The following is a 225,138-nucleotide window of genomic DNA, read 5'->3' as shown; positions in this document are numbered from 1 at the left end:
GGAAGCGGATTTTCTCATCCTCGCGGTGCAGCGCCAGGTGGGTGTGGTCAATCCCGGTCTGCTTGCTCAGGGCGGCCCAGGCCTTGACGGCCACATGGCCATTGGTCTCCGGCGCCAGCATCAACACGGTCTCGCAAGCGTCGATGTCGGTGTCGATCTTCGGCATGCCGCAGGTGGCACCTTCCGCCGTGACCAGGCCGCTGAGTTCGCCGAGCTGCCTGACCTCCGTCTGGGTGTTCCAGCCGATACCCTTGCCGCCGTTGCCGACCTTGCCCATCAGGGGACCCAACGCCGTGAAGCGCTTGTAGACGTTGGGGTAGTCGCGCTCGACCACCTGAAGGTTCGGGGCCGTCTTGCCCGGAATCAAATCGCATTCGCCGCGCTTCCAGTCCTTCACCTCGAAGGGTTGGGCCAGCTCGGACGGGCTGTCGTGCATCAAGGGTGTGAGTACCAGCTCGCGTTCCACCCCCAGGTGTCCCACACAGATCTCGCTGAACTTCCTGGCGAAGCCCTTGTAGATTTCCCAGTCGCTCCTCGACTGCCAGGCCGGATCCACGGCGGTGGACAGCGGATGGATGAAGGGGTGCATGTCGCTGGTGTTGAGATCGTTTTTCTCGTACCAGGTGGCGGTGGGCAACACAATGTCGCTGTACAGGCAGGTGGTGCTCATGCGAAAGTCCAGCGTGACGAGCAGGTCGAGTTTGCCTTCCGGGGCCTTGTCGTGCCACACCACTTCGGTGGGCTTGGCCTGGTCCGCACCCAGATCTTTTCCCTGCACGCCGTGGGTCGTGCCGAGCAGATGCTTGAGGAAGTACTCGTGTCCCTTGCCGGACGAACCCAGGATGTTGGAGCGCCACACGAACATGTTGCGCGGCCAGTTGTCGGGGTGATCGGGGTCGGTGCAACTCATCTTCAAGGAGCCGTCCTTCAGACCCTTGACCGCGTAGTCCCTGGGATCGACGCCTGCGGCCTGTGCATCGCGCACGACCTGCAGCGGGTTGGTTTGCAGCTGCGGTGCCGATGGCAGCCACCCCATGCGCTCGGCGCGCACGTTGTAGTCGATCATGCTGCCGCCAAATGTTTTCTTGTCGGCCAGTGGCGACAGTACTTCTTCCAGGCCGAGTTTTTCGTAGCGCCACTGGTCGGTATGCGCGTAGAAAAAACTGGTGGAATTCATCTGGCGCGGCGGGCGGATCCAGTCGAGCGCAAAGGCGAGGGCTGTCCAGCCGGTCTGTGGCCGCAGCTTCTCCTGGCCCACATAGTGGGCCCAGCCACCACCGCTCTTGCCGATGCAACCGCACATCATCAGCATGTTGATGATGCCGCGGTAGTTCATGTCGCAGTTGTACCAGTGGTTCATGCCCGCGCCGATGATGATCATCGACTTGCCCTGGGTTTTTTCCGCGTTATCGGCAAACTGCCGTGCCACCGTGATGACCTGCTCGCGCGGCACCCCCGTGATTTGCTCCTGCCAGGCTGGTGTGTAGGGCGCGTTATCGTCATAGCTTCGCGCGGCGTGCTCGCCAGGCAGTCCCCGCGCGATACCATAATTGGCCGCCAGCAGGTCGAACACGGTGGTCACGAGGACCTCGCGCTTGTCGCCCTCCTTGCCGAGCGAAATCAGATGGGCCGGCACGGTGCGCACGGTAATGTCATCGCCCGGGTTGTTGGTGTAATGCGGATTTTCGACGTTGCCGAAATACGGAAAACCAACCTGGGCCGTGGTGGTGCCCAGTTTGTCGCCCTCCAGCAGCGACAGTTTGAGTTTCACCTCGTTGCCGTGGCGCGCTTCCTTGGCTTCCAGATTCCACTGGCCTTCATCGGCCCGGCCTTCGGGACCCCAGCGAAAGCCAATCGCTCCATTCGGCAGCACGACCTTGCCCACTTCATCGAAGGCAACGGTCTTCCATTCAGGGTTGTTGGCCTGGCCCAGCTTGCCGTTGAAGTCCGAGGCGCGTACATAGCGATCCGGCACCATGATCTTGTCGCCGGCGGCAGTCGTGTGCTCTTTGAGCATCACCAGCATCGGCAGATCGGTATAGCGCCGTGCGTAATTGTCGAAGTACGCACTGCGCTTGTCGAAGTAGAACTCCTTCAGGATCACGTGGCCCATGGCCATGGCGACGGCTGCGTCGGTGCCCTGCTTGGGATGCAGCCACAGGTCTGCCAGCTTCGCGACCTCGGAGTAGTCGGGCGTGATCGAAATAATTTTGGCGCCCTTGTAACGCACCTCCGTGAAGAAGTGCGCGTCGGGCGTGCGCGTCTGCGGCACATTGGAGCCCCAGGCCATGATGAAGGTGGAGTTGTACCAGTCGGCCGACTCGGGCACGTCGGTCTGTTCCCCCCACACCTGCGGGCTGCTGGGCGGCAGATCGCAGTACCAGTCGTAAAAGCTCAGGTTCACGCCGCCGATCAGCGACAAATAGCGGCTGCCCGAGGCGTAGCTGATCATCGACATCGCGGGAATCGGCGAGAACCCGACAATGCGGTCAGGCCCGTGCTTCTTGATGGTGTAGACGTTGGAGGCCGCGACGATCTCGTTGACCTCGTCCCAAGTGGAGCGCACAAAGCCGCCGAGCCCGCGCACGCTCTGGTAGTCGCGCCGTTTGGCGTCGGACTGGACAATGCTGGCCCACGCGTCAACCGGGTCGTGCGCGATGCGTGCTTCGCGCCAGGACTTGAGTAGCCGGCCGCGCACCATGGGGTACTTGACGCGGTTCGCGCTATACAGATACCAGCTGTAGCTGGCGCCGCGCGAGCAGCCGCGCGGCTCGTGATTGGGCATGTCCCAGCGCGTGCGCGGATAGTCGGTTTGCTGCGTTTCCCAGGTGACGATGCCGCCCTTGACGTAAATCTTCCAGGAGCACGAACCTGTGCAATTGACGCCGTGCGTGGAACGCACGATCTTGTCGTGCGCCCAGCGGTTGCGGTAAGCATCTTCCCAGGTCCGGTCTTCTCCGGTGGTCACCCCATGATCCCCGGAAAATGTTTCTTTGGGGTTGGAGAAATAGTTCAGTCGATCGAGAAAGTGGCTCATCTTGTTTCCTCAAAGTAAGGGGGTTGCGAGTGCGGTTCAGCACGGCCGCTCTGCACCGCGGCGGGCGTAGAACCACCAGGTGACCGCGATGCAGGTGATATAGAAAACGATGAACCACCACAGCGCTGCATGAGGGCTGCCTGTCATGGCGATGGAGGTTCCATAGCTTTTGGGGATAAAGAAGCCACCATAGGCGCCCATGGCAGCGGTGAATCCGAGGACGGCTGCGCCCTGCTTGGTGCCTTCCCTGGCTGCTTGAGCCTGCGCCTCGGGGCCTTGGCCGCGCACGGCTTCGAGGCATTCATCCATGAAAATCACCGGGATCATGCGAAACGTGGAGCCATTGCCGACACCCGAGGCGAGGAACAGCGCCATGAAGCACAGGAAAAATCCGGTCAGATTCCCGCCGGCGCCGCCGTGCGGCAAATACTGCATCACGCCATAGACGCCCGCGGCCATCGCGACAAAGGTCCACAGACTTACGCGGGCGCCCCCCATCTTGTCGGCCAGCCAGCCGCCCACAGGTCGGATCAAGGCGCCTAGAAATGGCCCCATCCAGGCGAATTCCAGCGGATTTACGCCGGGGAACTGGCTCTTGATCAGCAGCGGAAACCCGGCTGAAAAGCCAATGAAGGAGCCGAAGGTTCCCAGGTACAGCCAGCACATCACCCAGTTGTGCTTGCGCTTGAAAATCACGGCCTGCTCGGAGAAAGAGGCCTTGGCGTCGGCGATGTCGTTCATCATCAGATAGGCCAGCAGCGACGTAATCAAGATTGGAATGACCCAGACGAAGGCTGCGTTTTGCAGCCAGATCTGCTTCATGACGCCGCCGGGCATCTGCACGGTTCGAGCGTCGCCGCCGAACCAGCCGAAAATCCCGACAGAAATCACCAGCGGCACCATGAACTGGACGGCAGAAACCCCCAGGTTTCCCAGTCCGGCGTTGAGGCCGAGGGCCGAGCCCTTGCGCTCCTTGGGAAAGAAGAAGCTGATGTTGGACATGCTGGAGCTGAAGTTGCCGCCACCGAAGCCGCACAATGCGGCCAGAGTGAGCATCACCCAGTACGGCGTTTGCAGGTCTTGCACGGCAAACCCGATGCCGATGGCGGGAATCAGGAGCGACAGCGTGGAGAGCACGGTCCAGCGCCGCCCGCCGACGATGGGCACCATGAACGAATAAAAGATGCGCAGCGTGGCACCTGCCAGCGAGGGCAGGGCGGCCAGCCAGAACAGCTCGTCCGTGCTGTATTTGAAACCGACGGCGGGCAACTGCACGACCACGGCGCTCCACACCATCCAGACGGCGAAAGCGAGGAACAGGGCGGGAATGGAAATCCACAGATTGCGGTTCGCGATGGCCTTGCCTTCTTCTGCCCAGAAGGCCTTGTCCTCCGGGGTCCACAGGGCCAGCAGCTTTCCGGTACCGGTGGTTCCTGATGCCGATGTTGTCATGGTGAATTCCGTTTCTTGGTGGAAATGTTTGCCTTCAACCTTGCAGGCCAAGGTCTTTCGTCTGGTCGCCGACCACGGCGGCGCGCCTGACCTCGGTGAAATACATCCAGATGAGCGAGACCCAGACCACGCCGTACAGCAGCATGAAGGCGCTCGAACGGATGCCCGTCAGGTCCATCAGAACGCCGAACAGGATCGGCAGCACAAAACCACCGAGCCCGCCGGCCAGGCCGACCACGCCCGAGATGACACCGATGTTGGCGGGGTAGTCGTCCGCGATGTACTTGAATACGGAGGCCTTGCCGAACGCCCAGGCTATGCCGAGCACAAACATGAGTGCGGTGAAGGCCCAGACATTGAGGCCGATATGGAATGTCTTCTCGCCATTCGCGGTCAGAATGGTGAAGCTGGTTTGCGGGTAGCTGAGCAGAAACAGGCAGATCCAGCTGACCCACAGGACCCACCAGGTGACCGAGTGAGCGCCGTACTTGTCCGACAGCCAGCCGCCGGCCGCACGCAGCACGCCACCGGGCAGCGAGAAACAGGCGGCGAGCAGCGCGGCGGCGCGGATGTCGAAGCCATATTCGCCCACGTAGTACTGCACCATCCACAGGCTCATGGCCACATAGCCGCCGAACACGATGGAATAGAACTGGCAGAGTTTCCAGACCTTGGGATCCTTCAGGGCGGCGAGCTGCTCGCGCCAAGTAATTTTCGAGTCGACCCGATGGGCCGGATCCTGGTAGCTGAAAAACCAGAACAGCAACGCGGCTGCGAGCATCACGACCGCATACACCTGGGGCACGACGGCCCAGCCAAAGGCCACCACCAGCGCCGGCGCCACGAACTTGTTGACGGCGGCGCCGGAGTTGCCGGCACCGTAGACGCCCATGGCAAAGCCCTGGCGGTTTTTGGGAAACCAGCGTGCGACGTAGGGCGTGCCGACCGAAAACGAACCGCCGGCCAGACCGACGAAAAGACCCAGCACGAGGTAGTGCCAGTACAGCGTGGCGTGGGAAATCAGGTAGATGGGCACGACGCACAGCAGCATCAGCGCAAACATCACGATGCGCCCGCCGAACTTGTCGGTCCACATGCCAAGCGGCACGCGCACCAGGGACCCGGTCAGCACGGGCATCGCGGCCAGCAGGCCGAACTCTGTGGCATTCAGGTGGAGTGCTTTTTTGATCGGGATGCCGATCACGCCAAACATCATCCACACCATGAAACACACGGTGAAAGCCAGTGTGCTGACGATCAGCACCGACAGGGCCTGACTCTTCCTGCTCATGACCCAAACTCTTGTTTTTGCATGAGCCCACTCTAGGGGTCATTCGCTGGCTTCAACATCCTCCTGTGGAGCCACATGGGCACCTCAAAAGGATGAGGGATGAGGCGACGACATGGTTCCAAAGAACCACCCCGCGGGCAATAAGCCCCCTTACTTGCGCTGGATCAAGTCAGGCCGCCTTCGGTTGCGATAACCGCGGCGTGGACGCGTGAGCTCACATTGAGTTTGCGCAGCACCTGCTGCACATGGTTCTTGACCGTTGTTTCCGCAATTCCGAGGTTGCGGCCAATTTCCTTGTTGCTCGCGCCGTGTGCAATGCCGCGCAGGATCTCGAGCTCACGCGGCGACAGCGCATCAAACGGCGTTGCCGCCGCCGTCTCCTGCGCGGGCGTGTCACGCACGGGCGCGCTGGCGGCGTCACGGTAGGCCGCGACAAGCTTGCCGGTCATCTCGTCGGCCACGATGCTCTCTCCGCGCATCGCGCGCTCGATGGCAGCCGCCAGGCGGTCGCCCTCGATGGTTTTGAGCAGGTAGCCACAGGCCCCGCCGCGCAGGGCGGCCGCCAGATCGCGCTCGTCCTCGCTCACCGTGAGCATCAAGATGCGTGCTTGCGGTGCCGCCTCGCGCAGGGCCGGCAGGGCGTCCACGCCGTTCACGCCGGGCAGGTGGTTGTCCAGCAGGATCACGTCGGGCTGGAGTTCCTGGGCGCGCCGCTGGGCCTGGCCCGCGTCGGCGGCGTCGCCGATCACCTCGAATTGGGGCTCGCGCGAGAGCAGCGCGGTCAATCCCCGGCGGAACAGGGAATGGTCGTCCACGACAAGGATGCGGATCGGGGCAGAAGGGCTTGACAACATCGGGTTCAGCTCAAGGCAGTGGCACCGGACCTGGTAGCCGGTGCAAGGGCCGACAGAGTGCTGGGCAGCGGTGGCAATGTCAGCACCATGGAGGTTCCGCGGCCGCGGGTGGAAAGCACTTCGAGCCGTGCGCCGATGCGCTCGGCACGTTCGGCCATGATGCGCAAACCCACATGGGTGTCGTCGAAGGGGCTGCCGTCGACTTCGAAGCCGATGCCATCATCACGCACTTCGAAGCGCCATTCGGGCTGCTGCTGCACGTCCAGCCAGACTTGCGATGCGCGTGCATGCTTGCGAACATTCGACAGCGCTTCCTGCACGATGTGCAGCACCTGGATCTGCAGGTCGGGGGGCAGCGGCACGCCATAGCCAGTCGTCTGCAGGCTTGTTTTCAAGCCGCTCTGGTGCTCGAACTTCTGCAATGTAGTGGCCAGCGCCGGTTCAATGTCTTCCGTGTTGGTGCGGGTGCGGAAGTGCAGCAGCAGTTCGCGCACGTCACCGTAGCTTTCACGCACACCGGCGTCAATTTCATCCAGAACCTGTTCCATCTGGCGCCGATCGAGCGAGCGCACGGCGTCCCGCATCAGCTGCACCTGTATTTTCAGGAAGGCCAGCGACTGTGCAATGGAGTCATGCAGCTCGCGGGCCAGCAGGTGGCGTTCCTGCGAGACGGCCGCCTCCTTCTCCAGGGAGTCCAGGCGTAAATTTTCCATTGCACTGGCCAGATGACTGGTGAGCGCCTCCAGCAGGGATCGCTCGCCGCTGGACAGCGCGATGCGGGCGTGAAAGAACAGGTCCACCTCACCCATGACCCGCTCATGCAGGCGGATGGGAATGTTGATGACTGTCTCGAAGCCCGCCTTCGCGCAGTGCAGCGGCGTGGTCCGTGGCTCACCCTGGATGGGAATGATCCGCAAGCCCGGCAGGTGCGTCGGTGTGCCGCAATGACAGTCGCCGTTGTGGATGCATTGCTCTGCCTCCAGCATGTAGGCGGGCAGCCCTTGCGCCGCCAGCATGAGATAGCGCTCGTTGGCATGGCTGGACCAGCGCAGTGCCACGCCGTCCGCCCGCGCAATGCGCTGGATGCTCTGCGCGAAACCTTTGGCGAGTTCGTCGAGCGAATCCGCCTGGGTGACCAGCATATTGACCTCATACAAGCTCTCCAGCCGCGCGCTCTTTTCTTCCAGCTGCGCCGTTTTCTCGGCGACCTTGCTCTCCAGTGTGCGGTACATCGTTTGCAAGTGTTGCGCCATGCCGTTGAAGCCTTCGGCCAGCGTGCCGAACTCGTCGCTGGTGACCTTCTCGACCCGTGCATGAAAGTCGCCTCCCTGAATCCGCTCAATGGCCTTTTTCAACTGCTCGACCGGTTCGAGCACGTACAAATAACCGCAGTAAAGCAGAAGGGTCGTGCTCACGACGGCCAACGCCATCATGGCCAACTGGAGGAGATGCAGCAGGGTCGTCCAGCGGGACATATGTGCCTCGATGCCGGCCACGAGGGCGTCGATATGGCTGGCGAACTCCATCGTGTCGGCCCCCAAATCCGTCATGGTGTCCGGTCGGGTCAGCACCCAGTGTTTGCGAAAAGCCGCCCATTCCCGCTCCACCACGGCAAAGCGGCTTTGCACGGTTTCGTCCCAAGGCACCAGCAGCGGGCGCTCCGGGTCTCCGCGGCGCAGCAATTTCAGCCTGTCGTCAAATTCCGCCGCCTGCCGGGACAGGGCCTGCGCGTTCGCGGTGCTGACCGACAGCGCCATGGCGTACGCCTGCATGCGCATGCGGCCAGTTTCGTTCACTGCAGCGGCGCCTCCATTGAGCTGCCACGACACCCAAAGGGTGGAGGAAATCAGCAGCAGCGCCATCAGCAGAAAAGGTGTGCCCAGCAGAACCAGCTTGGTGCCCAAGCCCCATTGCTTTTTTAAACTCATGCCGGGAGTGTGCTCTAGATTCCCCGAATGGGCCACGCTGCATTCATGGTGATTTGACTTGTATCAAGGCTCGGTGCGGCGTTCGGGGGCAGCATGCGCAACCATGGCCGCGCTGCGATGGTTGAGCCGACGTAGCCATGCTCCTCCAAGAGAGTGCTTCCAGATCACGACATGCCGGAAATCCAGGAGTGAATGCCGGCACTTGCTCTCAGCAGAATTGCTATTGAATTAATAGCTTAATACACAGATGGAGTATGGGCTTGAGCCTGATTTTATGCTCAATGTCCGGTCATCATGAAGAAGCGATGGCCGGCACCCATGAGCGACCCAGCCCTGTCGGTGCGGCCTCCTCGCCCTCAGCCGAGCGGCAAGTCCGACCTTTTCAGGGTGCGCAGCACGAAGCTGGACTTGCTGTGGCGGATGCCCTTGATCTTGTACAGGCGCTCGCGCAGCAGCCGCTCGTAATCGCGGGTGTCGCGTACGGCGATGCGCAGCAGGTAGTCGTAGTCGCCCGACACCAGATACGCCTCCATCACTTCCGGAATGCTGGCCAGGGTTTCGCCGAATTTCTCCAGCGTGTTGTCCGAGTGGCTGTCGAGCGTGACCTGCACCAGCACCGTGTCGTGCAGCCCCAGCGCCTGCGGGTTCAGGCGCACGGTGTAACCCTCGATCACGCCCGCCTCCTCCATCTTGCGAATGCGCCCCCAGCAGGGCGATGGGCTCAGGCCCACCGCCTGCCCGACCTCTTGCAGGCTGGCGCGGGCGTTGCCCTGCAGGACTTTCAGAATTTTCCGGTCGACCGTATCCATGAAGACGAATTATCTTTAGAAATTAATAAAACCAAATGATTTTTCTTGAATAATTCCAAATCGTCAAAAAATAAGCAAATCTTTCCTCCCCGATGCCGCGATACTTTCAAACCAAGGCACCCATTACCGGTGGGTGTTGGCGGCAAAGCAGCCAGCGGGTTACCGCTTGTCTGGCAGGCTTGGGCCGGGTCGTACCTCATGAGGGCGGGCTTGTTTGTGGCCACGCTCGCCGGCGCCGATGCAAGGGGCGACGCGCGAGCCGGGTGCCGTCAGCCGCCCGATTCATCCTTCTTCAGTGCCAGTGCGGCGTCATACAGGACATTGCGCGAGGCGCCGGTGATGTCTGCGGCCAGCCGTACGGCGGTCTTCAGGGGCAACTCCGACAGCAGCAATCGAAGAATTCGCTGCTCGCTGCCCGACTCGGCGGCCACCACGGCCGAATGCAGTACCAGCACGAATTCACCACGCGTGCGCTGGGGTCCGTTCATGAACCATTGCGGCAAATCCGCGGCATCGACGGTGGCGATTTCCTCGAACTGTTTGGTCAGCTCGCGCGCCACTGTCACCGGGCGCTTGCCCAGGACCGCCAGCGCGCGCGCCAGCGCCTCGATGCGGTGCGGTGCTTCCAGCAGCACCACGGCGCGCGGCTCGCCGGCCAGCCCTTGCACCGCCGCCTCGCGCTCGGCCGCCTTGGCGGGCAGAAAACCGGCAAACACAAAGCCGCTGTCCTGCGCGCCGGGTGTCACGATGCCCGCCACGCTGAGCGCCGCGGTGATGCTGCTGGCACCCGGCAGCGGCACGACGGCCAGGCCGGCGGCGCGCACTGCGGCCACCAGCCGGGCGCCGGGGTCGCTGATGGCGGGTGTGCCGGCGTCGCTCGCGTAGGCGATGCGCTGCCCTTGCTGCAATCGCTCGACGACGAGGTGCGCGGCCTGCGCTTCATTGTGCTGATGCACGGCCAGCAACTGGGCCGGCGCCTTGTCGATGCCGTAGGCCCGCAACAGCGCCTGCGTGTGACGCGTATCTTCGCAGGCGATGGCGTCGGCCAGCGCCAGCACATGCAGCGCACGCAGGCTGATGTCGGCCAGGTTGCCGATGGGCGTGGCCACCACAAACAGCGTGCCTTGCGGATAATGCTGGGCAGATGCTGCCTCGTGCGCAGCACTCAAGGCGAAGGCATAGGTCGCAGTCAATGGAATTCCTCAAAAAGAACATGCAAACGGGCAGCGCACACAAGCCGCCCACTACAAAACAGGCTGGCGACGCCGCGGAAGAGCAGGCGCTCGAGCATTTGCAGGCGGCGGGCCTGCGCCTGCTGCAGCGCAATTATCGGACGCCCGGGCGCGGCGGCGGCGAAATCGACCTGATCATGCGCGACGCCGCCGGCACCCTGGTGTTTGTCGAAGTGCGCCAGCGCGCGAGCGCCTCGCACGGCGGCGCGGCCGCCAGCGTGGGCAGCGCCAAACAGCGGCGCATCGTATTCGCGGCCCGCTACTACCTGATGCGCCTGCGCGAGCCGCCGCCGTGCCGCTTCGACGTGGTCACCATCGAGGCCGGCCGCCTGGCGTGGCTGCAGGCCGCTTTTGACGCGTTCTGACGCTGTCGTCCTACATTCTGTTTCAGACCGCGCGGTTATCATCCACGCTCATGCTAGAGCTCCGAATCCAACAGCATTTCATTGACAGCGCCGATCTGAAATACCAGTCCGCCCAGTCCCTGAGCAAACCCATCGCAGCGGCCGTGCAGGCCGTGCTTGCCTGCGTCACGAGCGGTGGCAAGGTGCTGGCCTGCGGCAACGGCGGCTCGGCCGCCGATGCGCTGCATTTTGCGGCCGGGTTCGTGGGCCGCTTCGAGCGCGAGCGGCCCGAGCTGGGCGCCATCGCGCTGGGCGGCAACAGCGCGGTCCTGACGGCGCTGGCCGATGACTACGGCTTCGACGCAGTATTTGCCAAGCAGGTGCGCGCGCTGGGGCAGGCCGGTGATGTGCTGCTGGCCATTTCCACCAGCGGCGACTCGGCCAACGTACTGGCCGCCATCGAAGCGGCGCACGAGCGCGACATGACCGTGGTGGCACTGACCGGCCGTGGCGGCGGCAAAACGGGCGCGGCACTGCGCGAGACCGACGTGCACGTGTGCGTGCCGCACGAGCGCGCGGCACGCATCCAGGAGGTGCATGGCCTGGTGCTGCATTGCATTTGCGACTGCGTCGATACCCAATTACTAGGTGAACAGGAGACTTCGACATGACAAGGTTCAATTCGAGACGCACGGTGATGACCCTGCTGGCGGCAATGGCGGCGGCGTCCTTAAGCGGCTGCTTCCCACTGGTGGCGGCGGGCGCCGCGGGCGGCGCCCTGGTGGCCACCGACCGGCGCACCTCGGGCACCCAGCTGGAGGACCAGGGCATCGAGATGCGCGCCGGCAAGGTGCTGCGCAACAGCCCGGTGGAGCCGGCGCATATCGATGTGACCAGCTACAACCGGCGCGTACTGCTGACCGGTGAAGTGCCGACGGCGCAGGACAAGCAGTTGGCCGAACAACTGGTATCGCGCGTCGAGAATGTCGGCGCGATCGTGAACGAGCTGCAAGTGGGGGAAAACGCCTCGCTGACGCAGCGCTCCTCCGATACGCTGATCACGGGCAGGGTCAAGGCCTCGTTCGTGGACGCCAGGGATTTGTACGCGAATGCCTTCAAGGTCGTCACCGAAAACGGCACGGTGTATCTGATGGGGCGGGTGACGCAGCGCGAGGCCGAGCGCGCCACCGACATTGCGCGCAGCGTGAGCGGCGTGCAGCGCGTGGTGCGGATCTTCGATATCGTGGGCGAAGCAGAACTGCTCCAGCAGGAAGTGCCGCAACAACCCGCGAAATAAGCCCGGATGGCATGGCCCCCAAGGGAACTTGGCCGCCTCGGGGCGGCCCTGCAGAGGCTTAGTGCAAGCGCTTGATCAGGCTTGACGTGTCCCAGCGCTGGCCGCCCAGCTGCTGGACATCGGCGTAAAACTGGTCAACCAGCGCCGTGACCGGCAACTGGGCGCCGTTGCGCCGGGCCTCGTCCAGCACCAGCCCCAGGTCCTTGCGCATCCAGTCGACCGCGAAGCCGAAGTCGAACTGACCCGCGATCATCGTCTTGCCGCGGTTGTCCATTTGCCAGCTTTGCGCCGCGCCCTTGCCGATGACCTCCAGCACCTGGGCCATGTTCAGCCCGGCTTTGGCGCCAAAGGCGATGGCTTCGGCCAGGCCCTGTACCATGCCGGCGATGCAGATCTGGTTCACCATTTTGGTGAGCTGGCCCGCGCCGCTCGCGCCCAGCAGCGTGAAGGCGCGCGCGAACGCCATGGCCACGGGGCGCACGGCCTCGAAGGCCGTCGGCTCTCCGCCGCACATCACGGTTAGCTGTCCGTTCTGGGCGCCCGCCTGGCCGCCCGACACGGGCGCGTCGATGAACTGCAGACCGAGATGTTTGGCAGCCGCAAACAGCTCGCGCGCGACGTCGGCGGAGGCCGTGGTGTGATCGACAAAAATCGCGCCCGGGGCCATGCCGGCGAGCGCGCCCTCGGCGCCCAGTGTCACGGCGCGCAGGTCGTCGTCATTGCCGACGCAGCAGAACACGATGTCGGCGCCCTGCGCTGCCCCGCGCGGTGTTGCCGCATGTTTCGGGGCCGCAGCTCCTGCAAACTCTGCGCACCATGCTATTGATTTGGAAGCGGTTCGGTTGTACACCGTGACCTGGTGGCCGGCGCGTGCCAGGTGGCCCGCCATGGGGTAGCCCATGACACCGAGGCCGAGAAAGGCGACTTTGCGCGAGGGCGCTGCTTCGTAGGTTTTGGGGTTGATGCCGGACATGGTTTAAACGATTGAGAGGTGTTCGGTGCCTGCGGACAGGTCCTGCGATTTGGCGCGCTGCGAGTTGAGCTTGATCTGCAGCCGCAAATCATTGAGGGAGTCCGCGTTGCGCAAGGCGTCTTCATAGGAAATCACGCTGCTCTCATACGCGTCGTAGAGTGCCTGGTCGAAGGTCTGCATGCCCAGGTTGCGGCTCTTTTTCATGATTTCCTTGATCTCGCTGACCTCGCCCTTGAAGATCAGGTCGGAAATCAGCGGCGAATTCAGCATGATCTCAACGGCGGCCGAGCGGCCCTTGCCGCTTTGCTTGGGCACCAGCCGCTGCGACACCAGCGCGCGCAGGTTGAGCGACAGATCCATCAGCAGCTGCGAGCGCCGCTCTTCCGGAAAGAAGTTGATGATGCGCTCCAGCGCCTGGTTGGCGCTGTTGGCGTGCAGCGTGGCCATGCACAGGTGACCGGTCTCGGCAAACGCCATCGCGTGTTCCATGGTCTCCCTGTCGCGGATTTCGCCCATCAGGATCACGTCGGGCGCCTGGCGCAGCGTGTTCTTCAGGGCTGCTTCCCAGCTGTCGGTGTCGATGCCGACCTCGCGCTGGGTGATGACGCAGTTCTTGTGCGCGTGCACAAATTCAATCGGATCTTCCACGGTGATGATGTGGCCGTAGGAGTTCTCGTTGCGCCAGTCGATCATGGCCGCCAGCGTGGTGGTCTTGCCCGAGCCGGTGGCGCCGACCAGAATGCACAGCCCGCGCTTGGACATCACCACGTCCTTGAGAACCTGCGGCATGCCCAGGCCGTCGAGAGTGGGGACGGCGTTCGGGATGACGCGCAGCACCATGCCGACCATGCCCTGCTGCATGAAGGCGTTCACGCGGAAGCGGCCGATGCCGGCCGGCGCGATGGCGAAGTTGCACTCCTTGGTGCGCTCGAAATCCGCCACCTGCTTGTCGTTCATGATGGAGCGCGTCAGCGCCAGCGTGTGCGCCGCGTTGAGCGGCTGCGGCGAGACCTTGGTGACCTTGCCGTCGACCTTGATGGCGGGCGGAAACTCCCCCGTGATGAACAGGTCGCTGCCGTTGCGGCTGACCATCAGTTTGAGCAGATCGTTGATGAACTTGCTGGCTTGATCGCGCTCCATGAGAGCACCTCCTGTTGTTCTAGCCGGGGAAATTGTCCGGAATTTTGGCCTTGCCGCGCGCCTCGGCCGGGCTGATCATGTTGCGCTTGACCAGGTCGGTGAGGTTCTGGTCCAGCGTCTGCATGCCCACGCTGTTGCCGGTCTGGATGGTCGAGTACATCTGCGCCACCTTGGCCTCGCGGATCAGGTTGCGGATGGCGCTGGTGCCCAGCATGATTTCGTGCGCGGCAACACGGCCGCTCCCGTCCTTGGTCTTGCACAGCGTCTGCGAAATTACCGCCTGCAGCGACTCCGATAGCATGGAGCGCACCATTTCCTTCTCTTCGGCCGGAAACACGTCGATGATGCGGTCGATGGTCTTGGCCGCGCTGCTGGTGTGCAGCGTGCCGAACACCAGGTGGCCGGTCTCGGCCGCCGTCATGGCCAGACGGATGGTTTCCAGGTCGCGCATTTCGCCCACCAGGATCGCGTCCGGGTCCTCGCGCAGGGCCGACTTGAGCGCGGCGCTGAAGCTGAGCGTGTGCGGGCCGACCTCGCGCTGGTTGATCAGGCATTTCTTGGATTCGTGCACGAACTCGATCGGGTCTTCCACCGTCAGGATGTGGCCGTACTCGGTCTCGTTCAGGAAGTTGACCATGGCCGCCAGCGTGGTCGATTTGCCCGAACCGGTCGGGCCAGTCACCAGCACCAGGCCGCGGGGTTTTAGCGCCAGTTCGCCAAAAATCTTTGGCGCACCGAGCTGCTCGAGCGTCAGGATCTTGGACGGGATGGTGCGGAACACCGCGCCGGCGCCGCGGTTCTGGTTGAAGGCGTTGACCCGAAAGCGCGCCAGGCCGTCGATCTCGAACGAGAAGTCGATCTCCATGAACTCTTCGTAGTTCTTGCGCTGGGTGTCGTTCATGATGTCGTACACCATGCCGTGCACCTGCTTGTGGTCGAACGCATCGACGTTGATGCGCCGTACGTCGCCGTTCACGCGGATCATCGGCGGCAGGCCGGCGGACAGATGCAGATCGGAAGCTTTGTTTTTAACGCTGAAAGCAAGCAGTTGGGTGATATCCACAGCTCTCCCGGTGGTTTGATATTCTTGAAGGATTATGACCATGATTGGTGACAACCTCCAGAGGGTTCGCGCGCGCATTGCGGCGGCCTGTCGGGCTGCCGGGCGCGACGCGCAGACGGTGACGCTGCTGGCCGTGTCCAAAACCTGGGGCGTTGATGCGGTGCGCGAGGCCTTTGCGGCGGGGCAGATCGCCTTTGGCGAAAACTACCTGCAGGAGGCCGTGGACAAGATGGCCGCACTGCGCGATCTGCCCTTGCAATGGCACTGCATTGGCCCGATCCAGAGCAACAAGACCCGGCTCGTCGCCGGGCACTTCGACTGGGCTCACACCATCGACCGGCTCAAGATCGCGCAGCGTTTGAGTGAGCAGCGGCCACCGGAACTGGAGCCGCTGCAGGTATGCATTCAGGTGAACATCGACGGGGGGCCGACGAAGTCGGGCGTGGCGCCGCAAGCTGCGCTGGCACTGGTGCGCGAAGTGGCGGAATTGCCGCATCTGCAGGTGCGCGGGCTGATGACCATCCCCGAACCCGCCCCCGATTTTGCGGCGCAAGTGGCGGTGCACGCCAGGGCCAGGACCTTGTTCGAGCAAATTGCGGCGGTGGTCGGGCCGGAGCTCGATCATTTCGATACGCTGTCGATGGGCATGACGGCGGACCTGGAGGCTGCCATCCAGGCCGGCAGCACGATGGTGCGCGTCGGCACCGCGATTTTTGGGATTCGCCCCAGGCCGTAGGCGAGCACCGGGACTCAGCGCTGCCAGCCTGGCAGCCAGCCCAGCATGTGGCCGAAGATGCGTTGCGCCGACAGCCCCGTGGAGACGGCGCGTGTGGCCTGACTGATCGCCAGGCCCGCGAGCGCGCGCGTCAGCGTGGGCTCCGGCAGTTTGCATTTGCTGCGCAACTGCGCCACCGTGAGCGGAGTTTGGTCCAGTTCGCCCAGAATCATCTGGCTTTGCTCGTCGAGGTCGGCCATGGGGACCGGCAACGGGCTGGCGCGCATCAGCCGCGACTTGAGGAGCGCGGGCGGCAACAGCCGCGGCAGGGCCTCTTCGTTGCAGCGCCGGGCCAGCTCCCACAGCACGGAGGCCATGGGCAGTATCTCGAAGTCGGGTGAATGCGCCACGGGGCGTGCCGGCAGGACTTGCAGGGCGACGCGTTCGAGCTGCATCGCGGTGGCCGAGCGGCGCAGGTGCACCTGTCCGCTGGCCGGGTCGATCATCGCCATGACCTGGCCATGGCTGAGCAGGTGCAGCCGGCTGGTGGCCCAGGTGTCGCGGTTCAGCCACGCTGCGCGCGCCAGTGCATAGCGAATGCGCTGGCGCGAGAGCTGGGCCGCCGCAAAGCGCAGCCCGGCATTGAGCTCGCCAATGGACTCCGCATCTTTCGAGTTCCAGGCCAGATGGTTGTTTTCGCAGCCGCCGACCAGGCACACCGGACGCCCCTGGTAGCGCCCGCGCTCGTCCACCACGACGCGAGGCGGATAACGGTCGATGCTCCAGGGCGGGATGGAATCGGTGCCGTCTTCGGGCAAATCGACCGAGCGCAGATGCGCCACATACACATCCGGCGCGCTGTCGGGCGGCGGCCGCTGCCATTGCACGGTGCTGTTGTTGCGGCCGGCCAACGCCAGGATGGCATTCGCCTCGACCGGCGACAGTCCCACGGGCTCAAGATAAGCCAGTGGAGTGGTAGCCACGTCGGTACGAGGAGATGCCATGAGCCGTTTGTTGATTAAGCACCTGCACTTTACGCAAGTTACCGTCATTTTGTCGGAAAAAAAGAGAAAAGAGGCGGATTTGCGGCAATAGTACACAGCCTTTGTGAGGGCAGGCGTGACACGAGTGCGACGCACAAAGGCTTCAATGCGCCGGCAGTGGCAGCCGCGTGGTGTTCTTCACCTCTTCCATCACCGCGTAGGTGCGGGTCTCGCGCACGCCGGGCAGCTGCCACAGCACGGTGCCGGCAAAGTCGCGGTAGGCCGCCATGTCGGCCATGCGGGTCTTGAGCAGGTAGTCGAAGCCGCCGGCCACCATATGGCATTCCATGATGGCTTCGTGCACCTGCACCGCAGCCTTGAAGGCCTCGAACACGTTGGGCGTGGTGCGGTCCAGCAGCACCTCGATGAACACCATCATGCCGCGCCCGAGCTTGAGGGGATTGAGCCGCGCCTCGTAGCCCAGCAGGTAGCCGTCGCGCGTGAGCCGTTGCACGCGCGCCAGCACCGCGGTGGGGGACAGCGCCACGGCCTCGGCCAGCTTGAGGTTGGAGGTGCGGCCGTCGTCCTGCAGCACCTTGAGGATCTTCAGGTCGATGCGGTCGAGGTCGGACGTGGCTTGGGGCATGGTTGGTGAATTATCCGGTTAATTGGATAAATCCAGTCGAAAATTCAGCGTAGCTTGATTCAACATGGCGATATTCACCAAAGTACCGGAGACCACCATGCGCCTGCCGTTTCCCTATCGACCCGAAGACCAGATCGTGACCCAGCGCCTGCAGTCACTGCAAGGCGCGCTCGACTGGGGCGCCGCTGCCCAGGCCGCCCGGCCCTGGGTGCAGGCCGTGCGGCGCCATCCGCCACCGTTCTGGGCCATGGAAAGCCTGCTCAAGGAGTACCCGATCTCCAGCGCCGAGGGGCTGGCGCTGATGCGCCTGGCCGAAGCCCTGCTGCGCGTGCCCGACGCCGAGACCGCGATTGAACTCACCGCCGACCAGCTGGGCCGCGCCGACTTTGACCACGCGGGCGACAAGGCGCTGGCGCGGCTGTCGTCCGCGGCGATCGCGCTGTCCAAGAAGTTTCTGCCGACCGCGACGAATTCAGGACAGGCGGATGAGCAGCAGCCGGGCCTGTTCGCCAGGCTGGGCGCGCGTTCGGTCGTGGCCGCCACGCTGCGCGCCGTGCAGCTGCTGGGCCGCCAGTTCGTGCTCGGCCAGACCATCGGCGAGGCGATGCAGGAGGCGGCCGCGGCCCGGCACAGGAGCGTCGGCTTGTGCTTCAGCTACGACATGCTGGGGGAGGGCGCGCGCACCGACGCGGATGCGCAGCATTATCTGGACAGCTACACGAGTGCTATTAAAAAAATAGCAACATATGCAGACCTTGCATCGGCTTGCGAGCGAAATGATGGTATCTCCATCAAGCTCAGCGCGCTGCACCCGCGCTACGAGGACGCACAAAAGGCGCGCGTCATGGCCGAACTGGTGCCGCGCGTGTGGGGCCTGTGCGAGCTGGCCGCCACGGCCAACCTGAACCTCACGATCGACGCCGAGGAGGTGGACCGGCTGGAGCTGTCGCTCGATGTGTTCGAGGCGCTGGCGGCCCGCGTGGCCCAGCACTTCCCGCAGTGGCAGGGCTTTGGCCTGGCCATGCAGGCCTACCAGACGCGCGCGCTCGAACTCATCGAGCACGTCACGGCACTGGCGCGCAAATACCGGCTGCGCCTGATGTGCCGCCTGGTCAAGGGTGCCTACTGGGATGCCGAGATCAAGCGCGCGCAGGAGCTGGGCCTGCCGCACTACCCGGTGTTCACGCACAAGCACCACACCGACGTGAGCTACCTGGCGTGCGCGCGGGCGCTGCTGGCCGCACCCGACGCGATTTACCCGCAGTTCGCCACGCACAACGCGGGGACCATCGCGGCGATTTTGCAGATGGCTGAAAGTGCCCCCGCGCTTGCAGCGCTGCCTTCCGGGGGGGCGGTTTCTCCTGGGGGCGGCCCGTCGCAGAAACGCGCACCGGCACCATTCGAGTTGCAGCGGCTGCACGGCATGGGCGAGGGCGTGTACCGCGAGGTGATGAAGACTCCCCCAGCGGGGGAAGGAGCGATACCGGTACGTGTGTATGCCCCGGTCGGCCGGCACAAGGACCTGCTCGCCTACCTGGTGCGCCGGCTGCTGGAGAACGGGGCCAATTCCTCGTTCGTGCACCAGCTCGCCGACGAGTCGGTGGGCATGGACGAACTGCTGATCTCGCCGCTGCGGCTGGAGCCCGAGGCTTCCCTGCCCTTGCCGCTGGATCTGTATGGCGCCGGGCGCCGCAATAGTGCCGGGCTGGACCTCACCGTGGAGCCCATGCGTGCGCCGCTGCTCGCTGCGTACGCCGCCACCGCGCTGCCGGCCGTGCCCGAGTTTGATGTCAAAACAACCTCTAGCGCTTATCAGACAAGCGCTATGAGCTATCAAAAATGGAGCAAAACACCGGTTCACGAGCGCAGCGCCATCCTGCGTCGGGCCGCCGACGCGCTGGAAGCGGAGCTGCCGCGCTTTTGCGCGCTGATGGTAAAGGAGGCCTTCAAGACCTGGGGCGACAGCGTGGCCGAGGTGCGCGAGGCGGCGGACTTTCTGCGCTACTACGCCAATGAAGCCGAGCGCATCATGGTGCCGGTGGCCCTGCCGGGGCCGACGGGGGAAAGCAACGAGTTGCGCTTGACGGCGCGCGGCGTCTGGGTCTGCATCAGCCCATGGAACTTCCCCCTCGCCATCTTCATGGGCCAGGTCGCCGCGGCGCTGGCCACCGGCAACACCGTGCTGGCGAAGCCGGCCGAGCAGACGCCTGCTGTGGCCTTCGAGGCGGTGCGACTCTTGCACCGCGCCGGCGTGCCCGAGGGCGCGCTGCAACTGGCGCACGGTCCCGGCGACACGGTGGGTGCGGCGCTGGTGGCGCAGCCCGGCATCGCCGGTGTGGTGTTCACCGGCTCGACCGAGGTGGCCAGGATCATCAACCGCGCGCTGGCCGCGAAGGACGGCCCCATCGTCCCGTTGATTGCCGAGACCGGCGGCATCAACGCCATGCTGGTGGACAGCACCGCGCTGCCCGAGCAGGTGGCCGACGCGGTGCTGCAGTCGTCGTTTCGCAGCGCGGGCCAGCGCTGTTCGGCGCTGCGCCTGCTCTGTGTGCACGAGGGCATCGCCGATGGCGTGATCGAGATGATCCGCGGCGCCGCCAAAGAACTGGTGGCGGGCGATCCGGCCGATCTGGCCACCGATGTCGGCCCGGTGATCGACCGGCAGGCGTGGGGCGCTATCCGGCGCCATCTCGAACGTCTGGTTTCAACATCAAAACCGGTCACAGTCATTGAAGACTCTACGCAGTCAGCTACAAACCCAATAGCAAACCTGATTCCGCCGAGTGCCTTCGAGGTGGCGGCGGTGGCCGACGTGCAGCAGGAAATCTTCGGCCCCGTGCTGCACATCGTGCGCTGGCGCGGCGACCCGGCCGCGGTGATCGACCAGATCAATGCGCTCGGCTACGGCCTCACGCTGGGCATCCAGACGCGAATCGACTCGCGTGCGCAGGCGCTGGCCGCGCGCGCCCGCGTCGGCAACGTCTACATCAACCGCAACATGATCGGCGCCGTGGTCGGGGTGCAGCCGTTCGGCGGCGAGGGACTCTCGGGCACCGGCCCGAAGGCCGGCGGGCCGCACTACCTGGCCCGCTTTTGCGCGGAGCAGACCGTCACCGTCAACACCACGGCCGCGGGCGGCAACGTGCAGTTGCTGGCCTCGCCCGCCTGAGCGTGTGCGCAGGGCGCGCCGGTTCACTGCGCGATGCTGCGCATGAAGACTTCGAGCTGGTCGATGGGCAGCGCCCGGCAAAACAGATGACCCTGGTAGCAGTCGCAGCCAAATTGGGACAGGAGTTGGCGCTGGGCTTCGGTCTCGACCCCTTCGGCCAGCACCGACAGACCCAGGCTTTGCGCCAGGCCAATGATGGTGCGGGCAATGGCGGCGTCGTTCGGATCGGTCAGCATGTCCTTCACGAATGACCGGTCGATTTTCAGCTGGTCCAGTGGCAGGCGCTTGAGGTAGGACAGCGCGGAATAGCCCATGCCGAAGTCGTCGATCGACAGTGTCACGCCGGCCTTCTTGAGGATTCCCATCTTGGCAATGGTGACCTCGATGCCGGTGGCCAGCAGGCTCTCGGTGAGTTCCAGTTTGAGCCGCTGCGCACGCACGCCGGTTCGCCGGATCACGTTCATCACCTGATCGACAAACTCCGGGTTGCGGAACTGGCGCACGCTCACGTTCACGGAAATGCTGAGCTGTTCGGTGTCGGGGTGGGCGGCCCACAGGGCCAGTTGCACGCAGGCGCTCTCCAGCGCCCACTGGCCCATCGGCAGGATGAGTCCGCTGTCTTCGGCCTGAGGAATGAAGGCGTCGGGCAGCACCAGGCCGCGTTGCGGGTGCTGCCAGCGCATCAGTGCCTCGACGCCCAGCATGCGTCCGTCGCTGCCGACCTGCGGCTGGTAATGCAGCACGAACTCGTGGTGGCGCAGGCCGTGCCGGAGCTCCGAGGTCAGCGCCGCATTGGCCGTGGCCACCGCCTGCATCTCGGGGTCGAAAAAGCAGACCGCGTTGCGTCCCGAGGCCTTGGCCTGGTACATCGCCAGATCGGCCTGTTTGAGCAGGTCTTCGATGCTCACCTCGTCCTCGTTGAACGAGGTGATGCCGATGCTGCAGGTGCCGTGGTACGAGTACCGGGCCAGATCGTAGGGCTCGCCGAGTATGGCCAGAATTTTCTCCCCGACCGCCAGCGCGCGGGCGTTGGCCGCCGGCAGGTTGTCTCCCAAGTCTTGCAGCATGACCACAAACTCATCGCCGCCCAGTCGCGCCACGGTGTCGTCAGGGCTGATGCAGGAGGCCAGGCGCGACGCCGCCTTTCGCAGCAGCATGTCGCCGCGCGAATGCCCCATGGTGTCGTTGAGCAGTTTGAAGTGGTCGAGGTCGACGAACATCAGTGCGCCGATTTTCCGGTCGGCCTGGGCCAGCACATGCCGCAGCCGGCTCATCAGCAGCTGGCGGTTGGGCAATTGCGTCAGTGCGTCGTAGAACGCCAGATGTTCGATCTCGTCCTCGGACGCCTTGCGTGTGGTGATATCGCGCGCCACGGCGATCCAGTGGGTGAGCCCGCGGTCGAAATAATCGACCGGGACGACCTCGAGTTCCATCCAGAATTGCTCTCCATCTTTTTTGTAGATGATCAACTCTGCGCGCACCGGCTGCGACTGTGCCAGGGCCTCGCGGATGCGTTCGAGTTCGGCGCGCTGGGTCAAAGGGCCTTGCAACATGCGCGGCGTCTGGCCCAGCACCTCGTCGCGGCTGTAGCCGGTGCGCCGCTGGAACGCGTCGTTGACAAAGACGATGCGTGGATGCGGCGCGTCCGGCGAGCCGGCGTCGGCGATCACCACGATGTCGTTCAGGCGGTTGATGCTGGTCTGCAGCAGCAGCAACTGCTCCTTGGACTGCTGCCAGGCGCTGACGTCGCGCAGGTACAGGGCAATGCCTTCCTCGAACGGATAGGCGCGCAGCTCCAGCCATATTCCCAGCACGGGAAAAAATTCTTCAAACTCGACGCTGAGCCGGCTGTTCTGGACGGCACGCAACTCGCTGCGCAGCCGGCTGCTCCCGTCGTCGTCCAGTACACGCCAGATGGTGTGGCCCAGCAGCTGGACGCTGCTGCGTTGCAGCAGGCGCTCGCTCTCGCGATTCACGTAGGTGAAGCGCCCTTCATGATCGAGCGTCACGCTGGCCAGCGTCGAACTCAGCCGCACGGTGGCGTTGAGGGACTCCTGCTCGGCGCGTTTTTTTTCCGTCAGGTCCTGCAGCAGGCCCTGCACGCACACAACAATCCCCGAGGGATCGCACAGCGCCTTGCCGACCGTGCGCACCCACAGGCGATCGCCCTGTGCCGTGATGATCTCTGCCTCCCTGTCGAACGGCACCGCCCTCTCCAGGCAGGCCTCGAACGCCGAAGTCATCAGCGCCCGCGACTCGGGCGCGTAAAGGTCCAGCGCCCGCGCCAGCGGCAGTGAGGGCGCCGAGTCGTGCGGCAGCTTGAGCAGCGCGGCGAGCCGGCGCGTCCACGTCACGCGGCGCTCCGGCAGCTCCAGCATCCACGCGCCCGCAGCGGTGCTCCACTCCACCAGGTCGAGCAGCTGTCCGGCGGCCGCCGCCGCGCCGGTGCGGGGAGGGTGTTGTTGCAGCGCGGGAGAGTTAACTGGCGGCATCGTGTGAGTGGTCTAGAGCGAATCCCAAAGTGAAGCTGGCAGCCGGCCCTGAAACAGGGGGCTCCTGGCCCCCGTACGCCGGCACGCGACCAAACGTGCGCATGACCGGCCATACGTGTTCGCGCCGGTTGCGCTACGACCCCGGGGCAGGAGGCCGGCGCTGCGGCCGTCGGGCGTCGATGAGTGTAGTTCCTTTCCCCCGCGTTTGGCTATCGGGGGGCGGCCAGCCCTGCGGTGGAGCCTGCCAGCGAATGGACGACTTGGGTACTGTCCCGGACAGGGAACTCAGGACGAGGGGCATGCAAACACGTCGACAAGCGGCGCCGCCGACGGTGGGCCAACCAGTTCTGCCAGGGGATGGCACTGGCCGCCCCAGCAGAGTTGGTAATCGGCGACATAGTCCGAGCGCGTCAGATGCAGCCGCTCGAGCGGCGCCAGCGGCGGGCGGTAATGCCACACGCCGTTCTTCAGCACGGCATCGGGCGGCGGCTCCATGCCGGCGCCGGAGCCGCGGATGCGCGCTTCGGTGAGTTGCAGGCGGGTGCCGCTGGCCGTTTGGACGACCTGGTAATCCTCTTCCCAAAGGATTTTTTCGATCGAATGGGTCCAGTTCAGCGTGAACGCCTGCAATGGCAGGCTGATGGCCAGGCCAGCCGCGGCCAGGCATACCGCGATCATGCAACCGCCAGCCGGCGCCGTTGCCAGACGTGCCAACAGACGAAAATGGCCGCCATCACGAATCCGATCTGGTCGCTCAGCGTGCCCGCCGTGACCAGCATCAGCGCGGCGACGCCGGTAAACACCCGCTCGTGGATTCTCAAGGGCGCCAGCAGATAGCCGACGGCCGTTGCGCCCCACAAGGCGATGGCCAGCAGCGCCTTGCCCACGATATACAGCACCGCCACCACCGTCCAGTGCCCCTGCAGCATCAGCGCGGGCGTATATACCGCCATGTACGGAATAACAAAGCCGGCAATGGCGATCTGGGTTGCCTTGAAGCCGATACGCATGGGTGACGCCTTGGCGATCGATGCCGCGGCAAATGCCGCGAGCGCCACCGGCGGCGTCAGGTCCGCCATGATGCCGAAATAGAACACGAACATGTGCGAGACGATCAGCGGCACGCCCAGGCTGAGCAGCGCGGGCGCCGCAATCGAGCTGGTGATGATGTAGTTCGGGATGGTCGGAATCCCCATGCCCAGAATCAGGCACACGATCATGGTCAAAAACAGCGACAGGAACAGGCTTTTTTCACCGACGGTCAGGATGAATCCGGCAAAGCTGGAGGCGGCCCCCGTGAGGGTCAGCACACCAATGATGACGCCCACCACGGCGCAGGCGACGCCGACCGGCAACGCCTGCCTGGCGCCGTCGATCAGGCTCAGGCGCACCGCACGCAAGGTGTCACGACCGCCCTTGACCCTGAAACAAAGCAGCACCAGCAGTGCGATCACGGCGAGGATCGCATAAATGCCAAACTCGACAAAACTTGCCGCCGCCAGGCCCAGGGCCAGCCAGAACACGTAGCGAAACGCCGTGCCCGACAGGCGCGCTGCCACGGCTGCGCCGAGAATCAGGATCACGGTGAGCGCCAGGCCGGTGAGTCCGGCGAACATCGGCGTGAAACCATGAAACAGCATGCCAACCAGACCTGCCAGCGGCAGCACCAGATACCAGCTTTCCTTGAGCGCCTTCACCGGGCTCGGGCACTGGTCTTTCGGCAGACCCACCAGCCCCATGCGGCCGGCTTCCAGATGCACTATCCAGAACGCCGTCACGTAATACAGGATCGCCGGAATCACGGCCGCCTTGACGATGTCCACATACGGCACGTTCAGCGTCTCGGCCATGATGAACGCCACCGCCCCCATGACCGGTGGCATGATCTGGCCGCCCATGGAAGACGTGGCCTCGACCGCGCCGGCAAAGATCGAGCTGTAGCCAAAGCGTTTCATCAACGGGATCGTGAACTGGCCGACGGTCAGCACGTTCGCTACGCCGGAGCCCGAGATGGTTCCCATGAAGCCCGACGAGATCACCGCCACCTTGGCCGGCCCGCCCTTGGCCCTGCCGACCAGTCCCAGCGCCACGGAGTTGAACAGCTTGATCATGCCGGCGTGCTCGAGAAATGCACCGAACAGGATGAACAGGAAGATATAGGTCGCAGACACCATGACGGGGATGCCCAGAATGCCCTCGGTGCCCAGCCACAGCTGATTCACGATCTGGTCAAACCCGTAGGCCCGATGTGAGAGCGGGCCCGGCAGGTACTGGCCGAAAAGGCCATACAGCAGGAATGTGCCGCACACCAGGGGCAGGGCCAGTCCGAGGATCCGGCGCGTGGCCTCGAACACCAGCACGACCATGATGGTGCCGACCACCAGATCGGCGGTGGTTGGATCGCCCGAGCGCTGAATCAGGTCGGCCTCGAAAATCCAGTGATAGAACGACAGCGCGAACCCGGCGGCGGCCAGCAGCCAGTCGTACCACACGATGGAGGTCAGCTTGCCGCTCTTCAATGCAGGGTACATCAGGAAGGTCAGCAGCAGCAGGAAGCCGACATGCAATGAGCGCATGGTCAGCGATGACAGCGGCGAGAAGCCGGCGACGATCAATTGATAGGTCGAGAACGTCAGGGCCGCGCCGATCACGATCTTCAGCGCGGTGCCGCTGAGCGTGCGTTGCGCGCCGTGCTCCTGAAATTCGTCGGCAGGCGTATGGAGAGAGGTCATATCCGAATGGTTCCTGGCGTGTAGTGGCCGGCGGACGGGCGCGGCGGCCCGCCCGCAAAGGCGACAGGTTGGCTTACTTGATCAAACCGATTTCGCGGTAGTACTTCTCGGCGCCCGGATGCAGCGGCAGCGGCATGCCTACCAGCGCTGTTTCCTTGTGGATCGCCTTGGCGGCGGCGTGCGCGGCGACCAGGTGGTCGAGGTTCTCAAACATGGCCTTGGTCATCTTGTAGACGGTGTCCGTGGGGACGCCTTCATGCGTGACCAGGAAGTTCTGCACGAATGCGGTTGGTACGCTCGCGGCCTGTCCTTCGTAGGTGTTGGCCGGGACGGCGCCGGCCTGATAGGCCGGATCACCGACTTTCGCGATCACATCCGCCGTGATCGGCACGATCACGATCTTCACCGACGTTGCCAGGTCCCGCAGCGAGGACACGCCCAGTCCGGCTGACTGCAGTGTGGCATCGAGCTGGCGGTTTTTCATGAGCTCCACCGACTCGCCAAACGGCAGGTATTCCACCTTGGCGAAGTCGGCGTAGGTCAGGCCGGCGGCCTTGAAGATGGCGCGCGCATTGAGTTCGGTGCCGGATTTGGGCGCGCCCACGGAGATGCGTTTGCCCTTCAGGTCGGCCAGCGTCTTCACGCCTGAATCGGCCGACGCCACGATCTGGATGTAGTTCGGATACATGCCCGCGATGCCGCGCAATTTTTTCAGGGGCGTCTTGAAGCCGGCGTCAGCATTGCCCCGCCAGGCGTCGGACAACGAGTCCCCGAGCGTGAAGGCCACTTCTCCGCGTCCGGCTTGCAGCAGGTTGAGGTTTTCCGCCGAAGCCTTGGTCGCCTGCACCGTGCATTTCGCATCCGGCATCGCCTTGGCGTAGATCTGCGACAGTGCGACACCCATCGGGTAATACACGCCGCTGGTGCCGCCGGTCAGCACGGTGATGAATTGCTGTTGTGCCTGTGCCGGAGCCGCTGCCAGCAGGGTCGCGCCGGCCAGGGCCAGCAGTGCGCGCAAAAATCCAGACTTCATTGTTGTCTCCTTGAATAGGTGAGAAAGGCGATAGGCCCTGTGCATTCTATGGGCCAATAGTTGCACTATGTCTGCCCGTCCGGTACCCGTTGTACGGAAAGTCGGGCAGGTTGCAGGCCGCCAGCGCGGTGATGCGGGTCTCGGTAAAGTCGAACACACCAACCCTGAAGGAAACCCTGTGTTCAAAAAGATTCTGATTGCGAATCGCGGCGAGATCGCTCTGCGGCTGGTGCGCGCCGTGCAAGACCTGGGCAGCCGCAGTGTCGCCATTTATGCGACGGATGATGCGCAGGCGCTGCATGTGCGCCAGGCGGATGAAGCGCTGGCGCTGGACGCCACAGGGCCCGCTGCCTATCTGGACATCGCGCACCTCATCGCGCTGGCGCGGCAAACCGGCTGCGATGCGGTGCACCCGGGCTATGGTTTTTTGAGCGAGCGCGCCGACTTTGCGCAAGCCTGCCTGGACGCCGGCCTCACCTTCATCGGCCCCACGGTGGAGCAGCTCGCGCTGTTCGGCGACAAGGCGCGTGCCCGCGCGCTGGCCGGGCAATGCGGCGTGCCGCTGATGCCCGGCAGTGCGGGCGCGGTCACGCTGGCCCAGGCTCAGGCCTTCTTTGCGGCCCAGCGTGGCGGCGCGCTGGGTGCCGGCGTGATGATCAAGGCAATTGGCGGCGGCGGCGGCCGCGGCATGCGCGCCGTGCTGGAGGCTGCGGAGTTGCCCGAAGCCTATGCGCGCTGCGTGTCCGAGGCGCGCGCGGCTTTCGATGTGGAGGGTGTCTACGTCGAGCGCCTGATGACGCGCGCGCGCCATATCGAAATCCAGATCATCGGCGACGGCACGCAGGTGATGTCGCTGGGCGAGCGCGAATGCTCGCTGCAGCGGCGCTTCCAGAAGCTGGTCGAAATGGCGCCGAGCCCCTCGCTGCCCGAGACGCTGCGCCAGGGCATCACGCAGGCGGCGTTGAAGCTGGCGCAGGCCGCGCACTACCGCAGCCTGGGCACCTTCGAGTTTCTGGTCGATGAAGATGCGCGCGATCTGCCCTTTGTCTTCATCGAAGCCAATCCGCGCCTGCAGGTGGAGCACACGGTCACCGAGGAAGTGACCGGGCTCGATCTGGTGCAGCTGCAAATCCAGGTGGCGGCGGGCCGGAGCCTGACGGCACTGGGGTTGGATGCCAAGGCGCCGCCGCGCGCGCAGGGCTTTGCCGTGCAGTGGCGCATCAATGCCGAGACGCTGGATGCGCAGGGCCACGCCAGACCGTCGGGTGGTTCGCTGGTGCGCTTCGATATGCCCTCCGGCCCCGGCATCCGGATCGACACGCAGGGTTACGCCGGCGCCGCGCCGTCGCCGCATTACGACACGCTGCTGGCCAAGCTGATCGTGCGCTCGCGCAGCGCTGACTTCGCCGACGCGGCGCGCCGCTCCCGCCGCGCGCTGGCGGAATGCCGCATCGAGGGCATGGCCACCAACCTGTCGCTGCTGCGCGCGCTGGCAAAGCGTCCCGAGTTTGATGCGCAGCAGGTGCACACGCGCTTCGTCGAGGCGCATCTGCCGGCGTTGCTGGCCGCAGCGCAAGCCATCGATCATGAGGGTGCTACAAAAGATAGAGCTACCGGTTCAGACAGGGTAAGGGCTACAGCCTCATTTGGTGTTGAATCCGGGCAAGACGACGACGGACTCAGCGCGGTGCGCGCGCCCATGCCGGCCAAGCTGGTGCAGCTCGACGTGGCCGTCGGCGACGTGGTGCCGGCCGGCGGCCAGATCGCCGTGCTGGAAGCCATGAAGATGGAGCACCTGCTGCTGGCCCATGCCCCCGGCCGCGTGGTGGAGATCCGTGCCGCGCCGGGCGACTATCTCGTGGAAGGCCAGCCCCTCGTGCTGCTGGAGCCGATGGAGGTCGCCGCGGGCATCGCCCAGGCCGCCCGCGGCATGGATTTTGAACAGATCCGGCCCGACCTGCAGCAGGTCATGGCCCGCCATGCGTTCACGCTCGATGCGAATCGCCCTGCCGCCGTGGCCAGGCGCCACGCGCAGGGCGGGCGCACCGCGCGCGAGAACATTGCCGATCTGTGCGACCTGCAGGACGACCCTGACAACTTCATCGAGTACGGCGCGCTGGCGATTGCCGCGCAAACCCGGCGCCGTTCGCTGGAAGACCTGGTGGCCAACACGCCGGCCGATGGCATGGTGACGGGCCTGGGCAGCGTCAATGCCAAATTGTTCGGCGCGGAGCAATCGCGCTGCGCGGTGCTGGCCTACGACTACACCGTGCTGGCCGGCACGCAGGGCATGCGCAACCACCACAAGACCGACCGCCTGCTCGGCCTGGCGCACCAGCTCCGGCTGCCGGTGGTGCTGTTTGCCGAGGGCGGGGGCGGGCGCCCCGGTGATACCGATATGCCGATCGTCGCCGGCCTCAACAACCACACCTTCAGCCGCTTTGCCGCGCTGTCGGGCAAGGTGCCGGTGGTCGGCATCGTGCACGGACGCTGCTTCGCCGGCAATGCGGCGCTGCTGGGCTGCGCCGATGTCATCATCGCCACCGAGGCCAGCAACATCGGCATGAGCGGGCCGGCCATGATCGAGGGCGGTGGCCTGGGCAGTTTCAAACCCGAGCAGATCGGCCCGAGCAGCGTGCAGTCCGGCAACGGCGTGATCGACATCCTGGTGAAGGGCGAGGCCGAGGCGGTGCGCGCCGCCAAGCGCTACCTGTCGTATTTCCAGGGGCCGATCGATGCCGCCGTGCAGCCGTGGACCTGCGCCGACCAGCGCGCACTGCGCCATGCGGTGCCCGAGAACCGCCTGCGCGTGTACGACGTGCGCAGTGTCATGCAAGGGCTGGTGGACAGCGACTCGCTGCTGGAGCTGCGCGCGGGCTTTGGCGCTGGCATCCTCACGGCACTCGCGCGCATCGAAGGCCGCCCCGTCGGCATCCTCGCCAACAACCCGCGGCATCTGGGCGGCGCGATCGATGTGGACGCCGCCGACAAGGCCGCGCGCTTCATGCAGCTGTGCAACGCACACGGTCTGCCCATGGTGTCGCTGGTCGACACGCCTGGCTTCATGGTCGGCCCCGACATCGAGGCCCGGGCGCAGGTGCGCCATGTTTGCCGCATGTTCGTGGTGGCCGCGCACCTCTCTGTGCCGTTCTTTGCCGTGGTGCTGCGCAAGGGCTACGGGCTGGGCGCGCAGGCCATGACGGCGGGCGGCTTCGACGCGCCGGTGTTCACCGTCTCCTGGCCGACCGGCGAGTTCGGCGCCATGGGGCTGGAAGGCGCCGTGCGCCTGGGTTTTCGCAAGGAGCTGGAGGCCGCGGCGCCCGGGCCTGAGCGCGATGCGCTGTACAAGAAGCTGGTGGACCAGCAGTACGCCAACGGCCAGGCCACGAATATGGCGCAGACGCTGGAGATCGACGCCGTGATCGACCCGGCGCAGACGCGCGCGTGGCTGGTCCGCGGCCTGGCGTCGGCGGGCACCTCGCCGGTCGTGCCGGCAGCGCCCGGGACGCGCTTCGTCGACTGCTGGTGAGGGCGGCCTGGCGAGGTGCGTGCTAAGCTGGGCCCGATGGCTGGGCTTGTGCGGCCCGCGTCCATCTCACTGACAAAGGAGATACCCATGCCCGGCTTGTTGCCCCACGTCGATCCTGACGGCCTGCTCGAATTTTCCGTGGTCTACACCGACCGCTCGCTCAACCACATGTCCAAACGTTTCGCGGGCGTGATGCGGGACATCATCGCAACGCTGAAAGACGTGTACCACGCGCACAGCGCCGTGATCGTGCCCGGCAGCGGCACCTTTGGCATGGAGGCCGTCGCGCGCCAGTTCGCCAACGACCGCAAGGTGCTGATCGTGCGCAACGGCTGGTTCAGCTACCGCTGGAGCCAGATTTTCGAGGCGGGCCGCATGGGCGCCAGCGCCGTGGTGTGCAAGGCGCGCCGCGTGGGCACGGGCGCGCAGGCGCCGTGGCAGCCCGCGCCGGCCGCCGAGGTCGCCGCCGCCATCCGCTCGGAGAAGCCCGCCGTGGTGTTCGCACCGCACGTGGAAACGTCCAGCGGCATCATCCTGCCCGACGACTACCTGCGCAGCGTGGCCGAGGCGGCGCACGCGGTGGGGGCGCTGTTTGTGCTCGACTGCGTCGCCTCGGGCGCCATGTGGGTGGACATGCAGGCCAACGGCGTGGACGTGCTGATTTCCGCGCCGCAAAAGGGCTGGAGCAGCTCGCCCTGCTGCGCCATGGTCATGCTCGGCGCGCGCGCGCGCCAGGCCATCGAGGGCACCACCAGTTCCAGCTTTTCGTGCGACCTCAAGAAGTGGCTGCAGATCGCCGAAGGCTACGAAAAGGGCCAGCACGCCTACCACACGACCCTGCCCACCGACGCGCTGGTGGCGCTGCGCGATGTGATGCTGGAGACCCGCGACTATGGCTTCGACAAGGTCAAGGCGGAGCAGAGCGAGCTGGGCGCCAAGGTGCGCGCGCTGCTCGAATCGCGCGGCTTCCCGAGTGTGGCGGCGGAGGGCTACAAGGCGCCAGGCGTGGTCGTGAGCTACACCACCGACCCCGGCATCCAGAACGGCAAGAAGTTCATCGAGGCCGGCCTGCAGACCGCTGCCGGCGTGCCGCTGCAGTGCGACGAGGGACCCGATTTCAGCACCTTTCGCATCGGCCTGTTCGGCCTGGAGAAATGGCACAACGTGGATCGCACGGTGGGGCAGCTGGCTGCGGCGCTGGACCGCGTGGCGCCGCGGTAAGGCCGCCGCATCCCTGCGGCAGGCCCGGGCCTCACGGCGCCGTGCCGGGCTGCCGCACCTTTGACCGACAAGGAGTTGCCCCGCATGGACAAGCAGGCTGAACTGGCGCGTTCCAAGCGCCAGGCCCTGGGCCTGCTGCTGCTTGTGACGGCCGTGTTCATGACGACCAGCTGGCTGCCGCGCAGCCTGGGCGTGGACATCCTCAAGGCCATGGCCGAGGCGGCCATGGTGGGCGCGATGGCCGACTGGTTCGCGGTGGTGGCGCTGTTCCGGCGCATTCCCATCCCCTTCATCGCGCGCCACACGGCCATCATTCCGCGCAACAAGGACCGCATCGGCGAGAACCTCGCCGTGTTCGTGCGCGACAAGTTCCTCGACCCGCCTTCGCTGGTCACGCTGATGCGCCGGCACGACCCGGTGGCGCTGGTGGCGCAGTGGCTCACGGCGCCGGGCCATGCCGGCCTGCTGGGGCGGCAGGCGGTGCGCCTGCTGTCGGCGGCGCTGGACATGGTGGAGGACGCGCAGGTCGAGCGCTTCATCAAGCGCGCCGCGCGCGCGCTGATCGGGCAGCTGGACCTGGCCGGCTCCATGGCCACCGTGCTCGCGGCGCTCACGCAGAACGGGCGCCACCAGGCGCTGCTGGATGGTGCGCTGGCGCACCTGACGCAGCTGCTCCAGGAGCCGTCATCGCGCAGCCTCATCGCGCAGGCCATCGTGCAATGGGTCAAACGCGAGCACCCGCACACGGAAAAAGTGCTGCCCACCGCCTGGCTGGGTGAGCAGGGCGCGGGCATGGCTGCCCACGCGCTGGAGAGCCTGCTGGCCGACGTGGCGCACAACCCCCGCCATGAGCTGCGCGAGAAGTTCGACGCGGCGGTGCAGCAGTTGATCGACAGGCTGCGCACGGACCCCGAATTCGCACGCAAGGGCGAAGAAATCCGCCGCTACCTGCAGCATGACGCCACGCTCGGCACTTATGTGCAGGCGCAATGGCAGGGCATGCGCGCTGCACTCAAGCGCGACCTGGCCAACGAGAAATCACTGGTCGCGCGCAACGCAGGCGCCATGGGCCGCTGGCTGGGCCAGTCGCTGGCGCAGGATGCGGACTTGCGCGCGTCGCTGAACCAGCGCCTCGAAGACTGGGTGCATACGCTCGCGCCCGAGGTGTCGCAGTTCGTGGCGCAGCACATCCAGGACACCGTGCAGCGCTGGGATGCGCAGGAGATGTCGCACCTGATCGAGCTGAACATCGGCAAGGATTTGCAGCACATCCGCATCAACGGCACGCTGGTGGGCGGTGTGATCGGGCTGGTGCTGTTTGCACTGTCGCACCTGCCCGAGCTGGTTCGCGCGCTGCAGGGATGACGCCCGGCGTGCGCTGGGTAGAATACGCCCCCATTCGCCACTACCGCTAGCTGCCTTGCCTGATCGCCTTTCCGTGCTGCCGCAGTACCTGTTGCCCAAGCGCGCGCTCACGGCTTTTGCCGGCATCGTGGCATCCAGCCGTGGCGGGCGCTGGACCAGCGGCCTGATCCGCTGGTTTGTCGGCAAATACGGCGTCGACATGAGCGAGGCGGCCGATCCCGACATCGCCAGCTACCCCAGCTTCAACGATTTTTTCACGCGGGCCCTGAAGCCCGGTGCCCGGCCTTTGGCGAGCGCCGACCTGATCTGCCCGGTGGATGGCGCGATCAGCCAGTTCGGCGCGATCGCGCGCGACCGGATTTTCCAGGCCAAGGGCCACCACTATTCCACCACGGCGCTGGTCGGTGGCGATGCGGCGCTGGCCGCGCGGTTCGAGGACGGCCATTTCGCCACGCTCTACCTGAGCCCGAAGGACTACCACCGCATCCACATGCCCTGCGACGGGCGCCTGACGCGCATGATTTATGTGCCGGGTGCGCTGTTCTCGGTGAACCCGGCCACCGCGCGCGGCGTGCCCGGCCTGTTCGCGCGCAATGAGCGCGTCGTCTGCGTGTTCGACTCTGCGCACGGCCCGTTCGTGCTGGTGCTGGTGGGTGCCACTGTGGTCGGCAGCATGGCGACGGTCTGGCATGGCGTCGTGAGCCCGCCGCGCGGCGGGCCGGTGCGCGAGTGGCAGTACGGCGACCAAGATGTGCGTCTGGCGCAAGGCGATGAAATGGGCCGCTTCCTGCTCGGCTCCACCGTGGTGCTGCTGTTTCCCAAAGGGCCGCTGCAATTCAACGCAGCGTGGCAGCCAGGGGGTGCCGTTCGCCTCGGCGAAAAAATGGCCAACCTGCCACAATGATTCGATGAAGTACGAACATTTGCTGGTCACGTCCGACGGCCCGATCACCACCGTCACGCTGAATCGCCCGGACAAGCGCAATGCGCTGGCACTGGACGTCATGCGGGAGCTGACGCAGGCCCTGCGCGCGATTTCCCGCACCGAGGCGCTGGGCGTGATCCTCGCGGCCAACGGCCCGGTCTTCAGCGCGGGCCACAATTTTGCGGACATGGCCGGTGCCACGCTAGAGCAGGCACGCGAGTTGTTCGCCGTCTGCACCGAGATGATGAACACGCTGCAGGCCCTGCCGCAGCCGGTGGTGGCGCGCGTGCATGCGCTGGCCACGGCGGGGGGCTGCCAGCTGGTCGCGAGTTGCGACCTGGCGGTGGCGGCCGATAACGCCTCGTTCGCGATTCCGGGCGGCAAGGCGGGACTGTTTTGCCACACGCCGCTGGTTGCGGTTGCGCGCAACGTGGGGCGCAAGCGCGCGCTGGAGATGGCGCTCACGGGCGACGCAATCGATGCCGCCACCGCGGCCGACTGGGGCCTGATCAACAAGGCAGTGGCGCCCGACCAGCTCGAGGCCGCGACGCTGGATTTGATCCGCCGGGCCACGCGCGGCAGTGCGCTCTCCAAAGCCTCGGGCAAGCAGGGCTTCTACCGCCAGATCGATCTGCCGCAGGATCAGGCCTATGCCTTTGCGGTCGAACGCATGGCTGCAGGGACCGTGACGCCCGACGGTCAAGAGGGCATCCGTGCCTTTCTGGAAAAGCGCCCCGCGAAGTACATGCAGCGCCCGTAGCCACCCAGCGACAAGCGCGGGTGCCAGTTAAACGAAGCTACTTGAAAACCACGGTCTTGTGGCCGTTCAGCAGCACGCGGCGTTCGCTGTGCCATTTCACGGCGCGCGCCAGCACCTGGCTCTCGGTATCGCGGCCCATGGCGGTCAGGTCTTCCACGGTCTTGCTGTGGTCGGCGCGGGCCACGTCCTGCTCGATGATCGGGCCCTCGTCGAGATGGGCCGTCACGTAGTGGGCGGTCGCGCCGATCAGCTTGACGCCGCGGTCGTGCGCCTGGTAGTAGGGCTTGGCGCCCTTGAAGCTGGGCAGAAACGAGTGATGGATGTTGATGGCGCGGCCCGCCAGTTTGGTGCACAGCTCGTCCGACAGGATCTGCATGTAGCGCGCCAGTACCACCAGCTCGGCGCCCTCGGATTCGATGATCTCGTAAGCGCGGGCCTCGGCCTGTGCCTTGGTGGCCAGCGTGACCGGGATGTGGTGGAACGGCACGTTGTAGCTGGCCGCGAGCTGGTAGAAGTCGCGGTGGTTCGAGATGATGGCGCGGATGTCCAGCGGCAGCAGGCCCGATTTCCAGCGGAACAGCAGGTCGTTGAGACAGTGTCCCTCCTTGCTGACCAGCATCACCGTGCGTACCGGTTGCGCGGTGGCGTGCAGGTGCCACTGCATCTTGAACGGCTCGGCAAAAGACTGCAGCTGCTGGCACAGCTCCGCGTGCGTGAGCCGGTCGCAGGCGAACTGCACCCGCATGAAAAACAGGCCGGTGCCATGGTCGTTGTACTGGGCGGCTTCTTCGATATTGCCGCCGCGCTCGAGCAAAAAACCCGAGACGGCGTGCACCAGTCCCAGCCGGTCAGGACAGGACAGGGTCAGGATATAGACGTGATTCATAGAGTCCGAATTGTCGCAGCATGAGGGGGCCATGCTGCGCAGCCAGGCCTGGTCGCGCCATGGCACTCGCGCTCACGGCCTTGCGGCTTATGGAGGCTGAGGCGGCGTGGCCTGCAGGGTGCGCTGCAGCTCGGTGCACGGGTCCTTGAGCGGCAGCGCAGCGGTTTCCCACACGGCATCTGCTCCTGAATCAATAGCTGGTTGCCCTTGGCCCGCCTGGGCTACGACCACTTTTAATGCTAAACCGGCAGGCAAATAGACCGGCACGCCGAGCCCGCGCCGCACGTGCCCGGCCCCGGCAATCAACAGCACGGTCCGGCCGCTCGCGCGCGCGCCGGCAACGGTCTGCGCCATCGCCCTGTCGCGCGCCACCTGGATGCGGGTTATGGGAGAGATCTGGTTTTCCGGCAGCAGGCCGCAGTGGCCGATGCGGATCTCCTGCTGCTGGGCCTTGAGCGCGGGGCCGGGCAGCTGTCTGTCGAGGCTTTGATCGGCCATGGCGCCCGCCATCTGGCTGCGCGGCAGATTCGCGCCCAGCACGGGCACACCGGCGCGCACGGCCGCCATCACCACCGGAGCGTAGGCGGCCCAGGGCCAGCCGGCGCTGCGCCAGTGCAGCGCGGCCTGCACCTGCGCCTCGCTCGCGCCTGGTGCCAGCCCTGTGGTGGCGTTGCCCTGTTCGGCCATCTCGATGGCCACGGCCGCCAGCACGCCGCGTGCGGCCAGGGACTGGACCACGTCGCGCTCGATGCGCTGGTGCCCGGGCGCGTCGTGCTGCTCGCCCAGCAAAATCACGTCGGCCGGGAGCAGCGCATCGATGCGTTGCGCGGTGTTCGGGCTCGTGCCGGCGCAGGACGCCAGCAACACGGCCCCCAGTGCCAGTGCGAGCCGCATGGGCGCCGTGTTCAGTGCAGGATGACGGGGTTCTGGGCCAGCTCGGCGTAACGGTCGAGCATGTCTTCCACCTCTTCCTGGGTCGGGGTGTTGGCCTGCCAGGCCGAGATTTGTTGCTGGAACAGTTCGGCCCATGAGCCGTCGAGGTAAACCTCCTTGCCCGAGCGCTTGTCCACGATCTCGAAACCGTGGCGTGTCAGTGACGGCACGCCGGGCGCTGGCGCGGTTGGGGCCTCGTCCCCGGCCACGCTTTGCAGTTCGGCATCGGGAAGCACATGGACCACCACGAAGGATTCTGAGTCGTAGAGCATTTGCATGATTTTGGTGTCCTGGAACGTCATTACTACAGTTAACAACGTTTGAGCCGGTTTCAAGGGGGACAGCGGCCGCGAAATCCCGCGTTTTCGTGAAATTCGGGAGGCTTTGGCCATTAAGGGCTGTCGCTTGCGCGCAAACGCTGGTCGAACCGGTCGCCGTTGGCCTGCGTCAAGCGGATGCGCACCGGCAGGTAGCCCATGGAAGGCGCCAGCCACATCTCCACTTTGGAGTCGAATTCATGCCGCGGGTTCCGCGTCAGCTTGACGGCGCCGAGCTCCCCAATGGGCAGGCGCAGTTGTTCCGTATCGCCCACGGTGAACAGCCAGGTATCGGCGTCGCGCGGACCCACAATCTGCAGGCTGATGGTGGTGCCGCTCGGGTACTGGTCGGGCGCGCCGGCCAGCATGGCCCCCAACTGCAAAAACACGCTGAGCCGGTCCTGCGCGCCCGCCAGCAGCGGCGCCTCGGGCGTGTTCGCACTGAAGATGATCTTGCCGCTCACGCCACCGGGCGCGCGCTCGAAATGCGCGGCCAGCTCGCTGCGCACCTTGTCGGAAAAGCGCGTGGGCGCCAGCCCCTCGGGCGTGATGCGCCCCACACTGGTCTGGCTGCGCGTGCCGAGCAGGGGCAGGGTCAGGTCCAGCCGGGCCTCGTACGCGCCGTCGTCGTGGCGCCAGAGCAGCTCGCCCTGCGCGTCGAGCGCCAGGCCGCGCGCCTCGGCGCGCACGTCGTAGTGCAGCCGCGCCGATGCCGGAACCTTGAACGCCGCGGCATGCGCGCTGTGCGCCGGCGTGGCCGGGGGCGCGGTTATGGTTGTCGTTGCTGCGGGCGTGGCATCAAGCGGTGCGCCGACAGGCGACGTGAGTGCCGGCGGCTCGGTAGACGCTACTGAATAGATAGCTGTATGTGAAGACTCCGTATGGGGTTTCGCCGTATTTCTCTTGAATTTCGAGAAATCACCCGAGCCCTGGACCGGTCGCTCGGATGAGGCGCGGCCTGGCGTGACGCCGCGCGCCCCGCGACGAGATGGCGGCGCGGCCGCGGCCATTGCCGGCGCTGCGGCCGTCGATGCCGTCTCGGGTGCCGGTGCAGGCTCCGCTGCAGGCGTCAGCGCGGCTGGCGGTGTCTCGATCGCGCGCGTGCTGAAGGGGCGCGCCAATGCCGGCTCCTGCGGGCTCATCGTGCGGGGTGCCGCCTGCAACAGCGCGAAATGCGCGAGCAGCACCGCCGCGGTCAGCGCCAGCAGCGGCAGGATCCGGGTGGAACGGGCCGGGCGCACGCCGTCTCGCTCCGCTACCCGCCGCCGTACCCGAGATCGCTGGAGAGTTGCGCGGCGGCCGCGCGCAGCGGCGTGGCCACGGCGCCGTCCCAGGCCGGATCGAACGTGGCGGCCGAGCCCAGCGCCACCATGCCCAGCACCATGTGGCCGTCGGAATCGAACACCGGCGCGCAAAAGCCCACGATGCCCGGCAACAGGGTGTCCATCACGCGGGCCATGCCGTGCTCGCGCACCTCGCCGAGCAGCCGCTGCACCGCGGGCATCGTGGTCGGCAGATCGCTGCGTCCCGAGAGATTCGGCAGTTTCGCGGCGAGCGCGAGTTCTTCCTGCAGCAGGGGCGCAATCTTGTCGAGACGGGCCTGCGTCGACAGGTAGGCCGCAAAGCAGCGCCCGGTGGCCGAGGTCAGCAGCGGCATCACGTCGCCCAGGCGCAGGTTCACGGTGACCGCCTGCGCCGACTCCTCCCAGTGCACGATGGTCGGCCCGCGGTTGCCCCACACGGCCAGCGCCAGCGTATGGCCGATCTGCTCCACCAGTGCGCTTACGCGCTCGCGCGCCAGCTTCACCGAGTCCAGCCGTGACAGCGACGCCAGGCCCAGCCTGAGCGCGGCCGGCCCGAGGTCGTAGCGGGTGTTGCCGGCGTCCTGCGTGACCAGCTCCAGCCGCTGGAAGCTCACCAGGTAGCGGTGCGCCTTGGCCGCGCTCATGCCGGCGGCCGCGGCCAGATCCCGCAGCATCAGCGGCCGCGCGGCCTGCGCCAGCACGTCGAGCAGGGCAAAGCCGACCTCGACCGATTGAATCCCTGCGCGCTCTTTGGTCATTTGAACTAGAATCCCGGCGTTGATTAAAATTTCGATTAGTTAAATCGATTTAACAATGCGTAATTTACACGCAATCGGCGCGCCGTAGCGCACTCACCTCGACGGGAACTCCATTTTCATGAAACTTGCCACCTACAAAGACGGCTCACGCGACGGCCAGCTGGTCGTCGTCTCGCGCGACCTCGCAGCGGCGCATTATGCGACCGGCATCGCCGCCCATCTGCAGCAGGTGCTGGACGACTGGGGCTTTCTGAGCCCGCAGCTGCAGGACCTGTACGACGCGCTGAACGCCGGCCGTGCGCGCCATGCGTTCCCGTTCGACCCGGCGCAGTGCATGGCGCCGCTGCCGCGCGCCTACCAGTGGGCCGACGGCTCGGCCTACCTGAATCACGTGGAGCTGGTGCGCGCCGCGCGCCATGCCGAGGTGCCCGCCACCTTCTACACCGACCCGCTGATGTACCAGGGCGGCAGCGATGACTTCATCGGCCCTTGCGACGACGTGGTGGTGCCCAGCGAGGCCTTCGGCATCGACTTCGAGGCCGAGGTCGCCGTGGTCACGGGCGATGTGCCCATGGGCGCCAGTCCCGAGCAGGCGCTGGACGGCATCCGCCTGCTGATGCTGGTGAACGACGTGTCGCTGCGCAACCTGATTCCGGCCGAGCTCGCCAAGGGCTTCGGCTTCTTCCAGAGCAAACCCGCGACCGCGTTCGGCCCGGTGGCGGTGACGCTGGACGAAGTGGGCGAGGCCTGGGACAAGGGCCGCCTGCACCTGACGATGCAGTCCACCTGGAACGGCCGCAAGGTCGGCCTGTGCGACGCCGGCCCCGAGATGACCTTCCATTTCGGCCAGCTCGTTGCGCATATTTGCAAGACGCGCAACGTGCGCGCCGGCACCATCGTCGGCTCGGGTACGGTGAGCAACAAGGGCGTGCAGGTCAATGGCAAGACCGAATGGCCCAAGGGCTACAGCTGCATTGCGGAGAAGCGCTGCATCGAAACCATCCAGGACGGCAAGCCGACGACCGAATTCATGAAGTTCGGCGACACCATCCGCATCGAGATGAAGGGCCGCGACGGCCAAAGCGTGTTCGGCGCCATCGACCAGAAGATCGTGGCGCCCGCATAACGCGATAAGGCCCCTTGGGACCCGATTTTTTTAAGCCTTCTTGGCCCAGGCGCTGCACCAGCCCGTGGTGTGCACCAGCTTGCCGGCAAACAATGGACAGTGGCCTGTCGCGGCTGCGCCCATGGGCTGGAACAACTGGCAGTTCGCGCAGTGTTGATCGGCCGTGTGCTTGGGGTATTTTTTCGCGTCGACCTGGGTCGTGTTTTGCTTGTAGCCGAGCGCGACGGCTTGCGGATCGGTGTCGAGCAATTCCGGGTCGGCCGCCAGTGCCAAGTTTGGCGTCGCCGCCAGGGCCGAGGTGCCGGCCGCCACCGTCATTAGAAATACGCGTCGATTGGTGCTGCTCATGGAGGCTCCTGTATGAGGTGATCGAGATCAAAAAGATGAAATCCTATTCTTAATGCTCGCACCAATCAAGCCGCATCGCAGCCTCGCGCCTCAATGCCTGCGTGCGTCGGGCAGTTATTTGAGGAGGATCAAGATGGAGTGCAAATCACTCGCGTTCAGGATGCTGCTGATGCAACCTGCCGTACAAAAAGCGTGAGCCCGCGCAGCAGCATCTCGACCGCGATGGCGACCAGGATCAGCCCCATCAGACGCTCGAAGGCCATCACCACGCGCTCACCCACGAGGCGCTGAATCCGCTCTGCCAACAGCAGCACCACGGCGCACACCGCCATCGTCACGCTCAGCGCGGCCACCCATTCCAGGCGCCGCTCGGGCGCCTGCGACACCAGCAGCATCACGGTGGCCAGTGCCGAGGGTCCGGCCAGCGCGGGAATGGCCAGCGGGACGATCAGCGGCTCGCCCTCGGGCATGGCCAGGTCGGCCGGTGGTCTCGGAAAAATCATGCGCAGCGCAATCAGGAACAGCACCACCGCCCCGGCGATTTGCAGCGAGAGCTGGCTCAGGTTCATGACGCGCAAAAATCCGTCGCCGACGAACATGAAGCCCAGCAACAGCACGAAGGCGATCAGTACTTCGCGCACCGTCACCCAGGTCCGGCGTTCGGGCGCCACCCCGCGCAGCGCACTCGCAAAAATCGGAATGTTGCCGAGCGGATCGGTGATCAGCAGCAGCAAAATGGTGGCCGAGGCGAAGGTATAGCTCATGCGGTGCATTATCGACAGGCCGCCCGGGGCTCGCGGCGATGCCCAGGTCCCGCGCACGATTGCCTGCACAATGTTGGCTCGAAAACCCGCGGAGACACGACGATGAGCCCCATACCCGACTACCAGCGCTACCAGACCCTTGCGATTACGCGCCGCGGCCCCGTCGTGGCAGGCCAGGGCTGCGTACTCGATATCCAGATGAAGGCGCTCAACGGCAAGCTGCCCACCGCGGGGCGCGACGGCCACTGGGAGCTGTCCGAGATCTGGCGCGATGTCGGCGCCGACGAGTCGGTGCGCTGCGCTGTGCTGCGCGGCGAGGGGCTGGGTTTTTCGGGCGGCGGCGACCTCGCACTGGTGCAGGACATGGCCAGCGACTTCGCCATACGCAGCCGCGTCTGGAAGGAGGCGCGCGACCTGGTCTACAACGTGATCAACTGCGACAAGCCGATCGTCTCGGCCATGCATGGTCCCGCCGTGGGCGCCGGTCTTGTGGCGGGCCTGCTGGCCGATATTTCGATTGCCAGCAAGAGCGCCAAGATCGTCGATGGCCACACGCGCCTGGGTGTGGCGGCCGGCGACCATGCGGCCATCGTCTGGCCGCTGTTGTGCGGCCTGGCCAAGGCCAAGTACTACCTGATGCTGTGCGAGCCGATCAGCGGCGAGGAGGCCGAGCGCATCGGTCTGGTCTCGCTCGCGGTGAACGATGACGAACTGCTGCCCAAGGCCTACGAGATTGCCGACCGGCTCGCCAACGGCTCGCAGAGTGCGATCCGCTGGACGAAGTATTCGCTGAACAACTGGCTGCGCCAGGCCGGTCCCACCTTCGACACCTCGCTCGCGCTCGAATTCATGGGCTTCGGCGGGCCGGATGTGCACGAGGGCATCACGAGTCTGCGCGAGCGCCGCGCGCCCAAATTCTGACGTCCTTCCTGGTCCGGGGATAATCGGGCGATGCATGCGCTTCGCCACGCCCACTTCCTTGCCCGCTGGGTGCTGGTGTGCGTTGTGCTGGCCATCGGGGCGGCCGTCGCGTCGCCGCTGATCAAGCCGCAAACCATGGAGCTGGTGTGCTCGGGCGCGGGCACGGTCAAGCTGCTCATCAAGACCGATGACGGCGGCAGCGTCGGCGACCACACGCTGCACTGCCCGCTGTGCGCCTCGCTGGGCGCACCGCCGCCGCGCCTCCGCGTGGCGGCCGAGCCGTTCCAGCCCTTGTCTTATGTGCTGCAGCCCATTGCGGCTGCACATATTGCGGCGCTAACCGCCGCGCCGCTGCCTGCGCGCGGGCCTCCTGTTTTCTCCTGAACTATCAAACCCATAGCGCCGAGTCCATATTTCATATGGGCTGGAAGCCGATTTCATTGATAACAGGAGATTTTTCCCATGCAGGGAAACCGTCTTGCCATGGCGCTTGCACTGGCCTTTCCCTTGGCGGCGCCGACTGCCCTTTGGTTGACGGGTGCGGCCCACGCGCGGACGCCGCCGCTATCGGCCGGCATCGTGTCGCCGGACGCGCCCGCCAGGTCGCTCGGCATCGTGACCGTCAACAGCGGCCAGCCGACCTCGCTGCCCACGCAGATTCCCACCACCATGGAGGGCATCACGCGCGAGCAGATCGAGCAGACCATCAACGCCAGCGACAGCGAGGACGTGCTCAAGTACTTTCCCAGCCTGCTGGTGCGCAAGCGCTACATCGGCGACTACAACCACGCGATCCTGTCGAGCCGGGCCTCGGGCACGGGCAACAGCGCGCGCTCCGCCGTGTACGCCGACGGCATCCTGCTGTCCAACTACCTGGGCAACGGCGTCGGGGCCTTAAGTTTCCCGCCGCGCTGGAACATGGTCACGCCCGCGGAGATCGAGCGTGTGGACGTGATGTATGGCTCGTTCTCGGCCGCCTATCCGGGCAACTCGGTCGGTGCCGTGGTGGACTACGTCACGCGCATGCCCACGCGCTTCGAGGTCCATGCGCGCGCCGGCTACACTAGCCAGCCGTTCGACCTGTACAGCACGAATGCCACCTACCGCGCCTGGGAGAGCAGCGCCTCGGTCGGCAACAGGAGTGGCGAGCTGGCCTGGCTGCTCGCCTTCAGCCACACCGACAGCGACGGCCAGCCGCTCACCTTTGCCACGCGCCTGCGCAGCAGCGGCACGCCAGGTGCCGCGGGCACGCCCGTGACGGGCGCCGTGCCCGGCCTCAACAATGCCGCCAGCCCGTGGTACCTGCTAGGCACGGGAACGCAATACCACAGCGTGCAGGACCAGTTCAAGCTCAAGCTGGCCTACGATTTCACGCCCGTGGTGCGCGCGACCTACACGCTGGGTTTGTGGCAGAACACCTCGCAAGGCACGCCGGTCTCGTACCTGCGCAATGCCGCCGGTCAGCCCGTTTACAGCGGCCCCATCAACATCAACGGGCTGGCCTTCACGGGCACACAGGCGCTGGGCGGGGGCGATTTCGCACTCACCAGCCAGAGCAGCACGCACACCATGCACGGCCTGTCGCTCAAGAGCCATACCCAGGGCACCTGGGACTGGGAAGTGCTGGCCAGCCTGTACGACTACGCGCAGGACACGCTGCGCCAGAACGCCGCCGGCAACCCCCTGCCAGGCGCAGCCACGGGCGGCGCCGGCACCGTGGCCGACGGAAGCGGCAGCGGCTGGAACAATCTGGCGCTCAAGGGAACCTGGCGCCCGGATGGCCTCCGGGGCGCGCACATCGTGGACTTCGGGGCGCAGCAGGACAACTACAAGCTGCAGTACCTCACTTCCAGCATCGCCGGCAACTGGCTGGCCGACCCGGCGGGCCCGCTGGCCAGCAAGGTGCAGGGCCGCACGCAACTGCAAAGCCTGTACGCGCAGGACGCCTGGGCCTTCGCCCCGCGCTGGAAGACGGTGCTGGGCCTGCGCGCCGAGCAGTGGCGCGCCTTCGATGGACTCTCCGCGTTCTCGGCCAGCAGCGCGCTCAGCTACCCTTCGCGCCGCGAGAACCACCTCTCGCCGAAGGCGGCGCTGTCCTACCAATGGGCGCCAGACCTGGTGCTCAAGGCCTCCAGCGGCCGCGCGGTGCGCATGCCCACGGTGAGCGAGCTGTACGGCGCCACCTCCACCACCAACTCGCAGTTCATCAACGACCCGAACCTGCGCCCCGAGCGCTCCTGGACCACGGAATTGACGGCCGAGAAGGACCTGGGCAATGCGCTGGCGCGCCTGAGCTTCTTCATCGAGGACACGCACGACGCGCTGTATTCGCAGACCACCTACGACCCCGTGGCCAACCGGAACATCAGCCGCGTGCAGAACGTCGGGCGCATCCAGACGAGCGGGCTCGAAGTCGCCTACAGCGGCAGCGATGTCTGGAAAAAAGGACTCGACCTGAACGCCAGCGTGACCTATGCGGACTCCATCATCCGGAGCAACGCAGGTTTTGTGAGCGTGCCCGGCGACACGATCGGCAAGCAGCAGCCCAACATCCCGAAGTGGCGCGCCACGGCGCTGGCCAGCTACCGCGTCAACGACAAGTGGACCGTGGCCTACGGCGTGCGCTACAGCGGCACGCAGTACCGCACGCTGAACAACAGCGACGTCAACGGCTACGCCTACATGGGCGTGAGCAAATACTTCACGACCGACCTGCGCGTGCGCTACCAGCTCACGCGCCAGTGGGCGGCCGCGTTCGGCATCGACAACCTGAACAACTACCGCTACTGGAACTTCCACCCCTATCCGCAGCGCAGCTACACGGCCGAGCTGAAGTTCGATCTGTGACCCCATGTTTGAGAATCGCCGGACTCGCCCATCCCCTGCGAGCGTGTCGGACATCGGCATTGAACGCTTTTCTTGCTATCTTTCATCTTCAACAGGAGCCATCCCCATGAAATCCGGAATCCTTTCCCGCGCCCTTGCCGCCAGCCTCGCGCTGGCGTGCGGCGCCCTGTACGCGCAGACCATAGCCATCAAGGACGCCTGGGTCCGCACCTCGGTGCAGGGCCAGAAGGCGACCGGGGCCTTTATGAAAATCACCGCCAAGGAAAATGAGCGTCTGGTGGCGGTGTCCACGCCCGTGGCGGGCGTGGCCGAGGTGCACCAGATGACGATGGAAGGTGACGTGATGAAGATGCGCGCGGTCGAAGGCGGACTCGAGCTGCCGGCCGGCAAGACCGTGGCGCTCACGCCCGGCGGCTACCACGTGATGCTGATGGACCTGAAGGCGCCTTTGATGAAAGACAGCACGGTGCCGATGACGCTGGTGTTCAAAAACGACAAGGGCGTGCAGAGCCAGGTGGAACTGAAAGTGCCGGTGAGCACGGTCGCACCCGGCGTGGCCAATGGCATGGGCGCGGATACCGGCGGCATGATGATGGGCGGGCAGAAACACTGATAAATCCCATCGCCATCCATGGCGCGTTGGGGTAAGCTGGCACTGCCTTCAGCCTTCCACCAACAACCCCAAGAGGAGCGGACATGAGCAGCCTGTTGCAGAACCCCAGTTTCGGCAAGTTGATCCCCGGTTTCGACTTTTTGCAGACCCTGGCCAAGGGCGCCACGCAAAGCATTCCGCAGTTGCCGAACCTGAGCAACTGGGTGGCGCCCACGCTGAATGTCGAAGAGCTCGAAAAACGCATCGACGAGCTCAAGGCGGTGCAGTTCTGGCTGGACCAGAACGCCATGGCGCTGAAGGCCACCATCCAGGCGCTCGAAGTGCAAAAAATGACGCTGGCCACGCTCAAGGGCATGAACTTCAACATGGGCGACGTGGCCAACGCCTTCAAGCTCAAGGCCGCCGACACGGTGATGTCGGGTGTGCAGAAGGCGGCGGAGAAGGTCGCCGAGAAGGCGGCGGAGAGCGCCAGGACCGTGGACACGGCGGCCGAAAAGACGACCGGAAAGGTGGCCGGCAAGGCGGACGCGAAGGCGGCGCCCGGCGTGGTGGACCCGGTGGCGTGGTGGGGCTCGCTGACGCAGCAGTTCCAGCAGATTGCGGCCAATGCCATGAAAGAGGCGGCCAAGCAGACGGCCGTGAACACCACCAGGAACATGGCCACGGGACTGGCCAAGGGCGCGCTCAAAACCGCATCCGACATGACCACCAATGCCACCCAGGCTGCTACTAAATCGGTAGCGCCTGGTGCAGCCAAACCAAGGGCTCCCGCCAAAAAGGCAGCTAAAAAAGCGGCTCCCCGGAGTCGCTGAACCGATCGGAGGGCGCGCGCGTGAAATTGTTTCCTTACGGCCATGCCACGCATCCGCAGTGGCGCATGGCGGCGGCGCTGGTGCTGGCGCAGCTGCGCGCCCACATGGCGCTGCCCGGCTATGCGCACATGCCAGCGCTGGGCCTGCTCTACATCACGGATCACTATGCGAGCGCCGCGCAGGATATTCTGGAATTCCTCGGCGCCGAGCTGCCGCAGGTGACCGACTGGTCCGGCACCGTGGGGGTCGGCGTCGCGTCCAACAACGTGGAGTATTTCGATGAGCCGGCGCTGGCCGTGATGCTGTGCGACCTGCCCAGCGACCAGTACCGCGTGTTCTCCGGCGTGGCGCCGCTGGGCCTGGGCTTCGAGGCGCACACGGCGCTGGTCCACGCCGACGCCAGCACGCCCGATGTGGCCGAGCTGATTGCCGAGATGGCGGGGCGCACGGCCACCGGTTACCTGTTTGGCGGCCTGGCGTCGAGCCGCACGCAAAGCGTGCAGTTCGCCGTCGGCGGCAACGGCAACATCAAGGGGCATGGCGCCGCCAGCGGGGTGTTCAGTGGCGGCTTGTCCGGCGTGGCCTTTGGCGAGGGCGTGCACCTGGTGTCGCGCGTGACACAGGGGTGCCAGCCGGTGGCGCCGGTGCACGAGATCACGGGGGTGGACGGCAATGTGCTGACCGCGCTCGATGGCCGGCCCGCGCTCGATGTGCTGCTGGGGGATTTGGGCGTCTCGCTCGACCAGCCGCGCCAGGCCCTGGCCAGGGTCCGCGCCACGCTGGCGGGCCTGAGCGATGCGGGCAGCGACTCGGTGAATCGCACCGGCAACTTCGGCAGCGACGTGATCGTGCGCCACATCGTCGGGCTGGACCCGGCGCGCAAAGGCGTCGCCATTGCCGAGACGGCCGAGGTTGGCATGCGGCTGGCGTTTTGCCAGCGCAACGTCACGGCGGCGCGGGCCGACCTGATCCGCATCTGCGCCGAAATCCGCGAAGAACTGGAGCCCGAGGAAATGCCCCTGAGCACCGCCACCGTACTGGCCGCGGCCGAGGCCGATTCGGCGCCGAACGCGGCCCGGCGCATCGCTGGCGCCATCTACGTGAGCTGCTCGGGGCGCGGCGGCCCGCACTTCGGTGCGCCCAGTGCCGAGCTGCAGATCGTGCGGCGCGCGCTGGGCGACGTGCCGCTGGTGGGTTTCTTTGCGGGCGGCGAGATCGCCCGCCACCACCTGTACGGCTACACCGGCGTGCTGACGGTGTTCAGCATCTGAGCCTGCTGGATCAGGCGGTCGAAGAGCTGGCTCAACTGCGCCTGCTCCGCGGCCGGCAGGCAGCCAAAAATGGCCTCGTTTCGTTGCCCGATGACGCGCATCGCACGTCGCCAGGCCTGGCGACCCGCAGGCGTGAGGGTCAACACCACGCCGCGGCCATCGCTTGCATTGTCGGCCTTGCGCACCAGCCCCTGCTCCACCAGCGATTGCGCGGCCCGGCTGGCCTGACCCTTGTTGAGGTTGGCCTTGTGGGCCAGATCATTCACCGACAAGGGCGCAAACGCGCCGATCGCCGCCAGGCAGCGTCCGTCGCTCAGGGACAGCCCGGCATCGGCCGCATAGGCGCGCTGACTGCCCAGGTCGGTCAGCTTGTGCAGCAGGTGCAGCCGGTACGTCAGCGTCCGCTCCAGCGGCGGCGCGGCGTCCGGATTCAGGTGGGCGGACGGCAGGCGGTGCACGCTGGGGTCAATCCAGTTTGATGCCGCTGGCGCGGATCACGGCGCCCCATTTGTCGCGTTCGCTCCTGGTGTAGGCCGCCATCTGCACCGGGGTGCTGGGAATGGCTTCGAGGCCCAGGGTCTGGAAGCGCGCCTTCACGTCGGTCGAGTCCAGCGCCTGCACCAGTGCCTTGTTCAGCCTGGCCACGATGTCCGCCGGGGTGGCGGCCGGTACCACCAGCCCCTGCCAGGCATAGGCTTCAAAACCCTTCAGACCCTGCTCGGCGAGTGTGGGAATGGTGTCGAAATTCTTCACCCGCCGCGCGCTGGCAATGCCGATCGGGCGCAGTTTGCCGGCGGCGATGAAGGAGGAGCCGCTGGCCGTGTCGACGAACATGAAGGGCACCTGGCCGCCGACCACGTCCTGGATGGCGGGGGCGGCGCCGCGGTAGGGGATATGCGTCAACTTCAAGCCGGCCTGCTGGCCAAACAATTCCGTAGCCAGATGGTGCGGGCTGCCCGAGCCCGGTGTGGCGAAGTTGGCTCCGTCACTCTGGCTTTTGGCCCAGGCGATGAACTCCTTGAGATTCTTTACCGGAACCTTGGTGTTCACCACCAGAATCATCGGGAAGCGCGCCATTAGCCCGACCGGGGCAAAGTCCTTCTCCGCGCTGTAGTTGAGCTTGCGGTACAGCGCCGGGTTGGCTGCCAGCGTTCCCGTGTCGGCGGACAGCAGGGTGTAGCCATCGGCCCTGGCATGGGCCACATAGTCCGCGCCGATGTTGGTGGCGGCGCCCGGCTTGTTGGTGATGATGAGGGTCTGGCCCAGCGTCTTGCCCATGGCGTCTGCCAGCATGCGCGCCACCACGTCGGTGCCACCGCCTGCGGGATATGGCACCACCCATTCAATTGGTTTGGTCGGGTAGGTTTGAGCGGATGCCGAGGCGGCGACCGCCAGCAGGCCAACGCACAGGAATTGCCGGATCAGGGTGGTGACAGCTTGCATGGGGTCCCTTCAAAAATGAATCAGGTGTTGGCGAGCCGCTCGGCCTGCAAAATGTGCGCGAGTGCGGTCTTGACATCCGCCTGTTGGCTCAGCAGATCCAGCGCCAGCGTTGCCAGCAGCAGGGAGGTTTTATTTTCGCCAACACGGCCGATGCATTCTGCCAGTGCGGTGTAGGTCAACTCAAGCTGGGCTTCACTCATGGGGGGTCTCCGTCAGGACACGTGCAAGCGCCGCAGTAATGGGGGCGGGCGACGCTGCGGCGTCGCGCCAGCGCCCCATGACGTAGCCATCGGGCCGGATCAGATAGAGCGTGCCTTCGGCCGCGTCGTAGCGCTGCCAGGCCTGCCCGAGCGCATCGACGACCGTGTCGGCGTTCGCAGCGCCCCGGGCCGCCACGCGCACCAGGCGCAGCGCGGCAGCGCCCGCGCGCCCGGTGCCGGCAAACTGCTGCAAGGTCGCGGGCACATCGGGCTCGCTGGAGAAGTACAGTGCCACAAAACACGTGCCGAACAGTGTCGTCAGGTGCCCCGGGCCCTGCAGGGTTTGCAGCGAGGCCTCGGGCGCCGGCAGGCCGGCATGGGCGCTGCCCGCAAAGGCGCCAGCGCGCTCCGGCTGGTTCAGGGGCGAGCCCGCATACTCGATCGGCGCCGACTGGCGCGGGTTGATCAGCGGGCGCACGCTGGGTGCCACCGTTGCCAGCCGCAACGCGGCCTCTCGCATCAGCGCAAAGCCGTGGTGCGGCGGGGCCATGAATTCGGTGCTCTTGGCGCCGTAGGCGATGTTCTCGCGCGTTGCCAGAACGCGCTCCACGGAGTAGCTGTCCAGCAGCGCCTGGCTGGCGTGACCCTGCTGCACCAGGGCCAGCTTCCAGGCCAGGTTGCCGGCATCGTCCAGCCCCGAGTTGAGGCCGCGCACGCCAAAAATCGGCACCAGGTGCGCCGTATCGCCCGCGAACAGCACGCGGCCGTGCCGGTAGTTCGGCAGCGTCAGGCATTTGGCGTTGTAGATAGAAATCCACAGAGGCTTCCAGGGCGCCGTCTCGCCGATCATGTCCAGGTGCGCCTGCACGCGCGGCAGCACGTTCTCGGGTTTGACCGCCTCCACCGGATCCTCGTGATCGGCAACCTGGTAGTCGATGCGCCAGACGTTGTCGGGCTGGCGGTGCATCAGGATGGTGGAGCCCGGATTGGACGGCGGGTCGAACCAGGCCAGGCGCTCCACGGCGCGCTGCGTGTCCTGCTCGATGTCCACGATCACGTAGCGCCCCTCGTACTGCATGCCCTCGAGCTGCAGGCCCAGTTGCTCGCGCACCGTGCTGCGCCCGCCGTCGCAGGCGACCAGCCAGTCGGTGTGCACGCTGTGCGTGGCGCCATCCGCCGTTTCAAAATCAACGTCCACGCCTGCGGCCTGAGGTCGCACCTGCGTCACGCGGGCCGACCAGCGCACATCGACCCCGCCGATGCGCGCCGCCGCCGCGTGCGCGTACTGCTCGATGTAGTACTGCTGGATGTTGACCATCGGCGCGAAGCGCTCGGTGGGCTCGCTCGGCATTTTGAAATGCAGCACTTCGGTGCCCTGGAAGTAGCTGCGCCCGCCGACCCACGACAGGCCCTTGTCGACCAGGGGACGGTCGGCGCCGACCCAGCCGAGGATTTCCTGCGAGCGGCGCGAGATGCAGATGGCCCGGCTCCCCTCGCAGTACGACGCATCGGCCTCCAGCACGAGGCAGGCGACGCCGTGGCGTGCCAGCAGCGCCGCCAGCGACAGGCCGACCGGGCCGCCACCGGCAATGACCACCGGGACTTTGTCGGGGAAGGAAGAGGCGGTCGTCATGGGCATCCGGATGGCGGTGGAGGAGTGGGCGCGATTATAGATTGATATAGTTGCGTGCGCAACCATTTGCGCCGAAGCCGAGGGTTTCACCTGCTGCCGTGCGGCCGCGGCGAGCGCCGCCTCGCGTACGCGTGTTCCATCCATAATCACGCCGTGACCGCAAGCAACGCCCCACCCTCCGCGAACCCGCTCGACCTGCTGCGCCGACGCGCCAGCGCATGGCGCTGGCTGGCCGTGGTGGTGGCGCTCGCCTTTGCACTGCTCGTGTCCACCGCGGCGACCCATCATCACCCGGCGGGCGAAGAATACGACTGCGCCATTTGCGCCGCGGTCGTGCATGCGGTCTCCGACACGGTGGTTCCCGTCGCCGTCCCCGTTCCCTCGTACGTCCCGCTCTACGCGCTCGAGCGGACGCCCACGGCATCCCTGCACCACGCAGAGGCGGTGCCGTTCCCGTGCATCTGCGGACCTCCCACGCGAACCTTGTGACAGCGCCGGAAACGGCCATTCCCTGAGGTTTCCTGTCAGACGCCGGCGCATCGCCGGCGTCCCGTTCGCCATGGTTCTGGAGGTTTGTCCATGCATTCGTTTCAATTGCGTCCGCTTGTTTTTTGTCTGTCGGGCATGTTGACCAGCCTGGGGGCGTGGGCCGCACCGCCCGCCGATGTGCCACCCGCGGCCGATGACGCCGGCACACTCTCCACGGTGGATATCACCGTGCAGCAGTCGAAAAAAACCGGCATCGACCTGACCCCGAAGGTGGGCACCACGGTGTACCGCATCGACCGCTCGCTCATCGACTCGCTGGGGCAGGGCGACGCCACACCGTTCGACGAGGTCCTGCTGCGCGTGCCCGGCGTTTCCAAGGACTCGACCGCCTCCGGCTCCATCCACGTGCGCGACGACCATGGCAACGTGCAGTACCGCATCAATGGCGTGGAATTGCCGGAAAGCATTTCCGGTTTCGGCCAGTCGATCGATACGCGCTACGTGCAGTCGGTGGACTTTCTGACCGGTGCGCTGCCCGCGCAGTACGGCCTGCGCACGGCGGGCATTGTCGATATCCAGACCAAGGAAGGCCTGGCCAAGCCCGGCGGCTCGCTGGGGCTGGTGCTCGGCAGCCACAACACCCAGGAAGAGAATGCGTCGTTCTACGGCGCGAAAGGCAACCTGAGCTACTACCTGTCGGGCAGTCTGGTGTCGAACGACAACGGCATCGAGAATCCGCAGCCCACCCTGAACCCGCAAAACGACCACACGCGCCAGGGCAAGACGTTTGGCAATTTCTCGTACTTCGTGGACGACAGCACCCGCATCGGCTTCATGTTCGGCACGTACAACGGGAAGTTCCAGATCCCCACCAATCCCGGCCAGATGCCGAGCTACTCGCTGACGGGGTTCAGCGACACCGCGACAGGCTTCAACGCCCTGCCGTCAAGCGACGTGCGGGAGCAGCAAACCGAAGTCAACCGGTTTGCCGTGCTGTCGTTCCAGAAGTCCCTGGACAAGCTCGACTACCAGATATCGGCGTTCCACCAGTACTCGGACCTGCACTATCTGCCCGATCCCGTGGGCGATCTGATCTACAACGGCGTCGCCTCCAACACGCTGCGCTCGAACACGGCCAACGGCCTGCAATTCGATGCGTCGTACAAGGCCAGTTCGGACCATATGCTGCGCTTCGGCTCCGCCTATACGCGCCAGGCCACGCGAAGCGACAACTCGGTGGCGGTTTTCCCGGTCGGCGCCGACGGCAGCCAGTCCGGCAGCGATCCGCTGACGATCACCGACAACTCGGGCAAGATCGGGCAGCTGTTCAGCCTGTACGCGCAGGACGAGTGGCGGCTCAACCCCAAGCTGACGCTGAATTACGGGCTGCGCTTCGATGCCGTGAACGCTTTCACGACGGAGCACCAGCTCAGCCCGCGCGTCAACCTGGCCTACAAGCTGACGGAGGCCACCGCCCTGCATGCAGGTTACGCGCGCTACTTCACGCCGCCGCCGCAGGAGCTGGCCTCCCAGGCCAGCATCAATCTTTATACGGGTACCACCAACCAGCCCGAGGTCAGCAGCTCCGATCCGGTGAAGGCGGAGCGCACCGACTATTTCGATGTCGGCGCGTCGCACAAGGTGAACGACAGGCTCACGCTGTCGGCAGATGCCTACTACAAGAACATCAGGAACCTGCTGGACGAAGGCCAGTTCGGGCAGGCGCTGATTTTGTCCCCCTTCAACTACGCCAAAGGCTACGCGCGCGGACTCGAGCTGTCGGCCCGGTACGACGCTGCGCACTGGGCCAGCTATGTGAATTTCGCGGTTCAAAGAGCGCAGGGCAGCAACATCATTTCCAGCCAGTCCCTATTCGGTGCGGCCGAGCTGGCCTACATTGCCAGTCACTACATCTACCTCGATCACAACCAGACCTACACGCTGTCGGCGGGCACCAGCTACCGGTTCGGCGACAACCAGGTCAGCGGCGACCTGCTGTTCGGCAGCGGGCTGCGCAATACGCCCGAGGGGGGAGCGCCGAACAGCGGCACCTTGCCGGGCTACACCGTGGTCAACGCGGCCTTCATGCACACCTGGAAGCAGGCCGAGGGCGACCTGCAGGGGCGGGTCTCGCTGCTGAATGTGTTCGACAGAACCTACCTGCTGCGCGATGGCACGGGCGTCGGCGTCGGTGCACCGCAGTACGGCCTGCGGCGCAGCCTCTACGTGAGCCTGAGCAAGCACTTTTGAGCGGGCGCGGACCGCAGCGGCCTACCGGCTGCTCTGGCCGCGGATGACCGCCTCGGAAATATTCGGCGGCGTCTCCGCGTAGTGCCTGAACTCCATGGTGTAGGTGGCGCGGCCCTGCGTGAGCGAGCGCAGCGTGGTCGAGTAGCCGAACATTTCGGCCAGCGGCACCTCGGCGCGCACCAGCTTGCCGCCGCCGCCCGCGATGTCCTCCATGCCCTGGATCATGCCGCGGCGCGTCGACAGGTCGCCGATCACGTTGCCCATGAAGTCCTCCGGCACCTCGACCTCGACCGCCATCATCGGTTCCAGCAGGATGGGCCGCGCGCGGCGCATGGCGTCCTTGAAGGCAATCGAGCCGGCCATGCGAAACGCGTTCTCGTTCGAGTCGACATCGTGGGACGAGCCGAACACCAGCGTGGCCTTGACGTCGACCACCGGGTAGCCTGCGAGCACGCCGGCCTTCAGGCTCTCCTGGATGCCCTTGTCCACCGCCGGAATGAATTCGCGCGGGATCACGCCGCCCTTGATCGCATCGACGAATTCATAGCCCTTGCCCGGGGCTTGCGGTTCCAGGTTCAGCACCGCGTGGCCGTACTGGCCGCGCCCGCCCGACTGCTTGATGAACTTGCCTTCGACGTCTTTAACCGCCTGCTTGATGGTCTCGCGGTACGCAACCTGCGGCTTGCCGACCGTGGCCTCGACGCCGAACTCGCGCCGCATTCGGTCCACCAGAATCTCCAGGTGCAGCTCGCCCATGCCCGAGATGATGGTCTGGCCCGATTCCTCGTCGGTCTGCACTCGAAACGACGGGTCTTCCTGCGCGAGACGATGCAGCGCGATCCCCATCTTTTCCTGGTCGACCTGGGTCTTGGGCTCGACGGCCTGCGAGATCACCGGCTCGGGAAAGATCATGCGCTCGAGGATGATGACCTTGTCCGGGTCGCACAGCGTGTCGCCGGTCGTCACGTCCTTCAGACCGACCGCGGCCGCGATGTCGCCCGCTTGCACTTCCTTGATTTCCTGGCGCACGTTGGCATGCATCTGCAGGATCCGTCCGAGTCGCTCTTTGCGCGTCTTGCCGGGGATGTACACCGTGTCGCCGGTCTTGACCACGCCCGAATAGACGCGAAAGAAGATCAGCTGCCCGACGAACGGATCCGTCATGATCTTGAACGCCAGCGCGGAGAACGGTTCGTTGTCGGCCGGGTGCCGCTCGATCTCCTTGTCGTCCTCGCTGTGGCCCCGGATCGCGGGCACATCGACGGGCGAGGGCAGGTAGTCGAGGATGGCGTCGAGCAGCGCCTGCACGCCCTTGTTCTTGAACGCGCTGCCGCACAGCATGGGAACGATCTGGTTGCTCACCGTGCGCTGGCGCAGGCCCTGTTTGATTTCGTCCTCGCTCAAAGCCGTGCCGGCCAGGTATTTCTCCAGCAAGGCCTCGCTGCCTTCGGCGGCCGCTTCGATCATCTTGTCGCGCCACTGGGTGGCCGTGGCGAGCAGATCGGCGGGGATGTCGGCGTATTCGAAATGCACGCCCTGGCTGGTGTCGTCCCACAGGATCGCCTTCATCTTCACAAGGTCGACCACACCCTGGAAGTGCTCTTCGGCGCCGATCGGAATCTGCACCGGCACGGCCACGCCCTTCAGGCGCTCGCCGATCTGGCGCTGCACGCGCAGGAAGTCGGCACCCACGCGGTCCATCTTGTTGACGAAGGCGATGCGCGGCACCTGGTACTTGTTGGCCTGGCGCCAGACGGTTTCCGACTGCGGCTGCACGCCACCGACCGCGTCGTACACCATCACGGCACCGTCGAGCACGCGCATGGAGCGCTCGACCTCGATCGTGAAATCCACGTGACCGGGCGTGTCGATGATGTTGATGCGGTGCTCGGGATAGTTGCCGGCCATGCCCTTCCAGAACGCCGTGGTCGCGGCTGAGGTGATGGTGATGCCGCGCTCCTGCTCCTGCTCCATCCAGTCCATGGTGGCGGTGCCCTCATGCACCTCGCCCAGCTTGTAGTTCACGCCGGTGTAGAACAGGATGCGCTCGGTGGTCGTGGTCTTGCCGGCGTCGATATGGGCCGAAATGCCGATGTTGCGATAGCGTTCGATGGGTGTTTTGCGGGTCATGAGAATCTCCTTGCACGCCGCGCCATGCGCGCCGTGCCCGTGGATTCTGCAACGGGCGGGCCGGCGCGTACAGGGCGCATGTGTTTACCAGACAATACTCGCGTTCCTTATGCGGGGTAAAAATATGGCTTCTACGGGATGTGAATCGCTCAAGGTGCTGGCGTTCGATGTGTTCGGCACGGTGGTCGACTGGCATGGCGGCATCGCGCGCGAAGTCGCCGCGCTGGAGCTGGCCGTGGACCCCGACGCATTTGCGCTGGCCTGGCGCGCCGGCTACCAGCCGGCCATGCGCCGCGTCATGTCGGGCGAACTGGGCTGGACGCTGATCGACGACCTGCACCGCCTGATCCTGGACGACGTTCTCGACCAGTTCCACATCACGCACCTGACGGAAGCGCAAAAGCGCCACCTCAACAAGGCGTGGCACCGGCTCGACGCCTGGCCCGATGCGGTCGAAGGCTTGCGTCGGCTGAAGTCGAAATACATCATTTGCACGCTGTCCAACGGCAATATCGGCCTGCTGACCGACATGGCGAAACGGGCCGGCCTGCCGTGGGATTGCATCCTGTCCGCCGAGGTCTTCAGAAAGTACAAGCCCGACCCGGCCGTTTACCTCGGGGCCGCCAAGGTCTTCGACGTTGCGCCTGACGAGGTCATGCTGGTGGCGGCGCACCACGACGATCTGGCGGCGGCGCGCGCCTGCGGCCTGAAGACGGCTTACGTCGAACGCCCTGCGGAATTGGGGCTCGCCGCGATTAAGGATGTTTCGCCCGACCTGCGCAATACGCTGCATGCGCGCGACTTCCTGGCGCTCTCGGACCGGCTGGGATGTTGAACGGCCGCCCGAACCCGGTTAAACCCCGCGCGCCCGGTCCGCCTTGAACTGCCGCACGAATTCACCAAACCGCCCCCCATCGAGCGCCTCGCGCACCTCGCGCATCAGGTTCAGGTAGTAGTGCAGGTTGTGGATGCTGGCCAGCATGGGGCCGAGCATTTCGCCACAGCGGTCCAGGTGGTGCTGGTAGGCGCGGGAAAAGCCGTCGCGACCACCGTCGGCCCAAGCGACGCCAGACGCGCCCGCGCAGGCGTGGCAGGTGCAACTCGGGTCCAGCGGCTGGTGGTCGGTCTTGTGGCGCGCGTTGCGGATCTTCAGGTCGCCGAAGCGCGTGAACAGCGTGCCGTTGCGCGCGTTGCGCGTGGGCATCACGCAGTCGAACATGTCCACGCCCTGCGCCACGCCTTCGACCAAGTCCTCGGGCGTGCCCACGCCCATCAGGTAGCGCGGCTTGTGCGCCGGCAGCTTGTGCGGCGTGTGCGCCATGATGCGCAGCATCTCGTCCTTGGGCTCGCCCACGCTGACGCCGCCGATTGCGTAGCCGGGGAAGTCCATCGCGACGAGTTGCTCCAGTGATTCTTCGCGCAGGTTCTCGAACATGCCGCCCTGCACGATACCGAACAGCGCATTCGGGTTCTGCAGCCGCTGGAACTCGTCCCGGCTGCGCGTGGCCCAGCGCAGGCTCATTTCCATCGACTGGCGCGCCTCGCGCTCAGTGGTGATGTGGCCCTTGGTCTCGTACGGCGTGCATTCGTCCAGCTGCATCGCGATGTCGCTGTTCAGGAGCGTCTGGATCTGCATGCTCACCTCGGGCGACATGAACAGCTTGTCGCCATTCACGGGGCTCGCAAAGTGCACGCCTTCTTCGGTGATTCTCCGCATCTCGCCCAGCGACCAGACCTGGAAGCCGCCCGAGTCGGTCAGGATCGGCCGGCTCCATTTCTCAAACTGGTGCAGCCCGCCAAAACTCGCCATCACGTCCTGCCCCGGGCGCATCCACAAGTGGAAGGTGTTACCGAGGATGATCTGCGCGCCCATCTCTTCGAGGCTGCGCGGCAGCACGCCCTTGACGGTGCCGTAGGTGCCCACCGGCATGAAGATGGGCGTCTCGACCACGCCGTGGTTTAGCGTGAGGCGGCCGCGGCGCGCGTGCGAGCCGGCGTAGTCGCCCTGTGCGTCATCGGTCTTGAGCAGTTCAAATTGCAGCATGGTCGGGGGCTTGTCGGGTGAGCAGCATGGCGTCGCCATAGCTGAAAAATCGGTAGCGCGATTCAATCGCGTGGTGGTACAGCGCCATGATGTGCTCGTAGCCGGCGAAGGCGCTGACCAGCATCATCAGGGTGGACTTGGGCAGGTGGAAGTTGGTAATCAGGCCGTCAATCAACTTGAAGTCAAACCCCGGCGTGATGAAGATGCGCGTGTCGCCGCGAGTCTGGCCGCTGGCGGCCATGGCTTCCAGCGTGCGCACCGTGGTCGTGCCGATGGCGATGAGGCGCCCGCCGCGCGCGCGGCACTCCTGGATAGCCTGCTGCGTGGCCTCGGGCACGTCGTACCACTCGCTGTGCATCTGGTGCTGCGCCAGGTCCTCGGTCTTCACCGGCTGGAAGGTGCCCGCGCCCACGTGCAGCGTCACGCTGGCGCGCTGCACGCCGCGCGCGTCGAGCGCGGCCAGCAGCGCTTCGTCGAAGTGCAGGGCGGCCGTCGGTGCCGCCACCGCGCCCGGGTTTTTGGCGAACACCGTCTGGTAGCGCCGTTCGTCCTCTTCCGAATCGGTGTGGGTGATGTAGGGGGGCAGCGGCACGTGGCCGTGGCGCTCCATCAAGGCGTAAGGGTCGTCGCCCGCATCGTTGGACAGCACAAACCGGAACATGGCGCCTTGCTCGTCCGGCCAGCGCCCGAGCAGCGTGGCGCGAAAACCGCCGCCACCCGCCAGCGCCAGCGTGGTGCCAGGCTCCGGCTTTTTGCTCACCCGCATGTGCGCCGCCACCTGGTTGCCGGACAGCACGCGCTCGACCAGCAGCTCCACCTTGCCGCCGGTCGGTTTTTCGCCGAACAGGCGCGCCTTGATGACCTGGGTGTCATTGAACACCATCAAGTCACCGGGGTTGAGCAGCGCGGGCAGGTCGCGGAAGATGCGGTCCACCGGCGCCGCGCCGCGGCCGTCGAGCAGGCGCGAGGCGCTGCGCTCGGCGGTGGGGTGCTGGGCAATCAGTTCGGGGGGCAGTGCGAAATCGAAATCGCTGAGGGTGAAGGTGCGCGGCGCGCCTGGGAGTGAGTGATGCATGGTGCTTGAGGGCTGGACGAACCCGTGCCAAGTTAAAAAGCGGGACGGAAGTGCAGGCAGAATTGTCCCATGCTAGATGCGCCGCCCGCCAAACCGACCACGAGCCCGGCTCAAAAAGCCTTGCTCAAGCTAGGGTTGAGGCGCGACATCGACCTGGCGCTGCACCTGCCGCTGCGCTACGAGGACGAAACCCGCATCGTACGGCTGGCCGATGTGCGCGAGGGCGACACGGTGCAGATCGAGGCGACCGTCACGGCCTGTGAGGTCAGCTTTCGCCCGCGCCGCCAGCTGTTGGTGACGGTAGATGACGGCTCCGACACCTGCCTGCTGCGTTTCTTCAGCTTCTACCCGTCGCAGCAAAAGGCGCTGGCGGTGGGTGCGCGCATTCGCGCGCGCGGCGAGGTCCGGGGCGGCTTTGGGGGCCTCACGATGATGCACCCCTCGTTCCGCGCGGCCGGCGGCGAACTGCCCACGGCGCTGACGCCGGTCTATCCCACGGTGGCCGGCTTGCCGCAGGCGTACTTGCGCAAGGCCGTGCTGGGCGCTCTGGCGCATGCCGACCTGTCGGACACGCTGCCCGCGCCGGAGTTGCCGGGTTCAAGCGGAAATTCAAGCAAAATCAGCCTGCAGCCCTTATGGAGTCTGCGCGAGTCGCTATCATTTTTGCACCATCCCGCCCCCGACGTGGCGCTGGCCACGCTGGAAGATCACAGCCACCCGGCCTGGCAGCGGCTCAAGGCCGAGGAGTTGCTGGCGCAGCAGTTGTCGCAGTTGCAGGCGAAGCGCGCGCGCGAGCATTTGCGCGCGCCGGCGCTGCGCCCGCGGCGCGGCGGCTTGCACGAAAAGCTGCTGGCCGTGCTGCCGTTTGCGCTGACCGGTGCCCAGTGCCGCGTGAGCGAGGAGATCGCACGCGACCTGGCCCAGCCCGCTCCCATGCACCGCCTGCTGCAGGGCGATGTCGGCTCCGGCAAAACCGTGGTGGCCGCGCTGGCCGCCGCCATCTGCATCGACGCGGGATGGCAGTGCGCGCTGATGGCGCCGACCGAAATCCTGGCCGAGCAGCACTTTCGCAAACTGATCGGCTGGCTCGAGCCCCTGCTCGCCCCGCTGGGCCTGCGCACCGCCTGGCTGACCGGCAGCCAGAAAGCCAAAGAGCGGCGCGAGATGCTGGCGCTGATCGAAAGCGGCGAGGCGGCGCTGGTGATCGGCACCCATGCGGTGATCCAGGACAAGGTCGTGTTCAAGCGCCTCGCGCTGGCCATCATCGACGAGCAGCACCGCTTTGGCGTGGCGCAGCGGCTGGCCTTGCGCAGCAAGATGACGGCTGACGCGCAGGAACCGCATCTGCTCATGATGACGGCCACCCCGATCCCGCGCACGCTGGCCATGAGCTACTACGCCGACCTGGAGGTCTCGACCCTGGACGAGCTGCCGCCGGGGCGCACGCCCGTCGTCACCAAGCTCGTGCACGAATCGCGCCGCGACGAGGTGATAGAGCGCATCCGCGCCCAGCTGGCGCAGGGCCGGCAGGTGTACTGGGTCTGCCCGCTGATCGAAGAGAGCGAAGCGCTGGACCTGGTCAACGCGACGCAGACCCACGCGGCGCTGAGCGAAGCGCTCGCCGGCGCGCGCATGAACGGCGGCAAAGCCACCATGGTCGGCCTGCTGCATTCGCGCATGCCGGCGGCCGAGAAAAGGGCGGTGATGGCGCTGTTCACCGGCGGCCAGATGGGCGTGCTGGTTTCCACCACCGTGATCGAGGTCGGCGTGGACGTGCCCAACGCCTCGCTGATGGTGATCGAGCATGCCGAGCGTTTTGGCCTGTCCCAGCTGCATCAGCTGCGCGGACGAGTCGGGCGCGGCGCAGCGGCCTCGGCCTGCGTGCTGCTGTACTCCACCGGCGAGGCGCCGCGCCTGGGCGAAACCGCCAGGGCCCGCCTCAAGGCCATGGTCGAGACCGGCGACGGCTTTGAGATTGCGCGGCGCGACCTGGAGATTCGCGGCCCCGGCGAGTTCCTCGGGGCCCGCCAGTCCGGTGCGCCGCTGCTGCGCTTTGCCGATCTGGCGCTCGATGCCGACCTGCTGGACTGGGCGCGCCAGCTGGCGCCGCAGATGCTGGACCAGCACCCCGAACTGGCGGAGAAGCATGTGCAGCGGTGGTTAGGGGGCAGGGCGGAATATCTCAAGGCCTGAGGCGCTGGCGCTACGGTGACATCAACCTGCAACAAAAGGGAGAACCCATGGCAAATCAAAGCCCGTTTATCTGGCACGAATTGGTCACTTTCGACCAAGCGCGCAGTGGGACGTTCTTTAGTCAGCTGTTCGGATGGACGCTCAAGAAAGTCGATGCAGGACCATTTGGCATTTACACCCTGTTTCAGAGAAATGGCCAAGATGTTGCTGGAATGATGAACCCAACACCCGATACACCGGGCAAGGGGCCGTTTTGGCATTTCTATATCGCAGTCAATGATGTGGAGGAATGCGCCAAGCAGGCCTCACTGCTCGGAGGAAGCGTAGTGGTTCCCCCGCATGACGTGCCGGATGTCGGCCGCATTTGTATTGTTGCAGACCCCACCGGAGCGATCGCACACCTGATGCAACCCGTGAAGACATGACGCATGACAGGTCATTTCAGCGGATCTCCACAAGCGATGAGTCTTGCAGCTCGCCGAATTCAACCTTTGAAGGTCCGCTTGTCGAAATCACCACTGACGGCAATGGACCCATGGCGGTAGTCAGTTCTCAAATAACGATCGAGCGGTTTCTCAGAAAGCGGTTTCGCTTCCGGGCCCGCACGCGTGGACGCACAATAGCGCTATGACCCTGACCGAACTCAAATACATCGTGGCCGTTGCCCGTGAAAAGCACTTCGGCAGGGCCGCCGAGGCCTGCTATGTCTCGCAGCCGACGCTGTCGGTCGCCATCAAGAAACTCGAGGACGAGCTCGAGGTCAAGCTGTTCGAGCGCAGTGCCAACGAGGTTACGGTCACGCCGCTGGGCGAGGACATCGTGCGCCAGGCGCAAAGCGTGCTGGAGCAGGCCGCCAACATCAAGGAGATCGCCAAGCGCGGCAAGGACCCGCTGGCGGGGGCGCTGGCCCTGGGCATCATCTACACCATCGGCCCGTACCTGTTGCCGGATCTGGTGCGCCAGGCGATCGCCCACACACCGCAGATGCCGCTGATGCTGCAGGAGAACTTCACGATCAAGCTGCTGGAGATGCTGCGCACTGGCGAGATCGACTGCGCCATCATGGCCGAGCCGTTTCCCGACACCGGGCTGGCGATCGCGCCGCTGTACGACGAGCCGTTTCTGGCCGCCGTGCCGTACAACCACCCGCTGGCCGCGCAAAGCACCATCACGTCGGAAGCGCTCAAGAAGGAGACCATGCTGCTGCTGGGCACGGGCCACTGCTTTCGCGACCACGTGCTCGAGGTCTGCCCCGAGTTCGCGCGCTTTTCCAGCGATGCCGAGGGCATCCGCAAGAGCTTCGAGGGCTCGTCGCTGGAGACCATCAAGCACATGGTGGCGTCCGGCATGGGCGTGACGCTGGTGCCGCGCCTGTCGGTCCCGAAGGAGGCGTTGCATCCCGGGTCGAAACGCAGGCACCTCGACCAGGCCTACGTCAAATACCTGCCGTTCGATGGCGACCCGCCCACGCGCCGCGTGGTGCTGGCGTGGCGCCGCAGCTTCACGCGCTACGAGGCCATCGCCGCGCTGCGCAATGCCATCTACGCCTGCGAGCTGCCGGGCGTGAAACGTTTGTCCTGAGGAGAGAGTTCCACCATGACGCCTGCACAAGCCGGCATTCCGCTGCGCCGCAAGGCCGGCCTGTACCTGGACCTGATCCGATGGAGCCGGCCCGCGGGCTGGCTGCTGCTGCTGTGGCCGACCCTGAGCGGCTTGTGGATCGCGGCGGGCGGCTTTCCGGGCTGGCATTTGCTGGTGGTGTTCACGCTGGGCACCATCCTGATGCGTAGCGCCGGCTGCTGCATCAACGACGTGGCCGACCGCGAGTTCGACCGCCACGTCAAGCGCACGGCGCAGCGGCCCGTGACGACCGGCGCGATATCGGCGAAAGAGGCGCTGGGCTTTGGCGCGCTGCTGGCGCTGCTGGCCTTCGCGCTGGTGCTGACCACGAACACGATCACGGTCGCGTGGTCATTTGCCGCGCTCGCCATCACGCTGGTGTATCCCTATGCCAAGCGCTTTGTCTCCATGCCGCAGGCGGTGCTGGGCGTGGCCTTCAGCTTCGGCATTCCGATGGCCTTTGCCGCCGTGCAGTCGCGGGTGCCGCCGCTGGCCTGGGTGCTGCTCGTGGGCAACCTGTTCTGGGTGCTGGCCTACGACACCGAATACGCCATGGTGGACCGCGACGACGACCTCAAGATCGGCATGAAGACCTCGGCCATCACGCTCGGGCACCTCGATGTGCCGGTGGTCACGGCAAGCTACCTGGTTTTCATGCTGATTTGGTCTATAGCCCTTACCAGTCATGCGTTAGGTGCTATTTTTTATATAGCTATCGCCATTGCACTGGCGCAGGTCGTCTGGCACTACACGCTGATCCGCACGCGCTCGCGCGAGGGCTGCTTCAAGGCCTTCCGGCTGAACCACTGGCTCGGTTTCACCATGTTCGCGGGCATCGCGCTGGCGTATGTGGCCCGGTAATCAGCTCGCGCCGAACTCGTCGCCCAGTTCGTGCGCGCGCTGCTGGGCTGCGTGGATGGCGCGCATGAACAGCGCCTTCACGTCGTCCTGCTCCATCGAACTGATCGCGGCATAGGTGGTGCCGCCCTTGGAGGTCACGCGCTGGCGCAGCACTTCGGGCGGCTCGCCCCCGGCGCGCGCCAGCTCGGACGCGCCGACAAAGGTGCCTACCGCCAGCTGCTGCGCCTGCGCGTGCGGCAAGCCCATGTCAACCCCGGCCTGCGTCATGGCCTCGATGAAATAAAACACATAGGCCGGCCCCGAACCCGACAGCGCGGTCACGGCGTCCAGCTGCACCTCCTGCGCGACCCACAGGCAGTCACCCGTCGGGGCCATGACGCGCTCGACCTGCTGCCGGTCTGCGCTTGTTGCGGCGGCGCGCGCGAACAGCGCCGTCATGCCCTTGCCGATCAGTGCTGGCGTGTTGGGCATGGCACGCACCACGCGCTCGGTGCCAAGCCAGCGCGCGATGCTGTCTGAGCGGATGCCGGCCGCCACGCTCAGGTGCAGCGCGCTTTGGGTATGAGCACGGGTCTGCAGCGCGGCCTCCTTGAAGGTCTGCGGCTTGACGGCCCAGACCACCAGCGCGGCCTGTCCGAGCGCGGCCGTGGGCGCGGCCTGTGCCGTCAGGCCGAACTGGCTCTGCAGCTTGTCGCGCGCCTCGGCAAACGGCTCGACCACGTCGATCTGGCCGGGCGCGAGGCCCTGCTTGATCAGGCCACCGATGATGGCGCTGGCCATGTTGCCGCCGCCGATGAAGGCGATGCGTTCACTGCGTAAAGGGGAGGTGCTGGTGGTCATGAGTGTGTCGTCCGATCGTTGGTGGGGGTCGTTGCTGGCAAACACCAGTGCGCGCCGGCCCGGCCTTGCGCTACCCTCGTCTCCTTATGGACTATATCCTCGCACTCGACCAGGGAACGACCAGTTCGCGGGCCATTTTGTTCGACCGGGCGGGCCGGGTGGCGGCGCTGGCGCAACAGGAATTCAGGCAGCATTTTCCGCAGCCCGGCTGGGTCGAGCATGACGCGCAGGAGATCTGGGTGTCGCAACTGGCGGTGGCCCGCGAATGTATAAGAAAAATGGCTGTAACCCAGGCAGGACATACGCAAGCGGCTCTCAATATAGTAGCAATCGGCATCACCAACCAGCGCGAAACCACGGTGCTGTGGGACCGCCAGACAGGCCGACCCATGGCGCCGGCCATCGTCTGGCAGGACCGGCGCACGGCTGCACGCTGCGACCAGCTGCGCGCGCGCGGCCACGCAAAGCGGATCCAGCAAAAAACCGGGCTCGTGCTGGACGCCTACTTCTCGGGCACCAAGCTCGAATGGCTGCTGGACCACGTGCCCGGCGCCCGCGCCCGGGCCGAGCGCGGCGAGCTGGCGTTTGGCACCATCGACAGCTGGCTGATCTGGAACCTGACCGGCGGGCGGGTGCACGCCACCGATGCCAGCAACGCCTCGCGCACGCTGCTGTTCAACCTGCGCACGCTGCAATGGGACGACGAGCTGCTGGCGCTGCTCCATGTTCCGCGCAGCGTGCTGCCGCAGGTGCTGCCGTCGAGCGGCGTGCTGGGCGAGACCGAGGCCGCGCTGTTCGGTGCGCCGATCCGCATTGCCGGCGTGGCGGGCGACCAGCAGGCTGCCACCTTCGGCCAGGCCTGCTTCGCGCCCGGCATGGCCAAAAATACCTATGGCACGGGCTGCTTCATGCTGATGAACACCGGCACGGCCGCCGTGCCGAGCCGCAACCAGCTGCTGACCACCGTCGGTTGGCAGGGCCCCGCCGGGGCCGCGGGCGACCAGGCGCGCCACCACCGCCAGGCCACCGCCTATTCCACCGCCTATTGCCTGGAAGGCTCGGTCTTCATGGCGGGCGCCACGATCCAGTGGCTGCGTGATGGTCTGCAAATGATTGCCTCGGCCGACGAGGTGGAGGCGCTGGCCGCCAGCGTACCCGACACCGGTGACGTGTATCTGGTGCCGGCCTTCGCCGGTCTGGGCGCGCCCGACTGGGACGGCCACGCGCGCGGCACCCTCATTGGCATGACGCGCGGCACCACCCGCGCCCACATCGCGCGGGCCGCGCTTGAATCAATCGCGCTGCAGGTGGCCGACATGTTCGGCGCCATGGCCCGGGACGCGGGCTTTGCGCTGAAGGAGCTGCGGGTGGACGGCGGGGCCTGCCGCAACAACCTGCTGATGCAGATGCAGGCCGATTTTCTGGGCGTGCCCGTGGTGCGCCCGCAGGTGACCGAAACCACGGCGCTGGGCGCGGCGTACCTGGCCGGGCTGGCCACGGGGTTCTGGTCGGGCGCCGATGAAATCACCGCGCAGTGGGCGGTCGAGCGTCGCTTCGAACCTGCCGTGGCGGATGCACTCCGCAGCGCCAAGCTGGCGCGCTGGCGCCAGGCGGTGGCCCGCTCCAGGGCGTGGGCCCCATGAGCCGCCCCGGACTGCAGGGACAATCGCGCCCATGACCGTTGCACCCACACCCCTGGCCACCCGGCGCGAAGACCTGATGGCCCGCCTGGCCGAGCCGCATCAGTACGATGTGGCCGTCATCGGCGGCGGTGCCACCGGACTGGGCGTGGCGCTGGATGCCGCGGCGCGCGGCTTCAAGGTGGTGCTGGTCGAGTCATACGATTTCGCCAAGGGCAGCTCGTCGCGCGCCACCAAGCTGGTGCATGGCGGCGTGCGTTACCTGGCGCAGGGCAATATTTCTCTGGTGCGCGAGGCGCTGCACGAACGCACCCGGCTGCTGCACAACGCCCCGCACCTGGCCACGCCGCTGCCGTTCGTGATGCCGTCCTACAAATTGTGGGAAACCCCGTTTTATGGCGCCGGCCTGGTGATCTATGACGCGCTTGCCGGCCAGGCCGGTCTGGGCAAGACGGAGTTCCTGGGCCGCGCGAAGACCCTGCGCTACCTGCCCACGGTGCAGCCGCGGGGCCTCAAGGGCGGCGTGATGTACTGGGACGGCCAGTTTGACGACGCGCGGCTGGCGCTGGCGCTGGCGCGCACGGCGGCACAGCGCGGCGCCCTGCTGGTCAATTACTGCGCGGCGACCGATCTCATCCACGAGGACGGCAAGGTGGTGGGGCTGACCTGCGAGGACCACGAGACCGGGCGCTGCTACACACTGCGGGCGCGCTGCGTGATCAATGCCGCGGGCGTCTGGGTCGACGAACTGCGCCAGAAAGACGGCGAGGCGATCGGGCGCATCGCCAAACCCATGGTGGCGCCCAGCCAGGGCGTGCACATCGTGGTGGACCGCGCGTTTTTGCCGGGCGACCATGCGCTGCTGGTGCCGCGGACCGCCGACGGGCGCGTGCTTTTCGCCGTGCCGTGGCTGGGCCAGGTCATTCTGGGCACCACCGACACGCCGCGCCATGACCTGGCCCGCGAGCCCGAACCGTTCAGGGAAGAGGTCGAGTTCATCCTGCGCGAGGCAGCCCGGTATCTGAACCGGGCGCCGACCCGCGCCGACGTGAAAAGCATCTGGGTCGGCCTGCGCCCGCTGGTCAAGCCACCCGATGATGACGGCGACCACACCAAGGGGCTGAGCCGCGAACATACCGTGCTGGTCAGCCGCGGCGGCCTGGTGACCGTGACGGGTGGCAAATGGACCACCTACCGCGCCATGGCCGAAGATGTGCTGGAGAAATGCTTCGATGCCTCCCTGCTGGCACGGAAAAAATCGGGGGTAACTGCTGACTTGCTGCTGGTGGGCGGCGAAGGCGTGGCCCGGACGAAGCGCCCCAGGATCAGCGATCCACCAGGGCTGCACGCCTATGGCAGCGAGCAGGGTGCGGTGCAGTCATTGCCCGGTGCGGATGTGCCGCTGGGCGGCGGCCTGAGCGAAGCCATGGTGCGCTTTGCCGCCCGTTATGAGTACGCTAGAGTCGTGGAAGACGTGCTGGCACGGCGCTCGCGCCTGCTGTTTCTCGATGCCCGGCTGGCGGGCTGCATGGCCCAAACCGCCGGCGCCATCCTGGCGCAGGAGACGGGAGTCGACCCCCAGATCGGGGCGTTTACGGAGCTGGCGCAACATTATTTGCACCTGCCCGACTAGGCGTGTTTGACGACGCCTGAAAAGGCGTGCATAATAGTGGGCTTCGCTTGAAAAGGCGAAGCTTCTGCCCAGCATAAGCGCCGTGAGTGGTTCATGGTGCGAACGACGGGCCCAAGACTGATCGGGGTGTTTTTGGCTGTCAAAGACCCCTGGTGCAAGTTGGGAATAATGAAATGATCCAGACTGAATCACGGTTAGAAGTTGCCGACAATACCGGCGCGAAATCCGTCCTGTGCATCAAGGTGCTGGGCGGGTCCAAGCGTCGCTATGCCAGCGTTGGCGACATCATCAAGGTGAGCATTAAAGAAGCTGCTCCGCGCGGCCGCGTCAAAAAAGGCGAGGTGTACAGCGCGGTGGTGGTGCGTACGGCCAAGGGTATTCGTCGCAGCGACGGCTCCCTGGTCAAATTCGATGGCAACGCGGCTGTGTTGCTGAACAACAAGCTGGAGCCCATTGGCACCCGCATCTTCGGTCCGGTGACGCGTGAATTGCGCACCGAGAAGTTCATGAAGATCGTGTCCCTGGCTCCTGAAGTTCTGTAAGGACCCGCCATGAACAAGATTCGCAAAGGCGACCAGGTCATCGTGCTCACGGGGCGCGATAAAGGCAAGCGTGGCACGGTATCGCTGCGCAAGGATGATTCCCATCTGCTGGTCGAGGGCATCAACCTGGTGAAAAAACACACCAAGCCTAATCCCCTCAAGGGAACGACGGGCGGCATTGTTGAAAAGGTAATGCCGATTCACCAGTCCAATGTGGCCATTTTCAATGCCGGCACGGGCAAGGCGGATCGTGTGGGCATCAAGCTGCAGGCCGACGGCAAACGCGTGCGCGTTTACAAGTCCAGCGGCGAAGAAATCAAGGTGGCATGACCATGGCACGACTCCAACAACATTACCGCGAAAAAGTGGCCCCCGAGCTGATGGCCAAATTTGGCTACACCTCGCCCATGCAGGTGCCGCGTCTGACCAAGATTACGCTCAACATGGGCGTGAGCGAGGCGGTCTCCGACAAAAAGGTCATGGACAGCGCCGTCAGCGACCTGTCCAAGATTGCGGGTCAAAAGCCCGTGGTGACCGTGGCCAAGAAGGCAATCGCGGGTTTCAAGATCCGCGAAGGCCAGGCCATCGGCTGCATGGTCACGCTGCGCGGCGTGCAGATGTATGAGTTCCTGGACCGTTTCGTCACCGTGGCCCTGCCGCGCGTGCGCGACTTCCGCGGCATTTCCGGGCGCGCGTTCGACGGCCGTGGCAACTACAACATCGGCGTTAAAGAGCAGATTATTTTCCCTGAGATCGAGTACGACAAGGTCGATGCCTTGCGCGGTCTCAATATCAGCATCACCACGACGGCCAAGAACGACGAAGAGTGCAAGGCACTGCTCGCGGGCTTCCGTTTCCCGTTCAAGAACTGAGGTGACGTGTGGCTAAAATGGCTTTGATCGAGCGCGAGCTCAAGCGAGACAAACTGGTCGCCAAGTACGCGAAGAAACACGCGGAACTGAAGGCTATCTCCAACGACGCCAAGCGCAGCGACGAAGAGCGCGCGGCGGCCCGTCTGGGTCTGCAAAAACTCCCGCGTAACGCGAACCCGACACGTCAGCGCAACCGCTGCGCGATCACGGGGCGTCCGCGTGGAACATTCCGCCAATTCGGTCTGGCTCGCGCCAAGATCCGTGAAATGGCTTTCGCTGGCGATATCCCCGGTATCGTCAAGGCGAGCTGGTAAGCAAGGCAGGAGATTAAACATGAGCATGAGTGATCCCATTGCCGATCTGCTGACCCGCATCCGCAATGCACAAATGGTGGCCAAAGTCACCGTGTCGGTGCCCTCTTCCAAGGTGAAGGTGGCCATTGCGCAGGTCTTGAAAGACGAAGGCTACATCGACGGCTTCCAGGTGAAAACCGAAGCCGGCAAGAGCGAACTTGAAATCGCCCTGAAGTATTACGCCGGTCGCCCCGTGATCGAGCGTATCGAGCGCGTCAGCCGCCCCGGCTTGCGTGTCTACAAGGGCCACGACGCCATTCCACAGGTCATGAACGGCCTGGGCGTGGCGATAGTCACCACGCCGCAAGGTGTGATGACCGACCGCAAGGCGCGCGCGACCGGTATCGGTGGCGAAGTGCTGTGCTACGTAGCTTAATCGCGGCATTGAGGAGAAACTGAAATGTCTCGTGTAGGAAAAATGCCGGTGATCGTCCCCGCAGGTGTGGATGTATCGATCAAGGAAGACCAGATCAGTGTCAAGGGCACGGGCGGCACTTTGCTGCTGGCCCAGAACGCGCTGGTCAGGATCGCAAGCGACGCGGGCAAACTGACTTTTGCCCCGGCGAACGACTCGCGTGAAGCGAATGCCATGAGCGGCACCATGCGCCAGCTCGTGAACAACATGGTGGTTGGCGTGACCAAGGGTTTCGAGAAGAAACTCAGTCTTGTGGGCGTTGGCTTCAAGGCCCAGGCGCAAGGCGCCAAGCTGAACCTGTCGGTGGGTTTTTCCCATCCGGTGAACAAGGACATGCCGGCCGGCACCACGGTGGCGACGCCGACTCCCACGGAAATCGTGATCAAGGGTGCCGACCGTCAGCGCGTCGGGCAGGTGGCTGCCGAGATTCGTGCGATTCGTCCGCCCGAGCCCTACAAGGGCAAGGGCATCCGTTATGCGGATGAGAAGATCACGATCAAAGAAACCAAGAAGAAATAAGGAGCTGCAACATGTTGACCAAAAAAGAGCAGCGTCTTCGCCGGTCCCGCCAGACCCGGATTCGTATTGCAGCCCAGGGCGTGGCACGTTTGACGGTGAACCGCACCAACCTGCACATCTATGCCAGCGTCATTTCCGGCGACGGCACCAAGGTTCTGGCGACCGCATCGACGGCGCAGGCCGAAGTTCGCAAATCCCTCGGCGGCGCCGGCAAAGGTGGCAATGCGGCTGCGGCCCAGACCATCGGCAAGCTGATTGCAGAGAAGGCCAAGGCGGCCGGTGTTGAAAAAGTAGCCTTTGACCGCGCCGGGTTTGCATACCACGGCCGGGTCAAGGCGTTGGCTGACGCGGCGCGTGAAGCCGGCTTGCAGTTCTAAGCGGATCGGAATTAAAAATGGCTAAAGTTCAAGCAAGAATGCAGGGTAAGGGTCAAAATGACGGCCCCGAAGACGGCCTGCGTGAAAAGATGATCGCGATCAATCGCGTGACCAAGGTGGTCAAGGGCGGTCGTATTCTCGGTTTTGCTGCGTTGACGGTGGTGGGCGATGGCGATGGCCGCGTTGGCATGGGCAAGGGCAAGTCAAAAGAAGTGCCGGCTGCCGTGCAAAAGGCCATGGAAGAAGCGCGCCGCAACCTGACCAAGGTGTCGCTGCGCAATGGCACGATTCACCACAAGGTGAACGGCCACCATGGCGCCGCAAACGTGATGATGGCGCCGGCCCCCAAGGGTACCGGCATCATCGCGGGCGGCCCGATGCGCGCCGTGTTCGAGGTCATGGGTGTCACCGACATCGTGGCCAAAAGCCATGGCTCGTCCAATCCCTACAACATGGTTCGCGCCACGCTGGATGCGCTCGCCCACTCCACCACTGCGTCGGACGTGGCGGCCAAGCGCGGCAAGACCGTCGAAGAACTCTTCGCTTAACCGGGAGTTTCACTATGACAACGCTACAAACAGTCAAGGTCCAGCTGGTGCGCAGCCCGATCGGTTGCAAGGAGTCGCACCGCGCCACAGTGCGCGGCCTGGGTCTGCGCAAGGTCAACAGCACGAGCGAGTTGCAGGACACGCCCGAAGTTCGCGGCATGATTAACAAGATCAGTTATCTGGTCAAAGTGCTCTGAAGGGCAAGACGATGGAACTCAATGGCATCAAGCCCGCAGAGGGCGCAAAGCACGCCAAGCGGCGTGTGGGACGGGGGATTGGATCGGGTCTGGGCAAGACCGCGGGTCGTGGCCACAAGGGTCAGAAGTCGCGTGCCGGTGGTTATCACAAGGTGGGTTTTGAAGGCGGCCAGATGCCGCTGCAACGCCGCTTGCCGAAACGCGGCTTCAAATCCCAGCTTTTGCAATTCAATGCCCAGATCACTCTCAGTGCGCTCGAGCGCCTGGGCGCCGCCGAAGTGGACCTGCTGTCCCTGAAGCAGGCGGGCCTCGTGGGTGAGTTGATCAAGGTGGTCAAGGTGATCAAGTCGGGCTCGATCGGCAAGGCTGTCAAGCTCAACGGGATCGGTGCCACTGCGGGCGCCAAGGCTGCGATCGAAGCGGCCGGCGGCAGCGTCGCCTGAGCTCACGCTTGAAAGAGAACATCAGTGGCAACTAGCAGCGCAAAAATTGCAAAAACCGGGAAATTCGGCGACCTGCGTCGCCGTCTGGTCTTTTTGCTGCTCGCGCTCGTGGTGTATCGCGTGGGCTCCTACATTCCGGTGCCCGGCATCGACCCGGCTCAGCTTCAGCAGTTGTTCAAGGGTCAGGAAAACGGCATTCTGAACCTGTTCAACATGTTCTCGGGTGGCGCTCTTTCCCGTTTCAGCGTATTTGCGCTGGGGATCATGCCGTACATCTCGGCGTCGATCATCATGCAGTTGATGACCTACGTGGTGCCGACCTTCGAGCAGATGAAAAAGGAAGGCGAATCGGGCCAACGCAAGATCACCCAGTACACGCGCTACGGGACGCTGGGCCTGGGCCTGTTCCAGTCGCTTGGCATTTCCGTGGCGCTGGAGAGCTCTCCGGGTCTGGTGATGGCGCCTGGCATGGGTTTCCGCCTGACCGCCGTTGTCAGCCTGACCGCTGGCACCATGTTCCTGATGTGGCTGGGTGAGCAGATCACCGAGCGCGGTCTCGGGAACGGCATCTCGCTGCTGATTTTCGCCGGGATTGCGGCCGGGTTGCCGGGCGCCATCGGTGGCTTGCTGGAACTGGTTCGTACCGGCGCGATGAGCATTTTGGTTGCCCTGTTCATCGTGGCCCTGGTTGGGTTGGTGACCTACTTTGTGGTGTTCGTCGAGCGGGGCCAGCGCAAGATTCTGGTGAACTACGCGCGCCGGCAGGTAGGAAACAAGGTTTATGGGGGGCAGTCGTCGCATCTGCCGCTGAAGCTGAACATGTCGGGTGTCATTCCGCCGATCTTCGCGTCCTCCATCATCCTGCTGCCCGCGACTGTGGTGAGCTGGTTCAGCACCGGTGATTCGATGCGCTGGCTGAAGGACATCGCCGGAGCCCTTACTCCCGGGCAACCAATCTATGTCATGCTGTATGCGGGCGCCATCATATTTTTCTGCTTCTTCTACACGGCACTCGTGTTCAATAGCCGCGAAACGGCCGACAACCTGAAGAAGAGCGGGGCATTTATTCCGGGTATCCGGCCGGGCGAGCAATCGGCGCGCTATATCGACAAAATCCTGGTACGCCTGACGCTGGTGGGGGCGATCTATATCACCATCGTGTGTCTGCTGCCCGAGTTTCTGGTATTGAAATACAACGTGCCGTTTTACTTTGGCGGCACCTCCTTGCTGATTATTGTGGTGGTCACCATGGACTTCATGGCCCAGGTGCAGAACTACATGATGTCCCAGCAGTATGAGTCGCTGTTGAAGAAGGCGAACTTCAAGACTTCACTGGGCGGTTAAACGGAATGTCAAAAGACGATGTCATCCAGATGCAGGGGGAAGTGGTTGAAAACCTGCCCAATGCAACGTTTCGTGTGAAGCTGGAAAACGGCCATATCGTGTTGGGCCACATCTCGGGAAAAATGCGGATGCACTACATCCGGATTTTGCCGGGGGATAAAGTCACGGTTGAGTTGACGCCCTACGATTTATCGCGGGCTCGCATTGTGTTCCGGGCTAAATAGGCCGGGGCTGGACGGAAAAGTTTTAGGAGAATGAAATGAAAGTTTCGGCTTCGGTCAAAAAAATTTGCCGCAACTGCAAAATCATCCGCCGTAAAGGCGTGGTTCGCGTGATCTGCACCGATCCGCGGCACAAGCAGCGCCAAGGTTGATTAAAGAGTTTTAGAGGACGAACATGGCACGTATCGCTGGTATTAATATTCCGCCGCATCAGCACGCTGAAATCGGCTTGACCGCCATTTTTGGCATTGGTCGCACCCGCGCTCGCAAGATTTGCGAAGCTTGTGAGATCGCCTATTCCAAAAAGGTCAAGGATCTGACGGATGGCGACCTTGAGAAAATCCGCGATCAGGTCGCGCAACTCACCATCGAGGGCGATCTGCGCCGCGAAACCACCATGAACATCAAGCGATTGATGGACATTGGCTGCTATCGCGGTTTCCGCCACCGTCGTGGGTTGCCGATGCGTGGTCAGCGTACGCGCACGAATGCACGTACTCGCAAGGGCCCGCGCAAAGCAGCAGCGGCATTGAAGAAATAATTGGGATTGAGAGATCACTATGGCCAAGGCTCCCGCCAATAACGCCGCACAACGTGTGCGCAAAAAAGTCCGCAAGAATGTGTCGGACGGCGTTGCACACGTTCACGCGTCGTTCAACAACACCATCATCACGATCACTGACCGTCAAGGCAACGCCCTTTCATGGGCGTCGTCGGGTGGCCAGGGATTCAAGGGCTCGCGCAAATCCACGCCTTTCGCTGCACAGGTGGCGTCGGAAGTGGCCGGACGCGCTGCGCTCGAGCAGGGGATCAAGAACCTTGATGTAGAGATCAAGGGTCCGGGCCCAGGCCGTGAATCCTCGGTTCGTGCGCTCGCAGCGCTGGGTATCCGCATTACGTCGATTGCCGACGTGACGCCGGTGCCGCATAACGGCTGCCGCCCGCAAAAACGCCGTCGTATCTAATTTTTTTCAAGCCCACCGCCATCGGCGACAGCTTGATGGCTCCCGCAATCCATTGCGGCAGATGACATAAAGGACGTTCAAGTGGCACGCTATCTCGGCCCCAAGGCCAAACTCTCCCGCCGTGAAGGCACGGACCTTTTCCTCAAGAGCGCGCGCCGCGCCATCGGGGACAAGGCGAAATTCGACTCCAAGCCCGGTCAGCACGGGCGCACCTCGGGTGCCCGCACGTCCGACTACGGCCTGCAATTGCGCGAAAAACAAAAAGTCAAGCGCATGTATGGCGTGCTGGAGCGCCAGTTCCGCCGCTACTTCGAAGAGGCGGATCGCCGCAAGGGCAATACCGGCGCCAATCTGCTGTTCCTGCTGGAGTGCCGTCTGGATAACGTCGTGTATCGCATGGGTTTCGGCTCCACGCGCGCCGAAGCACGCCAGTTGGTGTCGCACAAGGCCATCACGGTCAATGGCCAGTCGGTGAACATTCCGTCGTACATGGTCAAGACTGGCGATGTTGTTGCAGTGCGCGACAAGTCCAAGAAGCAGAACCGTGTCGTCGAAGCCCTTCAATTGGCGCAACAGGTGGGTATTCCCGCGTGGGTCGATGTCAACGCCGACAAGGGCGAAGGCACCTTCAAGAAGGTACCTGATCGCGATGAGTTTGCCGCCGATGTCAACGAGTCGTTGATTGTCGAGTTGTACTCACGCTGATCGCATTAGTTTTCAATCGTTTTCGTTCCTGACTCGCCGGGTGCTGCGAATCAGGCGCTTCACCAGCCTTACCGGTGTAACGAGCCGGGGGTATTGAGAGGAAGTCTGCATGCAAACCAATCTGCTAAAACCAAAAACAATCAACGTGGAGCAACTCGGGCTCAACCGGGCCAAAGTCACACTGGAGCCTTTCGAGCGCGGCTATGGCCACACCCTGGGCAACGCCCTGCGCCGCGTGTTGTTGTCGTCCATGGTGGGTCACGCTGCGACCGAAGTCACCATTGCCGGCGTGCTTCACGAGTATTCGTCCATCGATGGCGTCCAGGAAGACGTCGTCAATATCCTGCTGAATCTCAAGGGCGTGGTGTTCAAACTGCACAATCGCGATGAAGTCACGCTGAGCCTGCGCAAAGATGGCGAAGGCCTCGTGACGGCGGCGGACATCCAGACCCCGCACGATGTCGAAATCATCAATCCGAATCATGTCATTGCCACGCTGTCGCAAGGCGGCAAGCTGGACATGCAGATCAAGATTGAAAAAGGCCGTGGCTACGTTCCGGGCAACATGCGCCGGTATGGCGACGAGCCCGCAAAGTCCATCGGCCGGATTGTTCTGGACGCGTCATTTTCTCCGGTCAAGCGCGTCAGCTACATTGTGGAGAGTGCCCGTGTCGAGCAGCGCACGGACCTCGACAAGCTCGTGCTGGAAATTGAAACCAATGGTGCCATCTCGGCTGAAGATGCGGTTCGCGCCTCGGCCAAGATCCTGGTGGAACAACTGGCCGTGTTCGCGCAGCTTGAAGGCGGTGAGCTGGCCATGTTCGACACGCCGACGCCGCGCAGTTCACAGCAGTTCGACCCAATCCTGCTGCGTCCGGTCGACGAGCTGGAGTTGACGGTGCGTTCCGCCAACTGCCTGAAGGCCGAAAACATTTACTATATCGGCGATTTGATCCAGCGCACCGAAAACGAGCTGCTCAAGACGCCGAATCTGGGCCGTAAATCGCTCAACGAGATCAAGGAAGTTCTGGCCTCGCGCGGTTTGACACTTGGCATGAAGCTGGAAAGCTGGCCGCCGGCGGGTCTGGATAAACGCTGATTTTTTTAGGGGCCCCAAATGGCGGGGCCAGTGCACCGGGCAGTACCTGATACGGCTGCCCGTTTTATAAGGAAAGGAAAGCACCATGCGCCACGGACACGGACTCCGTAAACTGAACCGCACCAGCGAGCACCGTCTCGCCATGCTGCGCAACATGATGAACTCGCTCATCGAGCACGAGGTCATCAAGACCACGCTGCCCAAGGCCAAGGAATTGCGCCGTGTGGTCGAGCCCATGATCACCCTGAGCAAAGAGCCCACGCTGGCCAACAAGCGCCTGGCGTTCGACCGCCTGCGCGATCGCGATAGCGTCGTCAAGCTGTTTGCCGAGCTCGGCCCGCGCTTCAAGGCGCGCCCTGGCGGCTACACCCGCATTCTGAAAATGGGCTTTCGCGTGGGCGACAACGCCCCCATGGCCCTGGTCGAACTGGTTGACCGCCCGGCCGAGGTGGATTCTTCCGACGCCGCGAAGGCTTAATAGGGTATAATAATTATCTTACCGCGCGATGGAGCAGCCTGGTAGCTCGTTGGGCTCATAACCCAAAGGTCGCAAGTTCAAATCTTGCTCGCGCAACCAAAAAACAGCGATCTTCGCTGACAGTAAAACGCCCACTTTTAGTGGGCGTTTTACTTTTAAAAGCCGGCCTTCGCGTCGTCGGCGACCCTACAATCCCCGCATGCTCAAACGCGTGACGCAACCGCTGACCAGATGGTTCGTCGTTGCGTCCATCGCATGGCTGACACTGGCGCCAGCGGCATTGCGCACTCTCAGTGGGCTGCTGCCGTCCTCGTCACCCTGGCAGCAGATCTGCACATCGCACGGTGAAAAGTCGATTCATTTGAAGGGCGCGCCGGGAACGCCGCAACAAGACGAATCTACCGGCAGTGACTGCCCGCTCTGCATTCTGTGCCACGTCGGCTGGGCCCCTGCGCCTTCAGCGACTCCGGTTGTTGACGTCCCATTGGGCACGCTAGCGCAGCTTGTCGCTGACACGCATCGACCTCCTCGTCCGGCACCGGGCTGGATGCTGCGCAACCCGCGCGCACCGCCCGACTTTTTCTGACGCCTGCAACAGATCTGCTTCCCGCTGCGCTTGTGGTCCGCACGGGAGATTCAGCCCGGCCGCTTCAGTGGCCCCCAACATCTTGATTTTTCGCGTAGGGGCAACGCTCCGCGCTTGCGAGATACCGATGAAAAAACCTTATTCAATTCTTGTCGCGCTGCTGACCACTGTGCCTGTCAGCGCCGTTTTTGCCTGCGCCACCTGCGGCTGTTCCCTGTCCCCCGATGCCGCCATGGGTTATTCGGCCTCTACCGGCTGGATGATCAGCCTGCAATACGATTATCTCAACCAGAACCAGCTTCGCCTCGGCGCGAACAGCATTTCTCCCGCGCAGGTGGCTGCGATCAACAACGCCGGCGGCGACCAGGAGGTGGAGAGCGGCACCGTCAACCGCTACGTCACTCTGGGCCTCGGCTACGCGCCTAGCGCGGACTGGAATTTCAAGCTCATGGTGCCGTACATCGACCGCAGCCACACGACTTTCGGCTCCGCGAGCAACCCGCTCAGTTTGGGCGAGCTCAGCGGTGCCACCGTCTCCAGCCTGGGCGACATCAAATTCATCACCAGCTACCAGGGTCTGCTGCCGACGCACAACCTCGGGTTTCAGCTCGGTGTGAAACTGCCCACGGGCAACTATGGCGGACCCACCGCCGCCGGCACGGGCACCGTCGGGCGCAACCCTGTCGCCTTTGCTTCGGGTCCCGGCACCGGCAGCCTGCTCGACACCAGCCTGCAGGCCGGCACCGGCAGCACCGACATGATTGTGGGCGCCTATTATTACCAGCCGGTGAGCCAGAATTTCGACGCCTTCGTGAACGGCCAGTTCCAGGCCGCGGTGACGCAGCGTCTCGACCAGGCCGGCGCCGACTACCGGCCCGGGAACCTGGCCAGCGTGAGCTTCGGCCTGCGCTACGAGGCCAACCCGGATATCGTGCCGCAACTGCAGGTCAACCTCACGCACAAGAGCCATGACCAGGGCGCGCTGGCCGATACCGCGGACACGGCGGGCACCGTGGCCTATCTGAGCCCGGGCGTCACCGTGGCCGTCGCAAGGAACACACAGCTCTATGGCTTTGTGCAGTTGCCGGTATTCAGCCGGCTCGAGGGCTACCAGCTGTTTCCGCGCTGGGCGGCCACGGTCGGGCTTAGCCATTCCTTCTGAACATGAACTTCGGTACACGCCAGGCGGGCGGCAGCGGTCCCGGCGACAATCACGATCTGCTCCCTTCCATCACTGAAATGGCTCGCGAATTCCGCTCCCCACGTGCCGCCGCGCACCGGTCCGATCCGTCACCCGATGCGCAGCGCCGGGCCCTGCTGCGCGGTGCCGCCGCGATCGGTATCGCAGGTGCTGGCGCCCTGTGCGCGCCGCCGGCACGCGCGAACGACCTGAAGACCGGCCAGCCGGCACCGCCCCTGGTGCTGCACACGCTGGACGGGCGCAGCATTGCCACGCGCGACCTGCTCGGGCAGGTGGTGATCGCCACCTTCTGGGCCACCTGGTGCGTGCCCTGCCGCGAGGAGCTGCCCCTACTCTCGGCCTACGCCGCACGTCATGCGCCGCAAGGCCTGCAGGTGCTGGGTTTCAGCCTGGACGAGGCCCAGAATCTGCCCAAGGTGCGCACGGTCGCGGCCAGCCTGAGCTTTCCGGTGGGGCTGCTGGAGAGTCCCTGGGTCCCGGCCTATGGCCGTATCTGGCGCCTGCCTGTGAGCTTCGTCATCGACCGTGCCGGCCGGCTGGCCGACAACGGCTGGGACGCCGATCCACCCGAGTGGACGGCGCAGCGGCTGCAGCGCGTGGTGGGTCCGCTGCTGGCGCGCAGCAGCTGATCCGGTTTCAATCCGGCAGCACGGCCGTCACCTCGATCTCGACCTTGGCGCGCGCTTCCATCAGTGCGGCCACCTGCACGCAGGTCATGGCCGGGAAGTTGCGGCCCAGCACCTCGCGGTAAACCACGCCTAGTTCGGGTAGGCGGCTGTTGTATTCCACCCGGTCCAGGATGTACCAGGTCATGCGCACCATGTGCTGGGGTCCGGCACCGGCTTCTTTCAGCACGGCCACGATATTGCGCAGGGTCTGTGCGGTCTGGGCGATAAAGTCATCCGACTCGAACTGCTGCTGTGCGTTCCAGCCGATCTGGCCGCCCACGAAAACCTGGGTGCCGCGCGCGGCGATGCCGTTTGCGTACCCTTTGGGGGCGGTCCATCCGGGTGGCTGCAAAAGTGTTCTCATTGGATTTCCTAATTCGTCCATGGTCGCTGGCGCAGGCCGGCGCTCAGGCCTGGCGCAGCTTGAAGCGCTGCAGCTTGCCGGTCTCGGTGCGCGGCAGGCTGGCCACGAACTCGATCTCGCGCGGGTATTTATACGGCGCAATCTCGGCCTTGACATGGTCCTGCAGCGCCTTGACCAGCGCGGCGTCACCCGTCTGGCCGGGCTTTAGCACACAAAAAGCCTTGACCACCATGCCGCGCTCGAGGTCGGGCTTGCCGATCACCGCGCATTCGGCCACCGCGGGGTGTTTCAGCAGCGCATCTTCCACCTCGGGGCCACCGACGTTGTAGCCCGCGGTGATGATCATGTCGTCGTCACGCGACTGGTAGAAGAAGTAGCCATCGGCATCCTGAATAAAGGCGTCGCCCGGGTAGTTCCAGCCGTCCCTGACGTAGTTGCTCTGGCGCGCGTCGCCCATGTACCTGCAACCCGTCGGGCCCATCACCGCGAGCTTGCCGATGGTGCCGCGCGGCACTTCCCGGCCGTTGTCATCCACCACTTTGGCGCGATAGCCCGGCACCACCTTGCCGATGGCGCCGCGGCGCACCTCGGCCCCGGCGCTGGAGATGAAGATGTGAAACATCTCGGTGGCGCCGATGCCGTCCAGTATCTCGATGCCGGTCGCCTCCTTCCAGAGTTGGCGCGTGGCGTCCGGCAGGGCTTCGCCGGCGCTCGTGCAGGTATGCAGCCTGGGCAGGCCGTGCTGCCTGGCGTAGGGCGCCATCTGCCGGTAGAACGTCGGCGCGGTGTAGCAGATGGTGGCGCCCACCTCGTTGATGAGCTTGACCATGCCTTCGGGCGTGTAGGCGATATTGGGGAAATACACGGAAGCGCCGGCCCACATCGGGAACACCAGCAGCCCGCCGAGCCCGAACGTGAAGGCCAGCGGCGGCGAGCCCACCACAATGTCGGTGGGACCGGCCTTGAGCACATGGCGCGGCCACGCCTCACAGGCCGCCAGGATGTCGCGGTGCGTGTGCACCGCCGCCTTGGGTTTGCCCGTGGTGCCCGAGGTGAAGGCCAGGACGGCAATGTCGTCGGCGGCCGTGGGGCAGGGCGGGAAATGGCCGGGCTTGGCGGCGCACAGAGCGCCCAGGTCCTGCGGATCATCGGGCGCATTGAACTTCACGATGCTGCGCAGCACCGGATGCTGCTGCTGTGCCATTTGCAATTCGTCCAGCAGTTTGGCGTCGCACAACGCCACGCTGGGCTGGGCCTTGTCGATGACGGCGCCCAGCTCCTTCGCGCGCAGCAGCGGCATGGTGGCCACTGCGATCAGCCCGGCCTTGACCACGGCCAGCCACGCCAGCGCCATGCCGATGGAGTTGCCGCCGCGCAGCAAGACGCGGTTGCCCGGAACCAGGCCCAGGTCCTCGGTCAGCACCCGGGCAATGCGGTCCACGCGCCCCCGTACCTCGGCGTAGCTGAACGTGGTGGGGGGCGAGCGCAGCAGGGGCCGGTGCGCCCAGCTTTTGCCGGCTGCCTTGTCGAGCAGCTCTTCCACCAGGTTGAGCTGGTCGGGCAGCTGCAGCTCGGGCAGGTCGTAGCGCAGCTCGGGCCACTGCGCCGGTGGCGGCAGCTGGTCGTGCACGAAGCGGTCGGATTGGGCGCTGACACTTTGCGTCAGGTGAACAGACATGATTTACCCCTGTAGAACAGATTTGCCGATGATCAGCTGCTGCACCTCGGTGGCGCCTTCGTAGATGCGCAGCGAGCGGATGTCGCGGTACAGACTCTCCACCTTCATGCCAACCTTTACGCCCAGGCCGCCGTGCAGCTGCAGCGCCATGTCGATCACGCGCTGGGCATTCTCGGTCGCCGTCATCTTGGCCATGGCGGCTTCCGTCGTGACGCGCACGCCGCCATGCTTTTCGCCCTCGTCGCGCAGCCAGGCGGCGCGGTAGGTCAACAGCGCTGCCGCATCGACCAGCGCCGCCATCTCGCCAAGCCTGGCCTGCGTGAGCTGGAAGTCGGCCAGCGTCTGGCCGAACATCCGGCGTTGCTTGGCGTGCGACACGGCCTCAGCCAGCGCGCGCCGCGCCATGCCCAGCGCGGCGCCCGCCACGGACGCGCGGAAGATGTCCAGCGTTTGCATGGCGAGCTTGAAGCCGCCATTCAGGGCGCCGAGCTGCGCGCTCGCGGGAATGGTGCACTGATCGAACTTGAGCGTGGCCAGCGGATGCGGCGCCATGACGGCGATGTGCTCCGACGTGTCCAGCCCCCCGGTGGCGGCATCGACGATGAAGGCGGTGATGCCGCGCGTGCCGGCCGCCACATCGGTCTTGGCGAAGACGCAGTAGAAGTCGGCGATGCCGCCATTGCTGATCCAGGTCTTGGTGCCGTTCAGGGTATAGGCATCAAATGTGCCTGTAGCCCTTGCCGGGTCTGCGCGAGTAGCTTCTGTTTTCATAGCGCCCGCGTCCGAGCCGGCATCGGGCTCGCTCAGCGCAAAAGCGGCAATCTTGGCGCCCCGGGCCACCGCGGGCAGATAGGCCGCCTGCTGCGCGGGCGTGCCCGCCAGCGTGATGGCGCCGCTGCCCAGGCCCTGCATGGCAAAGGCAAAGTCGGCCAGCGGTGAGTGGAAGGCCAGCGTCTCGCGCAAGATCACCAGCGCGCGCGAGTCGAGCCGCTCCAGCGCGCCGCCGTGCTCGGCCGGTACGCAGTAGCGCAGCCAGCCGTGCGTGCCGAGCAGGGCGACCCATTCCTTGCAGGCGCGCCGGTCGTCCGACTCGTCAACGCTCTGCTGTGGCGCCCAGTCGGCCAGGCGCTCGCCCAGCGCGCGGTGCGCTTCGTCGAAAAACGGCAGCGCCAGGTGTTGTGTGGGGGAGCGCATTCTTCAGTCTCCGCCGAACACGGGTTTTTGCTTCGCCGCAAACGCCTCGTAGGCGCGCCGGAAGTCGTGTGTCTGCATGCAGATCGCTTGGGCCTGGGCCTCGGCCTCGATCGCCTGCTCGATCGTCATGGCCCATTCCTGCTGCAGCATGGTCTTGGTCATGCCGTGGGCAAAGGTCGGCCCCTGTGCCAGCTCCAAAGCCATGGCCTGCGCCTGGGCCAGCAGATCGCTTGGGGCGTGCAGCGCGTTGAAGAAGCCCCAGGCCAATCCTTCGGCGGCCGTCATGGCGCGGCCCGTGAACAGCAGTTCGCTGGCGCGGCCCTGGCCGATCACGCGCGGCAGCAGGGCGCAGGCGCCCATGTCGGCACCGGCCAGGCCGACGCGCGTGAACAGGAAGGCGGTTTTGGCCTGCGCCGTGCCGTAGCGCAGGTCGCAGGCCAGCGCCATCATGGCGCCCGCGCCGGCGCAGATGCCGTCGATCGCGCCGATCACCGGCTGCGGGCAGTTGCGCATGGCCTTGACCAGATCGCCCGTCATGCGCGTGAACTCCAGCAGCTCGGGCATGCTCATCTTGGTGAGCGGGCCGATGATCTCGTGCACGTCGCCGCCCGAGCAGAAGTTGCCGCCCGCGCCGGTGACGACGACCGCCTTCAGGTCGGTCGCGTGCTTGAGCGCCAGAAACAGGTCGCGCAGCTCGGCGTAGGAGTCAAACGTCAGCGGATTCTTGCGCTCGGGCCGGTTCAAGGTGAGCGTGCCGACGCCGGCGTCGAACTGCCAGGCAAAGTGCCGGGCCGCGTAGTGGGCCAGCGGGTTGAACTGGGCGCGCATGGGGTTGCCCGCGCCGATGTAGTGTTTCATGTGATCTCCAGAAAATCGGTACTGACGTGGTCCTTGACCTTGCCCAGCAGCTTGTGCAGCGTGGCGATTTCTTTGGCGCCCAGGCTCGCGAAAGCGTCCACGATCCAGCCCTCGTGCCGCTGCGCCATCTCGTGGAACTGTTTGCGGCCCTTGGGCGTCATGCGCACCAGGAAGGCGCGGCGGTCGCCGGCCACCTCGAGCCGCTCCACCAGGCCCTCGGCCACCAGCTGGTCAGTGATGCCGGTGACGTTGCCGCCCGTAACCATCATGCGGCGCGACAGCTCGTTCATCTTCATGCCGCCCTCCGTGCGCTCGAGCTGCGCCATCAGGTCGAAGCGGGGCAGGGTGGTGTCGAACTGCTCGCGCAGGCCGCTGCGCACCTGCTTTTCGATCAGCTGCGTGCAGGTCAACAGGCGCAGCCACAGGCGCAGCGCTTCAGGGTGTTCACTGTGGGCGCGTGCTTCGAGGTCCATGATTCAGTCTTTCAGTTCAATTGCTATTAATTCAATAGCTATAAGTCAATGCACTTCAAGGGCTGCAGCCTGTTTTTGCTTGAGAGCTTCGCGGTACAACTGGTCGCGCCCGCTCAGGTACTGCTTGGGCCAGTCGACCGCGCGGCTTTGCAGCCTGGCGGCCTCATGCAGCGTCCAGGCCGGGTCTGCCAGGTGCGGGCGTGCAATCGCGCACAGGTCGGCGCGGCCGGCCGCGATGATGCTGTTGGCGTGGTCGGCCTCGGTGATGGCGCCGACCGCAATGGTCTGGATGCCCACTTCGTTGCGGATCCGATCGGCAAACGGGGTCTGGTACATGCGCCCGTACACCGGTTTGGCCGCGCGCGTGGTCTGGCCCGAGGACACGTCGATGAAGTCGCAGCCCGTCGCATTGAACAGGCGCGCGATTTGCACCGCGTCGTCGCCCGTGATGCCGCCCGGCACCCAGTCGTGCGCCGAGATGCGCACACTCATGGGCAGGTGCGCAGGCCACGCCTCGCGCATGGCACGGAATACTTCAAGTGGGTAGCGGCAACGGTTTTCCAGGCTGCCGCCGTACTCGTCGCTGCGCCGGTTCGTCAGCGGCGTGATGAAGCACGAGAGCAAATAGCCGTGCGCGCAGTGCAGCTCCAGCCAGTCGAAGCCGGCCGCAACCGCGCGCCGCGTGCTGTCGACAAACTGCCGGGTGAGCAGCTCCATGTCGGCGCGCGTCATGGCGTGCGGCGTCTGGTTCTGCGCGCCATAGGGCACGGCGCTGGCGCCCAGCAGCGGCCAGTTCGGCGCCGCATCGGGGCGCCCTCCAGGCGCGGGCAGCGGCTCGTCGGTGGTCTGCCAGCCCAGCTGTGTGGAGCCCTTGGGACCGCTGTGGCCGAGCTGCATGCCGATTTTGGCACTGCTCTGGCCGTGCACGAAATCGACGATGCGCTTGAACGCGGCCTCTTGCATGTCGTTCCACAGACCGGTGCAGCCGGGCGTGATGCGGCCCTCGGGCGTCGGGCTGGTCATCTCGACAAACACCAGGCCGGCCCCGCCCAGCGCGCGCGCGCCCAGGTGCACGAGGTGGAAGTCCTGCGGCACGCCGTCCACCGCGCTGTACATGGCCATGGGCGAGCACACGATGCGGTTTTTCAGTTCCAGTTCGCGCACCTTGAGCGGCAGCAGCATCGGTGGTACCGGCTTGTTGCCCGACAGCCAGGCCTCGTAGCCTTCGAGCCATTTCGCATCGCGCAGGCGCAGGTTCTCGTGGCTGATGCGCTGCGAGCGCGTGAGCAGCGAGTAGGCGAACTGCTCGATTTCCATGCCCGTGTAGCGGTCCACGTTCTCGAACCACTCGGTCGAGTTGCGCGCGGCGTTCTGGATCTTGAGCACCTCGACGCTGCGCCGTGCCTCGTAGCCTTGCAGGACCACTGCCAGATCCTGGTGGGTGGCGAACGCGCCGGCGTGCGTGCTGAACTCGTGCGCCAGGTCGATCGCGTCCTCCAGCGCCAGCTTGGTGCCGCTGCCGATCGAGAAATGCGCGGTGTGCGCGGCGTCGCCCATCAGTACCACCGGCACCGGTGTGCCGCCGTCCGGCTGTTGTACCCAATGCACCCAGTGCTCGCACACCACGCGCGGAAAACGGATCCAGATGGCCGAGCCGCGCAGGTGCGTGGCGTTGCTCACCAGCGCGTGGCCGTCCAGGTACTTGGCGAACAGCCGCTGGCAGAACGCAATCGCCTCTTCTTGCGGCATCGTGTCCAGCCCGTGCGCCTTCCAGACCGCTTCGGGGGTTTCCACGATGAAGGTGGAGGTGCTGTCGTCGAACTTGTAGGCGTGGGCCTGGAACCAGCCGTGCTCGGTCTGCTCGAAGGCGAATGTGAAGGCATCAAAAGTTTTTTTCGTGCCGAGCCACACAAAGCGGCACTGGCGCGTGTCGATGTCGGGCTGGTAGGTGTCGGCGTAGCGCGTGCGCACGCGGCTGTTCAGTCCGTCGCTGGCAATCACCAGGTCGGCCTGGTACTGCCGTGCCAGCGCCTGGTCGTCGGTGACATCGGTTTCGAACACCAGCTCCACGCCCAGCGCCAGGCAGCGCTCCTGCAGGATGTTGAGCAGCCGCTTGCGCCCGATGCCGCAAAAGCCGTGGCCGCCCGAGCGCACGCTGCGGCCCTTGAAAAACACCTCGATGTCGTCCCAGTGGTTGAAGGCGTCGCCGATCAGCTGGGCCGAGACCGCGTCGGCCGCGTGCAGGTTGCCCAGCGTCTGGTCGGACAGCACCACGCCCCAGCCGAAGGTGTCGAACGGTCGGTTGCGTTCCACCACGGTGATGCGGTGCTGCGGGTCTTGCTGCTTCATCAGCAGTGCGAAGTAGAGGCCGGACGGACCGCCGCCGATGCATAGGATGTTCATGGAAGAATAGTTTAGGCTTAAATTAAAAAATGTCAAACTGCCGATCTGGAAAATGTGACGGGATGTGAATGACCGTCGCGGGTTGACGAGAATGGTTTTCGAGCCAAAATCAACGTATGCATAGCTTGTTTGAAAAAATCGAGTCCCGCCTGGCGGATTTGCCTGTGCCGGTTGCGCTGCGTTTGCCGGGGGGCAGTTGCTGGGCTCCGCACAGTCACTGGTGACGCTGGCATTCAACCGGTGGTCGGCCGTATCCACGTTTGCCAGCGGAAAAATCGGCGCGCTGGCGGAGGGGTATGTCGAGAATCGGGTTCAGATTGAAGGCAACATGCGCGACCTGATGGCCGTCGCGGCGGGCCTGCTGCCGGGCAACCCCGTGGCGTCCGACACGCGATGGTGGGACGCCCTGCTGCGACGCGCCCGTTCGCGCGCGTCGCACACGCAGGAGCGCGACGCGCAGCAGATCCAGTTCCACTACGACGTCAGCGATGACTTCTACTCGCTCTGGCTGGACCCGTTGCGGGTGTACTCCTGTGCCTATTTCCGCGACCCCGCGATGACGGTGGCGCAGGCGCAGGAGGCCAAGCTCGATCACATTTGCCGCAAGCTGATGCTCAAGCCGGGCGACCGCTTCCTGGACATCGGCGCAGGTTGGGGCGGGCTGCTGATGTGGGCGGCCGAGCATTACGGGGTCGATGCGACGGGCATCACGCTGTCGAAAAACCAGCAGGCCTACGTGCAGCGCCTGATCGGGGAAAAGGGCTTGCAGGGCCGGGTGCGCATGGAGCTGCGCGACTACCGCGAGCTCGACGAAGCGCAGCCCTTCGACCGCATTGCCTCGGTGGGCATGGTCGAGCACGTCGGCTACGCCAATTTGCCAGCCTATTTCGGCAAGATGCAACGCCTGCTCGCGCCCGGCGGCCTGGCCCTGAACCATGGCATCACGGCCGGCGGCCTGGAGAACGACCGGGTCGGTGCCGGCATGGGGGATTTCATCGAAAAATACATCTTCCCCGGTGGCGAACTGGTGCATATCAGCCACATGCTCAGGGTCGCCGCCACGGCGGGCCTGGAGATGGTCGATACCGAGAATCTGCGGCCCCACTATGCGCGCACGCTGTGGGCCTGGTCGGACGCGCTGGAGCAGCATCTGGACGAGGCGCGCAAGGTGCTGCGGGCGACCAGTGACGACGCACGGGCCGAGCGCATCCTGCGGGCCTACCGGCTGTACCTCGCCGGCAGCGCCATGGGCTTCGAGCAGGGCTGGGTATCGCTGCACCAGATGCTGCTGGCGCATCCCGCGAACGATCTTCCGTCTGAGGCGATGAAAGGAGCACAATCCGTCTTCCCGTTTAACCGTGACTACATTTATCGCAGCCATGATTTACAAATTCAAGTCGAGAGCGACCGGTGACCTCATCATGCTGGAGCCTGACGGGCGGCGCGTGCTCGAGATCATCGGCAAGACCCCGGGCCCGCAAGGCATCATCGTGGTGGAGCAGATGCTGCCCGCCGTGGCGGCGCTGAACGCGGCCATCGCCAAGGCCGAAGCCGACTTCAAGGCGGCGGCCGAGGCGGCCGGTGGGGTCGACAATGTGCCCACGCCTCGTGACGCGGTCACGCTGCGCCAGCGCGCCGTGCCGTTCATCGAGATGCTCAAGGAGTGCGCGAAGGCGGAGCGGGAGATCGTCTGGGGCGTGTAGGCCGCCCCGGGCGAAGCTGCTGCTCTACAGCTACCGATAACTGCGCGCGTCCTCGATCACCTTGCCATCGTTCGGCAGGCTGCCGGGGCTGAGCAGTTGCACATCGCCGCGCAGCTTGGTGACATCGCGGATCGCCTCGCCGATCCTCGCGGCCAGTTCCGGCGGGTTTGACGCGGTTTCCACCTGCAGCGTCATGCGGTCGTGGGCCATCTCGCCGGCCACCACCAGCCGCGCCTTGAGCACCTCGGGAAAGCGCCGGGCGATGTCCGCCACCTGCGCTGGGTGCACAAACATGCCGCGGACCTTGGTGGTCTGGTCGGCCCGGCCCATCCAGCCCTTGATGCGCGTGTTGGTGCGCCCGCTCGGGCAGGCACCGGGCAGGATGGCCGACAGGTCGCCCGTGCCGAAGCGGATCAGCGGGTAGTCCGGGTTCAGCGTCGTGACGATCAGCTCGCCGACCTCGCCCTCGGGGACCGGCTCGCCCGTGCCGGGGCGCACGATCTCCACGAGCACGCCCTCATCCAGCACCAGTCCCTCGCGCGCCTCGGTCTCGTACGCGATCAGGCCCAGGTCGGCGCTCGCGTAGCACTGGTAGCCGGCAATGCCGCGCTCGGCCAGCCAGTCGCGCAGGCTCGGTGGAAAAGCCTCGGCCGAGACCAGCGCCTTGCTGACCGTGGGCAGCGCAATGCCCATTTCAGCCGCCTTGTCCACAATAATCTTCAAAAAACTCGGCGTGCCGATGTAGCCCGCGGGCTTGAGTTCGGCCATGGCCTGCACCTGTTGCTCGGTCTGGCCGGTGCCGCCCGGAAACACGCTGCAACCCAGCGCATGCGCGCCGCTCTCCATCATCGAGCCTGCCGGCACGAAGTGGTAGCTGAAACAGTTGTGAATCAGCTCGCCCGGCCGAAAACCGGCCGCGAACAGCGCGCGCGCCAGCCGCCAGTAGTCCCGGCGCGTGCCCTCAGGTTCGTAGATGGGCCCGGGGCTGGCGAACACGCGCGGCATGGCGGCACCGAGCGCCAGAGTGCAAAAACCGCCGAAGACGTCGCCACCCGCCGCGCGCGCGGCCTGCTGCCGCTCCAGCAACGCGTGCTTGCGGGTCACCGGCAGCCGCGCCAGTGCGGCGCGCGAGGTGACCGCCGCGGCCTGCACGCCTTGCAGGATGCCGGCAAACGCGGCAGACCGGGCTTGCGCGTTCGCGACCTGCCCGGGCAGTGCTGCCAGCAGCGCGGCTTCGCGTTCGACGGGGGGGCGGGTTTCCAGCGTGTCGTAGAAAGAAGTCATGACAATGGTCGATAGGGTTGGGTGCTTATGAAGGGCCTGTGCCGGGGAGTGATCCGGGCGTCGCCGGGCCGCCCCAAGGCGGTCGGGGCCCCCTCGGGGGGCGGCGACCCCACGCAGTGCGAGAGCGTGGGGGTCATGCCAGCCAGCGTTTGCGGCGCCTGTAGCTCTTCACGTCCTTGAAGCTCCTGCGCTCGCCACCGCCGACGCCGAGGTAGAACTCCTTCACGTCCTCGTTGTTGGCGAGGTCGCTGGCCGCGCCGTCCATCACCACCCGGCCCGACTCCATGATGTAGCCGTAGTCGGCGTACTTGAGCGCCATGTTGGTGTTCTGTTCGGCCAGCAGGAAGGTGACCTTCTCGCGCTCGTTGAGGTCTTTCACGATGTTGAACACCTCCTCGACAATCTGCGGCGCCAGCCCCATGGAGGGCTCGTCGAGCAGCACCATGCTGGGGTTGGCCATCAGGGCCCGGCCGATGGCGCACATCTGCTGCTCGCCGCCCGAGGTGTAGGCTGCCTGCGAGGTGCGGCGCGTCTTCAGGCGCGGGAAGTAGTTGTAGACCTTCTCCAGGTTCGCCGCGATCTCGGCCTTGTCGCGGCGGGTGTAGGTGCCCGTGAGCAGGTTCTCCTCGATGGTCAGGTGGGCAAAGCAGTGCCGTCCCTCCATCACCTGCACCACGCCGCGCTGCACCAGGTCGGCCGGCGAGAGGTTCTCGATGCGCTCGCCGCGCAGCTCGATCGAGCCCTTGGTGACCTCGCCGCGCTCGCCGCGCAGCAGGTTCGAGATGGCGCGCAGCGTGGTGGTCTTGCCCGCGCCGTTGCCGCCCAGGATGGCCACGATGCGCCCCTGCGGCACCTGCAGCGAGACACCCTTGAGTACCAGGATCACATGGTTGTAGATGACCTCGATGCCGTTGACGTTGAGAACGATGTTGGGTGTGTCCATAGAATCTTTTTTGTGCCAATCGACAGACCTGCAGACAAGCCTGTCGATTGGCGGCTCGTCAGAGCCGCCACCCCGCTCCACGCCGCTTTCGCAGCGCTCCCGTGCCTGGACGGGAGGAGTGGGAGCCGGCTGTCAGCCCTCAGACTGACAGTCGGCCGGCGTGCGGGGCGTCATCTTCTTGTCGGCCAGGTACTTGGCGGCTCCGGCTTTCACCATGGGCTTGATGATCTGCTCGTCCGCCTCGATGTAGTCCGACGTGATGTTCCATTTCTTGCCATCCCAGGTCTCGATGCGCGCCGCGGTCGAACCCATGTGGTCGGCACACGAGGTGCTGATCGGGCGCATCACGCCGTTAAAGCCCAGCGCGTCGAGTTTGGCCTGCGTGAGGTTCAGGTTTTCCAGGCCCCAGCGCACCTGCTCACCGCTCATGACCTTGCCCTTGCCAAAGCGCGCCTGTGCAGTGCGCACGGCCTCGTTCGAGAGCATCTGGATGATCACGCCGCGGGTGTACAGCACCGAACCCACGTCGTCCTTCGGCCCCGTGCCCTGGCCCTTGGCATACACGTACTTCAGGATGTCCTGCATCACCTTGGGCTGCTGGCCCGAGGTGTTGAGCGCCAGCGCGTGGTAGCCCTTGGCGCCTTCGCCCACGTCCTTCACATCCGGCTCGGCGCCGGCCCACCACACGCCATACATCTTGTCGCGCGGGTAGCCGGTGGCTTGCGCCTCCTTGAGGGCCGTGGAGTTCATGACGCCCCAGCCCCAGAGCATCACGTAGTCCGGGCGGCTCTGGCGCACCTGCAGCCAGGTGGCTTTTTGCTCCACGCCGGGTGCCGTCACCGGCAGCAGTTGCAGCTCGAAGCCGTTCATGCGGGCGCGCTCCTGCAGCAGCGGGATCGGCTCCTTGCCAAACGGCGAGTCGTGGTACACGAGCGCGATCTTCTTGCCCTTGAGCTTGTCGAAGCCACCCTCGCGCTTGGCGATGGCCTGGATGATGATGTCGGCGCCGGTCCAGTAGCTGCCCTGCAGCGGGAAGTTCCACTTGAACGCCATGCCGTCCTGCGATATCGACAGGCCATAGCCGAGCGTGATCAGCGGGATCTTGTCGACAGGGGCCTTCTCGGTCAGCGCGAAGGTGATACCCGTGGACTGCGGGTCGAACAGGGCCACGCCGGGGTGGCTCTTGAGGCGTTCGTAGCATTCCACGCCGCGGTCGGTGGCGTAGCCGGTTTCGCACTCTTCGTAGGTGAGCTTGACACCGTTGATGCCGCCGTCGCGCGCGTTGATCATCTTGAGGTAGTCCTGCTTGCCGTTGGCCCAGGGCGTGCCGTTGGGCGCGTAGGGGCCGGTGCGGTACGAGAGCAGCGGGAAGAACTGCTCCTTGGCCTGGGCCATCGCCGACGGCGCGGACACGGCGGCGGCGGCGAGCGCCAGCGCCCCGGCGATGAGTTGAATTCGAAGTTTCATGGCATGGTCTCCTGGGTTGAAATGAACGGACACGGGAACAAACTCAATGCGGGAACGGCCACAGGCGAAGCTTCTGCTTGCCAATGGACCAGAGCCTGGCCAGGCCATGCGGCTCGACGATCAGGAACCAGACGATCAGGCCACCAAACACCATCAGCTCGGCGTGCGAGATGCCCGCCGTCGAGATGCTGACGCCGAGCAGCCGGGCCAACACGGGCAGGGACAGGCTCAGGGCAATCGGCAGGATCACGATGAAGCCGGCGCCGAAAAAGCTGCCCATGATGGAGCCCATGCCGCCGATGATCACCATGAACAGCAGGCGGAACGACTGGTCCACCGAGAACGCGGCGGGCTCCCAGGTCCCAAGGTAGACAAAGGCCCAGAGCGCCCCGGCCACGCCGATGATGAACGAGCTCACGGCAAAGGCGCTGAGCTTGGCGTAGACCGGGCGAATGCCGATCACGGCGGCGGCCACGTCCATGTCGCGAATCGCCATCCACTCGCGGCCGATGGCGCCGCGCACCAGGTTTTTGGCGAGCAGCGCAATCACGACCAGCAGCGACAGGCAAAAAAAGTATTTGCCCAGCGAGCTGTCCAGCGGCAGCCCGAACACCTGCAGGTTCGAGACCGAGACCGAACCTGAGGCCGAGTCGTTGGTCAGCCAGCTGATGCGCAGGAACATCCAGTCGCTGAAAAACTGTGCGGCCAGCGTGGTCACGGCCAGGTACAGCCCTTTCACGCGCAGGCTGGGCAGGCCGAACAGGATGCCGAACAGCGTGGCGCACAGCCCCCCCAGAATCAGCGCGACCAGCAGCGGCATGCCCGGCACCCGCACCATGAAGTTGTAGGCGCCATAGGCGCCCACCGCCATGAAGGCGCCCGAGCCCAGCGAAATCTGGCCGCAGTAGCCCACCAGAATGTTCACACCGACCGCGGCGAGTGAAAAGATCAGGAACGGAATCAGGATGGCGTTGAAAAAGTAATCGGTCGCGAGCCAGGGCACGGCGGCGAACGCCACCAGCAGCAGCGCGCCGATGAACAGGCGGTCCTGGGTGATCGGGAAGATCTGCTGATCGGCCCGGTAGGTGGTTTTGAATTGACCGTTTTCGCGGTAAAGCATGAGGGTGTTCCGGTTCTTCTTGTGAGGTCAGACGCGGTCGATGATCTTCTCGCCGAACAGGCCTTGCGGACGGAACAGCAGGAACACCAGCGCCAGCACGTAGGCAAACCAGATCTCGATGCCGCCGCCAACGAACGGGCCCAGATAGACCTCGGACAGCTTCTCGCCCACGCCGATGATCAATCCGCCGACGATGGCGCCGGGCACGGACGTCAACCCTCCCAGAATCACCACCGGCAGGGCGCGCAGCGCGACCGTGGACAGCGAGAACTGCACGCCCAGCTTGCTGCCCCAGATCATGCCGGCCACCAGCGCCACGACACCCGCCACGCACCAGACGATGACCCAGATGCGGTTCAGCGGAATACCGATGGACTGCGCCGCCTGGTGGTCATCGGCGACCGCGCGCAGCGCGCGCCCCGTCGCGGTTTCCTGGAAGAACAGGCTGAGCAGCGCGACCAGCGTCGCCGCGATAGCCGCGGCGATCAGGTCTTCCTTGTTCACCAGCAGGCCGCCCGGAAACACCTTGTCGAGGATGAATACCGGATCCTTGGGCATGCCGATATCGATCTTGTAGATGCTGTCGCCAAAGATACTCTGGCCCAGGCCCTCCATGAAGTACGCAATGCCCAGCGTGGCCATCAGCAGCGTCGTGGCCTCCTGATTGACCAGATGGCGCAGTGCGAGCCGCTCGATCAGCCAGGCGACGACAAACATGATCAAGGCGGCCACGATGAAGGCCAGCAGGTCGGTCAGCGGTTTGTAGGGCAGTCCGGTCCAGGCCGGAATCCACTCCGAGAACCGCGCCATGGCCAGGGCCGCGAACAGCACCATGGCGCCCTGGGCGAAGTTGAACACGCCCGAGGCCTTGAAGATCAGCACGAAGCCGAGCGCGACCAGCGAATACAGCATGCCGGCCATCAGGCCGCCCAGCAATGTTTCAAGGAAAAATGCCATCTTGTGAGTTCCTTGCGATCAGTGGCTGGTGCCCAGATAGGCACTGATCACGTCTTCGTTGTGGCGCACTTCGTCCGGCGTGCCGTCGCCGATCTTTTTGCCGTAATCGAGCACCACGACGCGATCGGAGATGTCCATCACCACGCTCATGTCGTGTTCGATCAGCACCACCGTGGTGCCGAACTCGTCGTTCACGTCGAGCACGAAGCGGCACATGTCCTGCTTTTCCTCGACGTTCATGCCGGCCATGGGCTCGTCGAGCAAGAGCACCTGCGGCTCCATGGCCAGCGCGCGTCCCAGGTCCACGCGCTTTTGCAGGCCATAGGGCAGCTGGCCCACGGGGGTTTTGCGGTAGGCCTGGATTTCGAGGAAGTCGATGATGCGTTCGACCGCTTCGCGGTGCCGGATCTCTTCGCGTTCGGCCGGCCCCAGGCGCAGCGCCTGCCACAGCAGGTTGCTTTTGATCTTGAGGTTGCGCCCGGTCATGATGTTGTCGAGCACGCTCATGCCCTTGAACAGCGCCAGGTTCTGGAAGGTGCGCGCCACGCCCATTTCGGCCACTTCGCGCGAGTTCATGTGCGCGAAGGTCTTGCCCCGAAAGCTGATGGTGCCCTGCTGCGGCGTGTAGACGCCGTTGATGCAGTTCAGCATCGAGCTCTTGCCGGCGCCGTTGGGGCCGATGATGGCGCGGATCTCGTGCTCGTGCACGTTGAACGAGATGTCGGTCAGCGCCTTCACGCCGCCGAAGCGCAGGCTGATGTTGCGCACGTCGAGAATGACGTCGCCTATTTTTTTGTTCATGCGGCTGCCTTCACGGGCGCGAAGGTTTTGGCGTCGCTGATCTTCAGGGTCGCGCTGACACTGCCGCTGCGCCCGTCCTCGAACTTCACCACGGTTTCAATGAACTGTTCGCTCTTGCCGCCGTACAGCGCGTCCACCAGCGGCTGGTATTTTTCCGCGATGAAGCCGCGGCGGACCTTGTTGGTGCGCGTCAGCTCGCCGTCATCGGCATCGAGCTCCTTGTGCAACACCAGGAAGCGGCTGATCTGCGAGCCCGCCAGCAGGGTGTCGGCGCTGAGGTCGGCATTGACCTTTTCCACGCACTCCTTGATGAGCTGATACACCTCGGGCTTTTGCGCCAGGTCGGTGTAGCCGGCATAGGGCAGGTTGCGCCGCTCGGCCCAGTTGCCCACGGCGTCGAAGTCGATGTTGATCATCACGCAGACCTTGTCGCGGCCGTCGCCATAGGCCACCACTTCCTTGATGTGCGGGAAGAACTTGAGCTTGTTCTCCACATACTTGGGCGCGAACATCGCGCCGTCGAAGGCGCCACCCTTGAGGCGGCCCACGTCTTTCACGCGGTCGATGATCTTGAGGTGCCCGCTGGCGTCCAGAAAGCCGGCGTCGCTGGTGTGGTACCAGCCGTCGGCGCTCAAGACCTCGGCCGTGGCGCTGGGGTTTTTGTAGTATTCCTTGAGCAGGCCGGCCGACTTGACCAGCAGCTCGCCGTTGTCCGCCACCCTGATCTGCACGCCCTGGATGGGCACGCCCACCGTATCGGCGCGCGCCTGGTTGTCGGGCTGCAGGCAGACGAACACGGCGGTCTCGGTCGAGCCGTACAGCTGCTTGAGGTTGATGCCGATCGAGCGGTAAAAGGTGAACAGGTCCGGACCTATGGCTTCGCCGGCCGTATAGGCCACACGCACGCGGCTGAAGCCCAGGTTGTTGCGCAGCGGGCCGTACACCAGGGCGTTGCCCAGCTTGTAGAGCAGCGCGTCCACGAAACCCACCGGTTTGCCATCCATCAGGGCGGGGCCAACGCGCCGGGCCACGTCCATGAAGCTGTGGAACATCGCCCGCTTGAGGCGGCTGGCGTCTTCCATGCGAATCATCACGCCGGTCAGCAGGCCCTCGAAGATGCGCGGCGGCGCAAAGTAGTAGGTGGGGCCGACTTCCTTGAGGTCGATCGTGACGGTGCTGGCGCTTTCGGGGCAGTTGACCACATAGCCGCAGCACAGCCACTGGGCGTAGCTGAAGATGTTCTGCCCGATCCAGGCCGGCGGCAGGTAGGCCAGCACTTCCTCTTTGTTGGTGAGGTGGTCGAATTCGGCGCCGGCCCGCGCGCGATCGAGCAGCGAGTAGTGCGTGTGCACCACGCCCTTGGGGTTGCCCGTGGTGCCGGAGGTGTAGAACATGCCCGCCACATCGTGCGGGCTGACCTGCTCTACGGCGGATTTGAAAAACCCCGGGTTGGCGGCGGCGAAAGCCTTGCCGGATTCGATCAAGGCGTCCAGCGCCATCAGGCCCGGCTCTGCGTAATGGCGCAGGCCGCGTGGGTCCTCGTAAAAGACATTCGAGAGTTGCGGGCACCTGTCGCGAATTTCCAGCAGCTTGTCGACCTGCTCCTGATCCTCGGCAAACGCGAAGCGCACCTCGGCATTGGTGATGGGAAATACGCACTCGGCAGCCACCGCGTCCTGGTACAGCGGCACCGGAATGGCCCCGAGCGACTGGATCGCCAGCAGGGTGGCGTACAGCTGCGGGCGGTTCGAGCCGATCACGACCATGTGCTCGCCGCGCTGCAGCCCCATCTCGTGCAGGCCGCACGCCACCTGCTCGACCAGCGCGGCCATGTCGGCCCAGTTGCGGGTCTGCCAGATGCCGTATTCCTTCTCACGCATAGCCGGCGCAGCGGGCCGCTCGGTGGCATGTTTTAGCAGCAGTCGGGGAAACGTGGTCGGCATGGTGGTGTCTTGTCTCCAGGGCATGACGCAAGATCGTTGCTATGGCCGGATACTAGGATCGAGTTTGACGTTTTGTTGTCGTTTAAACGACAATTTAAGGGTGAACACTCCCGGGACTTTCCCTCATTCTGGTTGGGGCTCGCCATGTCGACCGACCTGACCCTGCACCAGCGCCGGCGCATGCCCGACGCTTCCGAGCTGGGCGGCATTCCCTGGCTGCATGCGCTGGCGCCGGCCGAGCGTGAGCGGGCGCTGGCCGAACTCCAGGTCGGCGACGCCCGTGTCGGCGACTACGTGTGCCGCGTCGGGCGGCCGGTGACTTACTGGTTTGGCGTGGTCGGGGGCCTGCTCAAGATGAGCAGCGACAACGCGCAGGGCCACACCATGACCTTCACCGGCATCCCGCCCGGCGGCTGGTTTGGCGAGGGCACGGCGCTCAAGCGCGAGCCCTACCGCTACAACATCCAGGCGCTGCGCAAGAGCGTGGTGGCCGGCCTGCCGGTGGATACCTTCCACTGGCTGCTGGACCACTCGATCGGCTTCAACCGCTTTGTCATGAACCAGCTCAACGAGCGGCTCGGCCAGTTCATCGCGGCGCGCGAGATCGACCGCATGACCAACGCCGACCTGCGCGTGGCGCGCAACCTGGCCGCGCTGTTCAATCCGACGCTGTTTCCCGGCGTGGGCGAGGTGCTGCGCATCACGCAGCAGGAACTGGCGTACCTGGTGGGCCTGTCGCGCCAGCGCGTCAACGAGGCGCTGACCGCGCTGCAGGCGCAGGGCATGATCCAGGTCGAATACGGCGGGCTGCGCGTGCTCGATCTGCAGGCACTGCGCTCCAGTATGGTTTGAATGAAATCAGGCTCTGGACCTTTATTTATGTGTGCTTGTAGCTATTAAAACAATAGTAATGCCGATCTCTACGTGATCGATTGAAGGTGGCCGGCAGGGCCGTGCACCACGGGCTGTTTACGCTTTTTTGACAAAGCCCCTCGAAGTTTCATCCCTGTTTTTACGCGCCAAAACTTAGGCTTGTCCCATCGTTTTGATCGGGAGAAGTCGCATGGACATTGTCTTTGTGGTTGCCATCGCCGTATTTTGGGGCGCGCTGGCGGGGCTGGTATGGGGCTTTCGCAAGCTCGAACCCGCCGCGGGAGGCCGGCCATGATCGGCCTGGGCGCGCTCTACGCCCTCGGCGGCCTGTGCGCCGTCGCGCTGCTGGCGTATCTGGTCTATGCGCTGATCCGTGCGGAGGAATTTTGATGAGCATCTTGGCCTGGGGCCAGCTGGCTCTTTATCTGGCGGTGCTTTTGGTGCTGGCCTGGCCCGTCGGCCACTGGCTGGCGGCGCTGTGCGCGGGCCGGCTGCCCGGCTGGATGCTGCGTGTGGAGGCGCCGCTGTACCGTCTCGCCGGCACCTCGGCGGGCCAAGCCATGAACTGGGTGCAGTACGCGCTGGCCCTGCTGGCCTTCAACGCCCTGGGCGCGCTGGTTGTCTATGCGCTGCAGCGCCTGCAGCAGTGGCTGCCCCTCAACCCGCAGCACATGGCGGCCGTGACGCCCGACTCGGCCTTCAACACGGCGGTGAGCTTTGTCACCAACACCAACTGGCAAGGCTATACCGGCGAGGCCACGATGAGCTACCTGACGCAAATGCTGGCGCTCGCGGTGCAGAACTTCTTCTCGGCCGCCACCGGCATCGCGGTGGCGTTCGCGCTGATCCGCGGTTTTGCCGCGCGCTCCAGCGGCGTGGTGGGAAACTTCTGGGTCGATGTGACGCGCGTCACGGCCTGGCTGCTGCTGCCGCTGTCCCTGGTGTTTGCCGTGTTCCTGGTATCGCAGGGCGCGATCCAGAACTTCGACACGTACAAGGACGTGACCTTGCTGGAGACCACCCGCTACCAGCAGCCCAGGAACGGCCCCGACGGCCAGCCTTTGACGGACGCCAAGGGCAATCCGGTGACGGAAGACGCCAAGACCCGCACACAGACGCTGGCCATGGGCCCCGTGGCGTCGCAGGAGGCCATCAAGATGCTGGGGACCAACGGCGGCGGCTTCTTCAACGCCAACTCGGCGCATCCATACGAGAACCCGACCGCGCTCGCCAACTTCTTCCAGATGCTGTCCATCTTTCTGATCCCCGCCGCGCTGTGCTTTGCCTTCGGCCTCGAGGTCGGCGACCTGCGCCAGGGCTGGGCGGTGCTCGCGGCCATGACCATCATGTTTGTCATCGCCGTGGTGGCCATCACGCCGGCCGAGCAGGCCGGCAACCCGCTGCTCACACCGCTGGGGGTGGACCAGGGGATGAGCGCGCTGCAATCCGGCGGCAACATGGAGGGCAAGGAAGTTCGCTTCGGCATCAACGCCTCCAGCCTGTTCGCGGTCATCACCACCTCAGCCTCGTGTGGTGCCGTGAACGCCATGCACGACTCGTTCACACCGCTGGGCGGCATGGTGCCGATGGTGATGATGCAGCTCGGCGAAGTGGTGTTTGGCGGTGTCGGCACCGGTCTGTACAGCATGCTGGTGTTCGCCATCCTCGCGGTCTTCATCGCCGGGCTGATGATCGGGCGCACCCCGGAATACCTGGGCAAGAAGATCGAGTCGTACGAGATGAAGATGACCTCGATCGCGATCCTGGTGACGCCGATCCTGGTGCTCGCGGGCACCGCGGTTGCGGTGCTGGCCGACGCCGGCAGGGCCGGCATCGCCAATCCGGGCGCGCACGGCTTCTCGGAGATCCTGTACGCCTTCACCTCGGTCGCCAACAACAACGGCAGCGCCTTTGCCGGCCTGTCGGCCAACGCGCCGTTTTACAACATCATGCTTGCTATCGGGATGTGGCTCGGCCGCTTTGGCGTGGTCGTGCCGGTGCTGGCGATCGCCGGGGCCCTGGCGCGCAAGAAACGGCTGGCGGTGACGGCCGGCACCATGCCGACGCACGGGCCGCTGTTCGTCACGCTGCTGATCGGCACGGTGCTGCTGGTGGGACTGCTGAACTACGTGCCGGCGCTGGCGCTCGGGCCCGTGGTCGAACACTTCATGCTGTGGGGGGCTCACTGAGAATTATCATGACCCAACAAAAATCCTTTTCACTGTTTGACCCGGTGCTGCTCAGGCCCGCGATTGCCCAGTCGTTTGCCAAGCTGAACCCGCGCGTGCAGTGGTGCAACCCGGTGATGTTTGTCGTGTATATCGGCAGCATCCTGACCACGCTGCTGGGCATCCAGGCGCTGCAGGGCCGCGGCGAGGCACCGGCTGGTTTCATCTTCGCCGTGGCCGTGTGGCTGTGGTTCACCGTGCTGTTCGCCAACTTCGCGGAAGCCATGGCCGAAGGCCGCGCCCAGGCGCAGGCGTCCTCGCTGCGCGGCATCAAGAAGGCGGCCTGGGCCAAGAAGCTTCAGAAGCCTCACCATGGCACCGCTTTCGCCGCCGGGCCGCCCCAAGGCGAAGAAGCCCCCTCGGGGGGCAGCGCAGCACACGCAGTGGCAAGCGTGGGGGCGCATGCGTGGATCCCCGAGCAGGCCGAGAACCTGCGCCGTGGCGACGCCGTGCTGGTGGAAGCGCACGACATGATCCCGCTCGACGGCGAGGTCATCGAAGGCGTGGCCTCGGTGGACGAATCGGCCATCACCGGCGAATCGGCGCCCGTGATCCGGGAGTCGGGCGGCGACTTTTCGGCGGTGACCGGCGGCACCCGCGTGCTGTCGGACTGGCTGGTGGTGCGTATCACGGTGAACCCCGGCGAGAGCTTCATCGACCGCATGATCAGCATGGTGGAGTCTGCCCGCCGCCAGAAGACCCCCAACGAGATCGCGCTGACCATCCTGCTGGTGGCGCTGACCATCGTGTTCCTGGTGGTCACCGTGACGCTGCTGCCGTACTCGGTGTTCAGCGTGGCGGTCACCCAGGCCGGCACGGCCGTGACGATCACCGCGCTCATCGCGCTGCTGGTGTGCCTGATCCCCACCACCATCGGCGGCCTGCTGTCGGCCATCGGCGTGGCCGGCATGAGCCGCATGATGCAGGCCAATGTGATCGCCACTTCGGGGCGCGCCGTGGAGGCCGCTGGCGACGTGGACGTGCTGCTGCTCGACAAGACCGGCACCATCACGCACGGCAACCGGCAGGCGTCGGCGTTCCTGCCGGCCCCCGGCGCCACGGAACTCGCGCTGGCCAGAGCCGCCATGCAGGCCTCGCTGGCGGATGAAACCCCCGAGGGCCGCAGCATCGTGGCGCTGGCCCAGCGCTTGAGCGGCGCCTCGGCACTGTCCACCAGCGTGGGCGCCATGAGCGCCGTGCAGTCGCAGGCAGAGGCCGGCGAAGCGACAGGTGAGGGGGCCATCGGCCGCGGCGCCGGGCCGTCCCAAGCAAGGCCAACCCCCTCGGGGGGCAGCGTAGTACACGCAGTGACAAGCGTGGGGGCGATTCCCGTGCCCTTCACGGCGCAGACCCGCATGAGCGGCGTCGACGTGCAGCGGCCCGACGGCGGCGTGCGCATGCTGCGCAAGGGCGCCGTGGATGCGATTCGCCGGCACGTCGAGGCGCATGGCGGGGGCCTGCCGGCCGAGGTGCTGCGCGCCGCCGACGACGTGGCGCGCCGCGGCAGCACGCCGCTGGCGGTGTCCGACGGCAACACCGTGCTGGGCGTGGTGGAGCTCAAGGACATCGTCAAGGCCGGCATCAAGGAGCGCTTCGGCGAGCTGCGCCGCATGGGCATCAAGACCGTGATGATCACCGGTGACAACAAGCTCACCGCCGCGGCAATCGCGGCCGAGGCCGGTGTGGACGATTTCCTGGCCGAGGCTACGCCCGAGGCCAAGCTCCGGCTGATCCGCGACTACCAGGCCGAGGGCCGTCTGGTGGCCATGACCGGCGACGGCACCAACGATGCCCCGGCGCTGGCCCAGGCCGACGTGGCGGTCGCCATGAACAGCGGCACCCAGGCCGCCAAGGAGGCCGGCAACATGGTGGATCTGGACTCGAATCCGACCAAGCTGCTGGAGGTGGTGGAAACCGGCAAGGCGCTCCTGATGACGCGCGGCTCGCTCACCACGTTCTCGATCGCCAACGACGTGGCCAAGTACTTCGCCATCATTCCGGCGATCTTCGTCACCACCTATCCGCAGCTCGCGGTGCTGAATGTGATGCGCCTCGGCAGCCCGTCGTCAGCCATCCTGTCGGCGGTGATCTTCAACGCGCTCATCATCGTTTTCCTGATTCCGCTGGCGCTCAAGGGCGTAAAGTACCGCGCCGTCGGCGCCGCCGCGCTGTTGCGCCGCAATCTGCTGATTTACGGCGTCGGCGGCCTGATCGTGCCCTTTGTCGGCATCAAGTTCATCGACCTGTTGCTGACCGCGTTCCATCTTGTCTAAAGGGGGCATCGTGAAAAACGTTTTCATTTCCATGCGCCCGCTGCTGGTCCTGTTCGGGGCCTTGAGCCTGCTCACCGGCCTGGCGTACCCGCTGGTGGTCACCGGCCTGGCCCGCTCGCTGTTTCCCTGGCAGGCCGGCGGCAGTCTGATCCTGCAGGGCGGCAAACCCGTGGGCTCGGCACTGATCGGGCAGAACTTCGCCGACCCCGGGCATTTCTGGGGCCGCCTCTCGGCCACCACGCCGATGCCCTACAACGCCACGTCCTCCGGCGGCTCGAACCTGGGGCCGCTGAACCCGGCGCTGCTTGATGCGGTCAAGGCCAGGGTCGAGGCGCTGCGCGCGGCCGACCCCGGCAACACTGCGCCGGTGCCGGTGGACCTGGTCACGGCCTCGGGCAGCGGGCTCGACCCGGACATCAGCCCGGCCGCCGCCCGCTACCAGGTGGCGCGGGTGGCGCGGGCGCGCGGGCTCGACGTAGCCCGCGTGCAGGCACTGGTGGCCGCGCACACCGAGGGTGCCCTGTGGGGCATCCTTGGCGAGCCGCGCGTCAATGTGCTGCGCCTGAACCTGGCGCTGGATGCCCAAAAGCAGATGAGCAAACCATGAGCGTGTGGTGGCGATGAAGTAACCTCGACGCCATGGCGGAACCACCGAACCAGCGTCCCGACCCGGACGAACTGCTGCAGCGCCTGCAGCAGCAGGAGGCGCAGAGCCTGCACGGCAAGCTGCGCATCTACTTCGGCGCCAGCGCGGGGGTGGGCAAGACCTACGCCATGCTGAACGCCGCCCAGCGCGAGCGCCAGGCGGGGCGCGACGTGCTGGTCGGCGTGATCGAAACCCATGGCCGCAGCGAAACCGCGGAGCTGCTGGCGGGGCTGGAGCAGCTGCCCCTGCGCGAGGTGGCGTACCGCGGCCGGACCCTGCGCGAGTTCGACCTGGAGGCGGCCCTGCGCGCCGGCGCGTCGCGCAAGCCGCTACTGCTGCTGGTGGACGAGCTGGCGCACACCAACGTGGAGGGTTCGCGCCACCCCAAGCGCTGGCAGGACGTGCAGGAGCTGCTGGAATCCGGCATCGACATCTGGAGCACGCTCAATGTGCAGCACCTGGAGAGCCTGAACGGCACGGTGGGCGCCATCACCGGCATCCGCGTGCACGAAACCGTGCCCGACACCGTGCTTGACGGCGCCGACGAAATCATCCTGGTCGACGTCACGCCCGACGAGCTGTTGACCCGCCTGAAGGCCGGCAAGGTGTACCTGCCGCAGCAGGCGCAGCAGGCGGCGCAGAATTTCTTCCGCAAGGGCAACCTGATCGCGCTGCGCGAGATCGCGCTGCGGCGCACGGCCGAGCATGTCGAAGACGACGTGCGCAGCTACCGGGTGGCGCAATCCATTGCCCCCGTCTGGAACACGGAGGGCTCGATCCTGGTGTGCATCGGCCCGCACCCCGGCGCCGAACAGACGGTGCGCAGCGCCGCGCGGCTGGCCGGCCAACTTGGCGTGCGCTGGCATGCGGCCTATGTGGAGACGCCGGCGCTGCAGCGGCAAGGCGCGGTCGAGCGCGACCGCATTCTGGCGGTGCTCAAACTGGCGCAGGAACTGGGCGCCGAAACGGCGGTGCTGACCGGCAGCGACGCGGTGGCCGAACTCGTGCGCCAGGCCCAGACCCTGAACTGCGCCACGCTGGTGGTGGGGCGGCCCCGCGTGCCCGCCTGGCAGGCGAGGTGGCGCCTCGGCCCGCCGACCGTGACGCGCCGCCTGGCGATGCTGGCGCCCACGCTGGACATCGTCGAAGTCGCCCAGGCCGACAGCGCGCGCAGGATGGCCCGGGCCGTGCACCGCGCGCATGACGAGGAAGAGGCCGCCCCCTGGCGCGAGGCCTGGCCGCGCTATGCCTGGGCCGTCGCCACCTGCCTGCTGACCACCGCGCTGGCGCTGCCGCTGCTGCGCTTCTTTGACCTCGCCAACATCGTCATGCTGTTCCTGCTGGGCGTGGTGCTGGTGGCGGTGCGCTGGGGCCGCGGTCCGGCCGCGCTGTCGGCGGTCTTGAATGTGGCTGCGTTCGATTTCTTTTTCGTCCCGCCGCGCCTGTCCATGGCCATCAGCGACGCGCAGTACCTGGTGACCTTTGCTGTCATGCTGGCGGTGGGGCTGCTGACCGGGCAGCTCACCGCGAACCTGCGCTTTTCCGCGCGCATCGCCGCGGGTCGCGAGCGGCGCGCCCAGGCGCTGTTCGAGCTGACGCGCGACCTGTCGGGCGCCTTGCTGACCCGCCAGGTGGCGGAGATGGGCGAGGCCGCGGTGCGGCGCACCTTTGGCGGCCAGGCCCGGGTGCTGGTCACCGACGCCGCCGACCGGCTGATGGTGGACGCAGCGGCGCCGGACGGACTCGATGCCAGCATCGCCGACTGGGCCTTTCACAACGAGCAGCCGGCCGGACTGGCGACCTCCACGCTGCCGGCCCACGACTGGCACTACGTGCCGCTGAAGGCGCCGATGCGGGTGCGCGGCGTGCTCGCGCTCAAACCGGCGCAGCCGCGCTGGCTCCTGATTCCCGAGCAGGTGCAGCAGCTGGAGACGCTGGCGCGCCAGATCGCGATCGCGCTCGAGCGCGTGCACTACGTGGACGTGGCGCAGGAGGCGCTGGTGCAGATGGAGTCCGAGCGGCTGCGCAATGCCTTGCTGTCCGCCATCTCGCACGACGTGCGCACGCCGCTCACGGCGCTGATCGGACTGGCCGAGTCGCTGCAGCACTCGCTGTCGGCGTCCGCATCGCCGCTCGGCCAGCAGCAGGCCGAGACCGCGCAGGCGATCACCGGGCAGGCGCGTCAACTCAACGCGCTGGTGAACAACCTGCTCGACATGGCGCGCCTGCAAAGCGGTGCGGTGAACCTGCGCAGCGAGTGGCAGTCGGTCGAGGAAGTGGTCGGTTCGGCCATCCGCGCGGCAGCGCACGCGCTGGGCCGCCAGGCCGTGCAGACCGAGATCCCGGCGGATCTGCCGCTGGTGGAGTTCGATGCGGCGCTGATCGAGCGCGTGCTGGTCAACCTGCTGGAAAATGCCGCCAAATATGGGCAGCCACCGATCGTGATCAAGGCCGGCGTGACGCCGCAGGCGCTGGTCTTGAGCGTGCGTGACCACGGGCCGGGGCTGCCCGCCGTCCTCAAGGGGCGCGAGCACGAGCTGTTCGAGAAATTCACGCGCGGCGCTACGGAGTCGGCCCAGCCGGGGGTCGGCCTGGGGCTGGCGATCTGCAAGGCGGTGGTGGATGCGCACCGCGGGCAGATCGTGGCCGCCAATGCCTTGGGCGGTGGCGCAGAATTCACCCTCACACTGCCACGCCGCCCACCGCCCGAACCTGTTGATGTTGAGTAACCCGCCCCATCATGCCGAGTCCGATCGCCGTCGTCATTGAAGACGAGCCGCAAATTCGCCGCTTTGTGCGGGCCGCGCTCGAGGCCGAAGGCTGGCAGGTGCATGAGGCCGAGACGGCCCGGCGTGGCCTGAGCGAAGCCGGCACGCGCAAGCCCGATCTGCTGGTGCTCGACCTGGGCCTGCCCGACGGCGATGGGCTGGACGTGATCCGCGATGTGCGCGGCTGGTCGGGCGTGCCCATCATCGTGCTGTCGGCGCGGCAGGATGAGGCCGACAAGGTGGCCGCGCTCGATGCCGGTGCCGACGACTACCTGACCAAGCCATTCGGCGTCGGCGAACTGCTGGCGCGGGTGCGCGCCAACCTGCGCCGCCCGCGCGCGGCCGGCGCCGTGGAGAGCGATCCGGTGTTCCGCTTTGGCGACGTGGCGGTGGACCGGCAGGCCCGCCGGGTGACCCGCGGCGGGGCGGAGGTGCATCTCACGCCGATCGAATACCGCCTGCTGCTGGTGCTGGTGGCCAACGTGGGCCGTGTGCTGACGCACCGCCAGCTCCTGCGTGAAGTCTGGGGCCCGTCGCATGCCGAGCAGAGCCACTACCTGCGCATCTACATGGGGCATTTGCGGCAAAAGCTGGAGCTTGACCCGGCGCAGCCGCGGCACCTGCTGACGGAAACGGCGGTGGGCTACCGGCTGGTCGCGGGGGATGCCTGAGAATTTGAGAGAAAATGACGTATAGCCTTTGCCACCATTGCGCAAGTAGCTACGAAATATATAGCACATGACCGATTCCAAACCCCCTCCCGCGTTCCGCCGTGCGCCGCCCCCCGGCAACAAGCCGCCGCCGCTGAACGCCACCGGCCCGGGCGTGCGCGTGGCGGCGTCTGGCGCCACCACGACCCGGTTGAACAAGCGCATGGCCGAGCTCGGCCTGTGTTCGCGCCGCGAGGCCGACGACTGGATCGACAAGGGCTGGGTCAAGGTCAACGGCGAGATCGCGCCCATGGGCCTGCAGGTCAAACACAGCGACCGCATCGAGATCGACAAAAAGGCCCAGGGCCACCAGGCCACGCAGGTCACCATCCTGCTCAACAAGCCCATGGGCTATGTCAGTGGCCAGGCCGAAGACGGGCATCAGCCGGCGGTGACCCTGGTGACCGCGCAGAACCGCTGGCCGGACGACAACGCGCGCTTCTTCTTCCATCCCTCGCAGTTGCGCGGCCTGGCACCGGCGGGGCGGCTCGACATCGACTCGATCGGCCTGCTGGTGCTGACGCAGGACGGCCGCGTGGCGCGCCAGCTGATCGGCGAGGACTCGGTGATGGACAAGGAATACCTGGTGCGCGTCAGCCTGGGCGAGACCGTCACCAATGTGCAGGCCGCGTTCCCCGCCGAACAGCTGGCGCGCCTGCGCTACGGCCTGAGTCTGGACGGCCAGCTCCTCAAGCCGGCGCAGGTCGAGTGGCAGAACCCCGAGCAGCTGCGTTTTGTGCTGACGGAGGGCAAAAAACGCCAGATCCGGCGCATGTGCGAGCAGGTCGGCCTCAAGGTGGTAGGCCTCAAGCGCGTCCGCATCGGGCGCGTGGTGCTCGGCCATCTGCCGGTCGGACAGTGGCGTTACCTGGCGCCGCACGAGCGGTTCTGAACCAGCGGCGGCCACGGCCGGACCTTGAAGTCCGGGGCCGGCGCCCCTATTTGTGGACAGCTTCCTTTTTCAAACTTTGACGACACCATGACCAAACAGACACTTTCCTTCCAGGCCGAAGTCGCCCAGTTGCTGCACCTCGTCACGCATTCGCTGTATTCCAACAAGGAAATTTTCCTGCGCGAGCTGATCTCCAACGCCTCCGATGCCTGCGACAAACTGCGCTACGAGGCGCTGAACAGCCCGGCGCTGCTGGAGGACGCGCCGAATCTCGAGGTGCGCGTGAGTGTCGACAAGACCGCCCGCACGCTGACCATCACCGACAACGGCATCGGCCTGTCGCAGCAGGAGGCCATCGACAACCTGGGCACTATCGCCAAGAGCGGCACGCGCGACTTTGTCAGCAGGCTCAGCGGCGACCAGAAGGCCCAGGCGGACGAGCAGGGCCAGCTCATCGGCCAGTTCGGCGTGGGTTTTTACTCGGGCTTCATCGTGGCCGACAAGATCACGGTGGAGTCGCGCCGCGCCGGCCTGCCGGCGGATCAGGCCGTGCGCTGGGTCAGCGACGGCGGCGCCAGCGGCGGCGGTGCCTTCGAGGTGGAGAACATCACGCGCGCGGCGCGCGGCACCAGCGTGACCCTGCACCTGCGCGAGGACGCGCAGGACTACTTGAGCGCGTGGAAGCTCAAGGGCATCATCAACAAGTACTCCGACCACATCAGCCTGCCCATCCTCATGCAGAAAGAGGAATGGAAAGAGGGTGAAGAGGGCAAGGGCGGCGAGATGGTCACCACCGACGAGTGGGAAACCGTGAACCAGGCCAGCGCGCTGTGGACGCGGCCGAAGAAGGACATCACGCCTGAGCACTACGCAGAGTTCTACAAACAGATCAGCCATGACCACGAGGCGCCGCTCGCCTACACGCACAACCGCGTCGAGGGCAGCACCGAATACACGCAGCTGCTGTACATCCCGTCCAAGGCGCCGCTGGACCTGTTCAACCGCGACAAGGCCGCCGGCATCAAGCTCTATGTCAAGCGCGTGTTCATCATGGACGACGCCGAGGCGCTGATGCCGGTGTACCTGCGCTTCGTCAAGGGCGTGGTCGATTCCAGCGATCTGCCGCTCAACGTGAGCCGTGAACTGCTGCAGGAAAGCCGCGACGTGCGGGCCATCCGCGAGGGCTGCACCAAGCGCGTCCTGTCCATGCTGGAAGACCTGGCCAAAAACAATCGCCCAGCGGACGATGCCAGCGAGGAAGACAAGGCCGGCGCCGGCAAGTACGACAAGTTCTACGCCGAGTTCGGCGCCGTGCTCAAGGAAGGCCTGGGCGAGGACTTTGCCAACCGCGAGCGCCTGGCCAAGCTGCTGCGCTACGCCTCCACCAGCTCCGACACGGCCAGCGTGAGCCTGGCCGACTACAAGGCCCGCATGAAGGAGGGCCAGGAGGCGATCTACTACATCACCGCCGACACCCTGGCCGGCGCCAAGAACAGCCCGCAGCTCGAAGTGTTCAAGAAAAAGGGCATCGAGGTGCTCTTGATGACGGATCGCGTGGACGAGTGGGCGCTGAGCCACCTGCACGAGTTCGACGGCACGCCACTGCAGTCCGTGGCGCGGGGGGCGGTCGACCTGGGCAAGCTGCAGGACGACGCCGAGAAGAAGGCGTTTGAGGAAGCGTCCGAGGTCTTCAAGCCGGTGCTGGCCAAACTCAAGGATGCCCTGAAAGACAAGGCCGAGGACGTGCGCGTGACCAGCCGCCTGGTCGACAGCCCGGCCTGTCTGGTGGTGCAGGAGCACGGCATGAGCACCCAGCTCGCGCGCATGCTCAGGCAGGCCGGCCAGACGATGCCCGACGTCAAGCCCGTGCTCGAAGTCAACCCCGAGCACCCGCTGGTCAAGAAGCTGGCAGCCGGCGACGGCGCCTCGGTGCACTTCCACGACCTGGCGAACATCCTGTTCGACCAGGCCCTGCTGGCCGAAGGCGGCCTGCCCGACGATCCGGCGGCCTATGTGAAGCGGGTCAACGCGCTGCTGGTCTGACCGTTTTCCCCTTGACTTGCAAAGGCGTGCGGCACGTCAAAATGCTGCTGGTTTAAGTCCCTTGGCATATGCGACACAGCAAGCTTTTGCGCTGCGCGATCACCAGCGTTGGCATCTTCGCCGCCGCGAGTCAGGCGTTTGCCGGTGCAGCCGACGCGGCCGACCCTGTCAGAGACTGGCTGACGCCCGCGCTGACCTACGACGGCGCTCTGGTCAGTGATCTTCAAGGCGGCCTGCGCAGAGGGAGCACCTATGTCGGCAACCTGCATCTCAAGTTGACGGCAAAGGGAGCATCGACGCCATGGCTGGGCACAACGGGCTTCGTCGACCTGTTGGCGATCCATGGCGGACGTCCCAGCCAGTTGGTGGGCGACGCGCAGGGTGTCAGCAATATCGAGGGTCCAGCCGGTAGTCAAATCGAGGAGCTATGGCTGCAGCACAATTTCCAGGGAAGCAGCGTGTCGGTGCTTGGGGGCATCTATGACCTGAATAGCGAGTTCTATCGCCTCCAGGCTGCCGGACTCTTTCTGAACAGTTCCTTCGGCATGGGTCCGGAATTTGCACAAAGCGGAGTCGAGGGCCCGTCGATATTCCCTCGGACGTCGGCTGGAATTCGCTTCGCACTGAAGCCAGGGCCGGGAACCGTTTTGCGGGCGGCCCTCCTGGATGGCGTGCCGGTCGCCCGGCCGGACGGCTCGCATGCCGTGTTTCAAAAGGGCGACGGGTTGCTTGGAGTGGCCGAGGTCGCTTTCCTGTCGCGTGCAAGCGCAGCGGACACCGTGCCTCGCGATGCGCGCGACCGCATCGGCCGGTTCTCGGCGCTGCGCCCGTACGACGACAAACTCGCACTGGGTCTGTGGCACTACTCGGGCCGCTACGCGGACCTCAGCGATGTCGATTCGGCCGCAAATCCGGTCGCGCGTCGGGGCACCTCGGGCGCCTACGCCATCGGCGAGCGCGAGCTTGTGGGTCGTGACGGCTCGTCGCGCAGGCACGTGGCCGCGTTCGGCCAAATCGGCGTGGCCGATGCGAGAACGAACCGGTTCGCTTCCTATGTGGGGGCGGGGCTGGTCGGCTCGGGTTGGGGCGTGGGCAGAGAGGCTGATCAAATCGGAATTTCCATTGCTCGCGCGAACAATGGCTCTCACTACGCTCGCTCGATGCAAGCGCAAGACTTGACTCCCACACGGGCTGAAACCACGATCGAGGTGACGTACCTGGCGCAGGTCTCGAAGCATCTCGCGATTCAGCCGGACATTCAGTACGTCGTGCATCCGAATACTGACCCATCCGTTTCCAACGCATGGGTGCTGCAGCTTCGCTTCGAGTGCTCGTTCTGAGATCAACGAAGCCCGACCCCGGCGCCGCGCTCATCCTCTTCGAGGCCGTGGTGTACCGCGCGCTCGCTGTACCCGCGGCTGGGTTACGGCTTACGCTGCACTGCACGGTTGCCGATCGCGAGGCGCATGAAAAAATGGGGTTTAATGAAACCCGGGGACGGTGCACAGACCCGCTTTGCCGCCGCCCTGGCCGTGCGGCTCTCACGCATGCGCTTCAACAGCCACGAGGAATAGCCATGCTCCATGACCACAATTCACGCTCCATCGGGCCAGCGCAAGGCGCCCTTGCCGTTCAAGGGTACAGCCCGGCGGCGAAATTGCTGCACTGGCTGGTCGTGCTTTTGGTATTGACGCAATTCCTGACCGCGATCCTGATGCCCGAAATCGGGCCCGACACCGTGCCGGCGACGCTGATCGGCCTGCACTTTTCGTTCGGAGTTCTGATCCTCGTTGTGATGGCGATCCGCTTTATTTACCGATTGCTCTATCCGGCGCCGCTGGACATGCCCGGTTCGCCTGCGTGGGAGCGCTGGGCTGCCCATGCAACCCACCTGGCTTTTTATTTCATTTTGCTGGTCGGGCCGTTCCTGGGCTGGGCCTCGGCATCCGCTCACAAGCTTGCCGTGAATGTGTTCGGCATCATTTCTCTGCCCGCCATCGCGGCCCCCAAGGCCCGCTGGGCACTGACCGCAGGCGATATCCATGCCTACATGATGTGGGTGTTGCTGGCGCTGATCGCGTTGCACGCGGCGGCGGCGTTTTATCACCACCTGTTCGTGCGCGATGGTGTGCTGCAGCGCATGCTGCCGGCGCGCCGGGACTGAAATCCGAAGAGTCCGCGCGCGGGCGGCCTGATTCGGCCAACCCAGCTGCATCATGGCCATTTCTCGCAGGTAATCGTCGCGTTCTCGCGAGACAGGCGTGCGACGGGCGCGTACGATTCATGGGCGACTTTCCCTCCCATCCGCAGAACCCAGAGCACCGCCCATGAGCAACAGTATCGCGACCAGCGCCGCACCGCCGGGCACGAACGACCCCACCCGCTTTCGGGTGCTGGGTGCGATCAGCTTTTCGCACTTCCTCAACGACATGATCCAGTCGCTGATCCTGGCGATCTATCCCCTGCTCAAGGGCGAGTTCAGCCTGAGCTTCACGCAGATCGGCCTGATCACGCTGACCTACCAGATCACCGCCTCGCTGCTGCAGCCGGTGGTGGGCCTGTATACCGACAAGCACCCCAAGCCCTATTCCCTGGCGTTTGGCATGGGCGCCACGCTGATCGGGCTGCTGGTGCTGTCCATCGCGCCCAATTTTGGCGTTGTGCTGCTGGCGGCCGCGCTGGTGGGGACGGGCTCCTCCATCTTTCACCCCGAATCCTCGCGCATCGCACGCATGGCATCCGGCGGCCAGCATGGCCTGGCGCAATCGATCTTCCAGGTCGGCGGCAACATGGGCAGCGCCGTCGGCCCGCTGCTCGCGGCGGCGATCATCATTCCGCGCGGCCAGTACGCCGTGGCGTGGTTCGGGCTGGCCGCGCTGGTGGCCATCACCGTGCTGTGGAAAATCGGCGGCTGGTACAAGCAGCAACAATTGGCCGGAGTGGGCAGGAAGAAGAAAGCCGCCGCGGCCGTGTACGGCCCGCTGCCGCGGCGCACCGTCGCATGGGCCTTCCTGGTCCTGATGGTGCTGATCTTCTCCAAGTATTTTTACCTGACCAGCATCACCAGCTACTACATCTTCTACCTCATCGCCAAGTTCCACCTGTCCGTGCAGTCGGCGCAGGTGCACCTGTTCGTGTTCTTGTTTGCGGTGGCGGCCGGCACCATGCTCGGCGGCCCCATCGGCGACCGCATCGGGCGCAAGCTGGTGATCTGGGTGTCCATTCTCGGCGTGGCGCCGTTCACGCTGATGCTGCCCTACGCGAACCTGATGTGGACGGGCGTGCTGACCTTCGTGATCGGCCTGATCCTCGCGTCCGCCTTCTCGGCGATCCTGGTGTTCGCGCAGGAACTGGTGCCCGGCAAGGTCGGCGCCGTCTCGGGCATGTTCTTCGGCTTCGCGTTCGGCATGGGCGGCATCGGCGCCGCGGTGCTCGGCAGCCTGGCCGACACGCACGGCATCGAATATGTCTATCGCCTGTGCGCTTATCTGCCGCTGCTGGGCATGCTGACGGTATTCCTGCCCAACGTCGAGCGCCATCGCATCAAGTAGTCATCTGCCGCGCCGCTGCCAGAGGTAATACGCCAGCAGGCCGACGACGAAGACGTTGCCGGCCAGCACGCCCGCGCTGATGATCGACGGCTGGTGCAGCAGATGGCGCAGTTCGAGCGGGATATACAGGCCGCCCGATAGCGCGCCCAGCCATTCGGCCCAGACCCGGTCATTCCACAGCCCATAGGCTTCGGCGAAGCGCAGCGCGACGTAGGCGACGGCCAGCATGGCGAGCAGGTGCAGGTTGGCACCGGGCAACAGCCCCGCGTAGTGCAAAAGAATCGATGGATAGTGCTCGTCCGGCTGCAACCCGAAGCGGCCGATCAAGTCAATCACCAGATGCTTCACATCGCGATGCTCCAGGTCGATCACACCGATCATCGCAATCAGCGCGGCGGAGCCCTTGAGGGCCTCGAACAGGGCGACCGCGCGCAGCGCGCGACGTTGCGCGATGGAATGTTGTGGAGCGGTGCGGGCGACGGGCAACGGTTGGCTCATGAGGATTTTTTTGCCGGCGCTACGGCAGGATCCCCAGCACGATATCCGACGGGCGGCACAGCCGCGTGCCGCGCGGCGTGACCACGATCGGCCGGTTCATCAGGATCGGGTGTGCCACCATGACATCGATCAGCGCGTCGTCCGACAGTGCGGGGTTGTCGAGCCCGAGCTCAACGCACAAAGCCTCCTTGCTGCGCAGCACCTCGCGCACCGGCAGCTTCAGCTGCGCGATGAGTTCGACCAGCTTCTCGCGGCCGGGCGGGTGCTTCAGGTAGTCGATGACCTCGGGCTCGATGCCGTGCTCGCGAATCAGGCCCAGCACGGTGCGCGAGGTGCCGCATTTCGGGTTGTGGTAGATCGTGACGGGGTTCATGGGCGTCGTTCTCCGGAAAAGATGAAAGAGGGAGCGGGATGATTTTTTCAGACCAGCAGCGGTGGTTCCTGCATGGCCTCGATCTGCTCGTGCAGCATGTCGACCTGGCCCTTCCAGTAGTCGCTGGAGCCGAACCACGGGAAGTTGATCGGAAAGATCGGATCGGCCCAGCGCCGCGCCAGCCAGGCGCTGTAGTGGATCAGGCGCAGCGTGCGCAGCGGCTCGATCAGGGCCAGCTCGCGCCGGTCGAACGCGCGGAACTGCTCGTAGCCGTCGAGCAGCCCACTGAGCTGCGCGGTGCGCTGGCGCCGGTCGCCTGAAACCAGCATCCACAGGTCCTGCACCGCCGGGCCGCTGCGCGCGTCGTCCAGGTCGACAAAATGCGGGCCGCCGCCGGGCCGCTCGGTCGGCGTCCACAGGATATTGCCGGGGTGACAGTCGCCGTGCAGCCGGATGGATTGCAGCGGTTCGGTGTCAAATGAGCCTGTAGCCTTTGTCTCCATTGCGCTGGCAGCTATCAAATCAAGAGCGTCGGTGCAAGCCGCCTGCCACGCGCCTTGTACGTCGAGCGGGATCTTGTCATGCGCCAGCAGCCAGTCGCGCGAGGCAGTGCCAAAGCTTTGCAGGTCCAGCGCCGGGCGGTGTGCAAACAGCCGCGCCGCGCCCACGGTGTGGATGCGCGCCAGGAAGCGGCCGATCCACTCCAGCACCTCGAAGTCGTCGAGTTCGGGCGCTCGCCCGCCCCGGCTCGGGCTCACGCTGAAGGCGAAGCCGGCGAACGCGTGCAGCGTACGATCGGCCAGCACCAGTGGCCCAACGACCGGGATTTCTGCCGCCATCAACTCGGCCGCGAAGGCGTGTTCTTCGAGGATTTGCGCCTCGCTCCAGCGCCCGGGCCGGTAGAACTTGGCGACCACGGCGCCGCCGTCTTCGAGGTGGATCTGGTAGACACGGTTCTCGTACGAACTCAGCGCCATCAGCCGGCCGTCGCCGTACAGGCCGACACTGGCAAGCGCGTCCATCACCACGTCGGGCGTCAGCGTCTCGTAGGGGTGGGTCAGGGCGCGGGAAGCGCGGGAAGCGCTGGAGGGGTGCGGGTCGGCCATGGGGTGATTGTCGCCGCCCCGGAGGCAGGGCAGCGCGGGGCACGGGTATCAGGAAGAAATAGCCTGCAAACCCTTGATTTATTTGCGCAGTTTGCTATCAGGTTAATAGCGACAGCATTTGCCCGACACGTGGGTCGCCGTGCCCGGCCAGTACCTGCGCGTAGGCGGCCTGCACCGCCTCGGGGCCATGATGGTGTGCCACCGTGAGCCACGGCGCGGCCGGGTTGCTGACCTGGTGCACAAAACCCTGCCAGGCCTGCAGCAGCCGCTGGCCCAGGCCCTCGGCGCCCCAGTCCGCGTGCCGCTTCTTGATTTGCGCGGGGGCAAAGAACAACGTGGCGCGCGGCCCTGGCAGGTCCCTGGCGCCGCCGAGCTGCTCGACGTGCGTGCCGCCGATCGAGCTGCTGAACTTCAGGTGAGCGAAGCGCGTGTGGATGGCGCGGCGCAACTCCGCGCTGCCGGCAAAGTCGATATAGACGCAGGGCGCCTCGGCGGCGATCTGATCGAGCTGCTCGTACGTCAGCACCCGGCTGTAGCAGCCCAGGCTCTCGCAAAACGCCTGGTTACCGGCCGAGGTCAGGCCCACGACCTCGATGCCCGGCCGCCTCTGGAGCTGGAACGCCGTGCCGTAGGCGGTTTTGCTCGACGCGCTGGACAGCAGCATCACGTCGGCCTGGAAAAAATCGTTATCGGCCAGGAAGTCGTCGATCAGCCACGAGGTGATGAACAGCGGCCGCAGCAGCGCCTGCAGGTCTTCGGTATCTGGGCTGTAGAACGGATCGGCGGCGCAGCGCATGACCTGGTTGTAGACCGCGTGCAGCGGCGCACGGTGCGCGGCGCCGTCGACAAAACTGCCTGGTGAGAGCCGGGTCGGCGACAGCACCGCGCTGCTTGCCATCGGCCAGTAGCCGTACAGCCGCTCGCCCACCGCGATGCCGGCGTGCAGTGACTGCGCCACCGTACCAAAGCCCCATACGGGCACGATGCCCCAGCCGTCTTCGTGCGTGGGATAGAACTCCCAGTAGCTCATGGCCTCGCCGAACGCGGCGTAGGTGATGTTGTTGGAGGTCAGCGCGAACTTGTCTACCTGGACGCGAATCTGATCAGGTGCAAGCGCGGTATCTGGCGCGGTAGTCAACCGCGTGGTGCTGAGCCGGTTTTTCTGGACGAGCAGGGTGGTGTTCATGGGGCGACCCTAAACGAAACGGCCCGCCGGTTCAACACCGGCAGGCCGCCTGGGTGACAGCTGGGCTGGTTTACGCGAGCGTGATGGTCACGTCGATGTTGCCGCGCGTGGCATTCGAATACGGGCAGACCTGGTGCGCAGCGTCCACCAGCGCCTGGGCGGCAGCGCGCTCCATGCCGGGCAGGCTGACCTTCAGGCGCGCGGCGATGCCATAGGCGTTCGGGATCGGGCCGAGATCCACCTCCGCATCCACCGCCACGTCGGCCGGCACGGAGACTTTCATCTTGCCGGCCACCGCCTTGATGGCGCCGATAAAGCAGGCCGAGTAGCCGGCCGCGAACATCTGCTCGGGGTTGGTGCCGGTGCCGGACGCGCCCGGGGACGACAGCTTGACCTCCAGGCGGCCATCGTCTGAGCGCGCGGCGCCATTGTCGCGCCCGCCGGTGGTGTGAGTGTGGGCGGTGTACAGGACTTTCTCGAGTTTCGTAGGCATGGGGACTCCTTTGGGAAATAGTGCTTCGGGCATGAAGCGGGTTGAGAAATCGTCAGGTGACCAGTCTCTGGCGCAGGGCCTGAACCTGCTTGGTGAGGCTGACCAGTTCGGAGAGCGAGCATTGGCTGGCATCGAGAATGCAGCCCGGAATCTTCGCGGCGCGGACCTTGAGCCGGCGTCCGGCCGCGGTCAGCGTGAGGTGCACGCGGCGCTCGTCCGTTACCGCGCGGATGCGGCTGATCAAGCCGGCGGCCTCCAGCCGCTTGAGCAGCGGCGTGAGCGTGCCCGAGTCGAGGTACAGGCGCTCGCCGAGCTCGGACACCGTCAACCCGTCCCGTTCCCACAGCACCAGCATGACCAGATATTGCGGGTAGGTCAGTCCGAGCCCATCGAGCAGCGGTTTGTACAGCTTGGTCATCGCCAGCGAGGTGGAATACAGCGCGAAGCACAGCTGGTTGTCCAGCAGCAGGGCCTGGTCGGGATCGAGTTTTCGCGTTGCCATGGCTGAATTATAGTGAGCAATTAAATTGTGTGCAATTTAATTTTGTAAATAAACCCAACCGAACCGGCAATTCGCCGGATCAGCGGCCCGAAAAGCGTGCAGGCCGTTTTTCGGCGAACGAGCGCACGCCCTCGGCTGCATCAATGCTGTTGGCCAGTCGCCGCTGTACCGGTATGAATTCATGCATCGCGACCAGCGGGCCGTGCTCGACGGCCTTGAGCGCGTTCAGCCGCGAGGCCACCACAGCCAGCGGTGCCTGCGCGGCGACGGTCTGTGCCAGGCGCAGCGCCTCGTCCAGCTCCCGGCCCGCGGGCACCACCTTTTGCACGAAGTTCAGCCGCAGTGCCTCGGCGCTGCCGAACTCGTCACCGGTCAGCAAATGCAGCAGCGCATTGCCCAGGCCCGCGCGCTCGGCCATGCGCAGCGTGGCGCCGCCCGTGGCCATGATGCCGCGCTTGACTTCGAGTTGCGAGAAGCGGCAGTTGTCGGCTGCGACCACGATGTCGGCCGCCAGCATCAGCTCGATGCCCAGTGTGTAGGTGATTCCCTTGACCGCCACCAGCATCGGCTTGGTGCGGCGCCGGTAGCCCTCCATGCCAAGGTTCAAGGGGTCGACCAGGCCCAGCGGCACGGCCTTCTCGCCGCGCTGCATCAGCGGCGCGATGGTCGGCAGATCCAGTCCCGCGGTGAAGTGCTCGCCCATGGCGTGCAGCACCCCCACGCGCAGCGCCGGGTCGTCGTCCAGCCGCGTATAGGCTTCGCCGAGCTCGCGGAACATCTTCGGGGTGAAGCCATTGCGCTTGGCCGGGCGGTTGATGCTGATCAGCAGCACGTGCTCCAGCACCTCGCAGTCGATGCTGCCCTCAAGGTGTTCCTGTGTGCTCATGCGCGCCTCTTCTTTCAGTACTTGTAAACGCCTTGCCCGGTCTTGCGGCCCAGCCGTCCCGCGGCCACCATTTCCTTCAGCAGCGGGCACGGACGGTACTTGCTGTCGCCGAACTCGGTGAGGTAGACGTCCATCACCGCCAGGCACACGTCCAGGCCGATCATGTCGGCCAGCGCCAGCGGGCCGATCGGCTGGTTGCAGCCCAGCTTCATGCCGGCATCGATGTCTTCGGGCGTGGCCAGCCCTTCGGCCAGCACAAAAAACGCTTCGTTGATCATCGGCACCAGGATGCGGTTCACCACGAAGCCCGGCGCGTTCTTCACGGTGATCGGCGACTTGCCCAGCGCGGTGGCCATGGCGTGCACCGCGTCGTGGGTAGCATCGCTGGTCTGTAGGCCGCGGATGATTTCCACCAGCGCCATCATCGGCACCGGGTTGAAAAAGTGCATGCCGATGAAGCGGTCAGGGCGCGAGGTGGCGGCGGCCAGTTTGGTGATGGAGATCGACGAGGTGTTGGAGGCGATGATCACCTCGGGCGCGAGCAGCGCGTCGGCCTGCTTCAGGATCTTGAGCTTGAGTTCGTAGTTCTCGGTGGCGGCCTCGATCACCAGTTGCGCGGATTTCAGGTCTTCATAGCGGGCCGAGCCCTTGATGCGCGCCAGCGCCGTGGCCTTCTCAAGCGCGCTGATCTTGTCCTTCTTGATCAGGCGGTCCAGGCTGCCGGCGATCGTGGCAATGCCTTTATCGACGGCCGCATCGGAGATGTCCACCATCACCACGTCGATGCCCGAGACGGCACATGCCTGCGCAATGCCGTTGCCCATGGTGCCTGCGCCGATGATGCCCACTGTCCGAATGTCCATGTTGATCCTTTTCCAGGGTTGAAATGTGTCAACCGCCTATGTTATCGGCTCATGGCGGCATTTGTTGTAACGTACGCACTGGCCAGAAAAACAAACCAGATCCGCGGAGTCCCATGGAAACAGGCATGTTCGACTACATCATCATCGGCGGCGGTTCCGCCGGCTGCGTGCTGGCGGCGCGCCTGAGCGAGGACCCGGCCATCCGGGTCTGCCTGCTGGAGGCCGGCCCGGTCGACAAGAGCGTGCTGATCCACTGCCCGGCCGGACTGGCGCTGCTGGCCAGGAACGGGCAGGCCAACTGGGCGTTCGAGACGGTGCCGCAGCCCGGCCTGAACGGGCGGCGCGGCTACCAGCCGCGCGGCAAGGTGCTGGGCGGCTCCAGCTCGATCAACGCCATGATCTACGCCCGCGGCCACCATAGCGACTACGACCATTGGGCCGCGCAGGGCAATCCGGGCTGGAGCTTTGACGAGGTGCTGCCGTATTTCAGGCGCTCCGAGCACAACGAGCGCGGGGCCGATGCCTGGCACGGCACGGGCGGCCCGCTGAATGTGGCGGACCTGCGCAGTCCGAACCGCTTCGGCCCGGTGTTTGTGCGCGCCGGGCGGGAGGCGGGCTTTGCCGTGAACCACGACTTCAACGGTGCCGAGCAGGAAGGCGTGGGCATGTACCAGGTCACGCATAAAAACGGCGAACGCTGCAGCGCCGCCAAGGCCTACCTCACGCCGAACCTGTCGCGGCCCAACCTGCAGGTCATCACCGGCGCGACCACCACCCGCATCCTGACCGAGGGCCGGCGCGCCGTCGGCGTGGAATACCGCCGTGGTGGCCAGCTCGAACAGATCAAGGCCACGCGCGAGGTGCTGCTGTGCGCTGGCTCGCTGCAGTCGCCGCAAGTGCTGATGCTGTCGGGCATCGGCCCCGGCGCACAGTTGCGGCAGCACGGCATTGCCACCGTGCACGACCTGCCGGGTGTGGGAGAGAACCTGCACGACCACGTGGACGTGGTGCAGGTGGTGGACGCGCCGCACTTGAGGGACCTGTTCGGTATTTCCCCGGTCGGACTGCTGCGCGCGCTCAAGGGCATTTTCGAGTGGCGCCGCCACCGCCGCGGCATGCTCACCACCAATTTTGCCGAAGCCGGCGGCTTCATCAAGAGCCAGCCGGGCGAGCCAATTCCGGATTTGCAGCTGCACTTTGTGATCGGCAAGCTGGTGAACCACGGCCGCACGACCAGCTTCGGCCACGGCTATTCATGCCATGTGTGCCTGTTGCGCCCGAAAAGCCGCGGCAGCGTGAAGCTGGCCAGCGCCGACCCGCTGGCGGCGCCGCTGATCGACCCGAACTTCCTGGGCGAGCCGGACGACCTGAGCCGCCTGCTGCGCGGCTTCAGGCTGATGCGCCACATCCTGTCGCAGCCGGTGCTGGCCGACTACCGCGGTGTGGAGATGCCGGCCTCCGCCGGCGCGCACACCGACGAGCAGATCGAGCGGTTCATCCGCAACCATGCCGACACGATTTACCACCCGGTCGGCACCTGCCGCATGGGCCGCGACGCGCTGGCCGTGGTGGACGCCGAGCTGCGCGTGCACGGCGTGGCCGGCCTGCGCGTGGTGGACGCCTCCATCATGCCGCGCGTGGTGGGCGGAAACACGAATGCGCCGACCATCATGATTGCCGAGAAGGCCGCCGACCTGATCAAGGCCGCGGCGCAGGCCGCATGAGCATTTTATAAGCAAAAATGGCTTGTAGCCCTTATCAGTCGTGCGCGGACAGCTATCAAAACAGTAGTATCCGACTCAACCCTGAAAGCGCCGGCGCGTGAGCGCGAGCGCGATCCAGAACGTCACCAGCGTATAGGCGGCCAGCACGCCCGCATGCAACAGCGGCTGCGCCGGCCACTGGTCCATGAACAGCGGGCGCACCAGCTCCACCGCATGCGTCAGCGGCAGCAGGCTGGAGAGCGTATGCACCAGGCCGGGCAGCTGCTCGCGCGGAAAGAACACGCCGCTGAGGAACATCATGGGCGTGAGGAACAGCGTGAAGTAGTAGGTGAAGAAGTCGTAGCCCTGCGCCAGGGCATTGAAGATCAGCGCGATGCAGCTGAAGGTGATGCCCGCGCACAGCAGCACCGGCCAGGCCACCAGCAGCTTGGGGCTGTGGCTGATGTTCAGGGCCAGGATCACGAGCAGGATGGCGGTCACGCTGAACAGCGCCTTGAAGGCGGCCCACAGCATCTCGGCCAGCACGATGTTGTCCAGGTTCACCGGCGCATTCATGATGCCGTCCCAGGTCTTTTGCACATGCATGCGCGAGAACGCCGAGTACAGCGCCTCGAAGCTGGCGGCGTTCATCGCGCTCATACAGACAGAGCCGCTGGCCAGGAACAGGAGGTAGGGAATCTGCACGCTGCCTTGCGCACCGGCCACGGTCACGTGACCTACGAGCGCCCCCATGCCGTAGCCAAAGGCCACCAGCCATATCAGCGGCTCGGCGATGTTGCCGACCAGGCTGGGGATGGCCAGCTTGCGCCACACCAGCAGGTTGCGCAGGAACACCGGCCACCAGCGCGCCGACAGATTGGGCACGCGCCAAATGCTCATGTTCGTCATCAGCCGTCCTCCCGGATTTGCCGGCCGGTGAGCTTGAGGAACAGGTCCTCCAGGTTCGCCGGGCGGTGCAGCGTGCGCAGCTGCGGCCAGGTGGCCAGCGCGGCCAGCAGCGGCTGGGCATCGTGCGTGTAGAAAAACACGGTCTCGCCACTGAGTTCGACGCGTGCCGCCAGCGCCTTCAGCGGCGAATCGAGCAGGGCCGCGGCCCCTACGCCATAGACTTCGACCACGTCCGGCTCCAGATACTCGGCGATCAGCTCGCGCGGCCGGCCCTCGGCGATCTTCCGGCCGTGGTCCAGCACCAGAAGGCGCGAGCACAGGCGCTCGGCCTCGTCCATGAAGTGCGTGGTCAGCAGGATCGACTTGCCTTGTTGCAGCAGCACCTGCAGCCGCTCCCACATCAGGTGGCGCGCCTGCGGGTCGAGCCCGGTGGTGGGCTCGTCGAGCAGCAGCAGGCGCGGGTCGTTGACCAGGGCCCGGGCCAGGCTCAGGCGCCGGCGCATGCCGCCCGACAGCTCGCCCGGTTTGCTGTCGGCCTTGTGCGCCAGCGCGGCAAAGTCCAGCAGTGCCGGAATGCGCGGGCGAATCTCGGCCGCGCGCATGCCAAAGTAGCGGCCATACACCAGCAGATTCTCGAAGCAGCTGAAGTCCGGGTCCAGCGTGTCGGACTGGCTCACCACGCCCAGCTGCGCCTTGATGGCGAGCGCATCGCGCGGCATCTGCAAGCCCGGCGCCGTGGCGCCATCGGGGAAATAGCGGACGGTGCCGGCGTCGGGCGCCGTCAGCCCCAGGCACATGCGGATGGTGGTGGTCTTGCCGGCGCCATTCGGCCCGATCACGCCCAGGCATTCGCCGGGGGCAATGGCAAAGGACAGGTCATCGACCACCACGGCGCCGCCGTAGCGTTTGCTCAGGCCCTGGACGACGACGAGAGGATGGCTCATGCGACTATTATCCCGGCATGACTTTCCCTGAACTGGGCGCGCTGGCCGCCTGGGCCAACGATTCCTCGCTGCGCCTCGTGCTGGTCGCGCTGGTGGCCGTGCTGCTGGCCCTGCTGGTGCACGGCGTGGGCGCGGCGCTGGTGCTGCGCCTGACGCGGACCATGCCGGTGGCCTTCGCGGCGGCGGGGCAATGCAAGGCGCCCACCCGCGTGCTGCTGCCGCTGGTGGCGCTGCAGGCGGTCTGGCAGATTGCGCCCGATGATTTTCCGCTGATCGACGCCGTGCGCCATGGCAACGGCCTGCTGCTGCTGATGGTTCTGACCTGGCTGGGCCTGCGCGCCGTGCGCGGCGTGGTGCTGGGCGTCGTGAGCCTGCACCCGCTCGATGTCGAAGACAACCTGCATGCCCGCCGCATCCACACCCAGACCCACATGCTGGCGCGTATCGCCATGTTCACGGTACTGCTGGCCGGGCTGGCCCTGATGCTGATGACCTTTCCGGGCGCGCGCCAGTTCGGCGCCGGCCTGCTGGCCTCGGCTGGTGTGGTCGGCCTGGTGGCGGGGATTGCGGCGCGCCCGATTTTCAGCAACCTGATCGCCGGGCTGCAGATTGCGCTGGCGCAGCCCATCCGCCTGGACGACGTGCTGGTGGTGCAGGGGGACTTCGGCCGCGTCGAGGAAATTACCGGCACCTACGTGGTGCTCAAGCTCTGGGATGAGCGCCGGCTGATCATTCCGCTGCAGTGGTTCATCGAAAACCCGTTTCACAACTGGACGCGCAAGAGCGCCGGCATCATCGGCACGGTCTTCCTGTGGGTGGACTACCGCATGCCACTGGAGCCGCTGCGCAGGCAGGCGCAGCGTGTCTGCGACGACGCGCCCGAATGGGACCGGCGCCTGTGCAAATTGCAGGTGGTGGACGCCGGCGAGCGCAGCATGCAGTTGCGCGTACTGGTGAGCTCCGCCAGCTCGGGCCAGAACTGGGACCTGCGCTGCCGGGTGCGCGAGGCGCTGGTGGATTTCATGCAGCGCGAGTATCCGCAGCACCTGCCTTTGATGCGCGCCGAACTGGCGGAGACGGTTATTTCAGAAAAACAGGCTGTAGCCCAATAGGGTTGTTCGCAGGCAGCTACTTAATTGATAGCAATCGAGGGCGGGCTGCGCGTGCCCGCTACTGGAACGCCACTTCGGAAAAACTGCGCAGCTTGCGGCTGTGCAACTGGTCGATGCGCTGCTCGCGCAGCAGCTCGACGGCGCGGATGCCGATGCGCAGGTGCTGGTCCACGCGCTCGCGGTAGAAGTGGTTCGCCATGCCGGGCAGCTTGATCTCGCCGTGCAGCGGCTTGTCGGACACGCACAGGAGCGTGCCGTAGGGCACGCGGAAGCGAAAGCCGTTCGCCGCGATGGTGGCGCTCTCCATGTCCAGCGCCACCGCGCGGCTCTGGCTGAAGCGGCGCTGTGGCGTGTTGTGCGGCAGCAGCTCCCAGTTGCGGTTGTCGGTGCTGGCCACGGTGCCGGTGCGCAGGATGCCCTTGAGCGCGGCGCCGCGCAGTTGCGTCACGTCGGCCACCGCATCCTGTAGCGCCACCTGGATCTCGGCCAGCGCCGGGATCGGCACCCACAGCGGCAGCTCCTCGTCGAGCACATGGTCCTCGCGCACATAGCCGTGCGCCAGCACGTAGTCGCCAAGCTGCTGGCTGTTGCGCAGGCCGGCGCAATGGCCCAGCATGAGCCAGGCGTGCGGGCGCAGCACCGCGATGTGGTCGGTGATGGTCTTGGCGTTGGCCGGGCCGACGCCGATGTTGCTCATGGTGATGCCGGAGCGGTCGGCGCGCAGCAGGTGGTAGGACGGCATCTGCGGCAGGCGCGGCGGCGCGGCGCCGAGCGCGTCGCCCGCTTCGGCGCTGAGTCCCACGCGGCGCGTGACCACGTTGCCCGGCTCCACGAACGCGATGTAGTCGCTCGCCGGGTCGGCCATGGCCTCGTGCCCGAGGCGCACGAATTCGTCGATGTAGAACTGGTAGTTGGTGAACAGCACGAAGTTCTGGAAATGCTCGGGCGCCGTGCCGGTGTAGTGGCGCAGGCGCTGCAGCGAGTAGTCCACGCGCGGCGCGGTGAACAGCGACAGCGGCTGCGGCTCGCCGGGGCGCGGCTCGTAGGTGCCATTGGCGATGCCGTCGTCCATCGCGGCCAGGTCGGGCAGGTCGAACACGTCGCGCATCAGCAGGCGGCGCCCGGGCGTCATGCTGCCTTCCACATGGTCGTGCTCGGCGAACGAGAAGTGCACCGGGATCGGCTGCGTGCTGGTGCCCACCTCCAGCTCCACCTCGTGGTTTTGCAGCAGCAGGCGGAACTGCTCCAGGTAATACCTGCTGTACAGGTCGGGGCGCGTGAGCGTGGTCTCGAAGCGGCCCGGACCGGCGACGAAGCCGTAGCTCAGGCGTGTGCTCTCGGCCGGGTCGGGGGCGGCGCGCGCCACCGTGTGGGTGTGGATGCGCACGAACGGGTAGCAGGCGCGCACGTGTCCGGGCAGCGACTCGCCCGCCACGAAGCGCTGCATGGCCTGGCGCAAATGGTCGATCTGCTGGGTGTAGATGGCCTGCACCTGGGCCAGGGCGGCCTCGGGGTCGGCGTGGCGCGTGGGCGCAATGAAGGGGGGCAGGTAGGGCATGGCGGTATTGTCCCTATTTCCGTCAGACTGCTGCGCTTGCTGCCGGTTCGCGCACCGGCTCGCGCATCGTCACAAACTCTTCCGCCAGCGTGGGGTGGATGCCGATGGTGCTGTCGAACACGGCCTTGGTCGCGCCCGCCTTGAGCGCCACGGCAAAGCCCTGCACCACCTCGCCGGCGTCAGGCCCGACCATGTGCAGGCCGACCACGCGGTCGCTGGCCTCGTCGACCAGCAGCTTCATCAGTGTGCGCTCAGCGCTGCCGCTCAGTGTGTGCTTGAGCGGCTTGAAGTCGGAGCGGTACACCGTGATGCGGCCGAACTTCTCGCGCGCCTGCGCCTCGGTATAGCCCACGGTGCCGATATTGGGGTGCGTGAACACGGCCGTGGGAACAAAGTCGTAGCTCATGTCGCGCGCCGCCTTGCCGCCCGCCGGCCCCAGCAGGTGATCGACCAGCGCCATGGCCTCGCCCAGCGCCACCGGCGTGAGCTGCAGGCGCGCCGTCACGTCGCCCAGCGCGTAGATGGAAGGCACCGAGCTCTGGTAGTGCGCGTCCACCAGGATCGCGCCGTCCTGGCCCTGCGCCACGCCCGCGGCCTCCAGCCCCATGCCGCGCACGTTCGGCACCCGGCCGGTCGCGTACAGCACCGTGTCCACCGTAGCGCTGTCGCCGCCGGCCAGCCGGACCACCAGGCCGGCCGCCGTGCGCGCTATCGACGCCACCTCGGTCTGGAGGCGCAGGTCCACGCCGGCCTTGCCCATCTCGGCGGCGATGAAGCCGCGCACCTCGTCGTCAAAACCGCGCAGCACCTGCGCGCCGCGGTACAGCTGCGTGACCTGCGCCCCCAGCCCGTTGAAGATGGAGGCGAATTCGCAGGCGATGTAGCCGCCGCCCACCACCAGCAAGCGCGCCGGGAACGGTTCCAGGTCGAAGATCTCGTTGGAGGTAATCGCGTGCTCGCGGCCCGCAACGGCGGGCACGCTGGGCGTGCCGCCGGTGGCGATCAGGATGTGGCGGGCGCTATAGCTGCGCTCGCCTAGCTGCACCGTGTGCGCATCCGCCAGTTGCGCGTGTTCGCTGAACAATTGCACGCCCGCGTCCGTCAGCAGCTGCAGGTACACGCCATTCAGCCGCGTGATCTCGCGCGCGCGATTCGCCTTGAGGCGGCCCCAGTCGAGCCGGGGCGCTTCCAGGTCCCAGCCAAAGCCTCGCGCTTCCTCGAAGGCCTCGGCATAGTGCGCGGCGTAGCTGTACAGCTTCTTGGGGATGCAGCCGACATTCACGCAGGTGCCCCCGAGTCCGGCGACGCCGCCCGATTCCGCCAGCGCCACACGCACACCGCGCTGCGCCGCCATGCGCGCGGCGCGCACGCCGCCGCTGCCGCCGCCGATCACGAACAGATCAAAGTCAAAGGTTTTCATCTTGGGTATCTTGGGTGTATTCCGGTTTTTTTGAAGGTCACGGACACCCAAGCATGCCTGCACCGGCGCGCGCCTGCAACCGCGGGACGTCAGGGCTGGAGCGGGCAGTCCTTGAATAATTGGGGAACAATCACCAACTTGACTGTGACACCCGCAAATCATCAAGGCACATCATGACCACCCAACTCAAAATCGACTTTGTCTCCGACGTTTCCTGCCCCTGGTGCGTGATCGGCCTGAAATCGCTGGACGAGGCGCTGGCGCGCGTCGGCAAGGATGTCTCCGCCGAGCTGCATTTCCAGCCGTTCGAGCTCAATCCCCAGATGGCGCCCGAGGGCCAGGAGATTACCGAGCACATCACCGAAAAGTACGGCATCACGCCCGCGCAGGCGAATGCCAACCGCGAAAACATCCGTGCGCGCGGCGCGCAGGTGGGCTTCAAGTTCAGCATGGCGGATGAGCCCGGCGGTGGCCGCCACCGCATCTACAACACCTTTGACGCGCATCGCCTGCTGCATTGGGCCGAGCTGGAAGGCCTGGACAAGCAAAAGGCGCTGAAAGAGGCGCTATTCAAGGCCTACTTCACCGACGGCCAGAGCCCCGCCTCGCACGAGGTGCTGGCGCGGGTGGCGGGCGAGGCCGGCCTGGACGCCGCGCGTGCGCGCGAGGTCCTGGCTTCAGGCGCGTATGCCGATGAAGTGCGCGAGCGCGAGCAGTTTTACCTGGGCAGTGGCATTCACTCGGTGCCGGCCATCATCATCAACGAGCGCCATTTGATCTCGGGCGGGCAGCCCGCCGAAGTGTTCGAGCAGGCGCTGCGCCAGATCGCTGCCGAAGGCTGATGGCAGCGGCGGCGCAGCGCCGCGCCGATCATCGGCGGGGTTTGCTGGCTTCGTGGCCGATCACGCCGCCCACGGCGGCGCCGCCGATGGTTCCGAGGGCATCGCCCCCCGTCAACAGGGAGCCGCCAACTGCGCCGATGCCGGCGCCAATGGCGGTGTTCTGGCCTTGCCTCGACATGCCGGCACAGCCGCCCAGGCCGAGCAGCAGGGCCGCGGTGGCCGCACCGAGTGTAAATTTTTGCATCATTTTCATGGAACTACCTCTTTCTCTAACCAGGGTGAGCGGCGACATGGCCGTCCACGTCTTCAATGTAGAAGAAGCCCGGCGGCCGCGCTGTCGGGGCAGTTCGCGTTCCCGTGTAGGAGAGTGATGACAGTCAGCCTGCGCGCGAGGCGGTCATGCGCAGCGAGTCCGCCACCGCCAGCATCGGCTGCAGCACGCTGGCGCCCAGCTTTCTGGAGCGTTCGCCGCTCCAGCCATGGAGCTCGTCGGGCAGGTTGGCGTTGTCCTTGAACGGCATCTCGATGGTGAAGGCCAGGCAATCGAAGTGCTGGCTCACCCAATTGGTGGCGAGCGTGAGGTTGGCGCTGCCGGGTGCGGCCTGGCCGTAGCCCTGCCCGGTCTGAAAATCGGGGCTGGCGGCCAGCCACGCGGCCTTGAAGGCCGCCTCCAGCGCCGCCAGTCGCGGCGTGTAGCCCGGGTTGCCCTCTGCACCGGCCACGAAGTTGTACGGCAGGCTCTCGTCGCCATGCGCGTCCAGGCACAGGTCCACGCCGGTCTGCTGCATCGCCTGGCGCACCAGAAATACCTCGGGCGACTTTTCCAGGCTTGGCGTTTGCCATTCGCGGTTCAGGTTCGCGCCGGCCGCATTGGTGCGCAGGTTGCCGCGCACCGCGCCGTCGGGGTTCATGTTCGGCACCACGTAGAACACGCAGTGGTCCAGCAGCACGCGGTTCACCGGGTCGTCGCCGTCGAGCAGCCGCTCCAGAAACCCTTCGACAAACCACTCGGCCATGGTCTCGCCCGGGTGCTGGCGCGCGATCAGCCAGACCTTCTTTTTGTCGGTCGGCGCGGTGGCGCTTCGCGCATCGGTGATGCGCAAGAGCGTCATGTCGCGCCCGTCCAGTGTGGTGCCGAGGGGCCGCACCTCGACATGGTCGGATTGCCCGCTTGACCCGATCAGGTCGAGGTGGCGCTCGTACGAATAGGGTTCGAAGTAGGCGAAGTAAACGCTGTGCGTGTCGGGCGTGAGCCGGGCCGTCAAGACCTGGCCGTCGAAGCTCGTGGCTATGCGCAGCCAGTGCCGGCGATCGTGGCTGGCCAGCACGCGGTAGCCATCCCAGCCCTTGGGGAACGCGCACTGGCCCGCGTTCAGAAAGCGCAACGTTACCGGCAGGCCGGCCGCGCCCTGCAGCCGGAAGTGGAACCACTGCGCAAAGCCGGCCGCGTTGTCACTGCGGATGTTGAGCTGGATGTCATTCGGGTCGGCCAGGCTCACGACCTCGATGGCGCCTGAGTCGAACGAGGTGGAGATGCTCAGTGGCGCCATGGATCAGCCGGCGGCCTGCAGGTACTTCGCCGTGATGGCCTTGCCCGGCTGCGGCGTGTGCACCACGGGCGAGACGAACACCACGTCGTCGGCCAGCAGGCGCTCCAGCGCCGCCATGTCGCGGCTGCGCACGATTTCGTGCCACTGTTCAATCGGGGCAGGCATCATGGTGGTTTATCCTTTTCAGGCATCAAATCAGGCTGCAACCCTTGTTGCATATGCACTGAATGCTATTAAAAATGTAGTCATCGCGGGTGATTTCAAGGCGCCGCATAGCGCTCGCGCAGTTCGCGCTTGAGCACCTTGCCGATCGCGCTGCGCGGCAACTCGTCGATGAACTGCAGCGCGGCCAGCCGCTGCGTCTTGCCCACGCGGCCATTGAACCACTGCAGCAGAGCGTCCGCCTTGGTGTCGCTGCCCGGCCGCCCGACCACGAAGGCCACCGGCGTCTCGCCCCAGGCCTCGGACGGCACGCCGACCACCGCCACCTCCGCCACCGCGGGGTGCTCGCGCAGCACGGCTTCGAGGTCGCTCGGGTAGATGTTGAAGCCGCCCGAGATGATCATGTCCTTCTTGCGGTCGAAGAGCAGGAGAAAGCCGTCTTCATCGAAGCGGCCCACGTCGCCGGTGCGGATGAAGCGCTTGCCGGCGGGGTCGAACCATTCGGCCTCGCGCGTCTTGCCGGGCTGGCCGTGGTAGCCGGTCATCATGCCGGGCGAATGGCCAACCACTTCGCCGGCCTCGCCGCGCGGCACTTCACGGCCTTCGTCGTCGATCAGCCGGATATCGCTGGTCGCGGCGGGCCGGCCGACCGTGTGCAGCTTGGTGGGGTACAGGTGCGCTTCCAGAATGCAGGTGCCGCCGCCCTCGGTCATGCCGTAGTACTCGATCAGGCCACCGGGCCAGCGCCCCAGCACATCGGCCTTGAGCGCGGCCGAGAAAGGCGCGCTGGTGGAGAACTTGAAGAGGAAGCTGGACAGATCAAAACGGTCGAACTCGGGCCGCGCCATGATGCGCTGGTACTGCACCGGCACCAGCATGGTGTGCGTGGCGCGCTGTGCCTGCGCGAGCTGCAGGTAGCCGAGCGCGTCGAATTTTGGCATCAGCACCACGGTGCCGCCAAAGGCCAGTGTCGGGAAGAACATCACCAACGTGGTGTTCGAGTACAGCGGGGTGGCGAGCACCGTCACGGTGTTCGGGCCGTAGCTGAACTGGTCGCCGCGCTGCACATGGGCCCAGCGCATGCCGTGGCCCTGCACGATGCCCTTGGGCTCGCCCGTGGTGCCGGACGAATAGATGATGTTGAAGGGCGTGTCGGGGCGGATGTTGGCGCGCGCCGGTGTCGCGCCTTCAGGCGCCAGCCAGTCGTGCAGGGCACCCCCCGCGCTTGAGCCATCGAGCGCGATGCGCGGCACGGGCGCGGCGGTGGCCGGCGTGGGTGCCGCGTCTAGCGCCGCGGCCACGCCAGCATCCAGGAAAAACAACCTGGCCTGCGCGTCCGCCGCCATGCGCAGCAGGCTCTCGGGTGTCGAACTCGGTGCCAGCGGCGCCACCGCGACGCCGGCACGCAGTGCGCCGAGAAACACCGCGGCGTATTCGATCGAGGGGCTGGCGCAGATCGCAATCGCGTCGCCCACCTGCACGCCATCGCGTTGCAGCGCTGCGGCCGTGCGGTTCATCAGCGCATCGAGCGCGCCGTAGGTTAGCGTGCGCTCGCCCTCGACCAGCGCGCGCCGCGTCGGCGCCTGCGCGGCATGCTCGCGGATCAGCTCGGTAATGAGGCCAAAGTCTTGCTGCAAAAGGTCGTGCATGGTGAAGGTATCCGGAAGCTGTGGTCATCATAATGAATCAGGGGTGCGCGGCGTACCGATAATCGACGCATGACCACCTCTTCTTTCAGCACCTTGCCACTCAACCCTGCCGTGCTCGCCAACCTGCAGCAGCTGGGCTACCACGCCATGACGCCGATCCAGGCCGCCAGCCTGCCGGTGGCGCTGCTCGGCCAGGATCTGATCGCGCAGGCCCAGACCGGCAGCGGCAAGACGGCAGCCTTTGCACTGGCCCTGCTGGCGAACCTGAATCCGCGCCGCTTTGCCGTGCAGGCGCTGGTGCTGTGCCCCACGCGCGAGCTGGCCGACCAAGTCACGCAAGAGATCCGCCGTCTCGCACGCGCCGAGGAGAACATCAAGATCGTGACCCTGTGCGGCGGCGTGCCGATGCGCATGCAAAACGCCAGCCTGGAGCATGGCGCGCACATCGTGGTGGGCACGCCGGGGCGCATCATGGACCACTTGCAGCGTGGCACCTTGAATCTGGACGCGCTCAATACGCTGGTGCTGGACGAGGCCGATCGCATGCTCGACATGGGTTTTTTCGACGACATCGCCACCGTGGCGCGCCAGTGCCCGAAGGAGCGCCAGACGCTGCTGTTCTCGGCCACCTACCCCCAAGGGATTGAAAAAATCGCGCGGCAATTCATGCGCGAGCCCCGGCAGATCAAGGTGGAGGCGCAGCATACTGCGGACGTGATCGAGCAGCGCTTCTACCAGGTCACGCGCGCCAGCCGGTTGCCCACGGTGGCGCTGCTGCTGAACCACTTCCGCCCGGTCAGCACGCTGGCCTTTTGCAACACCAAGCAGCAGTGCCGCGAGCTGGTCGCGCTGTTGCAGGCGCAGGGCTTCAGCGCGCTGGCGCTGTTTGGCGAACTGGAGCAGCGCGAGCGCGACCAGGTGCTGGCGCAGTTTGCGAACCGCAGCTGCTCCGTGCTGGTCGCCACCGACGTGGCCTCGCGCGGGCTCGACATCGAGCAGCTGGAGGCGGTGATCAACGTCGACATCACGCCCGACGCCGAGGTCCACGTGCACCGCATCGGCCGCACCGGGCGCGCCGGCGAATCGGGGCTGGCGCTGAGCCTGGCGAGCATGGACGAGATGGGCTTTGTCGGCAAGATCGAGCAGTACCAGAAGCGCGAATCCGTCTGGCACAAGGTGGAAGAGCTCACGCCCGCGAGCGCCGAGCCGCTGCTGCCGCCCATGGTGACGCTGCAGATCCTGGGCGGGCGCAAGGAAAAGATCCGCCCCGGCGACGTGCTGGGCGCGCTCACGGGCGAGGCGGGATTCAGCCGCGAGCAGGTCGGCAAGATCAACGTGACCGAGTTCTCCACCTTTGTCGCGGTGCAGCGCGACATTGCGCAGGACGCCCTGCGCAAACTCAATGCCGGCAGAATCAAGGGCAAGAGCGTCAAGGTGCGGCTGATGGAGGTCGATCGGCCTTGATTGACAAGAGAATCGACCTGTAGCCCTTGCCGTATATACGCGATCAGCTATTGAAACAATAGCGTCACGGACTGGGCCTTGAACCTCATGCGGCCGCCCGACGGCTGCGCGCGGGACGCGATGGTTTGGGTTGACCCGCCACCAGTTGCAGCGCCACGGGCGTTTTTCGGGCCGTCGTTTTGGGGCTGGGCCTGGTTTTGGACGCGGGCTTCCGGGCGACTGCCTTTTGGGGCGTCGCCGGCTTGGCGCGGGCGGGCGTCCCGGCTTTGTGGGCTGGCGCGGCGTGCGCCACAGGTTCGGCTACCGCGGCGGGTGTGAGCTTCAGCAACTCCTCGTGCGCCGCCTGCATGTACCTGGCCAGTTCCGGCAGGTCGGGCATGGCCTTGCGGCAGGCGGTCAGGCCGAAGTCGAGCGAGCCGTTGTAACTCTGCACGGTTACGTTCAGCGCCATGCCGTGCCCCACGATGGACACGGGGTAGTAGGTCAGCATTTTCGCGCCCGCCAGGTACAGCGCAAACTTGGGGCCCGGTACGTTGGAGATGGCGACGTTGACGACCGGCGGCAGGCGGTTCGCCAGCCTGGAGCGGCCATACAGCGACACCAGGCCGCCAATGAGCCAGGGCGCGCCCAGCGAGGGAAAGTCCATCGGCACCACCGACTTCATGCTGGCCGTCATGGCCTTGGCCGCCAGGCTCGATTGCCGGATTGCCTGCAGCCGCTGCCCCGGGTCGGCAAGGGTGCTGGCCAGGCTCACGCGCATCATCGAGGCCTGCGTGTTCATCTCGGTATTGCCCTTTTCGCGCAGGCTCACCGGGACGCCGACCAGCAGCGGCTCGGTTGGCTCGCAGCCCAGGTCGGCCAGGTAGTGGCGCAGCGCGCCCGAGCAGATCGCCATCACCACATCGTTCAGGGTCACGCCCTGGCCCTTGGCAATGTGCTTGATCTCGCTCAAGGGAATCGAAAAGCTGGAAAAAATCCGCTGGTTGGTGACGCTCACATTGATGGGCGTTTTGGGGCCGAACCACTGGTTGCCAATGGCTCCCTTGACGCCCTTGACCGGGGTGGGCGCGGCGGCTTCGGCGCCAGGCGTCTCGGCGGGCGCCGGGCGCAGCATTTGCACCGTGCTGCGCAGCATGGCCGGCAGGGCGCGGGCCAGCCTGGCCGCCTGCACCAGAGAGTTCTTCAGGCCGGCACCCGTCAGCTCGGCAATGCCGTAGGTGTCGTGGTCCATCACGCGGCGCGGCGGCGCCGCGCGCACCGTGCGTGGCACCGGGCCGAGGTCCATGATGGACTGGGCCAGCACGGCGCCGCCCTCGCCGTCCAGCGCGGCGTGGTGCACCTTGGAGTAGAACGCCACGCGGCGCGTGCCCTTGGGGGCATCGGGCGGGGTCTCGACGCCCTCGATCACATAGAACTCCCACAGCGGACGGCTGCGGTCGAGCTGGCTCGAATGCAGCCGGCCCACCAGATTGTCCAGCTGCGCGCGGTTGCCGGGCTTGGGCAGCACCGTGCTGCGGATGTGGTATTCCAGATCGAGGTCGTCATCGGCGACCCAGACCGGATTGGCCAGTTCGAACGGCATGTTCAGCAGTTTGCGCTGGAACACGGGCGCCAGGTGCATGCGGCGCTCGATGTGCCGGCGCACGTCCTGCACGAATTCGCCCTTGTAGCCGGGCGGCAGCTCGAAGATGTTGAGCCCACCCACATGCATGGGCATTTCGGGTGTTTCAAGGTACAGGAACGAAGCGTCGATGCCGCCGAGGTGGTCCATTACAGTCTCCAGGGGTTTTGGTGCCGGGCTGCGATCTTGAACCATTTGCGGCAAAAGCGGTAGCGCCTGGGCGTCACCAGGCGCATGGCCGCGGACGCCTCCCTTGCCTGACGCCGCTGGCCCCCGCCCCTGCCCTCCCTCAAAAGGGGAAGGAGTCAGGCCCGAACCTTCTGTCAATCGGCGTCAGTTGACCTGCACCGGCCGCGGCTCTTCGCGACGCAGCGGCTGCCGCTCGCCTTCGGGTTTGGGCCTGACCCGGTTTTCGGGCGCCGGAACCGCGCGCTGCTCTTGCGGCGGCCTTGCACGCTGGGCCTGGGCTTCAGCCTGCGCTTGCCGCATTTGCTGCTCCTGCTGCGCGCGCTGGGCCTGGGCTTGGGCTTGGGCCTGGGCTTGGGCTTGGGCCTGACGCGTCTGCTGCTGCGCACGCTGCGTCTGCATCTGCTGCTCCTGCTGCATGCGCTGTGCCTGGACTTGGCGCATCTGCTGTTCCTGTTGTGCGCGCTGGGATTCTTGTGCCTTCTGCTGCGCCTGCATCTGCGCGGCGCGCGCTGCCTGTTCGTTTTGCGCCTGCTCGCGCTGGGCATTTTGCTGGCGCAGTCCTTGTTCGCGCTGCGCCTGTTCGCGCTGCATTGGCTCCTGCTGCACCGCTGGCTGGTGCGGCACGGCTTGCGGCGGCTGCACCGGTGCTGCCGCGGGGTGTGGCACCACGATGGCCTCGTTGCGCGCAGGCGCCGACGGCTCGCGTTGTCCGCGCGGCACCAGCGGCACGCCGGCCAGCGGCGGTCGCACCGTCGGCGCGGCCGGTGCCGCCGGACTGGCGGGGCCGGGCGGGGTCAAGCCGCGCGGCGTGCCGCCGTCCGCGTTGCGCGCCGGCTCGGGGCGCAGTTGCGGGTTTGGCAGCGCTTCACGCGCCGGCGTAGTACCGGCCCGGCCCCGGTTGAAGACCGGGTTGGAGACGACGCGCCGGTCGATCACCGCGGCCGGCGGCGCGGGATGCGCCTGCGTCAGCTTTGATGCGCCGAATACGCTGCGCGGGTCGCGCGTCGGCGCCGGCGGCGCCACCACGCGGGCGCGCTCCAGCTCGGCCGCGGCCACGGGGCGCGCGTTGCCGCGCACATGCTGGCCCTGGGCGAACGCGGCCACCGTCACCGCCGTCACGGCGGCCGGCAGGTGCTGGTAGCGGTAGACGTTGGTCACATTCGTGATGTTCGTGACGTTGTGGTTGATCACCATCCGGTTCACGTTGTTGACGTAGGTCGGGCTGGCCCGGTAGCTCGGGTGCCAGGCCTCGCCGGGCGCCAGCGGGAACCAGGCCACGCCGGGCTGCACGGCGCCGCCCACCGAGAGGTTGAAACTGATGCCGCCGGCACTGCCGCCGACAAAGCCCACCAATGCCGGCGCATAAACCGGACGGACGTTGCGGGCGCCAGGAACCCAGCACCAGCGCGAGCCGCGCTGGGCCCAGCGGCCGTAGTGGAACGGCGCGAAGCCCCAGGGCTCGTCGTCAATCCAGGTCCAGCCCCAAGGCGCGATCGAGGCCCAGTGGCCCACGCGGTAGGGCGCCCAGTCGGCCACCGTCACGCGCGGCACCCAGACGACGCCGTAGCTCGGGTCATTCTCCCAGTCGCCGTAGTTGTCCAACTGCTGGTAGCCGATGACGTCGCGCGAGACATAGCGCGCCGAGATGGAGCGGTCTTCGTCCAGATCGCGCGCCTGCGCCCAGCGGTCGAACGGGTCCAGCGCCGGCGCGGTCTGCGCGGCGACCTGCGCCAGGCCGGCGCCCGAGAAAGTGATCTGCTCACGCGCGTTGATGTCCGCCGAGGCGCCGTCGCTGCCGTACACGACGGCGCTGCCCGACTGCACCGTGACCCGCGTGGTGCCGCTGGCCGGGTCCACGTCGATGCGATAGTCGCCCGGCTGCGAGGCCGTGAACGCCAGGTTCGGCGTGTCGATCTCGAAGCGCTGGCCGGGCGGCAGGCTGCGCACGCGCGCGATCAGGCTGCCCTGGGTCAGGGCGAGCTGCACGGTCTGGTCGTCCAGCGTGGAAAAACCCAGGCTGGTGGCGCCGTCCAGGCGCACGGCGGTGGAGTCGATATGCAGCTCGGAGCGCGCACCCGCGTCGTTCCAGAGCCGGTCGCCCTGGGTCAGCGGCCGGTTCAGCACCGCGCCGGCCCACTGGTCGAATCCGGCAGGCGCGAAGCTCACGGGCCCGTCGAAGTAATTGAGTTGCGCCACGCGATCGGGCGGGTCAACTGGCGTCTGCGCGAAGGCGCCGGTGCCGGCGCCCAGGGCGGCCATCAGCACCAGGATGGGCACCAGCATCCGCCGTGCGAGCCACCCGCGGCGTGAAAAAAATGCGTTTGAAGTCACGTTCTTGTCTCCCGCGGCCTGTGGTCAGGGCGGCCGCGATGGTTCACCCTGCTCTTTAGAACGCGCCAGCGCGGATAAAGACCACCCGCGCCGGGTCAACAAAAGCAAAATCCCGTCGCCGATTGCAACGGGGTGTAAGGCGGCGGCGCGCCGGGCGGCCTTCAACGTGCGTGTGTGACACCGCCATCGACCACCAGGGTCGAGCCCACCACATAGTCGCCCGCGGTTGAGGCCAGGTAGATCGCGGCGCCAGCCATGTCCTCGTCGCGCCCGATGCGCCCGGCCGGGATGTGCTTGATGACTTCGTCGGCCTGGTCGCGCGCGGTCCTGTTCATGTCGGAGGCGAAGGCACCGGGTGCGATGGCACTCACCACGATGTTGTCCTTGACGAGGCGCAGCGCCATGCGGCGCGTGAGCTGGATCAGGCCGGCCTTGCTGGCCGCATAGGAGTAGGTCTCCTGCGGGTTCACCGAGATGCCGTCGATGGACGCGATGTTGATGACCTTGGCCGGCCGGGTCTGGGCCGCGAGCCGCAGCTGCGCGCTGAGCGCCTGCGTCAAAAAGAAGGGCGCCTTGAGGTTCAGGTCCACCACCTTGTCCCAGCCGCTTTCGGGGAACTCGTCAAACGGCGCGCCCCAGGCCGCGCCGGCGTTGTTGACCAGGATGTCGAGTTTTCCCTCGCGCGCCGCGAAGGCGGCCGCCAGCGCCTGCGCGCCCGCCACGCTGGACACATCGGCCGGCAGCGAGACACAGGGGCCGATACTGGAGAGCTCGCGCGCCGTCTCGTCGCAGGCCGCCGCCTTGCGTGCCGAGATGTAGACGCGCGCGCCCTGCGCCAGAAAACCGGCCGCGATCATGCGGCCGATGCCGCGCGAGCCGCCCGTGACGAGCGCCACGCGGCCCTGGAGGGAGAAAAGATCGTTCATGTTCATCGTGCTCATCGTGCGGCTCCTGAAAATAATGAGGACGAGGTTACCGCCAAGCCAGGCGATGGGCCGTCACCTGGGCGCCAGTATCGTTCTTTGCCATGAACGGGAGCTCCTGATCAAATCAGCCTGTAGTCCTTATAAGGTATGCACATAATGCTATTAAAACAGGAGCAACCGGAGTTGCTTAAACTGGGGCTCAATCCTTGCTTCAAATCGCTCCATGCAAAATTTCTGGCCCTCCAGTGGCTTTGACCAGCTCCGGCGCAATGCGCGCGGCTGGCTGGTGCCCACCGACGACTACCTGCGCCTGTTCCTGGCGCGCCCCGAGCTGGCGCTGGTGCCCGAGTCCTGCGATGCCGAGAGGGCCTTGCACGCAGCGCTGGTGTTGCAGCCATCGCGGGCCGTGACACCGCGCGAACAGGGCGCCCTCGCCGACGCGGATGCGCGCGCCAACTATGCATTGTTCCTGCGCTTTCGCGACGCCCTGCTGTCGGCCGGCACGCTCGAGGGCTACTACCTCAGCCTGTTCCGCCGCGGCCACGTGGACATACCGCCGCTGTTCGTGGACCTGCTGGCGCAGGCCATCGTGCGCAACGTGCTCGATGACTCGACCGACGTGTACGAGCTGCGTGCCGGCGAAATGCTGTTTCGCGCCCAGCGCATCTCAACCCAGGGCGGGCAGATCCTCGCGGCCGACCGCGACGTGGTGGATCTGCTGAGCGAGACGGGCGGTCTCGGCGAGATCGGCCGCCTGCTGACGCAGGCCAACGCGCCGATGCGCGCGCTGGAGATGGCGGTGCTGGCCGAGCACAACGCGCCGCGCTACTGGCAGGACGGCGAGCGCCACCGCTTCTTGCTGGACCTGACGCACGAGGTCCGCAACGACCTCAGCCACGGCTTGACGCTCACCATGACGCGCGCGCGCTCGGGCCTGGGTGCGCTCGCGCGCGTGCTGGAAAGATGGATTGCGCACTTTCTGGGCGTGGCCGTGCATATCCGGCCCGAGCCCAGAATCGACGACCCGGCGTGGCGCTGGCACGTCGGGCTCGACACCGAAGCCACGGCGCTGCTCAATGACCTGTACGAAGGCAACGCGGTCGAGGCCGAACGCCAGCAAAGGCTGCTCAGCCTGTTCCGGCTGGACTTTGCCGATCCCCAGGAGATGCGCGCGGATGTGGCGGGCAAACCGGTCTATCTGGGACTTGCAACGAGCGCCGACCAGGGGGTCAAGCTGAAACCGCAAAACCTGCTGGTGAATTTGCCGCTGGGCGCCGCGCGTCCACAATAGGGATCCTCCATCCTATAGCCTGCCTTGCCCCGGCGCCCCGCGACGATGACCGACATCCTGACCGTCACCATGAACCCGGCCGTCGACGTGTCCACCTCCGTCGACAAGGTGCTGGACACGCACAAGCTCAGGTGCAGCCCGGCGCAGCGCCACGCGGGCGGCGGCGGCGTCAACGTGGCGCGCGTCGTGCAGCGCCTGGGCGGCGACTGCGTGGCGTTCTACCCGGCCGGCGGCGCCACCGGTGAGCTGCTGCGGCAGCTGCTCGACGCGGAAGGGGTGCGCAGCCAGTGCCTCGCGCTCGACGAGGCCACGCGCGAGAACTTCACGGTCGGCGAGACCTTGAGCGGGCGCGAGTTCCGCTTCGTGCTGCCCGGCCCGACCCTGGCGCCGGCGCAGTGGCAGGCCTGCCTGGCACAGATCGGCGCATCCGAGGCGGCGCCGCGCTACCTGGTGCTCAGCGGCAGCCTGCCGCCCGGCGTGCCGGTGGATTTCTATGCCCGGCTCGCGGGGCCGGCGCGCGCGCGCGGCACGTGCGTGGTGCTGGACAGCTCGGGGCCGGCGCTGGCGGCGGCGCTGCACGCCGGGGTCGATATTGTCAAGCCCAGCCTGCGCGAGCTGCGCGAACTCACGGGCCAGCCGCTGGCGGGCGAGTCCGAGTGGCGCGCGGCGGCGCAGCAGATCGTTGATCAGGGCCAGGCCCGGATGGTGGCGCTGTCGCTCGGGGCCGAAGGCGCGCTGCTCGTGACGGCCGATGCGAGCTGGCGCGCGCCGGGCCTGGCGGTGCCGGTATGCGGCGCCACCGGCGCGGGCGACAGCTTCGTCGGCGCCATGGTCTGGGCGCTGGCGTGCGGAGCCGATCTGCCGCAGGCCCTGCGCTACGGCGTGGCCGGCGGCTCCGCAGCGCTGCTGTCGAGCGGTACCGCGCTGTGCCAGAAGGCGGACGTGGAGCGGCTCTGCCGGGAGGTCCGGCTCGTCACGGCTTGAAGGCCTTGTCGTCCCACGCCTGGCAGGAGCGGTCCAGCGTGACCCGGTCCTCGCCGGGCTGCAGGGCGCGCAGCACATGGCTTTGCTTGCCGATGCACAGCAGCAGCGCCTCCGCAGGGCTGGCGCGCATGGCGCGGCACTTCATCTGCAGGCGCTCGGGGTCGCGGCCCGCGTTGAAGTCCAGGAGGCATCGCACGATACCCATCGCCATTCCTGCATCGCTATTCGGTGAACAGGTGCAGCAACCCGCGCGCCGTGAACAGATCGCCGGGGTTGCGGGTTTCGTCGAGCACGCCGGCCAGGCGTTGCCGCAGCCGCGCACTGCGCCGCGCACGCCAGATCACCAGATCGGCCAGCCAGGGATGGCGGTTCGCCCGGTTGGCCTGGGCATAGAGGTCGAAACGCGGCTTCAAGGCCAGCAGGCGCGCTTCGTAGTCGGCGCGCACCACGGCGTCGCCTTGGCGCGCGCCGGCCAGCAGCGCCTGCGCCGCATGGATGCCGGTCTCCAGCGCCTTGCCGATGCCCTCGCCAGTGAACGAGTAGGTGCTGCCTGCCGCCTCGCCCGTGACCAGCAGCCCGGGCCGCGACAGCCGCGCACCCTCCAGCGTGCAGCGCAGCGGCGCGCCCTTCAAGGGGCCGAGCAGCGTGCCGCCGGCCAGCAGCTCGCGCGCCGGGGTGTGGATCCGCGTGAAATCGTCGAACACCTGGCGCAGATTGGCCTCGCCGCCCGGCTGCCGGGTGGGGCGGTCAAGCGTGCCCACGCCGATGTTGAAAACACCGCCCGGGCACGGAAAGATCCAGCCGTAGCCGGGCGCGAGCGTGCGGTGCCAGACCACTTCGAGCGCGTTGATGGACGCGGCCGGGGCCTCGTGCTTCACATAGCCGCGCAGCGCCACGCCGCTGGGCGTGTGGCGCAATGCCATGCCGGCCGCCAGTAGCGCCTGCGGTACGGCGCCGGTTGCCAGCACGACCCAGCGCGCGCGCAGCTCGCGCGTGACCTCGCCGTGCTGCAGCCGCGCACCGACCACGGCGTCGCCGTCCTCCAGCGGTTGGATAAAGCGCAGCGGCGCGAACATGCGCGCGCCGGCTGCCACCGCGGCGCGGCACACGATCTCGTCGAGCCGGCGGCGCGGCAGCACCGCCAGCATGGCGGGCACGTCAATGCGCCCGCCGCGCGGGCCGACGCAGCGCACGAAGCGGGCCGGCTGCGCCTCGCCCATCACGGCGTCCCATACGCTGAGCCGGCGCAGCGCCTCGTGGGCATCGGGAATCAGGCCGTCGCCGCAGGCCTTGTCGCGCGGAAAGGCGTGCTGGTCGATCAGCACCACGTCCCGCCCGCCGCGCGCGAGCAGCTGCGCCGCCGCGCTGCCGGCCGGGCCGGCGCCGACGACGAGCACGTCGCAGGCGGCCGGAAGCTGTTCGATGTCAAGATTCATGACGGGGCAGGGCGCAAGGCACCGCGGGGGATCGGAGTCTGGATTCCAGGAGTCTGCCACGCGGGCAAGTGCGGGGATAATTGGGGGTTTCCTAAAACCCACCGGAGTTATTGCATGGCCAAGAAAATCAGAACCGAGAGCGACATCTGCGCGCCCAAACCCATTCCCGCACCGGGCTACACCACCACGGCCGGCCGCGGGCAAAAACGCAGCCTGGAGCGTGGCACGGCCACCAATAACAAGAAAAACCCGGGCAAGCGGCCGAAAAAGGGCGGCTGATCCGCAGGGCGTTGGCGTTACGATAAAAATCGGGCGCCAGCCCTTGATCTGTGGGCGCTGATAGCTACGAAATTCGTAGCGTTCGCGCCCACATTTCATTTACATATTGCGGCGGTACTGCCCGCCGACCTCGAACAGCGCATTCGTGATCTGGCCCAGCGAACACACGCGCACGGCCTGCATCAGCACCTCGAACACGTTTTTGTTCTCGATCACGGCGAGCTGAAGTTTTTTCAGCATCGCGGGGGATTCCTTGGCGTGGCGCTGGTGGAAGTCGGCCAGCCGTTTCAGCTGACCCTGCTTTTCCTCGTCGGTGGATCGCGCCAGCTCCAGCTTGTCCTGCACGGCGTCGCCATGCGGGTTGCGGAAGGTGTTCACGCCCACGATGGGCAGCTCGCCCGTGTGCTTGAGCATTTCGTAGTGCATCGACTCGTCCTGGATGCGCCCGCGCTGGTAGCCGGTTTCCATGGCACCGAGCACGCCGCCGCGCTCGGCGATGCGCTCGAACTCCAGCAGCACCGCCTCTTCCACCAGCTCGGTCAGCTCTTCGATGATGAAGCTGCCCTGGTTCGGGTTCTCGTTCTTGGCCAAACCCCACTCGCGGTTGATGATGAGCTGGATCGCCATCGCGCGGCGTACCGAATCCTCGGTCGGCGTCGTGATGGCCTCGTCGAAGGCATTGGTGTGCAGTGAATTGCAGTTGTCGTAGATCGCGATCAGCGCCTGCAAGGTGGTGCGGATGTCGTTGAACTGGATCTCCTGCGCGTGCAGGCTGCGGCCACTGGTCTGGATGTGGTATTTGAGCTTTTGGCTGCGCTCGTTGGCGCCGTATTTGTCGCGCATGCTCACGGCCCAGATGCGCCGGGCCACGCGCCCCATCACGGTGTATTCCGGGTCCATGCCGTTGCTGAAGAAAAAGCTCAGGTTGGGCGCGAAGTCGTCGATGTGCATGCCGCGCGCCAGGTACGCCTCGACAAAGGTGAAGCCGTTCGATAGCGTGAAGGCGAGCTGGCTGATCGGGTTCGCGCCGGCCTCGGCGATGTGGTAGCCCGAGATCGACACGCTGTAGAAGTTGCGCACCCGGTTGTGCACGAAGTACTCGGCGATGTCGCCCATCACCTTGAGGCTGAACTCGGTCGAGAAGATGCAGGTGTTCTGGCCCTGGTCTTCCTTGAGGATGTCGGCCTGCACCGTGCCGCGTACATTCTCCTGCACCCATTCGCGGATCTTGGCGGTCTCCGTCTCGGTTGGCTCGCGCCCGTTGTCCTGTTTGAACTTGTCGATGTTCTGGTCGATCGCGGTGTTCATGAACATCGCCAGGATGGTCGGCGCCGGGCCGTTGATGGTCATGCTGACCGAGGTGCTGGGGCTGCACAGATCAAAACCGCCATACAGCACCTTCATGTCGTCCAGCGTGGCGATCGACACGCCCGAGTTGCCGACCTTGCCGTAGATGTCGGGGCGCGGGTCGGGGTCGTTGCCGTACAGCGTCACGGAATCAAACGCGGTGGAGAGCCGCTTGGCCGCCATGCCGGAACTCAGCAGCTTGAAGCGGGTGTTCGTGCGAAACGCGTCGCCTTCGCCCGCGAACATGCGGGTCGGGTCCTCGCCCTCGCGCTTGAACGCGAAGGTGCCGGCGGTGTAGGGGTAGCTGCCGGGCACGTTGTCGAGCATCAGCCACTGCAGGATCTCGCCATGGTCCTGGTATGAGGGAAGCGCCACCTTGCGGATGGTGGTGCCCGACAGCGATTTGGTGGTCAGCGCGGTGCGGATCTCCTTGTCGCGGATCTTCACCACGTACTCGTCGCCGGCATAGGCCTTTTGCATTTCGGGCCACTGGGCCAGCAGCTTCTTGGCCGGCGGGTCCTGCGTGTGCTCGCGCGCCACGGCCAGGTCAATCGCGGCCTCGGCGGCGCGCGCCTTGCCGGGCTTGGCCACCGCCAGCATGGCAGCAGCGGCGCGCAGCTGCTGGATCTCGCGTGCCAGCTGGGCCTGCTCGCGCGCGCGCTTCTTGTAGCCGCGCACGGTGTCGCTGATCTCGGCCAGGTAACGCGTGCGGGCTGCCGGCACTACGGGGGTCTGATTCGTGCTGTGCCGCACGTTCACGTGCGGCAGGCTGGACTTGCCGAACTTGAGGCCGAGTTCGGCCAGTCGCACGCTGAGGGCCTGATACAGCGCGGTCACGCCGTCGTCGTTGAAGCGCGCGGCCATGGTGCCGAACACCGGCATCTGGTCGGGCGGCGTGGTCCAGGCCTCTTTGTTGCGCTGCACCTGCTTGGCCACGTCGCGCAGTGCGTCGAGCGCGCCCTTGCGGTCGAATTTGTTGATGGCCACAAACTCGGCAAAGTCCAGCATGTCGATTTTTTCGAGCTGGCTGGCGGCGCCGAACTCGGGCGTCATCACGTACATCGGCACGTCCACATGCGGCACGATGGCGGCGTCGCCCTGGCCGATGCCCGAGGTCTCCACCACGATCAGATCAAAACCGGCCACCTTGCAGGCGGCAATCACGTCGGGCAGCGCGGCACTGATTTCGGAGCCGAAGTCGCGCGTGGCCAGGCTGCGCATGAACACGCGCTGGCCGTTGTCGGTGGCGGCCGTGGCCGGCTTGGCGGACACCTTGGTCGGCGGCTTGCGCCACGGACCAATCGCATTCATGCGGATGCGGTCACCCAAGAGCGCGCCGCCACTCTTGCGCCGTGACGGGTCGATGGAGATCACCGCCACGCGCAGGCTGTCGTTCTGATCCAGCCGCAGGCGCCGGATCAGCTCGTCCGTGAGCGATGACTTGCCGGCGCCGCCGGTGCCGGTGATGCCGAGCACGGGCACCTTTTTCGTCGCCGCCTGGGTGCGCAGGGTCTGGACCAGCGCCGCCAGTTGGGGATCGGTGCTTTCGCCGGCCGCTGGCGCCGCGGTGTTTTCGAGCGCCGTGATCAGCTGGGCCAGCGCGCGCCAGGCCATCTCGCCGTGGCCCTGGAGGGCGCCAATGTCCCTGGGCGCAAAGCCGCTGAGGTCCTTGTCACAGCGCATCACCATCTCGCCGATCATGCCGGCCAGGCCCATCTTCTGGCCGTCTTCGGGGCTGAAGATGCGTGCCACGCCGTAGGCCTGCAGCTCGCGGATCTCGGGTGGCACGATCACGCCGCCGCCGCCGCCAAAGACCTGGATGTGCTCGCCGCCGCGGCTTTTGAGCAGATCCACCATGTACTTGAAGTACTCGACATGGCCGCCCTGGTAGGAACTGATGGCGATGCCCTGTGCGTCTTCCTGCAGCGCGGCGGTCACGACCTCGTCCACGCTGCGGTTGTGGCCCAGGTGGATGACCTCGGCGCCCATGCCCTGCAGGATGCGCCGCATGATGTTGATGGCCGCGTCGTGCCCGTCGAACAGGCTGGCGGCCGTGACGAAGCGCACCTTGTGCGTGGGGCGGTAGTTGGCAAGGGCTTTGTATTCAGCGGACAGGTCGGTCATGGTGTCTCCGCGCGGGGCAGCGTTGGTTGTCGGTCGGGTCTGGGATGGCACGATCCTAATTGACGTTTACGTAAACGTCAATTAGAAGCGGAACCCTCCGGGACTCTTTTTAGCATCAGGGAATTCAGGGTATACCCGCAAATTGCCATTATTCCTCCTGCATGTCCGGGTGCAATGGGCCGTCTGCAAGTCCCATGCAAGGTTCGCGTCCGATAGTGGGTCCGAGTTCCCCAAAGGGGATGGGTGAAGGGCTCACGTGCGGCGTTGGTGCCCAGCTTGCGCTGGCGCTTCAAGGCGAGGCACTTCACACGGGATTCGTTTATCAACCTGGAGACAGAATGAAATTTAGTTTTGCAAAGCTGGCCGTTGCGTCGGCCGTCCTGGCCGTTGCCGGCGTCGCGACTGCCGCGGAGCCCATCAAGATCGGGGTGGACGGGCCCTTCACGGGCGGCTCATCGTCGATGGGGGTCAGCATGCGCGATGGCGTGCGTCTGGCGATCGATGAAATCAACAAATCCGGCGGCGTTCTGGGGCGCAAGCTGCAGGCGGTGGAGCGTGACGACGAGGCGAAAAACGAGCGCGGCTCGCAAATTGCCCAGGAATTGATCAACAAGGAAAAAGTAACGGCGGTGGTGGGCTATATCAACACCGGCGTGGCGCTGGCGTCGCAGCGTTTCTTCCAGGACGCCAAGATCCCGGTCATGAGCAACGTGGCCACCGGCAGCGTGATCACCAAGCAGTTCAAGGACCAGCCCGACAACTACGTTTTCCGCAATTCGGCGCATGACAGCATCCAGGCGCCGATGATCGTGGAAGAGGCCATCACCCGCCGCGGCTTCAAGAAGGTCGCCATCCTGGCCGACTCCACCAACTACGGCCAGCTGGGCCGCGAGGATCTGGAAACCGCGCTCGCGGCCAAAGGCGTCAAGCCGGTGGCGGTCGAGAAGTTCAACATCAAGGACGTCGACATGACGCCCCAGCTGCTCAAGGCCAAGGAGGCCGGCGCCGATGTCGTGCTCACCTATGGCATCGGCCCCGAGCTGGCCCAGATCGCCAACGGCATGACCAAGCTGGGCTGGAAAGTCCCCCTGGTGGGCAGCTGGACCCTGTCAATGGCCAACTACATCGACAATGCGGGCCCCGGCGGCGAGGGCGCGCGCATGCCGCAGACCTTCATCCAGGAGCCCAACACGCCCAAGCGCAAGGCCTTCATCGACGCGTACCTGAAGACCTTCAAGCCCAAGAACAACCGCATCGATTCGGCCGTGTCGGCGGCGCAGGGTTATGACTCCGTGTACCTGCTGGCGGCCGCCATCAAGCAGGCCAACAGCACGGACGGCCCGAAGATTCGGGAAGCGCTGGAAAACCTGCACACCAAGGTGGACGGTGTCGTGACGGTGTACGACAAGCCGTTCACCCATGACGACCATGACGCCATCACGGCCAACATCCCGGTGATGGGCGAGGTGAAGGCCGGCCGCGTGGTCTACGCCTACGCCGACGACCTGAAAAAAGGCGCGGACCTGCGCGTGAAAGACGCCAAGGCCAAGGCTGCACCGGCTGCCAAGAAGTAATCGGATCCTTGTCGTTATCGTGCTTCAAGACAAACACCGCGCGGACCTTTGGGGCCCGCGCGGTGTTTTTTATAGCTTTGTCGTCGTTGGCATTTTCGCGGAACGCAACTTATGGAAATCCTGCTTCAACTGATCTACAGCGGTGTCTCGCTCGGCATGATCTATGCCGTGATCGCGTTTGGGTATCAACTGACCTTCCAGACCTCGGACACCCTCAATTTCGGCCAGGGCGATGCGCTGATGCTGGGCGCCATGGTCGGACTCACGCTGGTCAACCTGGGCGTCAACTACTGGCTGATGATTCCGCTGGTGATCGTGTTCGGGCTGTTGCAGGGGGCGCTGGTGGAGCGCGTCGGCGTGCGTCCCGCCATCAAGATCAAGAGCGAGTTCGGCTGGATCATGTCGACCATCGCGCTGGGAATTATTTTCAAGAACGTGGCCGAGAACGTCTGGGGTCGCGACGACCTGCGGTTTCCCTCCCCGCTGCCCGAATCACCGCTGAAGGTGTTCGGCGCCAATGTGCTGCCGATGGAAATCCTGGTGGTCGTGGGCGCCGTGCTGATGATGCTGGCCGTCGAATTCTTCAACCGCAAGACCATCTATGGCAAGGCCGTGGTGGCCACCTTCAATGACCGGGACGCGGCCAAGCTGATGGGCATCAACACCGGCCTGGTGATCACATTCTCCTACGCGCTGTCTTCCGCCACGGCAGCTTTTGCCGGCGTGCTGATCGCACCGCTGACGTTGACGGGCGCCACCATGGGGGCCGTGCTCGGCCTCAAGGCCTTCGCCGTCGCCATCATCGGCGGGCTGACCAGCGGCATGGGCATCATCGTGGGCGGCATCATTTTGGGCATTGCCGAAACGACCACCGGTTTTTATATCTCGACCGGCTACAAGGATGTCCCCGGCCTGGTGCTGCTGCTGGCCGTGCTGGCCATCAAGCCGGCCGGCCTGTTTGGCAAAACCGCCATCAAGAAAGTTTGACGATGAACCGGAAGTTTCTTTTGGTCTCGGTGTTGTGCCTGGCCGCGCTGGGTGCCGTGCCGTGGTTTCTGCCCAACCCGTACTACATTCACCTGATCGCCACCATCATGATCTACGCGATCCTGCTGTTCGGCCTGGACATCGTGGTGGGCTATACCGGCCAGGTGTCGCTCGGGCATGCCGGCCTGTTCGGCATTGGCGCCTACGCGACCGGCGTGCTGTTCATGAAGCTGGGGGCGTCCCTGTGGCTGACCATTCCGGCCAGCATCCTGGTGACGGCGGGCTTTGGCGCGCTGCTGGCGCTGCCGGCGCTGCGTGTGACGGGCCCTTATCTGGCCATGGTGACGCTGGCGTTCGGCACCATCATCCAGATCCTGATCAACGAGATGGACTTCCTCACCGAAGGCCCGCTCGGCATCAAGATCCCCAAGCCCAGCGTGGCGGGCTACACGTTCGACGAGCGTGCCTTTTACTGGCTGGTGTTTGCGCTGATGCTGCTGTCGCTGATCGTGGTGCACCGGATTTTGAAGTCCCAGCTCGGGCGCGCCTTCGAGGCGCTGCGTGGCAGCCCGGTGGCCTCCGACTGCATGGGCGTGTCGGTGTACCGCTACAAGGTCTACGCGTTCGTGATCAGCGCCGGCTTTGCCGGACTGGCGGGCAGCCTGTATGCGTATTCGGAGCAATACATTTCGCCCAATACCTACAACTTTGAGCTGACGGTGCTGTTCCTGCTGGCCGTCATCATGGGCGGGCGCAAGACCCGCACGGGGGTCCTGCTGGGGGCTGCCATCATCGTGATGCTGCCCAAGCTGCTCGACGACCTGGACACGTTTCGCATCGTTGCCTCGGCGCTGGCCCTCTTGATCACGGTGGGCGCGGGCGTGGGCATAGCCAAAAAGATGGCGTCGCCGAAGATCATGTGGATCCCGGTGGTCGGGGCCATCGCGCTGGCCGGGTTTTCGTTCTGGCTGGATTCCATCACGGACTGGCGCCTGTCCATTTTCGGCCTGATGATCCTGTTTGTGGTGTATTACCTGCCCGATGGCATCGTGGGTTTTGTGCGCAACCTGCTGGCCTTCCGCAAGGGCGGCCGCGTCGCAAGGGTCGCGTCCGCCGGCGCCGATTCCGGCAAGGACGCCCTGGGGCTGGCCGCGTCGGCGGGCGAGGCCACGCTGCTGGTGGCCAAGGGCGTGCTGATGCAGTTTGGCGGCCTCAAGGCGATCAATGAGGTAGACCTGCTGATCCGGCGCGGCACGATCCATGGCCTGATCGGCCCCAATGGTTCGGGCAAGAGCACCATGATGAACGTGCTGACCGGCATTTACGTGCCCACCGCGGGCAGCATCGAGTTCGCCGGCCGTTCGGTGGTCGGACGTACCTCGTCCGACATCGCCCTGTCGGGCATTGCGCGCACCTTCCAGAACGTGCAGCTGTTCGGCGAAATGACGGCGTTGCAAAACATCCAGGTGGGCCTGCATCACACGTTTGACAGCCACATCGTCGACGTGTCGCTGAACACGCCGCGCTACCAGCGCGAGGAGGCGGCTGCGATCGAGCGCGGCCTGGGCCTGCTGCGCTTTGTCGGCCTGGAAGACATGGCCTTCGAGGAGGCGCGCAACCTGCCCTACGGCAAGCAGCGCCTGCTGGAGATCGCACGCGCGCTGGCGCTCGATCCGCAGCTGCTGCTGCTGGACGAGCCGGCCGCCGGCCTGACCGCGCCGGACATTAAGGAGCTGATCTCCATCATTCGCAAGATCCGCGACCACGGCATCACCGTGATCCTGATCGAGCACCACATGGACGTGGTCATGAGCATCTGCGACACCGTCTCGGTGCTGGATTTTGGCCAGAAGATTGCCGAAGGCCGGCCGGCCGAAGTGCAGGCCGACCCGAAGGTCATCGAAGCCTATCTGGGTGGCCAGGCGGCGTAGACCCAACAGGAACAGGCAAGTCATCACTATGTTGAGCATCAAGAACCTCGAAGTGGGTTACGGCAAGATCCAGGTCCTGCACGGCATTTCCATTGACGTGCCCAAGGGCAAGGTGGTCACGCTGATCGGCTCCAACGGCGCCGGCAAGACGACCACCATGCGGGCGGTCTCGGGCATGATCAAACCGACCGCGGGCAGCATCACGCTGCAGGGCAAGCGCGTCGATGGCCTGGAGTCCTACACCATTGCCAAGCTGGGCCTGGCGCATTCGCCCGAGGGCCGGCGCGTGTTTGCGACCATGAGCGTGACCGACAACCTGACCCTGGGGGCTTTTCCGCGCCTGACCGGCAGCCGTCCCAAGGGCGATGTGGCGGGTGACCTGGAGCGCGCGATGGAGCTGTTTCCGCGCCTGAAGGAGCGCCGCAACCAGCTGGCCGGCACGCTGTCGGGCGGCGAGCAGCAAATGCTGGCGATGGCCCGCGCGGTCATGCTGAATCCGGAGATCGTGCTGCTCGACGAGCCCTCGATGGGGCTGGCGCCGATTCTGGTCGAGGAAGTCTTTCGCATCATTGCCAGCCTCAAGGCGCGCGGCGTCACCATGCTGCTGGTGGAGCAGTTTGCCGCCGCGGCGCTGCAGGTGGCGGATTACGGCTATGTCCTGGAAAACGGCCGCATCTCCGTGCATGGCGAGGCCGAGCGCCTGCGCGACGACCCGGCCGTCAAGGCCGCCTATCTGGGCGGCGGGCACTGAATCGGTTGCTGCGGCAGGCTACTTGACCTTCAGCCCGGCCAGCTTCGGGTCGCTGGGCGGGTAGCGCAGCTCCAACTGGCGCAAGGTGTCGCGCACGATGGTGGCGATCATCAGGTTGCGGTGCGTCTTCGAGTCGGCCGGCACCACGGTCCAGGGCGCCCAGGCCGTGCTGGTGGCGCCCAGCAGCGCCTCGTAGGCCTGCTGGTACGCGGGCCATTGCTTGCGCACCTCCAAGTCACCCAGACTGAACTTCCAGTGCTTGGTGGGGTCATCCACGCGCTCCTGCAGGCGCACGCGCTGCTCCTCGAAGCTGATGTGCAGCATGAATTTGAGCACCACGGTGCCGGTCTCCACCAGCAGCCGCTCGAACTCGTTGATGTGCCGATAGCGTTGGTGCGTCTGCGCCGGCGTGATCCAGCCGTTGACCACCGGCACCAGCACCTCTTCGTAATGGCTGCGGTTGAAAATCATCACCTGGCCCGCGCCGGGCATTTTCTGGTGGATGCGCCACAGGTAGTCGTGCGCGCGTTCTTCCTCGGACGGCACCTTCCAGCCGATGGTGTCCACGCCCAGCGGACTGAGCTGGCCGAACACGCCGCGGATGGTGCCATCCTTGCCCGCGGCGTCGATGCCTTGCAGCACCACCAGCAGTTTGTAGCGCCGGTCGGCGTAAAACAGTTCCTGCAGCATGTCCAGCTCCAGCGCCAGGGTCTCGACGCGGGCCTTGTCCTGGGCCTTGTCCCCGATGGAAAAAGGCCGGGCCTTGGGGTCGAAGTCGGCCAGCCGGCAGGGTTTGCCGCTCGCCTCAACGTGCGGCTGCCACGGTGCCAGAAGTTTGTCGATATTCATAAGGTCAATCGCACTGCGGCCCTCATGCCGGCTGCCAGGGATGCTCCAAAAACAAGAGCGTCAAGGCCGCCGCTCAAAACCGACGCCAGCGACTGCCGATAAGAATGCATGCAGGGCTCCTTAACGTTCTAAACTTCGGGTGCGAGTCAGGATACCTCTCTTGGAGATTGCCATGAAACCCCTGCAGCTTTTCGATCCCGCCTCCAGCACCTACACCTATGTGCTGTTTGACGAGGCCACGCGGGACGCGCTCATCATCGATCCGGTGGACGAGCAGGTCGAACGCGATCTGGCCGTGCTCAAGCAGCACGGCCTCAAGCTGGCGTGGACGGTGGAGACCCACGCGCATGCCGACCACATCACCAGCGCCGGGCTGCTGGCCGAGCATGCCGGCGCCAAAACGGCCGCGCCGGCAGGCTGCGGCATCAGCACGGCGTCGGTGCAACTCAAGCACGGCGAGGTGTTGCGTTTCGGCGGCGAGGCCATCACCGCGCTGCACACGCCCGGCCATACAGCGGGCGGCATGAGCTATCTGTGGAAGACGCGCGGCGGCGACCATGTTTTCACCGGCGACACGCTGCTCATCAACGGCTGCGGGCGCACCGACTTCCAGTCCGGCAGCGCCGCGGATCTGTACCGCAGCCTGACCGAGGTGCTGTTCGCGCTGCCCGATGCCACCACCGTCTGGCCGGCGCACGACTACCAGGGCCGCACGCATTCGACCATTGGCGCCGAGAAGGCAGGCAACGCGCGCGTGGCCGGCAAGACGCTGGCCGAGTTTGTCGCCACCATGGACGCGCTGGGCCTGCCCAAACCCAAACGCATGGACGAGGCGGTGCCGGCCAATCAGAGCTCGGGCCTGCGCCACGACGCCGGTGCGGTGGCCCTGGCCCAGCCGGACGCGCCGCGCCCCGCGCAAGGTTACGCCGGCGATGTGTCGGCGCAGCTGGCGTACCGCTGGTGGCAGGCGGGCGAGGCCGTGCTGGTGGACGTGCGCACCGATGCCGAACGCGAATGGGTCGGCTTCGTGCCCGGCGCGGTGCCGCTGGCCTGGAAGCAGTGGCCCGGCATGGCCATGAACCCGGCGTTCGATGCCGGCCTCAAGGAAGCCGTGCCGCCGGGCAAGAAGGTAGTGCTCTTGTGCCGCAGCGGCGTGCGCTCGATTGCGGCGGCCAGGCGTGCGACCGAGCTGGGCCTGCAGGCCTACAACATTCTGGAAGGTTTCGAGGGCGACCCGGATGAGCAGGCGCACCGCGGCCGCAAGGGCGGCTGGCGCCTGCGCGGCCTGCCGTGGCGGCAAGCCTGAGCAGCGCCGCACTATGCGCAGTGACAAGCGTGGAGGCTATCGGCCGCCGCGCCGGGCCGCCCCAAGCAAGGCCAGCCCCCTCGGGGGGCAGCGCAGTACGCGCAGCGACAAGCGTGGAGGCTATCGGCCGCCGCGCCGGGCCGCCCCAAGCAAGGCCAGCCCCCTCGGGGGGCAGCGCAGTACGCGCAGCGACAAGCGTGGGGGCTATTCAGTCCTGCACGAAGCGCTTCGGCTGAGCGGCCAGCCAGCGGTGGTAGCAGGTGCTGGCGTGCGGGCTGTGCTCGATGCCGACGGCGAACAGCGCACCCAGCAGCGATTCTTCGCGCCCGATCGGCAGCGCCGGGCTCAGCTCTGGTGCGGTGCGCCCCAGCGCCTGCCCCAGTTCGAGGTCGGCCAGTTTTTTGCCCTTTTGAATCTCGGCGATACCCTGCGAGCTGATCCCGGCGCTGCCCGCAAGCTCGGCCAGTTCGCCCAGGCCGCTCACGGGCTCCAGCTGGAGCCAGCCGACGCGGCCATTGGCATCGCGCCCCAGAATGCCGAACGGCCGGCCGATCACCACGTATTCGACCCAGTGGCTGGCGACGAACTCGGACAGGTCCTGCGCGATCGACGGCACCCGCAGCAGCGCATTCTGGCTTTGCGTCAGCGTGCTGCGCCAGATCTGCGAGTGGCGCCCGCTGGCCGTCGCCTGCATGCGCCTGAGCGTGTCGATCAGGCGGCGCGAGATGTCCGGGGTTTGCTTGGGGATGAATTGTTCGATCAGGCCGCGGTTGAAGGCGTCCACCGCGATCTGCTCGTCCGCCTGGCCGGTCAGCAGCACGCGCAGACCGGGCCAGTCCACCAGCTCACTGAGCGCCTGCAGTCCGTCCATGCCGGGCATGGAATAGTCGACCACGCACACCTGGGTGAGGGCGTAGCGCCGGCTGTGCTCGCCCCAATAACGCAGGATTTGCGAAATCAGGGGCACCCCGCCCGCGCGCGACTCTTCGATCATCTCCTGCTGCGCCCAGGCGTCGGCCTCCCACAGCGGCGGCTCTTGCTGCAGGTAGTTGATGCAGTTCTGCGGCCGCCGGAACAGGCGCACGTGCCAGTCCTCCGGCATCACCAGCGCCAGCATGTCGAGGTAGTCGGGATCGTCGTCGAGGAAGACGATGGTTCCGGGCGATTGGTAGAGAGGAAAGCTCATCGTGGTTGGAATGCGCAGTGATTTATGACACTTATGAAGTTTTTGGCGTGTGCAGGTTGTAGCATGGCTGCGACAGGTCAGCAAGGATAACCTGCCGCGCCAGCGGCCACGGCCCTTCGCCCGCTGGGCATCCTTTGCAGCACGTCCTGCGCCACCTGTTCGTAGGCGCCGGCCAGTTGTAGCACCGCAAAGTCGGCCTGCGGTTTGCCGATAATTTGCAGCCCCATCGGCAGGCCCGCGGCGTTGAAACCGGCCGGCACGCTGATGCAGGGCAGGCCCGCGAAGGTCGCGTAGATCACCACCTCCATCCAGCGGTGGTAGGTGTCCATGGCAACGCTGGCCCCGCCACTCACGATGCTTTGCGGCCAGCGCTGGCTTGCCTCGAACGGCCAGACCTGGGCCGTCGGCAGCGCCAGGTAGTCATAGTGTTCGAACAAACCCAGCATCTGCTGGTAAAAAGCCGTGCGCTGCGCGCTGGCGCCGAGCAGTTGCGAGCCGCTCAGGCCCTGCGCCTGGTCGTATTCCCACAGCGCCTCGGGCTTGATGTGCGCGCGGTTTTTCGCGTTCAGCAGGAACGGCGCGATGCGCGAAGCCACCAGCGCGCGCCGCCACACCAGCCAGGCCTGCCACACGGCATCTGGCGGCATGCCCAGCGTCGCGGGCTTAATCTCGCAGCCCACGCCTCTCAAGCGGTCCAGCGCCTGTTCGCACACGGGCACAATGCCGTCCTCCATCGGCAGGTAGCCGCCCAGGTCGGCGAGCCAGCCAATTCTCAAGCCTTGAGGATCAAAATCAAGCGCAGCCCTGAACTGGTGGCCGCCCTGTGCTATTGAAAGAGGAGCGCAGGCATCGTACCCGGCCTGCACCGACAGCAGCAGCCCCACGTCGCGCACGGTGCGTCCCATGGGGCCTTCGGTGCCGAGCTGCGACACCCAGACGTCCTGCGCGGGCGCCATCGGCACGCGCCCCTGCGAGGGGCGCAGACCGAACACATTGGCCCAGGCTGCGGGGTTGCGCAGGCTGCCCATGAAGTCGGAGCCGTCGGCCACCGGCAGCAGGCGCTGCGCCAGCGCCACCGCCGCGCCGCCACTGCTGCCACCGGCGCAGAAGGCTGGATCGTAGGCATTGCGCGTCACGCCGAAGACCTCGTTGAAGGTGTGCGAGCCCAGGCCGAACTCGGGCGTGTTGGTCTTGCCGATCACGATGCAGCCGGCCGCTTTCATGCGCCGCGCCAGCAGGCCGTCTTCCTTCGGCACGAAGTGGCGCATCAGCGGCGAGCCCAGCGTGGTCGGGATGCCGGCCGTGTTGGCCAGATCCTTGATGGCCTGTGGCATGCCATGCATCCAGCCCATGGATTCGCCGCGCGCGAGCTGGGCATCGCGCGCGTCGGCCTGGCGCAACAGGCTCTCGCCATCCTGCAGGCTGACGATGGCATTGAACGCCGGATTCACGGCTTCGATGCGCGCCAGGTAGGCCTGCATCACCTCGCGGCACGACACCTGGCGCGCATGGATGGCCTTTGACAGCGCGTCGGCCGTGAGCTCGGTGATGTTCATGGTGGGCTTCCAAATAGATCAAAATGAACGAAGCCGCACTTTAGCCGCAAATCCCCTTGCGGCTGGCTGCCGTGCCGCAGCACCGGCAGGCATGCCATGAGAATCCTGGTGGCTGGCGGCCAGCACGAAACCCGTATCCTTGCGCCCGGCGGGCTGATCCGGAGCTGGCGCGCTGCCAACCCTGCGCGATGGGCGGCACCGGTTTGGAGATAATGCGCAAAACACTGGGGACAGCATGACGTTTCTCGCCATCGACGTAGGCAACACGCGGCTCAAGTGGGCACAGTACGACGCTCCGCGTCCCGGCGCCGCGCTGCTCGCCCACGGCGCGGAGTTTCTGGAGCACATCGAGAAACTGGCGGAAGGCGCCTGGCGCGACCTGCCCGCGCCGCAGGCCATGCTCGGCTGCATCGTGGCGGGCGACGCCATCAAACGCTGCGTGCAGGAGCAGATGGAGCTCTGGGACGTGGCGCCGCAATGGGTGGTCTCCAGCAGTTCGGAGGCGGGCCTGATCAACGGCTACGACCACCCCGCGCGGCTCGGCGCCGACCGCTGGGTCGCCATGATCGGCGCGCGCCATCGCATGCTGGCGCAAGCCGCACTGCACGGCAGCGCACCGCGGCCGATGGTGGTCGCCATGGTCGGCACGGCCGTGACTGTGGAGGCCATCGACGCCGGCGGCAAGTTCCTGGGCGGCCTGATCCTGCCAGGCCACGGCATCATGCTGCGCGCGCTCGAATCCGGCACCGCCGGGCTGCATGTGCCCACCGGCGAGGTGCGCGAATTTCCCACCAACACCAGCGATGCCCTGACCAGCGGCGGCACCTACGCAATCGCCGGGGCGGTGGAGCGCATGATGCAGCATGTGCGCCAGCACTGCGGTGCCGAGCCGATGTGCGTGATGACGGGCGGCGCGGGCTGGAAGATGGCGCCGAGCATGCAGGGGACCTTCGAGCTGGTGGATAACCTGATTTTTGACGGCTTGCTGGAAATTGCGGCGAGGCGGTTTCCGGCGTCCCTGGCGAACCCTGACGCTGCTGTTATTCCCGGACCCTGATGTGTCATTCCCGGTTCAGCTGTCGTCATTCCCGGCCCCGTACTTGTCATTCCCGGCCCCGTACTTGTCATTCCCGGCTTGACCGGGAATCCACGGTAGTTGAGCGACGACCATTGCGAGCGGCTCGGTTCTGGTTGTTGCCCGACGGGCGGGGATGTCGGGATGTGCGCCCGACGGCGCAGTAACTTGTCTTTTGCTTCGCCAAAAGAAAGTCACCAAAGAAAAGGCGAGCCGCAGGCACGGCCCCTTCGGGGTGCCTTGCGCTGCTCGGGGCAGATGGGGTCTGGCTAAACTCGCCCTGCGGGCTCAGACAACGCCAGCCCTGATCCATCTGCCCCTGCGCTGCTCAGCCGTGCCAGGACGGCGGAGGCCGGATACCAAGGCAAATTCAACACCAAACACAGGAGCCCACAAGGACGCGCCATGGCGCGTCCTTGTTGACTTGGGTATTTGGTTGTCCGACTGTGCTCACGCCGTCATGAGGAGGCGAGTAGCGCAGAGCCGGGCGGATCAGGGGCGCAGATGTTTGAGGCGAAGCCGAGTTTCTGCGCACCCCGCTTGGATCGAGCAACGCAGCGTGCCCGCACAGCGGGCCGACGAATCCGGCTCGCCTTTCTTTTGCTTACTTTGCTTTGGCGAAGCAAAGAAAAGTAAGGCGCCCGCCGGGGCGCCACCCGGCCAGCAGCCCCTGCGAAGGTCAATGCTTCAACTGCCGTGGATTCCCGGTCAAGCCGGGAATGACAATCAGTTAGCTACGAATCCAATAGCTAACTGCGAATACCCTGCAAGGGCTGGAAGCCAAAACCATCAAGAACTCAATCCATCCACCGCCTGAAACATCGCCTGCCTCGCCTGGCTGATGATCTGCCCCTTCCACGCATCGGTGTCGGTGTAGAACGCGTCCATCATCTGCTGCTTGATCTGCCGGGCCAACTCGGGCGGCGCATCGCGGTGGATGTTGAGCCAGTGCTCGGCGCGCATGGCGTGCATCACGTCGAGCATGGGCACTGTGCCGTACTCCATGGCGATGCCGGTGTATTCGGCCTGCGGGCATTCCTCGTAGAGGGCGGCCCACATCAGGCCGGTGAGGAACGCCGAAGTGGACGAGCCGTCGTAGATGGACGTCACATGGGAGGCTCCGTCGCTGCCCCACCAGGCGCGCGCGCGAGAGAGCGCCGCTGCATCGTCCTTGCAGGCAAAGATGCGCTCGCCCACGCCGTTCGGGCCCAGGCCGGTGTGGATGTCGATCCAGGCGATGCGCCGGGCGCGCTGGCCATGCGTTTGCAGCACGCGGCGAAAGGTCTGGTTGCTCCAGGTCGGCGCGGTGCCGCCAAAGAACAGGCCGTCGGGGAATTCATGCTGGCCGCCCGAGATGGCCGCCTGGAACGCGTCCATCCCGCGCGTGGCGATGAACTGGCCGATGGCGGCCGCGTTCTCGGGCGTCGGCGGCCACTGCTTGGGCAGCAGCAGCGGCGCCAGTTCGCGGTAACCGGTGTTCACGGGCAGCGGCTGGCTGAAGTCGTGGAAGTTGCGGTTCAAATCCACGTTTTCGTGGGTGGCGCGGCGCACGTGCGAAAACCCGTAGGGGTTGAGCGCGTGCACGTAGAGCACCGCCACGCCCTGTGCCTTGGCCTTGGCGCGCCATTCGGCGTCGTGCAGCGAAAACACCTGCACGCCGCTGCCGCAGTAGCCTTCCACGCCGTGGCAGGCGCTGGTGACGATCAGCAGCTTGTCGGCATCCGCCGGGCCATCGAGCGCCACGTCCATCGCCAGCACCTCGCCGTCCCGCCCGGGCAGCGGGTGGCTGTGCGATTCGTTCGGCAGCCCGGCCGTGGCGGCGGCCTCCAGAAACTTGACGCGGGCCTGCGCATAGCTGGGCGAGAACGCCTGCACCAGGCCGATCATGCGCCGGCTCCCGCGCGCGGGGTCCCCAGCCAGTCTTCGGCGAGCCGCACCCAGTAGGTGGCGCCCAGCGGGATCAGGTCGTCGTTGAAGTCGTAGCTCGGGTTGTGCAGCATGCACGGACCTGCGCCGTGGCCCATCTCGCGGTGGGTGCCGTCGCCGTTGGCGATGAAGCAGTAGGCGCCCGGCTTGGCCTGCAACATGTAGGCAAAATCTTCCGCGCCCATGGTCGGTTCCTGCTCGATCACGTTGTCGGCGCCGACGATGTCCTGCATCACCCGGCGCGCAAATTCGGCCTCGGCGGCGGAGTTGATGGTGGGCGGGTAGTTGCGCACGAACTCGAAGGTGCACGTTGCCTCGTGCGCGGCGCAGGTGTGCTCGGCCACCTGCTTCATGCGCGTCTCGATCAGGTCCAGCACCTCATAGGAGAAGGTGCGCACCGTGCCCTGCAGCTCGCAGCTGTCGGGCACCACGTTGGTGGCCTCGCCGGCGTGGATCATGGTGACCGACAGCACGCCGGCCTCGACCGGCTTCTTGTTGCGGCTGATGATGCTCTGCAAGCCCAGCACCATCTGGCAGGCGATCGGCACCGGGTCGATGCCCATGTACGGCAGCCCGGCGTGGCTGCCCTTGCCATGGATGGTGATCTTGAACTCGTTGCTCGACGCCATCACCGGCCCGGCGCTCACGGCGAATTTGCCGACGTCGGTGCCGGGCCAGTTGTGCATGCCGAACACCGCCTCCATCGGGAATTTCTCAAACAGGCCGTCCTTGATCATCTCGCGCGCGCCGCCGCCGCCTTCCTCGGCCGGCTGGAAGATCACGTAGACCGTACCGTCGAAGTTGCGGTTTTTCGCAAAATGCTGGGCCGCGGCCAGCAGCATGGCGGTGTGGCCGTCGTGGCCGCAGGCGTGCATCTTGCCGGCGTTCTGGCTGGCGTGGGCGAAGGTGTTGAACTCCTGCATCGGCAGCGCGTCCATGTCGGCGCGCAGGCCGACCGCGCGCTCGCTGGTGCCGTTCTTGATGATGCCGACAATCCCCGTGGTGCCCATGCCGCGGTGCATCGGGATGCCCCACTCGGTCAGCTTCTGCGCCACCACGTCGGCGGTGCGCACCTCCTTGAAGCACAGTTCGGGGTGCGCGTGGATGTCGCGGCGGATCGCGGCAATGCCGGCCGCCTGCGTAACGATGGAATCGATGACTTTCATGAAAGCTCCTTGTGCTGCGGCTAGTTTAGGCCACGCGCGCCGGCCGCGCCATCCGGGAAAATCCCGCACAATGGCGCGATGATTTCAACCCACGCCCTGGCACTCGCGCAAACGCTGGTGCGCATGAACACCGTCAGCCGCAACTCGAATCTGGCGCTGATTCATTTCATCCGCGATCAGCTGCAGCAACTGGGCGTCAAGAGCCGTCTGACCTACAACGCCGACAAAACCAAGGCCAATTTGTTCGCGACCCTGGGCGAGGGCAAGCCGGCTGGCGTGATCCTGTCCGGCCATACCGACACCGTGCCGTGGGACGGGCAGGACTGGACACTCGATCCGCTGGGCGCCGTCGTCAAAGACGGGCGGCTGTACGGCCGCGGCAGTGCCGACATGAAAAGTTTCATCGCCATCGCGCTGGCCAACGCCCAGGTTTTGCTGGAGAGTGCGGCGCCGTTTGCGATTCACTTTGCGTTCAGCTACGACGAGGAAGTCGGCTGCTTCGGCGTGCGCGAATTGATCGCCGACATGAAGGACGCCGGCGTCAAACCGCTGGCCTGCATCATCGGCGAGCCCACCAGCATGGTGCCGGCCATCGCGCACAAGGGCGTGTACCGCTACAAATGCTGCGTGCGCGGCAAGGAGGCGCATTCGTCGCTGACGCCGCAGTCGGTGAACGCGATCGAGATGGCGGCGCGCCTGGTCGGCAAGCTGCGCGACATGGCCGAAGGGTTCGAGCGCCACGAGCCGCGCTACGAGGGCTTTGACGTGCCGTTCAGTACCGCCAGCGTGGGCCAGTTCCACGGCGGCATCGCCGACAACGTGGTGCCGCGCGACGCCGAGTTCCGCTACGAATTCCGCGACCTGCCGACCGCCGATGCAAATATCATGCAAAAAGAGGTGCTAGCCCATACCCTGTCTCTGCAGTCAGCTATGAAAAGCGTAGCGCCCGAGGCCGGCTTCAGTTTCGAGACGATTTGCGAAGTCCCGAGTTTTCTGGGCTCAGCGCAGGACCCCGTGACGCGGCTCGCGCTGCGCCTGTCGGGCGAGCCGCGCACCACGCTGGTGGCGTTCGGCACGGAAGCGGGTATTTTCAAGAACTCGGGTATTCCCACCGTGGTGTGCGGCCCGGGCAGCATCAACCAGGCGCATCAGAGCGACGAATACGTGAGCCTGGAGCAGCTGGCGCGCTGCGAGGCCTTCATGCAGGGGCTGGCCGCCTCGCCCGCGCTGGCCTGACGGCGCGGGCGAGGCATCGGGCGCAGGCGGTTCAGGTCCGCACGTGGCCGTCGCCGGTCAGCATCGAGAGCTCGACAAAATGGGACGCCGCATGGTCGCTGGCGTCGAACGTCACGTCGAAGCCCCCATAGGAGCGCCCGCCCAGCGACTCCAGGCCGGCGATCAGCGCCTCGCGGCTCGGGCCGCGCGCATTGCGCAGGCCGTCGCTGAACACCCGCGCGGCCAGATAGCCTTCCATGCTGGAGAAGTTGGCCTGCACCTTGCCGCCGCCCCTTTTGATCGCCTCCGCAAATTCCCGCGAGATCGGGCGCGATGCGGTGTACGGCGACGGCACCACCTGGGACACGACCACGCCGGCGCCGTCCTTGCCGAGCTCATCGGCCAGCGCCTGGGTGCCGACGAACGACACGTTGTAGAAGGTGCCGCCGTAGCCGGCCTTGCGCGCGGCCCGGATGAAGGCCGCGCAGCCCTTGTAGGCGCCGATCTGCACGATGGCATTGGGCGCCGCGGCCACCAGGGTTTTCACGGCGGCGGCCACATCGACCGAATTGCGCTCCACCGTGGCGCGGGCCACCGGCTGCAGCTTCTGGCTGGCCAGCGCCAGCGTCACGCCGCTCAGCCCGGCCTGGCCGTAGGCATCGTTCTGGTAGAACACCCCGATTTTCTTGAGTCCGAGGTACGTGAGCTGTTTCACGATCAGCGCGGTCTCGTCGTTGTACGAGGCGCGCACGTGAAACGCGTAGCGGTTGAACGGCTGGCGCAAGCCCATCGAGCCGCTGAACGGCGCAAAGAACGGCATCCTGGCCTTGGTGAACAGCGGTAGCGCGGCCAGGCTGGTGGGCGTGCCGACGTAGCCGAACAGGGCCAGCACGTCCTCGTCGATCAGCTTGCGCGTATTTGCCACGCAGCGGTCGGGCTCGTAGCCATCGTCGAGCGTGCGGATCTCGATCTGGCGGTTGGCCACGCCGCCCTGCGCGTTGAGCTGGTCGAAATGCAGCTTGGCACCCTGGTAGAACTGGATGCCCAACTGGGCCGCCGGCCCGGTGAAGGCGGCCGACTGGCCCAGAATGATCTTGTCGCCCTGCGCGCGTGCGCTATTGAAGTTGGCCAGCAAGGCCGCGCCGGACAGCACCGAAAAGCGCCGGCGATTGAGTTTTGGATCGGTCATGATGAAATGGAGGGCGCTGCTTGTGGGTTTGAATGGTGCCCCTGCATATTGGAGGCTTGTCTCATGAATGGTGCCACCGGCATTTACCCTAGAACCTTCGTCGTCATGCTGCCGCGAAAGCGGGGCCGCGCACCCTGTACGCGTGGCATGGCGGCGTGAGGCGAGGGCTGGTCATGGCAGGGGTTGCGGGGTTTGTGGTCATCGTGGCGGCGGCACTGAGCCTATCGGGCTGCGCCGACCTGGGCTACTACTGGCAGTCGGTCGGCGGTCATATCAGCCTGATGGAGGCGGCCCGTCCGGTGAACGACTGGCTGGCCGACAGCCACACGCCGGAAAAGCTCAAGGAGCGGCTTGCCTTAAGCCAGCGCATCCGCCGCTTTGCCGTGACCGAGCTGGACGAGCCCGACAACGCCAGCTACCACCGCTATGCCGACCTGCACCGCAGCGCGGCGGTCTGGAACGTGGTGGCCGCGCCCGAGTTCTCGCTCACCCTCAAGACCTGGTGCTTCCCGGTCGCGGGCTGTGTCGGCTATCGCGGCTACTTCAATGAGGCCGCGGCGCGGCGCGAGGCGGCCCGGCTCAAGGCGCAGGGGCTGGAAGTGAGCGTGTATGGCGTGCCCGCGTATTCCACGCTGGGCTGGATGAACTGGGCCGGCGGCGATCCGCTGCTGAGCACCTTCATCAACTACCCCGAAGGCGAGCTGGCCCGCATCATCTTTCACGAACTGGCGCACCAGGTGCTGTACGTCCCGGGCGACACCGTCTTCAACGAGTCGTATGCCACGGCGGTCGAGCGGTTGGGGAGCGCGCGCTGGCTGGCCGAGCGGGCCTCGCCGGCAGCGCGCGACGAGTACGCCCGCTTCGACGCGCGGCGCCGGCAGTTTCGCGCCCTGACCCAGGCCACGCGCCGCCAGCTCGCCGCCATTTATAAGGAAAATGAGGCTGCAGCCCTTGATAAATCTAAACTGGTAGCTATGAAAAACAGAGCGCTACAGGAATTCCGGGATAGTTATGCAAAGCTCAAGGCGTCGTGGGGCGGCTACGCGGGCTACGACGCGTGGGTGGCCGGCGCCAACAACGCCTCGTTTGGTGCCCAGGCCGCCTACGACGAGCTGGTGCCCGCCTTCGAGGCGCTGTTCGCGCGGGGCGGCGGCAACTGGCCGCGATTTTATGATGCGGTCAAACGGCTCGCGGCGCTGCCAAAAGACGAACGAATCAAGGCCCTGGAACCCAACGGGCCGCTTCACGGGGAGAGCAGCGGTGGCTGACATTCATATTCAACGAGAGCATGCCCTCGGGTTGCCCGCCGCGCGCAAGATCGCTTTCAAATGGGCCGAGCAGGTTGAACAGGAATTCGGCATGGAATGCACCTATAAGGAGGGCCGCACCAGCGACGAGGTGTGCTTTACCCGCAGCGGGGTCAATGGCTCGCTCAAGGTCAGCCGGGACCGCTTCGAACTCGATGCCCGGCTCGGTTTTCTGCTGGGCACGTTCAAGGGCAGGATCGAGAGCGAGATCGTGAAAAACCTCGATGCGCTGCTGGCCACCAAACCGGCTGCCAAAAAGCTGGCCGCCAAAAAAAGGGCCCAAAAGACATGACGCCCGCCGATGGCCCCTCCAGCGCACCGGCGCCCGCGCCCTCGGCCGGGCCGCTCGCCGGCATGAAGGTGATCGAGCTGGGCCAGCTGATCGCCGGCCCGTTCGCCGCCAAAACGCTGGCCGACTTTGGCGCCGAGGTCATCAAGATCGAGCCGCCGGCCGACCCGAAGCGCCCGCAGGCGGGCGGGGGCGACCCGCTGCGCCGCTGGCGGCTGCTCAAGGACGGCACCTCCGTCTGGTGGCAGGTGCAGTCGCGCAACAAGCGCTCGCTCGCGCTGGATCTCAAAGACCCGCAGGCGCAGGCCCTCGTGCGCCAACTCGTGACCAGTGCCGATGTGCTGATCGAGAACTTCCGCCCCGGCGCCATGGAGGGCTGGGGCCTCGGGCCGGATGCATTGCTCGCGCTGAATCCGCGCCTGGTCATGCTGCGCATCAGCGGCTACGGCCAGAGCGGGCCGTACCGCGACAAGCCCGGCTTTGGCGTGGTGGCCGAGGCCATGGGCGGGCTGCGCCATCTGACCGCCGAGCCGGGCCGCGTGCCGGTGCGCGTGGGCGTGAGCATCGGCGACACGCTGGCCGCGCTGCATGGCGTGATCGGCATCCTGCTGGCGCTGCAGGAGCGCCACGTCTCAGGCCAGGGGCAGGTAATCGACGTGGCGCTGTACGAGGCGGTATTCAACTGCATGGAAAGCCTGCTGCCCGAGTACAGCGCATTCGGCGCGGTGCGCGGCCCCGGCGGCAGCGCGTTGCCGGGCATTGCGCCGAGCAATGCCTACCGTTGCAAGGATGAAGTCGTGTCGGCCGCCAGCGAACCACTCGAGGCGGGGAGCGTGGGGGCCTATGTCCTGATCGCGGGCAACGGCGACAGCATTTTCAGGCGCCTGATGACGGCCATCGGGCGCGCCGACCTCGGTGCCGATCCGGCGCTGGCCGACAACGTGGGCCGCGTGGCCCGGGTGCAGGAGATCGATGCCGCCATCGGCGCCTGGACGGCGCGGCATTCGGTGGCCGAGGTGCTGGCCGTGCTTGACCAGGCCCAGGTGCCGGCCGGGCGCATCTACACCGTGGCCGACATTGCGGCCGACCCGCACTACCGCGCGCGCGGCATGGTGGACGAGGTGCGCATGGACGATGGCAGCCTGCTGGCGCTGCCCGGCATCGTGCCCAAGCTCTCGCGCACGCCGGGCGCGCATCGCCGCAACGCGCCCGCCCTGGGCCAGGACACCGACGCGGTGCTGCGCGGCATGGGCTTATCAAACGCGCAGATCCAGGCGCTCAAGGACCAGGGCATCGTGGCCGGCTCGGAGAAGTTTTAAAAAGACGGGTCGCTATTTATTTGATAGCTAATTGTTCTGATGTAGCAGGGGGCGATCTCAAATCCAAGTGCAACACGGGAGCAGTTTATTGGATGACGTCTGGGGAGTGCTCCAGACGCGCCAGCCACTGACTGTAGACCTCAAAGGGCGTAAGCCAGCCCAGTGTTTTGCGTGGGCGCCCATTCATCTCATCGGCGATCGCGTCGAGTTGCTGCTGGCTGTAACCTGAGAGGTCTGTTCCTTTGGGCAAGTACTGGCGTACCAGCCCGTTGGTGTTCTCGTTGGTGCCGCGCTGCCAAGGGCTGTGGGGATCGCAGAAATACACCGCCACCCCCGTGTTGTGTGTCAACGCGCTGTGGTGTGCCATCTCCCGGCCTCTGTCATAGGTCAGGGTTTGGCGCATCGGTTTGGCGATGGCGTTGAGCTTGTCCGTAAAGGCTTGCAGCACATGGGCCGCAGTCGCCGGGTTGAGGTGAGGAAGTTTGACCAGTATCAGAAGCCGGGTGCTGCGCTCCACCAAAGTGCCGACTGCACTGAGGTTGCCAGCTCCCTTGATGAGGTCTCCTTCCCAGTGTCCTGGAAACTGGCGATCCTCAATCTCGGGTGGGCGCAGGTGGATGCTCAGCAGGTCAGCCATCTGGCCACGTCGGTCCTCACCACGCGAGCGGGGCCAGCGCTTGGTGCGCGCCAGACGCAAGCAGGCGATGAGCTCGCGGCGCAGCTCTCCTCGGGGTTGGGCGTAGATGACGTTGTAAATGGTTTCATGGGACACGCGCAGGGTGGCCTCATGCGGGTGCAGTGTAGCCAGACGAGAGGCGATTTGCTGGGGTGACCAACGTTGACGCAGCAAGGCTCCAACGCAGGCAAAGAGCGCATTGCCGACCCTCAATTTGGGTGCAGCTCTGTTGTGGCGGCGTCGACGCACAAAGCGCTGGTGGGCAAAGCGGCTGCTATAGACTGCACCACCGCAGTTTCGGCTGATCTCGCGGCTGATGGTGGAGGGGGCGCGATTGAGTATTCGGGCAGTTGCCCGAATACTCAATCCCAACTCACGACAGATGGCTATGGTTTGACGCTCTTGGTAATCGAGCTGGTTGTAGTGTTGCTGCAGGTTCATGGACACACCTTATTGAAGATTCAAAGGGTGTGTTGCACTTCACTTTTGAGCGGGCCGGGGCTACAGTCCATTTTCATTGAAATTCAACTGAGCGATTCGATCAGGTCGATGTACTGCTGCATGGCGTCGTTGGGGGCCGTGCCCTTGAGGCCATTCCACGCATCCCATTTGGCGCGCCCCACCATGTCGCCGAAACCGGGCTTCTTTTCGCTGTTGTCGCCCATGCTGGCCTGCTTGTACAGCGCGTAGAGCTTGAGCAGCGTGGCATTGTCGGGGCGCTCGCTCAGGGTTTTGGAATTCGCAACGGCGGCTTCGAATGCGGCTTTGAGGTCGGCCATGGAATGCTCCTTGGAGTTGTGGTGGTGGGGGAAAACATCTACCGCCAGGGGTCGCTGCGCGGTATCTTATGGGCAACCATAACCCAAAGAACGGTGGAGATTCGATGGTCACCCGCATAGTCAATACCGAGGCGGCGAAAAAAGCCGCGCGCAAGACCGCCCGCGTCGTGCAGAAAAACGTGACGCGGGCCGCCAGCGGCATGCTGGGCCTGTCGGGCGAGCGCATGAGCAAGGTCGACACCGCCTGGCTGCGCATGGACTCGCCCAGCAACCTGATGACGATCGTGGGCATCTGGGTGCTGCACCCCGGCATCACGCGTGACGCACTGCGTGCGCGCATCGAGGAGCGGCTGCTGAAGTACCCCCGTTTCACCCAGCGTGTGGTCGAAGACGCAACCGGCGCCACCTGGGTCGTGGATCGCGATTTCGACATCGCCCATCACGTGGTGGTCGAGCACCTGCCCAAAAAGCCCAGGGGGCACGAGCAGGAGGCGCTGCAGGACCGGGTCGCGCAGTTGGCCATGCAGCCACTCGAGCGCAAGCATCCGCTGTGGCAATTTCATCTGGTGCCGCACTACCAGGGCGGCTCGGCGCTGGTGGTGCGCATCCACCACTGCATTGCCGATGGCATTGCGCTGATCTCGGTGACCCAGTCGCTGGTCGACGGCGGCACGGCGCCGCCCGAGCACAAGGCCAAACCGGCCTCTCGCGGCGGACTGGAGGGCGCCGAGGACTGGCTCGCCGACCATCTGATCAAGCCATTGACCGGCGTGGCCGTGCGGGCGCTGGGCCGCGCCGGCGACGGTGTGGTTCGATCCCTGGAGCTGCTGCGCGAGCCGCAAAAGGGCCTGAGCGACACGCTGGACGCGGCCAGAATGGCCTGCCAGGTGGCCAGCGATCTGGCGGCGCTGGCGCTCATGCCCGACGATTCCAGGACCCGGCTCAAGGGCCAGCCCGGCACCACCAAGCGTGTGGCGTGGTGCCAGCCGATCCCGCTGGAGGAGGTCAAGGCCGTTGGCAAGGCACTCAACTGTTCCATCAACGATGTGCTGCTGAGCTGCGTGGCCGGCGCCATCGGCGAATACCTCAAGGCCAAGGGTGATGATGTCGCGGGCCAGGAGATCCGCGCCATGGTGCCGGTCAACCTGCGTCCCGTCGAGCAGGCCTACACGCTGGGCAACCGTTTCGGCCTGGCACCGCTGGTGCTGCCCATCGGCATAGACAATCCGATCGAGCGCATCTACGAGGTGCGCCGCCGCATGGGCCAGATGAAGGGCAGCTACCAGCCGTTGCTGGCGTTCGGAATCCTGGCGCTGGCAGGGCTGCTGGTCAAGCCGGCGCAGGAGGCCCTGCTCAACCTGTTCGGCAAGAAGACCACGGCCGTCATGACCAATGTGCCGGGTCCCAAGGACAAGCTCAAGTTCTGCGGCGCCACCATCGAGCAGAACATGTTCTGGGTGCCGCAGTCGGGCTCCGTCGGGCTGGGCGTGTCAATCCTGAGCTATGGCGGCGGCGTGCAGTTCGGCGTCATCACCGACGCCACCCTGTGCCCCGATCCGCAGGCCATCATCGACGAGTTCGAGCCCGAGTTTGCCAAGCTCTCGATCGTGACGCTGATGCTGCCCTGGCAGGAGTGAATTCTTGTCATTCCCGGCTTGACCGGGAATCCACAGTGGGGATCGGCGGAGAGTGGATTCCCGCCTTTCGCGGGAATGACAGAGCCCTGCGGGAATGACAGAGCCTTGCGGGAAGGGCGAGGTACGTCAATCCTCCAGTTCGGCCTTCGCCATCTCCACGTCCAGCCGCTCCATCGCATCCAGGGGCTTGGATGCAGCCGCCTGCTCGTACAGTTTGGTGGCTTCCTTCATCTTCTTGTCGCCATCGAGCATGACCATGCCGTTGGCGTACTCGATCATCGCAATGGCCGAACCGGGGTTGAGTTTGAGCGCTTCCTGAAACAGCTTCAGGCCGGTGTCCTTCTTGGCGCCATAGGTCATGCCGCCAATCAGCGCGCCGACCTTGTCGATCACTTCGGCGTGGAACGAGCCCAGCGCAATATGCGCGTCGGCATGTTTGGGTTGCAGCTTGATGGTCTGTTCGAGCGCCGCCTTGACCTTGCCGCCCAGGCCTTGCGCCAGTGCCTTGGCCACGCTGATGCCCTGGCTGTAGCGACCCAGCGCGTAGGCCTGCCAGTACCAGGCGTTGGCATTCTTGGGCTCGGCCACTGCTTGGGCCTCGGCCCGCCCAGCGACTTCCATGAACAGGTCCAGTTTGGTTTTTTCTTTTTTCTCGAGGTAGTTGGCGTAGATGCAGGTGGCCTTGTTGGCCACGGTGACGCCGGCGCCTCCGACCTTCAGGCCGGCTTCGGCGGCCTTCTGGAATTCGCCGTTGTGGAACAGGACCCAGGCGGCCAGCACCCTGGCGTCCGGGGGCAGCGGCTCGCTGTCGCCAGCATGCAGGCGCGCCCAGTTCTTCTTCACGCTGGCGGCGTCGAATTCATAGTCGCCCGCGTGGGGGAAAGCAGTCCATTTGGCCATCATCATCTCCTTGTCAATTGTCGTTCTTGTCATACGCCCCGACCAGGTTCAGCAGGTGCATGCGCTGCCCCGGCTCCAGGTAGGGGACCAGCAAATTCAGCACGTGGTGCGCGCCCCGCAGCAGCGCCATCTGCGCATGCTCGGGCTCCAGCGCTTTGCGCGGGTCACGCACGTATTCGAAGCTCAGCCAGTAGGTCAGCACCACCACCATGCTGGTGGCCGTAGCCTCCACCTCACGTGAATCGATGCTGACCACACCGGCGCGGCTCATGCCGTCCAGCATGGTGGTGACGGCCCGGGTCTTGTTTTTCAGCACCCACTGGAAGTGGGTCTCCAGCCGGCGGTTCTTGCTCAGCAAGTCGTTCAGGTCGCGGTACAGGAAACGGTACTGCCAGATCAGCTCGAACAGTGTGTGCATGAAGAACCAGGCGTCCTCCACGTCGCGCACGCCGTCGCTGGCGTTCAGCAGTTCGCCCAGCGCCCGCTCGTAGCGATCGAACAGCGAGTTGATCAGCTCGTCCTTGGCCGGGTAGTGGTAGTACAGGTTGCCCGGGCTGATGTTCAGCTCGGCCGAGATCAGCGTGGTCGAGACGTTGGGTTCGCCGAACCGGTTGAACAGCTCGAGCGTGACCTCCAGAATGCGCTCTGCGGTGCGGCGTGGCGCCTTTTTCGCCATGAATGTCTATCCCTTTTTTGTGCTTTTAGCCTAACTGAGTCCCTTCAACGGAGTCCTGAAGAAGGGCATAGTCAATCAGTGTAGGGCGCCGGCGGGCGGGAAATTGCTGCATTGCAGCAGAACAGACGGGTGCAAAAAAGGGCGCCGAGCGCCCTTTGCAGAAGGTCCCGGGGTGGCCCGGGATGATGCGCTGATGCCAATCAGCGCGCAGCAGTCTTGCGCGCCGTGGTGCGCTTGGCGGCCCGCTTGGCGGTGCCCGCAGCTACGGCCTTGGGGGCGACGCCCTTGCTGGAGAGCTTTTGCACGCTCTTGTTGAGCTCGTCGATGCGGGCCATCAAGACATCGATGTCTTTCGCAGACGGCACGCCCAGCGCGTTCAGGGCTTTGGCCACGCGGTCTTCAAAGATGTTTTCCAGCTTGTCCCACTTGCCCGTGGCCTTGACGGAAATGTCGTTCGCCAGGCTGGTCATGCGGTTCGTGGCTTCGGAAATTTTTTCTTCGGCTGCCGATTGCGTCTTGCGCTGGATGCTCAGGCCTTCCTTGACGAGGGTTTCGAATACCTTGCCACCTTCTTCCTGGGCCTTGGCGAAGGCGCCCAGACCGGCCAGCCAGATTTGCTGGGCCGAATCCTTCACGGTACCCGCGAGTTGGGCTCCGGTATTTTTGTCGGCGCTCAGTTTTTGCAGTTTCTTGACCATGGGGGTCCTCCAGACACATCGGTAAATCAAAGCGCCGGCGCGCGATTGCAATCCGGTACATGAGAGAACTTTAGCCGCTGCGGGCGCCTTGGGTCTAGAGGCGGCAGACTAAAACCTTGGGGGCCGATGCTCAGGGTTTTCACGGGTTTGTGCTGAACCGGCCGTGCCATGCTATCGGCAAGAATGCAGCATTCCCCTCTGGAGGTTTCCATGCAGTATTTCGTCACCGGCGCCACCGGCTTCATTGGCAAACGCCTCGTCAAGAAACTGCTGGAGCGCAAGGGCTCGGTGGTCTACTTCCTGATTCGCAAGGAGAGCGAGGCCAAGGTCGCGGGGCTGCGTGAATTCTGGGGCGCCAGCGCGGCCCGGGTGATTCCGGTGTTTGGCGATCTCACCAGCAAGAAGCTGGGCGTCCCGGTCGACGCCATCAAAAAACTCAAGGGCCAGATCGACCACTTCTACCATCTGGCCGCGGTCTACGACCTGGGCGCCGACGAGGCCAGCCAGATCGCCGTCAACATCGAAGGCACGCGCAGCGCGGTGGAGTTTGCCAGGGCGATTGACGCCGGGCACTTCCACCATGTGTCATCCATCGCGGCCGCCGGCCTGTATGAGGGCGTGTTCCGCGAGGACATGTTCGACGAGGCCGAGAACTACGAGCATCCGTATTTCAGAACGAAGCACGAGAGCGAAAAAATCGTGCGCAAGGATTGCAAGGTGCCCTGGAGCGTGTACCGCCCGGCGATGGTGGTGGGCGACAGCACGACCGGCGAGATGGACAAGATCGACGGGCCGTACTACTTCTTCAAGCTGATCCAGCGCCTGCGCCAGCTGCTGCCGCCCTGGATGCCGATGGTGGGCCTGGAAGGCGGGCGCATCAACATCGTGCCGGTGGATTTTGTGGTAGACGCGCTGGACCACATCAGCCACAAGACCGCCATCGCCAAAAAGTGTTTTCACCTGGTCGACCCGCAGGGCTACCGCGTGGGCGAGGTGCTCGACATCTTCAGCCGCGCGGCCCATGCGCCCAGGATGAACCTGTTTGTGAATGCGGCGCTGTTCGGGTTCATTCCGCGCGGCGTCAAAAAGAGCCTGATGGCGCTGGCCCCGGTGCGCCGCATCCGTAATGCCATCATGAAAGACCTGGGCCTGCCCGAGGACATGTTCACCTTCGTGAACTACCCCACGCGCTTCGATTGCCGCGACGCCCTGGCCGCGCTCAAGGATTCGGGCATAGCGTGCCCGCATCTCAAGGACTACGCATGGCGGCTGTGGGATTACTGGGAGCGGCATCTCGACCCGGACCTGCACATCGACCGCTCGCTCAGGGGCACGGTGGGCGGCAAGGTGGTGCTAGTCACGGGTGGCTCATCGGGCATCGGCCTGGCCGCCGCGCACAAGTTTGCCGAGGCGGGCGCCATCACCGTCATTTGCGGGCGCGACCAGAACAAGCTCGACGAGGCCTGCAAGGAGGCCAAAGCCCAGGGACACGAGTTCGTGGCCTACGCGGCCGACATCGCCGACATGGCGGACTGCGACCGCTTCGTGCAACTGTTGATCGCCAACCACGGCGGCGTGGACTTCCTCATCAACAACGCCGGCCGCTCGATCCGCCGCGCCATCGAGGCCAGCTACGACCGCTTTCACGATTTCGAGCGCACCATGCAGCTCAACTACTTTGGCTGCCTGCGCGTCACCATGGGCCTGCTGCCCGGCATGGTGGCCAAACACAAGGGTCATGTCGTCAACATCAGCTCGATCGGCGTGCTGACCAATGCGCCGCGCTTCTCTGCCTATGTGGCCTCCAAATCGGCGCTGGACGCCTGGACGCGCTGCGCCTCCAGCGAGTTTGCCGACCAGGGGATCACCTTCACCACCATCAACATGCCGCTGGTGCGCACGCCCATGATCGCGCCCACGAATCTGTACAACAACGTGCCCACGCTGAGCCCCGAAGAAGCCGCCGACCTGGTGGCGCAAGCCTGCATCTTCAAGCCGGTGCGCGTGGCCACCCGGCTGGGCATTGCAGGCCAGGTGCTGCACGCGCTGGTGCCGCGCGTGGCCCAGATCGCCATGAACACGAGCTTTCGCATGTTCCCCGATTCGTCCGCCGCCAAGGGCGAGAAGGGCGCCAAGCCGCAGCTGTCGGCCGAGGCGGTGGCGATGCAGCAGATGATGCGGGGGATTCATTTCTAAAGCCATTTGAAACGAATGCTTGCGAGCGGGCACCTGCGGGTGCCCTTTTTTTGGCTGGGCGGGTGGGATAATCGGGTCAAACAAACCGGCGATCGGTATCAGCCGTGAAGACCAAGGGATTCCCATGATTTTGGTAACTGGTGGCGCCGGCTTTATCGGCGCCAATTTTGTTCTGGACTGGCTGGCAACGCACGATGAGCCGGTCCTCAATCTCGACAAACTCACCTACGCCGGCAACCGCGAAAACCTGGCCTCGCTGCAGGGCGATGCGCGCCACATCTTTGTGCAGGGCGACATTGGCGATGCGGAGCTGATCGCCAGCCTGCTGCAGCAGCACCAGCCGCGCGCCATCGTCAACTTTGCTGCCGAGTCGCATGTGGACCGCTCCATCCACGGCCCGGCGGAATTCATCCAGACCAACATCGTCGGCACCTTCGCGTTGCTGGAGTCCGTGCGCGCCTGGTGGAACGGCCTGGTGGGCGACGCCAAGGCAGCCTTTCGCTTCCTGCACGTCTCCACCGACGAGGTTTACGGCAGCCTGGCCGCCGCCGACCCGGCCTTCACCGAAACGCATCGCTACGAGCCCAACAGCCCGTACAGCGCCAGCAAGGCCGCCAGCGACCATCTGGTGCGCGCCTATCACCACACCTACGGCCTGTCGGTGCTCACCACCAACTGCTCCAACAACTACGGCCCCTACCATTTCCCCGAAAAGCTCATCCCCTTGATGATCGTCAACGCGCTGGCCGGCAAACCCTTGCCGGTGTACGGCGACGGCCAGCAGGTGCGCGACTGGCTCTACGTCAAGGACCATTGCAGCGCCATCCGGCGCGTGCTGGAGGCGGGCCGGCCGGGTGAAACCTACAACGTGGGCGGCTGGAACGAAAAACCCAACCTGGAGATCGTGCACACCGTGTGCGCCCTGCTCGACGAGCTGCGCCCCGCAGCTCACGGCAAAAGCTACCGCGAGCAAATCGCCTACGTCCGGGACCGCCCGGGCCACGACCGCCGCTACGCCATCGATGCCAGCAAGATCGAGCGCGAACTCGCCTGGCGCCCGGCCGAGACCTTCGAGACCGGCATCCGCAAGACCGTGCAGTGGTATCTGGCCAACCCCGACTGGGTGGCCCATGTGCAAAGCGGTGCTTACCGGGAGTGGGTGCAAACCCAGTATTCGGGCAACGACACGCCCTGACACTTGATGAAAATCCTCCTGCTCGGCAAGAACGGCCAGGTCGGCTGGGAACTGCAACGCTCCCTGAGCGTGCTGGGTGAACTGGTTGCGCTCGATCGCCACAGCCCGGATCTGTGCGGTGACCTCGCCAACCTGCAAGGCCTGGCCCAGACCGTGCAGACCGTGCGCCCGGACGTCATCGTCAACGCCGCTGCCCACACGGCCGTCGACAAGGCCGAGAGCGAGCCCGAACTCGCCCGCACGCTCAACGCCCTGGCCCCCGGCGTGCTGGCGCAAGAGGCGGCCAAATTGGGCGCCTTGCTGGTGCACTACAGCACCGACTACGTGTTTGACGGCAGCGGCGCCCGCCCGTGGACCGAGACCGACACCCCGGCGCCGCTCAATGTCTACGGCCGGACCAAGCTGGAAGGCGAGCGGCTCATCGCGGCCACATGCCCGCGCCACCTGATTTTTCGCACCAGTTGGGTCTACGGCGCGCGCGGCGGCAACTTTGCCAAAACCATGCTGCGCCTGGCCCAGGAGCGCGAGCGCCTGACGGTGATAGCCGACCAGATCGGCGCTCCCACCGGCGCCGACCTGCTGGCTGACGTCACGGCGCATGCCATCCGCGGCGTATGGCAGCAGCCGCAGCAGGCCGGCCTGTACCACTTGGCGGCGGGCAGTGAAACCAGTTGGCATGAGTATGCAAAATACGTCCTGGCCCAGAGCCAGATTGCGCAACCTACTATCAAAGTAATAGCGACTGCCGTGGACCCGGTCCCCACCAGTGCCTTCCCCACGCCCGCCCGCCGCCCCCACAATTCCCGGCTCGACACCGCCAAACTGCAAACCGTGTTCGGCCTGAGTCTGCCCCACTGGCAAAGCGGTGTCGCCCGCATGCTGGAAGAGGTTTTGAGGGGATCTGCATAAATTCGTTACGCATGACTCGTCACCCCAGCAAAGGAATTCGTCATCCCCATAAAGGAATTCGTCATCCCCGCGAAGGCGGGGATCCACCCCATCCTTACCCGATCACTCCCATACGCGAAAATGGCACTGGATTCCCGCCTTCGCGGGAATGACAAATCCATGGAAACCGACATGACCCAACGCAAAGGCATCATCCTCGCCGGCGGCTCCGGCACGCGGCTGCACCCGGCCACCCTGGCCCTGAGCAAGCAACTGCTGCCGGTGTACGACAAGCCCATGATCTACTACCCGCTCAGCACCCTCATGCTGGCCGGTATCCGCGACGTGCTGATCATCAGCACGCCGCAGGACACGCCACGTTTCCAGCAGCTGCTGGGCGACGGCAGCCAGTGGGGCATCAACATTCAATATGCGGTGCAACCCAGTCCCGACGGCCTGGCCCAGGCCTTCATCATCGGCGACCAGTTTGTCGGCAACGCGCCCAGCGCGCTGGTGCTGGGCGACAACATCTTTCATGGCCACGACTTCGTGCAGTTGCTCGGCGACGCGGACAAACAAACCAGCGGCGCCACCGTGTTCGCCTACCATGTGCAAGATCCCGAACGCTACGGCGTGGTGGCCTTCGACCCAAACGGCAAGGCCAGCAGCATCGAAGAAAAGCCCAAACAGCCCAAAAGCAACTATGCCGTCACCGGCCTGTACTTTTACGACAACCAGGTGGTCGACATCGCCAGGGCCGTCAAACCCAGTGCCCGTGGCGAGCTGGAGATCACCGCCGTCAACCAGGCCTACCTGGAGCGTGGCCAGCTCAAGGTGCAAATCATGCAGCGCGGCTACGCCTGGCTGGACACCGGCACGCACGAGAGCCTGCTGCAGGCCAGCCAGTTCATCGCCACACTGGAGCAGCGCCAGGGCCTGAAGATCGCCTGCCCCGAAGAAATCGCCTGGCGCAACGGCTTCATCGGCATCGAGCAGTTCGAGAAGCTGGCCCAGCCACTGGCCAAGAACGGCTATGGCCAATACATGTTGCGGCTGCTGAAAGACGAGGCGGGCAAATGAAAGCCGTTATTCTTTGTGGCGGCTCAGGCACCCGGCTGTGGCCGCTGTCGCGCAAGAGCTTTCCCAAGCAGTTCGTCCCGCTGGTCGATAACAAAAGCCTGCTGCAGCTCACGCTGGAGCGGGTCGCACGGATCAACGGCAGTGGCGACGGCGCCGAGGTCATTTGCGTTGCCGCCGAAGAGCACCGCTTTCTGGTCGCCGAAGCCATGCAAGCGGCCAAAGCCACGGGCCGCATCGTGCTGGAGCCGGTCGCGCGCAACACCGCACCCGCCATGGCGCTGGCCGCGCTGCAAGCCCAGCCGCAAGACCTGCTGCTGTTTTGTCCTTCGGACCACCACATCCCCGACACGCAGGCGTTTGCCGCCATGGTGCAACAGGGCATCCCCGCCGCAGAGCAGGGCGCCATCGTGACCTTTGGCGTGGTCCCCAGCTTTCCCAGTACTGCCTATGGCTATATCGAGCAGGGCAGCGCCGGCGCAGATGGCAGCTTTGGCGTCGCCCGCTTCATCGAAAAGCCCGGCGCCGACCAGGCCCAGGCGCTGCTTTTGCAAGGCAACGTGCTCTGGAACGCCGGCATTTTCCTGGTGCAGGCCAACACCCTGCTACAAGCCTTGCAGCAGCATGTGCCCGATATCCTGCAGAGCTGCCGCCAGGCCATGGCCGAAGCCACGCAAGACCAGCAGTTCATCCGTCCAGAGCCCGAAGCTTTCGCCGTCTGCCGCGCCGACAGCATCGACTACGCGGTGCTGGAGCGCCACCCACAGGTGGCCGTGGTGCCGTTTGCGGGCGCCTGGAGCGACGTAGGCAGCTGGAACGCCGTGGCAGATCTGAGCCCGGCGGACGAGCAAGGCAACCGCGTCGACGGCCGCGGCCTGGCGGTGCAAAGCGAGCGCACCTACATCCACGCACCGCATCGCGTGGTGGTGACGCTGGGCACGCAGGACCTGCTGGTGATCGACACGCCGGATGCATTGCTGGTGGCGGCCAGCAGCCACGCCGAGCAGGTCAAGGGCGTGGTGGCGCAACTGGACGCCCGGCACAGCCCCGAAGCCAGCCTGCACCGCAAGGTGGCGCGCCCCTGGGGTTGCTACGACAGCATCGACCACGGCGCGCGCTTTCAGGTCAAGCGCATTACCGTGCGTCCCGGCGCCAAGCTCAGCCTGCAAAAGCACCACCACCGCGCCGAGCACTGGATCGTGGTGTACGGCACGGCGCTGGTCACCAAGGGCACCGAGCAATTCCTGCTCACCGAAAACCAGTCCACCTACATCCCGATAGGCGAAACCCACCGCCTGGAAAACCCGGGTAAAACCGATCTGGAGATGATCGAAGTGCAAACCGGCAGCTACCTGGGTGAGGACGACATCGTGCGCCTCGAAGACACTTATGGCCGCCTGGCGCCGCCGCCGGCAAAATCAAAATGACCGCCTACGAACAACTCCAGACCCGTCTCGCCCAGGAGCCTGCCACCTGGCTCATCACCGGCGTGGCCGGCTTCATCGGCTCCAACCTGCTCGAGACCCTGCTCAAGCTGAACCAGCGCGTGGTCGGCCTGGACAACTTTGCCACCGGCCACCAGCGCAACCTCGATGAAGTGCAGACCCTCGTCACCCCCGCGCAGTGGGCCCACTTCCAGTTCATCGAAGGCGACATCCGCCACCTGGCCGACTGCCAGCGCGCCATGACCTACTGTCCTTCCCGCGCTGACAGTCCTTCCCGCCCCACCTGTCATTCCCGCGAAGGCGGGAATCCACCCCTGCCTCACCACCCCGTTGACTACGTCCTGCACCAAGCCGCCCTCGGCAGCGTCCCCCGCAGCATCGCAGACCCCCTCACCACCAACGCCGCCAACATCACCGGCTTCCTCAACATGCTGGTGGCCGCGCGCGACGCCCAGATCAAACGCTTCGTCTATGCCGCCAGCAGCTCCACCTACGGCGACCACCCCGGCCTGCCCAAGGTGGAAGATGTCATCGGCAAGCCGCTCAGTCCCTACGCCGTCACCAAATACGTCAACGAGCTGTACGCCGACGTGTTTGCCCGCGCCTACGGCCTGCCAAGCATCGGCCTGCGCTACTTCAACGTGTTCGGCCCCCGGCAAGACCCCGAAGGCGCCTACGCCGCCGTCATCCCCAAGTGGATCGCCAGCCTGATCCAGGATGAGCCCGTGTACATCAACGGCGACGGCGAAACCAGCCGCGACTTCTGCTTTATCGACAACGTCGTTCAAGCCAACCTGCTCGCCGCCACGGCCCTTGTCATTGCGGGCGCCGACCCGCAATCCATGTCCCCTGTGAACCAGGTCTACAACGTCGCCGTGGGCGAGCGCACCACGCTCAACGAGCTGTACACCCAACTGCGGCGCCACCTGCTGCCACGCTACCCGCACCTGCAGGGCGCCCAGCCCGTGCACCGCGAGTTCCGCGCCGGCGACGTGCGCCACAGCCTGGCCGACATCGGCAAGGCCCGGCGCTTGCTGGGCTACGCGCCCACGCAGCGCATTGGCCAGGGGCTGGCGCTGGCGATGCCTTGGTACGTTGGCCAAGAATCCTGAGTGAAAACAGGCGAAACCCATGAACATCATCCCCACCGCCATCCCCGACGTGCTGATCATCGAGCCCAAGGTGTTCGGCGACGCCCGCGGCTTCTTCTTTGAAAGCTTCAACCAGCAAGCCTTCAACCAGGCCACGGGTCTGGACGTCCATTTTGTGCAGGACAACCACTCGCGCTCCGCCAAAGGCGTGCTGCGCGGCCTGCATTACCAGATCCAGCAGCCGCAGGGCAAGCTGGTGCGCGTGGTGCGCGGTGCCGTGTTTGATGTGGCCGTGGACATTCGCAAAGGCTCGCCCACCTTCGGCAAATGGCTGGGTGTGGAGTTGACCGAAGACAACCACAGGCAGATGTGGGTGCCACCGGGGTTTGCCCACGGCTTTGTGGTGCTGAGCGACTCCGCAGACTTCCTGTACAAGACCACGGACTACTATGCACCCCAGCATGAGAGGTGCATTGCGTGGAACGACCCGAACATCGGCATCCAATGGCCCGTGGTAACTGAACCCAGCCTGTCAGCCAAAGACCAGCAGGGGCGTGCGTTGCACGATGCCGAGGCGTTTTGATGGTTGGATGTTTGCGAAGTGCGTATCGCTAAACATGAGTCGACAATATCCAGTGGCCGCTGAAACACATTCCCGTGTACAGCTCGCCTGCCGGCCTTGTCCAATTGGCGTCGTGTGTATGGCGCAACTATGATCATCAAATCTGGCTCCGGTGCATACCAGACGGGCGCAGTTAGCTATCAATTCGGGAACACTCAAAAACCATGAAACCACCCATTTACGTCACCCAGCCATACCTCCCGCCGCTGGAGGAGTTCATTCCCTATCTCCAGGAGATATGGGACAAAAAGATGCTAACCAATGGGGGGCCATTCCATCAGCAGCTGGAAAAAGCCCTGTGCGACTATCTGGGCGTTAAGCATTTGGCGCTGTTCTCCAATGGCACGCTCGGCCTGATAACGGCCCTGCAGGCGTTGCGCGTCACCGGCGAGGTAATCACGACGCCGTATTCCTTCGTCGCCACAGCCCATTCGCTGCTGTGGAATGGCATCAAACCCATGTTTGTGGACGTGGACCCCAACACGCTGAACCTTGACCCCGCCCGGATCGAGGCCGCTATAACGCCGCACACTACAGCCATCATGCCCGTGCACTGCTACGGCCACCCGTGTGATGTGCAGGCCATCCAGAAGATTGCCGACAACTACAACCTCAAAGTCATCTACGACGCCGCCCACGCCTTTGGCGTGCAAGACGAAGGCGGCAGCGTGCTGCGCCATGGGGACCTTTCGGTGTTGAGCTTTCACGCCACCAAGGTCTTCAACACCTTTGAAGGGGGAGCCATCATCTGCCCCGATGCCAAGACCAAACTGCGCATCGACCAGTTGAAGAACTTTGGCTATGTGGACGAGGTGACGGTAGTAGCCCCAGGCATCAACGGCAAGATGAGCGAAATCAATGCCGCCTTTGGCATGTTGCAGCTCAAACATGTTGACCAGGCCTTGGCGCGGCGCAAGTCCATTGATGCCACCTATCGCGAAGCGCTGAAAAACGTGCGTGGCATTCGCTGTTTGCAAGATGCTGGCGAGCAAGTGGCCAATTATTCGTATTTCCCCATCCTGGTGGAATCCGACTATCCGCTGAGCCGCGACGCACTGTACCAAAAGCTCAAGGACAGCAATATCTACGCCCGCAGGTACTTTTACCCGTTGATTTCGGATTTTCCGATGTACCGGGGCATGCCCTCAGCACACCGCGAAAACCTGCCCGTGGCCTCTGCTGCGGCGCAGAAAGTGCTTTGCTTGCCGATTTACCCGGCCCTGAACCCACCAGACTGGCAGCGCGTTATTGATATCGTGCAGGGCGCCTGACATGGCCATGCTGACCCGAGAGGCCATCGAAACGCTGGGATTCGCCTCCGTGGGCGAGAACGTCCAGCTTTCTGATCGCGCGTCGTTTTACGGCGCGAGCCGGATTGCGTTGGGCAACAACGTGCGGATTGATGATTTTTGCGTGCTTTCCGCTGGCGTGGGCGGCATCAGCATTGGTCAGCATGTACACATAGCTGTTTACTCGTCGTTGATCGGAGCTGGGAAAATCACACTCAGTGATTTCTGCAATATCTCGTCCCGCGTTGCCATCTATTCCAGTAATGACGATTACTCCGGCATAACGATGACCAACCCCACCGTGCCCAGCGAGTACACCGGCGTAACCCACGCTGATGTATTTTTGGGCAAACATGTCATCGTGGGCTGCGGCAGCGTCATCTTGCCGGGGGTGAAACTAAAAGACGGTGTCGCAGTCGGGGCACTCAGTTTGATCAACAGAAGTTGCGGGGAATTTGGCATTTATGCTGGCAATCCCGCCCGGCGGATCAAGGAGCGCAGCCGCGACTTGCTGGAACTGGAACAGCGGTTCACGACCAGCAAGACGAAATAGGCAAGGCCCGATGTCCCTCAAGCGAAACATTCTCGCTAGCTACGCCAGTCAAATCTACGTGACGTTGATCGGCATCGTCATCCTGCCGCTGTATTTGAAATACATGGGTGCGGAGGCTTATGGCTTGGTGGGATTTTTCACCATGCTACAGGCCTGGTTCAACCTGTTGGACTTGGGCTTGACTCCCACCGTGGCGCGCGAAACCGCCAGATTCAGGGGCGGCGCAACCGATGCACTGAGCTACCGCAGCCTGCTGCGAGCACTACAACTCATTTTCTTTGCCGTCGCCCTGCTGGGCGGTGGTGCCATGTTCGTATTTTCGGAGTCGATTGCTACCGGGTGGCTCAAGGTGCAAACCCTGCCCTTGGCGCAGGTGCAGTTGGCCCTGCAACTCATGGCTATTGGCGTGGCGCTGCGCTGGATGTCTGGACTGTATCGAGGTTGTATTTCGGGTTCAGAAGAGTTGGCGTGGCTGGGCGGATTCAATGCCTTTGTGGCCACGTTGCGCTTTGTCGGTGTGCTGCCTGTCTTGATATGGGTGGGGCATTCACCAACAGTATTCTTTACATACCAGCTGCTGGTAGCGGTGATGGAGCTAGTCGGCTTGGCGGCCAAGTCGTATGGTTTGTTCCCTGCTGTGCCGCAAGGGCAGCTTCTAGGCTGGTCCCCGGCTTCACTGTTTGCGCCCATCAAGCCCGTACTCAAATTCTCGCTCACCATTGCCTTCACGTCGTCAGTGTGGGTGATGGTCACGCAGACCGATAAGCTGGTGCTCTCCAAATTGCTGCCATTGGCCGACTATGGCTACTTCACTCTGGCCGTGCTGGCCGCCAGCGGTGTGATGATGATCAGCGGCCCCATCAGTATGCCGCTACTGCCACGCATGGCAAGGTTGCAGGCAGAAGGTAACGAAGTTAGTCTTATCGGGCTGTACCGTAACGCCACACAAATGGTCGCTGTTATCGCAATCCCGGCCTGCTTGGTTCTGGCTTTCTTTGCCGAGCAAGTGCTTTGGGCTTGGACCGGTGATATTCATGCAGCGGCTCAAGCAGCGCCTGTGTTGCGTCTGTATGCATTGGGTAATGGCTTCCTCGCCTTGACAGCGTTTCCGTATTACCTGCAGTTTGCTAAAGGGGATCTAAGGCTTCACATGATAGGAAGCGCATTATTTTTAATCCTTCTGATTCCGTCGTTGGTTTGGGCAACCGTGCAATATGGCGTTATCGGTGCCGGATACGCGTGGCTAGCTTCCAACGTCCTATATTTCTTTATCTGGATACCAAAAGTGCATGGTCGATTTGTAAAGGGCCTGCATACTCAATGGCTGCTATGGGACGTGGGTGCAATAGTGTTTTTCGCGTTGACAGCTACTGTATTGGCACACAGCTTGTTGAAATGGCCTCAAGAGCGGGTCATTGTTATTATGAAGCTTCTGTTGTTAGGTTTGATCTTAGTCGCCATGTCCGCCATGGGATCTTCATGGGTGCGACAAACAGTAAGCAGCAAATGGCGCGCGCGATTTGCAGCATAAGGATCAATGATGATGGAAACTGAAAAACAACCCAAGGTTTCGGTGTGCGTAGTGACCTATAACCAGGAAAATTATATTCAACAGTGCTTGCAAAGTATTGTCGATCAAAAAGTGAGCTTTGATTTTGAAGTCATTGTGAGTGATGACTGCTCAACGGATGACACCAGATCAATAATAAAAAATTTTAAAAAAACTTATCCTGATCTGGTCAAAGTAATATTTCAAACGGAAAATATCGGAGGCCTCAAGAATTACTTGGCCGTCCATCGTTCCGCTAAAGGTGAATATGTCAGTCATGTTGATGGTGATGATTGGCTTTGTCCAGGTAAGCTTGAAAAACAAGTGCTTTATCTTGACGCCAACGAAACATGCGCACTTGTGGCGCACAGAATGCAAATCTGGCGTTCTGAAGAGAAAACTGGTACAACAAAAGAAAATGCACAATCTATAACTCTGTCAAACCTGCTGCGAGGGCACCCAATGTTTATGAACTCATCGATTATGTATCGTCGAAGTTTATTGGGCGAAATATTTCACTTAAATAAGTCATTCATCGATTTCTATGTGTATGTTGCGGCAGCATTGCGAGCTGATATAGGATTCATCAATGAGGTCCTTGGAAATTACAGAAGTAGCATCGGAATATCTAGCAGGCTCAATTTGATGCCGTATATTGAAGATGCAATTGATCTTGCGAGCAGCAAGGTAGGTGAAACTCGTGATGTCGCGCGTTGTCGCGCAAGACAGCATCTCTCGTATGCAACTACTGCTCTGTGTTCAAACGATTTAAATTTGTTTCGAACCCATCTTTCCTCTTCGATAAGAGCGGATAGATTTTGGATGACATCGAGGTTTATTTCTTTCGGCCGATTCTTTCCGAAATCTCTTAAATACTTTTTATTGGCTTACAAAAAAAGAGCGTAAATCTGATGAAGGAAAAAAGCAGTCGCATTTTTGTAGGAGATTTTTTGTGTTTTATTTTTATCTTCATTTTTTTATTTGGAATAAAAGTAGAATATTTTGACTCATCGATATTCGTGCCATTAATAATAGTTTTTATGATAAGTGGAGGTGTGATAAAGCTTGATGGGCGATCAATTATGGTCGCAGTCATGATATCAATCTTATTAATATATCAAACTATAATTCAATTGATTGGGTCCACTTCCGATCTGGATTCCATATTGCGTTTGTTAAGAGCGTCGCTTACTTGTGTCATCATGGCGATCTTTATTGGATCCGTTCCATTTTCGGCCGCTCAAATATTAAGAACTCTGTTTTTTGCTTTGCTGGTCCATGCGATTCTAATAATTTCCGCTACCATGGTTGAGTCGATCAATATTTCACTATCGCACTTCTCGGGTAATGAAAGAATTTTACCAGCTAAATCCTCTGGACTATTGGCGGGTTATGATATTGCGGGGTTGTTTTGTGTGATCGGATGTTTGATGCTTTCATTTAAAATCTATCGTCCCAGAGGTATTTTTACTTTCATTGTATTTAATATTATATTTGGACTGGGTTGTTTTTTCACGTCTCGTCTATCGATTGCATTGTTTGTGATGTTTTTTGTCTCCATTAATTTTCTTAATCTTATTAAATCAAAGATAAAAATTTTATCTAAGGTTATGATTTTTGTGGTTTCATTTGTCATTATTGGCTTTATTCTATTTAAATATATTGTGCCAATTATTGATGTCACTTTTTCTCTTGATCTGGTGCCTGTTAGCGATGATTTATACAATAAAATTGTATCGAATAATGCTGTACAAAGTCCCGATCAATTTCTTTGGGCGTATATGTTTTTTCTGCCGAACGATATTTTTAGCTCGATTTTCGGAACTGGTGTTGAGGCACTTCAATCTGACGTTGGCTATGTGAAGGATATTTTTCGTTATGGATTTATTGGCGTCCTTTATTCTCTGTTTATTTATGGCTATCTGTACTGTCGAGCACGAGTCGCATTGGCGTTGCCGAAATCTGAAAATTACTCAAAATTCCTTGCGGTAGTTTTCATTCTTATTCTTGTAATGACTTTTAAGAATAATTATATTTTCACCAGAGGGATGTTTCCGTTGATTGTATTAGTCGCTTCAGTGCCGCTATTTATGATTAAAAAATATAACTCTTCTGCTTGTTTTGAATCATCAACAGTTAATGGATGTATGTAGCAATTGATTTTATAAGAAGCTCTACTTTACGCGGCAATGTGAGATTTTGATGGTGAGCTTGTGCTTTATATCTCGTTCGCCATATACTTCATTCGTTATTTTTCGGTGATGGGGTCTTAACTCCCTCCCGTTGCGAACTAGGAGGATGTTCCCCCGGGAATGAGCTTCTATCGATTGCTTTCTTACCCGGGGTCCGTAGCTTTCCAATTTCAAGGGACTTATTTCAATGATTAAAGTGCTTGGCATGGCGCTCTACGGCCCATTGGCGGCAAGTACGCGTTACCGTCTTGGTCAATACGTCCCGGGGCTGGCGACTCATGGAATTGATCTGAAAATTTGTCATTTACTAGGCGACGACTATTTGCGCAGGCGTTTCAGCGGCAGTGCACCGTCGATGGCTACTATGCTGCAAGCCGGATTCAACCGCTTTGCCGATTTATGGGGCCAGCAAAAATATGATCAAATCATGTTGCATTGCGAGTTGTTGCCCTTGATGCCGGGTTGGCTAGAGCGCACATTAATTCGCCGGCCTTACATCTATGATTTTGACGATGCGTTTTATCTAAAATACCGCAGTAGTCGATTTGCCGTTACATCTCCTTTTCTTGGAAGCAAGTTCGACACTGTGATGGCTGGTGCTGCTGCCGTGACAGCGGGTAATCATGTGCTGGGTCAATACGCGAGACAGCACAACGCCAACACTCACTACTTGCCCACCGTGGTTGACACTGATCGTTATCTGCCTAAGCCTGCCGGTCGCAACGGCGTTTTTACAGTGGGATGGATCGGGTCCCCATCCACTGCTCCATATCTATTTGACCTTGTCGAGCCGTTGTCTGTCTTGGGGCAGGAGGGCGCAGTGCGATTGATCGTGATAGGCGGCAAAGCACCTGCCATACCTAATGTGACAATCACGGAACTCGACTGGCAAGAGCGCACCGAGATCGATTTAATAAACACTTTCGACGTTGGCGTAATGCCTTTGCCAGATGATGTTTGGGCGCGTGGAAAGTGTGCATTCAAGCTCATCCAGTACATGGCATGCGCCGTGCCCGTCATTGCATCTCCTGTGGGTGCAAATATTGATGTGGTGACCGATGAATGCGGTTTGTTGGCAGCGACGCATCAGGAATGGGTAGAGGCATTAAGGATGATGCGTGACCAGCCGAGCAAACGTACCGGGATGGGGCGAGCCAGTCGAGAGCGCATAGTGCAACACTATTCGCTGCATCGAAACTTACCCATACTCGCCAGTGTAATTCGAAAAGTGGAAGAAAGTTAAAGCGCGTTTGAATTTGTGGGTTTTTGCAATTAGGGGCTATTGAAAAATGACGGCGACCAAAACCAATAATCTAGACCCGAAAACCGTAAATGGTTTCGGTGATGAATGGGAGAGATTCGATCAATCCGCGCTCCCTCTGGAGGAGCAGAGACGGATATTCGAAATGTATTTCGCAATTTTTCCTTGGAGTTCTTTGCCGTCAAATGCGGTGGGATTTGATCTGGGCTGTGGGAGCGGGCGTTGGGCGAAGCTGGTTGCGCCAAGGGTCGGGCATTTGCATTGCATTGATCCAAGCGTTGCCTTGAAAGTGGCCAAGCGGAATTTAATTGGAAACGATAACTGTGAATTTCACTTGGCGAGCGTGGATTCCATCCCATTGCAAGATGCAAGCATGGATTTCGGCTACTCTTTAGGTGTATTACATCATGTGCCGGATACGCAATCTGCCATCACCTCCTGCGTGCAGAAATTGAAACCTGGTGCGCCATTCTTAACTTACCTATATTATGCATTCGATAATCGCCCCATATGGTTTAGAGCAATATGGAAATTAAGCGATATTATAAGAAATGTTGTTTCGAAATTACCTCATATTTTGAGATATTGGGTAAGTCAAATCATCGCCGGCGCGGTTTACTACCCGATCGCAAAATTGACTCTAGGGCTTGGAAAAGCTGGTATAGATGTAAGAAATATACCATTGAGCTCATACAAGGACTGTAGCTTTTATACGATGCGAACTGATGCACTGGATCGCTTCGGGACACGCTTGGAGCAACGTTTTACGCGCGTGCAAATAAGAAAAATGATGGAGCGTGCAGGATTGGAGAGAGTTGAATTCTCTCCGAATTTGCCATACTGGTGTGCCGTCGGTTATCGCACTTCGGCGGACGAGGTTACTCGGTAATGTGCGGTTTTGCGGGGTTTCTCGGCGGACCATCCAATGGTGGACAGGATGACGAGGCGCTGCTGTCCGCGATGGCCAATCGCCTCTTGCACCGCGGACCAGACGATGGCGGGGTGTGGTGCGATGCACAGGCCCGTATAGGCTTCGGCCATCGGCGTTTGTCCATTGTGGATTTGTCGCCTGCCGGGCATCAACCCATGACGTCGGGCAGCGGTCGGTATGTAATTGCCTTCAACGGCGAAATCTACAACCACCTGGACTTGCGCGAGCAGATGGACGGCTTGGCCTGGCGTGGCCATTCGGACACCGAAACCCTGCTGGCCGGATTTGACGCCTGGGGCATACGGGGCGCCGTGGAGCGCTGCATTGGCATGTTCGCCTTTGCTGTCTGGGACAAGGCCGCATGCACCCTGACCCTGGTGCGCGACCGCATGGGCGAAAAGCCACTCTATTACGGCTGGCAAGGCACGGGCAACCAGCGGACGTTCTTGTTCGGTTCGGAATTGAAAGCGCTTCGCGCCCATCCGGCCTTTGCCGCCGAGGTTGACCGGGGCGCGCTGTCGCTGCTGTTGCGGCATGCCTATGTGCCGGCTCCATATTCGATCTACCAGGGGATTGCCAAACTGGAGCCCGGATGTCTGCTCACCGTCTCCGTGACGGCGCCAGAGCCGCGCATCCAGGTTTATTGGAGTGCCGTTAGCGTGGCACAGTCTGGCCAGGCGAGTTCATTTCCTGGCTCACCCGACGAGGCCGTGTCTGAGCTGGAGCGGCTGGCCAAGGATGCTGTGGCCCGGCAGATGATGGCCGATGTTCCGCTGGGGGCCTTTTTGTCTGGCGGCGTTGATTCCTCGACGGTTGTGGCATTGATGCAGGCTCAGTCTTCAAGGCCAGTCAAGACCTTCACCATCGGCTTTCGAGAGCAGGGCTACAACGAAGGCGAGCACGCCAAGGCCGTCGCGCAGCACCTGGGCACGGAGCATACCGAGCTGTATGTCACCCCCGCGCAGGCCATGGCCGTCATTCCGCGTTTGCCAGCGTTGTATGACGAGCCGTTTGCAGATTCATCCCAAATCCCCACTTATTTGGTGAGCGAGTTGGCGAGGCAGCACGTCAAGGTATCGCTCTCGGGGGACGCAGGGGATGAATTGTTTGCGGGCTACAACCGCTACCAGATCACCTCAAGCTTGTGGCGCAAGTTGGCGCGTGTGCCGGCGCCTGTGCGCTCTGCCGCAGCCCGCGCCATCACGGCGCTCTCACCCGCCGCGTGGGATCGGCTGTCGGGTTGGATTCCAGGGGCAGTGAAACACGCCACCTTTGGCGACAAGCTGCACAAGGGCGCGGGTGTGCTCGCTAGCAGCTCTGTGGATGAGTTGTATCTGGGGCTTGTGTCGCAATTGCGCAATCCTGCGCAGTGGGTTATCAATGGGCAAGAGCCGCCCACAAACCTGACGGGGCTGCGCCCGGCGCTGGATGGCTTGAGCGGCGTCGAGCGCATGATGGCGCTGGACGCTATCAGCTACCTGCCCGACGACATTCTGTGCAAGGTAGACCGTGCTGCCATGGGTGTCAGCCTGGAAACCCGGGTGCCATTTCTGGACCACCGGGTGTTTGAATTTGCCTGGCGCCTTCCTCTTGAATACAAGCTGAGGGACGGCCAGACCAAGTGGCCGCTACGCCAGGTGTTGTATCGCCACGTGCCACGCGAACTGATAGAGCGGCCGAAGATGGGGTTTGGCATTCCGCTGCACGACTGGTTGCGTGGGCCACTGCGCAGTTGGGCCGAGGATTTGCTCGAGGGCTCACGTCTGCGTCAGGAGGGTTTTTTCAATCCTGAGCCGGTACGCCAGATGTGGGCCGAGCATTTGAGCGGAAGGCGCAACTGGGCACATCGTCTGTGGAGCGTGTTGATGTTTCAGTCGTGGCTGGCGGCCCAATGAAGTTTTTGCTGATAGCGGGGTTCCCCGAATCGCTGCTGCACTTCAGGGGAGCGTTGATTTCTGCCTTGCAGGCCAAAGGTTTGCAGGTGCATGTGGCTGCTCCGGATGTTCCGCGTGGTGATGAAGTGCGGACGAAGCTGGAGTTACAGGGTTTGGTTGTGCACTCCATTCCACTGCGACGTACCGGCATGAACCCACTGGCCGACCTGAAGACGCTGCTGTCCCTGTGGTGCCTGATGCGGTCGATTCGCCCCGACTATGTGATGGGTTACACCATCAAACCCGCAATTTATGGTTCGCTGGCAGCCTGGTGGGCGCGCGTGCCGAAGCGCTTTGCGCTCATCACCGGCTTGGGTTTTGCATTCCAGGGGGAGGCTCGACGTAGTGCCTTGCGATTGATCGTGCAGCGGTTGTATGCGCTGGCCTTGGGACGCACGCACAAGGTGTTCTTCCAGAACCCCGATGATGAATCTTTGTTTCGCAGCGCAGGCATTTTGCTGCCCGGGATTCCGTCGTGCGTAGTTAATGGCTCCGGGGTGGATGTGGCGCAATATGCCGTGGCGCCGCTGGCTGAACATGGCGTTCACTTTTTGCTGATTGCGCGTCTGCTGGGTGACAAGGGCGTGCGCGAGTACGCTGAAGCGGCACGCCGGGTCAGGAACCGACATCCGGAAGCGAGGTGCAGTTTGGTGGGATGGATCGACTCCAACCCTGACGCTATTGCCAAGGCCGAGTTGGATTCCTGGGTGGCCGAGGGCGCACTGGAGTATTTGGGACGCCTGTCCGACGTGCGCCCAGCGATTCGGGCTAGCAGCGTGTATGTGTTGCCTTCTTACCGGGAGGGAACGCCGCGTACTGTGCTGGAAGCCATGGCCATGGGGCGTGCCGTCATTACGACAGATGCTCCTGGCTGTCGCGAAACCGTAGTTGATGGCGACAACGGATTTCTGGTGCCTGTCAAATCCATTGAGGCGCTGGAGCAGGCCATGCAGCGTTTCATTGATGCGCCAGCGCTTGCACAAAGCATGGGCCGGCGTTCGCGCCAGCTGGCCGAGGACAAGTACGATGTGCACAAGGTCAATGCCGTGATGTTGCGCGAGATGGGAATTGCGTGAAGCGAATTTTCGATACTGCTTTATCTGCCCTGTCCTTGCTGTTGCTAGGCCTGCCGCTATTATTTTTGATGTGGCAGGTGCGCCGCAAGCTGGGCAGCCCGGTGTTTTTTCGTCAAATTCGTCCAGGCCTGCATGGCCGGCCGTTCCGGATGGTCAAGTTCCGCACCATGACTGATGCATGCGGACCCGATGGCCAGTTGCTGCCCGATGCCGATCGCCTCACGGCCTTTGGCCGCTTCCTGCGTGCTACCAGCCTGGACGAGTTGCCCGAACTATGGAACGTGCTCAGGGGCGATATGAGCCTGGTCGGCCCGCGCCCGCTGCTCATGGAGTATTTGCCGCTGTACTCGCCCGAGCAGGCGCGCCGCCATGAGGTGCGCCCCGGCATCACCGGCTGGGCGCAGGTGAACGGCCGCAATGCGCTGAGTTGGGACGACAAGTTCAAGCTTGACGTCTGGTACGTTGACCACCGCACGCTGTCGCTGGACGTCAAGATTCTGTGGCGAACGGTGCGCAAGGTGCTGGTGCGCGACGGCATCAGCGCTGCGGGTGAAGCCACGATGCCGCGCTTCACCGGCTCGCAAATCGGGGACAAGCGATGACACTGCCTCTTTTTGCCGTATACGGTGTCAGCGGCTGCGGTCGAGGGGTGATGCCACTGGCGCGTGCGCAATTGCTGCGCCAGGGCATTGCGGCCACGCAACTGGTGTTTGTGGACGACCAGCCCAAGGCGCCCATGGTCAATGGCCAACGGGTGCTGCGCTATGCGGAATTCCTGCAGGCGCAAGCCGGCGCTCGTCATGCGGTGCTGGCCATTGCCAACAGTGTCGTGCGCGAGAAGCTGGCCGCGCGTTGCGCCGCCGATGGCGTGCAGCCGTGGACGGTGGCCGCCGCCAACGTGGTCACCATGGACGAGGTGACGCTGGGCGAGGGCGCGGTGCTGAGCCCCTTTGTCACGCTCACGTCCAATATCCGTGTCGGACGACACTTTCATGCCAATCTGTACAGTTATGTGGAGCACGACTGCGTGATCGGCGATTTCGTCACCTTCGCGCCAGGGGTTCAGTGCAATGGCAACATCGTCATCGAGGACCACGCCTACATTGGTACGGGCGCTGTCATCAAGCAGGGCAAGCCGGGGCAGCCGCTGGTGATTGGCCGGGGGGCTGTGGTTGGCATGGGCGCGGTGGTCACGCGCGACGTGCCGCCCGGTGTCACCGTGGTGGGCAACCCGGCGAAGCCATTTTTGAAAGGTTGAATTGTGTTGAATACCGAATTTTCCCCGTGGCCGAGCTTTACCGAAGAAGAGGCCGATGCCGTGCGCGACGTTGTGCTGTCCAACAAGGTCAATTACTGGACCGGACAGGAATGCCGCGCGTTTGAAAAAGAGTTTGCCGCGTGGACGGGCACCGGGCATGCCGTGGCGCTGGCCAATGGCACGCTGGCGCTGGATGTCGCACTCAAGGCGCTGGGCGTTGGCCCGGACGACGAGGTGGTGGTGACGCCGCGCACCTTCATGGCCAGCGTCTCGTGCGTGGTCAATGCCGGCGCCATGCCGGTGTTTGCCGATGTGGAGCCCGACAGCGGCAACCTGTCTGCCGCCACGATCGCCCGGGTGCTCACGCCCGCGACCAAAGCGGTGATTTGCGTGCACCTGGCCGGCTGGCCCTGCGACATGGATCCGATCATGGCGCTGGCGCAGGCGCATGACTTTAAGGTGATCGAGGATTGCGCCCAGGCGCATGGCGCGCGCTATAAAGATCGTAGCGTTGGGTCTATAGGTCACGTGGGTGCGTGGTCATTTTGCCAGGACAAAATCATGACCACCGCAGGCGAGGGTGGCATGGTCACCACCAACGACCACGCGCTTTGGTCCAGCATGTGGTCGTACAAGGACCATGGCAAGAGCTACGAGGCGGTGTACGAGCGCCAGCATCCGCCGGGCTTTCGCTGGGTGCATGAAAGCTTTGGCACCAACTGGCGCATGCTGGAGGTGCAGGCCGCCATTGGCCGCATCCAGCTGCGCCGCATGGCCGACTGGACGGCGAAACGTACGCGACATGCCGAGGCGATTTGGGCCGCCTGCCGTCCGCATGCGGTGGTGCGTGTGCCAGCCGTGCCTGCGGGCAGCATGCATGCGCATTACAAATGCTATGTGTATGTGCGGCCTGATCGCCTGGCCCCTGGCTGGGATCGCGACCGCATTGTGGAAGCCATCAAGGCCGAAGGTGTTCCTTGCTACCAGGGGTCGTGCTCTGAGGTGTATCTCGAAAAGGCCTTCGACCATACCGGCTGGCGTCCGGCCGAGCGTCTGCCCGTAGCGCGTGAGTTGGGCGAAACCAGCCTGATGTTTCTGGTGCATCCCACGCTGACCGAGGATGAGATTGCGAAAACTTGCAAGGTGCTGGCCGCTGTTTTGAGGCAGGCAGGCCGCTGAACCAGTTTGCGGGCTCCGTTCTGGCTTGGTCCGATCGGGTGGGCCGCCACAACAAGATTTTCAAAATGCCCAAGTTCCGCAGCATGCGCATCGGCACGCCGGCCGTTGCTACCCATTTGCTGCCGGACCCCAAGGCGTATCTGACGCCCATCGGCTCTTTCCTGCGCAAGAGCAGCCTGGACGAGCTGCCGCAGTTGTGGAGCATTTTGGTGGGCGACATGAGCTTTGTGGGGCCACGCCCTGCCTTGTTCAATCAGCAGGACCTGATTGCCTTGCGCACGCAGCATGGGGTGCATGAACTGGTGCCTGGGCTCACAGGGTGGGCGCAGGTCAATGGGCGAGATGAACTGCCGATCCCGGACAAGGTCAAGCTGGATGTGGAATACCTGCAGCGGCAATCGCTGGGGTTTGACCTGCGCATTCTGTGGATGACGTTTGTGAAGGTGCTGCGCCGCGATGGAGTTTCGCATTGAAATTAATGGGGGTCAGATTCCAATTAATTTATGGGCTTGCTTTTATTCGTAATGGTGGTTACCATTGGTAGTTATCAATTCTCGGGGAGTGCTTATGGATACCGCACGTCTTTTTCAGTCGGGGCGCAGCCAGGCGGTTCGTCTGCCCAAAGAGTACCGTTTTGAGGGCGTGGAGGTCGCTGTGCGGCATTTCGGAAACGGAGTCTTGCTGCTGCCGGTGAATGAGCCTTGGGCCATGCTTGACGCGGCGCTGGACGCTTTCGAGCCGGGGTTTCAGATCAGCCGCGATCAGCCCGCCGCGCAGGCCCGCGAGGAGATCGCGTCTTGATCAGCTACATGCTGGACACCAATATTTGCATTTATGTGATCAATGCCCGGCCGCCTGCGGTGTTGGCGCGCTTCAGGCAGGAGCGCATGGGGAATATCGGCATTTCCAGCGTCACGGCCGCGGAGTTGGCCTTTGGAGTGGCCAAAAGCGGTTCCGCTCGCAACCGGGAGGCGCTGGAGATGTTCCTGGCGCCGCTGGACGTCCTGCCTTTTGACGCCTCCACTATTTGGCAGTATGGGGAGTTGCGCGCAGGACTGGAGCGACGCGGCCAGCCCATCGGCGCACTTGACACGATGATCGCCGCCCATGCGCTGGCGTCCAATACCGTCCTGGTGACTAACAACACCCGCGAATTCGCCCGGGTGCCAGGGTTGCGGCTTGAGAATTGGGCGGATGAGCCGCCAAATTCCAATTAATGCCAACTGTTTTATTCGCACCCTTGTTGCAGGTCGCAAAGTGAAGCTAGACGCAAAGTCAACGTGCCAATAATTGGCATGATCGTGCTATTATCTAAGCATGTCGATTGCTGAAGCGTTCTTTTCAGAGAGCCAGTCAAGGGTTTACCCGTGGCTATTTGGGCAGCCTGAACGCAGCTACCACCTGAGCGAATTGCGGCGTCTTACCGGCTTGGGCAGCGCATCTTTGCAGCGGGAGCTCAATCGCTTGACCGATGCGGGGCTGGTGCATTCAGAGCGGGTCGGCAACCTGCGGCGCTTCAGCGCCAACCCGCAAAGCCCCGTTTTTGGTGAATTGGTCGCGTTGACGCGCAAGACGCTTGGCGCGGTGCCCCTGTTGCGGGACGCATTGACGCCTTTGACACCGCATCTGCAAGCTGCGTGGCTCTATGGATCGATGGCCAGGCAAACAGATACGGCGCAAAGCGATATTGATGTGATGCTGGTCGGGACCGATCTCTTGCTGGGCGACGTTCTGGAGCGGCTTGTACCGGTAGAGGCGCTATTGGGTCGAAAAATCAATCCAAGCTGCTATACACCCCAGGAGTTTGAACGACGCCGAGCCGAGCCCGATTCGTTTGTCAATCGTGTCTTGTCGCAGCCGACTGTCGCATTGATTGGAGATGCCCATGAGCCTGCCCGCGCTGGATAACCTGGTTCGTATCGGCCAACTGAAGCCCGAGCCACGCAACGCGGCCGAGGTCAAACGCATGCTGGAACTGGCCCGGACTCGCCTGGCAGACGCGCAGTTGGGTAGCCTTTCCCGTGAAGGGCGCTTTGCCAGTGCCTATACGGCCGCCCACGCGGCAGCGCTCGCGGCTCTGCGCTGGCACGGCTATCGCAGCGAAAACCGATACACCGTTTTCCAGTGCCTGGCCCACACCGTGGGTTGGCCACCCAATCGCTGGCGCGTGCTGGATGCGGCGCATCGGCAAAGAAATCTGGCCGAGTACGAGGGTTACCTGGAGGTCGAGGAATCCACCATCCAGGAACTGTGCACTTTGGTGCCCAGCCTGATCGCTGATGTGCAGGCATTGGTGGAACAGTAAATGCACGCGAAATAATAAGTTGAAAAGAAATCCAGATGCCATTCCATAGATCAGCAGCCCCTTTGCTCGCGCTGCCCCGCCCCGCCAAACGTCTGGTGGTCATGCTGCTGGATATTTGTCTGGCCCTGTTCTCGGTGTGGGCCGCCTTTTACTTGCGGGTGGATCAGGTCGGCTGGCCGCAGGGGCAGCAAAAATATGTCTATGCCCTGGCGCCGTTGATTGCGGTGCCAATCTTTATCCGCTTCGGGCTGTACCGCGCGATCTTTCGCTATACAGGGCTGGCGGCCATGGCCAGTACGGCCAAGGCGATCGCCCTTTACGCAGCCCTGTTTTTTGCTGCGCTGCTGTATTTCAAATGGCAGGGCGTGCCGCGCACCGTCGGGCTGATCCAGCCGCTGTTGTTCCTGCTGCTGGTGGGCACCAGCCGTGCCATGGCCCGTTTCTGGCTGGCAGGGGTAGGAGGTAAAAAACCGCATGCCGAGGGGCGCATGCTGATCTACGGTGCGGGCGAGGCGGGAGTGCAAACCGCGCTGGCGCTGGGCGTGGCCCGGCAGTTTGTGCTGCTCGGGTTTATTGACGACGATGTGTCCAAGGCCGGGCAAAGCATCAACGGGGTCGACATCATGACGCCGGCCGAAGTGCCCGGCGCCATCGAGCGCATGGGGGTGACCGATATCCTGCTGGCCATGCCCGTGGTGGGCCGCGCGCGGCGCAACGAGATCATCGACAGCCTGCGCGGCTTGCCGGTGCACGTGCGCACCTTGCCGGGCATGGGCGACCTGGCGGCGGGGCGGGTCACCATGCAGGACTTCCAGGAGCTGGACGTGGAAGATCTGCTGGGGCGCGCCCCGGTGCCGCCGAATCCGGCCCTGCTGGCGCGCCACCTGGCCGGCAAGACGGTGCTGGTGACCGGGGCGGGCGGCAGCATTGGGGGGGAACTGTGCCGCCAGATCATTCTGGAGAAGCCACGCCATCTGGTGCTGGTGGATCACAACGAATTTGGGCTTTATGCGATTCATGGCGAACTGCTCGGCCTGTGCGCCGACGCGGCACTGCCCGTGCAGTTGACGCCCCTGCTGGGCAGCGTGCGCAATTACGAGCGCATGAAGGAAATTTGCCAGCGCTACCGGCCAGCCACCGTCTACCACGCCGCCGCCTACAAGCATGTGCCGATGGTCGAGAGCAACCCCACCGAAGGGGTGCTGAACAACGTGCTGGGCACCTTGAACATTGCGCGCGTTGCGATTGAGACGGCGGTAGAAAATTTTGTCCTGATTTCGACCGACAAGGCCGTGCGGCCCACCAACGTCATGGGCGCCACCAAGCGCATGGCCGAGCTGGTGCTGCAGGCGCTGGCGGACAGCCCGCGCGTGCGCTTTTGCGCGCTCGACGGCCAGCCCGGCCCTGAGGTGCCAAACCAGACGCGCTTTTCGATGGTGCGTTTCGGCAACGTGCTGGGCAGCAGCGGCAGCGTGGTGCCCCTGTTTCGCAAGCAGTTGCGGGCGGGTGGTCCGGTGACCGTCACGCACGAAGAGGTGACGCGCTATTTCATGACGATCCCTGAGGCGGCGCAACTGGTGTTGCAGGCCGGCGCCATGGCGGAAGGCGGTGACGTGTTTGTGCTGGACATGGGCCAGCCCGTGAAGATCATGGACTTGGCGCGGCGCATGGTTCAGCTCTCGGGCTTGTCGCTGCGCGACGCGGACCACCCGGATGGCGACATCGAAATCGAGATTGTCGGCCTGCGCCCCGGTGAAAAACTGTATGAAGAGCTGTTGATCGGCGACGACCCGGTATCCACGGCGCACGAGCGGATCATGAAGGCGCGCGAAGATTTTGTCGCCTGGGGCGAGCTCGAGCAATCCCTGGTAGCCCTGCGTCGTGCCGCCAACGGCAATGATGCGGCGGCGATCAGAAACATATTCATGCAATTGGTCAGCGGCTACGCGCCGGAGCCGGAAAATCGCGTGGCATGATGGCCCGCAAAATTTGGAGTGTTTATGAATCGGAAGATAGGTGTGGTGGTGATTGCCGCGGTGCTGGGGGCGGTGCTGGGCGGTGTGCTGGGTTACGGCCCGCTGCTGCGCTACAAGTCCGAGGGCGTGCTCAGCATGGAGATGGGCCCGGCGGAGTACAAGCGGTTTACCGAGCTGGCGGACGCGCCGGCCACCGTGCGCCAAATGGCCGGCGTGGTGCCGCTGCCCGGGCTGAATGCGCAGGAGATGGAACGACTGGAAACTGATGTTGGCCAAGGCCAGTGGCATAGCCCGATTCCAAAAATCAGCAAGGCCGATGCCAAAGACATACCGGACGTCCTGCTGCAACCGGATCAGGATGCCAGGGACAGCAGAGACAGCAGAGACAACCGGAACGGCAGCGAAGATCGCCAGCGGGAGCGTGAGCGCAAGCTGATGGTCTATCTGGGGTTGAGATTGACGTATACCGCGCACGACGCAACCCGGGCCGCGCAAGTGGCGACCTGGCTAGGCTCGTACTTCAAGGAAGTGGCTGCGCGCGAGGCGTTGCGCGACCAGGTTTTTCGCTGGGCCGCCGACAGCCGGCAGTTTGCGGACCGGGCGACTGAGCGCAAGCTGAAGTACGAATTCGACATCGAGCAGGCGCAAGCCCGCGCCAAGGCGCTCAAGGTGATCGTGGCCAGCTACCCCGAGGCGGCGCGGCGCGAGAGCCAGCAGGTGGTGGACGTGCGCAAGGACAACGAAAAGTTCATGACGCCGATGGCGCAACTGGTCGGCGCGGAGTCCGAAGTGATTGGCATCAAGGAAAATCTGCAAAGGCTGGACCGCGAGATCGAACAGCAAGCTTTCGCCAAAGCCCTGATCGATGAGGCCGAGGCGGCAGTCGGGAAGGCGCAAAGTGGCAGCGACAGCGTGACCCGGGTTTCCGGCGTGATTACCCAGCTTGCCAAAACAGCCAAGACGGATGCAGAAAAAGAAAAACTGTCGTCGATGGCGGCCGATGTGTCGCAGATCAGTGCGCGCTTCCTGTCGCAGGCCCAGTTTGTGGCCACGCCATCGGTACCCAGCCGCCCCGAGCGCCCCAGCCCGCGCATGGTGATCGTGCTGGGCGCCTTGCTGGCGGCCTTGTTGGCGGCCGCATTTGCCTGGCGCGGCCTGCTGCGCCAGATGCTGTGGGAAGAGGGCAATAACAAGGAGGCAACATGACCGACACCACCCTGATCGCCCCGCGCGACAAGGCCGAAATCCTGGCCCAGGCGCTGCCGTACATCCGCAAGTTTCATGGCAAGACCATGGTCATCAAATACGGCGGCAACGCCATGACCGACCCTGATCTGCAGGCCGACTTTGCCGAGGACGTGGTGCTGCTCAAGCTGGTCGGCATGAACCCGGTGGTGGTGCACGGCGGCGGCCCGCAGATCGAGACGGCGCTGAACCGGCTCGGCAAGAAGGGCGAGTTCATCCAGGGCATGCGCGTGACCGACGCCGAGACCATGGAGGTGGTCGAATGGGTGCTGGCCGGCGAGGTGCAGCAGGATATCGTGGGCCTGATCAACCAGGCCGGCGGCAAGGCGGTGGGGCTGACCGGGCGCGATGGCGGCCTGATCCGCGCGCAAAAGCTCAAGATGGTCGACAACCAGGACCCCAGCAAGGAGCACGACGTGGGCCAGGTCGGCGACATCGTGAGCATCGACCCGGGCGTGGTGAAGGCGCTGCAGGACGATGCCTTCATCCCCGTGATCAGCCCGATTGGCTTTGGCGAGCACAACGAGAGCTACAACATCAACGCCGATGTGGTGGCGGGCAAGCTGGCCATCGTGCTCAAGGCCGAGAAGCTGGTGCTGCTGACCAACACGCCCGGCGTACTGGACAAGTCCGGCAAGCTGCTGACCGACCTGACCGCGCGCGAGATCGACGCGCTGTTTGCCGACGGCACGATTTCCGGCGGCATGCTGCCCAAGATTGCCGGCGCGCTTGACGCGGCCAAGAGCGGCGTGAATTCGGTGCACATCATCGACGGCCGCGTGCCGCACGCGATGCTGCTGGAGATCCTGACCGAGCAGGCCTATGGGACGATGATTCGCTCGCATTGAGGGTGTGAGGGCGGGGTCCGGTACCGGAGAAACCCTTGGTACCGCTGTGCGAGAATCATTCGACTACACCTTGTTGCAAACATGTCCGACGTCGAGCTCTCCACTTCCTCCGCCAGCCCTTCCGCCGGCGAAGCCGCCGTCCCCGCACGCAAGCGGCCCAAGCCGGGCGAGCGGCGGGTGCAGATTCTGCAGGCGCTGGCCAGCATGCTGGAGCAGCCGGGGGCCGAGCGCATCACCACGGCGGCGCTCGCGGCGCGGCTCGAGGTGAGCGAGGCCGCGCTGTACCGCCACTTTGCCAGCAAGGCGCAGATGTTCGAGGGGCTGATCGAGTTCATCGAGCAGACGGTGTTTTCGCTGGTGAACCAGATCACCGAGCGCGAGACGGACGGCGCCGATGCCGGTATCCGCCAGGCCGGCAAGGTCGTCCACATGCTGCTGCAGTTCGCCGAGAAAAATCCCGGCATGACGCGCGTGATGGTGGGCGACGCGCTGGTGTTCGAGAACGAACGCCTGCAGCAGCGCATGAACCAGTTTTTCGACAAGATCGAATCGACGCTGAAACAAAGCCTGCGCGGCGCGGCCGATGCCAACGGTTCGGCCACGCCCAGTGTCGATGCGCAGGTGCGGGCGTCCGCACTCACCGCCTTCGTGGTGGGCCGGCTGCAGCGCTTTGCGCGCTCGGGTTTCAAGCGCGCACCCTCGGAGTATCTGGAAGCCAGTCTCGCGCTGATGCTATAAAAAGGGAAGCTGTTTGCCTAGGCAGGGTAAGGGCTAGGGCCGATTTTTCCTTATAAATTCACGCCCACCTTGGCGCCAGCCGCCACCATCTCGGCCCAGGTCTGATCGTCAAGCGTAATGCCATCCACCGCGCGCGCGCGCCGCGCTTCGCGCTCGGGCTCGCCGGCAATGCGCACCGCGTCAAAACCCGGCGCCACCGGGCCCTGTTTCAACCAGTCGATAAATGCCGCGGCTTCCTGTTCGAACGCGGCCTGGGTGCCGAGTTTGGCGGGGTCGATCAGGATGGTCAGCATGCCGTTGACGACGGCGCGGGCGCTGTCGGGGGCGCGGTGCCAGGTGCCGCCGCCGCTCAAGGCGCCGCCCAGCAGCTCGCACGCCACGGCCATGCCGTAGCCCTTGTATTCGCCGAACGCCATCAGCGCGCCGAACAGGCCGTTGCTTTGCGGCACCACGACGACGCCGGGGTCGGTGGTGGGGTGGCCGTGCTCGTCGATCAGCGTGCCGGGTTCGACCTGGACGCCCTTGTTGTAGGCCACGCGCATCTTGCCCTGGGCCACGCGGCTGGTGGCAAAGTCGAGCAGGAAAGGTTCGCGGCCGGCCAGCGGGATGCCGATGCAGCACGGGTTGGTGCCGTAGCGGCCGTCGGCCCCGCCCCAGGGCGCGACCACCGGGCGCGACAGCACGTTGACGAAGTGCAGCGACACCAGATCCTGCGCCACCGCCATCTCGGCAAAGTGGCCGATACGCCCCAGGTGGTGCGTATTGCGCAGGGTCATGATGCAGCTGCCCGATGCTTTGGCGCGCGCGATGCCGAGCTGCATGGCCTGCTCGCCCACCACCTGGCCGTAGCCGCGCTGGCCATCGAGCGTGAGCAGGCTGCCGGCGTCGAGCACGGTCTGTACCGCCGCGTTGGGCGTGAGCCCGCCCTCCAGCACCGCGTCCACATAGCGCGGCAGCATGCCCACACCGTGCGAATCGTGGCCGCTCAGGTTGGCCAGCACCAGGTTGTCGGCGACCCTGGCGGCCTCGGTGGCGGAGCTGCCGGATGCTATTAGAACGGTAGCTACTTGTGCCCGCAAGGTATGGGCTTGGAGGGTTTTTGACATGGATTATTGGCGGTGAAGAAATGCTGGGGTGGCCATGGATTCCCGCCTGCGCGGGAATGACAGGCAAGGGCGTGGGAATGACGGGGAAGGGCGCGGGAATGACGGGGATAACTACATCACCGCGCCCACCTGCCATGGCACGAACTCGTTCTGGCCGTAGCCGTGCGTCTCGCTTTTGCTGCGTGCGCCCGAGGCCGTGGCCAGCACCAGATCGAAGATGCGCTGGCCCATCTCGGCGACCGAGGCGGTGCCGTCGATGATCTCGCCGCAGTTGATGTCCATGTCGTCTTCCTGCCTGCGCCACAGCGCCGAGTTGGTCGCGAGCTTGAGCGAAGGCGAGGGCGCGCAGCCGTAGGCCGAACCGCGCCCGGTGGTGAAGCAGATCAGGTTCGCGCCGCCTGCGACCTGGCCCGTGGCGCTGACCGGGTCATAGCCGGGCGTGTCCATGTAAACGAAGCCATGCGTATCGACCGGCTCGGCGTATTCGTACACGGCCTGCAGGTTGCTGGTGCCGCCCTTGGCGACGGCACCGAGCGATTTTTCGAGAATGGTCGTGAGGCCGCCGGCCTTGTTGCCGGGCGAGGGGTTGTTGTTCATCTCGCCGCTGTTGATCGCGGTGTAGTGCTCCCACCACTTGATGCGCGCTATGAGTTTCTCGCCGACTTCGCGCTTGACGGCGCGGCGCGTCAGCAGGTGTTCGGCGCCGTAGATCTCGGGGGTCTCGCTCAGGATCGCGCTGCCGCCATGGGCCACCAGCAAATCGACCGCGGCCCCCAGCGCCGGGTTCGCGCTGATGCCCGAGTAGCCGTCGGAGCCGCCGCACTGCAGGCCGATGGTGATGTGCTCTGCGCTGCACGGTTCGCGCCGCACGTTGTTCACTTTGGGCAGCATCGCGTTGATCAGCGCCACGCCCTTGGCCACGGTCTTGGTGGTGCCGCCGGTGTCCTGAATATTGAACACCTTGAAGGTGTCGCCCTCGCGCAGGCCGCTCCTGGCCAGCCAGGCGTTGATCTGGTTCGCCTCGCAGCCCAGGCCGACGACCAGCACGGCGGCGAAGTTGGCATGCGTGGCATAGCCGGCCAGCACGCGCTGCAGGATCTGCATGCCCATGCCCTCGGTGTCCATGCCGCAGCCGGTGCCGTGCGTCAGTGCCACCACGCCGTCGACGTTGGGAAAGTCAGCCAGCGCCCCGGGGTTGGTCTGGCGCGAGAAGTGGTCGGCGATCGCGCGCGCGGCGGTGGCAGAGCAGTTCACGCTGGTGAGCACGCCGATGTAGTTGCGCGTGGCGACCCGGCCGTCGGCCCGCCGGATGCCCATGAAGCTGGCCTCGCGCCGCGCAGGCTCGGGCTTGACGTCGGCGCCGAACGCATAGTCGCGCACAAAGTCGCCCTTGCTGGGTCCCATGTCGAGGTTGTGCGTGTGCACGTGCTCGCCCGCGGCAATCGGCTTGCTCGCAAAACCAATGATCTGGTTGTAGCGGCGCACCGGTTCGCCGGCGGCAATGGCGTGCGTGGCGATCTTGTGGCCGGGCGGGATCAGGCCGTGCACGGCAATGCCTTCCACGGTGGCGCCGCCGAGCAGTTGGGAGCGTGCGATCAGCACGTCGTCGTGGGGGTGCAGACGAATGAAGGGATTCATGGTGTAGGTGTACGCAGACGTAAAAAAGAGAATGGGCCTCAGGCGCTTTTGGCGCGGCGCCAGCTCGCACTGAAGCGGGCGTGGGACTTGTCCATGTGCGCGTGCATGGCTGCGCGGGCACCCGCGCCGTCATGCGCGCGGATCGCTTCCACGATGGCTTCGTGCTCGGCAATGGCGCAGCGCCACGACTGCGGGGTTTCGAAATGACCGCCCAGGCGCTCGAACAGCGGGCCGTGGCGCGAATCCCAGAAGTTTTGCACCGTCTCGGTCAGCACCACGTTGCCGCAGGCTTCGGCGACCGCGGTGTGAAAGGCGCGGTCACCCTCCAGTGGCAGCACGCCTTGCGCGGCGGCGCTTTTCATGGCGGCGATGGCGCCGTCCATGGCCGCCACGTCGCGGCGCCGGGCCTGTGTGGCGGCGATCGAGGCGATCTCGCCTTCCACCACGCGGCGCGCACGAATGAGCTCCAGCGGCCCCCATTCGGCGGGTGAGACTTCCACGCGCCCGCCGGGGTTTGCCGCGCTGGTGCGGTCCAGCACATACACACCCGAGCCGGTGCGGATCTCGACCCAGCCCTCGACCTCCAGCGCGATCAGGGCTTCGCGCACCGAAGGCCGGCTCACGCCCAGTTGTTTGGCCAGGTCGCGCTCGGCCGGCAGGCGCGCGCCCACCGCAAACTCGCCGGCCTGGATCAGCGCGCGCAACTGCCCCGCGATCTGGCGGTACAGGCGTTGCGGCTCTAAGGCTTGCAGGGGCATGGATGAAGGCGCCAGAGGTGGGTTAAGGGTTAGCCATAATTGGCCAAGTGGTCAGGCCAATTGATAATCCCACGATTATCGCGCCGCAGCATCGGGCGAAACCCTGAAACACACGAAACCTCACCCACAGGATGGACACACCATGAGACTCAAAGGCAAAACCGCACTGGTCACGGCGGCCGGGCAAGGGATCGGCCGGGCCAGCGTGCTGGCCATGGCTGCCGAGGGCGCCCAGGTCTGGGCCACCGACGTCAACACGAGGCTGCTGGAGAGCTACGCGGGCGTGGCCAACGTCACCGCGCTGGCGCTGGACGTGCTCGACAAGGCCGCCATCCACAAGGTCGCCGCCGATTTGCCGGCGCTCGACATCCTGTTCAACTGCGCCGGCTTTGTGCACAACGGCACCATCCTGCAGGCCACGGATGAAGAGTGGGACTTCGCCTTCAACCTGAACGTGCGCTCGCAGTACTGGATGATCCAGGCCGCGCTGCCCAAGATGCTGGCCCATGGCGGGGGCAGCATCATCAACATGTCCAGTGTGGCCAGCAGCGTGAAGGGCTTGCCCAGCCGTTTTGTGTACGGCGCCAGCAAGGCCGCCGTGGTGGGGCTCACGAAAGCGGTCGCTGCCGATTTTGTGGGGCAGGGGATTCGCTGCAACGCGATTGCCCCGGGCACGGTGGATACGCCCTCGCTGGGCGAGCGCATCAGCAGCTACGCCGATCCGGCCGAGGCGCGCAAGAACTTCATCGCGCGCCAGCCCATGGGGCGGCTGGCGCAGGCCCACGAGATTGCCCCCATCGTGGTGTATCTGGCCAGCGACGAATCGCAGTTCGCCACGGGGCAATTGTTCTCGGTGGATGGCGGCATGACGATATGAACCAGCTCGACCTGAGCGGCCGCCATGCGGTCATCACCGGTGGCGCGGCCGGCCTGGGGCTGGCCATCGCGCAGCGCATGCTCGCGTCGGGCGCGCAGGTCACGCTGTGGGATCTCGACGCCGCGGCGCTGGGCCAGGCCGCGCAGGCACTCGGCGCGGGTGTGCACACCGTGGTGGTGGACGTGGGCGAGCACGCCAGCGTGGTGCAGGCCGTGCGCCAGACGGTGGCGCAGCAGCCCACGATCGACGCGCTGGTCAACTGCGCGGGCATCACCGGTCCGAACGTGAAGGTCTGGGACTACCCTCCCGAGCAGTGGCTGCAGGTCATGCAGGTGAACCTGAACGGCCTGTTCTACTGCTGCCGCGAACTGGTGCCGCACATGCGCGAGCACAACTACGGGCGCATCGTCAACATCGCCTCGGTGGCCGGCAAGGACGGCAACCCGAATGCCAGTGCCTACAGCGCGAGCAAGGCCGCGGTGATCGCGCTGACCAAGTCGCTTGGCAAGGAGCTGGCCGACACCGGCGTGCGCGTGAACTGCATAACGCCCGCGGCCGTGAAGACCGCAATTTTCGAGCAGATGACGCCCGAGCACATCGCGTTCATGCTCTCGAAGATTCCCATGGGGCGCTTTGGCACGCCGCAGGAGGTGGCGGCCATGGTGGCGTGGCTGTGCACCGAAGAGTGCTCGTTCTCCACCGGCGCCGTGTTCGACCTGTCGGGCGGCCGCTCCACTTACTGACGTACAGTCCACGCTTCAAACTGAAAGGAACCCGATGAAACTCGTTCGTTATGGCAACCCCGGCAAAGAGAAACCCGGCCTGATCGATGACGATGGCCAGCTGCGCGACCTGAGCACGGTGCTGAAGGACATCACCCCCGACCAGCTGGGTGACAAGGCGCTGGCCCGGCTGCGCAAGCTCAAGGTGGACAAACTGGCGCGCGTCAGGGGCGCGCCACGCCTGGGCTGCCCGGTGGCGGGTGTCGGCAAGTTCATTGCGATCGGCCTGAACTACTCCGACCATGCGGCCGAGTCCAACATGCCGATCCCGAAGGAACCGATCGTGTTCATGAAGGCCACGAGCTGCATCCAGGGGCCCAACGACGCGGTGATGCTGCCCAAGGGCTCGGTCAAGTCGGACTGGGAAGTCGAGCTCGGCGTGGTCATCGGCACGCGGGCACGCTACGTCTCGCAAAAGGATGCGCTCAACTTCGTGGCGGGCTACTGCACCGTCAACGACGTGAGCGAGCGTGAGTTTCAGCTCGAGCGTGGATCGCAGTGGGACAAGGGCAAGGGCTGCGACACCTTCGGCCCCATCGGCCCCTGGCTGGTGACGCGCGACGAGCTGCCGAATCCGCAGAAACTCGCGATGTGGCTCGACCTGAACGGCGAGCGCCGGCAGACCGGCAACACGAAGACCATGATTTTTGGCGTGGCCAAGATCGTCAGCTACGTGAGCCAGTTCATGACCTTGATGCCCGGCGACGTGATCACCACAGGCACGCCACCCGGTGTCGGCATGGGCATGAAGCCGCCAATCTTCCTCAAGAAGGGCGACGTGATGACGCTGGGCATCGAAGGCCTGGGCGAGCAGCGGCAAGACGTCATCGGCTTCAAGCTCTGAAAACCGGTATCGAACACGCCACGGAACGCGATTGAAATACCAGTTCGATTTCTCGTCCGTGCTGGCGCAATGGCCACTGCTGTTGGAGGGCGCATGGGTCACGATCCAGCTGTCGTTCCTGGCCACGGTGGCCGGCTTCGTGCTGGGCGCGCTGTGCGCGCTCGGGCGCGGCAGCCGTCATGGCTGGCTGCGGCGGCTGGTCGGCGTGTATGTGGAAGGCATCCGCAACACGCCGCTGCTGATCCAGGCCTATTTCCTGATCTTCGGCCTGTCGAGCGTGGGCGTGACGATGCCGATCCTGGCCGGCGCGGTGCTGGCACTGGTGATCAATATTGGCGCGTACACCTGCGAGATCATCCGCGCCGGCATCGAGTCGATCCACAAAGGGCAGCTGGAAGCCGCGGACTGCCTCGGCATGTCGAAGTTGCAGGTGTTCTGGCATGTGATCCTGCGCCCGGCCGTGGAGCGCGTCTATCCCTCGCTCACCAGCCAGTTCGTACTGCTCATGCTGGCGTCGAGCATCATGTCGTCGATCGGTGCCGAGGAGCTGTTCGGCATTGCCAACCGTATCCAGTCCGATACCTTCCGCAACTTCGAAATCTTCCTGGTGCTGTGGGCAATTTATCTGGCGCTGTCCTACATGATGCGGCTGGGTTTCTGGTTGCTGGGGCAGATCGTGTTCACGCGCCGGCGCAAGCTTGGTACACCGTTGTGATGCGCCCGGCATGACGCACGAACAACTCACTTATCTGCTGCTGGGCGCCGTCGGCACGCTGGAGCTCTCGGTGTTGACCTTCATCGCTGGCGGGCTGGCCGGGCTCGGCATGGCGCTGGCGCGCATCTCGCCGGTGCGCGGGGTGCGCGTGGCCGCGGCCGCGTGGATCCAGGTCGTCCAGGGCACGCCGCTGCTGGTGCTGATGGGTTTGTGCTTCTACGGCCCGAACATCATCGGCATCGGCTCGGTGCCTGCGCTGGTGGCGGCGGCGCTGGCGATGACGATCTATTCGAGCGCCTTCCTTGGTGAAATCTGGCGGGGCTGTATCCAGTCGGTGCACAAGAGCCAGTGGGAAGCGGCCGAGTGCATCGGCCTCACGCGCTGGCAGCGCATGGCCAAGGTGGTGCTGCCGCAGGCGCTGCGCATCGCGACGCCGCCGACGGTGGGCTTCATGGTGCAGATCATCAAGAACACCTCGATCGCCTCGCTGGTCATCGGCTTCGCCGAGCTCTCGTACAACGCCAAGGTGCTGAACAACTCGACCTTCCAGCCCTTCATCTATTTCGGCTGTGCCGCTCTTCTGTACTTCGCCATGTGCTATCCGCTCTCGCGCTGGAGCCGCACGCTGGAAAGGAAACTCAATGCAACCCGTGGTTGAACTCGACCAGGTCCACAAGAAATTCGGTGCGCTGCATGTGCTGCGCGGCGTCTCGTTTTCCGTCACCAAGGGCCAGGTGGTGGCCATCATCGGCAAGAGCGGCTCGGGCAAGAGCACGGCGCTGCGCTGCATGGACCGGCTCGAGACCGTCAACAGCGGCACCATCCATGTGTGCGGCCATGCGGTGCACGATGCGGCGCTGGACGTGCGCGCGCTGCGTCGCGATGTGGGCATCGTGTTCCAGGGCTACAACCTGTTCCCGCATCTGACCGCGCTGCAGAACATCACGCTCGGACTGACCTCGGTCAAGCGCATGAGCCCGGCCGATGCGCGCGAGGTCGCCATGGAGGTGCTCGCGCATGTCGGTCTGGCCGAGAAGGCTGTCGCCTATCCCGAGCAGCTTTCGGGCGGCCAGCAGCAACGCGTAGCGATCGCCCGCTCGCTCGCGATGAAGCCGCAGGTGATGTTGTTCGACGAGGTGACCTCCGCACTCGACCCCGAACTGACCGGTGAAGTGCTCAAGGTCATCGAGACGCTGGCGTCCGAGGGCATGACGATGGTGCTGGTCACGCACGAGATGGCCTTCGCCCGCGGCGTCGCTGACAAAATCATTTTCATGCACGAAGGGCAGATCCGGGAGGAAGGCGATGCATCGATGCTTGCCGCGCCGAAGACGCCCGAGCTGCGCCAGTTCCTGGGCAACGGTCTGTGACCGGGCCCCACTTTCGACGTTTTCATTTCAACCACAAGGATCACGAGACATGAACCACTTCCAACGCCGCCGCATCTCCCTATGGCTATCGGGCTTCCTGCTGGCCGGCTCGGCGCTCAGCCTGACGGTTACCGCCCATGCGGACCAGCTCGATACCATCACCGCCGCCAAGAAGATTCGCGTCGCGATCGATCTCGGCGTGCCGCCTTACGGCATGAAGGACGACAAGCTCAACTCCACCGGCTCCGATGTCGAGACTGCGCAACTGCTCGCCAAAGACCTCGGCCTTGAACTCGAGATCGTGCCAACCACCGGTGCGAATCGAATCCCTTTCCTGCAGACCGACAAGGCCGACATCGTGATCTCCAGCCTTTCTGTCACGCCGGAGCGCGAGAAGGTCATCGACTTCTCGATTCCCTTCGCCGGCATTGCGGCGGTAGTGGGCGCGCCCAAGAGCATGAACATCAAGAGCGCGGCCGACCTGTCGGGCAAGAAGGTGGTGTCGACGCGGGGCACCACCAACGACCAGGAGATCACCAAGATCCTGCCGAAGGACGCCACCATCGTGCGCTTTGACGACGACGCCACCTCCATCACCGCGATCGTGAGCAACCAGGCCGACATCTTCGCGACGGCGCCGTCGCTGCTGAAAGTCATCAACGAGAAAAATCCGGCCAAGCAGATGGAAGTGAAGTTCACGATGAAAGTGAACATGCTGGCCGTCGGCTTGCGCAAGGGTGAGCCGAAGCTGAAGGAGAAGATTAACGGCTGGATTCGCGTCAATCTCAAGAACGGAAAGCTGAACGCGATCTACAAGAAATTCCACGGCGCGGATCTGCCCGAGGAAGTTACGAAGAACGGTGCCTGAGAAGCCATCATGACGAGCATCGATCAGGTCGAGATCAGCCAGGTCGACATTCCGCCGAAGGTGCTGCGCACTGACGCCATCCAGTCCTTCGTGACGCAGGAGACGGTCATGGTGACCGTGCGCTGCGGCGACGGGTCGCAGGGCACCGGGTACACCTACACCATCGGCACGGGTGGCTCGTCGATCGTCGCGCTGCTGCGCGATCACCTCGCGCCGCTGCTCATCGGGCGCGACCCGCAGCGGTTCGAGGCCATCTGGCGCGACCTGTTCTTCCATACTCACGCGACGGCCGTCGGTGCTATCACCAGTCTCGCGCTGGCGGCCATCGACACGGCGCTGTGGGACCGCAACGGCAAGGTCGCCGGCCTGCCGCTTTGGCGCATGGCGGGGGGCGCCAAGCCGCACGTGCCCGTCTACACCACCGAGGGCGGCTGGCTCAACCTGGCGCCCGCGCAACTGGTCGAGCAGACGCTCGAGGCGCAGGCGCAGGGCTTCATGGGCGCCAAGATCAAGGTCGGCAAGCCGCACCTGGCGGAAGACATGGGCCGCCTGTCTGCGGTGCGCAACGCCGTGGGCCCCGGCTTCGAGCTGATGGTGGATGCCAACCAGTGCTTCTCGCTGTCGGAAGCCATCCGCCGCGCGGGCCGGTACGCCGAACTCGACCTGGCCTGGTTCGAGGAGCCGATGCCCGCCGAGCACGTCGCGGCCCACGCGCAGTTGCTCGCGAGCACGACGGTGCCGATCGCGGTGGGCGAGTCGATGTACCACCTGGCGCAGTTCGCTGAATATATCCAGCGGGGCGCCTGCTCCATCGTACAGGCCGATGTGGCGCGCGTCGGCGGTATCACGCCCTGGCTCAAGATCGCCCATCTGGCCGAGGCACACAACCTCGCGATGTGCCCGCATTTCCTGATGGAGCTGCACGTGAGCCTGTGCGCGGCGGTGCCGAACTCGCGCTGGGTCGAGTACATTCCGCAACTCGACGACCTGACCACCCGCCGCCTGCAGATCGAGGCTGGCCATGCGCTGGCGCCGGAGTCGCCGGGCATCGGCATCGAATGGAATTCGGCACAACTGAAAGCGCGCCGCAAATTCGATCCGATTGTGATTCGAGCCGTCTGATACCCAGACAAACCCGAGGGGAGTTGTAAAACGGGTTGGAATCCTGCAAAATAGCACGATCGTTCGTTTTATTTTGTCTGGACCCCATGCCTGTCGCCGAACACCCCCGCAAGACCGTCCGCGACGGTCAGCGAAAAAACCACCGGCCCGCCGGCGAGAACGGCCCCGCCTTGCACAAGGGCCAGCAGACCAAGGCTGCCATCGTGGATGCGGCCTTGGGCCTGGCCACCCAGATCGGTCTGGAGGGTCTGTCCATCGGCGCGCTGGCCGAGGTCACGCACATGAGCAAGTCGGGCGTGTTCGCCCATTTCGGCTCGCGCGAGGAACTGCAGATCTCGGTCATCCGCGAGTACCACGACCGCTTCGAGGGCGAGGTGTTTGGCCCGGCCCTGCGCGAGCCGCGCGGGCTGCCGCGGCTGCGTGCGTTGTTTGCCAACTGGATGAAACGCACCTCGGCCGAAATCGACTCGGGCTGCCTGTACATCAGCGGCGCGGTCGAGTTCGATGACCGGCCCGGCCCGGTGCGCGACGCCCTCGCCAGTTCGGTCGGGACCTGGCTGGCGGCCATGTACCGCGCGGTGGTGCAGGCCAAGGAAGAAGGCCATTTGCGCCCCGATGCCGACGAGCGGCAGATGGCGTTCGAGATTCACGGCCTGATCCTGGCGCTGCACTACGAAGCGCGTTTCCTGAAAACCCCCGGCTCGATCGCACGCGCCAACACCGGCTTCGACCACATCCTGACCCGCTACGGCATTGACGCGGCAGCCAGGCCGGTCGGCCGATCCACCCCATCCACGAAAACCACCCCGAGCCTCAAGGAGTAACCCCATGCCTACCTACACGCCGCCCCTGCGCGACATGCACTTCGTGATGCACGAGGTGCTCAAGGTCACCGATGAATTCAAGGCCATGCCCAAGCACGCCGATGTCGACGTGGACACGATTAGTGCCATCCTGGAAGAAGGCGGCAAGTTCGCGCAGGAAGTCACCTTCCCGCTCAACATCAGCGGCGACACCGAGGGCTGCGTGCTGGACCAGAGCACCCACGAAGTCACCACGCCCAAGGGCTTCAAGGCGGCCTATGCGAAATACGTGGAAGGCGGCTGGCCTGCGCTCAGCGGCGATCCGGCGTACGGCGGCCAGGGCTTGCCGATCGTGGTGAACCAGTGCTTCTACGAGATGCTCAACAGCGCGAACCAGGCATGGACCATGTACCCGGGGCTGACGCACGGCGCCTACGAATGCCTGCACACGCACGGCACCGACGCGCAGAAGCAGACCTACCTGCCCAAGCTGACCAGCGGCGAGTGGACCGGCACCATGTGCCTGACCGAGCCGCATTGCGGCACCGACCTGGGGCTCTTACGCACCAAGGCCGAACCACAGGCCGACGGCAGCTACAAGATCACCGGCAACAAGATCTTCATCAGCGCCGGCGAGCACGACATGGTGAGCAACATCATTCACCTGGTGCTGGCCCGGTTGCCCGATGCGCCGCAGGGCAGCAAGGGGATTTCGCTGTTCATCGTGCCCAAGTTCCTGGTGACCAAGGATGGCACGCTGGGCGCGCGCAACGGCATCTACTGCGCCGGCCTGGAACACAAGATGGGTATCCACGGCAACGCTACCGCGCAAATCGTGCTCGACGGCGCGCAGGGCTGGCTGGTCGGCCAGCCCAACAAGGGCCTCGCCGCCATGTTCGTGATGATGAATGCCGCGCGCATCGGCGTGGGCATGCAGTCGCTGGGCCTGACCGAGGTGGCCTACCAGAACGCGCTGGCCTACGCCCGGGACCGCATCCAGGGCCGCTCGTTGACCGGCCCGAAGAACAAGGACCAGCCCGCCGACGGCATCTTGGTGCACCCCGACGTGCGCAAGATGCTGCTGACGGCCAAGGCCTATGCCGAAGGCGGCCGCGCCCTGAGCTTGTACTGCGCGCTGCTGATCGACAAGGAACTGAGCCACCCCGACGAGAAGGTGCGCCAGGACGCGGCTGAGCTGGTGGCCCTGCTCACGCCCATCGTCAAGGCCTTCATCACCGACAACGGCTGGACCGCGACCTCGGCCTGCCAGCAGGTGTTCGGCGGCCACGGCTACATCAAGGAATGGGGCATGGAGCAGTTTGTGCGCGATGCCCGCATCAACATGATCTACGAGGGCACCAACACCATCCAGTCGCTCGATCTGCTCGGGCGCAAGGTGCTGGGCAACAACGGCGCCACGCTCAGGAAGTTCGGCCAGCTGGTGGGCCAGCTGGTGGAAGAAGAGGGCGTGAACGAGAAGATGGCCGAGTTCATCAACCCGCTGGCGGTCCTGGGCGACCAGATGACCAAGCTCACGACCGAGCTGGGTTTCAAGGCGTTCCAGAACGCCGACGAAGTGGGCGCCGCCGCGGTGGACTACCTGCGCGTGGCGGGCCACCTGGTGTTCGGCTATTTCTGGGCCCGCATGGCGCAGGTCGCGCTGAAGGAAATCGCGGCCGCGCAATCACAAGGCAAGCCGGCCGACCCGTTCTACCAGGCCAAGCTGCAGACGGCGCGCTTCTACTTCGCCCGGCTGTTCCCCGAGACCGCGACGCTGATGCGCACCGCGCGCTCGGGCAGCAAGGTGCTGATGGAGACGGATGCCGTGTTTGCCTGAGCGGGCGCTGAATCGCTGCCCGCTCAGTGTCAGCCCGGCGCCCGTTTTTCAAGTCATTTTTGCCTGGAGCCCTTATGTTTAAAGCACTGATTGCTATTGGTTTTGTAGCGTGTGGCACCTCGGCGATGGCGCAGATGAGCCCGGTCGGTGTGTGGAAAACCATTGACGACGACACCAAGGCGGAGAAATCGCTGGTGCGCATCAAGGACAACGCGGGCGTGTACAGCGGCAGCATCGAGAAGCTGCTGGACCCTGCCGCCGCCAAGCCCGACGCCGTGTGCGACAAGTGCACCGACGACCGCAAGGACAAGCCACTGCTGGGCCTGACCATCTTGCGCCATCTCAAGCAAAGCGCCGACGACAAGACCGTGTGGGACGGCGGCGACATCGTCGACCCGAACAACGGCAAGGTCTACCGCACCCGCCTCAAACCCGTGGACGGCGGCAAGAAGCTCGAGGTGCGTGGCTACATCGGCCCGTTCTACCGCACCCAGGTCTGGCTGCGCGTCGAGTGACGGCGCACCACAACCTCTTTTCTGGAAAACTCATGAATCGATTTCAAGTTCGCAAAGTCGCCGTGCTCGGCGCCGGCGTGATGGGCGCGCAGATCGCGGCACACCTGGTCAACGTCCGGGTGCCGGTGGTGCTGTTCGATCTTCCCGAGAACAAGGCCCCCACGCTCCCCGCTTCGCGTGGTTCGCTGCCCCCCGAGGGGGCCGGTTCCGCCTTGGGGCGGCCCGGCGGCGGAACAGGCGCGAAAAACGGCATCGTCACCCGCGCCATCGAGGGCCTGAAGAAGCTCAAACCGTCGCCGTTGGGCGTGGCGGACGATGCCGTGCTGATCCAGCAGGCCAACTACGAAGAGCACATGGACGTGCTCAAGGAGTGCGATCTGGTGATCGAGGCCATCGCCGAGCGCATGGACTGGAAGCTCGACCTGTACCGCAAGATCGCGCCGTTTCTCGCGCCGCACGCCATCGTGGCGTCCAACACCTCGGGCCTGTCGATTACCAAGCTCAGCGAGGCGCTGCCGGAAGAAATCAAGCCGCGCTTTTGCGGCATCCACTTCTTCAACCCGCCACGCTATATGTACCTGGTGGAGCTGATCAACGCGCCGACCACCGAGCCGCAAATTCTCGACGATCTGGAAACCTTCGTCACCAGCGGCCTGGGCAAGGGCGTGGTGCGCGCGCACGACACGCCCAACTTCATCGCCAACCGCGTCGGCATCGCCGGCATGCTGGCCACCCTGAAGGAGGTGGACAACTTCGGCCTGACGTTCGACGTGGTGGACGATCTCACGGGCAAGAAACTGGGCCGTGCGAGTTCCGGCACCTTCCGCACCGCCGACGTGGTGGGACTGGACACCATGGCCCACGTGATCGAGACGCTGCAGAACAACCTCAATGAACAGAGTGACCCGTTCTACGCCAGCTTCGGCACGCCCGAGGTGCTCAAGGCCTTGCTGGAACTCGGCAACCTGGGCCAGAAGACCAAGGCGGGTTTCTACAAGAAAGTCGGTCGCGACGTGCTGCGCTTCGACCTCGCGAGCAAGGACTACGTGCCCGCCGGCGCGAAGGCCGACGAGGTCTACGCCCGCATGCTCAAGAAGCCCGCGGGCGAGCGCCTCAAGCTGCTGCGGAACAGTGAGGGAGCGCAAGGCAAGTTTCTGTGGGCGATCCTGCGCAACAGTTTTCACTACGCGGCCGTGCACCTGGCCACTATCGCCGAGACCGCGCGTGACGTGGATCAGGCCATGCGCTGGGGCTTCGGCATGCAGCAGGGGCCGTTCGAGCTCTGGCAGGAGGCGGGCTGGCTCGAGGTGGCGAAGATGGTGCAGGAGGACATCGATGCGGGCAAGGCGCTGTCCAGGGCGCCGTTGCCCGATTGGGTGTTCAACGGCCCCGTGCCCGAGGCCGGCGGCGTGCACACGGCAGCCGGTTCGTGGAGCGCGTCTGCTCAGAAATTCATAGCGCGACGTGCGCTGCCTGTCTACGCAAGACAGCATTTTCCCGAGAAATTACGGGGCGAGTCCCTGCCCGACTTCAGGGCTGCCGGCAAAACGCTGCACGAGGACGCCGCGATCCGCCTGTGGACGCTCGATGATGAGGTCGTCATCGCCAGCATCAAGACCAAGATGCATGCCATCAGCCCGGACGTGGCCGAAGGCCTGTCGCTGGCGGTGGACCTGGCCGAGAAGGATTACCAGGGCGTGGTGATCTGGTCGGGCGACGAGCCCTTCAGCGTCGGCGCCGACCTGCAGGCCATGCTGCCGGGCTTCATGGTCGGCGGCGTGGCTGCGATCGATGAGGTCGAGCACGAACTGCAGCGCATCATGCTGAAACTGCGCTATGCCAACGTGCCGGTGGTGTCCGCGCTGCGCGGCATGGCGCTGGGCGGCGGCTGCGAGCTGGCCGTGTACTCGGCGCGCCGTGTGGCCCACATGGAAAGCTACATCGGCCTGGTTGAAGTGGGCGTGGGCCTGGTGCCCGGCGCCGGCGGCCTGACCTATATCGCACGCCAGGCCGCCGAGAACGCTGCCACCAGCACGGGCAAGGACCTGTTGCCGTTTTTGACCGAAGGCTTCACCGCGGCCGCCATGGCCAAGGTCGGCACCAGCGCGCTCGAATCGCGCAAGCTCGGCTACCTGCTGGACAGCGACCTGATCGTGCCGAACAAGGACGAGCTGCTGTTCGTGGCGCTGAATGAAGCGAAGGCGATGGCGCTGGCCGGCTACCGCGCACCGCCCAGGCGCCAGTTCCCGGTGGCCGGGCGCAGCGGCAAAGCCACGATCCAGGGGCAGCTCGTGAACATGCGCGACGGCGGTTTCATCAGCCAGCATGATTTCTACATTGCCAGCCTGATTGCCGGCGTGGTCACCGGCGGCGACGTGGATGCCGGCACGCTGGTGACGGAAGAGTATCTGATGACGCTGGAGCGCCGGGCCTTCGGCGCGCTGCTGGCGCACCCCAAGACCCAGGAACGCATCATGGGCATGCTGTCCACCGGCAAGCCGGTCCGTAACTGATCGCGGCCCACAAGGAATATCAACATGAAACAAGTTCAAGACGCCTACATCGTTGCCGCCACGCGCACGCCGATCGGCCGTTCGCACCGCGGGTTCTTCCGCAACACCCGCCCGGACGACCTGTTGGCCACCGTGCTGCGTGCGGCGTTGGCGCAGGTGCCGGGGCTGGACCCGAAGGCCATTGAAGACGTGATCTGCGGCTGCGCGATTCCCGAGGCCCAGCAGGGCCTGAATGTGGCGCGCATTGGCGCCATCCTCGCGGGCCTGCCCAAGAGCGTGGGCGGCATCACCGTGAACCGCTTTTGCGCCTCGGGCCTGTCGGCCGTGCAGATGGCGGCCGACCGCATCCGCGTGGGCGAGGCCGACGTGATGATCGCCGCCGGCACCGAGAGCATGAGCATGGTGCCGATGATGGGCAACTCGCCCTCGCTCTCGCCCACCATTTTCGCCAACACCGACGATGTCGAGAACTACGGCATCGCCTACGGCATGGGCCTGACGGCCGAGAAGGTCGCGCAGCAGTGGAAGGTGAGCCGTGAGGCGCAGGACGAGTTCGCGTATCGGTCGAACATGAAGGCCGTCGCCGCGATGAAAGCCGGCGAGTTCACCGACGAGATCACGCCGGTGGAGGTGGCGGAGCGCTCCGTGGACCTGGACTCGGCCGAAGTCAGCGTCACGAAACGCACCGTGAGCCTTGACGAAGGTGCGCGTCCCGATACCACCGTTGAAGGGCTGGCCAGGCTCAAGACCGTGTTTGCGGCGCGCGGCTCGGTCACGGCCGGCAACAGCTCGCAAACCTCGGATGGCGCGGGTGCGCTGATCCTGGCCAGCGAAGCGGCCATCCAGCGCTTCGGCCTCACGCCGCTGGCGCGCTTTGTCAGCTACGCCAGCCGCGGCGTGCCGCCGCACCTCATGGGCATCGGCCCGATCGAGGCGATCCCGGCGGCGTTGCGCTACGCGGGCCTCACGCTCGATGACATGGACTGGATCGAGCTCAACGAGGCCTTTGCCGCGCAGTCACTGGCGGTCATCAACACGCTGGGCCTCGATCCGGCCCGGGTCAATCCCATGGGTGGCGCCATCGCGCTCGGCCATCCCCTGGGGGCCACCGGGGCTATCCGTTCCGCGACAGTGGTGCATGCGCTCAAACGGCACAATAAGAAATACGGCATGGTCACCATGTGCGTGGGCATGGGGCAGGGCGCTGCCGGCATTTTCGAGCGCGTCTGAACTTTCCAACGCCTCAACAGCGAGGCCTTTGTGATCCAGGAGACAAGCATGAGCCGCCACGCGTTCGATGACGCCATTGCCCTGACAGCCCAGAGCGACGGCAGCTGGCTCGGCCACACCAGCCCGGTCTATGCCAACATGGTCGGGCCGTTTGGCGGCGTCACGGCCGCGCAGGCCATGAATGCCGTGCTGCAGCATCCCCAGCGCCTGGGCGAACCTGTGGCGCTGACCGTGAACTTTGCAGCGGCGCTGGCCGACGGCCCTTTCACCGTGCAGGCGCGGCCCGCGCGCACCAACCGCTCCACCCAGCACTGGGTGATCGAAGTGCTGCAGCAGGGGCAGACCGTGCTCACGGGCACGGCCTTTACCGCGCTGCGCCGCGATACCTGGAGCGCCGATGAGCACACCATGCCGGTCGTGCCGCGGCCGCTGGATGTGCCGCTCCTTGAGCGTGCCGGCCGCGTGGAGTGGATCAACCGCTATGAGATGCGCTTCATGGAGGGTGACTTTCCCGCTGCGTGGGACGGCCGCGACCATGGCATCAGCCGCACCCGGCTCTGGGTTCGCGACAACCCGCCGCGGCCGCTGGACTTTGCGTCGCTCACCGCACTGTCCGATGTATTTTTTCCGCGCATCTGGCGTCGGCGTGCCAGCCCGGTGCCGATCGGCACCGTGTCGATGACGGTGTATTTCCATGCCGATGCGGCCCGGCTGCGGGACGTAGGCACCGGCTACCTGCTCGGCCAGGCGCAAGCCCAGGCGTTCCACCGCGGTTACTTCGACCAGACGGCGCAACTGTGGAACGAGGCCGGCGAGCTGCTGGTCACCACGCACCAGATCGTCTATTACAAGGAGTAGCAAGCCATGAGTACTACGCACCCAGTCGCCTTGATCATCGGCGCGGGTGACGCCACCGGCGGCGCCATCGCGCGGCGCTTTGCACGCGAGGGCTACACCGCCTGCGTGACCCGGCGCAACCTCGACAAGCTGCAGCCGCTGCTCGAGCGCATCCGCGGCGAGGGTGGCACGGCCCACGGCTTTGCCTCGGACGCGCGGCGCGAGGAAGAAGTCGTGGCGCTGGTCGACCAGATCGAATCCGGCATCGGCCCGATCGAGGTGTTGGTGTTCAACATCGGCGCCAACGTGCCGGCCAGCATCCTCGACGAGACCGCGCGCAAATATTTCAAGATCTGGGAGCTGGCCTGCCTGGGCGGCTTCCTGAGTGGGCGCGAAGTGGCCAGGCGCATGGTGGCGCGCGAGGGGTTGGCACACAAGGGCACCATCATCTTCACCGGCGCCACCGCCTCGCTGCGTGGCGGCGCCAACTTTGCCGCCTTTGCCGGCGCCAAACATGCCCTGCGTGCGCTGGCCCAAAGCATGGCGCGCGAACTCGGGCCGCGCGGCATCCATGTGGCGCATGTGGTGGTGGATGGCAGCATCGACACCGAATTCATCCGCGAGAATTTCCCGCAGCGCTATGCCCTCAAGGAGCAGGACGGCATCCTGAACCCGGACCACATCGCGGACAACTACTGGATGCTGCACAGCCAGCCGCGCGATGCCTGGACGCACGAGCTCGATCTGCGGCCGTGGATGGAGACTTTCTGAAACCTTGCGGGACAGACCAAGAAATTGCAGAGCAATTTTTGCTCTGTCCTCAACTGACTAGAAGGAGAAAATCGTGGCCGAAAAGAGTGTCGAATTCTATTTCGATTTCGGCAGTCCGGCGTCCTACCTGGCGTACACGCAATTGCCGGCCTTGTGCCGTGAGACCGGTGCCGCGCTGGTCTGGAAGCCGATGCTGCTGGGCGGCGTGTTCCAGGCCACGGGCAATCATTCGCCGGCGACGATCCCGGCCAAGGGCGCCTACACGTTTACCGACTTCGACCGCTTCGCCAAGCGCTACGGCGTGCCGCTGAAGCAAAACCCCTACTTTCCCATCAACACCCTGACGTTGATGCGCGGCGCGGCGGGTCTGCAGCTGCGCGAGCCCGCGCGTTTTGGTGCCTATGTGGATGCGATCTTTCACGCCATCTGGGTCGATGCGCAGAACCTGAACGACCCGGCCACCGTCGCAGCCGCGCTGCAGGCGGCAGGCTTCGACGCCCCCGCACTGCTGGCGTTGACGCGGGAGCCCGAGGTCAAGGACCGGCTCAAGGCCATGACGCAGGAGGCGATTGACCGCGGCGTGTTCGGCGCGCCCACTTTTTTTGCCGGCGGCCAGATGTTCTGGGGCCAGGACCGGCTCGATTTTGTAAAGGAAGCACTCCTATGAGCGACATACTCACCCACATCGACGCCGGCGTGATGACCCTCACCCTGAACCGGGTGGAGAAAAAGAACTCCATCACCGCCGCCATGTACGGCGCGATGGCCGATGCGCTGGCGCAGGCCGAAGGCGACGCCGCCATCCGCGTCGTGGTGTTGCAGGGCCACGAGACCATCTTCAGCGCGGGCAACGACATTGGCGACTTCCTCAACGCGCCGCCGTCCACGCCTGAGTCACCGGTGTTCCGCTTTCTGCGCGGCATCGCCACCTTCCCCAAGCCCCTGATTGCCGCGGTGTGTGGCCCGGCCGTCGGCATCGGCACCACGATGCTGTTCCACTGCGACCTGGTCTATGCGGGCGACAACGCGGCGTTCTCGATGCCGTTCGTGAACCTGGGCCTGTGTCCCGAGGCCGCGTCGAGCCTGCTGGCGCCGCAGATGCTGGGCTACCACCGTGCCGCCGAGGCCTTGCTGCTGGGCGAGCCCTTTTATGCCGAAGCCGCACTCGACGTCGGGCTGGTGAATCGCGTGGTGCCGCCGACCGAAGCCAACGCCATGGCGCAGGCGCAGGCGCGCAAGCTCGCGGCCAAGCCGATCACGGCCCTGATCGAAACCAAGCGCCTCATGAAGAAGGGCCAGCCCGCCATTCTGATGGAGCGCATGGTGGAAGAGGGCGCGAGTTTTGGCCGCATGCTGCGCGAGCCCGCGGCGCGCGAGGCCTTCACCGCCTTCATGGAAAAGCGCAAGCCCGATTTCTCCAAAGTTTAGATCAAATAGGCCTTTAGCCCTTGTCAGTTCTTAACTGTCAGCTATTGATTTGATAGTTATCAGGAGTCACCATGAACCAAACCGCCAGCCTCAAAGGCAAAACCCTGTTCATCACCGGCGCCTCGCGCGGCATTGGCCTGGCGATCGCCAAACGTGCCGCGGCGGATGGCGCCAACATCGTCGTCATCGCCAAGACCACCGACCCGAACCCCAGGCTGCCGGGCACGATCTACAGTGCGGCCGAAGAGATCAAGGCCGCCGGTGGCCAGGCGCTGCCGCTGGCGGTGGACATCCGCGAGGAAGACGCGGTGCTCGCCGCCGTGGCGAAGGCGGTGGGGGCCTTTGGCGGCATCGACATTCTGGTCAACAACGCCAGCGCCATCAGCCTGACCGACACCGAGCACACGCCAATGAAGCGCTACGACCTGATGAACGGCATCAACGCGCGCGGCACCTACCTGTGTACACAGGCCTGCCTGCCCGAACTCAAGAAATCTGCCGCCGCGGGCCGCAGCCCGCAGGTGCTCACGATGTCGCCGCCATTGAGCATGAAGCCGCACTGGTTTGAGAACCATACCGCCTACACCATGGCCAAGTACGGCATGAGCATGTGCACGCTGGGCCACGCGGGCGAGTTCAAAAAGTATGGCATCGCCGTCAACAGCCTGTGGCCGCGCACCGCGATTGCCACCGCCGCGCTGCAAATGATTCCGGGCGTCGACACCAGGCTGTGCCGCAAGCCCGATATCCTGTCGGATGCGGCGTACCTGATCTTCACCAGCCCGGGCTCCAGCACCGGCAACTTCTTCATCGACGACGTGCTGCTGGCCGCGCACGGTGTGACCGACCTCGAGAAATATTCGGTAACGCCAGGCACGAAGAATTTCATCCCCGATTTTTTTGTGGACTGAGCGGGACCTCCGGCGCCGGCAGCCGCTCGCGTGTTGCGTGTTACAAGTTGAGCCGGTACGACATTGAACGGCGCGGCAGGCCTCGCTATGATGATTGCGCGACCGGGACACGCCCGGGCAAAACACGATCCGGGCCCCCATGACCTACATGCTCCTGATTCTTGAGCCGACCGGCCAGCGGCAAAGCCGCACCGAAGCCGAGGGCCGTGCCGCGTATGACAGCATGGTTCGCTTTGCGGGAAGTCTCAAGGCGCGCGGCGTGCTGCAGGCCACCGGGTCGCTGGCCTCGCATGCCGCGGCCGCCCGGGTGCAGACGAGCGGCGGCAAGCTGCAGGTGCTGGACGGCCCGTTTGCCGAAGCCAAGGAAATGATCGGCGGGTTTTTTCTGATCGACTGCAGCAGTTTCGACGAGGCGGTCGCTATCGCGCGCGAATGCCCGGCGGCGCAGTGGGCCACGGTGGAGGTCCGTGCCCTGGCCCCTTGTTACGACGACAGTGCGGCACGGGTGGCCCGCGTGGGCACATAAGGCCATTGTTCAATCGAGGTTGTCGAGATCGCGGGGCGCCGTTCGTCGTGCATAAAGAGGCCGAAGGCGGCCTCGGGGCCAGGCCGGCATGGTGCGCGGGCCGGCGCGACCACAGGAGAAATGAGCGATGCAAAAAATCACCCCTTGCCTCTGGTTCGACGGCCAGGCCGAAGAGGCCGCCAGTTTCTACGTTTCCGTCTTCAAGAACTCCCGCATCCTGGGCCTGAACCGTTACGGCGAGGGCGCGCCTTTGCCCGCAGGAACCGTGCTGACGGTGCGCTTCGAACTCGACGGACAGGCGTTCGTGGCCCTCAACGGAACGCCGGATTTTCCGTTTTCACCGGCCATCTCGCTGGTGGTCAATTGCGCGTCCCAGTCCGAGGTGGATGACTATTGGCAAAAGCTGTCGGCGCACCAGGAGCGCGAGCAATGCGGCTGGCTGATGGACAAATACGGCGTGTCCTGGCAGATCGTTCCCGTTGCATTGCAGCAGATGCTCGGCAGTGAGGATCCGGCCCGCTCGCAGCGTGTCATGACAGCGCTGATGGCCATGAAAAAGCTCGACATTGCCGCGCTGCAGAGCGCCTATGACGGCCGGTGACGGCAAGGGAGACCCCGGATGCATTCGGCCACGCATCACGCCATCGACGCGGTCTGGCGCATCGAGTCAGCGAAGATCGTGGCCGGCACCCTGCGTCTGGTGCGCGACGTCGGGCTGGCCGAAGAACTGGCGCAGGACGCGCTGGTGGCGGCGCTCGAGCACTGGCCTGCCACAGGCGTGCCGGACAACCCCGGCGCCTGGCTCATGGCCACCGCGAAAAACAAGGCGCTCGACCGCCTGCGCCGCAACAAGGCGCTGGATGTCAGGCTCGAACAGATCGGCCAGGATCTTGAAGCGCAGCAGGCACTGGTCGTGCCGGACTTTGTCGATGCCCTGGATGCCGCGCGTGCCGACGAGATCGGCGATGACCTGCTGCGGCTGATCTTCACGGCCTGCCACCCCGTCCTTTCGGCCGAGGCGCGTGTGGCGCTGACCCTCAGGCTGCTCGGCGGCCTGACCACGCACGAGATTGCGCGTGCCTTCCTGGTGCCCGAACCGACCATCGCGCAGCGCATCGTGCGCGCCAAGCGCACCTTGAGCGAGGCGCGCATGCCGTTCGAGCTGCCGCGCGGCGCCGCCGTGGGCGAGCGGCTGGCCTCGGTGCTCGAAGTGGTCTACCTGATCTTCAACGAAGGCTATACCGCCACCGCGGGCGAGGACTGGATACGCCCCGAACTCACCGATGAGGCGCTGCGTCTGGGCCGCATGCTGGCCGAGCTCGCACCCGGCGAGTCCGAGGTGCACGGTCTGATCGCGCTGATGGAGCTGCAGGCCTCGCGCGGCGCCGCGCGCGTGGATGCGAGCGGTCGCCCGGTGCTGCTGCCTGAGCAGAACCGGGCCCGCTGGGACCGGGTTTTGATCCGGCGCGGCCTGGTGGCGCTCGAACGGGCCGAATCACTGGGAGCATTGGTCGGCCATCCGCTCGGCCCGTATGCGCTGCAGGCGGCGATCGCGGGCTGTCATGCGCGAGCCCACACCGCCGCGCAGACCGATTGGGTGCGCATCGTCGCGCTGTACGACGCGCTCGCGCAGGTCGCGCCCTCGCCCGTGGTGGAACTCAACCGCGCGGTGGCCGTGAGCATGGCCTTCGGACCGGCCGCCGGGCTTGAGATCATCGACACGTTGCGCCGCGAAAAGTCCCTGCAAGGCTACCAGTGGCTGCCCAGCGTGCGCGGCGACCTGCTCGCCAGGATGGGCCGCGCCGACGAGGCGCGCGCCGAGTTCGAGTGCGCGGCGGCGCTGGCGCGCAATGTGCGCGAGCGCGAACTGCTGCTGGAGCGTGCCGAGGGGTTGGCCCCGACAGGGCGCCGGCCGTCACCGTCATGACAGCTGCAACGGTCTGTGTGGAATTCGCCGCCAGCCTGCGCCGGCATGTGAACTGCGCGCCGCAGTCGGTCGCGCCGGGCAGCCTGCGCGCGGTGCTGGAGGCCGCGCTGGCTGCGGCGCCCGAGCTCGCGCATTACGTGTTCGACGACCAGCGCGCTGTGCGCAAACATGTGGCCGTGTTCGTGAACCAGCAGATGGTGCGCGAGCGCATCCATCTCGACCAACTTTTGAGCCCGGGCGACCGGGTGCTGGTGATCCAGGCCCTGACCGGCGGCTGATCGGGCCGCGCTCGCAACGAAAGGAGTCTTCATGAACACATTGCTGACAGGCACCCGCAAGGGCCTGTTCGTGATCCACGGCGAAGGCGCCGACTGGCGCATCGCCTCGCACCACTTCGCCGGAGACCCGGTGACGCAGCTGCTGGCCGATCCGCGCGACGGTGCCTGGTATGCCGCGCTGCGCATGGGGCACTTCGGCGTCAAGTTGCGCAAGAGCATGGATCAGGGGACGAGCTGGCAAGAGATCGCCGCGCCGGCCTTTCCACCCAAGCCCGTGAACGGACCGTGGGCAGATGACGCTACGCCCTGGAACGTGGACCTGATCTGGGCGCTGGCGGCCGGCGGCGCGGACCAGCCCGGCACGCTATGGACCGGCTGCATGCCGGCGGGCCTGTTCAAGTCCGAAGACGGCGGCGCGAGCTGGGCGCTGAACACGGCGCTATGGGAAGAGCCCAAACGCCGGGGCTGGTTTGGCGGCGGCTACGACCATCCGGGCATTCACTCGGTGCTGGTGGATCCGCGCGACGCCCGCCACCTGACCGTGGCCGTCTCCTCGGGCGGTGTCTGGCAAACGCGCGATGGCGGCGCCAGCTGGGCTTTGACCGCGTCCGGCATGAAGGCCGACTACATGCCCGAGGAAAGCGCGTCCGACGAAAACATCCAGGACGTGCACTGCATGGTGCAGTGCGCAGCCCAGCCCGACGCGCTGTGGGTGCAGCACCACTGCGGCATCTACCGCTCCGCCGACGGCGCGCAGACCTGGCAGGCCATTGCTGCGCCAGCGCCCTCGGGCTTCGGCTTCGCCGTGGCCTGCGACCCGCGCGACCCGCAGCGCGCCTGGTTCGCGCCGGCGCAGGCCGACGCCTGCCGTATTCCGGTCGACGGCCGGATGGTCGTGACGCGCACGGACGACGGCGGTGCCACGTTCAAGGTGCTGGCGCAAGGCCTGCCGCAAAGCCATGCCTATCACCTGGTCTACCGCCACGCGCTGGACGTTGCGGATGACGGCCAGACGCTCGCGATGGCCTCCACCACGGGCGGGCTGTGGGTCAGCTTTGACGCGGGCGAGAGCTGGCAAGTCCTGTCACGCGACCTGCCGCCGGTGGCGGTGCTGCGGTTCGTGAGATAGCGCAGCACCGGCCCTGTCTCAAGCCGCCACGATGACCATCCAGCCCACGCCAAAGCGGTCGGCCACCATGCCGAAACGCGGCGAGAAAAAGGTCTTGGCCAGCGGCATCTGCACCTGCCCGCCATCGCCCAGGGCCGCGAACAGCCGGTCGGCCTCGGCTTCGGTGGGCGCGTTCAGTGAGAGCGAAAACCCCTGGAACACCGGTTTACCCAGGCAGCGGCCGTCGGACGCCATCAGGGTGGCCTCGCCAATGCGAAAGCTCGCGTGCATCACCTTGTTCTCGGAGCCGGGCGGGTACATGTCGGGCGGCAGCGGATCCGGGCATTCCTTGACGCGCATGAGCATCGTGATCTCGGCGCCCAGCGCCTTGCGGTAGAACTCGAGCGCTTCTTCGCAGCGGCCATCGAAAAACAGGTAGGGTTGGACTTGCATGACGTTCTCCTTTTCAAGGGGCGGGGGAATTTCGAAGACTACGGCTTGGCGGCGAGCTGCGTGCGCAATCGCGCCTCCTGCCCGCGCAGCTCGGGCGTGAATTCGGCGCCGAAGTCCTCGGCCTCGAACACCTGGCGGATCTCGATCTCGGAGTCTGTGTCGAACGGGTTCGGGCAGCGCCTGACCCATTCAATCGCCTCGTCCAGTGATCTCACCTGCCACAGCCAGAAGCCGGCGATCAGCTCCTTGGTCTCGGCGAAGGGCCCGTCGATCACGCTGCGCTTGGGGCCGGAGAACCTGACGCGCGCGCCCTTGGCGCTGGGGTGCAGACCCTCGCCCGCGAGCATCACGCCGGCCTTCACCAGTTCTTCATTGAACTTGCCCATCTCGCCGAGCAGTCGCTCGCTCGGCATCACGCCGGCCTCTGAATCCCTGGTCGCCCTGACGATGATCATGAATCGCATGGTTGTAACTCCTTGTGTTTTCCGTTGAGGAGCAGGGTCTGTCGAAAGATGGCTCGCCCCTGCTCTGACTGAACGACGAATGGCGTTTGCGGAAATCGACACGCCAGATGTTTTTTTAATCGTTCATCGACTGGAAAACCAGGACTTCGGCGCTCCGGCAGACCATCGGTTTCTTTCGATTACTATGAAAAGTGGAGCTGACTGCGAAGAACCCGTATGGGCCAGGAGCCGATTTCGTTCGAAATCACCTCGGCGTGCTGCCAGGCCAGCCTAGCCGCGCGCCGCCGCGCCAAGCGCCTTCAGAAACGTCATGCGCCACCAGTGCACATCCTGCTCGCGGATATTTTTGAGCAGCGTCTGGTGCCGCGCCTGCCGTTCCTGCAACGGCATCTGCAGCGCGCGCTGGATGGTGTCTGCCATCCCGTCGGTGTCATAAGGATTGACCAGCAGGGCATCCTTGAGCTGTTCGGCGGCACCTGCAAAGCGCGACAGGATCAGCACCCCCGGATCGGCCGGGTCCTGCGCGGCGATGAACTCCTTGGCCACCAGATTCATGCCGTCGCGCAGCGGCGTGACGAGTGCCACGCGGGCCACCCGGTACAGTCCCGGCAGGCGTTTGCGCGCCACGTTGCGGTGCATGTAGCGCACCGGCATCCAGTCCAGTTCTCCAAAATCGCCGTTGATGGCACCGCACAGGCTCTCCAGCTCCTGCAGCAGGTCGGTGTAGGTGTCCATGGCCTCGCGACTCGGTGAGGCGATCTGGATCAGCGTGGCGCTGCGCAGGTTTTCCGGATATTTCTTGAGCAGGGCCTTGAACGCGCGCAGACGCTGCGGCAGGCCTTTGGAGTAGTCGAGCCGCTCCACACCCAGCAGCAGCTGGCGCCGCGAGTATTCGTCCTTCATGCGCTCGTACATCTCGCGCGCGTCCTTGCCGTGCGTGAGTGCAGCGAACTCATCGACGTCGATGCCGATCGGGAAGGCCCCTGCCTGCACCGTGCGGCCAAAGGCCTTGTAATAGTTGTCGCCCAAATCCTCGGCACCGGCCTCGGCCCGCACGTAGCGCGAGAAGTTTTCCAGGTCGGCCTCGCTCTGGAAGCCGACCAGGTCGTAGGCAAACAGGGCGTGCATCAGCCATTCGTGTTGGGGAATGGCTGCCAGCAGCTGTTGCGGCGGCAGCGGCACGTGCAGGAAAAAGCCGATGCGCTGGGTCGCGCCCAGGGCGC

Annotated in this window: 210 protein-coding genes, 1 tRNA gene and 4 pseudogenes (2 of these 215 running past the window's edge); 132 read left to right on the top strand and 83 right to left on the bottom strand. The window is 64.8% G+C overall.

Features of this window, described 5'->3' with window-relative positions; genetic code table 11:
- From EUB48_RS19775 to rsmI, 7 genes are all read right to left on the bottom strand, one after another.
- Window positions 1–3,037 carry the 5' portion of a nitrate reductase subunit alpha gene (locus EUB48_RS19775; RefSeq protein ID WP_142820785.1) on the bottom strand. It extends 746 nt beyond the left edge of the window, so 3,037 of the gene's 3,783 nt are visible here — the first part of the coding sequence; its start codon is at window positions 3,035–3,037; the stop codon falls past the left edge of the window.
- Between the two features lie 36 nt (window positions 3,038–3,073).
- A complete protein-coding gene (locus EUB48_RS19770; protein WP_142820784.1) occupies window positions 3,074–4,489 on the bottom strand; it encodes a NarK family nitrate/nitrite MFS transporter in 1,416 nt (471 codons plus the stop codon).
- A gap of 34 nt (window positions 4,490–4,523) precedes the next feature.
- Window positions 4,524–5,780, bottom strand: coding sequence for an MFS transporter (locus EUB48_RS19765; protein WP_142820783.1), 1,257 nt, complete (start codon window positions 5,778–5,780; stop codon window positions 4,524–4,526).
- Between the two features lie 164 nt (window positions 5,781–5,944).
- Entirely contained in the window at window positions 5,945–6,634 is a 690-nt protein-coding gene (locus EUB48_RS19760; RefSeq protein ID WP_142820782.1) for a response regulator, read from the bottom strand.
- A 5-nt stretch (window positions 6,635–6,639) separates the two neighbouring features.
- Window positions 6,640–8,562: a type IV pili methyl-accepting chemotaxis transducer N-terminal domain-containing protein gene (locus EUB48_RS19755; RefSeq protein WP_142820781.1), complete on the bottom strand. Its 1,923-nt coding sequence runs from the start codon at window positions 8,560–8,562 to the stop codon at window positions 6,640–6,642.
- A gap of 356 nt (window positions 8,563–8,918) precedes the next feature.
- A complete protein-coding gene (locus EUB48_RS19750) occupies window positions 8,919–9,371 on the bottom strand; it encodes an Lrp/AsnC family transcriptional regulator (RefSeq protein WP_142820780.1) in 453 nt (150 codons plus the stop codon).
- 269 nt (window positions 9,372–9,640) lie between these two features.
- Window positions 9,641–10,564: a 16S rRNA (cytidine(1402)-2'-O)-methyltransferase gene (gene rsmI, locus EUB48_RS19745; RefSeq protein WP_142820779.1), complete on the bottom strand. Its 924-nt coding sequence runs from the start codon at window positions 10,562–10,564 to the stop codon at window positions 9,641–9,643.
- Here rsmI and EUB48_RS19740 point away from each other — a divergent pair.
- The 3 genes from EUB48_RS19740 to EUB48_RS19730 are packed head-to-tail and all read left to right on the top strand — an operon-like array spanning window position 10,564 to window position 12,244.
- On the top strand, window positions 10,564–10,968 hold the full coding sequence (locus EUB48_RS19740) for a YraN family protein (RefSeq protein ID WP_142820778.1): 405 nt from the start codon (window positions 10,564–10,566) through the stop codon (window positions 10,966–10,968). The two genes, rsmI and EUB48_RS19740, sit on opposite strands and share 1 nt — an antisense overlap.
- 50 nt (window positions 10,969–11,018) lie before the next feature.
- Complete coding sequence (locus EUB48_RS19735; RefSeq protein WP_142820777.1) at window positions 11,019–11,618, top strand: phosphoheptose isomerase; 600 nt, start codon at window positions 11,019–11,021, stop codon at window positions 11,616–11,618.
- Window positions 11,615–12,244: a BON domain-containing protein gene (locus EUB48_RS19730; protein ID WP_142820776.1), complete on the top strand. Its 630-nt coding sequence runs from the start codon at window positions 11,615–11,617 to the stop codon at window positions 12,242–12,244. Before EUB48_RS19735 ends, EUB48_RS19730 begins: the two co-directional genes overlap by 4 nt.
- Window positions 12,245–12,302: 58 nt before the next feature.
- Here the strand turns inward: EUB48_RS19730 and EUB48_RS19725 are convergent, their stop codons facing one another.
- The 3 genes from EUB48_RS19725 to EUB48_RS19715 are packed head-to-tail and all read right to left on the bottom strand — an operon-like array spanning window position 12,303 to window position 15,420.
- Window positions 12,303–13,217: an NAD(P)-dependent oxidoreductase gene (locus EUB48_RS19725; RefSeq protein WP_142820775.1), complete on the bottom strand. Its 915-nt coding sequence runs from the start codon at window positions 13,215–13,217 to the stop codon at window positions 12,303–12,305.
- A gap of 3 nt (window positions 13,218–13,220) precedes the next feature.
- Window positions 13,221–14,357 carry a PilT/PilU family type 4a pilus ATPase gene (locus EUB48_RS19720; RefSeq protein ID WP_142820774.1) on the bottom strand — a complete coding sequence of 379 codons (1,137 nt, stop codon included), beginning with the start codon at window positions 14,355–14,357 and terminating at the stop codon, window positions 13,221–13,223.
- A 19-nt stretch (window positions 14,358–14,376) separates the two neighbouring features.
- Window positions 14,377–15,420 carry a type IV pilus twitching motility protein PilT gene (locus tag EUB48_RS19715; RefSeq protein ID WP_142820773.1) on the bottom strand — a complete coding sequence of 348 codons (1,044 nt, stop codon included), beginning with the start codon at window positions 15,418–15,420 and terminating at the stop codon, window positions 14,377–14,379.
- 34 nt (window positions 15,421–15,454) lie between these two features.
- Between EUB48_RS19715 and EUB48_RS19710 the strand changes: the two genes are divergently transcribed.
- Complete coding sequence (locus tag EUB48_RS19710) at window positions 15,455–16,156, top strand: YggS family pyridoxal phosphate-dependent enzyme (RefSeq protein ID WP_142820772.1); 702 nt, start codon at window positions 15,455–15,457, stop codon at window positions 16,154–16,156.
- 14 nt (window positions 16,157–16,170) lie between these two features.
- On the opposite strand, the gene EUB48_RS19705 is transcribed toward EUB48_RS19710, so the two are convergent.
- Together EUB48_RS19705 and EUB48_RS19700 are read right to left on the bottom strand one after the other, a co-directional pair.
- Window positions 16,171–17,139: a hypothetical protein gene (locus EUB48_RS19705; RefSeq protein ID WP_168226786.1), complete on the bottom strand. Its 969-nt coding sequence runs from the start codon at window positions 17,137–17,139 to the stop codon at window positions 16,171–16,173.
- A gap of 142 nt (window positions 17,140–17,281) precedes the next feature.
- Entirely contained in the window at window positions 17,282–17,764 is a 483-nt protein-coding gene (locus tag EUB48_RS19700) for an Lrp/AsnC ligand binding domain-containing protein (RefSeq protein WP_142820770.1), read from the bottom strand.
- A gap of 97 nt (window positions 17,765–17,861) precedes the next feature.
- On the opposite strand from EUB48_RS19700, the gene EUB48_RS19695 reads away from it, so the two are divergent.
- Window positions 17,862–20,933, top strand: a complete 3,072-nt coding sequence (locus EUB48_RS19695) for an L-glutamate gamma-semialdehyde dehydrogenase (protein ID WP_142821413.1) — start codon at window positions 17,862–17,864, stop codon at window positions 20,931–20,933.
- Between the two features lie 23 nt (window positions 20,934–20,956).
- Here EUB48_RS19695 and EUB48_RS19690 read toward each other — a convergent pair whose 3' ends face one another.
- The 4 genes from EUB48_RS19690 to EUB48_RS19675 form a co-directional block, all read right to left on the bottom strand.
- Window positions 20,957–23,425 carry a bifunctional diguanylate cyclase/phosphodiesterase gene (locus EUB48_RS19690; RefSeq protein WP_142820769.1) on the bottom strand — a complete coding sequence of 823 codons (2,469 nt, stop codon included), beginning with the start codon at window positions 23,423–23,425 and terminating at the stop codon, window positions 20,957–20,959.
- Between the two features lie 285 nt (window positions 23,426–23,710).
- A complete protein-coding gene (locus EUB48_RS19685; RefSeq protein ID WP_142820768.1) occupies window positions 23,711–24,103 on the bottom strand; it encodes a DUF1850 domain-containing protein in 393 nt (130 codons plus the stop codon).
- Window positions 24,100–26,157 carry a TRAP transporter permease gene (locus EUB48_RS19680; protein ID WP_142820767.1) on the bottom strand — a complete coding sequence of 686 codons (2,058 nt, stop codon included), beginning with the start codon at window positions 26,155–26,157 and terminating at the stop codon, window positions 24,100–24,102. Before EUB48_RS19680 ends, EUB48_RS19685 begins: the two co-directional genes overlap by 4 nt.
- A 73-nt stretch (window positions 26,158–26,230) precedes the next feature.
- Complete coding sequence (locus EUB48_RS19675) at window positions 26,231–27,190, bottom strand: TAXI family TRAP transporter solute-binding subunit (RefSeq protein ID WP_142820766.1); 960 nt, start codon at window positions 27,188–27,190, stop codon at window positions 26,231–26,233.
- A gap of 178 nt (window positions 27,191–27,368) precedes the next feature.
- On the opposite strand from EUB48_RS19675, the gene EUB48_RS19665 reads away from it, so the two are divergent.
- The 5 genes from EUB48_RS19665 to EUB48_RS19645 all read left to right on the top strand — a co-directional run bounded on the left by EUB48_RS19665 (window position 27,369) and on the right by EUB48_RS19645 (window position 34,990).
- Window positions 27,369–30,719 carry an acetyl-CoA carboxylase family protein gene (locus EUB48_RS19665; protein WP_142820764.1) on the top strand — a complete coding sequence of 1,117 codons (3,351 nt, stop codon included), beginning with the start codon at window positions 27,369–27,371 and terminating at the stop codon, window positions 30,717–30,719.
- Between the two features lie 87 nt (window positions 30,720–30,806).
- Window positions 30,807–31,940, top strand: coding sequence for an aminotransferase class V-fold PLP-dependent enzyme (locus EUB48_RS19660; protein ID WP_142820763.1), 1,134 nt, complete (start codon window positions 30,807–30,809; stop codon window positions 31,938–31,940).
- An 84-nt stretch (window positions 31,941–32,024) separates the two neighbouring features.
- On the top strand, window positions 32,025–33,305 hold the full coding sequence (locus EUB48_RS19655) for a DUF445 domain-containing protein (protein ID WP_142820762.1): 1,281 nt from the start codon (window positions 32,025–32,027) through the stop codon (window positions 33,303–33,305).
- Window positions 33,306–33,360: 55 nt separating this feature from the next.
- Entirely contained in the window at window positions 33,361–34,209 is an 849-nt protein-coding gene (gene asd / locus EUB48_RS19650) for an archaetidylserine decarboxylase (protein WP_142820761.1), read from the top strand.
- Between the two features lie 4 nt (window positions 34,210–34,213).
- Window positions 34,214–34,990, top strand: coding sequence for an enoyl-CoA hydratase-related protein (locus EUB48_RS19645; protein ID WP_142820760.1), 777 nt, complete (start codon window positions 34,214–34,216; stop codon window positions 34,988–34,990).
- A gap of 37 nt (window positions 34,991–35,027) precedes the next feature.
- Here the strand turns inward: EUB48_RS19645 and purU are convergent, their stop codons facing one another.
- The 5 genes from purU to EUB48_RS19620 all read right to left on the bottom strand — a co-directional run bounded on the left by purU (window position 35,028) and on the right by EUB48_RS19620 (window position 39,188).
- On the bottom strand, window positions 35,028–35,876 hold the full coding sequence (gene purU, locus EUB48_RS19640) for a formyltetrahydrofolate deformylase (RefSeq protein ID WP_142820759.1): 849 nt from the start codon (window positions 35,874–35,876) through the stop codon (window positions 35,028–35,030).
- Between the two features lie 87 nt (window positions 35,877–35,963).
- Window positions 35,964–36,770 carry a ChaN family lipoprotein gene (locus EUB48_RS19635; RefSeq protein ID WP_142820758.1) on the bottom strand — a complete coding sequence of 269 codons (807 nt, stop codon included), beginning with the start codon at window positions 36,768–36,770 and terminating at the stop codon, window positions 35,964–35,966.
- Between the two features lie 11 nt (window positions 36,771–36,781).
- Entirely contained in the window at window positions 36,782–37,087 is a 306-nt protein-coding gene (locus tag EUB48_RS19630) for a BTH_I0359 family protein (protein WP_142820757.1), read from the bottom strand.
- Window positions 37,088–37,200: 113 nt separating this feature from the next.
- Window positions 37,201–38,367: a DUF3108 domain-containing protein gene (locus tag EUB48_RS19625; protein WP_142820756.1), complete on the bottom strand. Its 1,167-nt coding sequence runs from the start codon at window positions 38,365–38,367 to the stop codon at window positions 37,201–37,203.
- A gap of 14 nt (window positions 38,368–38,381) precedes the next feature.
- Window positions 38,382–39,188: an IclR family transcriptional regulator gene (locus EUB48_RS19620; protein ID WP_142820755.1), complete on the bottom strand. Its 807-nt coding sequence runs from the start codon at window positions 39,186–39,188 to the stop codon at window positions 38,382–38,384.
- Between the two features lie 118 nt (window positions 39,189–39,306).
- Between EUB48_RS19620 and EUB48_RS19615 the strand changes: the two genes are divergently transcribed.
- Window positions 39,307–40,314, top strand: a complete 1,008-nt coding sequence (locus EUB48_RS19615) for a fumarylacetoacetate hydrolase family protein (protein WP_142820754.1) — start codon at window positions 39,307–39,309, stop codon at window positions 40,312–40,314.
- A 30-nt stretch (window positions 40,315–40,344) separates the two neighbouring features.
- Here EUB48_RS19615 and EUB48_RS19610 read toward each other — a convergent pair whose 3' ends face one another.
- Both EUB48_RS19610 and EUB48_RS19605 read right to left on the bottom strand, forming a co-directional pair.
- A complete protein-coding gene (locus tag EUB48_RS19610; RefSeq protein WP_142820753.1) occupies window positions 40,345–40,662 on the bottom strand; it encodes a high-potential iron-sulfur protein in 318 nt (105 codons plus the stop codon).
- 155 nt (window positions 40,663–40,817) lie between these two features.
- Entirely contained in the window at window positions 40,818–41,426 is a 609-nt protein-coding gene (locus tag EUB48_RS19605; RefSeq protein ID WP_142820752.1) for a MarC family protein, read from the bottom strand.
- A gap of 102 nt (window positions 41,427–41,528) precedes the next feature.
- Between EUB48_RS19605 and EUB48_RS19600 the strand changes: the two genes are divergently transcribed.
- The 6 genes from EUB48_RS19600 to EUB48_RS19575 all read left to right on the top strand — a co-directional run bounded on the left by EUB48_RS19600 (window position 41,529) and on the right by EUB48_RS19575 (window position 47,890).
- The gene (locus EUB48_RS19600) at window positions 41,529–42,347 is read left to right on the top strand and encodes an enoyl-CoA hydratase/isomerase family protein (protein ID WP_142820751.1); all 819 of its coding nucleotides are present in this window, start codon (window positions 41,529–41,531) and stop codon (window positions 42,345–42,347) included.
- Between the two features lie 30 nt (window positions 42,348–42,377).
- On the top strand, window positions 42,378–42,731 hold the full coding sequence (locus EUB48_RS19595; RefSeq protein WP_142820750.1) for a DUF2946 family protein: 354 nt from the start codon (window positions 42,378–42,380) through the stop codon (window positions 42,729–42,731).
- Window positions 42,732–42,809: 78 nt separating this feature from the next.
- Window positions 42,810–45,194: a TonB-dependent receptor gene (locus tag EUB48_RS19590; RefSeq protein ID WP_142820749.1), complete on the top strand. Its 2,385-nt coding sequence runs from the start codon at window positions 42,810–42,812 to the stop codon at window positions 45,192–45,194.
- A 106-nt stretch (window positions 45,195–45,300) separates the two neighbouring features.
- A complete protein-coding gene (locus tag EUB48_RS19585) occupies window positions 45,301–45,807 on the top strand; it encodes a copper chaperone PCu(A)C (RefSeq protein ID WP_142820748.1) in 507 nt (168 codons plus the stop codon).
- An 83-nt stretch (window positions 45,808–45,890) separates the two neighbouring features.
- Window positions 45,891–46,619: a PhaM family polyhydroxyalkanoate granule multifunctional regulatory protein gene (locus EUB48_RS19580; protein ID WP_142820747.1), complete on the top strand. Its 729-nt coding sequence runs from the start codon at window positions 45,891–45,893 to the stop codon at window positions 46,617–46,619.
- A gap of 20 nt (window positions 46,620–46,639) precedes the next feature.
- Complete coding sequence (locus EUB48_RS19575; protein ID WP_142820746.1) at window positions 46,640–47,890, top strand: FIST signal transduction protein; 1,251 nt, start codon at window positions 46,640–46,642, stop codon at window positions 47,888–47,890.
- Here EUB48_RS19575 and EUB48_RS19570 read toward each other — a convergent pair.
- Genes EUB48_RS19570 through EUB48_RS19555 form a run of 4 tightly spaced genes read right to left on the bottom strand, consistent with a single transcriptional unit; the run spans window position 47,857 to window position 51,166 of the window.
- The gene (locus tag EUB48_RS19570) at window positions 47,857–48,348 is read right to left on the bottom strand and encodes a MarR family winged helix-turn-helix transcriptional regulator (protein ID WP_244618272.1); all 492 of its coding nucleotides are present in this window, start codon (window positions 48,346–48,348) and stop codon (window positions 47,857–47,859) included. The two genes, EUB48_RS19575 and EUB48_RS19570, sit on opposite strands and share 34 nt — an antisense overlap.
- A 7-nt stretch (window positions 48,349–48,355) precedes the next feature.
- Window positions 48,356–49,333 (bottom strand): Bug family tripartite tricarboxylate transporter substrate binding protein, encoded by a 978-nt coding sequence (locus EUB48_RS19565; protein WP_142820745.1) that lies wholly within the window; start codon window positions 49,331–49,333, stop codon window positions 48,356–48,358.
- A gap of 20 nt (window positions 49,334–49,353) precedes the next feature.
- Window positions 49,354–49,533, bottom strand: a complete 180-nt coding sequence (locus tag EUB48_RS19560; protein ID WP_142820744.1) for a hypothetical protein — start codon at window positions 49,531–49,533, stop codon at window positions 49,354–49,356.
- Window positions 49,526–51,166 carry an FAD-dependent oxidoreductase gene (locus tag EUB48_RS19555; RefSeq protein WP_244618271.1) on the bottom strand — a complete coding sequence of 547 codons (1,641 nt, stop codon included), beginning with the start codon at window positions 51,164–51,166 and terminating at the stop codon, window positions 49,526–49,528. Before EUB48_RS19555 ends, EUB48_RS19560 begins: the two co-directional genes overlap by 8 nt.
- Before the next feature lie 153 nt (window positions 51,167–51,319).
- Here EUB48_RS19555 and EUB48_RS19550 point away from each other — a divergent pair, with 153 nt between their 5' ends.
- Both EUB48_RS19550 and EUB48_RS19545 read left to right on the top strand, forming a co-directional pair.
- Window positions 51,320–51,655, top strand: a complete 336-nt coding sequence (locus EUB48_RS19550) for a hypothetical protein (RefSeq protein ID WP_142820742.1) — start codon at window positions 51,320–51,322, stop codon at window positions 51,653–51,655.
- 90 nt (window positions 51,656–51,745) lie between these two features.
- On the top strand, window positions 51,746–53,905 hold the full coding sequence (locus tag EUB48_RS19545) for a TonB-dependent receptor (RefSeq protein ID WP_244618270.1): 2,160 nt from the start codon (window positions 51,746–51,748) through the stop codon (window positions 53,903–53,905).
- Between the two features lie 21 nt (window positions 53,906–53,926).
- Here EUB48_RS19545 and fusA read toward each other — a convergent pair whose 3' ends face one another.
- On the bottom strand, window positions 53,927–56,035 hold the full coding sequence (gene fusA, locus EUB48_RS19540) for an elongation factor G (protein ID WP_142820741.1): 2,109 nt from the start codon (window positions 56,033–56,035) through the stop codon (window positions 53,927–53,929).
- 124 nt (window positions 56,036–56,159) lie between these two features.
- Between fusA and EUB48_RS19535 the strand changes: the two genes are divergently transcribed.
- On the top strand, window positions 56,160–56,870 hold the full coding sequence (locus tag EUB48_RS19535) for a haloacid dehalogenase type II (protein ID WP_142820740.1): 711 nt from the start codon (window positions 56,160–56,162) through the stop codon (window positions 56,868–56,870).
- 18 nt (window positions 56,871–56,888) lie between these two features.
- On the opposite strand, the gene tgt is transcribed toward EUB48_RS19535, so the two are convergent.
- Together tgt and queA are read right to left on the bottom strand one after the other, a co-directional pair.
- A complete protein-coding gene (tgt, locus tag EUB48_RS19530) occupies window positions 56,889–58,079 on the bottom strand; it encodes a tRNA guanosine(34) transglycosylase Tgt (protein ID WP_142820739.1) in 1,191 nt (396 codons plus the stop codon).
- Window positions 58,066–59,154: a tRNA preQ1(34) S-adenosylmethionine ribosyltransferase-isomerase QueA gene (queA, locus tag EUB48_RS19525; RefSeq protein WP_142820738.1), complete on the bottom strand. Its 1,089-nt coding sequence runs from the start codon at window positions 59,152–59,154 to the stop codon at window positions 58,066–58,068. The genes tgt and queA overlap by 14 nt, the downstream gene beginning before the upstream one ends.
- A gap of 69 nt (window positions 59,155–59,223) precedes the next feature.
- On the opposite strand from queA, the gene recG reads away from it, so the two are divergent.
- From recG to ubiA, 4 genes are all read left to right on the top strand, one after another.
- On the top strand, window positions 59,224–61,347 hold the full coding sequence (gene recG / locus EUB48_RS19520) for an ATP-dependent DNA helicase RecG (protein WP_142820737.1): 2,124 nt from the start codon (window positions 59,224–59,226) through the stop codon (window positions 61,345–61,347).
- A 47-nt stretch (window positions 61,348–61,394) separates the two neighbouring features.
- On the top strand, window positions 61,395–61,772 hold the full coding sequence (locus tag EUB48_RS19515) for a VOC family protein (RefSeq protein WP_142820736.1): 378 nt from the start codon (window positions 61,395–61,397) through the stop codon (window positions 61,770–61,772).
- Window positions 61,773–61,974: 202 nt separating this feature from the next.
- Window positions 61,975–62,928: a LysR substrate-binding domain-containing protein gene (locus tag EUB48_RS19510; protein WP_142820735.1), complete on the top strand. Its 954-nt coding sequence runs from the start codon at window positions 61,975–61,977 to the stop codon at window positions 62,926–62,928.
- Between the two features lie 15 nt (window positions 62,929–62,943).
- Window positions 62,944–63,828, top strand: a complete 885-nt coding sequence (gene ubiA, locus EUB48_RS19505; RefSeq protein ID WP_142820734.1) for a 4-hydroxybenzoate octaprenyltransferase — start codon at window positions 62,944–62,946, stop codon at window positions 63,826–63,828.
- On the opposite strand, the gene proC is transcribed toward ubiA, so the two are convergent.
- Entirely contained in the window at window positions 63,829–64,668 is an 840-nt protein-coding gene (gene proC, locus EUB48_RS19500; protein WP_142820733.1) for a pyrroline-5-carboxylate reductase, read from the bottom strand.
- Window positions 64,669–64,754: 86 nt separating this feature from the next.
- On the opposite strand from proC, the gene glpK reads away from it, so the two are divergent.
- From glpK to EUB48_RS19380, 24 genes are all read left to right on the top strand, one after another.
- Window positions 64,755–66,311 carry a glycerol kinase GlpK gene (glpK, locus tag EUB48_RS19495; RefSeq protein WP_142820732.1) on the top strand — a complete coding sequence of 519 codons (1,557 nt, stop codon included), beginning with the start codon at window positions 64,755–64,757 and terminating at the stop codon, window positions 66,309–66,311.
- 31 nt (window positions 66,312–66,342) lie between these two features.
- On the top strand, window positions 66,343–67,941 hold the full coding sequence (locus EUB48_RS19490) for a glycerol-3-phosphate dehydrogenase/oxidase (protein WP_142820731.1): 1,599 nt from the start codon (window positions 66,343–66,345) through the stop codon (window positions 67,939–67,941).
- Between the two features lie 173 nt (window positions 67,942–68,114).
- Complete coding sequence (gene rplN / locus EUB48_RS19485) at window positions 68,115–68,483, top strand: 50S ribosomal protein L14 (RefSeq protein ID WP_048438475.1); 369 nt, start codon at window positions 68,115–68,117, stop codon at window positions 68,481–68,483.
- A gap of 9 nt (window positions 68,484–68,492) precedes the next feature.
- Complete coding sequence (rplX, locus tag EUB48_RS19480; protein ID WP_142820730.1) at window positions 68,493–68,813, top strand: 50S ribosomal protein L24; 321 nt, start codon at window positions 68,493–68,495, stop codon at window positions 68,811–68,813.
- 2 nt (window positions 68,814–68,815) lie between these two features.
- On the top strand, window positions 68,816–69,355 hold the full coding sequence (gene rplE, locus EUB48_RS19475; RefSeq protein ID WP_077564180.1) for a 50S ribosomal protein L5: 540 nt from the start codon (window positions 68,816–68,818) through the stop codon (window positions 69,353–69,355).
- An 8-nt stretch (window positions 69,356–69,363) separates the two neighbouring features.
- On the top strand, window positions 69,364–69,669 hold the full coding sequence (gene rpsN / locus EUB48_RS19470; RefSeq protein ID WP_077563606.1) for a 30S ribosomal protein S14: 306 nt from the start codon (window positions 69,364–69,366) through the stop codon (window positions 69,667–69,669).
- A 19-nt stretch (window positions 69,670–69,688) separates the two neighbouring features.
- Entirely contained in the window at window positions 69,689–70,084 is a 396-nt protein-coding gene (gene rpsH, locus EUB48_RS19465; protein WP_077563607.1) for a 30S ribosomal protein S8, read from the top strand.
- Window positions 70,085–70,108: 24 nt separating this feature from the next.
- Window positions 70,109–70,642: a 50S ribosomal protein L6 gene (rplF, locus tag EUB48_RS19460; protein WP_142820729.1), complete on the top strand. Its 534-nt coding sequence runs from the start codon at window positions 70,109–70,111 to the stop codon at window positions 70,640–70,642.
- An 11-nt stretch (window positions 70,643–70,653) separates the two neighbouring features.
- Entirely contained in the window at window positions 70,654–71,019 is a 366-nt protein-coding gene (rplR, locus tag EUB48_RS19455) for a 50S ribosomal protein L18 (RefSeq protein WP_142820728.1), read from the top strand.
- A 17-nt stretch (window positions 71,020–71,036) separates the two neighbouring features.
- Complete coding sequence (gene rpsE / locus EUB48_RS19450; protein ID WP_077563613.1) at window positions 71,037–71,567, top strand: 30S ribosomal protein S5; 531 nt, start codon at window positions 71,037–71,039, stop codon at window positions 71,565–71,567.
- A 14-nt stretch (window positions 71,568–71,581) separates the two neighbouring features.
- Window positions 71,582–71,764 (top strand): 50S ribosomal protein L30, encoded by a 183-nt coding sequence (gene rpmD / locus EUB48_RS19445; RefSeq protein ID WP_142820727.1) that lies wholly within the window; start codon window positions 71,582–71,584, stop codon window positions 71,762–71,764.
- A gap of 11 nt (window positions 71,765–71,775) precedes the next feature.
- The gene (gene rplO / locus EUB48_RS19440; RefSeq protein ID WP_142820726.1) at window positions 71,776–72,207 is read left to right on the top strand and encodes a 50S ribosomal protein L15; all 432 of its coding nucleotides are present in this window, start codon (window positions 71,776–71,778) and stop codon (window positions 72,205–72,207) included.
- A 24-nt stretch (window positions 72,208–72,231) separates the two neighbouring features.
- Window positions 72,232–73,551, top strand: coding sequence for a preprotein translocase subunit SecY (secY, locus tag EUB48_RS19435; protein ID WP_142820725.1), 1,320 nt, complete (start codon window positions 72,232–72,234; stop codon window positions 73,549–73,551).
- A gap of 5 nt (window positions 73,552–73,556) precedes the next feature.
- Window positions 73,557–73,775: a translation initiation factor IF-1 gene (gene infA / locus EUB48_RS19430; protein WP_077563621.1), complete on the top strand. Its 219-nt coding sequence runs from the start codon at window positions 73,557–73,559 to the stop codon at window positions 73,773–73,775.
- Between the two features lie 35 nt (window positions 73,776–73,810).
- Window positions 73,811–73,924, top strand: a complete 114-nt coding sequence (gene rpmJ, locus EUB48_RS19425; RefSeq protein ID WP_012348927.1) for a 50S ribosomal protein L36 — start codon at window positions 73,811–73,813, stop codon at window positions 73,922–73,924.
- A 23-nt stretch (window positions 73,925–73,947) separates the two neighbouring features.
- Window positions 73,948–74,313 carry a 30S ribosomal protein S13 gene (gene rpsM, locus EUB48_RS19420; RefSeq protein WP_077563625.1) on the top strand — a complete coding sequence of 122 codons (366 nt, stop codon included), beginning with the start codon at window positions 73,948–73,950 and terminating at the stop codon, window positions 74,311–74,313.
- A gap of 19 nt (window positions 74,314–74,332) precedes the next feature.
- Window positions 74,333–74,737 carry a 30S ribosomal protein S11 gene (gene rpsK, locus EUB48_RS19415; protein ID WP_077563626.1) on the top strand — a complete coding sequence of 135 codons (405 nt, stop codon included), beginning with the start codon at window positions 74,333–74,335 and terminating at the stop codon, window positions 74,735–74,737.
- Between the two features lie 81 nt (window positions 74,738–74,818).
- Window positions 74,819–75,442 carry a 30S ribosomal protein S4 gene (gene rpsD / locus EUB48_RS19410; protein WP_077563628.1) on the top strand — a complete coding sequence of 208 codons (624 nt, stop codon included), beginning with the start codon at window positions 74,819–74,821 and terminating at the stop codon, window positions 75,440–75,442.
- A 109-nt stretch (window positions 75,443–75,551) separates the two neighbouring features.
- Complete coding sequence (locus EUB48_RS19405; RefSeq protein WP_142820724.1) at window positions 75,552–76,541, top strand: DNA-directed RNA polymerase subunit alpha; 990 nt, start codon at window positions 75,552–75,554, stop codon at window positions 76,539–76,541.
- Window positions 76,542–76,626: 85 nt separating this feature from the next.
- Window positions 76,627–77,019 carry a 50S ribosomal protein L17 gene (rplQ, locus tag EUB48_RS19400; protein WP_142820723.1) on the top strand — a complete coding sequence of 131 codons (393 nt, stop codon included), beginning with the start codon at window positions 76,627–76,629 and terminating at the stop codon, window positions 77,017–77,019.
- A gap of 22 nt (window positions 77,020–77,041) precedes the next feature.
- Window positions 77,042–77,118: transfer RNA gene (locus tag EUB48_RS19395), tRNA-Met, on the top strand.
- Window positions 77,119–77,218: 100 nt separating this feature from the next.
- Window positions 77,219–77,605 (top strand): DUF2946 domain-containing protein, encoded by a 387-nt coding sequence (locus tag EUB48_RS19390; protein WP_142820722.1) that lies wholly within the window; start codon window positions 77,219–77,221, stop codon window positions 77,603–77,605.
- A gap of 127 nt (window positions 77,606–77,732) precedes the next feature.
- Window positions 77,733–78,767, top strand: coding sequence for a transporter (locus EUB48_RS19385; RefSeq protein ID WP_210411662.1), 1,035 nt, complete (start codon window positions 77,733–77,735; stop codon window positions 78,765–78,767).
- 77 nt (window positions 78,768–78,844) lie between these two features.
- The gene (locus tag EUB48_RS19380) at window positions 78,845–79,435 is read left to right on the top strand and encodes a TlpA disulfide reductase family protein (protein ID WP_142821410.1); all 591 of its coding nucleotides are present in this window, start codon (window positions 78,845–78,847) and stop codon (window positions 79,433–79,435) included.
- A gap of 7 nt (window positions 79,436–79,442) precedes the next feature.
- Here EUB48_RS19380 and EUB48_RS19375 read toward each other — a convergent pair whose 3' ends face one another.
- From EUB48_RS19375 to EUB48_RS19350, 6 genes are read right to left on the bottom strand one after another with little or no spacing between them, the layout of a single operon-like run.
- Window positions 79,443–79,838 (bottom strand): RidA family protein, encoded by a 396-nt coding sequence (locus tag EUB48_RS19375; protein ID WP_142820720.1) that lies wholly within the window; start codon window positions 79,836–79,838, stop codon window positions 79,443–79,445.
- Window positions 79,839–79,881: 43 nt separating this feature from the next.
- Entirely contained in the window at window positions 79,882–81,516 is a 1,635-nt protein-coding gene (locus EUB48_RS19370) for an AMP-binding protein (protein ID WP_142820719.1), read from the bottom strand.
- Window positions 81,517–81,519: 3 nt separating this feature from the next.
- A complete protein-coding gene (locus tag EUB48_RS19365; RefSeq protein WP_142820718.1) occupies window positions 81,520–82,710 on the bottom strand; it encodes an acyl-CoA dehydrogenase family protein in 1,191 nt (396 codons plus the stop codon).
- Window positions 82,711–82,713: 3 nt separating this feature from the next.
- Entirely contained in the window at window positions 82,714–83,568 is an 855-nt protein-coding gene (locus EUB48_RS19360) for an enoyl-CoA hydratase family protein (RefSeq protein ID WP_142820717.1), read from the bottom strand.
- Complete coding sequence (locus EUB48_RS19355) at window positions 83,565–84,041, bottom strand: MarR family winged helix-turn-helix transcriptional regulator (protein ID WP_142820716.1); 477 nt, start codon at window positions 84,039–84,041, stop codon at window positions 83,565–83,567. The genes EUB48_RS19360 and EUB48_RS19355 overlap by 4 nt, the downstream gene beginning before the upstream one ends.
- Window positions 84,042–84,086: 45 nt before the next feature.
- Entirely contained in the window at window positions 84,087–86,444 is a 2,358-nt protein-coding gene (locus tag EUB48_RS19350) for a bifunctional salicylyl-CoA 5-hydroxylase/oxidoreductase (protein WP_142820715.1), read from the bottom strand.
- 116 nt (window positions 86,445–86,560) lie between these two features.
- Here EUB48_RS19350 and EUB48_RS19345 point away from each other — a divergent pair.
- Window positions 86,561–87,858, top strand: a pseudogene (locus EUB48_RS19345) (class I SAM-dependent methyltransferase).
- The gene (locus EUB48_RS19340) at window positions 87,824–88,147 is read left to right on the top strand and encodes a DUF1840 domain-containing protein (RefSeq protein ID WP_142820714.1); all 324 of its coding nucleotides are present in this window, start codon (window positions 87,824–87,826) and stop codon (window positions 88,145–88,147) included. The pseudogene EUB48_RS19345 and the gene EUB48_RS19340 overlap by 35 nt, the downstream one beginning before the upstream one ends.
- Before the next feature lie 30 nt (window positions 88,148–88,177).
- On the opposite strand, the gene EUB48_RS19335 is transcribed toward EUB48_RS19340, so the two are convergent.
- From EUB48_RS19335 to EUB48_RS19305, 7 genes are all read right to left on the bottom strand, one after another.
- A complete protein-coding gene (locus tag EUB48_RS19335; protein WP_142820713.1) occupies window positions 88,178–89,431 on the bottom strand; it encodes a phenylacetate--CoA ligase family protein in 1,254 nt (417 codons plus the stop codon).
- Between the two features lie 133 nt (window positions 89,432–89,564).
- Window positions 89,565–90,374, bottom strand: a complete 810-nt coding sequence (locus EUB48_RS19330; RefSeq protein WP_142820712.1) for an ABC transporter ATP-binding protein — start codon at window positions 90,372–90,374, stop codon at window positions 89,565–89,567.
- A gap of 132 nt (window positions 90,375–90,506) precedes the next feature.
- The gene (locus EUB48_RS19325; protein ID WP_142820711.1) at window positions 90,507–91,841 is read right to left on the bottom strand and encodes an ABC transporter substrate-binding protein; all 1,335 of its coding nucleotides are present in this window, start codon (window positions 91,839–91,841) and stop codon (window positions 90,507–90,509) included.
- Window positions 91,842–91,884: 43 nt separating this feature from the next.
- Complete coding sequence (locus EUB48_RS19320) at window positions 91,885–92,961, bottom strand: branched-chain amino acid ABC transporter permease (protein ID WP_142820710.1); 1,077 nt, start codon at window positions 92,959–92,961, stop codon at window positions 91,885–91,887.
- 27 nt (window positions 92,962–92,988) lie between these two features.
- The gene (locus tag EUB48_RS19315; protein WP_142820709.1) at window positions 92,989–93,918 is read right to left on the bottom strand and encodes a branched-chain amino acid ABC transporter permease; all 930 of its coding nucleotides are present in this window, start codon (window positions 93,916–93,918) and stop codon (window positions 92,989–92,991) included.
- Window positions 93,919–93,936: 18 nt separating this feature from the next.
- Window positions 93,937–94,719 (bottom strand): ABC transporter ATP-binding protein, encoded by a 783-nt coding sequence (locus tag EUB48_RS19310; protein ID WP_142820708.1) that lies wholly within the window; start codon window positions 94,717–94,719, stop codon window positions 93,937–93,939.
- Window positions 94,716–96,662, bottom strand: a complete 1,947-nt coding sequence (locus EUB48_RS19305; RefSeq protein WP_142821409.1) for an AMP-dependent synthetase/ligase — start codon at window positions 96,660–96,662, stop codon at window positions 94,716–94,718. Before EUB48_RS19305 ends, EUB48_RS19310 begins: the two co-directional genes overlap by 4 nt.
- Window positions 96,663–96,806: 144 nt before the next feature.
- Between EUB48_RS19305 and EUB48_RS19300 the strand changes: the two genes are divergently transcribed.
- The 12 genes from EUB48_RS19300 to EUB48_RS19245 all read left to right on the top strand — a co-directional run bounded on the left by EUB48_RS19300 (window position 96,807) and on the right by EUB48_RS19245 (window position 112,646).
- Window positions 96,807–97,514 carry a Crp/Fnr family transcriptional regulator gene (locus EUB48_RS19300; RefSeq protein ID WP_142820707.1) on the top strand — a complete coding sequence of 236 codons (708 nt, stop codon included), beginning with the start codon at window positions 96,807–96,809 and terminating at the stop codon, window positions 97,512–97,514.
- 312 nt (window positions 97,515–97,826) lie between these two features.
- A complete protein-coding gene (gene kdpF, locus EUB48_RS19295; protein ID WP_142820706.1) occupies window positions 97,827–97,925 on the top strand; it encodes a K(+)-transporting ATPase subunit F in 99 nt (32 codons plus the stop codon).
- Window positions 97,925–99,724, top strand: a complete 1,800-nt coding sequence (kdpA, locus tag EUB48_RS19290) for a potassium-transporting ATPase subunit KdpA (RefSeq protein ID WP_142820705.1) — start codon at window positions 97,925–97,927, stop codon at window positions 99,722–99,724. Before kdpF ends, kdpA begins: the two co-directional genes overlap by 1 nt.
- Window positions 99,725–99,732: 8 nt before the next feature.
- Window positions 99,733–102,036 (top strand): potassium-transporting ATPase subunit KdpB, encoded by a 2,304-nt coding sequence (gene kdpB / locus EUB48_RS19285; RefSeq protein WP_142820704.1) that lies wholly within the window; start codon window positions 99,733–99,735, stop codon window positions 102,034–102,036.
- A gap of 31 nt (window positions 102,037–102,067) precedes the next feature.
- Entirely contained in the window at window positions 102,068–102,643 is a 576-nt protein-coding gene (kdpC, locus tag EUB48_RS19280) for a potassium-transporting ATPase subunit KdpC (RefSeq protein ID WP_142821408.1), read from the top strand.
- Between the two features lie 32 nt (window positions 102,644–102,675).
- Window positions 102,676–105,411 (top strand): DUF4118 domain-containing protein, encoded by a 2,736-nt coding sequence (locus EUB48_RS19275; protein ID WP_142820703.1) that lies wholly within the window; start codon window positions 102,676–102,678, stop codon window positions 105,409–105,411.
- Between the two features lie 11 nt (window positions 105,412–105,422).
- A complete protein-coding gene (gene kdpE, locus EUB48_RS19270; protein WP_142820702.1) occupies window positions 105,423–106,121 on the top strand; it encodes a two-component system response regulator KdpE in 699 nt (232 codons plus the stop codon).
- Window positions 106,122–106,188: 67 nt separating this feature from the next.
- A complete protein-coding gene (locus tag EUB48_RS19265; protein WP_142820701.1) occupies window positions 106,189–107,052 on the top strand; it encodes a pseudouridine synthase in 864 nt (287 codons plus the stop codon).
- Window positions 107,053–107,139: 87 nt separating this feature from the next.
- Window positions 107,140–109,095 carry a molecular chaperone HtpG gene (gene htpG, locus EUB48_RS19260; protein ID WP_142820700.1) on the top strand — a complete coding sequence of 652 codons (1,956 nt, stop codon included), beginning with the start codon at window positions 107,140–107,142 and terminating at the stop codon, window positions 109,093–109,095.
- A gap of 68 nt (window positions 109,096–109,163) precedes the next feature.
- The gene (locus EUB48_RS19255; protein WP_142820699.1) at window positions 109,164–110,435 is read left to right on the top strand and encodes a carbohydrate porin; all 1,272 of its coding nucleotides are present in this window, start codon (window positions 109,164–109,166) and stop codon (window positions 110,433–110,435) included.
- Entirely contained in the window at window positions 110,423–111,259 is an 837-nt protein-coding gene (locus EUB48_RS19250; protein ID WP_168226785.1) for a cytochrome b/b6 domain-containing protein, read from the top strand. Before EUB48_RS19255 ends, EUB48_RS19250 begins: the two co-directional genes overlap by 13 nt.
- 163 nt (window positions 111,260–111,422) lie before the next feature.
- Window positions 111,423–112,646: an MFS transporter gene (locus EUB48_RS19245; RefSeq protein WP_142820697.1), complete on the top strand. Its 1,224-nt coding sequence runs from the start codon at window positions 111,423–111,425 to the stop codon at window positions 112,644–112,646.
- On the opposite strand, the gene EUB48_RS19240 is transcribed toward EUB48_RS19245, so the two are convergent.
- From EUB48_RS19240 to EUB48_RS19205, 8 genes and pseudogenes are all read right to left on the bottom strand, one after another.
- Window positions 112,647–113,144, bottom strand: coding sequence for a DUF2127 domain-containing protein (locus EUB48_RS19240; protein ID WP_142820696.1), 498 nt, complete (start codon window positions 113,142–113,144; stop codon window positions 112,647–112,649).
- Between the two features lie 22 nt (window positions 113,145–113,166).
- A pseudogene (gene arsC / locus EUB48_RS19235) lies at window positions 113,167–113,517 on the bottom strand (arsenate reductase (glutaredoxin)); the annotation flags it as partial.
- 47 nt (window positions 113,518–113,564) lie between these two features.
- Window positions 113,565–114,623, bottom strand: coding sequence for a serine/threonine protein kinase (locus EUB48_RS19230; RefSeq protein WP_142820694.1), 1,059 nt, complete (start codon window positions 114,621–114,623; stop codon window positions 113,565–113,567).
- 97 nt (window positions 114,624–114,720) lie between these two features.
- The gene (locus EUB48_RS19225; RefSeq protein ID WP_142820693.1) at window positions 114,721–115,809 is read right to left on the bottom strand and encodes a DUF2855 family protein; all 1,089 of its coding nucleotides are present in this window, start codon (window positions 115,807–115,809) and stop codon (window positions 114,721–114,723) included.
- A 70-nt stretch (window positions 115,810–115,879) separates the two neighbouring features.
- Window positions 115,880–116,302, bottom strand: a complete 423-nt coding sequence (locus tag EUB48_RS19220; RefSeq protein WP_142820692.1) for an organic hydroperoxide resistance protein — start codon at window positions 116,300–116,302, stop codon at window positions 115,880–115,882.
- Between the two features lie 52 nt (window positions 116,303–116,354).
- Window positions 116,355–116,804, bottom strand: coding sequence for a MarR family winged helix-turn-helix transcriptional regulator (locus EUB48_RS19215; protein ID WP_142820691.1), 450 nt, complete (start codon window positions 116,802–116,804; stop codon window positions 116,355–116,357).
- Between the two features lie 79 nt (window positions 116,805–116,883).
- Window positions 116,884–117,690 (bottom strand): crotonase/enoyl-CoA hydratase family protein, encoded by an 807-nt coding sequence (locus EUB48_RS19210; RefSeq protein WP_142820690.1) that lies wholly within the window; start codon window positions 117,688–117,690, stop codon window positions 116,884–116,886.
- Between the two features lie 14 nt (window positions 117,691–117,704).
- Window positions 117,705–118,553 carry a 3-hydroxybutyryl-CoA dehydrogenase gene (locus EUB48_RS19205; protein WP_142820689.1) on the bottom strand — a complete coding sequence of 283 codons (849 nt, stop codon included), beginning with the start codon at window positions 118,551–118,553 and terminating at the stop codon, window positions 117,705–117,707.
- Window positions 118,554–118,678: 125 nt separating this feature from the next.
- Between EUB48_RS19205 and EUB48_RS19200 the strand changes: the two genes are divergently transcribed.
- A complete protein-coding gene (locus EUB48_RS19200; protein WP_142820688.1) occupies window positions 118,679–120,277 on the top strand; it encodes a GMC family oxidoreductase in 1,599 nt (532 codons plus the stop codon).
- 75 nt (window positions 120,278–120,352) lie between these two features.
- Here EUB48_RS19200 and EUB48_RS19195 read toward each other — a convergent pair whose 3' ends face one another.
- Both EUB48_RS19195 and EUB48_RS19190 read right to left on the bottom strand, forming a co-directional pair.
- Window positions 120,353–121,165, bottom strand: a complete 813-nt coding sequence (locus tag EUB48_RS19195) for an ABC transporter permease (RefSeq protein WP_142820687.1) — start codon at window positions 121,163–121,165, stop codon at window positions 120,353–120,355.
- Window positions 121,165–122,109, bottom strand: a complete 945-nt coding sequence (locus EUB48_RS19190; protein ID WP_142820686.1) for an ATP-binding cassette domain-containing protein — start codon at window positions 122,107–122,109, stop codon at window positions 121,165–121,167. Before EUB48_RS19190 ends, EUB48_RS19195 begins: the two co-directional genes overlap by 1 nt.
- Window positions 122,110–122,126: 17 nt before the next feature.
- On the opposite strand from EUB48_RS19190, the gene EUB48_RS19185 reads away from it, so the two are divergent.
- On the top strand, window positions 122,127–123,221 hold the full coding sequence (locus EUB48_RS19185) for a mechanosensitive ion channel family protein (protein WP_142820685.1): 1,095 nt from the start codon (window positions 122,127–122,129) through the stop codon (window positions 123,219–123,221).
- Between the two features lie 58 nt (window positions 123,222–123,279).
- On the opposite strand, the gene EUB48_RS19180 is transcribed toward EUB48_RS19185, so the two are convergent.
- Window positions 123,280–124,779, bottom strand: coding sequence for an AMP nucleosidase (locus EUB48_RS19180; RefSeq protein ID WP_142820684.1), 1,500 nt, complete (start codon window positions 124,777–124,779; stop codon window positions 123,280–123,282).
- Between the two features lie 22 nt (window positions 124,780–124,801).
- The gene (gene gorA, locus EUB48_RS19175; RefSeq protein WP_142820683.1) at window positions 124,802–126,199 is read right to left on the bottom strand and encodes a glutathione-disulfide reductase; all 1,398 of its coding nucleotides are present in this window, start codon (window positions 126,197–126,199) and stop codon (window positions 124,802–124,804) included.
- Between the two features lie 173 nt (window positions 126,200–126,372).
- On the opposite strand from gorA, the gene EUB48_RS19170 reads away from it, so the two are divergent.
- Window positions 126,373–127,041, top strand: coding sequence for a DsbA family oxidoreductase (locus EUB48_RS19170; RefSeq protein WP_142820682.1), 669 nt, complete (start codon window positions 126,373–126,375; stop codon window positions 127,039–127,041).
- Window positions 127,042–127,069: 28 nt separating this feature from the next.
- Here EUB48_RS19170 and EUB48_RS19165 read toward each other — a convergent pair whose 3' ends face one another.
- From EUB48_RS19165 to EUB48_RS19155, 4 genes are all read right to left on the bottom strand, one after another.
- Window positions 127,070–127,294 (bottom strand): glycine zipper 2TM domain-containing protein, encoded by a 225-nt coding sequence (locus EUB48_RS19165; protein ID WP_142820681.1) that lies wholly within the window; start codon window positions 127,292–127,294, stop codon window positions 127,070–127,072.
- Between the two features lie 124 nt (window positions 127,295–127,418).
- Entirely contained in the window at window positions 127,419–128,591 is a 1,173-nt protein-coding gene (locus EUB48_RS19160; protein ID WP_142820680.1) for a M14 family metallopeptidase, read from the bottom strand.
- Window positions 128,592–128,594: 3 nt separating this feature from the next.
- Window positions 128,595–128,759, bottom strand: coding sequence for a nuclear transport factor 2 family protein (locus tag EUB48_RS21455; protein ID WP_168226784.1), 165 nt, complete (start codon window positions 128,757–128,759; stop codon window positions 128,595–128,597).
- Between the two features lie 92 nt (window positions 128,760–128,851).
- Entirely contained in the window at window positions 128,852–130,402 is a 1,551-nt protein-coding gene (locus tag EUB48_RS19155) for a class I adenylate-forming enzyme family protein (RefSeq protein ID WP_142820679.1), read from the bottom strand.
- 69 nt (window positions 130,403–130,471) lie between these two features.
- Here EUB48_RS19155 and dbpA point away from each other — a divergent pair, with 69 nt between their 5' ends.
- Window positions 130,472–131,866 (top strand): ATP-dependent RNA helicase DbpA, encoded by a 1,395-nt coding sequence (dbpA, locus tag EUB48_RS19150; RefSeq protein ID WP_142820678.1) that lies wholly within the window; start codon window positions 130,472–130,474, stop codon window positions 131,864–131,866.
- Window positions 131,867–131,951: 85 nt separating this feature from the next.
- Here dbpA and EUB48_RS19145 read toward each other — a convergent pair whose 3' ends face one another.
- From EUB48_RS19145 to EUB48_RS19135, 3 genes are all read right to left on the bottom strand, one after another.
- Window positions 131,952–133,637, bottom strand: coding sequence for a WS/DGAT/MGAT family O-acyltransferase (locus EUB48_RS19145; protein ID WP_142820677.1), 1,686 nt, complete (start codon window positions 133,635–133,637; stop codon window positions 131,952–131,954).
- A gap of 183 nt (window positions 133,638–133,820) precedes the next feature.
- Window positions 133,821–136,007, bottom strand: coding sequence for a DUF6600 domain-containing protein (locus EUB48_RS19140; protein ID WP_142820676.1), 2,187 nt, complete (start codon window positions 136,005–136,007; stop codon window positions 133,821–133,823).
- Between the two features lie 161 nt (window positions 136,008–136,168).
- Window positions 136,169–136,939, bottom strand: coding sequence for an SDR family oxidoreductase (locus EUB48_RS19135; RefSeq protein WP_142821407.1), 771 nt, complete (start codon window positions 136,937–136,939; stop codon window positions 136,169–136,171).
- A 217-nt stretch (window positions 136,940–137,156) separates the two neighbouring features.
- Between EUB48_RS19135 and EUB48_RS19130 the strand changes: the two genes are divergently transcribed.
- On the top strand, window positions 137,157–138,224 hold the full coding sequence (locus EUB48_RS19130; protein ID WP_142820675.1) for a DUF6352 family protein: 1,068 nt from the start codon (window positions 137,157–137,159) through the stop codon (window positions 138,222–138,224).
- Between the two features lie 45 nt (window positions 138,225–138,269).
- The gene (locus EUB48_RS19125) at window positions 138,270–139,208 is read left to right on the top strand and encodes a 1-phosphofructokinase family hexose kinase (RefSeq protein WP_142820674.1); all 939 of its coding nucleotides are present in this window, start codon (window positions 138,270–138,272) and stop codon (window positions 139,206–139,208) included.
- On the opposite strand, the gene EUB48_RS19120 is transcribed toward EUB48_RS19125, so the two are convergent.
- Together EUB48_RS19120 and EUB48_RS19115 are read right to left on the bottom strand one after the other, a co-directional pair.
- Window positions 139,198–139,413, bottom strand: coding sequence for a hypothetical protein (locus tag EUB48_RS19120; protein WP_142820673.1), 216 nt, complete (start codon window positions 139,411–139,413; stop codon window positions 139,198–139,200). The two genes, EUB48_RS19125 and EUB48_RS19120, sit on opposite strands and share 11 nt — an antisense overlap.
- A 16-nt stretch (window positions 139,414–139,429) precedes the next feature.
- Window positions 139,430–140,644, bottom strand: coding sequence for an NAD(P)/FAD-dependent oxidoreductase (locus tag EUB48_RS19115; RefSeq protein WP_142820672.1), 1,215 nt, complete (start codon window positions 140,642–140,644; stop codon window positions 139,430–139,432).
- A gap of 114 nt (window positions 140,645–140,758) precedes the next feature.
- Between EUB48_RS19115 and EUB48_RS21450 the strand changes: the two genes are divergently transcribed.
- Entirely contained in the window at window positions 140,759–140,923 is a 165-nt protein-coding gene (locus EUB48_RS21450) for a hypothetical protein (protein WP_168175083.1), read from the top strand.
- Window positions 140,924–141,022: 99 nt separating this feature from the next.
- On the opposite strand, the gene icmF is transcribed toward EUB48_RS21450, so the two are convergent.
- Complete coding sequence (gene icmF / locus EUB48_RS19110) at window positions 141,023–144,394, bottom strand: fused isobutyryl-CoA mutase/GTPase IcmF (RefSeq protein WP_142820671.1); 3,372 nt, start codon at window positions 144,392–144,394, stop codon at window positions 141,023–141,025.
- A gap of 338 nt (window positions 144,395–144,732) precedes the next feature.
- Between icmF and EUB48_RS19105 the strand changes: the two genes are divergently transcribed.
- The 4 genes from EUB48_RS19105 (at window position 144,733) to EUB48_RS19090 (ending at window position 149,637) form a co-directional block, all read left to right on the top strand.
- Entirely contained in the window at window positions 144,733–145,968 is a 1,236-nt protein-coding gene (locus tag EUB48_RS19105) for an ABC transporter substrate-binding protein (protein ID WP_142820670.1), read from the top strand.
- Window positions 145,969–146,079: 111 nt separating this feature from the next.
- A complete protein-coding gene (locus tag EUB48_RS19100) occupies window positions 146,080–146,955 on the top strand; it encodes a branched-chain amino acid ABC transporter permease (protein WP_077563765.1) in 876 nt (291 codons plus the stop codon).
- A 2-nt stretch (window positions 146,956–146,957) separates the two neighbouring features.
- The gene (locus tag EUB48_RS19095; protein WP_142820669.1) at window positions 146,958–148,886 is read left to right on the top strand and encodes a branched-chain amino acid ABC transporter ATP-binding protein/permease; all 1,929 of its coding nucleotides are present in this window, start codon (window positions 146,958–146,960) and stop codon (window positions 148,884–148,886) included.
- Between the two features lie 28 nt (window positions 148,887–148,914).
- Window positions 148,915–149,637, top strand: coding sequence for an ABC transporter ATP-binding protein (locus EUB48_RS19090; RefSeq protein WP_142820668.1), 723 nt, complete (start codon window positions 148,915–148,917; stop codon window positions 149,635–149,637).
- An 18-nt stretch (window positions 149,638–149,655) separates the two neighbouring features.
- Here the strand turns inward: EUB48_RS19090 and EUB48_RS19085 are convergent, their stop codons facing one another.
- On the bottom strand, window positions 149,656–150,486 hold the full coding sequence (locus EUB48_RS19085) for a PPK2 family polyphosphate kinase (RefSeq protein ID WP_142820667.1): 831 nt from the start codon (window positions 150,484–150,486) through the stop codon (window positions 149,656–149,658).
- A gap of 172 nt (window positions 150,487–150,658) precedes the next feature.
- Between EUB48_RS19085 and EUB48_RS21785 the strand changes: the two are divergent.
- A pseudogene (locus EUB48_RS21785) lies at window positions 150,659–151,171 on the top strand (MBL fold metallo-hydrolase); the annotation flags it as partial.
- 138 nt (window positions 151,172–151,309) lie between these two features.
- Window positions 151,310–151,792 (top strand): rhodanese-like domain-containing protein, encoded by a 483-nt coding sequence (locus EUB48_RS21780; protein WP_420821463.1) that lies wholly within the window; start codon window positions 151,310–151,312, stop codon window positions 151,790–151,792.
- Window positions 151,793–152,000: 208 nt separating this feature from the next.
- Here the strand turns inward: EUB48_RS21780 and EUB48_RS19065 are convergent, their stop codons facing one another.
- Both EUB48_RS19065 and EUB48_RS19060 read right to left on the bottom strand, forming a co-directional pair.
- The gene (locus tag EUB48_RS19065; protein ID WP_142820665.1) at window positions 152,001–152,978 is read right to left on the bottom strand and encodes a response regulator; all 978 of its coding nucleotides are present in this window, start codon (window positions 152,976–152,978) and stop codon (window positions 152,001–152,003) included.
- 77 nt (window positions 152,979–153,055) lie between these two features.
- Complete coding sequence (locus EUB48_RS19060; protein ID WP_142820664.1) at window positions 153,056–154,534, bottom strand: amidase; 1,479 nt, start codon at window positions 154,532–154,534, stop codon at window positions 153,056–153,058.
- 235 nt (window positions 154,535–154,769) lie between these two features.
- On the opposite strand from EUB48_RS19060, the gene EUB48_RS19055 reads away from it, so the two are divergent.
- Window positions 154,770–155,591 carry a type III pantothenate kinase gene (locus tag EUB48_RS19055; protein WP_142820663.1) on the top strand — a complete coding sequence of 274 codons (822 nt, stop codon included), beginning with the start codon at window positions 154,770–154,772 and terminating at the stop codon, window positions 155,589–155,591.
- Window positions 155,592–156,398: 807 nt separating this feature from the next.
- Here the strand turns inward: EUB48_RS19055 and EUB48_RS19050 are convergent.
- Together EUB48_RS19050 and EUB48_RS19045 are read right to left on the bottom strand one after the other, a co-directional pair.
- The gene (locus EUB48_RS19050) at window positions 156,399–157,496 is read right to left on the bottom strand and encodes a M14 family metallopeptidase (RefSeq protein WP_142820662.1); all 1,098 of its coding nucleotides are present in this window, start codon (window positions 157,494–157,496) and stop codon (window positions 156,399–156,401) included.
- Window positions 157,493–158,701, bottom strand: a complete 1,209-nt coding sequence (locus EUB48_RS19045) for a M20 aminoacylase family protein (RefSeq protein ID WP_142820661.1) — start codon at window positions 158,699–158,701, stop codon at window positions 157,493–157,495. The genes EUB48_RS19050 and EUB48_RS19045 overlap by 4 nt, the downstream gene beginning before the upstream one ends.
- Window positions 158,702–158,779: 78 nt before the next feature.
- Between EUB48_RS19045 and argE the strand changes: the two genes are divergently transcribed.
- Complete coding sequence (gene argE / locus EUB48_RS19040) at window positions 158,780–159,937, top strand: acetylornithine deacetylase (protein ID WP_142820660.1); 1,158 nt, start codon at window positions 158,780–158,782, stop codon at window positions 159,935–159,937.
- 31 nt (window positions 159,938–159,968) lie between these two features.
- On the opposite strand, the gene EUB48_RS19035 is transcribed toward argE, so the two are convergent.
- Window positions 159,969–161,105, bottom strand: a complete 1,137-nt coding sequence (locus EUB48_RS19035) for an ABC transporter substrate-binding protein (RefSeq protein WP_142820659.1) — start codon at window positions 161,103–161,105, stop codon at window positions 159,969–159,971.
- A gap of 173 nt (window positions 161,106–161,278) precedes the next feature.
- On the opposite strand from EUB48_RS19035, the gene EUB48_RS19030 reads away from it, so the two are divergent.
- The 3 genes from EUB48_RS19030 to EUB48_RS19020 are packed head-to-tail and all read left to right on the top strand — an operon-like array spanning window position 161,279 to window position 164,020.
- Window positions 161,279–162,373, top strand: a complete 1,095-nt coding sequence (locus tag EUB48_RS19030) for an aminopeptidase (RefSeq protein WP_142820658.1) — start codon at window positions 161,279–161,281, stop codon at window positions 162,371–162,373.
- Entirely contained in the window at window positions 162,366–162,704 is a 339-nt protein-coding gene (locus EUB48_RS19025; protein WP_142820657.1) for a polyhydroxyalkanoic acid system family protein, read from the top strand. Before EUB48_RS19030 ends, EUB48_RS19025 begins: the two co-directional genes overlap by 8 nt.
- Window positions 162,701–164,020, top strand: a complete 1,320-nt coding sequence (locus EUB48_RS19020; protein WP_142820656.1) for a CaiB/BaiF CoA transferase family protein — start codon at window positions 162,701–162,703, stop codon at window positions 164,018–164,020. Before EUB48_RS19025 ends, EUB48_RS19020 begins: the two co-directional genes overlap by 4 nt.
- An 85-nt stretch (window positions 164,021–164,105) precedes the next feature.
- On the opposite strand, the gene EUB48_RS19015 is transcribed toward EUB48_RS19020, so the two are convergent.
- Complete coding sequence (locus EUB48_RS19015) at window positions 164,106–165,137, bottom strand: IS30 family transposase (protein WP_142820655.1); 1,032 nt, start codon at window positions 165,135–165,137, stop codon at window positions 164,106–164,108.
- 83 nt (window positions 165,138–165,220) lie between these two features.
- Entirely contained in the window at window positions 165,221–165,475 is a 255-nt protein-coding gene (locus EUB48_RS19010) for an acyl-CoA-binding protein (RefSeq protein ID WP_142820654.1), read from the bottom strand.
- Between the two features lie 104 nt (window positions 165,476–165,579).
- Between EUB48_RS19010 and EUB48_RS19005 the strand changes: the two genes are divergently transcribed.
- Complete coding sequence (locus tag EUB48_RS19005) at window positions 165,580–167,112, top strand: wax ester/triacylglycerol synthase family O-acyltransferase (RefSeq protein WP_142820653.1); 1,533 nt, start codon at window positions 165,580–165,582, stop codon at window positions 167,110–167,112.
- A gap of 126 nt (window positions 167,113–167,238) precedes the next feature.
- Here the strand turns inward: EUB48_RS19005 and EUB48_RS19000 are convergent, their stop codons facing one another.
- The 3 genes from EUB48_RS19000 to EUB48_RS18990 all read right to left on the bottom strand — a co-directional run bounded on the left by EUB48_RS19000 (window position 167,239) and on the right by EUB48_RS18990 (window position 169,386).
- Window positions 167,239–168,012: a tetratricopeptide repeat protein gene (locus tag EUB48_RS19000; RefSeq protein ID WP_142820652.1), complete on the bottom strand. Its 774-nt coding sequence runs from the start codon at window positions 168,010–168,012 to the stop codon at window positions 167,239–167,241.
- A 13-nt stretch (window positions 168,013–168,025) separates the two neighbouring features.
- Window positions 168,026–168,688: a TetR/AcrR family transcriptional regulator gene (locus tag EUB48_RS18995; RefSeq protein WP_142820651.1), complete on the bottom strand. Its 663-nt coding sequence runs from the start codon at window positions 168,686–168,688 to the stop codon at window positions 168,026–168,028.
- 200 nt (window positions 168,689–168,888) lie between these two features.
- Window positions 168,889–169,386, bottom strand: a complete 498-nt coding sequence (locus EUB48_RS18990) for a phasin family protein (protein WP_142820650.1) — start codon at window positions 169,384–169,386, stop codon at window positions 168,889–168,891.
- A 210-nt stretch (window positions 169,387–169,596) separates the two neighbouring features.
- On the opposite strand from EUB48_RS18990, the gene EUB48_RS18985 reads away from it, so the two are divergent.
- From EUB48_RS18985 to slmA, 28 genes and pseudogenes are all read left to right on the top strand, one after another.
- Window positions 169,597–171,582, top strand: coding sequence for an SDR family oxidoreductase (locus EUB48_RS18985; protein WP_142820649.1), 1,986 nt, complete (start codon window positions 169,597–169,599; stop codon window positions 171,580–171,582).
- A 124-nt stretch (window positions 171,583–171,706) separates the two neighbouring features.
- Window positions 171,707–172,777: a dTDP-glucose 4,6-dehydratase gene (rfbB, locus tag EUB48_RS18980; RefSeq protein WP_142820648.1), complete on the top strand. Its 1,071-nt coding sequence runs from the start codon at window positions 171,707–171,709 to the stop codon at window positions 172,775–172,777.
- A gap of 6 nt (window positions 172,778–172,783) precedes the next feature.
- Window positions 172,784–173,686, top strand: a complete 903-nt coding sequence (gene rfbD / locus EUB48_RS18975; RefSeq protein ID WP_142820647.1) for a dTDP-4-dehydrorhamnose reductase — start codon at window positions 172,784–172,786, stop codon at window positions 173,684–173,686.
- A gap of 171 nt (window positions 173,687–173,857) precedes the next feature.
- Complete coding sequence (gene rfbA / locus EUB48_RS18970; protein WP_244618269.1) at window positions 173,858–174,745, top strand: glucose-1-phosphate thymidylyltransferase RfbA; 888 nt, start codon at window positions 173,858–173,860, stop codon at window positions 174,743–174,745.
- Entirely contained in the window at window positions 174,742–176,169 is a 1,428-nt protein-coding gene (locus EUB48_RS18965; RefSeq protein WP_142820645.1) for a mannose-1-phosphate guanylyltransferase/mannose-6-phosphate isomerase, read from the top strand. Before rfbA ends, EUB48_RS18965 begins: the two co-directional genes overlap by 4 nt.
- Complete coding sequence (locus tag EUB48_RS18960) at window positions 176,166–177,299, top strand: NAD-dependent epimerase/dehydratase family protein (RefSeq protein WP_142820644.1); 1,134 nt, start codon at window positions 176,166–176,168, stop codon at window positions 177,297–177,299. Before EUB48_RS18965 ends, EUB48_RS18960 begins: the two co-directional genes overlap by 4 nt.
- 19 nt (window positions 177,300–177,318) lie before the next feature.
- Window positions 177,319–177,861: a dTDP-4-dehydrorhamnose 3,5-epimerase gene (gene rfbC, locus EUB48_RS18955; protein ID WP_142820643.1), complete on the top strand. Its 543-nt coding sequence runs from the start codon at window positions 177,319–177,321 to the stop codon at window positions 177,859–177,861.
- 203 nt (window positions 177,862–178,064) lie between these two features.
- Window positions 178,065–179,171, top strand: a complete 1,107-nt coding sequence (locus EUB48_RS18950) for a DegT/DnrJ/EryC1/StrS family aminotransferase (RefSeq protein ID WP_142820642.1) — start codon at window positions 178,065–178,067, stop codon at window positions 179,169–179,171.
- A gap of 1 nt (window position 179,172) precedes the next feature.
- Window positions 179,173–179,742, top strand: coding sequence for an acyltransferase (locus EUB48_RS18945; RefSeq protein WP_142820641.1), 570 nt, complete (start codon window positions 179,173–179,175; stop codon window positions 179,740–179,742).
- Window positions 179,743–179,752: 10 nt separating this feature from the next.
- On the top strand, window positions 179,753–181,273 hold the full coding sequence (locus EUB48_RS18940; RefSeq protein ID WP_142820640.1) for an oligosaccharide flippase family protein: 1,521 nt from the start codon (window positions 179,753–179,755) through the stop codon (window positions 181,271–181,273).
- A 12-nt stretch (window positions 181,274–181,285) separates the two neighbouring features.
- A complete protein-coding gene (locus EUB48_RS18935; RefSeq protein WP_168226783.1) occupies window positions 181,286–182,197 on the top strand; it encodes a glycosyltransferase family 2 protein in 912 nt (303 codons plus the stop codon).
- A 5-nt stretch (window positions 182,198–182,202) separates the two neighbouring features.
- On the top strand, window positions 182,203–183,444 hold the full coding sequence (locus tag EUB48_RS18930) for a hypothetical protein (RefSeq protein ID WP_142820638.1): 1,242 nt from the start codon (window positions 182,203–182,205) through the stop codon (window positions 183,442–183,444).
- Between the two features lie 226 nt (window positions 183,445–183,670).
- On the top strand, window positions 183,671–184,726 hold the full coding sequence (locus EUB48_RS18925) for a glycosyltransferase (protein WP_142820637.1): 1,056 nt from the start codon (window positions 183,671–183,673) through the stop codon (window positions 184,724–184,726).
- 46 nt (window positions 184,727–184,772) lie between these two features.
- Window positions 184,773–185,633 carry a class I SAM-dependent methyltransferase gene (locus EUB48_RS18920; RefSeq protein ID WP_142820636.1) on the top strand — a complete coding sequence of 287 codons (861 nt, stop codon included), beginning with the start codon at window positions 184,773–184,775 and terminating at the stop codon, window positions 185,631–185,633.
- A complete protein-coding gene (asnB, locus tag EUB48_RS18915; protein ID WP_142820635.1) occupies window positions 185,633–187,570 on the top strand; it encodes an asparagine synthase (glutamine-hydrolyzing) in 1,938 nt (645 codons plus the stop codon). Before EUB48_RS18920 ends, asnB begins: the two co-directional genes overlap by 1 nt.
- Window positions 187,567–188,685 carry a glycosyltransferase family 4 protein gene (locus EUB48_RS18910; RefSeq protein ID WP_142820634.1) on the top strand — a complete coding sequence of 373 codons (1,119 nt, stop codon included), beginning with the start codon at window positions 187,567–187,569 and terminating at the stop codon, window positions 188,683–188,685. The genes asnB and EUB48_RS18910 overlap by 4 nt, the downstream gene beginning before the upstream one ends.
- Window positions 188,682–189,287: a sugar transferase gene (locus EUB48_RS18905; protein ID WP_142820633.1), complete on the top strand. Its 606-nt coding sequence runs from the start codon at window positions 188,682–188,684 to the stop codon at window positions 189,285–189,287. Before EUB48_RS18910 ends, EUB48_RS18905 begins: the two co-directional genes overlap by 4 nt.
- Window positions 189,284–189,943 (top strand): NeuD/PglB/VioB family sugar acetyltransferase, encoded by a 660-nt coding sequence (locus EUB48_RS18900; protein WP_142820632.1) that lies wholly within the window; start codon window positions 189,284–189,286, stop codon window positions 189,941–189,943. The genes EUB48_RS18905 and EUB48_RS18900 overlap by 4 nt, the downstream gene beginning before the upstream one ends.
- A 3-nt stretch (window positions 189,944–189,946) precedes the next feature.
- On the top strand, window positions 189,947–191,122 hold the full coding sequence (locus EUB48_RS18895; protein ID WP_142820631.1) for a DegT/DnrJ/EryC1/StrS family aminotransferase: 1,176 nt from the start codon (window positions 189,947–189,949) through the stop codon (window positions 191,120–191,122).
- An 11-nt stretch (window positions 191,123–191,133) separates the two neighbouring features.
- A pseudogene (locus tag EUB48_RS18890) lies at window positions 191,134–191,595 on the top strand (sugar transferase); the annotation flags it as partial.
- A 94-nt stretch (window positions 191,596–191,689) separates the two neighbouring features.
- Window positions 191,690–191,923 (top strand): antitoxin, encoded by a 234-nt coding sequence (locus EUB48_RS18885; RefSeq protein WP_142820630.1) that lies wholly within the window; start codon window positions 191,690–191,692, stop codon window positions 191,921–191,923.
- Window positions 191,920–192,339, top strand: coding sequence for a type II toxin-antitoxin system tRNA(fMet)-specific endonuclease VapC (gene vapC, locus EUB48_RS18880; RefSeq protein ID WP_244618268.1), 420 nt, complete (start codon window positions 191,920–191,922; stop codon window positions 192,337–192,339). The genes EUB48_RS18885 and vapC overlap by 4 nt, the downstream gene beginning before the upstream one ends.
- A 100-nt stretch (window positions 192,340–192,439) precedes the next feature.
- Window positions 192,440–193,030, top strand: coding sequence for a transcriptional regulator (locus tag EUB48_RS18875; protein ID WP_142820629.1), 591 nt, complete (start codon window positions 192,440–192,442; stop codon window positions 193,028–193,030).
- Entirely contained in the window at window positions 193,008–193,427 is a 420-nt protein-coding gene (locus EUB48_RS18870; protein ID WP_142820628.1) for a hypothetical protein, read from the top strand. Before EUB48_RS18875 ends, EUB48_RS18870 begins: the two co-directional genes overlap by 23 nt.
- A gap of 101 nt (window positions 193,428–193,528) precedes the next feature.
- Window positions 193,529–195,403: a polysaccharide biosynthesis protein gene (locus EUB48_RS18865; RefSeq protein WP_420821462.1), complete on the top strand. Its 1,875-nt coding sequence runs from the start codon at window positions 193,529–193,531 to the stop codon at window positions 195,401–195,403.
- Between the two features lie 24 nt (window positions 195,404–195,427).
- Window positions 195,428–196,609: a hypothetical protein gene (locus EUB48_RS18860; protein ID WP_142820626.1), complete on the top strand. Its 1,182-nt coding sequence runs from the start codon at window positions 195,428–195,430 to the stop codon at window positions 196,607–196,609.
- Window positions 196,606–197,496, top strand: a complete 891-nt coding sequence (gene argB, locus EUB48_RS18855; RefSeq protein ID WP_142820625.1) for an acetylglutamate kinase — start codon at window positions 196,606–196,608, stop codon at window positions 197,494–197,496. The genes EUB48_RS18860 and argB overlap by 4 nt, the downstream gene beginning before the upstream one ends.
- An 81-nt stretch (window positions 197,497–197,577) precedes the next feature.
- Complete coding sequence (gene slmA / locus EUB48_RS18850) at window positions 197,578–198,234, top strand: nucleoid occlusion factor SlmA (RefSeq protein ID WP_142820624.1); 657 nt, start codon at window positions 197,578–197,580, stop codon at window positions 198,232–198,234.
- A gap of 50 nt (window positions 198,235–198,284) precedes the next feature.
- Here slmA and EUB48_RS18845 read toward each other — a convergent pair whose 3' ends face one another.
- The 3 genes from EUB48_RS18845 to EUB48_RS18835 all read right to left on the bottom strand — a co-directional run bounded on the left by EUB48_RS18845 (window position 198,285) and on the right by EUB48_RS18835 (window position 201,736).
- The gene (locus EUB48_RS18845; protein WP_142820623.1) at window positions 198,285–199,340 is read right to left on the bottom strand and encodes a malate/lactate/ureidoglycolate dehydrogenase; all 1,056 of its coding nucleotides are present in this window, start codon (window positions 199,338–199,340) and stop codon (window positions 198,285–198,287) included.
- 111 nt (window positions 199,341–199,451) lie between these two features.
- The gene (locus EUB48_RS18840) at window positions 199,452–200,978 is read right to left on the bottom strand and encodes a UxaA family hydrolase (RefSeq protein WP_142820622.1); all 1,527 of its coding nucleotides are present in this window, start codon (window positions 200,976–200,978) and stop codon (window positions 199,452–199,454) included.
- A 38-nt stretch (window positions 200,979–201,016) separates the two neighbouring features.
- A complete protein-coding gene (locus tag EUB48_RS18835) occupies window positions 201,017–201,736 on the bottom strand; it encodes a FadR/GntR family transcriptional regulator (RefSeq protein ID WP_142820621.1) in 720 nt (239 codons plus the stop codon).
- Window positions 201,737–201,878: 142 nt separating this feature from the next.
- Between EUB48_RS18835 and EUB48_RS18830 the strand changes: the two genes are divergently transcribed.
- From EUB48_RS18830 to EUB48_RS18720, 23 genes are all read left to right on the top strand, one after another.
- Window positions 201,879–202,613 carry an SDR family oxidoreductase gene (locus tag EUB48_RS18830; protein ID WP_142820620.1) on the top strand — a complete coding sequence of 245 codons (735 nt, stop codon included), beginning with the start codon at window positions 201,879–201,881 and terminating at the stop codon, window positions 202,611–202,613.
- Window positions 202,610–203,356 carry an SDR family NAD(P)-dependent oxidoreductase gene (locus tag EUB48_RS18825; protein ID WP_142820619.1) on the top strand — a complete coding sequence of 249 codons (747 nt, stop codon included), beginning with the start codon at window positions 202,610–202,612 and terminating at the stop codon, window positions 203,354–203,356. Before EUB48_RS18830 ends, EUB48_RS18825 begins: the two co-directional genes overlap by 4 nt.
- A gap of 34 nt (window positions 203,357–203,390) precedes the next feature.
- Window positions 203,391–204,239 (top strand): fumarylacetoacetate hydrolase family protein, encoded by an 849-nt coding sequence (locus EUB48_RS18820; protein ID WP_142820618.1) that lies wholly within the window; start codon window positions 203,391–203,393, stop codon window positions 204,237–204,239.
- Between the two features lie 31 nt (window positions 204,240–204,270).
- Complete coding sequence (locus tag EUB48_RS18815; RefSeq protein ID WP_142820617.1) at window positions 204,271–204,954, top strand: amino acid ABC transporter permease; 684 nt, start codon at window positions 204,271–204,273, stop codon at window positions 204,952–204,954.
- A gap of 10 nt (window positions 204,955–204,964) precedes the next feature.
- Entirely contained in the window at window positions 204,965–205,612 is a 648-nt protein-coding gene (locus EUB48_RS18810) for an amino acid ABC transporter permease (RefSeq protein WP_142820616.1), read from the top strand.
- Entirely contained in the window at window positions 205,596–206,324 is a 729-nt protein-coding gene (locus tag EUB48_RS18805; RefSeq protein WP_142820615.1) for an amino acid ABC transporter ATP-binding protein, read from the top strand. Before EUB48_RS18810 ends, EUB48_RS18805 begins: the two co-directional genes overlap by 17 nt.
- Before the next feature lie 49 nt (window positions 206,325–206,373).
- Window positions 206,374–207,192: a transporter substrate-binding domain-containing protein gene (locus EUB48_RS18800; RefSeq protein WP_142820614.1), complete on the top strand. Its 819-nt coding sequence runs from the start codon at window positions 206,374–206,376 to the stop codon at window positions 207,190–207,192.
- 9 nt (window positions 207,193–207,201) lie between these two features.
- Window positions 207,202–208,314, top strand: coding sequence for a mandelate racemase/muconate lactonizing enzyme family protein (locus tag EUB48_RS18795; RefSeq protein WP_142820613.1), 1,113 nt, complete (start codon window positions 207,202–207,204; stop codon window positions 208,312–208,314).
- Between the two features lie 86 nt (window positions 208,315–208,400).
- Window positions 208,401–209,138 carry a TetR/AcrR family transcriptional regulator gene (locus EUB48_RS18790; protein ID WP_142820612.1) on the top strand — a complete coding sequence of 246 codons (738 nt, stop codon included), beginning with the start codon at window positions 208,401–208,403 and terminating at the stop codon, window positions 209,136–209,138.
- A 4-nt stretch (window positions 209,139–209,142) separates the two neighbouring features.
- Window positions 209,143–210,954, top strand: a complete 1,812-nt coding sequence (locus EUB48_RS18785) for an acyl-CoA dehydrogenase C-terminal domain-containing protein (protein WP_142820611.1) — start codon at window positions 209,143–209,145, stop codon at window positions 210,952–210,954.
- 74 nt (window positions 210,955–211,028) lie between these two features.
- Window positions 211,029–211,469 carry a DUF2147 domain-containing protein gene (locus tag EUB48_RS18780; protein ID WP_142820610.1) on the top strand — a complete coding sequence of 147 codons (441 nt, stop codon included), beginning with the start codon at window positions 211,029–211,031 and terminating at the stop codon, window positions 211,467–211,469.
- Window positions 211,470–211,501: 32 nt separating this feature from the next.
- Complete coding sequence (locus tag EUB48_RS18775) at window positions 211,502–213,982, top strand: 3-hydroxyacyl-CoA dehydrogenase/enoyl-CoA hydratase family protein (RefSeq protein WP_142820609.1); 2,481 nt, start codon at window positions 211,502–211,504, stop codon at window positions 213,980–213,982.
- A gap of 24 nt (window positions 213,983–214,006) precedes the next feature.
- A complete protein-coding gene (locus EUB48_RS18770; protein WP_142820608.1) occupies window positions 214,007–215,212 on the top strand; it encodes an acetyl-CoA C-acyltransferase in 1,206 nt (401 codons plus the stop codon).
- Window positions 215,213–215,260: 48 nt separating this feature from the next.
- On the top strand, window positions 215,261–216,070 hold the full coding sequence (locus EUB48_RS18765) for an acyl-CoA thioesterase (RefSeq protein ID WP_142820607.1): 810 nt from the start codon (window positions 215,261–215,263) through the stop codon (window positions 216,068–216,070).
- A 6-nt stretch (window positions 216,071–216,076) separates the two neighbouring features.
- On the top strand, window positions 216,077–216,820 hold the full coding sequence (locus EUB48_RS18760; protein ID WP_142820606.1) for an SDR family oxidoreductase: 744 nt from the start codon (window positions 216,077–216,079) through the stop codon (window positions 216,818–216,820).
- Between the two features lie 73 nt (window positions 216,821–216,893).
- On the top strand, window positions 216,894–217,487 hold the full coding sequence (locus EUB48_RS18755) for a 2-hydroxychromene-2-carboxylate isomerase (protein ID WP_142820605.1): 594 nt from the start codon (window positions 216,894–216,896) through the stop codon (window positions 217,485–217,487).
- Window positions 217,484–218,248, top strand: a complete 765-nt coding sequence (locus EUB48_RS18750) for an enoyl-CoA hydratase (protein WP_142820604.1) — start codon at window positions 217,484–217,486, stop codon at window positions 218,246–218,248. The genes EUB48_RS18755 and EUB48_RS18750 overlap by 4 nt, the downstream gene beginning before the upstream one ends.
- A 71-nt stretch (window positions 218,249–218,319) precedes the next feature.
- Window positions 218,320–219,159: an SDR family oxidoreductase gene (locus EUB48_RS18745; RefSeq protein WP_142820603.1), complete on the top strand. Its 840-nt coding sequence runs from the start codon at window positions 218,320–218,322 to the stop codon at window positions 219,157–219,159.
- A 139-nt stretch (window positions 219,160–219,298) separates the two neighbouring features.
- Window positions 219,299–219,685 carry a YciI family protein gene (locus EUB48_RS18740; protein ID WP_142820602.1) on the top strand — a complete coding sequence of 129 codons (387 nt, stop codon included), beginning with the start codon at window positions 219,299–219,301 and terminating at the stop codon, window positions 219,683–219,685.
- 127 nt (window positions 219,686–219,812) lie between these two features.
- On the top strand, window positions 219,813–220,286 hold the full coding sequence (locus EUB48_RS18735; RefSeq protein WP_142820601.1) for a VOC family protein: 474 nt from the start codon (window positions 219,813–219,815) through the stop codon (window positions 220,284–220,286).
- Window positions 220,287–220,304: 18 nt separating this feature from the next.
- Complete coding sequence (locus EUB48_RS18730; protein WP_142820600.1) at window positions 220,305–221,612, top strand: RNA polymerase sigma factor; 1,308 nt, start codon at window positions 220,305–220,307, stop codon at window positions 221,610–221,612.
- Window positions 221,609–221,890, top strand: a complete 282-nt coding sequence (locus tag EUB48_RS18725) for a MoaD/ThiS family protein (protein WP_142820599.1) — start codon at window positions 221,609–221,611, stop codon at window positions 221,888–221,890. The genes EUB48_RS18730 and EUB48_RS18725 overlap by 4 nt, the downstream gene beginning before the upstream one ends.
- A gap of 31 nt (window positions 221,891–221,921) precedes the next feature.
- On the top strand, window positions 221,922–223,019 hold the full coding sequence (locus EUB48_RS18720; protein ID WP_142820597.1) for a WD40/YVTN/BNR-like repeat-containing protein: 1,098 nt from the start codon (window positions 221,922–221,924) through the stop codon (window positions 223,017–223,019).
- Between the two features lie 18 nt (window positions 223,020–223,037).
- Here the strand turns inward: EUB48_RS18720 and EUB48_RS18715 are convergent, their stop codons facing one another.
- The 3 genes from EUB48_RS18715 to otsA form a co-directional block, all read right to left on the bottom strand.
- Entirely contained in the window at window positions 223,038–223,451 is a 414-nt protein-coding gene (locus tag EUB48_RS18715) for a VOC family protein (RefSeq protein WP_142820595.1), read from the bottom strand.
- 38 nt (window positions 223,452–223,489) lie between these two features.
- Entirely contained in the window at window positions 223,490–223,915 is a 426-nt protein-coding gene (locus tag EUB48_RS18710) for a YciI family protein (protein ID WP_142820593.1), read from the bottom strand.
- A gap of 270 nt (window positions 223,916–224,185) precedes the next feature.
- On the bottom strand, window positions 224,186–225,138 hold the 3' portion of the coding sequence (otsA, locus tag EUB48_RS18705) for an alpha,alpha-trehalose-phosphate synthase (UDP-forming) (protein WP_142820590.1). It continues 430 nt past the right edge of the window; 953 of the gene's 1,383 nt are visible here — the last part of the coding sequence; its start codon lies off the right edge, out of view; it ends in the stop codon at window positions 224,186–224,188.

The organism is Rhodoferax sediminis (assembly GCF_006970865.1).
Taxonomy (GTDB): Bacteria; Pseudomonadota; Gammaproteobacteria; order Burkholderiales; family Burkholderiaceae_C; genus Rhodoferax_A; species Rhodoferax_A sediminis.
Note: the sequence above shows the minus strand (reverse complement) of the source record. Positions and strands in the feature narration are given on the sequence as shown.

What these genes read in the sequence shown, in the direction of transcription:
- EUB48_RS19770 (WP_142820784.1), bottom strand. Translation starts at nt 4,489, where the DNA reads ATGACAACATCGGCATCAGGAACCACCGGTACCGGAAAGCTGCTGGCC.
- EUB48_RS19765 (WP_142820783.1), bottom strand. Translation starts at nt 5,780, where the DNA reads ATGAGCAGGAAGAGTCAGGCCCTGTCGGTGCTGATCGTCAGCACACTG.
- EUB48_RS19760 (WP_142820782.1), bottom strand. Translation starts at nt 6,634, where the DNA reads ATGTTGTCAAGCCCTTCTGCCCCGATCCGCATCCTTGTCGTGGACGAC.
- EUB48_RS19755 (WP_142820781.1), bottom strand. Translation starts at nt 8,562, where the DNA reads ATGAGTTTAAAAAAGCAATGGGGCTTGGGCACCAAGCTGGTTCTGCTG.
- EUB48_RS19750 (WP_142820780.1), bottom strand. Translation starts at nt 9,371, where the DNA reads ATGGATACGGTCGACCGGAAAATTCTGAAAGTCCTGCAGGGCAACGCC.
- EUB48_RS19740 (WP_142820778.1), top strand. Translation starts at nt 10,564, where the DNA reads ATGGAATTCCTCAAAAAGAACATGCAAACGGGCAGCGCACACAAGCCG.
- EUB48_RS19735 (WP_142820777.1), top strand. Translation starts at nt 11,019, where the DNA reads ATGCTAGAGCTCCGAATCCAACAGCATTTCATTGACAGCGCCGATCTG.
- EUB48_RS19730 (WP_142820776.1), top strand. Translation starts at nt 11,615, where the DNA reads ATGACAAGGTTCAATTCGAGACGCACGGTGATGACCCTGCTGGCGGCA.
- EUB48_RS19725 (WP_142820775.1), bottom strand. Translation starts at nt 13,217, where the DNA reads ATGTCCGGCATCAACCCCAAAACCTACGAAGCAGCGCCCTCGCGCAAA.
- EUB48_RS19720 (WP_142820774.1), bottom strand. Translation starts at nt 14,357, where the DNA reads ATGGAGCGCGATCAAGCCAGCAAGTTCATCAACGATCTGCTCAAACTG.
- EUB48_RS19710 (WP_142820772.1), top strand. Translation starts at nt 15,455, where the DNA reads ATGACCATGATTGGTGACAACCTCCAGAGGGTTCGCGCGCGCATTGCG.
- EUB48_RS19705 (WP_168226786.1), bottom strand. Translation starts at nt 17,139, where the DNA reads ATGGCATCTCCTCGTACCGACGTGGCTACCACTCCACTGGCTTATCTT.
- EUB48_RS19700 (WP_142820770.1), bottom strand. Translation starts at nt 17,764, where the DNA reads ATGCCCCAAGCCACGTCCGACCTCGACCGCATCGACCTGAAGATCCTC.
- EUB48_RS19695 (WP_142821413.1), top strand. Translation starts at nt 17,862, where the DNA reads ATGCGCCTGCCGTTTCCCTATCGACCCGAAGACCAGATCGTGACCCAG.
- EUB48_RS19690 (WP_142820769.1), bottom strand. Translation starts at nt 23,425, where the DNA reads ATGCCGCCAGTTAACTCTCCCGCGCTGCAACAACACCCTCCCCGCACC.
- EUB48_RS19685 (WP_142820768.1), bottom strand. Translation starts at nt 24,103, where the DNA reads ATGATCGCGGTATGCCTGGCCGCGGCTGGCCTGGCCATCAGCCTGCCA.
- EUB48_RS19680 (WP_142820767.1), bottom strand. Translation starts at nt 26,157, where the DNA reads ATGACCTCTCTCCATACGCCTGCCGACGAATTTCAGGAGCACGGCGCG.
- EUB48_RS19675 (WP_142820766.1), bottom strand. Translation starts at nt 27,190, where the DNA reads ATGAAGTCTGGATTTTTGCGCGCACTGCTGGCCCTGGCCGGCGCGACC.
- EUB48_RS19660 (WP_142820763.1), top strand. Translation starts at nt 30,807, where the DNA reads ATGCCCGGCTTGTTGCCCCACGTCGATCCTGACGGCCTGCTCGAATTT.
- EUB48_RS19655 (WP_142820762.1), top strand. Translation starts at nt 32,025, where the DNA reads ATGGACAAGCAGGCTGAACTGGCGCGTTCCAAGCGCCAGGCCCTGGGC.
- EUB48_RS19645 (WP_142820760.1), top strand. Translation starts at nt 34,214, where the DNA reads ATGAAGTACGAACATTTGCTGGTCACGTCCGACGGCCCGATCACCACC.
- purU (WP_142820759.1), bottom strand. Translation starts at nt 35,876, where the DNA reads ATGAATCACGTCTATATCCTGACCCTGTCCTGTCCTGACCGGCTGGGA.
- EUB48_RS19635 (WP_142820758.1), bottom strand. Translation starts at nt 36,770, where the DNA reads ATGCGGCTCGCACTGGCACTGGGGGCCGTGTTGCTGGCGTCCTGCGCC.
- EUB48_RS19630 (WP_142820757.1), bottom strand. Translation starts at nt 37,087, where the DNA reads ATGCAAATGCTCTACGACTCAGAATCCTTCGTGGTGGTCCATGTGCTT.
- EUB48_RS19620 (WP_142820755.1), bottom strand. Translation starts at nt 39,188, where the DNA reads ATGACCAAAGAGCGCGCAGGGATTCAATCGGTCGAGGTCGGCTTTGCC.
- EUB48_RS19615 (WP_142820754.1), top strand. Translation starts at nt 39,307, where the DNA reads ATGAAACTTGCCACCTACAAAGACGGCTCACGCGACGGCCAGCTGGTC.
- EUB48_RS19610 (WP_142820753.1), bottom strand. Translation starts at nt 40,662, where the DNA reads ATGAGCAGCACCAATCGACGCGTATTTCTAATGACGGTGGCGGCCGGC.
- EUB48_RS19605 (WP_142820752.1), bottom strand. Translation starts at nt 41,426, where the DNA reads ATGAGCTATACCTTCGCCTCGGCCACCATTTTGCTGCTGCTGATCACC.
- EUB48_RS19600 (WP_142820751.1), top strand. Translation starts at nt 41,529, where the DNA reads ATGAGCCCCATACCCGACTACCAGCGCTACCAGACCCTTGCGATTACG.
- EUB48_RS19595 (WP_142820750.1), top strand. Translation starts at nt 42,378, where the DNA reads ATGCATGCGCTTCGCCACGCCCACTTCCTTGCCCGCTGGGTGCTGGTG.
- EUB48_RS19590 (WP_142820749.1), top strand. Translation starts at nt 42,810, where the DNA reads ATGCAGGGAAACCGTCTTGCCATGGCGCTTGCACTGGCCTTTCCCTTG.
- EUB48_RS19585 (WP_142820748.1), top strand. Translation starts at nt 45,301, where the DNA reads ATGAAATCCGGAATCCTTTCCCGCGCCCTTGCCGCCAGCCTCGCGCTG.
- EUB48_RS19580 (WP_142820747.1), top strand. Translation starts at nt 45,891, where the DNA reads ATGAGCAGCCTGTTGCAGAACCCCAGTTTCGGCAAGTTGATCCCCGGT.
- EUB48_RS19565 (WP_142820745.1), bottom strand. Translation starts at nt 49,333, where the DNA reads ATGCAAGCTGTCACCACCCTGATCCGGCAATTCCTGTGCGTTGGCCTG.
- EUB48_RS19560 (WP_142820744.1), bottom strand. Translation starts at nt 49,533, where the DNA reads ATGAGTGAAGCCCAGCTTGAGTTGACCTACACCGCACTGGCAGAATGC.
- EUB48_RS19555 (WP_244618271.1), bottom strand. Translation starts at nt 51,166, where the DNA reads ATGACGACCGCCTCTTCCTTCCCCGACAAAGTCCCGGTGGTCATTGCC.
- EUB48_RS19545 (WP_244618270.1), top strand. Translation starts at nt 51,746, where the DNA reads ATGCATTCGTTTCAATTGCGTCCGCTTGTTTTTTGTCTGTCGGGCATG.
- fusA (WP_142820741.1), bottom strand. Translation starts at nt 56,035, where the DNA reads ATGACCCGCAAAACACCCATCGAACGCTATCGCAACATCGGCATTTCG.
- EUB48_RS19535 (WP_142820740.1), top strand. Translation starts at nt 56,160, where the DNA reads ATGGCTTCTACGGGATGTGAATCGCTCAAGGTGCTGGCGTTCGATGTG.
- tgt (WP_142820739.1), bottom strand. Translation starts at nt 58,079, where the DNA reads ATGCTGCAATTTGAACTGCTCAAGACCGATGACGCACAGGGCGACTAC.
- queA (WP_142820738.1), bottom strand. Translation starts at nt 59,154, where the DNA reads ATGCATCACTCACTCCCAGGCGCGCCGCGCACCTTCACCCTCAGCGAT.
- recG (WP_142820737.1), top strand. Translation starts at nt 59,224, where the DNA reads ATGCTAGATGCGCCGCCCGCCAAACCGACCACGAGCCCGGCTCAAAAA.
- EUB48_RS19515 (WP_142820736.1), top strand. Translation starts at nt 61,395, where the DNA reads ATGGCAAATCAAAGCCCGTTTATCTGGCACGAATTGGTCACTTTCGAC.
- EUB48_RS19510 (WP_142820735.1), top strand. Translation starts at nt 61,975, where the DNA reads ATGACCCTGACCGAACTCAAATACATCGTGGCCGTTGCCCGTGAAAAG.
- ubiA (WP_142820734.1), top strand. Translation starts at nt 62,944, where the DNA reads ATGACGCCTGCACAAGCCGGCATTCCGCTGCGCCGCAAGGCCGGCCTG.
- proC (WP_142820733.1), bottom strand. Translation starts at nt 64,668, where the DNA reads ATGACCACCAGCACCTCCCCTTTACGCAGTGAACGCATCGCCTTCATC.
- glpK (WP_142820732.1), top strand. Translation starts at nt 64,755, where the DNA reads ATGGACTATATCCTCGCACTCGACCAGGGAACGACCAGTTCGCGGGCC.
- EUB48_RS19490 (WP_142820731.1), top strand. Translation starts at nt 66,343, where the DNA reads ATGACCGTTGCACCCACACCCCTGGCCACCCGGCGCGAAGACCTGATG.
- rplN (WP_048438475.1), top strand. Translation starts at nt 68,115, where the DNA reads ATGATCCAGACTGAATCACGGTTAGAAGTTGCCGACAATACCGGCGCG.
- rplX (WP_142820730.1), top strand. Translation starts at nt 68,493, where the DNA reads ATGAACAAGATTCGCAAAGGCGACCAGGTCATCGTGCTCACGGGGCGC.
- rplE (WP_077564180.1), top strand. Translation starts at nt 68,816, where the DNA reads ATGGCACGACTCCAACAACATTACCGCGAAAAAGTGGCCCCCGAGCTG.
- rpsH (WP_077563607.1), top strand. Translation starts at nt 69,689, where the DNA reads ATGAGCATGAGTGATCCCATTGCCGATCTGCTGACCCGCATCCGCAAT.
- rplF (WP_142820729.1), top strand. Translation starts at nt 70,109, where the DNA reads ATGTCTCGTGTAGGAAAAATGCCGGTGATCGTCCCCGCAGGTGTGGAT.
- rplR (WP_142820728.1), top strand. Translation starts at nt 70,654, where the DNA reads ATGTTGACCAAAAAAGAGCAGCGTCTTCGCCGGTCCCGCCAGACCCGG.
- rpsE (WP_077563613.1), top strand. Translation starts at nt 71,037, where the DNA reads ATGGCTAAAGTTCAAGCAAGAATGCAGGGTAAGGGTCAAAATGACGGC.
- rpmD (WP_142820727.1), top strand. Translation starts at nt 71,582, where the DNA reads ATGACAACGCTACAAACAGTCAAGGTCCAGCTGGTGCGCAGCCCGATC.
- rplO (WP_142820726.1), top strand. Translation starts at nt 71,776, where the DNA reads ATGGAACTCAATGGCATCAAGCCCGCAGAGGGCGCAAAGCACGCCAAG.
- infA (WP_077563621.1), top strand. Translation starts at nt 73,557, where the DNA reads ATGTCAAAAGACGATGTCATCCAGATGCAGGGGGAAGTGGTTGAAAAC.
- rpmJ (WP_012348927.1), top strand. Translation starts at nt 73,811, where the DNA reads ATGAAAGTTTCGGCTTCGGTCAAAAAAATTTGCCGCAACTGCAAAATC.
- rpsM (WP_077563625.1), top strand. Translation starts at nt 73,948, where the DNA reads ATGGCACGTATCGCTGGTATTAATATTCCGCCGCATCAGCACGCTGAA.
- rpsK (WP_077563626.1), top strand. Translation starts at nt 74,333, where the DNA reads ATGGCCAAGGCTCCCGCCAATAACGCCGCACAACGTGTGCGCAAAAAA.
- EUB48_RS19405 (WP_142820724.1), top strand. Translation starts at nt 75,552, where the DNA reads ATGCAAACCAATCTGCTAAAACCAAAAACAATCAACGTGGAGCAACTC.
- rplQ (WP_142820723.1), top strand. Translation starts at nt 76,627, where the DNA reads ATGCGCCACGGACACGGACTCCGTAAACTGAACCGCACCAGCGAGCAC.
- EUB48_RS19390 (WP_142820722.1), top strand. Translation starts at nt 77,219, where the DNA reads ATGCTCAAACGCGTGACGCAACCGCTGACCAGATGGTTCGTCGTTGCG.
- EUB48_RS19385 (WP_210411662.1), top strand. Translation starts at nt 77,733, where the DNA reads ATGAAAAAACCTTATTCAATTCTTGTCGCGCTGCTGACCACTGTGCCT.
- EUB48_RS19380 (WP_142821410.1), top strand. Translation starts at nt 78,845, where the DNA reads ATGGCTCGCGAATTCCGCTCCCCACGTGCCGCCGCGCACCGGTCCGAT.
- EUB48_RS19375 (WP_142820720.1), bottom strand. Translation starts at nt 79,838, where the DNA reads ATGAGAACACTTTTGCAGCCACCCGGATGGACCGCCCCCAAAGGGTAC.
- EUB48_RS19370 (WP_142820719.1), bottom strand. Translation starts at nt 81,516, where the DNA reads ATGTCTGTTCACCTGACGCAAAGTGTCAGCGCCCAATCCGACCGCTTC.
- EUB48_RS19365 (WP_142820718.1), bottom strand. Translation starts at nt 82,710, where the DNA reads ATGCGCTCCCCCACACAACACCTGGCGCTGCCGTTTTTCGACGAAGCG.
- EUB48_RS19360 (WP_142820717.1), bottom strand. Translation starts at nt 83,568, where the DNA reads ATGAAACACTACATCGGCGCGGGCAACCCCATGCGCGCCCAGTTCAAC.
- EUB48_RS19355 (WP_142820716.1), bottom strand. Translation starts at nt 84,041, where the DNA reads ATGGACCTCGAAGCACGCGCCCACAGTGAACACCCTGAAGCGCTGCGC.
- EUB48_RS19350 (WP_142820715.1), bottom strand. Translation starts at nt 86,444, where the DNA reads ATGAACATCCTATGCATCGGCGGCGGTCCGTCCGGCCTCTACTTCGCA.
- EUB48_RS19340 (WP_142820714.1), top strand. Translation starts at nt 87,824, where the DNA reads ATGATTTACAAATTCAAGTCGAGAGCGACCGGTGACCTCATCATGCTG.
- EUB48_RS19335 (WP_142820713.1), bottom strand. Translation starts at nt 89,431, where the DNA reads ATGACTTCTTTCTACGACACGCTGGAAACCCGCCCCCCCGTCGAACGC.
- EUB48_RS19330 (WP_142820712.1), bottom strand. Translation starts at nt 90,374, where the DNA reads ATGGACACACCCAACATCGTTCTCAACGTCAACGGCATCGAGGTCATC.
- EUB48_RS19325 (WP_142820711.1), bottom strand. Translation starts at nt 91,841, where the DNA reads ATGAAACTTCGAATTCAACTCATCGCCGGGGCGCTGGCGCTCGCCGCC.
- EUB48_RS19320 (WP_142820710.1), bottom strand. Translation starts at nt 92,961, where the DNA reads ATGCTTTACCGCGAAAACGGTCAATTCAAAACCACCTACCGGGCCGAT.
- EUB48_RS19315 (WP_142820709.1), bottom strand. Translation starts at nt 93,918, where the DNA reads ATGGCATTTTTCCTTGAAACATTGCTGGGCGGCCTGATGGCCGGCATG.
- EUB48_RS19310 (WP_142820708.1), bottom strand. Translation starts at nt 94,719, where the DNA reads ATGAACAAAAAAATAGGCGACGTCATTCTCGACGTGCGCAACATCAGC.
- EUB48_RS19305 (WP_142821409.1), bottom strand. Translation starts at nt 96,662, where the DNA reads ATGCCGACCACGTTTCCCCGACTGCTGCTAAAACATGCCACCGAGCGG.
- EUB48_RS19300 (WP_142820707.1), top strand. Translation starts at nt 96,807, where the DNA reads ATGTCGACCGACCTGACCCTGCACCAGCGCCGGCGCATGCCCGACGCT.
- kdpF (WP_142820706.1), top strand. Translation starts at nt 97,827, where the DNA reads ATGATCGGCCTGGGCGCGCTCTACGCCCTCGGCGGCCTGTGCGCCGTC.
- kdpA (WP_142820705.1), top strand. Translation starts at nt 97,925, where the DNA reads ATGAGCATCTTGGCCTGGGGCCAGCTGGCTCTTTATCTGGCGGTGCTT.
- kdpB (WP_142820704.1), top strand. Translation starts at nt 99,733, where the DNA reads ATGACCCAACAAAAATCCTTTTCACTGTTTGACCCGGTGCTGCTCAGG.
- kdpC (WP_142821408.1), top strand. Translation starts at nt 102,068, where the DNA reads ATGCGCCCGCTGCTGGTCCTGTTCGGGGCCTTGAGCCTGCTCACCGGC.
- EUB48_RS19275 (WP_142820703.1), top strand. Translation starts at nt 102,676, where the DNA reads ATGGCGGAACCACCGAACCAGCGTCCCGACCCGGACGAACTGCTGCAG.
- kdpE (WP_142820702.1), top strand. Translation starts at nt 105,423, where the DNA reads ATGCCGAGTCCGATCGCCGTCGTCATTGAAGACGAGCCGCAAATTCGC.
- EUB48_RS19265 (WP_142820701.1), top strand. Translation starts at nt 106,189, where the DNA reads ATGACCGATTCCAAACCCCCTCCCGCGTTCCGCCGTGCGCCGCCCCCC.
- htpG (WP_142820700.1), top strand. Translation starts at nt 107,140, where the DNA reads ATGACCAAACAGACACTTTCCTTCCAGGCCGAAGTCGCCCAGTTGCTG.
- EUB48_RS19255 (WP_142820699.1), top strand. Translation starts at nt 109,164, where the DNA reads ATGCGACACAGCAAGCTTTTGCGCTGCGCGATCACCAGCGTTGGCATC.
- EUB48_RS19245 (WP_142820697.1), top strand. Translation starts at nt 111,423, where the DNA reads ATGAGCAACAGTATCGCGACCAGCGCCGCACCGCCGGGCACGAACGAC.
- EUB48_RS19240 (WP_142820696.1), bottom strand. Translation starts at nt 113,144, where the DNA reads ATGAGCCAACCGTTGCCCGTCGCCCGCACCGCTCCACAACATTCCATC.
- EUB48_RS19230 (WP_142820694.1), bottom strand. Translation starts at nt 114,623, where the DNA reads ATGGCCGACCCGCACCCCTCCAGCGCTTCCCGCGCTTCCCGCGCCCTG.
- EUB48_RS19225 (WP_142820693.1), bottom strand. Translation starts at nt 115,809, where the DNA reads ATGAACACCACCCTGCTCGTCCAGAAAAACCGGCTCAGCACCACGCGG.
- EUB48_RS19220 (WP_142820692.1), bottom strand. Translation starts at nt 116,302, where the DNA reads ATGCCTACGAAACTCGAGAAAGTCCTGTACACCGCCCACACTCACACC.
- EUB48_RS19215 (WP_142820691.1), bottom strand. Translation starts at nt 116,804, where the DNA reads ATGGCAACGCGAAAACTCGATCCCGACCAGGCCCTGCTGCTGGACAAC.
- EUB48_RS19210 (WP_142820690.1), bottom strand. Translation starts at nt 117,690, where the DNA reads ATGAGCACACAGGAACACCTTGAGGGCAGCATCGACTGCGAGGTGCTG.
- EUB48_RS19205 (WP_142820689.1), bottom strand. Translation starts at nt 118,553, where the DNA reads ATGGACATTCGGACAGTGGGCATCATCGGCGCAGGCACCATGGGCAAC.
- EUB48_RS19200 (WP_142820688.1), top strand. Translation starts at nt 118,679, where the DNA reads ATGTTCGACTACATCATCATCGGCGGCGGTTCCGCCGGCTGCGTGCTG.
- EUB48_RS19195 (WP_142820687.1), bottom strand. Translation starts at nt 121,165, where the DNA reads ATGACGAACATGAGCATTTGGCGCGTGCCCAATCTGTCGGCGCGCTGG.
- EUB48_RS19190 (WP_142820686.1), bottom strand. Translation starts at nt 122,109, where the DNA reads ATGAGCCATCCTCTCGTCGTCGTCCAGGGCCTGAGCAAACGCTACGGC.
- EUB48_RS19185 (WP_142820685.1), top strand. Translation starts at nt 122,127, where the DNA reads ATGACTTTCCCTGAACTGGGCGCGCTGGCCGCCTGGGCCAACGATTCC.
- EUB48_RS19180 (WP_142820684.1), bottom strand. Translation starts at nt 124,779, where the DNA reads ATGCCCTACCTGCCCCCCTTCATTGCGCCCACGCGCCACGCCGACCCC.
- gorA (WP_142820683.1), bottom strand. Translation starts at nt 126,199, where the DNA reads ATGAAAACCTTTGACTTTGATCTGTTCGTGATCGGCGGCGGCAGCGGC.
- EUB48_RS19170 (WP_142820682.1), top strand. Translation starts at nt 126,373, where the DNA reads ATGACCACCCAACTCAAAATCGACTTTGTCTCCGACGTTTCCTGCCCC.
- EUB48_RS19165 (WP_142820681.1), bottom strand. Translation starts at nt 127,294, where the DNA reads ATGAAAATGATGCAAAAATTTACACTCGGTGCGGCCACCGCGGCCCTG.
- EUB48_RS19160 (WP_142820680.1), bottom strand. Translation starts at nt 128,591, where the DNA reads ATGGCGCCACTGAGCATCTCCACCTCGTTCGACTCAGGCGCCATCGAG.
- EUB48_RS21455 (WP_168226784.1), bottom strand. Translation starts at nt 128,759, where the DNA reads ATGATGCCTGCCCCGATTGAACAGTGGCACGAAATCGTGCGCAGCCGC.
- EUB48_RS19155 (WP_142820679.1), bottom strand. Translation starts at nt 130,402, where the DNA reads ATGCACGACCTTTTGCAGCAAGACTTTGGCCTCATTACCGAGCTGATC.
- dbpA (WP_142820678.1), top strand. Translation starts at nt 130,472, where the DNA reads ATGACCACCTCTTCTTTCAGCACCTTGCCACTCAACCCTGCCGTGCTC.
- EUB48_RS19145 (WP_142820677.1), bottom strand. Translation starts at nt 133,637, where the DNA reads ATGGACCACCTCGGCGGCATCGACGCTTCGTTCCTGTACCTTGAAACA.
- EUB48_RS19135 (WP_142821407.1), bottom strand. Translation starts at nt 136,939, where the DNA reads ATGAACATGAACGATCTTTTCTCCCTCCAGGGCCGCGTGGCGCTCGTC.
- EUB48_RS19130 (WP_142820675.1), top strand. Translation starts at nt 137,157, where the DNA reads ATGCAAAATTTCTGGCCCTCCAGTGGCTTTGACCAGCTCCGGCGCAAT.
- EUB48_RS19125 (WP_142820674.1), top strand. Translation starts at nt 138,270, where the DNA reads ATGACCGACATCCTGACCGTCACCATGAACCCGGCCGTCGACGTGTCC.
- EUB48_RS19120 (WP_142820673.1), bottom strand. Translation starts at nt 139,413, where the DNA reads ATGGGTATCGTGCGATGCCTCCTGGACTTCAACGCGGGCCGCGACCCC.
- EUB48_RS19115 (WP_142820672.1), bottom strand. Translation starts at nt 140,644, where the DNA reads ATGAATCTTGACATCGAACAGCTTCCGGCCGCCTGCGACGTGCTCGTC.
- EUB48_RS21450 (WP_168175083.1), top strand. Translation starts at nt 140,759, where the DNA reads ATGGCCAAGAAAATCAGAACCGAGAGCGACATCTGCGCGCCCAAACCC.
- icmF (WP_142820671.1), bottom strand. Translation starts at nt 144,394, where the DNA reads ATGACCGACCTGTCCGCTGAATACAAAGCCCTTGCCAACTACCGCCCC.
- EUB48_RS19105 (WP_142820670.1), top strand. Translation starts at nt 144,733, where the DNA reads ATGAAATTTAGTTTTGCAAAGCTGGCCGTTGCGTCGGCCGTCCTGGCC.
- EUB48_RS19100 (WP_077563765.1), top strand. Translation starts at nt 146,080, where the DNA reads ATGGAAATCCTGCTTCAACTGATCTACAGCGGTGTCTCGCTCGGCATG.
- EUB48_RS19095 (WP_142820669.1), top strand. Translation starts at nt 146,958, where the DNA reads ATGAACCGGAAGTTTCTTTTGGTCTCGGTGTTGTGCCTGGCCGCGCTG.
- EUB48_RS19090 (WP_142820668.1), top strand. Translation starts at nt 148,915, where the DNA reads ATGTTGAGCATCAAGAACCTCGAAGTGGGTTACGGCAAGATCCAGGTC.
- EUB48_RS19085 (WP_142820667.1), bottom strand. Translation starts at nt 150,486, where the DNA reads ATGAATATCGACAAACTTCTGGCACCGTGGCAGCCGCACGTTGAGGCG.
- EUB48_RS21780 (WP_420821463.1), top strand. Translation starts at nt 151,310, where the DNA reads ATGGACGAGGCGGTGCCGGCCAATCAGAGCTCGGGCCTGCGCCACGAC.
- EUB48_RS19065 (WP_142820665.1), bottom strand. Translation starts at nt 152,978, where the DNA reads ATGAGCTTTCCTCTCTACCAATCGCCCGGAACCATCGTCTTCCTCGAC.
- EUB48_RS19060 (WP_142820664.1), bottom strand. Translation starts at nt 154,534, where the DNA reads ATGAACATCACCGAGCTCACGGCCGACGCGCTGTCAAAGGCCATCCAT.
- EUB48_RS19055 (WP_142820663.1), top strand. Translation starts at nt 154,770, where the DNA reads ATGACGTTTCTCGCCATCGACGTAGGCAACACGCGGCTCAAGTGGGCA.
- EUB48_RS19050 (WP_142820662.1), bottom strand. Translation starts at nt 157,496, where the DNA reads ATGATCGGCCTGGTGCAGGCGTTCTCGCCCAGCTATGCGCAGGCCCGC.
- EUB48_RS19045 (WP_142820661.1), bottom strand. Translation starts at nt 158,701, where the DNA reads ATGAAAGTCATCGATTCCATCGTTACGCAGGCGGCCGGCATTGCCGCG.
- argE (WP_142820660.1), top strand. Translation starts at nt 158,780, where the DNA reads ATGATTTCAACCCACGCCCTGGCACTCGCGCAAACGCTGGTGCGCATG.
- EUB48_RS19035 (WP_142820659.1), bottom strand. Translation starts at nt 161,105, where the DNA reads ATGACCGATCCAAAACTCAATCGCCGGCGCTTTTCGGTGCTGTCCGGC.
- EUB48_RS19030 (WP_142820658.1), top strand. Translation starts at nt 161,279, where the DNA reads ATGGCAGGGGTTGCGGGGTTTGTGGTCATCGTGGCGGCGGCACTGAGC.
- EUB48_RS19020 (WP_142820656.1), top strand. Translation starts at nt 162,701, where the DNA reads ATGACGCCCGCCGATGGCCCCTCCAGCGCACCGGCGCCCGCGCCCTCG.
- EUB48_RS19015 (WP_142820655.1), bottom strand. Translation starts at nt 165,137, where the DNA reads ATGAACCTGCAGCAACACTACAACCAGCTCGATTACCAAGAGCGTCAA.
- EUB48_RS19010 (WP_142820654.1), bottom strand. Translation starts at nt 165,475, where the DNA reads ATGGCCGACCTCAAAGCCGCATTCGAAGCCGCCGTTGCGAATTCCAAA.
- EUB48_RS19005 (WP_142820653.1), top strand. Translation starts at nt 165,580, where the DNA reads ATGGTCACCCGCATAGTCAATACCGAGGCGGCGAAAAAAGCCGCGCGC.
- EUB48_RS19000 (WP_142820652.1), bottom strand. Translation starts at nt 168,012, where the DNA reads ATGGCCAAATGGACTGCTTTCCCCCACGCGGGCGACTATGAATTCGAC.
- EUB48_RS18995 (WP_142820651.1), bottom strand. Translation starts at nt 168,688, where the DNA reads ATGGCGAAAAAGGCGCCACGCCGCACCGCAGAGCGCATTCTGGAGGTC.
- EUB48_RS18990 (WP_142820650.1), bottom strand. Translation starts at nt 169,386, where the DNA reads ATGGTCAAGAAACTGCAAAAACTGAGCGCCGACAAAAATACCGGAGCC.
- EUB48_RS18985 (WP_142820649.1), top strand. Translation starts at nt 169,597, where the DNA reads ATGCAGTATTTCGTCACCGGCGCCACCGGCTTCATTGGCAAACGCCTC.
- rfbB (WP_142820648.1), top strand. Translation starts at nt 171,707, where the DNA reads ATGATTTTGGTAACTGGTGGCGCCGGCTTTATCGGCGCCAATTTTGTT.
- rfbD (WP_142820647.1), top strand. Translation starts at nt 172,784, where the DNA reads ATGAAAATCCTCCTGCTCGGCAAGAACGGCCAGGTCGGCTGGGAACTG.
- rfbA (WP_244618269.1), top strand. Translation starts at nt 173,858, where the DNA reads ATGACCCAACGCAAAGGCATCATCCTCGCCGGCGGCTCCGGCACGCGG.
- EUB48_RS18965 (WP_142820645.1), top strand. Translation starts at nt 174,742, where the DNA reads ATGAAAGCCGTTATTCTTTGTGGCGGCTCAGGCACCCGGCTGTGGCCG.
- EUB48_RS18960 (WP_142820644.1), top strand. Translation starts at nt 176,166, where the DNA reads ATGACCGCCTACGAACAACTCCAGACCCGTCTCGCCCAGGAGCCTGCC.
- rfbC (WP_142820643.1), top strand. Translation starts at nt 177,319, where the DNA reads ATGAACATCATCCCCACCGCCATCCCCGACGTGCTGATCATCGAGCCC.
- EUB48_RS18950 (WP_142820642.1), top strand. Translation starts at nt 178,065, where the DNA reads ATGAAACCACCCATTTACGTCACCCAGCCATACCTCCCGCCGCTGGAG.
- EUB48_RS18945 (WP_142820641.1), top strand. Translation starts at nt 179,173, where the DNA reads ATGGCCATGCTGACCCGAGAGGCCATCGAAACGCTGGGATTCGCCTCC.
- EUB48_RS18940 (WP_142820640.1), top strand. Translation starts at nt 179,753, where the DNA reads ATGTCCCTCAAGCGAAACATTCTCGCTAGCTACGCCAGTCAAATCTAC.
- EUB48_RS18935 (WP_168226783.1), top strand. Translation starts at nt 181,286, where the DNA reads ATGGAAACTGAAAAACAACCCAAGGTTTCGGTGTGCGTAGTGACCTAT.
- EUB48_RS18930 (WP_142820638.1), top strand. Translation starts at nt 182,203, where the DNA reads ATGAAGGAAAAAAGCAGTCGCATTTTTGTAGGAGATTTTTTGTGTTTT.
- EUB48_RS18925 (WP_142820637.1), top strand. Translation starts at nt 183,671, where the DNA reads ATGATTAAAGTGCTTGGCATGGCGCTCTACGGCCCATTGGCGGCAAGT.
- EUB48_RS18920 (WP_142820636.1), top strand. Translation starts at nt 184,773, where the DNA reads ATGACGGCGACCAAAACCAATAATCTAGACCCGAAAACCGTAAATGGT.
- asnB (WP_142820635.1), top strand. Translation starts at nt 185,633, where the DNA reads ATGTGCGGTTTTGCGGGGTTTCTCGGCGGACCATCCAATGGTGGACAG.
- EUB48_RS18910 (WP_142820634.1), top strand. Translation starts at nt 187,567, where the DNA reads ATGAAGTTTTTGCTGATAGCGGGGTTCCCCGAATCGCTGCTGCACTTC.
- EUB48_RS18900 (WP_142820632.1), top strand. Translation starts at nt 189,284, where the DNA reads ATGACACTGCCTCTTTTTGCCGTATACGGTGTCAGCGGCTGCGGTCGA.
- EUB48_RS18885 (WP_142820630.1), top strand. Translation starts at nt 191,690, where the DNA reads ATGGATACCGCACGTCTTTTTCAGTCGGGGCGCAGCCAGGCGGTTCGT.
- EUB48_RS18875 (WP_142820629.1), top strand. Translation starts at nt 192,440, where the DNA reads ATGTCGATTGCTGAAGCGTTCTTTTCAGAGAGCCAGTCAAGGGTTTAC.
- EUB48_RS18870 (WP_142820628.1), top strand. Translation starts at nt 193,008, where the DNA reads ATGAGCCTGCCCGCGCTGGATAACCTGGTTCGTATCGGCCAACTGAAG.
- EUB48_RS18865 (WP_420821462.1), top strand. Translation starts at nt 193,529, where the DNA reads ATGCTGCTGGATATTTGTCTGGCCCTGTTCTCGGTGTGGGCCGCCTTT.
- EUB48_RS18860 (WP_142820626.1), top strand. Translation starts at nt 195,428, where the DNA reads ATGAATCGGAAGATAGGTGTGGTGGTGATTGCCGCGGTGCTGGGGGCG.
- argB (WP_142820625.1), top strand. Translation starts at nt 196,606, where the DNA reads ATGACCGACACCACCCTGATCGCCCCGCGCGACAAGGCCGAAATCCTG.
- slmA (WP_142820624.1), top strand. Translation starts at nt 197,578, where the DNA reads ATGTCCGACGTCGAGCTCTCCACTTCCTCCGCCAGCCCTTCCGCCGGC.
- EUB48_RS18845 (WP_142820623.1), bottom strand. Translation starts at nt 199,340, where the DNA reads ATGTCAAAAACCCTCCAAGCCCATACCTTGCGGGCACAAGTAGCTACC.
- EUB48_RS18840 (WP_142820622.1), bottom strand. Translation starts at nt 200,978, where the DNA reads ATGAATCCCTTCATTCGTCTGCACCCCCACGACGACGTGCTGATCGCA.
- EUB48_RS18835 (WP_142820621.1), bottom strand. Translation starts at nt 201,736, where the DNA reads ATGCCCCTGCAAGCCTTAGAGCCGCAACGCCTGTACCGCCAGATCGCG.
- EUB48_RS18830 (WP_142820620.1), top strand. Translation starts at nt 201,879, where the DNA reads ATGAGACTCAAAGGCAAAACCGCACTGGTCACGGCGGCCGGGCAAGGG.
- EUB48_RS18825 (WP_142820619.1), top strand. Translation starts at nt 202,610, where the DNA reads ATGAACCAGCTCGACCTGAGCGGCCGCCATGCGGTCATCACCGGTGGC.
- EUB48_RS18820 (WP_142820618.1), top strand. Translation starts at nt 203,391, where the DNA reads ATGAAACTCGTTCGTTATGGCAACCCCGGCAAAGAGAAACCCGGCCTG.
- EUB48_RS18810 (WP_142820616.1), top strand. Translation starts at nt 204,965, where the DNA reads ATGACGCACGAACAACTCACTTATCTGCTGCTGGGCGCCGTCGGCACG.
- EUB48_RS18805 (WP_142820615.1), top strand. Translation starts at nt 205,596, where the DNA reads ATGCAACCCGTGGTTGAACTCGACCAGGTCCACAAGAAATTCGGTGCG.
- EUB48_RS18800 (WP_142820614.1), top strand. Translation starts at nt 206,374, where the DNA reads ATGAACCACTTCCAACGCCGCCGCATCTCCCTATGGCTATCGGGCTTC.
- EUB48_RS18795 (WP_142820613.1), top strand. Translation starts at nt 207,202, where the DNA reads ATGACGAGCATCGATCAGGTCGAGATCAGCCAGGTCGACATTCCGCCG.
- EUB48_RS18790 (WP_142820612.1), top strand. Translation starts at nt 208,401, where the DNA reads ATGCCTGTCGCCGAACACCCCCGCAAGACCGTCCGCGACGGTCAGCGA.
- EUB48_RS18785 (WP_142820611.1), top strand. Translation starts at nt 209,143, where the DNA reads ATGCCTACCTACACGCCGCCCCTGCGCGACATGCACTTCGTGATGCAC.
- EUB48_RS18780 (WP_142820610.1), top strand. Translation starts at nt 211,029, where the DNA reads ATGTTTAAAGCACTGATTGCTATTGGTTTTGTAGCGTGTGGCACCTCG.
- EUB48_RS18775 (WP_142820609.1), top strand. Translation starts at nt 211,502, where the DNA reads ATGAATCGATTTCAAGTTCGCAAAGTCGCCGTGCTCGGCGCCGGCGTG.
- EUB48_RS18770 (WP_142820608.1), top strand. Translation starts at nt 214,007, where the DNA reads ATGAAACAAGTTCAAGACGCCTACATCGTTGCCGCCACGCGCACGCCG.
- EUB48_RS18765 (WP_142820607.1), top strand. Translation starts at nt 215,261, where the DNA reads ATGAGCCGCCACGCGTTCGATGACGCCATTGCCCTGACAGCCCAGAGC.
- EUB48_RS18760 (WP_142820606.1), top strand. Translation starts at nt 216,077, where the DNA reads ATGAGTACTACGCACCCAGTCGCCTTGATCATCGGCGCGGGTGACGCC.
- EUB48_RS18750 (WP_142820604.1), top strand. Translation starts at nt 217,484, where the DNA reads ATGAGCGACATACTCACCCACATCGACGCCGGCGTGATGACCCTCACC.
- EUB48_RS18745 (WP_142820603.1), top strand. Translation starts at nt 218,320, where the DNA reads ATGAACCAAACCGCCAGCCTCAAAGGCAAAACCCTGTTCATCACCGGC.
- EUB48_RS18740 (WP_142820602.1), top strand. Translation starts at nt 219,299, where the DNA reads ATGACCTACATGCTCCTGATTCTTGAGCCGACCGGCCAGCGGCAAAGC.
- EUB48_RS18735 (WP_142820601.1), top strand. Translation starts at nt 219,813, where the DNA reads ATGCAAAAAATCACCCCTTGCCTCTGGTTCGACGGCCAGGCCGAAGAG.
- EUB48_RS18730 (WP_142820600.1), top strand. Translation starts at nt 220,305, where the DNA reads ATGCATTCGGCCACGCATCACGCCATCGACGCGGTCTGGCGCATCGAG.
- EUB48_RS18725 (WP_142820599.1), top strand. Translation starts at nt 221,609, where the DNA reads ATGACAGCTGCAACGGTCTGTGTGGAATTCGCCGCCAGCCTGCGCCGG.
- EUB48_RS18720 (WP_142820597.1), top strand. Translation starts at nt 221,922, where the DNA reads ATGAACACATTGCTGACAGGCACCCGCAAGGGCCTGTTCGTGATCCAC.
- EUB48_RS18715 (WP_142820595.1), bottom strand. Translation starts at nt 223,451, where the DNA reads ATGCAAGTCCAACCCTACCTGTTTTTCGATGGCCGCTGCGAAGAAGCG.
- EUB48_RS18710 (WP_142820593.1), bottom strand. Translation starts at nt 223,915, where the DNA reads ATGCGATTCATGATCATCGTCAGGGCGACCAGGGATTCAGAGGCCGGC.